The sequence below is a fragment of the Nocardia sp. NPDC058658 genome, assembly GCF_042716665.1.
GTDB lineage: Bacteria > Actinomycetota > Actinomycetes > Mycobacteriales > Mycobacteriaceae > Nocardia.
This window is the reverse complement of sequence record NZ_JBHXRR010000001.1, coordinates 732,005-962,690: the sequence shown is the minus strand read 5'-3', so window position 1 is coordinate 962,690 and position 230,686 is coordinate 732,005. Positions and strand designations below refer to the sequence as shown.

Annotated in this window: 199 protein-coding genes, 5 pseudogenes and 1 riboswitch (2 of these 205 cut by a window edge); of the genes and pseudogenes, 120 read left to right on the top strand and 84 right to left on the bottom strand. The window is 67.5% G+C overall.

Annotated features, from left to right (window positions below):
- From metH to hisG, 8 genes are all read left to right on the top strand, one after another.
- On the top strand, positions 1 to 3,488 hold the 3' portion of the coding sequence (gene metH / locus ACFWUP_RS04440) for a methionine synthase (RefSeq protein ID WP_379230624.1). The gene continues 109 nt to the left of window position 1, outside the view; only the last 3,488 of its 3,597 coding nucleotides appear in the window; the start codon falls outside the window, past its left edge; it ends in the stop codon at positions 3,486 to 3,488.
- Positions 3,489 to 3,716: 228 nt separating this feature from the next.
- Positions 3,717 to 5,792: a serine/threonine-protein kinase gene (locus ACFWUP_RS04435; protein WP_379230622.1), complete on the top strand. Its 2,076-nt coding sequence runs from the start codon at positions 3,717 to 3,719 to the stop codon at positions 5,790 to 5,792.
- 79 nt (positions 5,793 to 5,871) lie between these two features.
- Complete coding sequence (locus ACFWUP_RS04430) at positions 5,872 to 6,543, top strand: HAD family hydrolase (protein ID WP_379230620.1); 672 nt, start codon at positions 5,872 to 5,874, stop codon at positions 6,541 to 6,543.
- 180 nt (positions 6,544 to 6,723) lie between these two features.
- Positions 6,724 to 7,587 (top strand): arpA protein, encoded by an 864-nt coding sequence (locus ACFWUP_RS04425; RefSeq protein ID WP_379230619.1) that lies wholly within the window; start codon positions 6,724 to 6,726, stop codon positions 7,585 to 7,587.
- Positions 7,588 to 7,599: 12 nt separating this feature from the next.
- Positions 7,600 to 8,415, top strand: coding sequence for a class I SAM-dependent methyltransferase (locus ACFWUP_RS04420; protein ID WP_379230617.1), 816 nt, complete (start codon positions 7,600 to 7,602; stop codon positions 8,413 to 8,415).
- 9 nt (positions 8,416 to 8,424) lie between these two features.
- Positions 8,425 to 10,245 carry a choline/carnitine O-acyltransferase gene (locus ACFWUP_RS04415; RefSeq protein WP_379230616.1) on the top strand — a complete coding sequence of 607 codons (1,821 nt, stop codon included), beginning with the start codon at positions 8,425 to 8,427 and terminating at the stop codon, positions 10,243 to 10,245.
- Positions 10,246 to 10,300: 55 nt separating this feature from the next.
- Entirely contained in the window at positions 10,301 to 10,582 is a 282-nt protein-coding gene (locus ACFWUP_RS04410; protein ID WP_174562637.1) for a phosphoribosyl-ATP diphosphatase, read from the top strand.
- Positions 10,583 to 10,634: 52 nt separating this feature from the next.
- Positions 10,635 to 11,486 (top strand): ATP phosphoribosyltransferase, encoded by an 852-nt coding sequence (hisG, locus tag ACFWUP_RS04405; RefSeq protein WP_379230614.1) that lies wholly within the window; start codon positions 10,635 to 10,637, stop codon positions 11,484 to 11,486.
- A gap of 195 nt (positions 11,487 to 11,681) precedes the next feature.
- Here the strand turns inward: hisG and ACFWUP_RS04400 are convergent, their stop codons facing one another.
- Genes ACFWUP_RS04400 through ACFWUP_RS04380 form a run of 5 tightly spaced genes read right to left on the bottom strand, consistent with a single transcriptional unit; the run spans position 11,682 to position 20,133 of the window.
- Positions 11,682 to 11,948, bottom strand: coding sequence for a hypothetical protein (locus tag ACFWUP_RS04400; RefSeq protein WP_379230612.1), 267 nt, complete (start codon positions 11,946 to 11,948; stop codon positions 11,682 to 11,684).
- A 9-nt stretch (positions 11,949 to 11,957) separates the two neighbouring features.
- Positions 11,958 to 12,488, bottom strand: coding sequence for an SMI1/KNR4 family protein (locus tag ACFWUP_RS04395; protein WP_379230610.1), 531 nt, complete (start codon positions 12,486 to 12,488; stop codon positions 11,958 to 11,960).
- 11 nt (positions 12,489 to 12,499) lie between these two features.
- A complete protein-coding gene (locus tag ACFWUP_RS04390; protein WP_379230608.1) occupies positions 12,500 to 19,105 on the bottom strand; it encodes a putative T7SS-secreted protein in 6,606 nt (2,201 codons plus the stop codon).
- Positions 19,106 to 19,108: 3 nt separating this feature from the next.
- Positions 19,109 to 19,729, bottom strand: a complete 621-nt coding sequence (locus ACFWUP_RS04385) for a hypothetical protein (RefSeq protein ID WP_379230606.1) — start codon at positions 19,727 to 19,729, stop codon at positions 19,109 to 19,111.
- Positions 19,717 to 20,133, bottom strand: a complete 417-nt coding sequence (locus ACFWUP_RS04380) for an SseB family protein (protein WP_379230604.1) — start codon at positions 20,131 to 20,133, stop codon at positions 19,717 to 19,719. Before ACFWUP_RS04380 ends, ACFWUP_RS04385 begins: the two co-directional genes overlap by 13 nt.
- A 246-nt stretch (positions 20,134 to 20,379) precedes the next feature.
- On the opposite strand from ACFWUP_RS04380, the gene ACFWUP_RS04375 reads away from it, so the two are divergent.
- Both ACFWUP_RS04375 and ACFWUP_RS04370 read left to right on the top strand, forming a co-directional pair.
- Positions 20,380 to 20,514, top strand: coding sequence for a hypothetical protein (locus tag ACFWUP_RS04375; protein ID WP_379230602.1), 135 nt, complete (start codon positions 20,380 to 20,382; stop codon positions 20,512 to 20,514).
- Entirely contained in the window at positions 20,514 to 21,641 is a 1,128-nt protein-coding gene (locus ACFWUP_RS04370) for a YeiH family protein (RefSeq protein ID WP_379230601.1), read from the top strand. Before ACFWUP_RS04375 ends, ACFWUP_RS04370 begins: the two co-directional genes overlap by 1 nt.
- 79 nt (positions 21,642 to 21,720) lie before the next feature.
- On the opposite strand, the gene ACFWUP_RS04365 is transcribed toward ACFWUP_RS04370, so the two are convergent.
- A complete protein-coding gene (locus ACFWUP_RS04365) occupies positions 21,721 to 22,608 on the bottom strand; it encodes a helix-turn-helix domain-containing protein (RefSeq protein WP_379230599.1) in 888 nt (295 codons plus the stop codon).
- Between the two features lie 94 nt (positions 22,609 to 22,702).
- Here ACFWUP_RS04365 and ACFWUP_RS04360 point away from each other — a divergent pair, with 94 nt between their 5' ends.
- Positions 22,703 to 23,914 carry a cytochrome P450 gene (locus ACFWUP_RS04360; RefSeq protein WP_379230597.1) on the top strand — a complete coding sequence of 404 codons (1,212 nt, stop codon included), beginning with the start codon at positions 22,703 to 22,705 and terminating at the stop codon, positions 23,912 to 23,914.
- 245 nt (positions 23,915 to 24,159) lie between these two features.
- Here ACFWUP_RS04360 and ACFWUP_RS04355 read toward each other — a convergent pair whose 3' ends face one another.
- Complete coding sequence (locus ACFWUP_RS04355) at positions 24,160 to 25,065, bottom strand: RecB family exonuclease (RefSeq protein WP_379230962.1); 906 nt, start codon at positions 25,063 to 25,065, stop codon at positions 24,160 to 24,162.
- A 122-nt stretch (positions 25,066 to 25,187) separates the two neighbouring features.
- On the opposite strand from ACFWUP_RS04355, the gene ACFWUP_RS04350 reads away from it, so the two are divergent.
- Positions 25,188 to 26,339 (top strand): hypothetical protein, encoded by a 1,152-nt coding sequence (locus ACFWUP_RS04350; RefSeq protein ID WP_379230595.1) that lies wholly within the window; start codon positions 25,188 to 25,190, stop codon positions 26,337 to 26,339.
- A 65-nt stretch (positions 26,340 to 26,404) separates the two neighbouring features.
- The gene (locus ACFWUP_RS04345; protein WP_379230593.1) at positions 26,405 to 27,238 is read left to right on the top strand and encodes a tRNA (adenine-N1)-methyltransferase; all 834 of its coding nucleotides are present in this window, start codon (positions 26,405 to 26,407) and stop codon (positions 27,236 to 27,238) included.
- A gap of 33 nt (positions 27,239 to 27,271) precedes the next feature.
- Here ACFWUP_RS04345 and ACFWUP_RS04340 read toward each other — a convergent pair whose 3' ends face one another.
- Positions 27,272 to 28,552 carry an acyltransferase family protein gene (locus ACFWUP_RS04340; protein WP_379230591.1) on the bottom strand — a complete coding sequence of 427 codons (1,281 nt, stop codon included), beginning with the start codon at positions 28,550 to 28,552 and terminating at the stop codon, positions 27,272 to 27,274.
- A 327-nt stretch (positions 28,553 to 28,879) separates the two neighbouring features.
- On the opposite strand from ACFWUP_RS04340, the gene ACFWUP_RS04335 reads away from it, so the two are divergent.
- A complete protein-coding gene (locus ACFWUP_RS04335; protein ID WP_379230589.1) occupies positions 28,880 to 30,940 on the top strand; it encodes a galactose oxidase-like domain-containing protein in 2,061 nt (686 codons plus the stop codon).
- An 11-nt stretch (positions 30,941 to 30,951) separates the two neighbouring features.
- On the top strand, positions 30,952 to 31,356 hold the full coding sequence (locus ACFWUP_RS04330; protein ID WP_379230587.1) for a hypothetical protein: 405 nt from the start codon (positions 30,952 to 30,954) through the stop codon (positions 31,354 to 31,356).
- 94 nt (positions 31,357 to 31,450) lie between these two features.
- Here the strand turns inward: ACFWUP_RS04330 and ACFWUP_RS04325 are convergent, their stop codons facing one another.
- Positions 31,451 to 31,972 carry a hypothetical protein gene (locus tag ACFWUP_RS04325; protein WP_379230585.1) on the bottom strand — a complete coding sequence of 174 codons (522 nt, stop codon included), beginning with the start codon at positions 31,970 to 31,972 and terminating at the stop codon, positions 31,451 to 31,453.
- A gap of 188 nt (positions 31,973 to 32,160) precedes the next feature.
- On the opposite strand from ACFWUP_RS04325, the gene arc reads away from it, so the two are divergent.
- Complete coding sequence (gene arc, locus ACFWUP_RS04320; protein ID WP_379230583.1) at positions 32,161 to 33,921, top strand: proteasome ATPase; 1,761 nt, start codon at positions 32,161 to 32,163, stop codon at positions 33,919 to 33,921.
- A gap of 297 nt (positions 33,922 to 34,218) precedes the next feature.
- Here arc and ACFWUP_RS04315 read toward each other — a convergent pair whose 3' ends face one another.
- From ACFWUP_RS04315 to ACFWUP_RS04305, 3 genes are all read right to left on the bottom strand, one after another.
- On the bottom strand, positions 34,219 to 34,899 hold the full coding sequence (locus tag ACFWUP_RS04315) for a peptidylprolyl isomerase (RefSeq protein WP_379230581.1): 681 nt from the start codon (positions 34,897 to 34,899) through the stop codon (positions 34,219 to 34,221).
- Between the two features lie 218 nt (positions 34,900 to 35,117).
- Entirely contained in the window at positions 35,118 to 35,825 is a 708-nt protein-coding gene (locus tag ACFWUP_RS04310; RefSeq protein ID WP_379230579.1) for a methyltransferase, read from the bottom strand.
- A 510-nt stretch (positions 35,826 to 36,335) separates the two neighbouring features.
- A complete protein-coding gene (locus tag ACFWUP_RS04305; RefSeq protein ID WP_379230577.1) occupies positions 36,336 to 37,730 on the bottom strand; it encodes an aminotransferase class I/II-fold pyridoxal phosphate-dependent enzyme in 1,395 nt (464 codons plus the stop codon).
- Positions 37,731 to 37,853: 123 nt separating this feature from the next.
- On the opposite strand from ACFWUP_RS04305, the gene ACFWUP_RS04300 reads away from it, so the two are divergent.
- The 7 genes from ACFWUP_RS04300 to ACFWUP_RS04270 all read left to right on the top strand — a co-directional run bounded on the left by ACFWUP_RS04300 (position 37,854) and on the right by ACFWUP_RS04270 (position 45,066).
- The gene (locus ACFWUP_RS04300; RefSeq protein ID WP_379230575.1) at positions 37,854 to 38,693 is read left to right on the top strand and encodes a nitrilase-related carbon-nitrogen hydrolase; all 840 of its coding nucleotides are present in this window, start codon (positions 37,854 to 37,856) and stop codon (positions 38,691 to 38,693) included.
- The gene (gene hydA / locus ACFWUP_RS04295) at positions 38,693 to 40,111 is read left to right on the top strand and encodes a dihydropyrimidinase (protein WP_379230573.1); all 1,419 of its coding nucleotides are present in this window, start codon (positions 38,693 to 38,695) and stop codon (positions 40,109 to 40,111) included. Before ACFWUP_RS04300 ends, hydA begins: the two co-directional genes overlap by 1 nt.
- A 26-nt stretch (positions 40,112 to 40,137) precedes the next feature.
- Entirely contained in the window at positions 40,138 to 41,181 is a 1,044-nt protein-coding gene (locus ACFWUP_RS04290; RefSeq protein ID WP_379230571.1) for a TIGR03842 family LLM class F420-dependent oxidoreductase, read from the top strand.
- A 100-nt stretch (positions 41,182 to 41,281) separates the two neighbouring features.
- On the top strand, positions 41,282 to 42,223 hold the full coding sequence (locus ACFWUP_RS04285) for an ABC transporter permease (protein ID WP_379230570.1): 942 nt from the start codon (positions 41,282 to 41,284) through the stop codon (positions 42,221 to 42,223).
- Complete coding sequence (locus tag ACFWUP_RS04280; protein ID WP_379230568.1) at positions 42,223 to 43,155, top strand: ABC transporter ATP-binding protein; 933 nt, start codon at positions 42,223 to 42,225, stop codon at positions 43,153 to 43,155. Before ACFWUP_RS04285 ends, ACFWUP_RS04280 begins: the two co-directional genes overlap by 1 nt.
- Positions 43,152 to 43,916, top strand: coding sequence for an ABC transporter permease (locus tag ACFWUP_RS04275; RefSeq protein ID WP_379230566.1), 765 nt, complete (start codon positions 43,152 to 43,154; stop codon positions 43,914 to 43,916). Before ACFWUP_RS04280 ends, ACFWUP_RS04275 begins: the two co-directional genes overlap by 4 nt.
- A 13-nt stretch (positions 43,917 to 43,929) precedes the next feature.
- Positions 43,930 to 45,066, top strand: a complete 1,137-nt coding sequence (locus ACFWUP_RS04270) for an ABC transporter substrate-binding protein (protein ID WP_379230564.1) — start codon at positions 43,930 to 43,932, stop codon at positions 45,064 to 45,066.
- Positions 45,067 to 45,115: 49 nt separating this feature from the next.
- Here the strand turns inward: ACFWUP_RS04270 and ACFWUP_RS04265 are convergent, their stop codons facing one another.
- The gene (locus ACFWUP_RS04265; RefSeq protein WP_379230563.1) at positions 45,116 to 45,619 is read right to left on the bottom strand and encodes a nitroreductase/quinone reductase family protein; all 504 of its coding nucleotides are present in this window, start codon (positions 45,617 to 45,619) and stop codon (positions 45,116 to 45,118) included.
- 58 nt (positions 45,620 to 45,677) lie between these two features.
- Here ACFWUP_RS04265 and ACFWUP_RS04260 point away from each other — a divergent pair, with 58 nt between their 5' ends.
- Positions 45,678 to 46,046: an arsenate reductase family protein gene (locus tag ACFWUP_RS04260; protein WP_379230561.1), complete on the top strand. Its 369-nt coding sequence runs from the start codon at positions 45,678 to 45,680 to the stop codon at positions 46,044 to 46,046.
- A gap of 166 nt (positions 46,047 to 46,212) precedes the next feature.
- Positions 46,213 to 46,521, top strand: coding sequence for a hypothetical protein (locus ACFWUP_RS04255; RefSeq protein WP_379230559.1), 309 nt, complete (start codon positions 46,213 to 46,215; stop codon positions 46,519 to 46,521).
- Between the two features lies 1 nt (position 46,522).
- Here the strand turns inward: ACFWUP_RS04255 and ACFWUP_RS04250 are convergent, their stop codons facing one another.
- The 3 genes from ACFWUP_RS04250 to ACFWUP_RS04240 form a co-directional block, all read right to left on the bottom strand.
- Positions 46,523 to 47,074, bottom strand: a complete 552-nt coding sequence (locus tag ACFWUP_RS04250) for an NUDIX domain-containing protein (RefSeq protein WP_379230557.1) — start codon at positions 47,072 to 47,074, stop codon at positions 46,523 to 46,525.
- Between the two features lie 19 nt (positions 47,075 to 47,093).
- Positions 47,094 to 47,978 carry a membrane protein insertase YidC gene (gene yidC / locus ACFWUP_RS04245; RefSeq protein WP_379230555.1) on the bottom strand — a complete coding sequence of 295 codons (885 nt, stop codon included), beginning with the start codon at positions 47,976 to 47,978 and terminating at the stop codon, positions 47,094 to 47,096.
- Between the two features lie 93 nt (positions 47,979 to 48,071).
- Positions 48,072 to 48,371, bottom strand: a complete 300-nt coding sequence (locus ACFWUP_RS04240; RefSeq protein WP_379230553.1) for a DUF6412 domain-containing protein — start codon at positions 48,369 to 48,371, stop codon at positions 48,072 to 48,074.
- A 172-nt stretch (positions 48,372 to 48,543) separates the two neighbouring features.
- Here ACFWUP_RS04240 and ACFWUP_RS04235 point away from each other — a divergent pair, with 172 nt between their 5' ends.
- Complete coding sequence (locus ACFWUP_RS04235) at positions 48,544 to 49,269, top strand: TetR/AcrR family transcriptional regulator (protein ID WP_379230551.1); 726 nt, start codon at positions 48,544 to 48,546, stop codon at positions 49,267 to 49,269.
- A 1-nt stretch (position 49,270) separates the two neighbouring features.
- Here the strand turns inward: ACFWUP_RS04235 and ACFWUP_RS04230 are convergent, their stop codons facing one another.
- Positions 49,271 to 50,452: a DUF418 domain-containing protein gene (locus tag ACFWUP_RS04230; protein WP_379230549.1), complete on the bottom strand. Its 1,182-nt coding sequence runs from the start codon at positions 50,450 to 50,452 to the stop codon at positions 49,271 to 49,273.
- A gap of 138 nt (positions 50,453 to 50,590) precedes the next feature.
- Here ACFWUP_RS04230 and dop point away from each other — a divergent pair, with 138 nt between their 5' ends.
- The 5 genes from dop to pafA all read left to right on the top strand — a co-directional run bounded on the left by dop (position 50,591) and on the right by pafA (position 55,535).
- The gene (gene dop / locus ACFWUP_RS04225; protein ID WP_379230548.1) at positions 50,591 to 52,090 is read left to right on the top strand and encodes a depupylase/deamidase Dop; all 1,500 of its coding nucleotides are present in this window, start codon (positions 50,591 to 50,593) and stop codon (positions 52,088 to 52,090) included.
- 120 nt (positions 52,091 to 52,210) lie between these two features.
- Positions 52,211 to 52,405 (top strand): ubiquitin-like protein Pup, encoded by a 195-nt coding sequence (locus tag ACFWUP_RS04220; RefSeq protein ID WP_019047503.1) that lies wholly within the window; start codon positions 52,211 to 52,213, stop codon positions 52,403 to 52,405.
- Positions 52,402 to 53,247, top strand: coding sequence for a proteasome subunit beta (prcB, locus tag ACFWUP_RS04215; RefSeq protein ID WP_379230546.1), 846 nt, complete (start codon positions 52,402 to 52,404; stop codon positions 53,245 to 53,247). Before ACFWUP_RS04220 ends, prcB begins: the two co-directional genes overlap by 4 nt.
- Positions 53,244 to 54,011, top strand: coding sequence for a proteasome subunit alpha (gene prcA / locus ACFWUP_RS04210; protein ID WP_379230544.1), 768 nt, complete (start codon positions 53,244 to 53,246; stop codon positions 54,009 to 54,011). The genes prcB and prcA overlap by 4 nt, the downstream gene beginning before the upstream one ends.
- A 165-nt stretch (positions 54,012 to 54,176) precedes the next feature.
- Positions 54,177 to 55,535: a Pup--protein ligase gene (pafA, locus tag ACFWUP_RS04205; protein WP_379230542.1), complete on the top strand. Its 1,359-nt coding sequence runs from the start codon at positions 54,177 to 54,179 to the stop codon at positions 55,533 to 55,535.
- A 93-nt stretch (positions 55,536 to 55,628) separates the two neighbouring features.
- On the opposite strand, the gene ACFWUP_RS04200 is transcribed toward pafA, so the two are convergent.
- Positions 55,629 to 56,264: a TetR/AcrR family transcriptional regulator gene (locus tag ACFWUP_RS04200; protein WP_379230541.1), complete on the bottom strand. Its 636-nt coding sequence runs from the start codon at positions 56,262 to 56,264 to the stop codon at positions 55,629 to 55,631.
- Positions 56,265 to 56,394: 130 nt separating this feature from the next.
- Between ACFWUP_RS04200 and ACFWUP_RS04195 the strand changes: the two genes are divergently transcribed.
- The 14 genes from ACFWUP_RS04195 to ACFWUP_RS04130 all read left to right on the top strand — a co-directional run bounded on the left by ACFWUP_RS04195 (position 56,395) and on the right by ACFWUP_RS04130 (position 71,456).
- Positions 56,395 to 57,546, top strand: a complete 1,152-nt coding sequence (locus tag ACFWUP_RS04195) for an acyl-CoA dehydrogenase family protein (RefSeq protein WP_379230539.1) — start codon at positions 56,395 to 56,397, stop codon at positions 57,544 to 57,546.
- Positions 57,547 to 57,562: 16 nt separating this feature from the next.
- Positions 57,563 to 58,315 carry a 3-oxoacyl-ACP reductase FabG gene (gene fabG, locus ACFWUP_RS04190; protein ID WP_379230537.1) on the top strand — a complete coding sequence of 251 codons (753 nt, stop codon included), beginning with the start codon at positions 57,563 to 57,565 and terminating at the stop codon, positions 58,313 to 58,315.
- A gap of 16 nt (positions 58,316 to 58,331) precedes the next feature.
- On the top strand, positions 58,332 to 59,489 hold the full coding sequence (locus ACFWUP_RS04185) for an acyl-CoA dehydrogenase family protein (protein WP_379230535.1): 1,158 nt from the start codon (positions 58,332 to 58,334) through the stop codon (positions 59,487 to 59,489).
- A complete protein-coding gene (gene pcaF / locus ACFWUP_RS04180; RefSeq protein ID WP_379230533.1) occupies positions 59,486 to 60,685 on the top strand; it encodes a 3-oxoadipyl-CoA thiolase in 1,200 nt (399 codons plus the stop codon). Before ACFWUP_RS04185 ends, pcaF begins: the two co-directional genes overlap by 4 nt.
- Before the next feature lie 173 nt (positions 60,686 to 60,858).
- Entirely contained in the window at positions 60,859 to 62,352 is a 1,494-nt protein-coding gene (locus ACFWUP_RS04175; RefSeq protein ID WP_379230531.1) for a long-chain fatty acid--CoA ligase, read from the top strand.
- Positions 62,349 to 62,804 (top strand): MaoC family dehydratase, encoded by a 456-nt coding sequence (locus ACFWUP_RS04170; protein ID WP_379230529.1) that lies wholly within the window; start codon positions 62,349 to 62,351, stop codon positions 62,802 to 62,804. The genes ACFWUP_RS04175 and ACFWUP_RS04170 overlap by 4 nt, the downstream gene beginning before the upstream one ends.
- Before the next feature lie 113 nt (positions 62,805 to 62,917).
- Positions 62,918 to 63,286: a VOC family protein gene (locus tag ACFWUP_RS04165; RefSeq protein ID WP_379230528.1), complete on the top strand. Its 369-nt coding sequence runs from the start codon at positions 62,918 to 62,920 to the stop codon at positions 63,284 to 63,286.
- A gap of 176 nt (positions 63,287 to 63,462) precedes the next feature.
- Positions 63,463 to 64,458, top strand: coding sequence for a helix-turn-helix transcriptional regulator (locus ACFWUP_RS04160; protein ID WP_379230526.1), 996 nt, complete (start codon positions 63,463 to 63,465; stop codon positions 64,456 to 64,458).
- Positions 64,455 to 65,432: a helix-turn-helix transcriptional regulator gene (locus ACFWUP_RS04155; protein ID WP_379230524.1), complete on the top strand. Its 978-nt coding sequence runs from the start codon at positions 64,455 to 64,457 to the stop codon at positions 65,430 to 65,432. The genes ACFWUP_RS04160 and ACFWUP_RS04155 overlap by 4 nt, the downstream gene beginning before the upstream one ends.
- Positions 65,429 to 66,457, top strand: a complete 1,029-nt coding sequence (locus ACFWUP_RS04150; RefSeq protein WP_379230522.1) for a 2-dehydropantoate 2-reductase — start codon at positions 65,429 to 65,431, stop codon at positions 66,455 to 66,457. The genes ACFWUP_RS04155 and ACFWUP_RS04150 overlap by 4 nt, the downstream gene beginning before the upstream one ends.
- Positions 66,458 to 66,548: 91 nt before the next feature.
- Positions 66,549 to 66,824 carry a Sec-independent protein translocase subunit TatA gene (gene tatA / locus ACFWUP_RS04145; protein ID WP_379230520.1) on the top strand — a complete coding sequence of 92 codons (276 nt, stop codon included), beginning with the start codon at positions 66,549 to 66,551 and terminating at the stop codon, positions 66,822 to 66,824.
- 99 nt (positions 66,825 to 66,923) lie between these two features.
- The gene (gene tatC, locus ACFWUP_RS04140; RefSeq protein WP_379230519.1) at positions 66,924 to 67,877 is read left to right on the top strand and encodes a twin-arginine translocase subunit TatC; all 954 of its coding nucleotides are present in this window, start codon (positions 66,924 to 66,926) and stop codon (positions 67,875 to 67,877) included.
- A 3-nt stretch (positions 67,878 to 67,880) separates the two neighbouring features.
- On the top strand, positions 67,881 to 70,580 hold the full coding sequence (locus ACFWUP_RS04135) for a DEAD/DEAH box helicase (RefSeq protein WP_379230517.1): 2,700 nt from the start codon (positions 67,881 to 67,883) through the stop codon (positions 70,578 to 70,580).
- A gap of 120 nt (positions 70,581 to 70,700) precedes the next feature.
- Positions 70,701 to 71,456 carry a DUF4333 domain-containing protein gene (locus ACFWUP_RS04130; protein WP_379230515.1) on the top strand — a complete coding sequence of 252 codons (756 nt, stop codon included), beginning with the start codon at positions 70,701 to 70,703 and terminating at the stop codon, positions 71,454 to 71,456.
- Positions 71,457 to 71,514: 58 nt separating this feature from the next.
- Here the strand turns inward: ACFWUP_RS04130 and ACFWUP_RS04125 are convergent, their stop codons facing one another.
- Positions 71,515 to 72,486 carry a 5'-3' exonuclease H3TH domain-containing protein gene (locus ACFWUP_RS04125; RefSeq protein ID WP_379230514.1) on the bottom strand — a complete coding sequence of 324 codons (972 nt, stop codon included), beginning with the start codon at positions 72,484 to 72,486 and terminating at the stop codon, positions 71,515 to 71,517.
- 97 nt (positions 72,487 to 72,583) lie between these two features.
- Between ACFWUP_RS04125 and ACFWUP_RS04120 the strand changes: the two genes are divergently transcribed.
- Positions 72,584 to 73,711: a M24 family metallopeptidase gene (locus ACFWUP_RS04120; protein WP_379230512.1), complete on the top strand. Its 1,128-nt coding sequence runs from the start codon at positions 72,584 to 72,586 to the stop codon at positions 73,709 to 73,711.
- 9 nt (positions 73,712 to 73,720) lie between these two features.
- On the opposite strand, the gene ACFWUP_RS04115 is transcribed toward ACFWUP_RS04120, so the two are convergent.
- Positions 73,721 to 74,119 carry a PPOX class F420-dependent oxidoreductase gene (locus ACFWUP_RS04115; RefSeq protein ID WP_379230510.1) on the bottom strand — a complete coding sequence of 133 codons (399 nt, stop codon included), beginning with the start codon at positions 74,117 to 74,119 and terminating at the stop codon, positions 73,721 to 73,723.
- A gap of 175 nt (positions 74,120 to 74,294) precedes the next feature.
- Between ACFWUP_RS04115 and ACFWUP_RS04110 the strand changes: the two genes are divergently transcribed.
- The 3 genes from ACFWUP_RS04110 (at position 74,295) to ACFWUP_RS04100 (ending at position 77,423) form a co-directional block, all read left to right on the top strand.
- Positions 74,295 to 75,047 carry an SDR family NAD(P)-dependent oxidoreductase gene (locus tag ACFWUP_RS04110; RefSeq protein ID WP_379230508.1) on the top strand — a complete coding sequence of 251 codons (753 nt, stop codon included), beginning with the start codon at positions 74,295 to 74,297 and terminating at the stop codon, positions 75,045 to 75,047.
- The gene (cbiE, locus tag ACFWUP_RS04105; protein ID WP_379230506.1) at positions 75,044 to 76,447 is read left to right on the top strand and encodes a precorrin-6y C5,15-methyltransferase (decarboxylating) subunit CbiE; all 1,404 of its coding nucleotides are present in this window, start codon (positions 75,044 to 75,046) and stop codon (positions 76,445 to 76,447) included. Before ACFWUP_RS04110 ends, cbiE begins: the two co-directional genes overlap by 4 nt.
- Positions 76,448 to 76,670: 223 nt before the next feature.
- Entirely contained in the window at positions 76,671 to 77,423 is a 753-nt protein-coding gene (locus ACFWUP_RS04100; protein ID WP_379230960.1) for a cobalt-precorrin-6A reductase, read from the top strand.
- Positions 77,424 to 77,425: 2 nt separating this feature from the next.
- Here the strand turns inward: ACFWUP_RS04100 and ACFWUP_RS04095 are convergent, their stop codons facing one another.
- From ACFWUP_RS04095 to ACFWUP_RS04075, 5 genes are all read right to left on the bottom strand, one after another.
- Positions 77,426 to 77,998, bottom strand: a complete 573-nt coding sequence (locus ACFWUP_RS04095; protein WP_379230504.1) for a PadR family transcriptional regulator — start codon at positions 77,996 to 77,998, stop codon at positions 77,426 to 77,428.
- Between the two features lie 151 nt (positions 77,999 to 78,149).
- The gene (locus ACFWUP_RS04090; protein ID WP_379230503.1) at positions 78,150 to 78,650 is read right to left on the bottom strand and encodes a ubiquitin-like domain-containing protein; all 501 of its coding nucleotides are present in this window, start codon (positions 78,648 to 78,650) and stop codon (positions 78,150 to 78,152) included.
- Between the two features lie 184 nt (positions 78,651 to 78,834).
- Positions 78,835 to 80,529, bottom strand: a complete 1,695-nt coding sequence (cobJ, locus tag ACFWUP_RS04085) for a precorrin-3B C(17)-methyltransferase (protein WP_379230958.1) — start codon at positions 80,527 to 80,529, stop codon at positions 78,835 to 78,837.
- Between the two features lie 5 nt (positions 80,530 to 80,534).
- Positions 80,535 to 81,170, bottom strand: coding sequence for a precorrin-8X methylmutase (locus ACFWUP_RS04080; protein WP_379230501.1), 636 nt, complete (start codon positions 81,168 to 81,170; stop codon positions 80,535 to 80,537).
- A 43-nt stretch (positions 81,171 to 81,213) separates the two neighbouring features.
- Positions 81,214 to 81,651: an Lrp/AsnC family transcriptional regulator gene (locus tag ACFWUP_RS04075; RefSeq protein ID WP_379230499.1), complete on the bottom strand. Its 438-nt coding sequence runs from the start codon at positions 81,649 to 81,651 to the stop codon at positions 81,214 to 81,216.
- Positions 81,652 to 81,783: 132 nt separating this feature from the next.
- On the opposite strand from ACFWUP_RS04075, the gene ddaH reads away from it, so the two are divergent.
- Both ddaH and ACFWUP_RS04065 read left to right on the top strand, forming a co-directional pair.
- A complete protein-coding gene (gene ddaH, locus ACFWUP_RS04070) occupies positions 81,784 to 82,719 on the top strand; it encodes a dimethylargininase (RefSeq protein ID WP_379230497.1) in 936 nt (311 codons plus the stop codon).
- Positions 82,720 to 82,755: 36 nt separating this feature from the next.
- The gene (locus ACFWUP_RS04065; RefSeq protein ID WP_379230495.1) at positions 82,756 to 83,940 is read left to right on the top strand and encodes a low temperature requirement protein A; all 1,185 of its coding nucleotides are present in this window, start codon (positions 82,756 to 82,758) and stop codon (positions 83,938 to 83,940) included.
- An 86-nt stretch (positions 83,941 to 84,026) separates the two neighbouring features.
- Here ACFWUP_RS04065 and ACFWUP_RS04060 read toward each other — a convergent pair whose 3' ends face one another.
- The 4 genes from ACFWUP_RS04060 to cobG all read right to left on the bottom strand — a co-directional run bounded on the left by ACFWUP_RS04060 (position 84,027) and on the right by cobG (position 86,997).
- A complete protein-coding gene (locus tag ACFWUP_RS04060; protein ID WP_379230494.1) occupies positions 84,027 to 85,118 on the bottom strand; it encodes an RNA ligase (ATP) in 1,092 nt (363 codons plus the stop codon).
- 87 nt (positions 85,119 to 85,205) lie between these two features.
- Entirely contained in the window at positions 85,206 to 85,535 is a 330-nt protein-coding gene (locus ACFWUP_RS04055) for a type II toxin-antitoxin system RelE/ParE family toxin (protein WP_379230492.1), read from the bottom strand.
- The gene (locus tag ACFWUP_RS04050; RefSeq protein ID WP_379230490.1) at positions 85,532 to 85,771 is read right to left on the bottom strand and encodes a type II toxin-antitoxin system ParD family antitoxin; all 240 of its coding nucleotides are present in this window, start codon (positions 85,769 to 85,771) and stop codon (positions 85,532 to 85,534) included. Before ACFWUP_RS04050 ends, ACFWUP_RS04055 begins: the two co-directional genes overlap by 4 nt.
- A gap of 32 nt (positions 85,772 to 85,803) precedes the next feature.
- Positions 85,804 to 86,997, bottom strand: a complete 1,194-nt coding sequence (gene cobG / locus ACFWUP_RS04045) for a precorrin-3B synthase (RefSeq protein ID WP_379230488.1) — start codon at positions 86,995 to 86,997, stop codon at positions 85,804 to 85,806.
- Between the two features lie 156 nt (positions 86,998 to 87,153).
- On the opposite strand from cobG, the gene ACFWUP_RS04040 reads away from it, so the two are divergent.
- The 4 genes from ACFWUP_RS04040 (at position 87,154) to cobN (ending at position 93,786) form a co-directional block, all read left to right on the top strand.
- A complete protein-coding gene (locus ACFWUP_RS04040; RefSeq protein ID WP_379230486.1) occupies positions 87,154 to 87,828 on the top strand; it encodes a hypothetical protein in 675 nt (224 codons plus the stop codon).
- A 33-nt stretch (positions 87,829 to 87,861) separates the two neighbouring features.
- Positions 87,862 to 89,136, top strand: a complete 1,275-nt coding sequence (locus ACFWUP_RS04035) for a MerR family transcriptional regulator (RefSeq protein ID WP_379230484.1) — start codon at positions 87,862 to 87,864, stop codon at positions 89,134 to 89,136.
- 131 nt (positions 89,137 to 89,267) lie between these two features.
- A complete protein-coding gene (locus tag ACFWUP_RS04030; RefSeq protein ID WP_379230483.1) occupies positions 89,268 to 89,750 on the top strand; it encodes a hypothetical protein in 483 nt (160 codons plus the stop codon).
- A 124-nt stretch (positions 89,751 to 89,874) separates the two neighbouring features.
- A riboswitch (cobalamin riboswitch) is annotated at positions 89,875 to 90,002 on the top strand.
- Between the two features lie 34 nt (positions 90,003 to 90,036).
- Positions 90,037 to 93,786 carry a cobaltochelatase subunit CobN gene (cobN, locus tag ACFWUP_RS04025; RefSeq protein ID WP_379230481.1) on the top strand — a complete coding sequence of 1,250 codons (3,750 nt, stop codon included), beginning with the start codon at positions 90,037 to 90,039 and terminating at the stop codon, positions 93,784 to 93,786.
- Here the strand turns inward: cobN and ACFWUP_RS04020 are convergent.
- Complete coding sequence (locus ACFWUP_RS04020) at positions 93,756 to 94,022, bottom strand: hypothetical protein (RefSeq protein ID WP_379230479.1); 267 nt, start codon at positions 94,020 to 94,022, stop codon at positions 93,756 to 93,758. The genes cobN and ACFWUP_RS04020 overlap by 31 nt on opposite strands.
- 69 nt (positions 94,023 to 94,091) lie before the next feature.
- Between ACFWUP_RS04020 and ACFWUP_RS04015 the strand changes: the two genes are divergently transcribed.
- Entirely contained in the window at positions 94,092 to 94,322 is a 231-nt protein-coding gene (locus ACFWUP_RS04015; protein WP_379230477.1) for a hypothetical protein, read from the top strand.
- On the opposite strand, the gene ACFWUP_RS04010 is transcribed toward ACFWUP_RS04015, so the two are convergent.
- Positions 94,300 to 94,656, bottom strand: a complete 357-nt coding sequence (locus ACFWUP_RS04010; RefSeq protein WP_379230476.1) for a hypothetical protein — start codon at positions 94,654 to 94,656, stop codon at positions 94,300 to 94,302. The two genes, ACFWUP_RS04015 and ACFWUP_RS04010, sit on opposite strands and share 23 nt — an antisense overlap.
- 209 nt (positions 94,657 to 94,865) lie before the next feature.
- Entirely contained in the window at positions 94,866 to 95,321 is a 456-nt protein-coding gene (locus tag ACFWUP_RS04005) for a hypothetical protein (RefSeq protein ID WP_379230474.1), read from the bottom strand.
- A 120-nt stretch (positions 95,322 to 95,441) separates the two neighbouring features.
- On the opposite strand from ACFWUP_RS04005, the gene ACFWUP_RS04000 reads away from it, so the two are divergent.
- Positions 95,442 to 96,323, top strand: coding sequence for a Sir2 family NAD-dependent protein deacetylase (locus ACFWUP_RS04000; protein WP_379230472.1), 882 nt, complete (start codon positions 95,442 to 95,444; stop codon positions 96,321 to 96,323).
- Positions 96,324 to 96,498: 175 nt separating this feature from the next.
- On the top strand, positions 96,499 to 98,907 hold the full coding sequence (locus ACFWUP_RS03995) for an MFS transporter (RefSeq protein WP_379230471.1): 2,409 nt from the start codon (positions 96,499 to 96,501) through the stop codon (positions 98,905 to 98,907).
- A 46-nt stretch (positions 98,908 to 98,953) separates the two neighbouring features.
- Here ACFWUP_RS03995 and ACFWUP_RS03990 read toward each other — a convergent pair whose 3' ends face one another.
- On the bottom strand, positions 98,954 to 99,217 hold the full coding sequence (locus tag ACFWUP_RS03990) for a helix-turn-helix domain-containing protein (protein WP_379230469.1): 264 nt from the start codon (positions 99,215 to 99,217) through the stop codon (positions 98,954 to 98,956).
- Between the two features lie 135 nt (positions 99,218 to 99,352).
- Here ACFWUP_RS03990 and ACFWUP_RS03985 point away from each other — a divergent pair, with 135 nt between their 5' ends.
- The 3 genes from ACFWUP_RS03985 to ACFWUP_RS03975 all read left to right on the top strand — a co-directional run bounded on the left by ACFWUP_RS03985 (position 99,353) and on the right by ACFWUP_RS03975 (position 101,671).
- Positions 99,353 to 100,168 (top strand): mycofactocin-coupled SDR family oxidoreductase, encoded by an 816-nt coding sequence (locus tag ACFWUP_RS03985; RefSeq protein WP_379230467.1) that lies wholly within the window; start codon positions 99,353 to 99,355, stop codon positions 100,166 to 100,168.
- 60 nt (positions 100,169 to 100,228) lie between these two features.
- Entirely contained in the window at positions 100,229 to 100,996 is a 768-nt protein-coding gene (gene map / locus ACFWUP_RS03980) for a type I methionyl aminopeptidase (protein WP_379230465.1), read from the top strand.
- A gap of 150 nt (positions 100,997 to 101,146) precedes the next feature.
- The gene (locus tag ACFWUP_RS03975) at positions 101,147 to 101,671 is read left to right on the top strand and encodes a hypothetical protein (RefSeq protein ID WP_379230464.1); all 525 of its coding nucleotides are present in this window, start codon (positions 101,147 to 101,149) and stop codon (positions 101,669 to 101,671) included.
- Between the two features lie 93 nt (positions 101,672 to 101,764).
- Here the strand turns inward: ACFWUP_RS03975 and ACFWUP_RS03970 are convergent, their stop codons facing one another.
- Positions 101,765 to 102,523, bottom strand: a complete 759-nt coding sequence (locus ACFWUP_RS03970; RefSeq protein WP_379230462.1) for a 2-phosphosulfolactate phosphatase — start codon at positions 102,521 to 102,523, stop codon at positions 101,765 to 101,767.
- Between the two features lie 115 nt (positions 102,524 to 102,638).
- Here ACFWUP_RS03970 and ACFWUP_RS03965 point away from each other — a divergent pair, with 115 nt between their 5' ends.
- Entirely contained in the window at positions 102,639 to 103,196 is a 558-nt protein-coding gene (locus ACFWUP_RS03965; protein WP_379230460.1) for an HAD domain-containing protein, read from the top strand.
- Positions 103,197 to 103,293: 97 nt separating this feature from the next.
- Here the strand turns inward: ACFWUP_RS03965 and ACFWUP_RS03960 are convergent, their stop codons facing one another.
- Together ACFWUP_RS03960 and ACFWUP_RS03955 are read right to left on the bottom strand one after the other, a co-directional pair.
- Positions 103,294 to 104,295, bottom strand: a complete 1,002-nt coding sequence (locus tag ACFWUP_RS03960; RefSeq protein ID WP_379230458.1) for an NAD-dependent epimerase/dehydratase family protein — start codon at positions 104,293 to 104,295, stop codon at positions 103,294 to 103,296.
- Between the two features lie 433 nt (positions 104,296 to 104,728).
- Positions 104,729 to 105,442 carry a glyoxalase gene (locus ACFWUP_RS03955; RefSeq protein ID WP_379230456.1) on the bottom strand — a complete coding sequence of 238 codons (714 nt, stop codon included), beginning with the start codon at positions 105,440 to 105,442 and terminating at the stop codon, positions 104,729 to 104,731.
- Positions 105,443 to 105,564: 122 nt separating this feature from the next.
- Between ACFWUP_RS03955 and ACFWUP_RS03950 the strand changes: the two genes are divergently transcribed.
- The gene (locus ACFWUP_RS03950; protein WP_379230454.1) at positions 105,565 to 105,945 is read left to right on the top strand and encodes a PPOX class F420-dependent oxidoreductase; all 381 of its coding nucleotides are present in this window, start codon (positions 105,565 to 105,567) and stop codon (positions 105,943 to 105,945) included.
- A 76-nt stretch (positions 105,946 to 106,021) separates the two neighbouring features.
- Positions 106,022 to 107,311, top strand: a complete 1,290-nt coding sequence (locus ACFWUP_RS03945) for an acetyl-CoA C-acyltransferase (RefSeq protein WP_379230452.1) — start codon at positions 106,022 to 106,024, stop codon at positions 107,309 to 107,311.
- Positions 107,312 to 107,316: 5 nt separating this feature from the next.
- Here ACFWUP_RS03945 and ACFWUP_RS03940 read toward each other — a convergent pair whose 3' ends face one another.
- A complete protein-coding gene (locus ACFWUP_RS03940; RefSeq protein WP_379230450.1) occupies positions 107,317 to 108,048 on the bottom strand; it encodes a MerR family DNA-binding transcriptional regulator in 732 nt (243 codons plus the stop codon).
- 81 nt (positions 108,049 to 108,129) lie between these two features.
- Here ACFWUP_RS03940 and ACFWUP_RS03935 point away from each other — a divergent pair, with 81 nt between their 5' ends.
- Positions 108,130 to 109,281: an erythromycin esterase family protein gene (locus ACFWUP_RS03935; RefSeq protein WP_379230448.1), complete on the top strand. Its 1,152-nt coding sequence runs from the start codon at positions 108,130 to 108,132 to the stop codon at positions 109,279 to 109,281.
- On the opposite strand, the gene ACFWUP_RS03930 is transcribed toward ACFWUP_RS03935, so the two are convergent.
- The 3 genes from ACFWUP_RS03930 to ACFWUP_RS03920 are packed head-to-tail and all read right to left on the bottom strand — an operon-like array spanning position 109,274 to position 113,013.
- Entirely contained in the window at positions 109,274 to 110,077 is an 804-nt protein-coding gene (locus tag ACFWUP_RS03930) for an HAD family hydrolase (RefSeq protein ID WP_379230447.1), read from the bottom strand. The genes ACFWUP_RS03935 and ACFWUP_RS03930 overlap by 8 nt on opposite strands.
- Positions 110,078 to 110,095: 18 nt before the next feature.
- Positions 110,096 to 111,475, bottom strand: coding sequence for a metallopeptidase TldD-related protein (locus ACFWUP_RS03925; RefSeq protein ID WP_379230956.1), 1,380 nt, complete (start codon positions 111,473 to 111,475; stop codon positions 110,096 to 110,098).
- A gap of 8 nt (positions 111,476 to 111,483) precedes the next feature.
- Complete coding sequence (locus ACFWUP_RS03920) at positions 111,484 to 113,013, bottom strand: TldD/PmbA family protein (protein WP_379230445.1); 1,530 nt, start codon at positions 113,011 to 113,013, stop codon at positions 111,484 to 111,486.
- A gap of 145 nt (positions 113,014 to 113,158) precedes the next feature.
- Between ACFWUP_RS03920 and ACFWUP_RS03915 the strand changes: the two genes are divergently transcribed.
- Complete coding sequence (locus tag ACFWUP_RS03915; RefSeq protein ID WP_379230443.1) at positions 113,159 to 113,809, top strand: TetR/AcrR family transcriptional regulator; 651 nt, start codon at positions 113,159 to 113,161, stop codon at positions 113,807 to 113,809.
- On the opposite strand, the gene ACFWUP_RS03910 is transcribed toward ACFWUP_RS03915, so the two are convergent.
- Positions 113,806 to 114,573: a TSUP family transporter gene (locus ACFWUP_RS03910; protein WP_379230441.1), complete on the bottom strand. Its 768-nt coding sequence runs from the start codon at positions 114,571 to 114,573 to the stop codon at positions 113,806 to 113,808. The two genes, ACFWUP_RS03915 and ACFWUP_RS03910, sit on opposite strands and share 4 nt — an antisense overlap.
- A gap of 118 nt (positions 114,574 to 114,691) precedes the next feature.
- Between ACFWUP_RS03910 and ACFWUP_RS03905 the strand changes: the two genes are divergently transcribed.
- The 9 genes from ACFWUP_RS03905 to ACFWUP_RS03865 all read left to right on the top strand — a co-directional run bounded on the left by ACFWUP_RS03905 (position 114,692) and on the right by ACFWUP_RS03865 (position 136,707).
- Complete coding sequence (locus tag ACFWUP_RS03905; protein ID WP_379230439.1) at positions 114,692 to 115,867, top strand: sensor histidine kinase; 1,176 nt, start codon at positions 114,692 to 114,694, stop codon at positions 115,865 to 115,867.
- Positions 115,868 to 115,888: 21 nt separating this feature from the next.
- On the top strand, positions 115,889 to 116,548 hold the full coding sequence (locus tag ACFWUP_RS03900; RefSeq protein WP_379230437.1) for a response regulator: 660 nt from the start codon (positions 115,889 to 115,891) through the stop codon (positions 116,546 to 116,548).
- Positions 116,549 to 116,620: 72 nt separating this feature from the next.
- A complete protein-coding gene (locus ACFWUP_RS03895) occupies positions 116,621 to 117,112 on the top strand; it encodes an FxsA family protein (RefSeq protein ID WP_379230436.1) in 492 nt (163 codons plus the stop codon).
- 46 nt (positions 117,113 to 117,158) lie between these two features.
- On the top strand, positions 117,159 to 117,362 hold the full coding sequence (locus ACFWUP_RS03890) for a hypothetical protein (protein WP_379230434.1): 204 nt from the start codon (positions 117,159 to 117,161) through the stop codon (positions 117,360 to 117,362).
- 149 nt (positions 117,363 to 117,511) lie between these two features.
- Positions 117,512 to 119,104 carry an amidohydrolase gene (locus ACFWUP_RS03885; RefSeq protein ID WP_379230432.1) on the top strand — a complete coding sequence of 531 codons (1,593 nt, stop codon included), beginning with the start codon at positions 117,512 to 117,514 and terminating at the stop codon, positions 119,102 to 119,104.
- A gap of 296 nt (positions 119,105 to 119,400) precedes the next feature.
- Positions 119,401 to 120,969 carry an apolipoprotein N-acyltransferase gene (lnt, locus tag ACFWUP_RS03880; RefSeq protein WP_379230954.1) on the top strand — a complete coding sequence of 523 codons (1,569 nt, stop codon included), beginning with the start codon at positions 119,401 to 119,403 and terminating at the stop codon, positions 120,967 to 120,969.
- A 203-nt stretch (positions 120,970 to 121,172) separates the two neighbouring features.
- Positions 121,173 to 134,834: an amino acid adenylation domain-containing protein gene (locus ACFWUP_RS03875; RefSeq protein ID WP_379230430.1), complete on the top strand. Its 13,662-nt coding sequence runs from the start codon at positions 121,173 to 121,175 to the stop codon at positions 134,832 to 134,834.
- Positions 134,831 to 135,820, top strand: a complete 990-nt coding sequence (locus tag ACFWUP_RS03870; protein ID WP_379230428.1) for an ATP-binding cassette domain-containing protein — start codon at positions 134,831 to 134,833, stop codon at positions 135,818 to 135,820. Before ACFWUP_RS03875 ends, ACFWUP_RS03870 begins: the two co-directional genes overlap by 4 nt.
- A 107-nt stretch (positions 135,821 to 135,927) precedes the next feature.
- Positions 135,928 to 136,707: an ABC transporter permease gene (locus ACFWUP_RS03865; protein ID WP_358183132.1), complete on the top strand. Its 780-nt coding sequence runs from the start codon at positions 135,928 to 135,930 to the stop codon at positions 136,705 to 136,707.
- 172 nt (positions 136,708 to 136,879) lie between these two features.
- Here the strand turns inward: ACFWUP_RS03865 and ACFWUP_RS03860 are convergent, their stop codons facing one another.
- Positions 136,880 to 137,215, bottom strand: a complete 336-nt coding sequence (locus ACFWUP_RS03860) for an RNA polymerase-binding protein RbpA (RefSeq protein ID WP_379230427.1) — start codon at positions 137,213 to 137,215, stop codon at positions 136,880 to 136,882.
- A gap of 350 nt (positions 137,216 to 137,565) precedes the next feature.
- Here ACFWUP_RS03860 and ACFWUP_RS03855 point away from each other — a divergent pair, with 350 nt between their 5' ends.
- A complete protein-coding gene (locus ACFWUP_RS03855; RefSeq protein ID WP_379230952.1) occupies positions 137,566 to 137,895 on the top strand; it encodes a hypothetical protein in 330 nt (109 codons plus the stop codon).
- A gap of 82 nt (positions 137,896 to 137,977) precedes the next feature.
- On the opposite strand, the gene ACFWUP_RS03850 is transcribed toward ACFWUP_RS03855, so the two are convergent.
- The 3 genes from ACFWUP_RS03850 to mqo all read right to left on the bottom strand — a co-directional run bounded on the left by ACFWUP_RS03850 (position 137,978) and on the right by mqo (position 141,541).
- On the bottom strand, positions 137,978 to 138,979 hold the full coding sequence (locus ACFWUP_RS03850) for a hypothetical protein (protein WP_379230425.1): 1,002 nt from the start codon (positions 138,977 to 138,979) through the stop codon (positions 137,978 to 137,980).
- A 104-nt stretch (positions 138,980 to 139,083) separates the two neighbouring features.
- The gene (locus ACFWUP_RS03845) at positions 139,084 to 139,932 is read right to left on the bottom strand and encodes an SDR family oxidoreductase (RefSeq protein WP_379230423.1); all 849 of its coding nucleotides are present in this window, start codon (positions 139,930 to 139,932) and stop codon (positions 139,084 to 139,086) included.
- 178 nt (positions 139,933 to 140,110) lie between these two features.
- Positions 140,111 to 141,541, bottom strand: a complete 1,431-nt coding sequence (gene mqo / locus ACFWUP_RS03840) for a malate dehydrogenase (quinone) (RefSeq protein WP_379230421.1) — start codon at positions 141,539 to 141,541, stop codon at positions 140,111 to 140,113.
- Between the two features lie 90 nt (positions 141,542 to 141,631).
- On the opposite strand from mqo, the gene ACFWUP_RS03835 reads away from it, so the two are divergent.
- On the top strand, positions 141,632 to 142,534 hold the full coding sequence (locus ACFWUP_RS03835) for a LysR family transcriptional regulator (protein WP_379230419.1): 903 nt from the start codon (positions 141,632 to 141,634) through the stop codon (positions 142,532 to 142,534).
- A 3-nt stretch (positions 142,535 to 142,537) separates the two neighbouring features.
- On the opposite strand, the gene ACFWUP_RS03830 is transcribed toward ACFWUP_RS03835, so the two are convergent.
- The gene (locus tag ACFWUP_RS03830; protein WP_379230417.1) at positions 142,538 to 143,299 is read right to left on the bottom strand and encodes a M23 family metallopeptidase; all 762 of its coding nucleotides are present in this window, start codon (positions 143,297 to 143,299) and stop codon (positions 142,538 to 142,540) included.
- Between the two features lie 183 nt (positions 143,300 to 143,482).
- Here ACFWUP_RS03830 and ACFWUP_RS03825 point away from each other — a divergent pair, with 183 nt between their 5' ends.
- Positions 143,483 to 143,812: an ArsR/SmtB family transcription factor gene (locus ACFWUP_RS03825; protein ID WP_379230415.1), complete on the top strand. Its 330-nt coding sequence runs from the start codon at positions 143,483 to 143,485 to the stop codon at positions 143,810 to 143,812.
- Here ACFWUP_RS03825 and ACFWUP_RS03820 read toward each other — a convergent pair.
- On the bottom strand, positions 143,794 to 144,768 hold the full coding sequence (locus ACFWUP_RS03820; RefSeq protein ID WP_379230413.1) for a glycosyltransferase family 9 protein: 975 nt from the start codon (positions 144,766 to 144,768) through the stop codon (positions 143,794 to 143,796). The two genes, ACFWUP_RS03825 and ACFWUP_RS03820, sit on opposite strands and share 19 nt — an antisense overlap.
- A 161-nt stretch (positions 144,769 to 144,929) precedes the next feature.
- Here ACFWUP_RS03820 and ACFWUP_RS03815 point away from each other — a divergent pair, with 161 nt between their 5' ends.
- The 3 genes from ACFWUP_RS03815 to ACFWUP_RS03805 all read left to right on the top strand — a co-directional run bounded on the left by ACFWUP_RS03815 (position 144,930) and on the right by ACFWUP_RS03805 (position 146,349).
- Positions 144,930 to 145,514, top strand: coding sequence for an HdeD family acid-resistance protein (locus tag ACFWUP_RS03815; RefSeq protein ID WP_379230412.1), 585 nt, complete (start codon positions 144,930 to 144,932; stop codon positions 145,512 to 145,514).
- 81 nt (positions 145,515 to 145,595) lie between these two features.
- Positions 145,596 to 145,946 carry a hypothetical protein gene (locus ACFWUP_RS03810; protein ID WP_379230410.1) on the top strand — a complete coding sequence of 117 codons (351 nt, stop codon included), beginning with the start codon at positions 145,596 to 145,598 and terminating at the stop codon, positions 145,944 to 145,946.
- A 4-nt stretch (positions 145,947 to 145,950) separates the two neighbouring features.
- Positions 145,951 to 146,349 carry a VOC family protein gene (locus tag ACFWUP_RS03805; protein WP_379230408.1) on the top strand — a complete coding sequence of 133 codons (399 nt, stop codon included), beginning with the start codon at positions 145,951 to 145,953 and terminating at the stop codon, positions 146,347 to 146,349.
- Here ACFWUP_RS03805 and ACFWUP_RS03800 read toward each other — a convergent pair whose 3' ends face one another.
- The 3 genes from ACFWUP_RS03800 to ACFWUP_RS03790 all read right to left on the bottom strand — a co-directional run bounded on the left by ACFWUP_RS03800 (position 146,350) and on the right by ACFWUP_RS03790 (position 149,354).
- Positions 146,350 to 147,150 (bottom strand): HugZ family protein, encoded by an 801-nt coding sequence (locus ACFWUP_RS03800; protein ID WP_379230407.1) that lies wholly within the window; start codon positions 147,148 to 147,150, stop codon positions 146,350 to 146,352. It abuts the gene before it with no gap.
- Positions 147,147 to 148,403 (bottom strand): lipase family alpha/beta hydrolase, encoded by a 1,257-nt coding sequence (locus tag ACFWUP_RS03795; protein ID WP_379230405.1) that lies wholly within the window; start codon positions 148,401 to 148,403, stop codon positions 147,147 to 147,149. The genes ACFWUP_RS03800 and ACFWUP_RS03795 overlap by 4 nt, the downstream gene beginning before the upstream one ends.
- 234 nt (positions 148,404 to 148,637) lie before the next feature.
- Positions 148,638 to 149,354, bottom strand: coding sequence for a metal-dependent hydrolase (locus ACFWUP_RS03790; protein WP_379230403.1), 717 nt, complete (start codon positions 149,352 to 149,354; stop codon positions 148,638 to 148,640).
- A 90-nt stretch (positions 149,355 to 149,444) separates the two neighbouring features.
- Here ACFWUP_RS03790 and ACFWUP_RS03785 point away from each other — a divergent pair, with 90 nt between their 5' ends.
- The 3 genes from ACFWUP_RS03785 (at position 149,445) to ACFWUP_RS03775 (ending at position 150,886) form a co-directional block, all read left to right on the top strand.
- On the top strand, positions 149,445 to 149,891 hold the full coding sequence (locus ACFWUP_RS03785) for a hypothetical protein (protein ID WP_379230401.1): 447 nt from the start codon (positions 149,445 to 149,447) through the stop codon (positions 149,889 to 149,891).
- 71 nt (positions 149,892 to 149,962) lie between these two features.
- Positions 149,963 to 150,373: a nitroreductase/quinone reductase family protein gene (locus ACFWUP_RS03780; protein WP_379230399.1), complete on the top strand. Its 411-nt coding sequence runs from the start codon at positions 149,963 to 149,965 to the stop codon at positions 150,371 to 150,373.
- Positions 150,374 to 150,430: 57 nt separating this feature from the next.
- The gene (locus ACFWUP_RS03775) at positions 150,431 to 150,886 is read left to right on the top strand and encodes an SRPBCC family protein (protein WP_379230397.1); all 456 of its coding nucleotides are present in this window, start codon (positions 150,431 to 150,433) and stop codon (positions 150,884 to 150,886) included.
- A 58-nt stretch (positions 150,887 to 150,944) separates the two neighbouring features.
- On the opposite strand, the gene katG is transcribed toward ACFWUP_RS03775, so the two are convergent.
- Both katG and ACFWUP_RS03765 read right to left on the bottom strand, forming a co-directional pair.
- Entirely contained in the window at positions 150,945 to 153,164 is a 2,220-nt protein-coding gene (katG, locus tag ACFWUP_RS03770) for a catalase/peroxidase HPI (RefSeq protein WP_379230395.1), read from the bottom strand.
- Positions 153,165 to 153,175: 11 nt separating this feature from the next.
- A complete protein-coding gene (locus tag ACFWUP_RS03765) occupies positions 153,176 to 153,583 on the bottom strand; it encodes a Fur family transcriptional regulator (protein WP_379230950.1) in 408 nt (135 codons plus the stop codon).
- 166 nt (positions 153,584 to 153,749) lie between these two features.
- Between ACFWUP_RS03765 and ACFWUP_RS03760 the strand changes: the two genes are divergently transcribed.
- Together ACFWUP_RS03760 and ACFWUP_RS03755 are read left to right on the top strand one after the other, a co-directional pair.
- Positions 153,750 to 154,259 (top strand): hypothetical protein, encoded by a 510-nt coding sequence (locus ACFWUP_RS03760; protein ID WP_379230393.1) that lies wholly within the window; start codon positions 153,750 to 153,752, stop codon positions 154,257 to 154,259.
- A 107-nt stretch (positions 154,260 to 154,366) separates the two neighbouring features.
- Positions 154,367 to 155,413, top strand: a complete 1,047-nt coding sequence (locus ACFWUP_RS03755) for a fused (3R)-hydroxyacyl-ACP dehydratase subunits HadA/HadB (RefSeq protein ID WP_379230391.1) — start codon at positions 154,367 to 154,369, stop codon at positions 155,411 to 155,413.
- A gap of 45 nt (positions 155,414 to 155,458) precedes the next feature.
- On the opposite strand, the gene ACFWUP_RS03750 is transcribed toward ACFWUP_RS03755, so the two are convergent.
- Entirely contained in the window at positions 155,459 to 156,067 is a 609-nt protein-coding gene (locus ACFWUP_RS03750; protein ID WP_379230390.1) for a TetR/AcrR family transcriptional regulator, read from the bottom strand.
- Positions 156,068 to 156,180: 113 nt separating this feature from the next.
- On the opposite strand from ACFWUP_RS03750, the gene ACFWUP_RS03745 reads away from it, so the two are divergent.
- The gene (locus ACFWUP_RS03745) at positions 156,181 to 157,029 is read left to right on the top strand and encodes an SDR family NAD(P)-dependent oxidoreductase (RefSeq protein WP_379230388.1); all 849 of its coding nucleotides are present in this window, start codon (positions 156,181 to 156,183) and stop codon (positions 157,027 to 157,029) included.
- Positions 157,030 to 157,033: 4 nt separating this feature from the next.
- Here ACFWUP_RS03745 and ACFWUP_RS03740 read toward each other — a convergent pair whose 3' ends face one another.
- The 11 genes from ACFWUP_RS03740 to ACFWUP_RS03690 all read right to left on the bottom strand — a co-directional run bounded on the left by ACFWUP_RS03740 (position 157,034) and on the right by ACFWUP_RS03690 (position 167,072).
- Positions 157,034 to 157,639: an ATP/GTP-binding protein gene (locus ACFWUP_RS03740; RefSeq protein ID WP_379230386.1), complete on the bottom strand. Its 606-nt coding sequence runs from the start codon at positions 157,637 to 157,639 to the stop codon at positions 157,034 to 157,036.
- Positions 157,620 to 157,994 carry a DUF742 domain-containing protein gene (locus ACFWUP_RS03735; protein WP_379230384.1) on the bottom strand — a complete coding sequence of 125 codons (375 nt, stop codon included), beginning with the start codon at positions 157,992 to 157,994 and terminating at the stop codon, positions 157,620 to 157,622. The genes ACFWUP_RS03740 and ACFWUP_RS03735 overlap by 20 nt, the downstream gene beginning before the upstream one ends.
- A gap of 12 nt (positions 157,995 to 158,006) precedes the next feature.
- Complete coding sequence (locus tag ACFWUP_RS03730) at positions 158,007 to 158,411, bottom strand: roadblock/LC7 domain-containing protein (protein WP_056809728.1); 405 nt, start codon at positions 158,409 to 158,411, stop codon at positions 158,007 to 158,009.
- A gap of 1 nt (position 158,412) precedes the next feature.
- A complete protein-coding gene (locus ACFWUP_RS03725; RefSeq protein ID WP_379230382.1) occupies positions 158,413 to 160,743 on the bottom strand; it encodes a nitrate- and nitrite sensing domain-containing protein in 2,331 nt (776 codons plus the stop codon).
- A 224-nt stretch (positions 160,744 to 160,967) separates the two neighbouring features.
- The gene (locus ACFWUP_RS03720; protein ID WP_379230381.1) at positions 160,968 to 161,375 is read right to left on the bottom strand and encodes a DUF779 domain-containing protein; all 408 of its coding nucleotides are present in this window, start codon (positions 161,373 to 161,375) and stop codon (positions 160,968 to 160,970) included.
- Complete coding sequence (locus ACFWUP_RS03715; RefSeq protein WP_379230379.1) at positions 161,375 to 162,892, bottom strand: aldehyde dehydrogenase family protein; 1,518 nt, start codon at positions 162,890 to 162,892, stop codon at positions 161,375 to 161,377. The genes ACFWUP_RS03720 and ACFWUP_RS03715 overlap by 1 nt, the downstream gene beginning before the upstream one ends.
- An 87-nt stretch (positions 162,893 to 162,979) precedes the next feature.
- A complete protein-coding gene (locus ACFWUP_RS03710; protein WP_379230948.1) occupies positions 162,980 to 164,206 on the bottom strand; it encodes a transcriptional regulator in 1,227 nt (408 codons plus the stop codon).
- 221 nt (positions 164,207 to 164,427) lie between these two features.
- Positions 164,428 to 164,748, bottom strand: a complete 321-nt coding sequence (locus tag ACFWUP_RS03705) for a hypothetical protein (RefSeq protein WP_379230377.1) — start codon at positions 164,746 to 164,748, stop codon at positions 164,428 to 164,430.
- 62 nt (positions 164,749 to 164,810) lie between these two features.
- Positions 164,811 to 165,959 (bottom strand): alkaline phosphatase family protein, encoded by a 1,149-nt coding sequence (locus ACFWUP_RS03700; RefSeq protein ID WP_379230375.1) that lies wholly within the window; start codon positions 165,957 to 165,959, stop codon positions 164,811 to 164,813.
- Positions 165,960 to 166,030: 71 nt separating this feature from the next.
- A complete protein-coding gene (locus ACFWUP_RS03695) occupies positions 166,031 to 166,351 on the bottom strand; it encodes a nuclear transport factor 2 family protein (RefSeq protein WP_379230374.1) in 321 nt (106 codons plus the stop codon).
- A gap of 97 nt (positions 166,352 to 166,448) precedes the next feature.
- Complete coding sequence (locus tag ACFWUP_RS03690) at positions 166,449 to 167,072, bottom strand: TetR/AcrR family transcriptional regulator (protein ID WP_379230372.1); 624 nt, start codon at positions 167,070 to 167,072, stop codon at positions 166,449 to 166,451.
- A gap of 98 nt (positions 167,073 to 167,170) precedes the next feature.
- On the opposite strand from ACFWUP_RS03690, the gene ACFWUP_RS03685 reads away from it, so the two are divergent.
- Entirely contained in the window at positions 167,171 to 168,223 is a 1,053-nt protein-coding gene (locus ACFWUP_RS03685) for an NAD-dependent epimerase/dehydratase family protein (RefSeq protein ID WP_379230370.1), read from the top strand.
- Between the two features lie 4 nt (positions 168,224 to 168,227).
- On the opposite strand, the gene ACFWUP_RS03680 is transcribed toward ACFWUP_RS03685, so the two are convergent.
- The 5 genes from ACFWUP_RS03680 to ACFWUP_RS03660 all read right to left on the bottom strand — a co-directional run bounded on the left by ACFWUP_RS03680 (position 168,228) and on the right by ACFWUP_RS03660 (position 172,084).
- The gene (locus ACFWUP_RS03680) at positions 168,228 to 169,757 is read right to left on the bottom strand and encodes a polyamine aminopropyltransferase (protein ID WP_379230369.1); all 1,530 of its coding nucleotides are present in this window, start codon (positions 169,755 to 169,757) and stop codon (positions 168,228 to 168,230) included.
- Positions 169,757 to 170,182 (bottom strand): DUF350 domain-containing protein, encoded by a 426-nt coding sequence (locus ACFWUP_RS03675; RefSeq protein ID WP_379230367.1) that lies wholly within the window; start codon positions 170,180 to 170,182, stop codon positions 169,757 to 169,759. Before ACFWUP_RS03675 ends, ACFWUP_RS03680 begins: the two co-directional genes overlap by 1 nt.
- Before the next feature lie 42 nt (positions 170,183 to 170,224).
- Complete coding sequence (locus ACFWUP_RS03670) at positions 170,225 to 170,662, bottom strand: DUF4247 domain-containing protein (RefSeq protein ID WP_379230365.1); 438 nt, start codon at positions 170,660 to 170,662, stop codon at positions 170,225 to 170,227.
- 165 nt (positions 170,663 to 170,827) lie between these two features.
- Complete coding sequence (locus ACFWUP_RS03665; RefSeq protein ID WP_379230363.1) at positions 170,828 to 171,409, bottom strand: class I SAM-dependent methyltransferase; 582 nt, start codon at positions 171,407 to 171,409, stop codon at positions 170,828 to 170,830.
- Between the two features lie 48 nt (positions 171,410 to 171,457).
- Positions 171,458 to 172,084, bottom strand: coding sequence for an HAD family hydrolase (locus ACFWUP_RS03660; RefSeq protein ID WP_379230362.1), 627 nt, complete (start codon positions 172,082 to 172,084; stop codon positions 171,458 to 171,460).
- Between the two features lie 310 nt (positions 172,085 to 172,394).
- Here ACFWUP_RS03660 and ACFWUP_RS03655 point away from each other — a divergent pair, with 310 nt between their 5' ends.
- Positions 172,395 to 172,700: a hypothetical protein gene (locus ACFWUP_RS03655; protein ID WP_379230360.1), complete on the top strand. Its 306-nt coding sequence runs from the start codon at positions 172,395 to 172,397 to the stop codon at positions 172,698 to 172,700.
- Positions 172,701 to 172,741: 41 nt separating this feature from the next.
- Here ACFWUP_RS03655 and ACFWUP_RS03650 read toward each other — a convergent pair whose 3' ends face one another.
- Entirely contained in the window at positions 172,742 to 173,896 is a 1,155-nt protein-coding gene (locus tag ACFWUP_RS03650) for an LLM class flavin-dependent oxidoreductase (RefSeq protein ID WP_379230358.1), read from the bottom strand.
- A gap of 169 nt (positions 173,897 to 174,065) precedes the next feature.
- Between ACFWUP_RS03650 and ACFWUP_RS03645 the strand changes: the two genes are divergently transcribed.
- The 6 genes from ACFWUP_RS03645 to ACFWUP_RS03620 all read left to right on the top strand — a co-directional run bounded on the left by ACFWUP_RS03645 (position 174,066) and on the right by ACFWUP_RS03620 (position 182,541).
- On the top strand, positions 174,066 to 175,565 hold the full coding sequence (locus tag ACFWUP_RS03645; RefSeq protein WP_379230356.1) for a flavin-containing monooxygenase: 1,500 nt from the start codon (positions 174,066 to 174,068) through the stop codon (positions 175,563 to 175,565).
- A 149-nt stretch (positions 175,566 to 175,714) separates the two neighbouring features.
- A complete protein-coding gene (locus ACFWUP_RS03640) occupies positions 175,715 to 176,986 on the top strand; it encodes a hypothetical protein (RefSeq protein ID WP_379230354.1) in 1,272 nt (423 codons plus the stop codon).
- Positions 176,983 to 177,951: a glutamate ABC transporter substrate-binding protein gene (locus ACFWUP_RS03635; RefSeq protein WP_379230353.1), complete on the top strand. Its 969-nt coding sequence runs from the start codon at positions 176,983 to 176,985 to the stop codon at positions 177,949 to 177,951. Before ACFWUP_RS03640 ends, ACFWUP_RS03635 begins: the two co-directional genes overlap by 4 nt.
- Positions 177,948 to 179,120, top strand: coding sequence for a hypothetical protein (locus tag ACFWUP_RS03630; protein ID WP_379230351.1), 1,173 nt, complete (start codon positions 177,948 to 177,950; stop codon positions 179,118 to 179,120). The genes ACFWUP_RS03635 and ACFWUP_RS03630 overlap by 4 nt, the downstream gene beginning before the upstream one ends.
- Positions 179,117 to 181,540, top strand: a complete 2,424-nt coding sequence (locus tag ACFWUP_RS03625; RefSeq protein ID WP_379230349.1) for a tetratricopeptide repeat protein — start codon at positions 179,117 to 179,119, stop codon at positions 181,538 to 181,540. The genes ACFWUP_RS03630 and ACFWUP_RS03625 overlap by 4 nt, the downstream gene beginning before the upstream one ends.
- Positions 181,537 to 182,541 carry a PP2C family protein-serine/threonine phosphatase gene (locus tag ACFWUP_RS03620; protein WP_379230347.1) on the top strand — a complete coding sequence of 335 codons (1,005 nt, stop codon included), beginning with the start codon at positions 181,537 to 181,539 and terminating at the stop codon, positions 182,539 to 182,541. Before ACFWUP_RS03625 ends, ACFWUP_RS03620 begins: the two co-directional genes overlap by 4 nt.
- On the opposite strand, the gene ACFWUP_RS03615 is transcribed toward ACFWUP_RS03620, so the two are convergent.
- On the bottom strand, positions 182,489 to 183,718 hold the full coding sequence (locus tag ACFWUP_RS03615; protein ID WP_379230947.1) for an RNA-guided endonuclease InsQ/TnpB family protein: 1,230 nt from the start codon (positions 183,716 to 183,718) through the stop codon (positions 182,489 to 182,491). The genes ACFWUP_RS03620 and ACFWUP_RS03615 overlap by 53 nt on opposite strands.
- Before the next feature lie 41 nt (positions 183,719 to 183,759).
- Between ACFWUP_RS03615 and ACFWUP_RS03610 the strand changes: the two are divergent.
- From ACFWUP_RS03610 to ACFWUP_RS03595, 4 genes and pseudogenes are all read left to right on the top strand, one after another.
- Positions 183,760 to 183,949 (top strand): annotated as a pseudogene (locus ACFWUP_RS03610) (transposase); the annotation flags it as partial.
- 57 nt (positions 183,950 to 184,006) lie between these two features.
- Positions 184,007 to 185,296 carry a VWA domain-containing protein gene (locus tag ACFWUP_RS03605; RefSeq protein WP_379230345.1) on the top strand — a complete coding sequence of 430 codons (1,290 nt, stop codon included), beginning with the start codon at positions 184,007 to 184,009 and terminating at the stop codon, positions 185,294 to 185,296.
- A 1-nt stretch (position 185,297) separates the two neighbouring features.
- Entirely contained in the window at positions 185,298 to 186,128 is an 831-nt protein-coding gene (locus tag ACFWUP_RS03600; RefSeq protein WP_379230343.1) for an FHA domain-containing protein, read from the top strand.
- Between the two features lie 33 nt (positions 186,129 to 186,161).
- The gene (locus ACFWUP_RS03595; RefSeq protein ID WP_379230342.1) at positions 186,162 to 187,016 is read left to right on the top strand and encodes an SDR family oxidoreductase; all 855 of its coding nucleotides are present in this window, start codon (positions 186,162 to 186,164) and stop codon (positions 187,014 to 187,016) included.
- 1,403 nt (positions 187,017 to 188,419) lie between these two features.
- Here ACFWUP_RS03595 and ACFWUP_RS03590 read toward each other — a convergent pair.
- Together ACFWUP_RS03590 and ACFWUP_RS03585 are read right to left on the bottom strand one after the other, a co-directional pair.
- A pseudogene (locus ACFWUP_RS03590) lies at positions 188,420 to 188,803 on the bottom strand (transposase); the annotation flags it as partial.
- A 49-nt stretch (positions 188,804 to 188,852) separates the two neighbouring features.
- Positions 188,853 to 189,332 (bottom strand): annotated as a pseudogene (locus ACFWUP_RS03585) (transposase); the annotation flags it as partial.
- A gap of 47 nt (positions 189,333 to 189,379) precedes the next feature.
- Here ACFWUP_RS03585 and ACFWUP_RS03580 point away from each other — a divergent pair.
- Positions 189,380 to 190,191: pseudogene (locus ACFWUP_RS03580) on the top strand (ISAzo13 family transposase); the annotation flags it as partial.
- Between the two features lie 54 nt (positions 190,192 to 190,245).
- Here the strand turns inward: ACFWUP_RS03580 and ACFWUP_RS03575 are convergent.
- A complete protein-coding gene (locus ACFWUP_RS03575; RefSeq protein ID WP_379230340.1) occupies positions 190,246 to 190,716 on the bottom strand; it encodes a pyridoxal-phosphate dependent enzyme in 471 nt (156 codons plus the stop codon).
- Positions 190,717 to 190,825: 109 nt separating this feature from the next.
- A pseudogene (locus tag ACFWUP_RS03570) lies at positions 190,826 to 191,188 on the bottom strand (pyridoxal-phosphate dependent enzyme); the annotation flags it as partial.
- Positions 191,189 to 191,395: 207 nt separating this feature from the next.
- Here ACFWUP_RS03570 and ACFWUP_RS03565 point away from each other — a divergent pair.
- The 5 genes from ACFWUP_RS03565 to thpD all read left to right on the top strand — a co-directional run bounded on the left by ACFWUP_RS03565 (position 191,396) and on the right by thpD (position 195,311).
- Entirely contained in the window at positions 191,396 to 192,109 is a 714-nt protein-coding gene (locus tag ACFWUP_RS03565; RefSeq protein WP_379230338.1) for a response regulator transcription factor, read from the top strand.
- Positions 192,110 to 192,177: 68 nt separating this feature from the next.
- The gene (gene ectA, locus ACFWUP_RS03560; protein WP_379230336.1) at positions 192,178 to 192,729 is read left to right on the top strand and encodes a diaminobutyrate acetyltransferase; all 552 of its coding nucleotides are present in this window, start codon (positions 192,178 to 192,180) and stop codon (positions 192,727 to 192,729) included.
- Positions 192,729 to 193,997, top strand: a complete 1,269-nt coding sequence (gene ectB, locus ACFWUP_RS03555; protein ID WP_379230945.1) for a diaminobutyrate--2-oxoglutarate transaminase — start codon at positions 192,729 to 192,731, stop codon at positions 193,995 to 193,997. Before ectA ends, ectB begins: the two co-directional genes overlap by 1 nt.
- A complete protein-coding gene (locus tag ACFWUP_RS03550) occupies positions 193,994 to 194,401 on the top strand; it encodes an ectoine synthase (RefSeq protein WP_379230334.1) in 408 nt (135 codons plus the stop codon). Before ectB ends, ACFWUP_RS03550 begins: the two co-directional genes overlap by 4 nt.
- Position 194,402: 1 nt before the next feature.
- On the top strand, positions 194,403 to 195,311 hold the full coding sequence (gene thpD / locus ACFWUP_RS03545) for an ectoine hydroxylase (protein ID WP_379230943.1): 909 nt from the start codon (positions 194,403 to 194,405) through the stop codon (positions 195,309 to 195,311).
- A gap of 76 nt (positions 195,312 to 195,387) precedes the next feature.
- On the opposite strand, the gene ACFWUP_RS03540 is transcribed toward thpD, so the two are convergent.
- From ACFWUP_RS03540 to ACFWUP_RS03525, 4 genes are all read right to left on the bottom strand, one after another.
- Positions 195,388 to 197,511 (bottom strand): caspase domain-containing protein, encoded by a 2,124-nt coding sequence (locus ACFWUP_RS03540; RefSeq protein ID WP_379230333.1) that lies wholly within the window; start codon positions 197,509 to 197,511, stop codon positions 195,388 to 195,390.
- Positions 197,492 to 197,866 (bottom strand): hypothetical protein, encoded by a 375-nt coding sequence (locus ACFWUP_RS03535; RefSeq protein ID WP_379230331.1) that lies wholly within the window; start codon positions 197,864 to 197,866, stop codon positions 197,492 to 197,494. The genes ACFWUP_RS03540 and ACFWUP_RS03535 overlap by 20 nt, the downstream gene beginning before the upstream one ends.
- A 111-nt stretch (positions 197,867 to 197,977) precedes the next feature.
- Positions 197,978 to 198,829, bottom strand: a complete 852-nt coding sequence (locus tag ACFWUP_RS03530) for a hypothetical protein (RefSeq protein WP_379230329.1) — start codon at positions 198,827 to 198,829, stop codon at positions 197,978 to 197,980.
- A gap of 116 nt (positions 198,830 to 198,945) precedes the next feature.
- The gene (locus ACFWUP_RS03525; RefSeq protein ID WP_379230327.1) at positions 198,946 to 199,965 is read right to left on the bottom strand and encodes a hypothetical protein; all 1,020 of its coding nucleotides are present in this window, start codon (positions 199,963 to 199,965) and stop codon (positions 198,946 to 198,948) included.
- Positions 199,966 to 200,023: 58 nt separating this feature from the next.
- Between ACFWUP_RS03525 and ACFWUP_RS03520 the strand changes: the two genes are divergently transcribed.
- The 5 genes from ACFWUP_RS03520 to ACFWUP_RS03500 all read left to right on the top strand — a co-directional run bounded on the left by ACFWUP_RS03520 (position 200,024) and on the right by ACFWUP_RS03500 (position 203,878).
- Positions 200,024 to 200,455, top strand: coding sequence for a MarR family winged helix-turn-helix transcriptional regulator (locus tag ACFWUP_RS03520; RefSeq protein WP_379230325.1), 432 nt, complete (start codon positions 200,024 to 200,026; stop codon positions 200,453 to 200,455).
- Positions 200,456 to 200,562: 107 nt separating this feature from the next.
- Positions 200,563 to 201,834, top strand: coding sequence for a glycosyltransferase 87 family protein (locus tag ACFWUP_RS03515; RefSeq protein WP_379230324.1), 1,272 nt, complete (start codon positions 200,563 to 200,565; stop codon positions 201,832 to 201,834).
- Between the two features lie 133 nt (positions 201,835 to 201,967).
- The gene (locus ACFWUP_RS03510; protein ID WP_379230322.1) at positions 201,968 to 202,237 is read left to right on the top strand and encodes a hypothetical protein; all 270 of its coding nucleotides are present in this window, start codon (positions 201,968 to 201,970) and stop codon (positions 202,235 to 202,237) included.
- A gap of 259 nt (positions 202,238 to 202,496) precedes the next feature.
- A complete protein-coding gene (locus tag ACFWUP_RS03505) occupies positions 202,497 to 202,802 on the top strand; it encodes a hypothetical protein (protein ID WP_379230320.1) in 306 nt (101 codons plus the stop codon).
- 314 nt (positions 202,803 to 203,116) lie between these two features.
- Positions 203,117 to 203,878: an SMI1/KNR4 family protein gene (locus tag ACFWUP_RS03500; RefSeq protein ID WP_379230318.1), complete on the top strand. Its 762-nt coding sequence runs from the start codon at positions 203,117 to 203,119 to the stop codon at positions 203,876 to 203,878.
- A 97-nt stretch (positions 203,879 to 203,975) separates the two neighbouring features.
- Here the strand turns inward: ACFWUP_RS03500 and ACFWUP_RS03495 are convergent, their stop codons facing one another.
- On the bottom strand, positions 203,976 to 204,356 hold the full coding sequence (locus tag ACFWUP_RS03495) for a hypothetical protein (RefSeq protein ID WP_379230317.1): 381 nt from the start codon (positions 204,354 to 204,356) through the stop codon (positions 203,976 to 203,978).
- 24 nt (positions 204,357 to 204,380) lie between these two features.
- Here ACFWUP_RS03495 and ACFWUP_RS03490 point away from each other — a divergent pair, with 24 nt between their 5' ends.
- Positions 204,381 to 205,064 carry a hypothetical protein gene (locus tag ACFWUP_RS03490; protein ID WP_379230315.1) on the top strand — a complete coding sequence of 228 codons (684 nt, stop codon included), beginning with the start codon at positions 204,381 to 204,383 and terminating at the stop codon, positions 205,062 to 205,064.
- Positions 205,061 to 205,285 carry a response regulator transcription factor gene (locus tag ACFWUP_RS03485; protein WP_379230313.1) on the top strand — a complete coding sequence of 75 codons (225 nt, stop codon included), beginning with the start codon at positions 205,061 to 205,063 and terminating at the stop codon, positions 205,283 to 205,285. Before ACFWUP_RS03490 ends, ACFWUP_RS03485 begins: the two co-directional genes overlap by 4 nt.
- 3 nt (positions 205,286 to 205,288) lie before the next feature.
- On the opposite strand, the gene ACFWUP_RS03480 is transcribed toward ACFWUP_RS03485, so the two are convergent.
- Both ACFWUP_RS03480 and ACFWUP_RS03475 read right to left on the bottom strand, forming a co-directional pair.
- A complete protein-coding gene (locus tag ACFWUP_RS03480; RefSeq protein ID WP_379230311.1) occupies positions 205,289 to 206,368 on the bottom strand; it encodes a PucR family transcriptional regulator in 1,080 nt (359 codons plus the stop codon).
- Between the two features lie 260 nt (positions 206,369 to 206,628).
- Positions 206,629 to 208,842 carry a LuxR C-terminal-related transcriptional regulator gene (locus ACFWUP_RS03475; protein WP_379230309.1) on the bottom strand — a complete coding sequence of 738 codons (2,214 nt, stop codon included), beginning with the start codon at positions 208,840 to 208,842 and terminating at the stop codon, positions 206,629 to 206,631.
- 182 nt (positions 208,843 to 209,024) lie between these two features.
- On the opposite strand from ACFWUP_RS03475, the gene ACFWUP_RS03470 reads away from it, so the two are divergent.
- The 5 genes from ACFWUP_RS03470 (at position 209,025) to ACFWUP_RS03450 (ending at position 213,502) form a co-directional block, all read left to right on the top strand.
- Positions 209,025 to 211,283: an ATP-binding protein gene (locus tag ACFWUP_RS03470; protein WP_379230308.1), complete on the top strand. Its 2,259-nt coding sequence runs from the start codon at positions 209,025 to 209,027 to the stop codon at positions 211,281 to 211,283.
- A gap of 2 nt (positions 211,284 to 211,285) precedes the next feature.
- A complete protein-coding gene (locus ACFWUP_RS03465; RefSeq protein WP_379230306.1) occupies positions 211,286 to 211,711 on the top strand; it encodes a roadblock/LC7 domain-containing protein in 426 nt (141 codons plus the stop codon).
- Positions 211,712 to 211,713: 2 nt separating this feature from the next.
- On the top strand, positions 211,714 to 212,097 hold the full coding sequence (locus ACFWUP_RS03460; RefSeq protein ID WP_379230305.1) for a DUF742 domain-containing protein: 384 nt from the start codon (positions 211,714 to 211,716) through the stop codon (positions 212,095 to 212,097).
- Complete coding sequence (locus ACFWUP_RS03455) at positions 212,078 to 212,668, top strand: ATP/GTP-binding protein (protein WP_379230303.1); 591 nt, start codon at positions 212,078 to 212,080, stop codon at positions 212,666 to 212,668. The genes ACFWUP_RS03460 and ACFWUP_RS03455 overlap by 20 nt, the downstream gene beginning before the upstream one ends.
- Positions 212,669 to 212,752: 84 nt before the next feature.
- On the top strand, positions 212,753 to 213,502 hold the full coding sequence (locus tag ACFWUP_RS03450; RefSeq protein ID WP_379230302.1) for a hypothetical protein: 750 nt from the start codon (positions 212,753 to 212,755) through the stop codon (positions 213,500 to 213,502).
- Between the two features lie 71 nt (positions 213,503 to 213,573).
- On the opposite strand, the gene ACFWUP_RS03445 is transcribed toward ACFWUP_RS03450, so the two are convergent.
- Complete coding sequence (locus ACFWUP_RS03445; RefSeq protein ID WP_379230300.1) at positions 213,574 to 214,491, bottom strand: LLM class F420-dependent oxidoreductase; 918 nt, start codon at positions 214,489 to 214,491, stop codon at positions 213,574 to 213,576.
- A 38-nt stretch (positions 214,492 to 214,529) separates the two neighbouring features.
- A complete protein-coding gene (locus ACFWUP_RS03440) occupies positions 214,530 to 215,375 on the bottom strand; it encodes an SGNH/GDSL hydrolase family protein (protein ID WP_379230298.1) in 846 nt (281 codons plus the stop codon).
- Between the two features lie 319 nt (positions 215,376 to 215,694).
- On the opposite strand from ACFWUP_RS03440, the gene ACFWUP_RS03435 reads away from it, so the two are divergent.
- From ACFWUP_RS03435 to ACFWUP_RS03425, 3 genes are all read left to right on the top strand, one after another.
- Positions 215,695 to 217,206, top strand: a complete 1,512-nt coding sequence (locus tag ACFWUP_RS03435; protein ID WP_379230297.1) for an MFS transporter — start codon at positions 215,695 to 215,697, stop codon at positions 217,204 to 217,206.
- A gap of 36 nt (positions 217,207 to 217,242) precedes the next feature.
- Positions 217,243 to 217,800: a TetR/AcrR family transcriptional regulator gene (locus ACFWUP_RS03430; protein ID WP_379230295.1), complete on the top strand. Its 558-nt coding sequence runs from the start codon at positions 217,243 to 217,245 to the stop codon at positions 217,798 to 217,800.
- 669 nt (positions 217,801 to 218,469) lie between these two features.
- On the top strand, positions 218,470 to 230,686 hold the 5' portion of the coding sequence (locus ACFWUP_RS03425; RefSeq protein ID WP_379230293.1) for an amino acid adenylation domain-containing protein. The gene runs 2,825 nt beyond the window's last position; the window shows 12,217 of its 15,042 coding nt (coding positions 1-12,217); the start codon lies at positions 218,470 to 218,472; the stop codon falls past the right edge of the window.

The following is a 230,686-nucleotide window of genomic DNA, read 5'->3' as shown; positions in this document are numbered from 1 at the left end:
TGTCGCTCGACGACTTCCGTGGCCTCGAGGGTTGCAACGAGATCCTCAACGACACCCGCCCCGACGTGCTCGCCGAGATCCACCGCGCCTACTTCGCCGCGGGCGCGGACGCCGTGGAAACCAACACGTTCGGCTGCAATCTGCCCAACCTGGCCGACTACGACATCCAGGACCGGATCCGGGATCTGTCCGAGCGCGGCACCCGCATCGCCCGCGATGTCGCCGACGAGATGGGCCCGTCAGCCGACGGCACCCCGCGCTATGTCCTGGGCTCGATGGGCCCTGGCACCAAGCTGCCGACCCTGGGCCACGCGCCGTTCGTGTCGCTGCGCGACGCCTACACCGAGGCCGCGCTCGGCATGCTCGACGGTGGCGCCGACGCGATCCTCATCGAGACCTGCCAGGACCTGCTGCAGGTGAAGGCCGCGATCACCGGCAGCCGTCGGGCGATGATCCAGGCCGGGCGCCGGATCCCGATCATCACCCACGTCACCGTGGAAACCACCGGCACCATGCTGGTGGGCAGTGAGATCGGTGCGGCGCTGACCGCGCTGGAACCCCTCGGTATCGACATGATCGGCCTGAATTGCGCGACCGGTCCGGCCGAGATGAGCGAGCACCTGCGGCACCTGTCGCGCCACGCGAACATCCCGGTGTCGGTGATGCCCAACGCCGGCCTGCCGGTGCTCGGTGCCAACGGTGCCGAGTACCCGCTCACCCCCGAAGAGCTCGCGATCGCGATGAGCGGGTTCGTGTCCGAGTTCGGGCTCTCGTTGGTCGGTGGCTGCTGTGGCACCACCCCCGAGCACATCCGCCAGGTCGCCGAGGCGGTGCGCGAGGTCGAGAAGACCCTGCCACCGGTCGCCGACCGTCGCCACCCCGAGCACGAACCGGCCGTGTCGAGCATGTACACCGCCGTGCCGTTCGAGCAGGACGCCTCGATCATGATGATCGGTGAGCGCACGAATGCCAACGGCTCCAAGGCATTCCGTGACGCGATGCTCGCCGCCGACTGGCAGCGCTGCCTCGAGATCGCCAAGGACCAGACCCGCGACGGCGCGCACATGCTCGACCTGTGCGTCGACTACGTGGGCCGCGACGGCGCCGACGACATGAACGAGCTGGCCTCGCGCCTGGCCACCGCCTCGACGCTGCCGATCATGCTCGACTCCACCGAAGTGCCGGTGTTGCAGGCAGGTCTGCAACACCTGGGTGGCCGGTGCGCGGTGAACTCGGTGAACTACGAGGACGGCGCCGGCCCGGATTCGCGGTTCCAGCAGATCATGCGCCTCGTTTCCGAGCACGGTGCCGCGGTCGTCGCGCTGACGATCGACGAAGAGGGTCAGGCGCGCACCGCCGATCACAAGGTCGCGATCGCCGAGCGTCTCATCGACGACATCACCGGCAACTGGGGTCTGGCCGAGTCCGACATCATCATCGACACCCTCACCTTCACGCTCGGCACCGGACAGGAGGAGTCGCGCAAGGATGGTGAGGAGACGATCAAGGCCATCCGCGAACTCAAGCGCCGCCGCCCGCAGGTGCAGACCACCCTGGGTCTGTCGAACATCTCCTTCGGTCTGAACCCGGCCGCCCGGCAGGTGTTGAACTCGGTGTTCATGCACGAATGTGTGCAAGCGGGACTGGATTCGGCGATCGTGCACGCGTCGAAGATCCTGCCGATGAGCCGGATCCCCGAGGAGCACCAGCAGGTCGCCCTCGACCTGATCTATGACCGCCGCACCGAGGACTACGACCCGCTGCAGACGCTGATGGCGCTGTTCGAGGGCGTCTCGACGGCATCGTCGAAGGCCTCGCGCGCCGAGGAGATGGCGCTGCTGCCGCTGTTCGAGCGCCTGGAACGGCGCATCGTCGACGGCGAACGCAACGGTCTCGGTGACGATCTCGACGAGGCGATGCAGACCGTGCCGCCGCTGCAGATCATCAACGAGACCCTGCTCTCGGGCATGAAGACCGTCGGTGAGCTGTTCGGTTCGGGTCAGATGCAGTTGCCGTTCGTGCTGCAGTCGGCCGAGGTGATGAAAACCGCTGTCGCGCACCTGGAACCGCACATGGAAGCCACCGACGACGCGGGCAAGGGCCGCATCGTGCTGGCCACGGTGAAGGGCGATGTCCACGATATCGGCAAGAACCTGGTCGACATCATCCTGTCCAACAACGGGTACGAGGTCGTGAACCTGGGCATCAAGCAGCCGATCGCGACCATCCTCGACGCCGCGCAGGACAAGAAAGCCGACGTGATCGGCATGTCCGGGCTGCTGGTGAAGTCGACAGTGGTGATGAAGGAGAACCTCGGCGAACTCAACAACAAGGGTGTCGCCGAACAGTTCCCGGTGCTGCTCGGTGGTGCCGCGCTGACGCGGTCCTACGTGGAGAACGACCTGACCGAGGTCTACGACGGCGACGTGTACTACGCCCGCGACGCGTTCGAGGGCCTGCGGCTGATGGACGAGATCATGACCGTCAAGCGCGGTGGTGGACTCGATCCCGACAGTCCCGAGGCGATCGCCGCCAAGGAGAAGGCCGCCGAGCGCAAGGCCCGCCACGATCGGTCCAAGCGGATCGCCGCCGAGCGCAAGGCCGCCGAGGCGCCGATCGTGGTGCCCGCACGCTCCGATGTCGCCGCCGATCTGCCCGTGCCGACGCCGCCGTTCTGGGGCACGCGGATCGTGAAGGGTCTGCCGCTGGCGGAGTACTCGGGTCTGCTCGACGAGCGGGCGCTGTTCCTCGGTCAGTGGGGTCTGCGCGGGCAGCGCAAGGGTGAAGGCCCGACCTATGAGGATCTGGTGGAGTCCGAGGGTCGCCCGCGGCTGCGCGCGTGGCTCGATCGCCTGGCCACCGAAGGTGTGCTCCAGCACGCCGCGCTGGTCTACGGGTACTTCCCGGCGGTGTCGGAGGGCGACGAGGTCATCGTGCTGACCGAGCCGAATCCTGATGCGCCGGAACGGTATCGGTTCACCTTCCCGCGTCAGCAGCGCGACCGTTTCCTGTGCATCTCGGACTTCATCCGTTCGCGGGAGAAGGCTCGCGAGACCGGCCAGGTCGATGTGTTGCCGTTCCAGCTGGTGACAATGGGTCAGCCGATCGCCGACTTCGCCAACACCTTGTTCGCCGGGGACAACTACCGCGACTACCTCGAGGTGCACGGCATCGGTGTGCAGCTCACCGAGGCGCTGGCCGAGTACTGGCATCGCCGAGTGCGTGAGGAACTGACCGTCGACGGTCAGTCCATCGCTGCTGAGGATCCCGCCGACGTGCAGGACTACTTCAAGCTCGGCTATCGGGGTGCGCGCTACTCCTTCGGCTACGGCGCCTGCCCGGACCTGGAAGACCGTGCCAAGCTGGTCGACCTGCTCGACGCGGGCCGGGTCGGAGTGACACTGTCGGAAGAACTGCAGTTGCACCCCGAACAGTCGACGGACGCGTTCGTGCTGCTGCATCCGGAAGCGAAATACTTCAACGCCTGACAGACTGCAGGCAACACAATGCGACGTCGGCAGATCGGATCGGTCCCGCGGACCGGTCCGATCGTCGTTGTGGCGCCTGTGAATCTGGTCACGATGCGGCGCTGGGTCCATGGACCGGGCTGTCTCGCAACAGGATCGAAGCAGTCCAGCACGTAGGATTTTCGAAAGTTTCATCCCGCTGTGGCGCGGAGGGCGAGACGACTCAGCGGTAAGCAGGAGGGGCACACTATGACATCGGATCGGTTGATCGCGGGACGCTATCGACTCACCGACCCGATCGGCACGGGCGCGATGGGTGTCGTGTGGCGTGCCACCGATGTCCGGTTGCGTCGCACCGTCGCCGTGAAACAGGTGCTGCTCGCGCCGGGGCTCACCGGCACTCAGGCCCTCGAAGGCAAACTGCGCGCGATGCGTGAGGGCCGGATCGCGGCCCGCCTGCACCATCCGAACGCCATCACCGTCTTCGACGTCGCCGAGGAAGACGGCCAGCCGTGGCTGGTCATGGAATACATGAACGCGCCGAGCCTCGCGGCGAAGCTGGCAGGCGGGGTGACGCTGCCGCCGATCGAGGTGGCAGGCATCGGTGCCCAGGCCGCCGCGGCGCTGTCGGCCGCCCACGACGCCGGGATCATGCACCGCGACGTGAAACCGGCCAACCTGCTCGTCGGCGACGACGGCACGGTCAAGCTCACCGACTTCGGCATCTCGCACGCCACCGGGGACGTCACCGTCACCGCCACCGGGTTCCTGGCGGGCACCCCCGCCTACCTGGCCCCCGAGATCGCCCGCGGCGACAACCCGAAGCCCGCCGCCGACGTGTTCGCCCTCGGCTCCACGCTCTACGCGGCCTCCGAAGGCGCGCCACCGTTCGGTGAAGGCGACAACCCCCTGGCCGTGCTGCACGCCGTGGCACGCGGCGTGGTGCCGGAACCGAAGAACGCGGGCCCGCTGGCGCCGGTGCTGATGTGGCTGCTGACCGCCTCCGCCGATGACCGGCCGACGATGAAACAGGCGCGCATCGCGCTGGAAGATGTTGCGGCGGGCCGGGTTCCGGCGCTGCCCGCCTCGGCGACGAAGATGCTGCCGATCGGCGACGCGGACACGACCTTGATCCCCAAGCCCGGGTCTGCCTCGAACGGGGGAGCGTCGGCGAAATCCGGTGCTGCCGCACTGCTCGGCAGCGGCTGGGCCATGGCCAAGGCCGCCCGCTCGGCGATCGCAGGTCGCAACTCGGCGGACGAGGCCGCGGGCACGCCGCAGGCCGCGGGGACACCAGCCGGCGAGGGCACGCGCACGCCTGCTACCGGTCTCGGACAGGGGCACTCCGATAACGGCGGACATCGGCCCCCCGACGGAGCCGGACAGGCATCCTCGACCGCGCCGACTCCGCCCGTCGGCCACGGGCCTCCCGGCCAGGCGGCTTCGGGTGGCCGAGCCGCGGCGAGTGATCGCGGGCATGCCGTCGGTGGCGCGGTCGGTCAGGCGGCGGCAGGCGATCCCGGTCTCGTGCGCCCCCGCGACATCGGGTCTTCGAGCCCGAGCGCTGTCGAACGGGCAGGCGCCGAAGCGGACGCACGCGCACGAGCGGCAGCCGGGCCGACGGGGAGTTCCGGCCTGCACCCCGCATTTCCCACCCCGCCCTCGCGCACCGACCGCCTGAACAACAACCGTGCCGTTCTGCTGCTGGCGGCCGCGGTCGCCGCGTTCACGGTGATGCTCGTCGTGCTGGTGGTCACCCGCGACCGTGGTGGCGAATCCACTGAGCAGGCGCAGGTCCCGCCGTCGCCGGTCACCGTCACCACCATGGTCGACGGCAAGGTCAGCACCGTCGTCATCGTGCCCGAGCAGGAGACCATCACCGTGTCGGCCCCGCCCGCGGCCGTGCCGAGCGGTGTGACGACCACCGGCGCGTCCCCGACCAGTACCTCGGCCAAACCCACCCCCACCACCAGCGCGAAACCGACCACCACGACCATCACCACCACCCCCTTCGGCCCGCCCACTCCCGACCGGATCAACCAGTTCATCGCCGGGTACTACGGCATGCTGCCCGGCAATATCGGCGGGGCGTGGGCGCAGCTCGCACCCGGCTACCAGGCGCAGACGGGCGGGTTCGGGCAGTACTCGTCGTTCTGGTCGTCGGTGCGGTCGGTGACTGTCGGGTCGATCACCCCCAGCGGACCCAACCGCGCGGTCGTCACGCTCACCTACCAGCTCACCAATGGCACCGTGACCTCGGAGAACCGCTGGATCCAGGTCTCCGGCGACGCGGGCAACCTGCAGATCGCCGGATCGGGTGTGTGAGCAGGACCCGTTACCCTGAACGGGGCCCGGTGACCGCCGGTGATTCCGCGATATGTGACGAGAACGAGGCGAGTAACAGGTGAGCGCGCGACCGGCCGCGGTGCTGTGGGACATGGACGGCACGCTCCTGGACTCGGAGAAGCTGTGGGACATAGCCGTTCGCGAACTGGCCCGCGAACACGGCCGCGAACTGAGCGACGAGACCCGCCACGCGCTGATCGGCGCCTCCGGACCGAACGCACTGCGCATGCTCTTCGACGGAATCGGTGTGGTGCCGACGCCCGAGATGATCGCCGAGGCGGGGGAGTTTCTCGAACGTCGGGTCACCGAGTTGATGCTTGGCCCGATCCCGTGGCGCCCCGGTGCCAAGGACGCCCTCGCGATGGTGCGCGAGGCCGGCCTGAAGTGCGCGCTGGTGACCAACACCAAGCGCTCGCTCACCGAGTACGGCCTCGACACCCTCGGCCGCGACTACTTCGACACCTCCGTCTGCGGTGACGAGGTGCCGCACGGCAAGCCCGACCCGGCCATCTACCGCCGCGCCGCCGACCTGCTCGGGGTCGACCCGAACGAGTGTGTCGCGATCGAGGATTCGCCGACCGGGTCCCTCGCCGCGCAGGGTGCGGGGTGCGGTCTGATTGTGATCCCGTGCGAGATCGCGGTTCCCGAGGCGCCGGGGCGGGTATTCCGGGAGTCGCTGATCGGATTGTCGGTGCGTGATCTGCAAGCCGCACTCGACGCTCGCATCTGAAACTTTCGGCGCAGGCGCGTGATAGGGCGTAATAGCCTACCGTGATGGTCTCGATACCCAGGTTGCATTTGCGAAAACTGTTGCCACACAGTTGATTTCGCACGATTGTGATCTGCCCGGGATATGCCCGATTTGTCGAAACCACGGGCGCGCGCGCGAATATTCCCGCAAACTGGGTACATGACGGGCACGCGGGGGCTTGACGAAATCGTCGATATCGCACGGTATCCACTCACCGATCTCGGTGGTCCGGGCAGGCAGGCGGCGATCGAGGCCGCCCGCGCCGAACTGGCCGAGGACGGCTGCACGGTCCTGCGTGAGTTCATCCGGCCGCAGCTGCTGGAGACGCTGCGCACCGAGGGGGAGGCGATCGCCCCGCACGCCCATTACAAGGTGGAGCGGGTCAACGCCTACAACATCGAACTCGACGCCGACCTGCCCGCCGACCACCCGGCCCGGATCGTGCTCGACCGCGGCAACGCCTTCGTGGCCCGCGACCGCATCCCCGCCGAGGCGCTGATCCAGCGCCTCTACACCGATCCGGTGTTCCAGCGCTTCGTCGCCGACTGCTTCGACCTCGACGACCTGCACGAATTCGCCGACCCGCTGGCCGGTTTGTGCCTGAACGTGGTCGAGCCGGGGATGTCGCATCCCTGGCACTTCGACACCAACGAGTTCACCGTCAGCATGCTCACCCGCAAGCCCGAATCCGGCGGCGTGTTCGAGTACTGCCCCAATATCCGCGACCCCCACGCCGAGCACCTCGACGACGTGCGCGACGTACTCACCGGCCACGGCGAGCGGTTCATCCGGTCGCTGGAACTGCGCCCCGGCGACCTGCAGCTGTTCAAAGGCCGCTTCTCCCTGCACCGCGTCACCGAGGTAGCCGGTGCGGGACAACGACACTCGGCGATTTTCGCCTACACGGACCGTCCAGGGGTGATCGGCACGGTCGAACGCACCAGGCAGTTGTTCGGCCGTGTCCTGCCCGACCATGTGGCCGCCGCGGCCGACGCCGTCCGAGGTGACCGACTGCTCGACTGAGAGGAACCGCCCATGTCCGTTCCGTTGCACACCACCGGCAAAGCATCCTTCGACGACATCTACGAAAGTCCTGATCCGCGAGCATATTTCGAGCGGATGAACGATCTGGACTACCGGATCCCGGAGTTGGCAAAGCCGCACTTCGCCGAACAGCTGCGCCAACTGCGCGCGGCACGGCCGGGCCGGATCCCCACCGTTCTCGACCTCGGGTGTTCCTACGGGGTGAACGCGGCACTGCTGCGCAGCGACACCACCGTCGACGAATTGGCCAGGCACTACCGCGATCACGCCGACACCGACCGAGTCGGGCTGATCGCGGCCGACCGGGAGCGGTTGCGTGGCGATCTGCTGCCCGACGTACGCTTCGTCGGGATGGACGCCGCACGCCCGGCGCTGACCTACGCCCACGCCGCCGGACTCCTGCACGACTACGTGCACGCCGACCTCGAGGCCACCGAGCCCACCGAGGCGCAGCGACGTGTGCTCGCCTCCGCCGATCTGGTGATCTCCACCGGATGCGTCGGCTACATCACCGAGAAAACACTGTCCAGGGTCGCCCAAGCCGATCCGCGCAAGCGACCGTGGATGGCGCATTTCGTGTTGCGGATGTTCGATTTCGGTCCCATCGCCGAGGAACTGGCCGCGCTCGGCTATCGCAGCGAGCAGCGTCCCGGTATGTTCCAGCAGCGGAGGTTCGCCTCGGCCCAGGAACGCGAGCAAGTACTGGATGCGTTGGCGGCCAAGGGAATCGACACCACCGATCACGAAGCCGAAGGCTGGCTCTACGCCAACCTGTATCTGTCCCGCCCGCATCCCATCGAGACCTGAGGACTTGGATTGAACCAACCCACGTTCGCCGCCGAAGACACGCTGCCGCGGGTACCGCTGCCGACACTCGACGACAGTTGCGCGCGGTTCCTGCAGTGGTGTCAGCCCCTGCTCGGCGCCGAGGAATACGCCACCACCGAGGGCGCGGTAGCCGAGCTGCTGCGCCCCGGCGGGGCCGGGCGTGCCCTGCACGCCGCGCTGGCCGAGTACGACGCCACCCCCGGCGTCGGGAGCTGGCTCGACGAGTTCTGGCCGTCGCGGTATCTGGGTCGTCGTGACCGGATCGCATTGAACGCCAACTTCGTCTTCCTGTTCCGCGACGACACTCCACTGGCCGCGTCGACCGTCGCCGGTCAGACCGAGCGGGCCGCCGCGATCATCGGGGCGGCAGTCGACTACAAACTGGCCCTCGATGCGGAGAAGATCCCGCCGGTCACCCAGCGCGGTACGCCACTGTCGATGTGGCAGAACAAGTACCTGTTCTCCGAGACCCGCATTCCCGGTCTCATCCAGGACAGTGTGCGCAAGCCGTACAGCCCGGAATGGCCGGGTCCCTCGGATGCCCACCACATCGCGGTCTTCTACCGGGGCAACATCTTCCGGATGGACGTCATCGGGGCCGACGGCGCGCCGTACGCGTTCGAGGACGTGGTCGACGGGCTGCAAGCGGTGATCAAGGGCGGCACCAAGCCCGCCGCGGCCGACACCTCCGTCGGACATCTCACCACGAAGGCCCGCGCGGAATGGGCCCGCAGCCGCGCGGACCTGCGCACCGAGCCCGCCAATGTCGAGGCGTTCGACGCGGTGGAGACGGCACTGTTCTCGGTGTGCCTCGAGGACTTCGCGCCCCGCGACGAACTGCACGCCTGCGACCAGCTGCTCCACGGTGACAGCGGCAACCGCTACTTCGACAAGTCGGTGTCGTTCATCGTCTTCGCCGACGGTCAGGCCGGTATCAACATCGAACACTGTGGGCTCGACGGCACCACCGTGCTGTCGTTCGTCGACGCACTGCTCGAGCGCACCGCGCAGGACCACGCGGCGACCAGCGGGGCGCAGTCGCAGGGGTTGCCCTCGGTGGAGCCGATCGAGTTCGTGCTCGACTCGGCCGCCCGCGCCGACATCGCCGCGGCGGGCGCCGACTTCGCCCGCTTCGCCGCCGACACGGCCACCTCGCTGGTGTCGTTCGAGGACTTCGGCACCGGTGAGGCCAAGAAGCTGGGCATCTCACCCGATGCCTTCGCCCAACTCAGCTACCAGCTCGCCCACCGGCGCAGCAAGGGCCTGACCGGCGCCACCTACGAGTCCATCGCCACCCGCCAGTTCCGCAACGGCCGCACCGAGGCCATGCGCGTGGTCACCCCGGAGATGGTCGCGTTCGTCGACGCGATGACCGACCCCGAGGTCGATCAGGAGACCAAGCTGGCAGCGGCACGGACCGCCGCGTCCGCCCATGTCGCCCGTGCGAAGGAATGCCAGGCCGGGCAGGCGCCCGAGCAGCACCTGTGGGAACTGGAGTGGATCCAGCGCCGCCGTGGCGAACAGCTCGGTGTCGCCGACGAGCGGATCGCGCTGTTCGACAGCCCCGGCTGGACGATCATGCGCGACGACTACCTCTCGACCAGTTCGGCGCCGTCGAAGTACATCCGCTACTTCGGTTTCGGCTCGACGAGTCCGCGCTGCATCGGCATCGCCTACGTGCTGCTGCCGGATCGCTGGAACATCTACCTGGCCACCCCGAAATCGGTGTCCGACCAGATGTACGCCTTCGCCGACCACCTGCGCACCGCGGTCGCCGACCTGCGCGAACTGCTGGCCGCGCCGGCGTGATCGTTTCCCGGCGTGCCGCATCGCGCGGTGCGCCGGGAAAACCGCTGGGTCGGGTATGAAACAATCTCTACTCGTGAAGAACTTCGAATCCCTGTTCGCCGAGCTGACCGAGCGTGCCCAGACCCGTCCCGAGGGCTCTGGCACCGTGGCCGCGCTGGACGCAGGCGTTCATTTCCAGGGTAAGAAGGTCCTGGAAGAAGCCGGTGAGATCTGGCTGGCCGCCGAGCACGAAAGCGATGAGGCGCTCGCCGAGGAGATCTCCCAGCTGCTGTACTGGGTCCAGGTGATGATGCTGGGTCGTGGGCTCAAGCTCGAGGACGTGTACCGACATCTGTGACGGCTGATCCGTCCTGATCTCCGCTACCCCTCCTCGAAAGGTCCCCATCCTCATGTTGCGTGTCGCAGTTCCCAACAAGGGCGCACTGTCGGAGTCCGCCGCCGCCATCCTGAGCGAGGCCGGCTACCGCAAACGCACCGACTCCCGCGACCTCACCGTTCTCGACCCCGCGAACCAGGTCGAATTCTTCTTCTTGCGTCCCAAGGACATCGCCATCTACGTCGGTTCCGGCGAGCTGGACCTCGGCATCACCGGCCGCGACCTCGCGCTGGATTCGGGTTCCCCGGTCAGCGAGCGCCTCTCGCTCGGCTTCGGTGGCTCCACCTTCCGCTACGCGGCCCCCGCCGGCCAGGACTGGAAGGTACAAGACCTCGCCGGTAAGCGCATCGCCACGTCCTTCCCGAACCTGGTGCGCACCGACCTGGCCCGCTTCGGGGTGGAGGCCGAGGTGATCCGCCTCGACGGCGCGGTCGAGATCTCGATCCAGCTCGGCGTCGCCGATGTCATCGCCGACGTCGTCGGCTCGGGCCGCACTCTGCGCCAGCACAACCTGGTCGCGTTCGGTGACTCGCTGTGTGACTCCGAGGCGGTGCTGATCGAACAGGCGGGCTCCGCCCCCGACAACCGCACCCGCAACCAGCTCATCGCCCGCGTACAGGGTGTGGTGTTCGCGCAGCAGTACCTGATGCTCGACTACGACTGCCCCAAGTCGCTGCTCGACCAGGCAGTCGCCATCACCCCCGGCCTGGAATCGCCGACCGTCTCCCCGCTCACCGACCCCGACTGGGTCGCCGTCCGCGCCCTCGTCCCCCGCAAACAGGGCAACGAACTGATGGACCGCCTCGCGGAACTGGGCGCCAAGGCCATCCTCGCCACCGACATCCGCTCCTGCCGAGCCTTCTGACATCGGTTCTGTTCGTAGGCCCTCACCTGTACCGCAGGTGAGGGCCTTCCTTCTTTCTCCTGAGCGAGCCGTTTGAGCTACCGCGGGCGGAGGGTTTCGACCATTTCCTCGACTTCACCCGGGCGAACCGCCACCGATCCTGCGCCACAGTGATCAGTGCGTCGGAAGATTCGCCGGTGTCGAACCCGGAATCGGTCACTCGTCTCGATGTCCTTGCGCGTCAAATATTATTCTCGTCGAGATCACGGACGACGTTGCGAATGGCTTCGCCAGGCCGCGCAACCACAGTGCTGCCTCGTCATCGGAGGTTTCGTCCTGCAATGCCCAGTTGCCGTGCGCGGCCACCATCCACGACAGTGTTCCTGGCGGTTGTGGAGACGCGAGAAGCGTTTCGATCGCTTCGGCGTCGCGCAACACGGTTCCCTTGTTGAGCCGGGCCGTCCTCGAGATGTCGCTGCGCAATTCGTCCAGTTAGATTTTGTCGCCGGGCACGGGGCCCAAATCGGGGACTTTCCATGTGCCGTACAACGACTTTGTGAGTTCAACGGTATCAGGCAATGATTCGGCCAGATCGCGAATCCAGGAGGCGAACGACACATTGCTTTCCCGCACCGGATCGTATCCGCAGAAGATGGAGAATGTTGGGTCGGACGCGGTCAGGTCTTGAGGTCTGAAATAGTAGAACATATAACCCTGGTGGGTCTGGAAAATGAAGGCATTTTCGAATGGCGTGAAATCGGACTCGTAATCGTCGACAACGATTTCCCTGGCCATCTCTTTGGCCTCTAGGAGCCACCCGTAATCCCATTCGCCGTCTTGGCTCAGCCAGTACGGGTTCTTTCCACCGAATTTTAGGAACTCGACATATCGTTCGGGCAGGTGACCGACGCCCTGGGCCGACATCAACGCCTCTACCTGGTGATCGGAGCACCCGAGAACTGTGTTCCTTGCGACGTATCCCTGCGATATCAGAGGCTCGACGATATTTGTCAAATAGCTCATGCTTCCCGACTTCACAGTGTTGGTCTGCCTTTGGCGACAGGTGGGTAATCCGTGACAAAGTATACCTCAACCTCCAGGTGGCGATACTTGTTGATGAATTCGCTGAGCATGGGACCGCAAGACTCGCAAGGTCGTTGCTCCGAAAAGACAGTCACGCGGCCTGTGACCTGATCTGGATTGTTGTCGCTGTCCGGGAACTCGGCGCGAATCTTGTTAATAAGATGTTCGATCATATTGTTTTCAGCATCGTTGGGGCGAAATCCCCTTGGGGGAGTCGGGTCGGGAACGACGCTATTCGACCGGGTAGGGGGTGCGACTTCCGGTAGTTGTGATCCCCTGGGAGCATTTCGGGTGACATCCGCTTGGCCGCTGAACCCGGCGAAGCTGCCGGTCCGTCCGCCCAGCATGTACTCGACCGCGCCGCCCATTGTCTTCCAGCCCACGCCCGTGACTCGACGGACAGTCCGTTGCAGTTCCACCAAGTGGGCAATGGCTGGATGGGTCTGGTCGACTCGGTGGAAGCTGGCCAACACTTCCTCGAGCGTACGAGCGGGCGGATCCTGGTCGGCCTGCGGACTTGTGCCAGCGTCCTGTTCGGTGTCAGGTTCCTCGCTGGAGCCCGCTCTGCCTGTACCTGGTGAGGTGTTGGGGTCGGGGAGTGTCTCCGGAGTGACAGGGAGTTGACCTGTTTTCACCGCAGGCTGCGTCGGTGTGGGGTTCGGGACGGTGACGTCGTGGGTGTCCGATGGCTCATCGTCGGGCTCATCGTCGTCGTCCTTGCACTCCTTCGGGAGGAGGCCGAGGGGGTCACGCCAGGTCAGGGGATTGTGGGGGTAGGTGTGGGGGTTGGGGCTGGGGGTGAGGCCTAGGGGGTCTCGGGTGAGGTAGCGGGCGGTGTGGGGGTCGTAGACGCGGTGGAAGTTGTAGTGGAGGCCGGATTCGGGGTCGTGGAATTGGCCGGGGAAGCGGAGGGGGGTGCTGGTGGTGCCGTGCCAGGTGGTGTGGCCCCAGAGGGAGATGGTGGCGGTGGCGGTGGGGCGGCCGGTGGTGGGGTCGACGAGTTCGGTGGGGGTGCCGGCGAGGTCGGTGATGACGGCGCAGCACTCGGGGGATGTCGGGTGGTCGATGGTTTGGGTGAGTGGGGTGGGGGTGCCGGGTCGGTATTCCCAGCGGGTTGTTGTTGTGCCCGAGGAGCTTTCGATCAGGCGGGTGTCGTCCCAGGTGTAGTCGGTGTGGGCGAGGACGGTGCCGTCGACGGCGAGGTGTTGTTTGGTGGTGCGGCGGCCGAGGGCGTCGTAGGTGTAGCGCCACCACTGCCGGTCGGGGGTGTAGACGTCGGTGAGCTGGTCGAAGCTGTTGTAGCGGTAGTGCCAGGTGCGTTCGCCGGAGATTTTGCGGATCAGACGGCCCGCGCGGTCGTAGTCGTAGTGGCTGTGCCCGTCGTGGATCAGCAGGTTGCCGCGGTATTCGCGGGGGCCGGTGGTGATGTTGCCGAGCGGGTCGTAGCTGTAGTGCTCGGCCGGGTGGTCGTTGTGGGCGACCGCTGTGACCCTGCCCCCCGCGTCGAGTGTGTAGTCGCGACATAGGGCAGCCGTGTCCGGTCGGGTCGTGCGCTGGGCGGTGAGGTACCCGTCTGCGCGGTAACGGAATTCGTCACGACGGATACTCTGCGGGGCGGGGCGCGTCGGCCCACCGAGATCTAGGGAGACCAGGCGGGCAGGGAACGCCGTCACCTCCTGGCCGACGAGCTGCCCGAGCTCGGTGACCTCACGGCTGACCGCCACCTCGCCGAGGCGCCAGCCGGTGAGATGACCCGCCAGGTTGTACTCGAGGGTGATGTCGTGCTCGCCGATGCCGATGCGGTCGACGCGACCGGCCAGGTCGTGATGCCAGGTGGTTTCCGCCCCGGTGGGGCTGGTGCGGGCGACGCGGCGGCCGTGCTGGTCGTAGGTGAAACACAGCGGCGGCCGAGCATCGACTTGCTCGGATTCGAGCAGTCCCGCCGGGCTGTAGGTGTATTCGATGGTGTGGCACGGTGTCTCACCGTTGCCCGTGGACGCGGTGAGGATGCGACCCGTCGCGTCGTAGGTGTGGCGGATCCAGTCGCCGTCGTCGGTGACGATCTCGGTACGCCTGCCGAGGATGTCGTAGCGATGGCGGCGGGTTGTTCCGGTGGCCGGGGTGACGGTGGCGAGTCGACCGGCGGCATCCCACGTGTACGTGGTAGTCGTTGCGGTGTAATCAGTTTCGGCGACGAGTCGCCCCGCGGTGTCGTATTCGTAGGTCCAGGACTGACGGAGGGGATTGTGGACGGCGATCAGGCGACGTTCGGTATCCCATTCGTACCGGGTGAGCGACCCGTCGGCGTCGGTGCGTGCAGCCAGCAGATCGAACGCGCCGTAAGCGTAGGCGGTGACGCCACCGGCGGGATCGGTGTGGGCGACGATATTGCCTTCACCGTCGTAGGTCCACGATTCGCGGCGATCGTCGGGATGGGTTCTGCTGAGCAGGTTTCCCGCCGGTGACCACTCGTAGTGGGTGACCGCACCGGCCGGATCGACCGTGCGCACCACGCGTCCCGCGGCATCGCGTTCGATGCGGGTGGTCGCGCCGAAGACGTCGACCAAGGCGATCGGCAGTCCGGCGGTATCGACTCGCACCGTCGTGCGCACCCCGTCGACCACAACGTCGGCCGGTGCGCCCGAAGGGTGATAGGTGAACTCGGTGCGGGAACCGGAGGGGTCGGTCGCGGCGAGCAGGTCACCGTTGTCGGACCAGTCACGGCGATGGACCGCACCGTCGGCCGTGGTGATCGTGGACGGCCGGTCACGCCAGGCGTAGTCGTATTCCAGCGAAACACCGTCCGGGCGAACGATTTCCACCGGATCGCCCGCGCCGTTGTAACGGTAGGTGGTGGTTGTCGCCGGGTCTGGTCCGACGACGGTCAGTGGTTTGCGGTCGGCGTTGTAGTCGGTGTGGAAGTGGGCGCCGTCGGGGGTGACGAGGTCGCGGAGTTGCAGCTCACGGTCGAAACCGTGCGACGTGACAGCGCCGAGGGTATCGGTGACCGCGGTCAATCGGCCTGTGCCACCGGGGAATTCGATGTACTCGTAATCGCAGTTCAGGATGCCCGCGGTGCCGCGCTGATGGATGACCCGACCGTACTCGTCGAAGGTGTTGACCATCTGATTGCCGTTGGAATCGGTCCACGACGTCATCCGGTGGTGCGCGTCGTAGGTGTAGTGCGTCGTCGCGCCGACCGCAGTGGTGACGGCCGTCAATTCACCTGACGTATAACCGAATTCGCGGACGGTTTCGTGGTGACCCTCGGCGACCAGCGTGAGGCCGGTGACCCGTCCGCCCGCCGTGTCGACCCGAACCCGGTACCCACCGGAATGCGACACCTCGACCGGAACGCCCTCGGTGTCGTAGTGGAACCGCACCCGGTTGTGATGCCGGTCGGTGATCGCCGAGACGGCGTAGTTCCCGAGCTGTGCATCGAGCCCGTCGAGCCCCGGCTCCGGCGCGAAATGCCAGATCAGCTCGCGGCATCGGTCCCACACCCGGTAGCCGCCGGTGTCGGTGCGGGTCAGCGACCAGGCGCGACCACCGGTGAGCGGGTGCACCGGCTCATCTGCCCCGGCGTGGGGGAAGGCGAGCATGATGCCCTCCTCGCCCACGAAAGTGACACCGCCGTCGGCAACGATGATCCTCGCGTCCAGCGTTCCCGACCACGACGGACCGAACCAGCGACCGAAACGGAAATTCGAATGATGCGATCGGCGCAGCACGAGCGGCAGGACACCCGGTAGCTCCAGATCGGTTTCGGGCAGCAGGAATTCGCCGGTGCTGATGTCGACCGGGTCTTTGGAGCAGGTCTTCTGATCCGGTGTCCGATCGTGCTCGGCGCCGGAGGTGCGCGCATGGTCGTGGGCATCGCGGTCGGCGTCCGCACGGTCTGTGGGGTTGTCTGTGTCGCGGTCGGGGTGGTTGTCTGGATCGCGATCCGGTGTGTTGTCGGGCTCGCGATCCTTGGAGCGATCGGTGTCGGGGTCTCGCTCGGGGGTGCGGTCGGTGGGAGAGTCCGGATCGCGGTCGGTGGGGGAGTCGTGATCGCGGTGGTCCGGTGTGCGGTCCGTGGGGACGTCGGGGTCGCGGCGGTCTGGTGTGCGGTCTGTGGGTGTGTCGGGTTCGCGGCGACCTGGTGTGCGGTCTGTGGGTGTGTCGGTGTGAGGAGTGCGCGGGGTTGCGTGGTGCGGTGTGTCCCGAGTGGGGGAGTCGGTGCGCGGGGTGATTGTCCGGGGTGAGTGCTCGGGGGAGCGGGCTGTGTCGAGAGGACGACCGGGTGAGTCGGGCGCCGCACTCGCGCGTGGGGTGTCCGGGGTGGCACGTGATTCGGGGGTCGAATCACGTTGTTGCCGAGGCGATGTCGGTTCTGGGCGAGCCGGTGATTGCGGGCTGTGTGGGCCCGCCGGGGAAGTGCCGGGCTGGGTGCGGGGAGTCGCGCCGTCGGGATTCGATCGGGGTGCGGTGCCGCTGTCGGGGTGGGCGGTGTGTCCTGGTTGCCAGATCGGCGACGGTGTCGCGGGGTTCGACGTTGACGGGGTGTCGCCGGTGGCAGGGTTCGGCCGGGTGTCCGGGCTCGTCGAGGACGGTGAAGTGTCGCTGGTCGGCCGGATCTCGGGCTCCGAGTTGCCGTTGTTGTCCGAATCCGGGCGAGTAGTGGGCGAATCCGGTCCACCGTCCGCGCGGGGGTGCGGGGCGTCGGAGGGGTACGACAGTCCCGGCGTCGAGTCGCCGCGCTGCGGTGGTACATCGTTCGCCTGCTGATTCGGCGACGAGTCACTGCGCTGGGTCGGGACGTCGGTCTGGTGGTTCGGAACGGGATCGGTGCGCTGCGTCGGTGCATCCTGCTGGTGTGTCGACGCCGGGTCCGCGCGCTGCGTAGGCGTGTCGGTGTGGTGGGCCGGCGCCGGGTCCGTGCGTTGCGTAGGTGTCTCGGTGTGGTTGGTCGGGGCCGGGTCCGGGTGCTGGGTGGGTGTGTCGTTCTGGTGCGTCGGCGTGGGGTCCGTGCGCTGCGGTGTGTGCGGGTCGGTGGTACCTGCCGCTTCCGGACGCGGTTCGGTGCGGGTCGGTGGCGGGTCTGGATCGGGGCTGCGTTCCGGAGCGGACTCTTGGCGGGTGGGCTCGGGCTCACGGGTGGGTGCGGGGTCGGCCGCGGCCGGGTTCGGGTCGTTGTCGGGTTCGGTGCGCGTGTCGGGTTCGGCCTGGCGTGGCTCGGTGCGCTCGGGAGTCGTGTTCCCGCCGGTGCCGGTGCCGGTGTCCTCGGTGCGCGGTGCCGGTGCTTCGCGCTGCGGTGCCGCCTCCACCGGGCGGGTGTTACCCGGCGGCTGATTGTCCGTGGAATTCGGTAGGCCTGCGCTCCGCCGCGGATCCTGCTGTCCCGACGGCTCGGTCTGCCGCGCCGGATTCGGGTCGGGCGAACCGGTGTCCCGGCCGGACACCCGCCTGCCCGCGTCGGCGACCCGCTTGAGTGCCGAGGCCGCCGTCTTCACACTGCCACCACCACCGGTCGCGGCGGTCAGGATGAGGTCGGGGGCGAGCGACCCAGCGAATTCGAACGGGTTGGCCCTGGCTTCTTTCAGGATGGCGTCGACCGCCGCACCCGGATCGGCCACGGCGACAACGAGTCCCGTCCCCAGATCGGACAACCCTTTGGCGTATTCGGCGGGATGGGTGATGTTGTATATATCGGTCGGATTCACCTGGCGGACGAATTGCACCATTCCGGTGACAGCGGTGAGAAATCCGGCGGTGAAATTCAGGGCAGCGTGGTCGAGTACCCCTTTGAGATCGGAGATATTGGCGATCCACCGCTCGCTGAACGGTGGCTCCTTCGGCGCCCGCTCGGTGGCCGTGGTGATCGCGCCGACCGCGATCGACGCGCCGTTGTCGCGCTGAACCCGCGCACCGCGCAGAATCTCGCGCGCCTCGTTGCGCATGGCCGTCCAGGTATCGACGAGCGGATTCGCTTGCTGCTGCTCACCGGTGAGACCGTTCCACCAGGTCTTCTGCCGACGTTCTTCGGAATCGGCGTCTTTCCAGCGGTCGATGGCGGTTTGGGCCTTGCCCTGGGCGGTTTTCACCTCGTTCTGCCAGGCCTTCAGCGCCTCGGCCGCGGCCGCCATCGCGTCGGCTCCGTCGAACCAGAGTTTCGGCTGTTTGTCGTAGACGGCATTGAACGCGTCAGCGCCCTTACCGGTCCACTCGGCGGCATCGATCTTCTGCAGTGCCTGACCGGTCGACTCGATCGCGTCGGCCATTGTGTTCAATGTCTCGGCAGCGGAAGCGATTTCGGAAGGCTCGCCCAGGATCAGCTCTTTGGGGTCCTCGGTCTGGCCCAGTTCTTCCTCTTCGACATCGCCGCCGGTCGCGGAGGCGATGTTGTCGCCGAGATCGTCGAGCGCGTTGCCGATCTTCTCCAGCCCGACGTGTTCGGCCGCGTCACCGACCACGTCCAGGCCGTCGTCGATGATCTGGCCGGCACCCTCGACGACATTCTCAACACCGTCTTCGATCGCGCCGCCGACTTTGTCGATGAAATCGCCGATCCCCACAGGCTATTGGCCCCCCTGCTCCTTCTTCATGATCTGGGCGGCTTGCTCACTCGCACCGGTATTCCAACCGGGCGTTTCACCGGTGAGCAGGCTGCCGGTCACCGGACTCACATTCGCGATCGCCTGCGGCCCCACCGCCTCGATCACTTTCATATTGGTTTGAATATGTTGGCCGGCGTCCTGAAAGGACTTCACGCTGTAATCGGCATTGCGAATGTGGTTGAACGAATTGTCGGCGAACGTCTCACCCCAGGAACGTTTGGTGATCTCCTCCCCCGAAAGGTGTGGATTGCCCGCCATATGCGTCCACATCGTCTTCAGCGTGTCCTCGGACTTGGTTTCCATTTCGTCGTAGCGGCCCGCAGCCAGCCCGAGCGTGCGGGCGATCGAGTTGCCCGCTTGCACCAGTGCGCGCACACCCCACGACCATCGCTCGGTGAACTCTTCGAAGGTCTTCTGCACCGTGTGTTTGCCCGCCTCGAGCGTGGACATCGTGAGCAGTGCGAATCCCCGGCCCATGTTGCCGGTTTCGCCGATGCCCATCTCCGACAGCCCGCCGATGGTGCCCTCGATGCCCTTCGCGGCCTGCTGCAGCACCGCCGGGTCGACTTTCACTGTGGCCATCGCATGCCCCCGTCTGTCGCGTGTTCGGTGAGATCAGGTGGAAACGCCATCGGCGCGGAACCGACGACGTCGATCGCTATTCCGGCGGGTTCGTCGCGCGTATCCAGGTAGTCGCGCAGGCGCCGCCCGAAAATCCAGTGGTAGCGGTAGTCCTGATCCTGGTCGGCGGTGTTGTCGAGGCGATCGCGCGCGGCGATGAACCGGGCGTATTCCTCGATGCTGGTGAACGCGCACAACCAGTCGACGCCACCGAACGGCAGGAAGAAGACCCGGTTCTCGGTGGTGAGCGGAACCAGCAGCGCCGCCTGCTGAAACGCGGCGATCAATGCATCCGCCTGCCCGAATCCCGCGTAGAAGGCTGCTATTTCGGCATGCAGGCGTTCCCGGCCGTCGCCATCGGTCATCCGGCGCAACCTCCCCCCGCACCACTTCCTTCACTCTCGAACGGGAGTGTACGCGAATGACGGCCGTCGGAGGGAGCCCCGAAATCTGGGGGTTGGACCCGGAATTCGTGCGATCGGCGTGAAATGCCGAGGTCGTGAGCCCGGTGGTCGCTCGGTCGAGATCGGTTCAGGGTGAGCGTAATCGGTGTGCGCCGGCGGGTGGCGCGGTTAGTTTGCGGTTCTCGATGAGGAACACAAGGAGTCACAGTGTCGCAAGCAGAGACCGAGCCTCGGCCGGGTAGTGCTTTCAGGTGGAACGAGGATTGGGCGGCGACCGTTGTGGGTCTCGTGCTGATCGGTCTGGTGTTGGTCGGGGCTGTTCCCGAATGGCTGGTGCCGTGATGGTCGAGGCCAGAACTACGACGGAAACCGCGGCGCTGCAGGCGAATCCGCGGCCGACGGCGGTCGACATCGTGGCGGGTATCGCGCTCGTGCTCGTACTCGGGGCGCTGACGCGGTTCTTCGATACCCAGGTGCCGCAGTGGGCGGCGGATACGCCGTTGAAGCGGGTGGCGAAGCCGGTCGAGTATCCGGTGTACGCGATCGCGATCGGGTTGATCGGCAATGTGGTGCTGGGCAGACTCGGTCTGCGGGAACGGCTTTCGGCGGGGTTTCGGACCGAGTTCTTCATCAAGACCGGCGTGGTGCTGCTCGGGGCTTCGATCAATCTGAAGATTCTGGTGACCGCTGCCGCGCCGTCGATCGTGCAGGCGTTGGCGTTGATCACCATCGTCTTCGGGTTCACCTGGTGGTTCGGTGGGGTGCTCGGGCTCGATGACAAGCTGCGGGCACTGCTGTCGTCGGCGGTGTCGATCTGCGGGGTGAGTGCGGCCATCGCGGCGGCGGGGGCGGTGCAGGCGCGGCGGGAGCAGATCGCCTACGCGGCGTCGCTGGTGATCATCTTCGCATTGCCGTCGATCTTCCTGTTGCCCTGGCTCGCTGATGTTTTCGGGCTCTCCGACGCGGTTGCCGGTGCGTGGATCGGGGGCAATATCGACACCACGGCCGCGGTGGCCGCCGCCGGTGCGTTGGCGGGGGAGGAGTCGCTGCAGATCGCGACGATCGTCAAGACCACGCAGAACGCGCTCATCGGTGTCGTGGCGATCGCCCTCACCGCCTGGTTCGCCTTCCGGGTGGATCGCACCGAGGGGGCAGCGCGGCCGAGCATCGGCGAATTCTGGGCCAGGTTCCCGAAATTCGTGCTCGGATTCATCGCCGCCTCGATCATCGGCACCTTGTACCTGCAGTCGGTCGACAAGAAGACCGGTGCCGCGCACATCGCGATCATCAACGACCTGCGCACCTGGTTCCTGATCCTGGCGTTCGTCTCCATCGGCCTCGAGTTCTCGCTGCGAGGGCTGCGAGAGGCGGGATGGCGACCGATCGCGGTCTTCGGGTCGGCCGTGGTGGTGAACCTGGCTGTCGGCCTGGGACTTTCGGTGCTGCTGTTCCGAGACTTCGCCGTGTGAGTCGGCGGTTGCCCGGCGTAATCGCCCAATCGGGCCCTTCAGAATCAGTTTTCTGACTATTTCGGCGCGTTGTGGGCGATTACGCCGGTCTCTGACCTCGGTTCGCGCTGAGTCTGCTTGCCGAGGTGAGGAGTTCGGTGCGGTAGCGGTCGCGGTCGGTGCGTGAGACCGCGGGGTGCAGCGGGCCGATTTGGAGTTCCCAGCGTGGGGTGTGGTCGGCGTCGAAGATGGGGGCCGCCAGATACGCGATCGGTAGTGGGCGATCTTCGGCCAGGTCAGCGGTGGTGTGAGGGTAGCCGCTGAGGGCGGCGAGGAGGCCGAGGACGCGGCGGCGCAGCGGGCCGGTCGTCGGGGAGTGGGCGAGGTGGCCCGCTACTTCGGCGAGGACGTCGAGGGTGCCGAGGTCGTCGGGATCTATGCCCCAGACGGCGAGGCCGGTGGTCTGGATTTCGGTGAGGGCGGCGGTCAGTTCGCGGCGTTGGGTGGGGTCGGCGGTGGCAAGCCAGGCGTGTTGCCGGTCCGGTGGGGAGAAGGCGATGACGGCTGCGGCGGCCGGGGCGCGGAGGGGGAGTCGGGTGCCGACCTGGACGCCCGTCGGGAGACCGCCGCCTGTTCGGTGGTTGGCCTCGATGGCGACGAAGGTCATCGACGTCGCGGTCACCGCCGCCATGGCGGCGCCACAACCGACTCGCTGGGCGAGCGATCGAAGCTCGTCCTGGGCGCCGGGTGGTAGTGCGTCCGGTTGCGCCGACCGGGCCTGATGGTGAGGAAAGGCGGGCCCGAGGCGGTAGGTCAGGTCGTGGGAACGCTGAACCCAGTTGCGGGACTGCAGGGTGGCGAGGATCGCGCCGACCGTGGACCGGCTCAGGGCAAGCCCGTCGGCGATGGCCGCGGCGTTCATCGGTGCCTCGGTGGCGAGGAGTTCGACGATCGAGACGACCCGATCGGTGGGTGGGGACGCGGTCATGGATTTGCCTCTTGTTCTTCCCGGCACCCTCACCTACGGTCTGCGTGCCGAAAACTCGTATAGCTGACACGAATATTCGTGTCCGGAGGATCTTATGACGCCGCCGTCGATTCTGGACCAACTCGATGTCACCGATATCGACTTCGCGTTCCAGGACACTCCCGACCTGCATCATATGCTCGCTGACCTGCGGGAACGCAAACCGTATGCGGTGGTGCCGTTCGCCGGGGTGCGGGCGGTACTGCTGCTGACCCACGATCTGGTGTCGGCCGCGTTCAAGGACGAACAGACCTTTCCCGCACCGGCGGTGTACTCACTCACCACCGAACCGGTGCTCGGGCGAACGCTGCAGTGCATGACCGGCGACGAACATCGGGTCAATCGGGCGATCGTCTCGCCACCGTTCCGGCGCAGCCTGGTCACCGGGTGGATCGAACCGCTGCTCGAGCCGATCGCGCACGAACTGATCGACAGATTCGTCAGGGCGGGCAACACGGACCTGGTCGCCGAGTTCACCACGCGCTACCCGGCCCTCGTCATCAGCAGGCTCCTCGGCCTGCCGGTGTGGGACGAGGCGACCGTGCTGCGCTGGGCCCACGACCTGTTCTATTTCCCGCTGGATCCGCCTGCCGCCCAACGTGCTTCGCGAGAGTTCGCCGAATACGTGGCGCCGATCATCGCCGCCCGTCGTAGCGAGCCCGGCGACGATCTGCTCTCGAAACTCGTCACCGAATCGGTCGACGGGACAACGCTGTCCGACGACCAGGTGCTCGCGTTTCTGCGCCTGCTGTTCCCGGCGGGCGCCGACACCACCATGCTCGCGTTGGGAAACACGGTGTCGGCGTTGCTGACCCACCCCGACCAGCTCGCCGCCGTGGCCGCGGACCCGCAGGAGCAGGCACAGTGGGCGATCTGGGAGGGTCTGCGCTGGGAGCCGCCGGTGGGCTTGCTCCCACGCGCCTGCCCCATCGCCACTCACTGGCAGGGCCTCGACATCCCCGCGATGACCCCGGTGATCTTCGCCATCAACGCCGCCCACCGCGATCCCGCGAAATACCCTGCGCCGCACCGGTTCGACATCACCCGCCACGTCACCACGATGCTGTCGTTCGGGCAGGGCCCGCACAGCTGCCTCGGCAGTTGGCTGGCCCTGGCCGAACTGCGCACCGGGCTGACCGCGCTGATCCAGCGATTGCCCGGACTCCGGCTGGCCGACGACGCACTCGACGATGCCGCGATCACCAGTCAGGTGGGTACCGCGCTGCGCGGTCCGAACGCGCTACGCGTTCGCTGGAACCACACCTGAGCCCCTCGTCGGCCACCGCCCGGCGCGTAGGCTGGAGACCGGATTTGTCCGGACAACCACTGATCGGGGCGAACACATGTCGAACAAGAACGAACACGAAGAGAAGATCGAAAAAGAACAGGTCGAACGCGAGGAAGAACGTCGCCGCCTGGAAGAGGAAGAGGAACGCCGCCTGCGTTAGGCGACGAACGGTCCGACCGGCTCGACAACGCCCTCGGGTCGGTCCACCGAGGACGAGTGCGGGCTCAGACGTCTTCGGGAGTGCGGACCTGGGGGAGGCCGAGGTCGGTGGGGGCGGCGTCGCCGGTGGGCCAGCCAGGGTAGGGGGGTGGGGTGCCGCCGTATTCGGGGCAGAGGGCGTGGAAGTCGCAGTAGCGGCACATCGAATTGCGTTGGGGTGGGAAGTCGCCGGTGCGGCCTGCGTCGAGGATGGCTTGCCAGAGGGCGGTGAGGATGCGGGCGAAGCGGTCGAGTTCGTCGCGGTCGGGGGAGTAGGTGAGCAGCACCTTGTCGGCGAGATAGATCAGGCGCAGTTGGGCCGGGACGATGTCGCGGGTGCGCAGGATCATCAGGGCATAGAACTTCAGCTGGAACAGGGCGCGCGCTTCGTGCATCGGACCGGGTGAGCGACCGGTCTTGTAGTCGACCACGCGCAGCATGCCGTTCGGCGCCACATCGATCCGGTCGACGAAACCGCGCAGCGGAATGTCGCCGTCGAGGTCGACCTCGACCCGCTCCTCCAGCGCGTGCGGTTCGAACCGGCGCGGGTCCTCCAGTTCGTAGTAGCTCGCGACCAGCTTGCGCACCTCGCTGAACAAGGTCTCCGGCCCGCCGTCGGCGACGAGCTCGTCGAGGCCGTCCCGATCGGCCCGCACCCGGTCCCACGCTGCCGGCACCAGGTCTGCCGCCCGCTCCGGCTGACGCTCGTCCGCGGGCAACCCGAACAGATCCTCCAGCACCGCGTGCACGACGGTCCCACGCACCGCGGCCCGCGACGGCGGTTCCGGCACCCGATCGATCGCCCGCAACCGGTACTTCAACGGGCACTGCTTGAAATCGCTTGCCCGCGAAGGCGACAACGCCGGACGCGACCTGTGCACCGGTGCGTCAGAGGCGTTCGCGACCGGTACATCGGCGGTGTCGGAGGTCATGGGTTCGGACAGGGGCACTGACATAGTCGGAGGTTAACGGCAGCCACCGACACCGATCGCCGATCCGAGCCATCACAGCCGTGGATTCGGGGGATATGGGCTGGGTCTGCCAGGATCACCGCATGCGAATGTTCCGGGTGGGGGCGGTCTTGGCCGCGGTGATCATGGTGAGTGCGTGTCAGGAGCCGGGTAAGACGGTTCGAGTGCCGGTCAGCACGACCGCTACCGCTGTGCCGACGACAACCGAGCAGGCCGACGAGCAGAGCCTCGCCACGGGCAAACTCGCCGAGGGTCTGCGGATGGCGGAAGTGCTGGCGCTGCCCACCGACATCGACCCCGCCTACCCGCGACACGTCGGCTCGAATGTGCTGACCTCGGCACGGTTGATGATCGTGACCGGACACCACAAGGCGATCGAAGAGGTCGCTGACGAGCACAGACTCCTCGCCGGATTCGTCACCGAGCGCTTCAACGGCGCCGACGCGTCGGCCGACAGAAGTTGGCTCACGCACGGGGTGATGCGCTTCCCGAATGCCGCGACCGCGGCCACGGCGGCTGCCGACTTCGCCGTGGCCGCCACCGAACAACAAGGGATGCTGCAAACCGGAAAGTGGACTCCGGCAATGCTTCCCGGCTCGCCCGCCACCCAGCTGGTCCTGCTGGAAGACCGTGGCAGGCTCAGCGGCATGGCGTTCACGCCGCAAGACGAGTTCGTCGTGTTCACCGAGGTGCAGGCGGGTGGTCGGCCCGATATCGAACGGACGATCACCAAGGCACTGGAACGTCAACGGCCGCTGCTGGATTCGTTCACTCCCACGCCCGAACGCGAACTGGCGAAACTGCCCTACGACCCGGACGGCATCTATGACCTGTCGGTCGGTGACAACGGTTCCGGCCGTGGTGCCTACCGGCAGCACGGCGCGCTGTTGTTCGCCGAGGACCAGCAGGCGGCGGTTTCGTTGTACCGCGAGGTAGGGGTCAGCGCGATGGCGATCCAGGGAAGCACCGTCTACCGCACCACGGACTCCGCGGGTGCGGCGAAGCTCGCTGCCGCGACCTCGGCCGCGATCGCCGCGGCCTGGACCAAGTCCGTGGCACCCGCGCCCTCGGACGTCCCGGGTGCTACCTGCCTGACCAACGGCGAGGAGCACGCCAACGCCTGGGTCTGCCTGGTGACCGGCGGACGGTACGTCGGTGAGGTCTGGGGCAAGTCCCAGGACGAGACCCATGCGGCGGCGCGTGAGCAGCAGCGGGTTCTGGCTGCCGCGAAGTAGCCCTGTTCGGGGCGTGGTCGGGCGGACCTGGCAGGCTGGTTACTCCAACGGAGAACGGAGATACATTGACGGCCAGACGAACGGGACCGTTCGCGATCGGGGACCGCGTGCAGCTGACCGACGGCAAAGGACGCCTCTTCACGGTGGTGCTGGAGGAGGGGAAGGAATTCCATACCCACCGCGGCGGCATCAAGCACGACGACCTCATCGGCAAGGATGAGGGCACCGTGGCGAAATCGGTCAACGGGACCCCGTATCTGGCCCTTCGCCCGCTGCTCACCGACTACGTGCTGTCGATGCCGCGCGGTGCCGCGGTGATCTACCCCAAGGACGCCGCCCAGATCGTGCACGAGGGCGATGTGTTCCCCGGTGCGCGCGTGCTGGAAGCCGGCGCGGGTTCTGGTGCGCTGACCTGCTCGCTGCTGCGCGCGGTCGGCCCTGAGGGTGAGGTGATCTCGTACGAGATCCGCGACGACCATGCCGAGCACGCCGTGCGCAATGTGGAGACGTTCTTCGGTGAGCGTCCGCCGAACTGGTCGATCACCATCGCCGATGTGGCCGAGTACGAGGGCGAGCCGGTCGACCGGGTCGTGCTCGACATGCTCGCACCGTGGGACGCGCTGCCCGCGGTGTCGAAGGCACTGGTGCCCGGCGGTGTGCTGGTGGTCTACGTCGCCACCGTCACCCAGCTGTCGAAGGTGGTCGAGGCGCTGCGTGAGCAGGAGTGCTGGACCGAGCCGCGCTCGTGGGAGTCGATGGTGCGTGGTTGGCACGTCGTCGGTCTTGCCGTGCGCCCCGAGCACCGGATGCAGGGCCACACCGCGTTCCTGGTGAGCGCGCGGCGCCTGGCCGAGGGCACCGTGACCCCCAAGCCGCAGCGTCGTCCGTCGAAGGGCTGAACTCCGAGCCCGTAGCCCGGTGGATCTGCCGGGTTACGGGCGGGTGAGCAGGCGGGCCGTCAGCAAGCCTGCGGCCGCGCAGGCGAACCAGAACCAGCCGTCCGGGGTGAGCCCGAACCGCACCGCCTGCAGCAGCGCGCATCCGGCCGCGCTCACAGCCACGACCACGGCCGCCGACCGGACACCGTGCACCTGCCGGACCGTGTCGTCCCACCATCGCACCGGAGTGTTCTCCAACCCACGCAGGGCGAGGAACAACCCCGCGGTCACCGCCGTCGTCACGACGAGCTGTGCGGCGGTGATCAGCCAGAAGCCGGGCTGCGCCGGGTTCGAGCGGTCGATGCCGGCGACGTGGCTGAGCACGAGCACGGTGAGCAGCGCGGGCATGTGCCACAGGTACAGCGTCATGGCGCCGGTATTGCCGATGACGGTCGCCCACCACACCCTCGGACGTGCGGCGACACCGCGCAGCCACGGTGCCGCGGCGATGGCGGCACAGCACACCACCACCGCGTGTCCGGCCAGCAGCAGCGACGGCGGCGCCAGATTGGACAGGCGCTGCCCCGGCACCGTCACCAGGCTGACCTCGTACGGGCCGAACGCGACGAGCGCGATATCGACGACGAACGCCCCGGCGGCGAGTACCCCGGCCACCCGACGCGACAGCAATCCACGCAGGTACCCGATGCCGAGGACCGCGGGAATCAACCACACCAGAAAGTTCACATATCCGACCTCGGCCGGAGCGCCGGCGAACCGCACGGCATCGATCACCGCCGTGAGCACGACGATCGCACCGACCGCGACGAACATCCGGCGTCCGGTGGCGACAACCCGGGCGAGCGCGGGTGTGAACGCCAGCACCACCAGGTACACGCCGAGAAACCACAGCAGCTGAACACTGGTCACCGCCAGCGGCCGATGCCAGCCGGGTGCCAACAAGCGCTGAGCCACCGCGACCAGCACCGCCGAGGCCGCCAGAAAGTATCCCAGTGGTCGCACCAGCCGCTGCGTGCGCCGGAAAAGCCAAGCACCCCACGATGTTCCAGGTCCGATGCCCCGCGCCCCGGCGGCCACCCCCGCGAAGAAGAACAGTGGAAGCACCTGCAGCACCCAGGTGAGCGGCTGCAGCGCGGGCAGGTCGGCGAGCACATTGCCGAAGTGCACCTCGGTGCCCGACACCGTCACGGTCAGCATCAGGCAGTGGCCGAAAACCACGACCACCAGCGACGAGATGCGCAGCAGATCCAGGAACCGATCACGATCGGCCGGAGTATTCGCGGCGACCACCGCGACACTGGGAACAACACTCATGGCACAGACGATCCCAGACCGCGCGCCGCCGACACAGCGCACAACTACCCGCCGCCCGAGTGGAACTACTCGAGCACGAGCCCGCAACCTTGCGCAGCCAAGCGCTGAACTGTTGGCACACAACGGATTTCCTCGGTGACCGAGGGCAGTCCGTTACCTGGAATTCACGGGAGCGAACACACGGCAGCGCGTAAGGCGCGTTATGGTGAATGCGCGACGTCGGGGGCGACAGTCGCAACCCGACTCTGCGTGGGGCACTGCAGAATTCGTACCCCTCGGCCGTGCCCGGAACGGGGGAGGGGCGCGCCGTGGACAAGGACGGGACCCATGCCGAACAGTCGATTCCTGCGCCGAATGGCGCTTGTTGCCGTGCTCGCCGCAGTGGTCATCGCCCCACCGGTGGCCGCCCAGCCGGTCAACATCGTGTCCAACGCGGGGATGGAAACCCTTGGCGGCGACGGATTTCCGCAGTGCTGGGAGAAGTCCGGGTGGGGCACGCACGATTTCACCTTCACTGTCACGCCGCAGGCGCACACCGGGACGTCGGCCATGCGCGTCGAGATCGGCGCGCACACCTCCGGTGACCGCAAGGCGATGATGCTCGAAAGTGCTGCTTGCGCACCGCAAGTGACCGTCGGGCATCAATACGACCTGTCGGTCTGGTACACCAGCACGACGCCCGACACCGTGTTCACGGTCTTCCGGCACGACATCACCGCCGGGTGGCAGTACTGGACCGACCTGGCCTCGCTGCCGGTCGCGGGCGGCTACACCGCGGCCCAGGTCCGCACCCCGGCCGTGCCGCCGGGGACCGACCAGATCACCTGGGGTGTCTCGATCTACGGCACCGGCGTCCTCACCACCGACGACTACGGCATGGTCGACGCGACGACCACCCCACCGCCGCCGACCTGCACCGGCACGCCTGCCCAGTGCGCTGCGGGCAGTTGGGAGGTGCTGGCGATGCCCGCCCCGGTGCGCGGCGTCCACGCGGCCGTGCTGCCGACCGGCAAGGTGCTGCTCATCGCGGGCTCGGGCAACGACCCCGACGCCTTCGCCGCCGGCACCTTCGAAACCGCGGAGTTCGACCCGGCGACCAACCAGTTCACCGAACTTGCCACCCCATGGGATGTGTTCTGCGCCGGGCACGCCCAACTGCCCGACGGCAAGCTGCTCGTGATGGGCGGCACGGCGGCCTACACCGCGCCCGAGCACGGCTACAAGGGTCTGCGCGACTCCTACCTGTTCGATCCGGCGACCTCGTCTTATGTCCGCACCAACGACATGATCGCCGGGCACTGGTACCCCTCGGCGACCTCGCTCGGCAACGGTGACGTCCTCTCGCTCGGCGGTCTCGGCGAGGATTCCAGCGGAACCGTTGTCACCGAACGGTTCTCGGCCGCACAGAACCGCTGGCTCGGTCTCAACGAAGTCAACCAGACGTGGAGCTTCTGGGGCCTGTACCCGGCGATGATCCTGCTGCAGGACGGACGCCTGTTCTATTCCGGCGCACACGTTTTCGGCAACGCGCTCCCCGGATCGGGCGCCTCGATCTACGACTACGACGCCGGCACCATCGTCGACATCCCCGGCCTGCGCAACAAGGACGAACGCGACCAGGCGATGAGCGTGCTGCTGCCACCCGCCCAGGACCAGCGCGTGCTCACCATGGGCGGCGGCAACACCTTCACCAACCCCGACGCCCACCGGCTGACCGATCTGATCGACCTCAAACAGGGCAATCCGACCTACCAGGCGGGCCCGCCGATCCCCACCGGCACGCTCACCGGCGGCGTCCCGCAGACGGCCACCCAGGGCAAGATGTATCCGTCGGCGGTGATCCTGCCCGACGGCACCGTGTTCGAAACCGGTGGCGCACTGCACAATCGGGCCGACCCGGTCTTCGAATCCTCGATCTTCGATCCCGTGACGAACACCTTCGCCGCGGGCATGGCGACCGATCCCGTGCCGCGTGGCTACCACTCCTCGGCGTTCATGCTCCCCGACGGACGGGTCATGACGGTCGGCGAGAACCCGGCCGACGGATCCTTCGACCAGCGGGTCTCGATCTACTCACCGCCCTACCTGTTCAAGGGCGCACGACCGCAGATCACCGCCGTCGCGAGCCAGCAGTGGACCTACGGCAGCGCGCAGCAGATCTCGGTGAACGGTCCGGTGGTGAAGGCGTCGCTGATCCGGCCCGCCGCGGTGACCCATTCCTCGGATCCGAATCAGCGCTACGTCGACCTGCCGCTCACCGTCGCGGGCGGCACCGTCACCGCCAATGTCACCTCGAACCCGAATATCGCCCCGCCGGGCTGGTACATGCTCACGGCCGTGAACGCGGCCGGGGTGCCCTCGGTGGCCCAGTGGATCCAGCTCGGCTGAAAGGCAGACCAGTGCAGCGCAGATTTCTCACCGGGACCGCCGCCGCGGCCCTGCTGGCCGCCCTCACGCTCACGGTGCTCGCCGACACCGAGCAGTCGGCCTCGGCCGCGCCCGCGTCGGTCGCCGAGCCCGCCCCGCACATCCTGCCGTTCGCCGACGTGCCGAAGGGGCCCAAACGTGGCCCGTCCGCACGCGGCAACATCGCCGAGAAGGTCGAGGCGAGCATCGACGGCTGCGACCACCGCTACGGCACCGCCGCGCAATGTGTGCCGTGGACGTTGCCCGCCGGGGTGAAGAACAAAGACCAGTGCGCGTGGTTGGCGGCGCACGGACTGCGATCGCTGCGCGTGGTGGGTGAGGACCGGCTCAGGTTGGACAACAACCGCGACGGGATCGCCTGCGGCGCCGGCGACTGAGTTCAGGTGCGTGATCTTGGTGCCTGAGCGGCGTGCAGGGCGACCGCACAGTCCAAGGGGTACAAACACGGGCCATCTGGCTGATGCCGACCGGTCAGGCGGGCGTGCAGGGAGCCTGGGCGAAACCGAGCAGCAGGCAACCGCTGGTGTTGGACAGCTTCCAGGTGCCGTCTTGCTGCTCCCAGGTCATCGGGAACGAGGGCGCGGTGCCGTGCGGTGAGGTGATCGTCACGTCGGCGGTGGCCTTGCCGTCGCTGGTCGCGACGTTGTCGACGGCGAAAGTCAGGGTGTAGCCGCCGAGCATGCCGTTCATCTGATCGATGTTCGGCTTGATCGCGTCGCCGCCGACGATCAGTTTCGCCTTCTCGTCGGTGGATACTCCCGGATCGGCGAATTTCGTCAACGTCGCCTTCAGGGAATCGGCGGTGGGGGCGGCGGCGTTGTCACCGGAAGGCGCCGGAGTTGCCGAAACGCTGGACGGAGCGGCCGCGATGCTGGTACTGCTCGTGGTGGCATTCGTCGAGGAATCGTCGGAGCCGCAACCGGTCAGTCCGACGGTGACGGCCAGCGCCGCGGCGGCGACGGTGAAAGGGAACGTGCGGGGAGGAAGGTGCATGCTCAGCAAACCTCTCGACTCGGTGGGCGAGTGCCCCGTACGGGCTGCTAGGGCAGCCTAACAGGTGCAAATCGGTGGTTGATGTCGTACCGACCGTACAAGATGTGATCACGACGAAACCATGTCGGAAAGCGAGAACGGACCGCGCCCGGTAGCGTTGATAGACCGGGACTGGGAGGAGCAGCATCATGAGCCCCAACGAGAATTCGGATTCGGCGGCCTGGCGAGAGCTCGAGGCGGTACGCGCCGAGTCGGCTGCTCTTCGCAGGCAACTCGCCGATTCGCCGGATCGCGCACGCGAATTGGAAGCCAGGATCGATTCGCTGACCATCCGCAACGGCAAGTTGATGGACACGCTCAAAGAAGCGCGCCAGCAACTGATCGCGTTGCGCGAGGAAGTCGATCGCCTCGGCCAGCCGCCGAGCGGATACGGCATCGTCATCGGCGTCTACGAGGATCAGACGGTCGACGTCTTCACCTCCGGACGCAAGATGCGCCTCACCTGCTCGCCCAATATCGACGCCGACGCACTGGAATACGGCCAGACCGTGCGCCTCAACGAGGCACTCACCGTCGTCGAGGCCGGAAATTTCGACGCCATCGGCGAAATCGGCACGCTGCGTGAGATTCTCGACGACGGCAGGCGCGCCCTCGTGGTGGGCCACGCCGACGAAGAACGCGTGGTGTGGCTGTCGGGTCCGCTGTCCAAGATCGCCGAAGTCGACGACATGACCGACCCCGATGTGCCGATTCGCAAACTGCGGCCCGGTGATTCGCTGCTGGTGGACACCAAGGCGGGCTTCGCGTTCGAGCGGGTGCCCAAGGCCGAGGTCGAAGACCTTGTGCTGGAAGAGGTTCCCGACGTCGACTACACCGACATCGGTGGTCTCGGTCGCCAGATCGAGCAGATCCGCGACGCGGTGGAACTGCCATTCCTGCACAAGGACTTGTTCCGCGAGTACGCGCTGCGCCCGCCCAAGGGTGTGCTGCTCTACGGTCCGCCCGGGTGCGGTAAGACGCTGATCGCCAAGGCGGTGGCCAACTCCCTCGCCAAGAAGATCGCCGAATCGCGTGGTCAGGATGCCAAGGAAGCCAAGTCGTTCTTCCTCAACATCAAGGGCCCTGAGCTGCTCAACAAGTTCGTCGGCGAGACCGAGCGCCACATCCGGATCATCTTCCAGCGGGCGCGCGAGAAGGCGTCCGAGGGCACCCCGGTGATCGTGTTCTTCGACGAGATGGACTCGATCTTCCGCACCCGCGGCTCCGGTGTCTCCTCCGACGTGGAGACCACCGTTGTGCCGCAGTTGCTTTCGGAGATCGATGGTGTCGAAGGGCTCGAGAACGTCATCGTGATCGGTGCGTCCAACCGCGAGGACATGATCGACCCCGCGATCCTGCGGCCCGGCCGTCTCGATGTGAAGATCAAGATCGAGCGTCCCGACGCGGAATCGGCGCAGGACATCTTCTCGAAGTACCTCACCGAGACGCTGCCGCTGCACGAGAGCGACCTGCGCGAGTTCGACGGCGACAAGCAGGCCTGCGTCGAGGCGATGATCGAGAAGGTCGTCGAGCGGATGTACGCCGAGAGCGACGACAACCGGTTCCTGGAGGTCACCTACGCCAACGGTGACAAGGAAGTCCTGTACTTCAAGGACTTCAACTCCGGCGCGATGATCCAGAACATCGTCGACCGGGCGAAGAAGTACGCGATCAAGTCGGTGCTCGACACGGGTAACCCGGGTCTGCGGATCCAGCACCTGTTCGACTCGATCGTCGACGAGTTCGCCGAGAACGAGGACCTGCCCAACACCACCAATCCCGATGACTGGGCCCGGATCTCGGGCAAGAAGGGCGAGCGGATCGTCTACATCCGCACGCTCGTCACCGGCAAGAACGCCTCGGCCAGCCGGGCGATCGACACCGAGTCCAACACGGGTCAGTACCTGTAGGCACGATCAGCGAAGGCCGCGTCCCGCCTGGGGCGCGGCCTTTGTGATTCTGTTCAGTCTTTTTCGGCGAAAACGCTGCGCGGGAACAAGTGAATAAGGCACGCTTCACTTGTTCGTTTCACCTGATGAGGACTTACGAGGAGCGTTGACATGGCCGGTTCCGCCGCTGATTTGCTGAGCGACATCATCCTGCAGACCATCCAGAACCTGTTCAGCTCGATCAGCGCAGGCTGATCCACCCAGACGTACGACGAGGGCCGCGTCTTCCAGCCGGGAGACGCGGTCCTCGACCGTTGATCAGCCCTGTGCGGTGGTTACGGCGTTGAAGACCACGTCGGCCACGGGTGCGCCGTCGGCGCCCCCGCCCGCCACGCCCGCGTTGGCGACGTTGGTCAGCGCGTCCATGCCCTCGGTGATGGTGCCGAAGGGCGTGTAGTTCGGCGGCAACTGGGTGTCGCGGTAGACCAGGAAGAACTGGCTGCCGTTGGTGCCGGGGCCGGCGTTGGCCATCGCGACGGTGCCCGCCGGGTAGACCGCGCCCGCCAGGTTCTCGTCGGTGAACTTGTAGCCGGGGCCGCCCATACCGGTGGCGGTGGGGTCGCCGCACTGGAGCACGAAGATGCCCTGGGTGGTGAGCCGGTGGCAGCGGGTGTGGTCGAAGTAGCCCTCGCTCGCGAGGAAGGCGAACGAATTCACGGTGCGCGGGGCCGCGGCGGCATCGAGGGCGATCGTGACTGTGCCGCAGGTGGTTTCGAGAGTGGCGGTGTGGCTCGCGGCGGTGTCGATGGTGAGGGCAGGCTCGGTGGGCCACTGCTTGCCGTTGGGCTGACCCGCCGCGGCAGGTGCGCAACCGGGGATCACCGCCTGCTGCATCGGCGCGGTCTGCGCGGCGGGGGCGAGTGCCACCAGAGCGGCCGCGGCGATGCCGACGCCGACGAGTGCGCGAGTGAAAGGGCGGTCGGGCGAAATGCTGGTCACCTTGGCGAGATCTCCTCGAAAGCGGGTGCTGCCGGACGATGTACCGCGCATCCTGCCAGCCGCACCCGCTCGCGTGGGGACAGACCACCGGATCGAGGGCGCTCGTCGTGTGATCGACACAGAATCAGGGGCATTCGAGACGGTCGACGGCGAGCATGCTGGCGGCTCAGTGAGGTGGGCGTAGCCGTGCGGTCTACGCGGTGCGTGCTCGACGGGGGCTAGCGTGTCCGCAGCCGCCAGAGCGTGGTTGTCTCCGCCGTGCGGGCGGCGGCGAGGGGGTCGTCGCGGTCGGTGGCGCGGGGGTGGCGTGGGCGGGTGGTGAGTTTGCCGAGGACGCGCAGGCCCGCGTCGTCGAGCAGGCGCGCGATGCCGTCGGCGGGGCGAAGGCCGAGCAGTTCGGCGAGGTCGGACAGTACCAGCCAGCCTTCACCGTGCGGGGTGAGGTGGGCGCGCAGGTCGCGGGCGAACTCGGTGAGCATCGACTGATCCTGGTCGTAGACACCACGTTCCAGGTCCGAGGTGGGCACGCCCGGCAGCCACGGTGGGTTGCACACCACGAGATCGGCGCGGCCGGGGGGATACAGCGCGGGTCCGGTCACCGCGATCGTTCGCGAGTAGCCGAGGCGTTCGGCATTGTCCTTCGCGCAGCGCAGGGCTCGCGGATTGATGTCGGTCGCAACGATTTCCGGAACCCCGCGCTTGGCGAGCAGTGCGGCCAGCACGCCGGTGCCGGTGCCGAGATCGAACGCGGTGCGAATCTCGGGGTCGAGTGGCGCGTCGGCGACGAGATCGACGTATTCGCTTCGGGTGGGCGAGAAGACGCCGTAGCCGGGGTACACCCGGGCACCGAGCGCGGGTACCTCGACGCCCTGCTCCTGCCATCGGTAGGCGCTCAGCACCCCGAGCAGCTCGGTGAACGCGACCACCCGTGGACCGTTCGCCCGACCGTAGGCCGCCTCGCACGCCGCCCGGACATCGGGTGCGCGCCGCAGATCGAGCTCGTTGTTCGCGTCGAGTTCGATCAGCAGGCTGCCGAGAATGCTTGCGCGCGTACGCCGTTTGGTCCGCTCGTGTTCGTAGAGCGCGCCGAGACCGGCTTGTGCGGCGGGCTGCTTCGTGCGTATGTCGGCGCGGCGACCCAGCGCCGACAGCAGCTGGCGACCGTTGTTGAAATCGCCGCGCCACAGCAGCGCCTCGCCCGCCTTGATCCGGCGGTAGGCGTGATCGGCCGAGAGACTGTCGTCGGCGGTGGTGACGGTGCGCGGCGCGGGCGCGCCGTTCTCCGAGTGCCAGGCGGCGGTGTGGTGGCCGTGCTCATGGGTCCATGTGATAGTGGACAGCGGTATCTCCTGGTGATGGGCAGTGGTCCATTCTGCCGTATCGGTGCGCGACGGCGCAGGTCAGGGTCGACGGGAGCGTGGAGCCGTCGCGGTTTTTCAGGATCGGCGGATGCGGCGGTAGGTCGGGGTCGCGGTGGCCGCGGTGGCGAGTTCGGTGGCGAGCCAGGCGGTATCGGTGTCGCCGAGAGCGCCGAGGGTCAGGCGCACATGGTCGGTCGCGGGGCGCTCACCGGCTTCGAAGGGCCCGCCGGGTGCGGCCTTGATGCCCGCGGCGGCGAGGCTGATCATGGCGGCGTTCTCGTCGGACACCGGGAGCCAGAGGTTGATGCCGTCGCCCGCGGCCACGATGACATCGTGGCGGGCGAGCGCGCGGCGCAGCACGGTGGCGCGCCTACGGTATTCCAGGCGCGCGCCCGCCACGGTGGCGCAGGCGTCGGCGTCGTGGAGCATCGTCAACAGGACGCGCTGCAGCAGTCGACTCGACCAGCCCGGTCCGAGCATTCGGCGTTCGACGACTGGATCGAGCAGTGCCGCCGGCCCGCCCGCGACGGCCAGTCGCAGGTCGGCGCCGTGGGACTTGGAGTAGGAGCGGATGTAGACCCCGCGATCGGGGAAGCGCGCCGCCAGTGATCGCAAGGGGGTTGTCGCGATGCCGGCGGAGTGGTCGTCCTCGATGATCAGCGCCGGGTGCGAGTCGAGCACGGCGGCCAGTTCGCGGACCCTGGCGGCGCCGAGGGAGGCGCCGGTCGGGTTGTTGGCGCGGGGCTGCAGGATTACCGCGCGCGGTGTTGGTCCGGCGAAGGCGCGGGCGAATTCCTCAGGGTGGAAACCGGATTCGTCGAGTCGAACGGGAATCGGACGGGCGCCGAGGCGGGCCAACAGGTCCAGGAACGGCGGGAAGCACGGGTCCTCCACGATCACGGGATCGCCGAAGCGCACGTGTGCGGCGAGCAGTCGATCCACCGCGTCGAGGGCGCCGTCGAGGACGGTGAACCTCTCACACGGCCACGGCCAGTCCGCTTGCAGCGTCTCGGCGAGCGCGGGCAGTACCGCCTCGCCGAGATAGTGGGCCGAGAGGTCGCCCGGCGCGGTGTCGCGGGAGAGTGCGTTGAGCGCGGCAGCGAGGTCGGGTAGGAGGGCCGGATCGGGTGTGCCGCGCGACAGGTCGACACGAAAAGCGTTGTCGGAGTGGGAGTGCAGACGTTGATACCGGCCGATCGGCGCGTCCTGTTCCTCCCCGACGAAGGTGCCCGCCCGGCCGCGCGCGATGATCGCGCCGGTCGCCGCCAGTGCCCGCCAGGCCTGGCTGACGGTGGCGGGGGAGACCCGGAGTTCGCGGGCCACCTCGCGCACCGTGGGCAGTCGTGTGCCGGGCGCGAGTGCGCCCGAGCGGATGCGGCGCCCGATGGCGGCGGCGATACCCGCGGCGGTTCGTTCGTCGAGGTCCCCGGCGAAGTCCGCGGGCAGTGCGGTCGGCGAGGCTTCGGTCATGGGCCCATTCTGCGGGGTCGTGCGCGGCCGATCCGGTGGGCGCCGCCAAGGTTTACGGCACCGAAACTGTTTCCGCACTCTTGTAACACAACGGAATCAGTTGTAGGTGCAGTATAACAAAGCATGGGAATCGTTAGAGCGGCGCTCGTCCAGACCACCTGGACCGGCGACAAAGAATCAATGATCAAGGTTCACGAGGACTACGCACGGGAGGCGGCGGCGCAGGGTGCGCAGGTGATCTGCTTCCAGGAGTTGTTCTACGGCCCGTACTTCTGCCAGCTACAGGACACCAAGTTCTACGAATACGCCGAATCGGTGCCCGGCCCGACGACCGAGCGGTTCGCCGCGCTGGCCGCCGAATTGAACATGGTGATCGTGCTGCCGGTCTATGAGCGTGAGATGGACGGGCTGCTGTACAACACCGCGGCGGTGATCGACGCCGACGGCTCCTACCTGGGTAAATACCGCAAACACCATATTCCGCAGGTGGCCGGTTTCTGGGAGAAGTTCTACTTCCGGCCGGGCAATCTGGGCTGGCCGGTTTTCGATACCGCCGTCGGCAAGGTGGGCGTCTATATCTGTTACGACCGCCATTTCCCGGAGGGCTGGCGAGCGCTCGGGCTGGCGGGCGCGGAAATCGTGTTCAATCCGTCGGCGACGTCGAGGGGGCTTTCCAGTTATCTCTGGAAGCTCGAGCAGCCCGCCTCGGCGGTGGCCAACGAGTATTACATCGGCGCGATCAACCGGGTCGGTATCGAGAGCGAATACGGCGACGACGACTTCTACGGCACCAGCTATTTCGTCGACCCCGAGGGGAAATTCGTCGGCGAGGTAGCGTCGGACACCTCGCCGGAATTGGTTGTTCGTGATCTTGATATGGATCTGATCAAGATCGTTCGTGAGCGATGGGCCTTCTATCGCGACCGCCGCCCGGATGCCTACGGACCGTTGGTGAACCCCTGATGCGCACCTTCATCCACGGCGGGACGGTGGTGAGCGCCACCGGGTCCCAGCTCCTCGACGTGCTGATCTCCGACGAGACGATTGTCGCTGTCCTGCAACCGGGTTCGACCGCACTCGGCGCCGACCTGGCCACCGACGCCGACACGGTGATCGACGCGACCGGCAAGTACGTGATCCCCGGCGGCGTCGACGGGCACACGCACATGCAGTTGCCGTTCGGCGGCACCGAGGCCAGCGACACCTTCGAAACCGGGACTCGGGCGGCGGCCTGGGGCGGCACCACCACGATCGTCGACTTCGCGGTGCAGAAGCCGGGTCAACGGGTGCAGGACACCCTCGCCGAATGGCACGCCAAGGCGGCCGGGCAGTGCGCGATCGACTACGGGTTCCATCAGATCATCGGCGAGGTCAACGACGAATCCCTCAAGGGGATGAGCGAACTCGTCAACGAGGGCGTCACCAGCTTCAAACTGTTCATGGCCTATCCGGGCGTCTTCTATTCCGACGACGGCCAGATCCTGCGTGCCATGCAGTCCGCGGGTGACCTCGGCGCGCTGATGATGATGCACGCGGAGAACGGCATCGCCATCGACGTCTTGGTTGAGCAAGCCCTCGCACGCGGTGACTCCTTGCCGTACTTCCACGGCACGAGTCGGCCGTGGCAGATGGAAGAGGAAGCCACCCATCGCGCGATCATGTTGGCGCAGTTGACCGGTGCCCCGCTGTATGTGGTGCACGTGTCGGCCAAGCAGGCGATGGAACAGATCGCGACGGCACGAGGCAAGGGGCAGAACGTCTTCGCCGAAACCTGCCCGCAGTATCTGTACCTCTCACTCGAAGAACAGTTGGGCGCACCAGGTTTCGAAGGAGCCAAGTGGGTCTGCTCGACGCCGCTGCGATCACGCGCCGAAGGTCATCAGGACGAGCTGTGGCGCTTCATCCGGACCGGTGATGTCACCGCGGTGAGTACCGATCACTGCCCGTTCTGCATGAAGGACCAGAAAGAGCTCGGTCTCGGCGATTTCAGCAAGATCCCCAACGGGATCGGCGGTGTCGAACACCGGATGGATCTGCTGTTCCAGGGTGTCAAGGACGGGCGGATCTCCCTGGAGCGGTGGGTGGAGGTCTGCTGCACCACCCCGGCGCGCATGTTCGGCATGTACCCGCGCAAGGGCGTGATCAGCCCGGGCACCGATGCCGACGTGGTGATCTACGACCCCAACGGGCACACCAGCATCGGCCTCGGCAAAACCCATCACATGAACATGGATCACTCCTCGTGGGAGGGCTTCGAGATCGACGGACACGTCGACACGGTGCTCTCACGCGGCAAGGTGATCGTCGACAAGGGCGCCTATCACGGCCGCGCAGGGCACGGCCGGTTCCTCCGGCGTGGGCTGTCCCAGAACCTTCTGTAGAACCTGATCCGAAACGGAGAGTGCCCATGGACATCGGTGTGGTCCTGCAGTGCACACCACCCGCCTCGCGGGTGATCGAACTGGCCAGAGTGGCCGAGACCCATGGGTTCTCGCACGTGTGGACCTTCGATTCGCACCTGCTCTGGCAGGAGCCCTATGTGATCTACAGCCAGATCCTGGCCGCCACCCGCAAGGTGATCGTCGGCCCGATGGTCACCAACCCGGCCACCAGGGACCAGACGGTCACCGCGTCCACCTTCGCCACGCTCAACGAGATGTTCGGCAACCGCACGATCTGCGGCATCGGGCGCGGCGACTCGGCGATCCGAACCCTCGGCGGCAAACCGACCACCCTGGCGACCCTGCGCGAATCGGTGGAGGTGATTCGGGAACTCGGCAACGGCCGCAGTGCCCGGATCGGCGACACCGAGGTGCGGTTCCCGTGGGCCGCCGATTCGCGCCTGGACGTGTGGGTGGCCGGGTACGGGCCCAAGGCTTTGGAACTCACCGGTCAGGTCGCCGACGGGTTCATCCTGCAGCTCGCCGATCCGGACATCACCGCGTGGACCATCGCGAAGGTGCGGGCGGCCGCCGAGGCGGCGGGGCGTGATCCGGCATCGGTGAAGATCTGTGTCGCCGCGCCGGCTTATGTCACCGACGGGTCGGCCGCTGCCCTGGAACACGCCCGTGACCAGTGCCGGTGGTTCGGTGGCATGGTCGGTAATCACGTCGCCGATATTGTCGCGAAATACGGTTCGGGCGGGGATGTTCCGGCTGCGCTGACGGACTACATCGCGGGCAGGCAGGGCTACGACTACAACCAGCACGGGCGGGCGGGCAATACGCACGCCGATTTCGTGCCCGACGAGATCGTCGACCGGTTCTGCCTGATCGGCACCCCCGACGAACAACTCGCCCGGCTGTGGGAGCTCGAGAAACTCGGGGTCGACCAGTTCGCGGTGTATCTGCAGCACGACGCCAAGACGGCCACGCTCGAGGCCTACGGCGAGCAGATCCTGCCGCGGCTGCACCAGCCGGTCACCGCGACACAAGAGGCCGGTCCGTCATGACCGTCGAACTCGCACTGGCGTGGGTGTCCTACACGCTCGGAATCAGCGCGCTCGGTCTGGGCGCGGCGCTGGCCGGGCACTGGTGGGCGGGAGGGCGGCGGTGACCACGGCAACCATCGACCCGGCGACAGCTGTTGTACCGCAGAAGATCCGGGCGTCGACGGCTTCGCGAACCCGGATGCTGCGCGCGGCCTATGGGGTGAGTGCGTTCGTGCTCGTGGCGGTGATCTGGGAACTGGTGAAGGTGCTGGTACCCGCCGACGGCGTGAGTATCGGGGGCACCCGGGTTCTCCCGCGCACGAGCGATGGCGCGCTCCCGCATGTCTGGGCCGTGTTCACCGTGCTCGGGGAAGCCGACGGTAAGGGCACTGTCGGGGAAACGCTCTTGCGCACCGGGATGTTCACGCTCGGGCTGTCGTTGCTCGCGCTGCTGCTCGGCGCCGTGGTCGGCGTGGCGCTCGCGGTGGCGATGCAGCGGTTCGGCTGGCTCGAACGTGGGATGCTGCCCTATGTTGTTCTCTCCCAAACGGTTCCGCTGATCGCTCTCGCACCGCTGGTGGCGGCGTGGGGCGGCAAGCTGTCGATCGCCGGCGAGCCTTGGCGGCCGTGGATGAGCATCGTGGTGATCGCGGCGTATCTGGCGTTCTTCCCGATCGCCATCGGGATGCTGCGTGGGCTGCAGGCGCCGTCGGCGGCCTCGGTCGAACTGATGCGCAGTTGCTCGGCGGGGTGGTGGGAGACGTTGACGCGCTTGCGTTTTCCAGCCTCGGTCCCGTCGCTGATTCCCGCGCTGCGGCTGGCTGCGGCTGCGGCGGTGATCGGCGCGGTCGTCGCCGAGATCTCCACCGGCACCGCGGGTGGGATCGGACGCCAGATCATCGTGTTCTCCCAGCAGGCCACCGGCGACTCCGCCCGGCTCTACGCCGCCGTCCTCGCCGCCGCGCTGCTCGGCGTGGTACTCACCGCGCTGGTGGGACTGATCGAGCTGGCCTTGCGCCGCTACAGCCACCCGCCCGGCACCGGCGCGTCGAGCGAGGGCTGATGAGCGACAACATCTCCACCACAACGTTTCAGGAAGAAGTACCGATGCCACCCACAGACCACGAGCCACCGCGCGCCGAGGGAGTGCGTAGCGCGCCTGTGAGCACCCCCGTCGCCGAATCCGGGAGTCCGGTGTCGCCTGCCGCGGTCGAGCTGCGTCATCTCGGCAAAACGTTCGCCGCCGGTGACGTGACCGCGCTGGCCGATGTGTCGCTCACCGTCGCGCCAGGGGAGTTCGTCTCGCTCATCGGGCCGTCGGGCTGCGGCAAATCGACCCTGCTGCGCATCATCGCCGACCTCGAGACCCCCAGCAGCGGCACCGTCACCGTGCACGGGAAGCCGGCCCGTCAGGCCCGGATCGACCAGGACTACGGCATCGCGTTCCAGCAGGCCGGATTGCTCGAATGGCGCACCGTCGCAGCCAATGTCGAACTTCCCCTCGAACTGCACAAAGTGCCCAAAGCGCAGCGCAAGGCACGCAGTGCCGAACTCCTCGACATGGCGGGACTCAGCGAGTTCGCCGACCGGTACCCGGCCGAACTGTCCGGCGGTATGCAACAGCGCGTCGCCATCGCTCGCGCCCTGGCCCGCAAACCGTCGCTGCTGCTGATGGACGAACCGTTCGGGGCGCTCGACGAGATGACCCGAGAACGCATGCAGGGCGAATTGCTGCGGATCGCGGGGGAGACCGGTGCGGCCGTCGTGTTCGTCACCCACTCGATTCCCGAAGCGGTCTACCTGTCGGACCGGGTGGTGGTGCTCTCGGCGCGGCCAGGCCGGATCAGCGAGATCGTGCCGACCGGTGGCTGGGATCGCCAGGCGGGCACCGACGTTCGCGCCTCCACCGAATTCTTCGCCGCCGTCGCCGCCGTGCGCGCAGCCCTGCGCGGCGAACACGACGACACCGCCGTGGCCGGACGGGACCTGCGATGAAGACCTGGCTTCCCCCAGTGCTCGTCGGCGTCGTCGCTCTCGCGCTGTGGCAGGTGCTCACGGTGGTGGCGGGTGTGCCCTCGTTCCTGCTGCCCGCCCCCAGCGCGATCGCCACCCAGTTCGCCGAGAACGCGGGCCGGATCTTCGACGCCTCCCTCGCCACCGGCACGAACGCGCTGATCGGCTTCGTCGCGGGCACCGTCCTCGGCCTGGCCGCGGCCGTTCTCGCGGTCCGATTCCAGCTGATCGACGGGCTGCTCACCCCACTGGCCGCAGCGGCCGCCGCGGTGCCGATCGTGGCACTGGCACCGCTGCTGAACTCGATGTACTCCACCACCACCGAGACGCCGCGACGGCTCGTCGTCACCATCGTCGTGTTCTTCCCGGTCTTCGTCAGCACCGCGCGCGGACTGCGGCAGGTGCCGAAGGTGCAGGCCGACCTGATGACCTCCTACGCCGCGTCGGGCTGGCAGATCACCCGCACCGTGCGGCTGCCCGCCGCCCTGCCACACCTGTTCACGGGTCTGCGGATCGCCGCACCCGGTGCGGTGATCGCGGCCATCATCGCCGAATACTTCGGCGGTCTGCAGAACGGGCTCGGCAGCCGGATCACCTCCGCCGCGGCCAACACCGCCTATCCGCGAGCCTGGGCCTACGTCGTCGGTGCGATGTGCGTGGGCCTGGTTTTCCTGGCAGCGGTGTTGCTGCTCGAACAACTCACCCGCCGGCCCAGAACCCCACTGCTGTCCACGATCCGATGAGGGAGATCCATCCATGAGTAAGACCGCATTCCGGTTGGGTAGCGCGGTGGCCGCGGCCGCCGTCGCTGCCGCCGCGTTGACCGGCTGTAGTACCACCGAATCCGAGACAACAGCCGACGGCCTCACCAAAGTGACCTTGCAGCTGCAATGGTTCAAGCAGGGGCAGTTCGCGGGATACCTGGCCGCCGTGGACCAGGGCTTCTACAAGGAACAGGGACTGTCGGTCGAGATCCTCGACGGCGGCACCGACATCGTGCCGCAGACTGTCCTCGCCCAGGGCCAAGCCGACTACGCGGTCGCCTGGGTGCCCAAGGCCCTCGCCTCCCGCGAGGCAGGCGCCGGGATCACCGAGATCGCCCAGATCTTCCAGAAGTCGGGCACCAAGCAGGTCTCGTTCAAAGCCGACAATATCGCCGGTCCCGCCGACCTGCGTGGCAAGACCGTCGGAAACTGGGGCTACGGCAACGAATTCGAACTGTTCGCCGGGATGACCAAGGCCGGGATCGATCCGGCCAAGGACGTGAAACTGGTTCAGCAGCAGTTCGACATGAACGCGTTCCTGGCCAAGGACATCGCTGCCGCCCAAGCCATGTCCTACAACGAATACGCCCAGCTGCTCGAAACCAAGAACCCGGCCACCGGAAAGCTCTACACCGCAGACGATTTCAGCACCATCGACTGGAACGACCAGGGTGTGGCGATGCTCCAGGACGCCCTGTGGGCCAACACCGAGAAGCTGAAGGACAGCAAATATCAGGACCAGACCGTCAAGTTCCTGGCCGCCTCGCTCAAGGGTTGGGCGTTCTGCCGCGACAACCTCGACAAGTGCCGCGACATCACCGTCGCCGCGGGCGCGACGCTCGGTGCCGGACACCAGCAGTGGCAGATCAACGAGGTGAACAAGCTGATCTGGCCCTCACCCGCCGGTATCGGCGCCATCGACAAGACCGCATGGGATCGCACGGTGTCGATCGCCAAGACCACCAAGAACGCCGAGGGCGCAACGGTTCTCACCAAGGACCCCGATACCGAGTCCTACACCACCGAGTACGTCACCAAGGCCCTCGACCAGTTGAAGGCCGCGGGAGTGGACGTGACGGGCGCGAATTTCCAGCCCACCCAGGTCACCCCGACCGAGGGCGGTAAATAACATCCACTGCCGAACGGCGGCCCATTTCGGTGGGCCGCCGTTCGTGCGTTCAGCGCGGGGTCAGTTCGATGACCACGCCGCCCTTCTGCCAGGTCTGGTAGATGTCGGCCTTGGACGGCTCGCCGTCCGCCTGGTAGCCGATGCCGTTGAACTTGGCGTTCTGCTTGTTGTCGCGTGCGATCACCGCGAACAGTTCGATCACGCGCTGTTCGTCGGTATGCACAGTGGCGGTGAAGGTTTCGGGCGCGGCCCCGCGCGACAGAGTCACCTCCGTGCCACCCTGCAGGTTCTTCACCCACGGGCGCAGCGCGGTGCCGATCAGCAGGGTGCCGTTGTGTTTCGTGTAGGCCACGGGGACGTCGTAGACCGCGCCGGATTTGCGGCCGACCACGTGCAACGTCGCCAGGGACTTGCCGACGATGCCCGACAGGATCGGCACCTTCAGCAGACTGCGAACGAAGGTGTTGACCCTGCCCTGGTAGGAGCGGATCGGTTCGGGGCCGGTGGTCGTCGGTGTGCCATAAGGATTTTCGGGAGGCGCACTCTCGCTCATGGTCCCAGTATGGGATGCGCGGCCCAGGTGCGCACCGCACGTCACCTACGCTGCGGAGATGACTTCCGGACAGACCGAGATCTGGCACAACCCCCGCTGCACGAAGAGCCGCAACGCCACCGCGCACCTGGACGCGGCCGGGGTGGGCTACACCGTGCGCCGCTACCTCGACGATCCGCCGACCGTCGAGGAACTTCGGGCGGTGCTCGCACGGCTCGACGCGCAGCCGTGGGACATCACCCGCACCGGCGAGCAGATCGCCAAGGATCTCGGGGTGTCGGGATGGGGGCGCACCGAGGCCGATCGGGAGCGGTGGCTGACCGCGTTGGCCGAGAATCCGAAGCTGATCCAGCGGCCGATCGTGCTCACCGCCGACGGTGGCGCGGTGGTGGCTCGTGACGAGGAATCGCTGCGTCGGCTCGACTGATTCGCCGATTGCCCGGAGATAACTATTCGGGCAAGAGCGTAACGTGGTGAGTGGAACGAGGGATGTAGCAGTCATCACCGGGACGTTGTGTCCTGGTGCGAATAATCGGACCGAGCGTGGAATCGCCGCAGGTTTGGGAAGCGGACCTTCACGCAGGGAGGTTGTCATGACATCGCTTCGCAAACTCGCAGTCGGCGCCACCGCGGCCGGGCTGATCGGCGCTTCGACGCTGCTCGCCGCGCCCGCCGAGGCCACGCCGCCAGGTCGCTGCTCGGTGAATCCGATCGCCGCCACCGGCGCCTTCTCGCAGTGTGGTGCCCCGGTCTGGCACCAGGTGCGCGTCACCTGCTGGGCCTGGTGGAACTGGTTCGGCAGCTATGAACGCTACGGCCAGCCCGCACACGGTGGGTACCACTCCGAAACCGCCTGTGACCTGCCGTTCAGCATGCAGACCTGGTCAGTGGTCGTCTACTGAGTCAGCGTCGGGGGCCGTCGTCACCGTCGAGCAGGCCGTCCAGGACGGTCCGCGTGTCGGGAACGAAGGGCCACACCGGATCACTCAGGTGCGCACGCAGTTCGGCATCGGTCCACCACCAGCCGTCCGCGATCTCGGACGGCTGGTGGGTGATCGGTCCGTCGTAGCGGTATTCGTATCCGAACAGGTGGCAGCGCAGTGCGCGGCCCGCCCAGGTGCCGTCCCAGGATGCGGTGGCGCGCAACGGAAGTACGGTGCCCGCGGGCACGACGATGCCGAGTTCCTCGCGGAGTTCGCGGACCGCGGTGTCGGACGGATCCTCGCCCGCGTCGACCACGCCGCCCGCGAGGCAGTCGTGCATGCCCGCGAACACCAGTTTGCTGTCGGTACGCCGGTGGACGTACACCTTGGTTCCATCGGCCGAACGGACCAGGACGCCCGCGCTCGCGTGCCACAGCCCCTCGCGGTAGACGGTGCCGCGGTCGGCCTCGCCGATCACCAGCCCGTCGGCGTCGTAGACGGCGAGCAGTTCGTCTTCCGGATTCGCTGACACCGCCCGAGGGTAACTCCCGTCATCGTTTGCGGCGCTGTGGCTTCACCCCCGGTCGCGGAGCGGCGGCGCGAGCTGCGGTCACGACCGTCTCCCTCTTCGCCGCGGTTTCGGCGTCGAGCCTGCGGCGGATCAGGTACTGCTGGCCGCAGGTCCACACCGCGTTCGTGGCGAAATAGGTGAGCACCACAACCGGCAGGATCGCCCCACCGATCAGCGCGCCCGCCGGGAACACCCACAGCGACAGGGTGCGCATGATCGCGGCGGTGCCGTTGTCGCCGACCGGCGGGGTGAGCCGGGCAGTGAAGTGCGTGGCGAGCGCCGCGATCAGGACCAGCGGGATGGCGAGCACCGCGACCGCGACGAACACCTCGCCCGCAGCGGACAGGGTCGCCGACAACGGTGCCCCGAACAGCCGGGCATCGAGGAACGCACGGACTTCGGGGGCGCCGAACAGGTAGTTCGCGGTCGCGCTGTTGACCTCGACCGGCAGTGGTCTGTCCGTGGACGTGAACGGCCCGACCGCGTAGGTGCCGGTGCGGTCGAACGAGCGAAGGACGTGGAACAAGCCGAGAAAGACGAGTCCCTGGGCGATCAGCGGCACGAAACCGGCGAACATGCTGACGCCGTGCTCGCGATGGAGCAGCCGGATCTTCTCGGCCTGGGCGCGCGGGTCATCGCGATGAGTGCGGCGAATGGTGTCCATCTGGGGCTGCAGCGATCGCAGGACCTGCTGGGATCGGGCTTGTCGGAGGGCGGTCCGCACGAGCAGTGCGCGGACGGTGACGACCAACGCGACGACGGCGAGCAGCCAGGCGAGACCGCTGGCCGAGCCGAGCGCGACGGCGAAGAACTGGTGCCAGCACCACAGCACCGCGGACACGGGGAAATAGACGAAATCGAGCATGACGGGACGACCTGTCCGTGCAGCGTGCGCGAACGCACGAAAGGGGAGTGGGATCACGAAATCCGACAGGCGGCGCCGATAGCGCGGCACCTGTCAGTGGTGATCGATCCCCGGCGCTCGTGGACGTGGACGGCCGGCGGTATCCGGATTGCTCTGTCGCAGAAAGGATCCGCGCAAGCGACGCTGCGCCGACCGTGGCGGACCCGCGCACGCCACCCGGACGGGCAGCTGACTGCGGCCGGTGACCGCGACCAGCGCGCACACCATCGCGGCGGCGACAGCACCGAACGCGAGCATGCGCGTGGCCTCGCCGCCGGGCGTGGAGATGAGCACGAAGGCGGGCAGCACGCACGCGAGAACCGCGTACGCCATCACCATTACCCGTGCCTGCATGTCACCGAGCATACCGGTGTCCGCCGAGAGACCAGCGTGTCGAAGGAAGGGTTCGGGTATTGTGTGCATTATCAAAGGTGACTGAACGCGGCGTTAACTGTTACTTCGAGTAACGCTTATATTGATGGAACGCGATGTCACGGTCAATTTCGCCGCGGGTATCGTTGGCTGTGTGACTGCACCATCCGCGCAAGCCGACCCGACCGCAGGTGACGGCCGCGCCACCCGCTGGCACGGCCACAAAGAGCGCCGTCGTGCAGAGATGATCGATGCCGCCATCGAGGTGATCGAGGAACACGGTCTCGAGATCTCGGTGCAGCTCATCGCAGAACATTTGGCACTGCCGCGACCGGTGGTCTACCGCCACGTCGGTGGCCGCGCGGAACTCGACGCGCTGGCCCGTCAGCGGATCCTGGAACTGCTCCTGGCCGAGCTGCTGCCCGCCCTGCAATCCGACGGCACGCTCAAAGACGCCGTCCGCGGCGCCATCGGCACCTACCTCAGCTGGATCGAACTCCACCCCAACCTGCACCGCTTCCTCGGCGACGCGGCACCGCAGGGCGCACCGAGCCTGAGTGGTGCGGGCCGCGCGGTCAGTGGCCAGCTGGCCGACATCTTCGCGGCCAGCCTGGCCCGCTTCGGCATCGAACCCGCGCGCGGGCGGCCGATGGCCTTCGGCATCGTCGGTCTCGTCGACGGGGTGGTGGCGAGCTGGCGGGCGGAATCGGAGCCGGTGCTCACCACCGAACAGGTGCAGGGCATCCTCACCGAGTCGGTGCTGTCGCTGTTCGAGGGCAATGCCCGCAGTCTCGGCGTTCCGCTGCAACGGGATTCGCTCGTCTCCGACCTGCTCATCGCCCCGGACGCGGCCCCGCCGCCGGCCGAGCGCCTACGCTGACTCAGCCTGCCAGCGCACGATAGGTCCGGTCCCACAGCCACTCGACGGGTCCGCGCTCGAAACGGCGTAACCACAGGTGGGCGAAGACGATGATCGCGGCCGCGACGAACAGATGGATCGCCACGGTGAACGGCACCCGCGCCGACTCCGAGAATCGCGCTGCCAACCCGAAACCCCAGCCGTAGCAGAGCATTCCGGCGATCAGATTCTGCAGGATGTAGCAGCTGAGCGCGGTACGGCCGACTTCGCTCAATCGTGCGCCAGCGAACCCGAGGCGCGGCCTGCGTAAGTAGAACTCGGCGACGGCGGCCAGGATCGCGAGGGCGACGAACGGTGCCGTGCCGTAGCGGGTGAAGATCAGGAAGTCGCCGCCACCCACGACGCCGACGACGAGATCGAGTGGTGCGGCTACGGCGAAGCCGATCACCATGAGCCACCGGCGAATTCGCGCCCCTTCGGGCCGGAACACACCCGCCCGGAACAGTCGCGCACCGACGAGGAACAGTGCGATCGACATCGGAAACACGAAGATCGTCTCCAACCGGAACATCAGCGCGTTGTCGAGCCGGAACAACACCAGATCCCAAAACGATCCGTCCGCATAGGGATTCGGGTCCAGCGGTGCTGACGAGGTGGGCTCCTGGGCCGGGGCGAAGGCGAGGGCGGCGGCGATCAACGTCAACATCGTCACGTGGACCGAGGCCGCGATTATCAGCCAACGGCGTTGTGCCCGTTCGCTTGTCGCGAGAACGTAGGCGACGACGAGGCCGGTCAGCGCGTAACCCATCAGCACGTCGAACTCGGCGACGAACAGGAAGTTCAGTAATCCGTCAAGGAGCAGCAGTCCCGCGCGGTAGGGATACTTGCCAGGCCACGGCCGACCGCCCCGTTGCGCCGAACCCTGCTGGATGGCCAGACCGATCCCGAACATCACCGTGAGCAGGCCGAGGAACTTCCCCTGCGCGAGCTGCTGGAGCACCCGCTCGGACCACATCCAGGCGTTCTCGGGCGTGGCGCCCAGCTCGTCGAGATAGCCGATCATGCCCGCCGCACTGGTGAAGATCCAGATATTGGTACCGAGGGTGCCCAGGATCGCGATGCCGCGCAGCACATCCAGCGCGATCATTCGAGCGGGCCGCGGCGCGGCGGGCGCTGTGGTGGTGGGTGCGACGGCGTCGGTCATGCACTGAGTATCGGCGCGAGTACCCGTCCGGCGGATCGCTCACGAGGACCATTTCGGGGTCCCTCTCTTGGGGGACGTGACCGGCGTGCGCGAGCGACTTCGGACCGCTGCGGGTCGGCACCCATTAGGCTCGACGGCATGCAGCGCATCATCGGAATCGAGGTCGAATACGGCATCTCGACCCCCACGGAGCCGACGGCCAACCCGATCCTCACCTCCACACAGGCCGTTCTCGCCTACGCGGCCGCGGCGGGGGTACCGAGAGCCAAACGGACCCGCTGGGACTACGAGGTGGAATCCCCGCTGCGCGACGCGCGCGGATTCGACCTCAGCCGGATGAGTGGGCCCGCACCGGTCATCGACGCCGACGAGGTCGGCGCGGCGAACATGATCCTCACCAACGGCGCCCGGCTCTACGTCGACCACGCCCACCCCGAATACGCCGCGCCCGAGGTCGTCGACCCCATGGACGCGGTCATCTGGGACAAGGCGGGCGAACGGGTGATGGAGGCGGCCGCACGGCACGCCTCCAGCGTCCCCGGTGCGCCGCGGCTGCAGCTGTACAAGAACAACGTCGACGGCAAGGGCGCCTCCTACGGCACCCACGAGAACTACCTGATGAGCCGCGACACCCCGTTCAGCCACATCATCGCGGGCCTGACCCCGTTCTTCGTGTCCCGCCAGGTGATCTGCGGCGCCGGCCGGGTCGGCATCGGTCAGTCCGGTGACCACGCCGGGTTCCAGCTGTCCCAGCGCGCCGACTACATCGAGGTCGAGGTCGGCCTGGAGACCACACTCAAGCGCGGCATCATCAACACCCGCGACGAACCGCACGCCGACGCCGACAAGTACCGGCGCCTGCACGTGATCATCGGCGACGCCAACCTCGCCGAGATGTCGACCTACCTCAAGGTCGGCACCACCGCGCTGGTCCTGGACATGATCGAAGGCGGCGAGGACCTCTCGGAGTTCCAGCTCGCCCGTCCCGTCACCGCCGTGCACCAGATCAGCCACGACCCCACCCTGCGCGCCACCGTCGCACTCGTGGACGGCCGGGAACTGACCGGCCTTGCGCTGCAACGGCTTTACCACGAGCGGGCCGCCAAGTTCGTCCACCGCCAAGGCAACGACGACCCGCGCGTGCTCGACATCCTCGACAACTGGGCGCTGGTCCTCGACCTGCTCGAGCGTGACCCCATGGATGCCGCGCACCTGCTCGACTGGCCCGCCAAACTGCGCCTGCTCGAGGGCATGCGCAGCCGCGAGGGCCTGGGCTGGGCCGCGCCGAAACTGCACCTGATGGACCTGCAGTACTCGGATGTGCGCCTGGACAAGGGCCTCTACAACCGCCTCGTCGCACGCGGTTCGATGAAGCGGCTCGTCACCGAGCAGCAGGTGCTCGACGCGATGACCAACCCGCCCACCGACACCCGCGCCTACTTCCGCGGTGAGTGCCTGCGCCGATTCGGGGCCGATATCGCCGCCGCCAGTTGGGATTCGGTGATCTTCGATCTGGGTGGTGATTCGCTGGTCCGGATTCCGACTCTCGAGCCACGCCGGGGCACGAAAGCGCACGTCGGAAAGCTTCTCGACGCCTCGCGCACGGCCGCGGAACTGGTCGATCAGCTCACCCACTGACGGCGATTCACGCCACGACCGCGCGACAATCCGATCGCTATCGACCACCTTGTCGGATCCGCTCGGTAGGGTTGTGGGACACACACGATCATCGTGATGAGGAAGAGGAGGTCGGCTGCCATGGCACAAGAGCAGACCAAGCGCGCCGGGGGTGGCGACGAGGACGAGGGCCCCGAGGGCGTAGACGCGGCAGGGCAGGAACGCCGCGAAAAGCTCGCGGAGGAAACCGACGACTTGCTCGATGAAATCGATGACGTGCTCGAAGAGAACGCCGAAGACTTCGTGCGGGCATATGTGCAGAAGGGCGGCCAGTGACCCCAGGTGACCCCTTGCGCCTCCACGCGGGGCGGGCTCTCTCCTCGTTCACCGAACATCTGCGCATGCACGCCCCGGACCTGTTGCCCGCCAACAAGTTCCCGGCCTCGGATCTGACCGCGACGAAGGACTTGGCGCCGCACGGCACCACCATCGTCGCGGTCACCTACCGTGGCGGCGTGCTGATCGCGGGAGACCGCAGGGCCACCATGGGCAACCTGCTGGCCAGCCGCGACACCGAGAAGGTGTACATCACCGACACCTTCTCGGCCGCGGGTATCGCGGGCACCGCGGGCATCGCGATCGAGATGGTTCGGCTGTTCGCGGTGGAGCTGGAGTACTACGAGAAGATCGAAGGCGTACCGCTCACCTTCGACGGTAAAGCCAACAAACTGTCGAAGATGGTTCGCGACAACCTGCCCGCTGCCATGCAGGGGCTGGCCGCGATACCGCTGCTCGTCGGTTTCGACGACCAGATCCTCGACCTCGACCGATCCGGCCGCATCGTGTCCTACGACGTGGTCGGCGGGCGCAGCGAGGAACGGTTCGGCTACACCGCCGTCGGCTCCGGTTCGATGTTCGCGAAGTCGTCGCTGAAGAAGCTCTACCAGCGCGGCATCGATCAGGACCGGGCGCTGCGGATCGCGGTGGAATCACTGTTCGACGCCGCCGACGACGACACCGCCACCGGCGGTCCCGACATGCTGCGCGGGATCTACCCGACAGCGGTGGTGATCGACGCCGACGGTGCCGACGAGATCGGTGAGGATCGTCTCGCCGAGATCGCTCGCGCAGTGATCGCCGACCGGGAAGCCGCGGAAGAAGGGGGCGCCGTCCTATGACGCTGCCGTATTACGCCTCGGCCGAGCAGATCATGCGCGACAAGACCGAGCTCGCCCGCAAGGGCATCGGTCGCGGTCGCAGTGTGATCGTGCTGGTCTACGCCGACGGTGTGCTGTTCGTCGCCGAGAACCCCTCGGCGACGCTGCACAAGGTCAGCGAGCTCTACGACCGCGTCGGGTTCGCCGCGGTCGGCAAGTACAACGAGTTCGAGGCACTGCGCCGCGGCGGCATCCTGCAGGCCGACCTCAAGGGTTACCAGTACGACCGGCGCGATGTCACCGGGCGTGGGCTGGCCAACCTGTACGCGCAGACCCTCGGGTCGATCTTCACCGACCAGCTCAAGCCCTACGAGGTGGAGATCTGCGTCGCCGAAGTGGGGTATCCGGAACAGTCACCGACCTCGGTGCTGTACCGGATCACCTTCGACGGGTCCATCGTCGACGAACGCGAGTACGTCGTCATGGGTGGCACCACCGAGCCGATCCTGACCCAGCTCAAAGCCACCTACAAGCCGGGTCTGTCCCTCGACGACGCGTTGAAGGTGGCGATCGGCGCACTGGTGGCCGGTCAGCCCGAGGCCGACAAGGACAAGCGTTCGCTCGGTGAGGCGTCCCTCGAGGTCGCCACGCTCGAGCAGCAGCGTCCGCGCCGGGCGTTCCGCAGGCTGCAGGGCCCCGCCCTGGAGTCGGCGCTGGCCGCGTCCAAGCCCAAGCCGGTGAAAGAGGCGAAGCTGCCCGAACCCGACGACGAGACGGGTAAATAACCCACCGTCACGATCATGATCGGGCCTGCGAACCACCGCGGTTCGCAGGCCCGATCTCGTCGTGTGTCCGTCGATCGTTCGCTGTCCGAATCGTTGTGAACACGTAGGCGAATGGGATGTCAGGAGCGCCGCGCGGGCACTGGTCATAGCTGTACTGTCGATAGTGTGCAGCGACGAATCATGGGGATCGAGACCGAGTTCGGTGTGACATGCACCTTCCACGGTCACCGTCGGCTGTCCCCCGACGAGGTAGCCCGGTACTTGTTCCGCCGGGTGGTGTCCTGGGGCCGTAGCTCCAATGTCTTCCTTCGCAACGGTGCCAGGTTGTACCTCGACGTCGGATCGCATCCCGAGTACGCCACCGCCGAATGCGACAGCCTGGTGCAGTTGGTCACCCACGACCGGGCGGGCGAGCGGGTATTGGAAGACCTGCTCATAGACGCCGAACAACGCCTCGCCGAAGAAGGCATCGGCGGCGACATCTACCTGTTCAAGAACAACACCGACTCCGCGGGCAACTCCTACGGTTGCCACGAGAACTTCCTCGTGGTCCGGGCGGGCGAGTTCTCCCGGATCTCCGATGTGTTGCTCCCGTTCCTGGTCACCCGCCAGCTCATCTGTGGTGCGGGCAAGGTGCTGCAGACGCCGAAGGCAGCCACGTTCTGCCTGTCGCAGCGCGCCGAGCATATCTGGGAGGGCGTCTCCTCGGCGACCACCCGCTCGCGCCCGATCATCAACACCCGCGACGAACCGCACGCCGACGCCGAGAAGTACCGGCGCCTGCACGTGATCGTCGGCGACTCCAACATGGCCGAACCGACCACCATGCTCAAGGTGGGCACGGCGTCGCTGGTGCTGGAGATGATCGAGGCAGGCGTGTCGTTCCGCGACTTCGCCCTCGACAACCCGATACGGGCCATCCGCGAGGTCAGCCACGATCTGACCGGCCGTCGTCCCGTGCGCCTCGCAGGCGGACGTCAGGCCAGTGCCTTGGAAATCCAGCGCGAATACTACGCCCGCGCCGTCGAACACCTGCGCAACCGCGATCGCGATCCGCAGGTCGACGCCGTGGTGGACCTGTGGGGCCGCACCCTCGACGCGGTCGAGGCGCAGGACTTCGCCAAGGTCGACACCGAGATCGACTGGGTGATCAAGCGCAAGCTGTTCCAGCGCTACCAGGACCGCTACAGCATGGAGATGTCGGATCCCAAGATCGCTCAGCTGGATCTGGCCTACCACGACATCAAGCGCGGTCGCGGTGTCTTCGACCTGCTGCAGCGCAAGGGCCTGGCCAAGCGGATCACCGAGGACGACGCCGTCGATGCCGCGGTGGAAACCCCGCCGCAGACCACCCGCGCCAAACTGCGCGGTGACTTCATCACCGCCGCCCAGGAAGCCGGTCGCGACTTCACCGTCGACTGGGTGCACCTGAAGTTGAACGACCAGGCACAGCGCACCGTGCTGTGCAAGGATCCGTTCCGATCGGTCGACGAACGCGTCGACCGGCTGATCGCCTCGATGTAGGCGAACCCCTCAGACGGGGGGACCGACAACAGAACCGGTGGCGCATGGGAGCGATCGCGTAGGCGCCACCGGTTTTGTTGTGTGTAGGGCGGCTCAGTCCGCGGTGACCACCGTCGCGTAGGTGGCGTTGAGCCCGGCGATGAACGCGGTGAGCGCCAATTCGAAACTGTCGTCGTCGATTTCGTCGGCGATCGCGCGCAGCAGGTGTGCCTGGTTCAGGTGCGGGTAGCGGTCGCGGTAGACCTGCACATCGTCGGCGAATCCGCCCGCGAAGGAGCCGACCGTCGAGCCCATGACCAGGTAGCGGGTGGCCGCGCCGATCATGGTGGCGTAGCGCGGTGGCCAGCCCGCGCCGACCAGACCGCCGTGCACGGCGTCGGCGGCGCGCAGGTTCTCGGCTCGACGGCCAGGCCCGGTCGCCAGATACGGCACGAAATTCGGGTGGGTGGCCAAGGCGGTGCGGTAGCTGCGCGCCCAGTCCGCGAGTGCGAGGTCCCAGCTCATGGTGTCGAAGGCCGAGGTGTCGACGGTGCTCATGATGCCGGTGGCGATGTCGTCGAACAGGTCGTCCTTGTTCGGGTAGTGGCCGTAGAGCGAGGCGGCCTGCACGCCGAGTTCGGCGCCCAGTTTGCGCATGGAGACCTCGGCGAGCCCGTCGCGGTCGATCAGCACCAGCGCGGCGTCGCGAATTCGCTCGCGGCTCAACAGCGGTACGCGCGGCCTGGCCATGCGGCACTCCAATCTCGGGGTCGGGAATCGAACGGTATCACCGATGCCGAAACAGACCCTTGATTAACCGAACGGCGTTAGGATACGGTGCCCGAGTAAACCTAACGGCGTTTGGTTCAGGAGTGGTTCCGTGGATTTCCAGCTCACCCCCGCGCAGGCTGACCTGCGCGAACTCGCCCGGACCTGGGTGGACAAGGAAGTCGTGCCGTATGCGGCGCAGTGGGATCGCGACGAGTCGGTGGATCGGGCGATCGTCGGCAAACTCGGGGCGCTAGGGTTCCTCGGCATCGGGATCGCCGAGGAATTCGGCGGGTCCGGCGGCGACACCTTCGACTACTGCCTGCTCCTGGAGGAGCTCGGGCGCGGTGACAGCGCGGTGCGCGGCATCGTGTCGGTTTCGCTGGGCCTGTTCGGTAAGTCGATCGCCGCGTACGGTACCGAGGAGCAGAAGCAGCGGTTCCTGCCCGGGATCTGCGCGGGTGAACAGCTCGGGTGCTTCGCGCTGACCGAGCCCGGCACAGGCTCCGATGCTGCGAACCTCGACACCCGTGCGACTCGTGACGGGTCGGACTGGGTCCTGTCCGGTACCAAGATCTTCATCACCAACGGCACCTGGGCCGATACCGCGCTGGTGTTCGCGCGAACCGGCGGGCCGGGGCCGAAGGGTGTCACCGCGTTCCTGGTGCCAACGGACGCACCGGGTTTCGGCCGCACCGAGGTCAAGGGCAAGCTCGGGCTGCGCGGCCAGGCCACCGCCGAAATCGTCCTCGACGGGGTTCGGGTGCCCGACGCGCTGCGCCTGGGCGAGGAAGGACAGGGTTTCCGGATCGCGATGTCCGCGCTCGACAAAGGCCGGATCGGGGTCGGGTCCGGGTGTGTCGGCGTGGCTCGCGCCTGCCTCGAAGCCGCGGTGCGCTATGCCGGTGAGCGGGAACAGTTCGGCAAGCCGATCGCCGGTTATCAACTGGTCCAGGAACTTCTCGCCGATATCGCTGTCGAGACCGACGCCGCGCGCCTACTCGTGTGGCGCGCCGCCGATCTTGCCGATCGGGGCCAGTCCTTCGGCACCGCCGCGTCGATGGCGAAGCTGTTCGCCTCCGAGACCGCGGTCAAGGCCGCGAACAACGCGATCCAGGTGTTCGGTGGCTACGGCTACATCGACGAATACCCCGTCGCCAAATACCTGCGCGACGCCCGCGTGCTGACCCTCTACGAAGGCACCACCCAGATCCAGAAACTGCTCATCGGGCGCGCCCTCACCGGCGTGAACGCCATTGTCTGACACAGGAGTACGACCCATGACCCACCGAACAGCCTTCGTTACCGGGGCCGCCCGCGGTATCGGCGCGGCGACCGCGACCCGCCTCGCCGAGGACGGATTCGCCGTGGCCGTCGTCGATCTCGACGCCGACGCCGCGATCATGACCGCCGGGAAGATCAACGCCGCGGGCGGCACCGCGATCGGGCTCGGCTGCGATGTCGCCGACGAGGCACAGGTGGCCGCCGCCGTCGCGCGCACCGTGGCCGACCTCGGCTCGCTCGACGTGCTCGTCAACAACGCGGGCGTGCTGCGCGACAACCTGCTGTTCAAGATGTCGGTGCAGGACTGGGACACCGTCATGGCGGTGCACCTGCGCGGTGCGTTCCTGTGCTGCAAGGCCGCGCAGAAGCACATGGTGGACAACGGTGGCGGCGCCATCGTGAACACCTCGAGCGTGTCGGCGCTGGGCAATCGCGGCCAGGCCAACTACGCCGCTGCCAAGGCGGGCATCCAGGGGCTGACCCGCACTCTCGCCATGGAATTGGGCCCGTTCGGCATTCGCGTGAATGCGGTCGCGCCCGGTTTCATCGTCACCGAGATGACCGCGGCCACCGCCGAGCGCATCGGCATCACCTCCGAGCAGATGCAGGCCAAGACCGCCGAGATCACCCCGCTGCGCCGCGTCGGGCAGCCCGCCGATATCGCCAATGTTGTCGCCTTCCTCGCTTCTGACAACGCCGGGTTCGTCACCGGACAGACCGTGTACGTCGACGGCGGACGCCGTCTCTGACTTTCGGAGAAACACCATGCAGAGAACAGTTTTCAACGAAGAGCACGAAGCCTTCCGCAAGACCGCGCGCGCGTTCATCGAGTCGCAGGTCGCACCGGTCTACGACCAGTGGTACGAGGCGGGCATCGTGCCGCGCGAGTTCTACACCAAGCTGGCCGAGCTCGGCGTGTTCGGGATCGAGGTGCCAGAGGAATACGGCGGCGCCGGCATCGAATCGTTCAAGTTCCAGGCGATCCTGCTGGAGGAAACCACCCGCGCCGGTGTGTCTTTCGGCGGTTCGGGCGTGCACGTGGGGCTGTGCCTGCCGTACCTGAAGAACCTCGCCACCGACGAGCAGAAGCAGCGCTGGCTGCCCGGGTTCGTCTCCGGCGAGATCATGTTCGCGATCGCGATGACCGAGCCGAGCACGGGTTCGGATCTCGCCGGAATGCGCACCACCGCAAAGCTTTCCGAGGACGGCACGCACTACGTGCTCAACGGGTCCAAGACCTTCATCACCGGTGGTGTGCACGCCGACCGGGTGATCGTCTGCGCGCGGACCGCCCCGCCGTCGGAAACCGATCGCCGCCACGGCATTTCGCTGCTGGTCGTCGACACCAAGTCGCCCGGATACGCGGTGGGCCGCAAGCTGGACAAGCTGGGTCTGAAGGTCTCCGACACCGCCGAACTGTCCTTTACGGACGTGCAGGTTCCGGTCTCGGACCTGTTGGGTGAAGCCCACAAGGGCTTCAGTTACCTGGGGCAGAACCTGCCGCAGGAACGCCTGTCGATCGCGATCGGCGCCTACGCCCAGGCCAAAGCCGCGATCCGGTTCACCCTCGAATACACCAAGGGCCGAACAGTTTTCGGTCAGCCGGTGTCGCAGTTCCAGAACACCAAATTCGAGCTGGCTGCCTGTCAGGCCGAGGTCGATGCCGCCGAAGCTGTCGTCGATCGCGCGCTCGAGGCACTGGATCTCGACGAGCTCACCCCCGCCGACGCGGCCTCGGCCAAACTGTTCTGCTCCGAGGTGGCCTCGCGGGTTATCGACCGCTGCCTGCAGCTGCACGGCGGCTACGGCTACATCAACGAGTACCCGGTGGCGCGGCTGTACGCCGACAACCGGGTCAACCGGATCTACGGTGGGACCAGCGAGGTGATGAAGATGATCATCGCCAAGGACATGGGCTTGTGACCGGCGCCGCGTACCTGGTCGACGGCGTTCGGACGCCGTTCGGCCGCTACGGTGGGGCGCTGGCCGGTGTTCGTCCCGATGACCTTGCCGCACACGTGATCTCGGATCTGATGAAGCGGCTGCCGAGTGTGGACTTCGGTGCCGTCGACGACGTGGTGCTGGGGTGCGTCAATCAGGCGGGCGAGGACAATCGCAATGTCGCGCGGATGGCCGCGCTGCTGGCGGGACTGCCGGTGGGCGTGCCCGGGGTGACCGTCAACCGTTTGTGCGCCTCGGGTCTGGACGCGGTGGGGTATGCGGCCAGGGCGATTCGGGCCGGCGATGCGGATCTGATGATCGCCGGTGGGGTGGAGTCGATGACCAGGTCGCCGTACGTGCTGGCGAAAGCTGGTGCGGCGTGGGATCGTTCGCCGGAGATGGTCGACACCACCATCGGGTGGCGGTTCGTGAATCCGCGGATGCGTGAGCTGTACGGCACCGACTCCATGCCGGAGACCGCGCAGAACATCGCCGATGAGTACGGCATCGCGCGCGCCGATCAGGACGCGTTCGCGTTGCGTTCGCAGGAGCGCGCGGCAGCCGCGATCGCCGGGGGCAGGCTCGCTCGTGAGATCACGGCTGTGCCGGTGCCGCAGCGTCGCGGTGAACCCGTGGTCGTGGATCTGGACGAGCATCCGCGCGAAACCAGCGCTGAGTCGTTGGCCGCGCTACGGGCAGTGATGCCCGGTGGGTCCGTTACCGCGGGCAATTCCTCGGGGATCAACGATGGGGCCGCGGCGCTGTTGATCGCCTCCGAAGATGCTGTTCGCCGGTACGGGCTGACTCCGCTCGCGCGGGTCGGGGCGGTCGCCGCCGCGGGCGTCGCGCCGCGAACCATGGGCATGGGGCCGGTGCCTGCCGTGGAAAAGCTTTTGTCGCGAACGGGTTTGGGTCTGGGCGAGATCGATGTGTTCGAACTCAACGAGGCCTTCGCCGCCCAGGCGCTGGGGGTGTTGCGCGGGCTCGGTCTGCCCGACGACGCCGACCACGTCAACCCCAACGGCGGGGCGATCGCGCTCGGTCACCCGCTCGGCGCCAGCGGTGCGCGCCTGGCGCTGACGGCCGCGCTCGAACTCGTCGAACGCGATGCTCGCCATGCCGTCGCCACCCTGTGCGTCGGTGTCGGTCAGGGACTCGCCATGCACCTCCAACGGTGACCGGTGCGGTGATCGCAGACAGCGGAAGGCCCTGGTGCCCCCGTCGGTCGCGATCACCGCACCTACAGCCCCGCCGGTGCGGTCACCGCATCGACCCGATCACGCCTTGCCGCGTGCCCCGGCAGGCGGCAGCAGTACCCACTCGCCATCGCTGTCGAACTCTAGGAACGCCCATGAACGCCACCCTCTCCCTGGCGAGCATCCTCGCCGAACCCGCCCGCCGCCGCCCAAACCACCTCGCCCTCGTCGAAGGCGCAAACCGCATCACCTTCGCCGAGCTGTGGCAGCAGGCCCGCGAGCAGGCGGGTGCCCTGATCGCGCGCGGCGTGAAACCCGGTGACCGGGTGGCACTGCTGTGTCCGAACACCGCCGACTTCCCGCGCGCCTACTTCGCTATCCTCGCCGCGGGCGCGACCGTGGTGCCGGTGCACCTGCTGCTCACCGCACCCGAGATGGAGTACGTGTTGCGAGACAGCGGTGCGTCGCTGCTGATCTGTCATCCGATGGTCGCCGGGACAGGCGCCGAAGCTGCCGCGGGCGCCGGCATCGACGTGATCGCGCCCACCGACCTTGTCGGCGAAGCGATTTCGAACTTCGTCTCCCGCGGCCCGCTCGACACCGCGGTCGTGTTCTACACCAGCGGCACCACCGGCACACCCAAGGGCGCCGAACTCAGCCACCTCAACATGGTGATGTGCGCGACCGTGAACACCTTCGACGCCAACGAGATCCACCGCGACGACATCGCTCTCGGCGCGCTGCCACTGTTCCACGTATTCGGGCAGACGGTGTCGATGAACTCGCACTGGCGGGTCGGCGGCACCCTGGTGTTGATGCCGAGATTCGATGCGGCAGCGGCTGTTTCGCTGATGGCGGCCGAGCGGGTGAATCTGTTCCACGGCGTGCCGACCATGTATCTGTCGTTGATCGATGCGGCGGCTTCGGCACCGGAACTGCCCGAGCTGAAACTGTGCATCAGCGGTGGTGCCGCATTGCCGGTTGCCGTGCTCGAGGAATTCGAACGGATCTTCCATGCGCCGGTTCTGGAGGGGTACGGGCTGTCGGAGACTTCGCCGACCGCCGCGGTGAACCAGCCGATCTACGGCACCGAGGCGGGCACCGTCGGGCATGCCGTGTGGGGTGTCGACGTCGAGATCGCCGATCCCGCGATCACCGACCGGATCGAACTGCTGCCCATCGGCGACGTCGGGGAAGTGGTGGTGCGCGGGCACAACGTGTTCAGCGGCTACACCGGCAGGCCGGAAGCGACCGCCGCCGCCGTGATCGACGGCTGGTTCCGGACCGGCGACCTCGGCACCCGGGACAAGACCGGCCGCGTACGCATCGTCGACCGGATCAAGGAAATGATCCTGCGCGGCGGCTTCAACGTGTATCCGACCGAGGTCGAAGCGGCCCTGATGCGGCACCCGAACATCGCGCAGGTCGCCGTGATCGGCGTGCCCGACCCGCATTACGGTGAGGAGATCGTCGCGGTCGTCGTGCCGGACGGCGTGCTCACCGCCCAGGACGTGATCGACTTCGCCAAGCTGCAGGTCGCCAAGTACAAGTACCCGCGCCGCGTCGAATTCGTCACCGAACTACCCCTCGGACCCACCCACAAGGTCCTCAAACGCGAACTGCGCCAACGTTTCGGAGGAGCCGCATGACCACCGATTTCCCGGATTTCGACACCCTGCGCGCCGCCATCGGCACCGAACTCGGCCCCAGCGACTGGTTCACCATCGACCAGCACCGCATCGACCTGTTCGCCGAAGCCACCGACGACCACCAGTGGATCCACGTCGACCCCACCCGCGCCGCCGCAGGCCCCTACGGCACCACCATCGCCCACGGCTTCCTCACCCTGTCCCTGATCGTCCCCATGACCCAGCAGATCATGACGGTCAGCGCCGCGAAGGCGGGCATCAACTACGGACTGGACAAGGTCCGCTTCCTCACCCCCGTCCCGGTCAACAGCCGACTCCGAGCCCACCTCACTCTCACTCAGGTAACCGAAGTCCCGGGCGGCGTCCAGATCCACCGCCACGTCACCGTGGAACTCGAGGGTGCCGACCGCCCGGCCTGCGTCGCCGACTCCATCGCCCGCTGCCTGCTCTGAACTTCGATTCGCGGAAGTCGGTGCCGCACAGCCGAATTCGTAAACCTCTGGCAATCGGCCGATCGTCGTGTGACGCTGGGCGGTGCCACTGACCGACGAAAGGATGTCAGCAGATGAAGCTGTGTGCGGTGACGCTCGATTGTCCTGATCCGCTGGCCTTGGCCGAGTTCTATCAGCGAGCGACCGACTATGCACCGCATCCGATCTCGGATGCGGAGTTCGCCGGCTTGATCAGTCCGGGCGGGTTCTTTCTCGGCTTTCAACGGGTGGACGACTACCAGCGTCCGCAGTGGCCGGGCCAGGCGTCTCCCCAGCAGTCGCACCTCGATTTCGCGGTACCCGACCTCGACGAGGGAGAGACGCGACTGCTGAGCCTCGGCGCGGTCAAAGCCGAGCATCAGCCGAACGAGGACCGGTGGCGCGTGCTCCTCGATCCGGCCGGTCACCCGTTCTGTCTGGTGATCGACCGCGACCAGAGTTAGTCGTCGGCCAGGTAGCGCTCGACCGAGCCGTCGTGGTGGGCGGAACCGCTGGGGGCGACGGAGAAGGCGACGAGCATGGGGGTCCTTTCGAGTGGGGTGGGTTCCATGGTGCTCGGGTCGGGCGCAACTGTGCGCCGACGCGCGGGGGAGTGGGTGCGACCATTACCCTCTATCGGGTGGCGATATCCAAGGTCGAGCGGCTGATGAATCTGGTCATCGCGCTGCTGTCGACCAGGCAGTTCCTGAGTGCGGAGCGCATTCGCGCCAGCGTGGCCGGTTACGAGGACTCGGTGACCGACGACGCGTTCAGCCGGATGTTCGAACGCGACAAGAACGAATTGCGCGATCTGGGCATCCCCCTCGAAGTCGGTCCGGTGGGGCGGTTCTCGACGCTCGAGGGGTACCGGATCAACCGGGACGCCTACGAGTTGCCCGATATCGACCTGTCGAGCGAGGAAGCCGCGGCGGTCGCCGTCGCGGTCCAGATGTGGGCTTCGCCGGAATTGGCGGGGGCGGCCGAGGGTGCGCTGTTGAAGCTGCGCGCGGCCGGGGTCACCGTCGAAACCGACAACGTCGGAGTATCGGTGCCCGCGGTGCCTGCCCGCACGCGTGGATCGGAGCCGGTCCTGCGGGAACTCCTCGCGGCGATCGACGCGGGGCAGGCGGTGCGCTTCGGCCACCACAGCGCCGTCACCGATCCGTTCGTGACCCGCGACGTCGAACCGTGGGGTGTGGTGACCCGGCACGGGCGCTGGTACCTCGTCGGACACGATCGCGAACGCGACGCCGTGCGCACGTTCCGGCTCTCGCGCATCGGCGGTGAGGTGCGGGCGTACGGTCCGGTCGACGCGGTGCACAAACCCGCCCATACCGACCTGCGCGCGATTGTCGATCGGGTCACCGGCGACGCTCCCGTCACCGGATCGGCCACCGTGTGGGTCGCCAAGGGACGCGGTCGCGAGTTGCGCCGCATCGGCACCGAAGTCGAGACCCGTGACCTGGGCGGACGCCCCGGCTCGGTGCTCGAGGTGCCGGTCCGATCCCGCGACTGGGTGGCCCGACTGATCACGGGTCTCGGCCCCGATGTCCTCGTTCTCGAACCACCGGAACTGCGCGCCGACGTGATGAACCGGCTACGGTCGGTACTCGACCACACGGAGGTCACGTCGTGAGTTCGCGCCTGTCCCTACGCCTTTCGCGCCTGCTGAACATGGTGCCGTACTTACTCGCGCACCCGGGCATCAGCGCGGCCGAGGCCGCCGCCGAACTGGGTGTCACCACCAAACAGCTGATGAGCGACCTCAACCAGCTGTGGATGTGCGGCCTGCCGGGTTACGGCCCCGGCGATCTGATCGACCTGTCGTTCTCCGAGGAGAGCATCGAGGTCACCTTCTCGGCAGGCATCGAACGCCCGCTGCGGCTGACCTCCACCGAGGCCACCGCCCTGCTGGTCGCCCTGCGCTCGATCGTGGAAATGCCGGGCATGGTCGACCCCACCGCCGCGCACGCCGCCATCGCCAAGATCGAATCGGCGATCGCCAGCACCGACACCGCCGTGAAGCCTGTCGAGGTTCCGGTCGAACAGCCGGTGGTCGCGACCGTGCGGGCCGCGCTCGCCGACGTGCGGGCACTGCGCCTGGTCTACTACTCCGCCAGCCGCGACGAGGTGTCCGAACGCATCGTCGACCCGATCCGCGTGGTGCTGGTCGACAACAACAGCTACCTGCAGGCCTGGTGCAGGCAGGCCGAAGGTGTTCGCCTGTTCCGGTTCGACCGGATCGAGGACGCCACCGAACTCGACGAACCGGCCCGCCCGCCGAGCCACGCCGCCGCCGACGCGGCCGCACTCGACCTGTTCCAGGACGACCCCGACGTGCCCCTGGCCCGACTGCGGATCCGCGACGACTACGCCTGGGTGCTCGACCAATACCCCATGCACCGCATCGAATCGCGCGCCGACGGCAGCATCGAGGCGGGCATGCGCTTCGCCTCGGCGGACTGGATGGCCCGGTTGCTGCTCGGGTTCGGCACCGGCGTCACCGTGCTCGGCCCACCGGAACTGGTGGCGGCCGTGCGCCTGCGCGCCGATGCCGCACTGGCCGCCTACGCGGCCGCCGGACTGGTGGGGGAGACCGAACCCGCGTGAGTCAGCGAGTACTCGTCCTCGGTGCGGGCAGCGTCGGAGTCTTCATCGGCGGTCACCTGGCCGCCGCGGGCATGGAAGTGATCTTCGTCGGCCGCCAGCGCGTTCTCGACGACATCGCCGAGAACGGTCTGCGCCTGACCGATCTGGACGGCGGCTCCACCGAGGTGCCACCCGACCGATTCGGCCTCGCCCTCGAACCCGACGAACCCGAACTGGCCGACCTGGTCCTGGTGACCGTGAAATCGGCCGACACCGCTGCCGCGGTCCGTGCCGTCGCGGGCCGATTACGCCCCGGCACGCCGGTCGTGAGCCTGCAGAACGGCATCGGCAACGCGAGCCTGATCCGCGAGATCCTGCCGACCAGCATCGCCCTCGCCGGAATGGTGATGTTCAACGTGGTCCATCGCGGTCGCGGGTGCTTCCACCGCGCCAGCGACGGCGTGCTGGCGATCCAGGACGACCAGGTCGTCGACCGCTTCGCCGACCATTTCCGCGCGGCAGGACTGCCGCTGCGCCGCCACCGCGACCTGCGTCCGGTGCAGTGGGCCAAACTTCTGCTCAACCTGAACAACCCGATCAACGCCCTCTCCGGCAGGCCGCTGCGCGAAGAACTCGCCGAACGCGACTACCGCCGCTGCCTCGCACTGACCCAGTCCGAAGCCCTCGCTGTGATGAACACTGCGCGAATTCGACCCGCTCAGCTCACCCCTGTGCCGCCGGAGTTGATGGTGCATCTGCTGCGCGTTCCCGACCCCGTCTTCCGTCGGGTGTTCGGCCGAGTGCTCGCGATCGACCCCCTGGCCCGCTCGTCGATGGCCGACGATCTCGCTCTTGGACGACAGACCGAAATCGCGTGGTTGTGCGGGGAAATCGTGCGTCTCGGCGAGATGGTCGGCCGCCCGACACCGGTCAACCGGCGGCTGACGGAGCTGATCCGGATCGCCGAATCCGGCGACACCGCACGCTTCACCGGAAGCCGGTTGTTTGCCGAGCTGACCGGGGCGGTCGCGGCCGCGCGGGGTTGAACGAGTGGCGAACACCGCTGCGGGCGGTCGTTCACCGGGGTCCGATCCCAGGTAGCATCGGTAATCACCACATCTTTGGAGGTATCTGATAATGGGCTCGTTCAGCTGGACGCACCTGCTGATCATCGCGGTGCTGTTCGTCCTGCTCTTCGGCGCGAAGCGGCTCCCTGACGCCGCGCGCGGTCTGGGCCGTTCGCTGCGCATCTTCAAGAGCGAGGTCGGGCAGATGCAGGCCGAGTCGGCGGCTGCCGACACGCAGACGGCCACCCCTGCCACCCCCGCGCAGCCGCAACAGCTGTCCGCGTCGGCCCCGCAGGTGCAGACCCCGGTCGTCGAGCCGCAGCAGCAGGGCCACAAGACCCTCTGACCGCGGCCATCACCCCGGGGCGGTAGCGATCGCTCCGGGGCGAAGTGCTGTCCGGTCAAGAGCATCCGCCGAACCGAGGGTTAGAGGCCACCACCCACCATGCGCATCCCGTTCGATCCCCGGCGCGCCAAGCGCAGGACGAATCCCGACGGCACCATGTCGTTGGTCGAGCACCTGCAGGAACTGCGCACCCGGCTGCTGCTTGCGCTGGCCGCCATCGCGGTGACCACCCTGATCGGCTTCTTCTGGTACGCCCACACCCTGTTCGGGCTGGAGAGCCTGGGCGAGATCCTGCGCGGGCCCTACTGTGCGCTGCCCGAATCGGCGCGGGCGAGCCTGAGCCCCGACGGCGCGTGCCGACTGCTCGCGACCGGACCCTTCGACCAGTTCATGCTCCGGCTGAAGGTCGGCCTCACCGCGGGCGTCGTGATGGCGACACCATTCTGGCTGTATCAGCTGTGGGCGTTCATCACCCCTGGCCTGTACGCGAAGGAACGCCGGCTCGCGGTCGGGTTCGTGGTGACGGGTTCGGTGCTGTTCGTCACGGGCGCCGTGCTGGCCTACCTGGTGGTCTCGCACGCGTTGTCGTTCCTGATGACCATCGGTGACAACGTCCAGATCACCGCGCTCAGCGGTAACCAGTACTTCGGTTTCATCATCCAGTTGCTGATCATCTTCGGTGTCAGTTTCGAGACGCCGCTGGTCATCATCGGGCTGAACCTGGTCGGGGTTCTGCCCTACGCCAAGCTCAAGGCCTGGCGGCGCGGGATGATCTTCGGCCTGTTCGTCTTCGCCGCGATCGTCACCCCGCAGGACCCGTTCTCCATGCTGGCGCTGGCGCTGGCGCTCACCGTGCTGTTCGAGTTCGCCGTGCAGTTCTCGCGGTTCAGCGATGCCCGCAAGGCTCGCCGGGAGGCGAAGGAGGGCTGGGGTCCGCTCGACGACGAACAAGCCTCACCGTTGGAGACTCCCGAACCGGTGGCGTCGGCCGATCCGGTGGGCGAGCCGGAGAAAACCACGCGCCCGGTGTCGGACTACTCCGATACGCTCTGACATGTGACCGACACTCCGGGGCTGCCCAGCGAACTGGCGAAATTCGCCGGTGAAATCTCCTTCGATCTGGACCCCTTCCAGCGCACCGCGTGCGCGGCCTTGGAAGACGGGCACAGTGTGCTCGTGTGCGCGCCCACCGGTGCGGGCAAGACGATCGTCGGCGAATTCGCCGTGCACATGGCCCTGGCTTCGGGCGGAAAGTGCTTCTACACCACGCCGATCAAGGCGCTGTCGAATCAGAAGTTCGCCGATCTGACGGCTCGGCACGGGCGCGAGAACGTCGGCCTGCTCACCGGTGACCAGTCGATCAACCCCGGTGCGCCGGTGGTCGTGATGACCACCGAGGTCCTGCGCAACATGCTCTACGCGTCCTCGGACTCGCTGCACGGGCTGTCCTATGTGGTGATGGACGAGGTGCACTACCTGGCCGACCGGTTCCGCGGCGCGGTGTGGGAGGAAGTGATCCTGCACCTGCCGCCCGACGTGCGGCTGGTGAGTCTGTCGGCGACGGTGTCCAACGCCGAGGAATTCGGCGCGTGGATGGAGACCGTGCGCGGCGACACCGCGGTGGTGGTCGACGAGACCCGGCCGGTGCCGCTGTGGCAGCACGTGATGGTCGGGCGACGGATGTTCGACCTGTTCGACACCAAGTCCAGCGACCGCAAGGTCGTGGTCGACGAAGACCTCGTCCGGTTCATCCGCCAGCGCGAGAGCGCCGACCGGATGCACGGCTACGGCGGCCCACGCGGGCGCGGGGGACGCGGCGGCAACTTCCGTCCGCTGCCACGACCGGACGTGCTGGCTCGCCTCGACGAGGAAAACCTGCTGCCCGCGATCACCTTCATCTTCAGCCGCGCGGGCTGCGACGGCGCGCTGGCGCAGTGCCTGCGCGCGCGCCTGGATCTGAGTCGTCCCGGTGAGGCCGAGCAGATCGACGAGATCATCGAAAAGCACACCGGCGACCTGCCCAAGGGCGACCTGGAGGTGCTCGGATACTGGGAGTGGCGCGCGGCGTTGCACCGCGGCCTGGCTTCCCATCACGCCGGCATGCTGCCCGCCTTCCGGCACACCGTCGAGGAACTGTTCGTCAAGGGTCTGGTGCGCGCGGTGTTCGCCACCGAAACCCTGGCACTCGGCATCAACATGCCCGCCCGCACGGTGGTGCTCGAGCGGCTGGTGAAGTTCAACGGGGAAACCCACGCCGAGCTCACCCCGGGCGAATACACCCAGCTCACCGGTCGTGCGGGTCGGCGCGGTATCGACGTCGAGGGTCACGCGGTGGTGTTGTGGCAGCCCGAGGTCGACACCAGCGCGGTGGCGGGCCTGGCGTCGACCCGCACCTATCCGCTGCGCAGCTCGTTCCGGCCCGGCTACAACATGTCGATCAATCTGATCGACCGGATGGGCGCCCAGGAAGCCCGAACACTGCTAGAAAGGTCGTTCGCGCAGTTCCAGGCCGACCGGTCGGTGGTTGGCCTTGTCCGTGGCATCGAGCGCAACGAGGGCGCGCTGCGCAAGCTCGAGAGTCAACTCGGTGGCGTCGACGGCGATTTCATGGAGTACCTGTCGCTGCGCGATCGGATCAAGCAGCGCGAGCGTGATATCCAGCAGCAGGGCCGGGCCGACCGGCGCGGTGCCGCGGTGCAAGCGTTGATCGGTTTGCGTCGCGGTGACGTGGTGGCCATCCCGGTGGGTAAACGGTCCGGGCTCGCGGTGATCCTCGAACCCGACCAGACACCCGGCGACCCGCGTCCACTGGTCTTGACCGAAGATCATTGGGCCGGAAGGGTTTCCGCGGCCGACTTCCCGGAACCCGCCGAGGCGCTCGGGCGCATGGATCTGCCGCGCCGGGTCGATCACCGGACCGCGCGCATCCGCCGCGACCTGGCCTCGGCGCTGCGTGGCACCGGAATCTCGGCTCCGCGTCGGGGCAAGCGCAACGACCGGGTGCGCGGCGGCGAAGATCGTCAACTCTCCACGCTGCGGCGCAGTCTGCGGTCCCATCCCGCCCACGATCGTCCCGATCGGGAGCAACTGAGCCGCACCGGCGAACGGTATTCGCGCCTCGCCCGCGAGACCGAGACGATGCGCCAGAAGGTTGCCGCGACCACGAATTCGCTGGCGCGCACCTTCGACCGGATCGTCGGGCTGCTCGAGGAACGTGGGTTCGTCGCCCACGGCGAGGTGACCGCCGACGGAAGGCGCCTGGCCCGGATCTACGCCGAGAGCGATCTCGTGGTCGCCGAGGCACTGCGGCAGGGGCTGTGGCGTGGACTCGGTCCGGCCGAGCTCGCGGCGGTGGTATCGACGCTGGTCTACGAGTCGCGGCAGGAGACCGGCCTGCTGACGCCGTCGGGGCCGACCGATCCGATCCGCCGGGCGGTCGCGGCCACCATCGAGGTGTGGACTGAACTGCGCTCCGACGAGGCACGGCACAAACTTCCGCCGACCCGCGAACCCGATCTCGGGTTCGTCACCGGGGTGTACAAATGGGCGCGCGGTGACGCGTTGGCCGAGGCGTTGCTGGCCAGTGGTGACCAGGGCACCACGATGTCGGCGGGCGATTTCGTACGGTGGTGCCGACAGGTGATCGACCTGCTCGATCAGATCCACAACACCGCCGACGATCCCGAGATCGCGTCCACGGCGGCCAAGGCGGTGCGGGCCGTGCGGCGGGGTGTCGTCGCGGTGGACGCCGCGTAGTCGAGGCGTCTGTGATTTGATTTCTTCGCGTACCGACCGTGAGGCGGATGTCGTGCGAATGCGGCAGGCCCGGCGCGGGGGGCTACCGTATGGACTAATGATGCGAGTGGAGGCGAGTGGATGAGCGGCCCTTACGGACCGAACAACCCCGGGGAGGGGAACAACGATCCCACCCAGCACTGGGGGGGTCAGCAGGGGGCCGGTGGTGCCGGTCCCACCCAGCACTGGGGAGGCGCGCAGCAGCCGCCACAGCAGGGCGCCCAGCCCACCCAGCAGTGGAAGGATCCGAACGCGCCGCAGCCGCAGCAGCAGTGGGGACAACAGCCCCAGCAGCCGCAGCAGCAGTGGGGCCAGCAGCCGCCGCAGGGCGGCGTGCCGCCGCAGCAGCCGACCGGGCCGCAGCAGCAGTGGGGTCAGACCCAGCCGCCGCCGCAGGACTGGAACAACCAGGCCGCAGGCGCCGGGCAGCAGTGGGGCCAGCAGCAGCCCGCGCCGCAGCAGCAGTGGGGGCAGCAGCCCGCACCGCAGCAGCCGTGGGGTCAGCAGCCGCAGCCGGCTTCCGGTGGTAAGAGCAAGGGCCTGATCATCGGGCTCGTCGGCGCGGGCGTGCTCGTGGTCGCCGCGGTGATCGGGCTGATCCTGGTCGTGTTCTCCTCGGACGAACTCGACAACACGGCCGTGCAGGACGGTGTCTCGCGCGTGCTGAAGGACTCCTACGGCATCGCCGACGTCTCCGATGTCAGCTGCCCGTCCGGTCAGGCCGTCGAGGTCGACGCGACCTTCACCTGCGACCTGAAGGTCAGCGGTGAGGCGAAGAAGGTCAGCGTCAAGATCACCAAGGACGACGGCACCTACGAGGTCGGTCGCCCCAACTAGGCGCTCGCACTACGTTTTCCGGGCCGTCCGCGCAGTCTGCGGGCGGCCCGGAGTCGTGTCAGTCGTGGGCCGCGGTCAGCGCGGTGACCAGGCGGGTGATCGGGCTCTCAGCGTTGTAGGCGGCGGCCAGGGCGAGCAGCCGGTCGGGATCGGCCGGGGTGGCGGGCAGGATGTCCGGGCGTGACAGGACCACGTCGGCGTCGCGGACGACCCGCACGACCGGTGCGGCGACCTTCAGATAATCCTGCGCGGCAACGAGTTTCGCCCGCACGCCTTTGGCGATGTCGGAACCGGGATCGGCGACGGCGGCCATGAGCGCGTCGAGCGAGCCGAACTTCGTGATCAGCTGGGCGGCGGACTTGTCGCCGATGCCCGCCACACCGGGCAGGCCGTCGGAAGCGTCGCCGCGCAGGGTCGCCATGTCGGCATACGCCGGGCCCGCGTTCTGTTCGGGCACACCGTATTTCGCCGAGAGTTCCGCGGGGCCGAACAGTTCGGCCTTGGCCAGACCGCGACCGACATAGAGCACCCGGACCGGCGGGGCGGGGTCGTCGCGCACCAACTGCAGCAGGTCGCGGTCGCCACTGACGACGACCACCGGATCGGCGCGTTCGCGGCTGGCGAGGGTGCCGAGTACATCGTCGGCCTCTAGCCCTTCCGCGCCGCCGGTGGCGATGCCCGCCGCTTCGAGGACCTCGAGGATCATCTCGACCTGCGGGGTGAGCGTGTCGGGCACCTCCTCGGCCCCGGGTGCGGCGCTGGTGCTGGTGTCGAGCCGGTGCGCCTTGTACGAGGGGACGAGGGCCACCCGGAACGGGGGCCGCCAATCCAGATCCAGCCCGACGACGAGCCTGCTCGGGCGGTGCTTGGTCACCAGCGAGGCCACCATGTCGGTGAAACCGCGCAACGCGTTCACCGACCGTCCGTCGGCGCCCCTGAGCTTGTCGGGGATCGCGTAGTAGGCGCGGAACCAGAGGCTGGCGCCGTCGAGGATCAACAGGGGTCCACGGGTGCTCTCGTCAGCGGTCACACCGGTGATTGTGCACCGAAGCACCGACACCGTGCCCGTGGCCGTGCCGGTCGGCCTGCCGCGAGGGGGTGACGCGGGGCGGGTAACGTCGGAGGTTATGAGCGCGCACACGAATGCCAGGTTTGCGGCGAAGGTCTACGGCCACCGGCTGGAGCGGGCGGTCGAATTGATGCGGGCGGCGCATCTGGACGCACTGCTGATCACCCCGGGCCCCGACCTGCGGTATCTGATCGGTTCGGCCGCGGAGTCCTTCGAACGGCTCACCTGCCTGGTCATCTCCGCCGACGGCTCGACGCCCTCGGTGGTCGTCCCGAAACTCGAGGTGGCCTCCCTCGGCGACTCCGCGGCGGGCGAACTCGGCCTGCAGATCCTCGACTGGGTCGACGGCGTCGATCCGTATCAGCTCGTCCGCTCCACGCTCCACGCCGGCTCCCGGATCGCCGTCGCCGACGCGATGCCCGCCCTGCACCTGATCCCGCTCGCCGAATCGACGACCGGTCTGCCCGCCTCGGCGACGCCGGTGCTGCGCGAATCGCGAATGATCAAGGACGAGGCCGAGATCGACGCGCTGCGCCGGGCGGGCGCGGCCATCGACCGGGTGCACGCGCGGATGGGCGAATTCCTGCGGGCGGGTCGCACCGAGGCCGAGGTGGCCGCCGACATCACCGCCGCGATCCTCGAGGAGGGGCATACCGAGGCGGCGTTCGTCATCGTCGGCAGCGGCCCCAACGGTGCCATCCCGCACCACGAGCACTCCGATCGCGTCATCGAACAGGGCGACGTGGTCGTCATCGACATCGGTGGCCCCGTCGAGCCCGGCTACTACTCCGATTCGACCCGCACCTACGCCCTCGGTACCCCGAGCTCGGAGATCGTCGAGCAGATGGCCGTCCTCGAGGCCGCCCAGGCCGCGGCGGTCGCGGCGGTGCGGCCGGGGGTGAGCGCGGAGTCCATCGACGCCGCCGCCCGCACCGTGCTCACCGACGCCGGCCTCGGCGACGCCTTCATCCACCGCACCGGCCACGGCATCGGCCTTTCGGTGCACGAGGAGCCCTACATCGTCGCGGGCAACGACCTGCTGCTCGAACCGGGCATGGCGTTCAGCATCGAGCCGGGGATCTACTTCGGCGGTGAATGGGGCGCGCGGATCGAGGACATCGTGGTCGTCACCGAGGACGGGGTGGAGTCGATGAACAACCGGCCGCACGGCCTGACGGTGCTGTAAGCGCTTCGCCTATTTCAGCGTGCTCGACGACAACACCCGCCGCACCTGGATCGCGACGACGACCCGCGTCGGGTTCTCGCGGGGCACCCGATAGCGCTCGGTGTAGCGGCGAACCGCCTCGGCCACGTCGGCGCTGTCGTCGAGCACCGTCGCCGGTCCTTCGAGGGTGAGCCAGCGTGCCCCGTCGACCTGGCTCACCGCCGCGTACCCACCGCGTCCGGCATTGCGCGCCTTCACCGACGCGCCATCGGTGATCACCCGGGCGATGCCGCTCTCGGGGTCCCAGGTGAATCCCACCGCGACCACGTGCGGGGTGCCGTCGGCGCGCAGCGTGGTGAGCGTGGCCAGGTGCCGCTCGGTGACGAACTCGAGCGCGGCGGGGGAGAGTTGTGCGGTGGCGGTCGGCATACATAAAACGCTAGCCGGGTCGATGAACGCCTGATTCCGCGGGTTTCGGTTGCCGCGACCACGGCGCCGGCGTGCCGCCGGTCGGCGTACCACGGTGGCCGTTCGGGCGGCTCACGACTGGCTGGAACCGAGGTAGCCGAAGATGGTGGCGTCGGCCGGATGACAGACTGGCGCTATGGGAATGCAGCAGAACGACGGGCCGGTGCTCGTCCTCGGTGGGCGCAGTGAGATCGGTCTGGAAGTGGCGCGCAGGCTGGCGCCAGGACGGGTGGTGATCCTTGCCGCCCGCCGAGCCGACGCCCTGGACGCCGAGATCGAGCAGGTCCGCGCGGCGGGCGCGAGCGCCGTACACGCGGTGGAATTCGACGCCGACGAGACCGCCACCCACGCCCCGCTGCTGGAGAAGCTCGCCGCCGAGCACGGTGGCATCGCGACCGCAGTGCTCGCCTTCGGTGTCCTCGGCAACCAGGACCGCGCCGAACACGACCCGGCGCACGCGGTGGCGGTCGTGCACACCGACTACGTCGCCCAGGTCAGCGTCCTGACGACCCTGGCGAACCTGATGCGCGCGCAGGGATCCGGCCAGATCGTCGTCTTCAGCTCGATCGCGGGCGTGCGCGTGCGCCGGGCCAACTACGTCTACGGTTCGGCCAAAGCGGGCCTGGACGGCTTCGCCAGCGGCCTCGGCGACGCCCTCCACGGCACCGGTGTCCAGCTGCTGCTGGTCCGCTCCGGCTTCGTGATCGGCCGCATGACCACCGGCATGGAACCCGCCCCCATGGCCAGCACCCCCGACCACGTCGCCGACGCGGTCGTACGCAGCCTCGCCAAGGGCGCCACCCGCGTTGCCATCCCCGGTCGGCTTGCGCTGGCCTTCTTCGTGATGCGCCTGCTCCCGCAATCCGTCTGGCGCCGGATGCCGCGGTGACCGAGATGGGTGCCGCGGCGACCGGGCCGGATGCCGCGGTGACCGCGCCGGGCGATGGGCTGTCGGCCGAGCACGGCCGGGTGTCGGATTCGGCTGTGATCGGCGATGTTGCCGGGCCGGACCGGGCCGCGACGGGTGGGCCGGTCGCCGACGCGGGGGACTGGGTCGGCCATCCGATCGTGGTCGCCGGCATCGGGGCCGAAGGCTGGACCGGGCTGGGAGAGAGCGTCCGCCACGCCATCGGTGACTGTGACGTGATGTTCGGGTCCACGCGTCAATTGGCGCTGCTCCCGCCCAGCGACATCGAACGCGTGCCATGGCCGACACCGCTGCTGCCCGCACTACCGGTGTTGTTCGCGCGCAACGTCGATCGGCGCATCGGCGTCCTCGCCAGCGGCGATCCCATGTTCTACGGCATCGGCGTCACCCTCGCCCGCCGGTTCGGCCCCGCGGCGCTGCGCGTGTTCCCGCAGCCGTCCTCGGCCTCGCTCGCCTGCGCCCGGCTCGGCTGGCCGCTCGCCGAAATTCCGGTGGTGAGCGTGGTTGCCCGACCATTGCCCACCGTCCTGCCTGAATTGTCCGAAAATCGTCGGATTCTCGTCCTCAGCGAGGACGAGAAGACACCCGATCGCCTCGCGGAACTGCTGCGCGACAACGGTTTCGGCGCCTCGGTCCTGACCGTCCTCGAACAACTCGGTGGCCCCGCTGAGCGGGTGCGCACGGGCCCCGCGGCGACCTGGCTGCACCCACCCGGCGACCCGCTCAACATCGTCGCCATCGACTGCCGCGCTGACCCCGGCACCCGCCGCGACACCCGCCTGCCCGGCCTGGCCGACACCGCCTTCGCCGGCGACGGCCAACTCACCAAAACCGAGGTCCGCGCCCTGACCGTCACCGCTCTCGCGCCCGCACCGGGGGAAATGCTGTGGGATATCGGCGGCGGCTCGGGCAGTATCGCGATCGAATGGTGCCGCACCCATCCGCTGTGTCGTGCGGTCACGTTCGAACGACTGCCCGCCCGGCGAGAACAAATCGCGACCAATATCGCCGCCCTCGGGGTACCGGGAATCACGATCCGTGGTGAGGTGCGCTCAGAGTTAGCCGAGGAAATGAGCCCGGCACCCGACGCCATATTTCTCGGCGGTGGCCTCACCCAGGCGGGCCTGTTCGAGTCCTGTTGGGAACGCCTGCGCCCGGGCGGGCGGCTGGTCGCCAACGCGGTCACCGCGGAATCGGAAGCGCTGCTGCTCGACTGGTCTGCGCGGTTCGGTGGGACCCTGCGCAAATTTCAGATCTACCGAGGCGAACCGCTCGGTACGTTCACGGCCTGGCGGCCGCACTTGCCGGTGGCCCAGTGGGTGGTCCGAAAACATGCTGGTCAACCGACCAGGAACGCATAACGCCGATCACGATCAGATCACGCGCAGATCACGGCGAATCCGTTCTCGCAGGGTCCGCACGCCAGAAAAGTTTCGGACCGAACGTGTAGAACCGTCGACGCGGGGGTAGGGTCGTTGCCGTTCCGGGTAATCCCCCCGGTTCGTTTTCCATGATGGAGAGTTACATGAAGTACTCGAAGTTCGATGGCGATACTGCCCGTGCCGATGATTTCGGAGGGCTGTCCTGAGAGTTCTGATCCTCGGTGGCACCGGTGAAGCCAGGGAGTTGGCGCGTAGAGCGTCCGGCGAGCGTGGACTCGATATCGTGTCCTCCCTTGCCGGTCGGGTCGCCAATCCGCGGCTTCCGGTCGGTGCGGTTCGGGTGGGTGGGTTCGGTGGTGTCGAGGGCCTCCGAACCTGGCTACGCGAGAACGCGATCGACGCTGTCGTGGATGCGACCCATCCGTTCGCCGCGAAGGTGAGCGCGCACGCCGCCACCGCCGCGGTCGACCTGGACATTCCCGTGCTGCACCTGCGCCGCCCGGAGTGGGTGCAGCGGCGTGGTGACCTGTGGACCAGGGTGCCCGATCTCGCATCGGCGGCCGCGGCCCTGAACGCGCGCGACGAACGAGTCCTGCTGACCATCGGTCGCCAAGGCGTCGGCGCGTTCGTCGGCTGCACCGGGCACCGTTTCGTCATCCGGTCCATCGACGCCCCCGAGGTCCCGCTGCCGCCGCGTTCCGCACTGCTGCTGGCGCGCGGGCCGTTCACCTTCGACGAGGAGCTCGTGCTGATGTCGCGTCATCGCATCGATGTGCTGGTCACCAAGAACAGCGGCGGTGAGCAGACCGAGGCGAAGATCTTCGCCGCGCGCACGGCGGGACTGCCGGTGATCATGATCGACCGGCCGCCGCTGCCCGCGGGCGCGGTGACCGTCGCCGAGGTCGGTGACGCGATCGAGTGGCTGCACGAGGCCGCGTCGCACCGGGTGCGCTGAGGTCAGTCGGTGCGCACGGTGCCGAATTCCGCCGGCGGCGGTGTCGACGGCGTGAAGATCGTCGGCAGCTGGTCGAACCAGTGCAGGACCGCGCGCTCGTAGGCGATGCCGAATTCGAGGGTGGCGCGCTGGTGTGGTGCCAGCGCGGTCTCGTCCTCGTCGAGGTAGCGGTCGAGGCGGTCCTGGTGAATGTTCTTGTTGGCGGCGATGATCCGATCGCGATGCGCGGGCTCGAGGTGCTCGCCGAACGACAAGGTGAGCAGCAGCGGCACCCGGATGGTCTCGGCGCCGGGATCGCGGCTGATCCATTCGGCGAACGCCTCGCGGCCGATCTCGGTGATCCGATACGGCGTGCGTTCCCTGGCGCCGCGTTCGCCTTTGGTCACCAGGCCCGCGGCGTCCATGGTGGACAGTTCGCGATACACCTGGCTCTGGGTGATCGTCCAGAAGTCGCCGATGCGTTGCTGGGCCTGTGTAGCCAGATCCCAGCCCGACTTCGGGCCCTCGTGCAGGAACCCGAGTAGCGAGGCCGCGGTGGAGTTCAGCGGGCGGCGTCGAGTCGCGGCTTCGGTCAACGGTCAACTCCCTTCGAACTACATTCCTCAGTGGAATGTTACGCCTGGCGGTGCGGTCCACCAAGAGTGACAGGTTGCGGCGTGTTCGCCGGGAGCGGGGTGCGGCGGTGGTGCTCGCGCGCTGAGCGCCACCGCCGCGAGGATCGTCCCGTCAGGCCAGCGCCAGATTCACGACGGCGCCGTCGGTGAGTTCGTAGGACGCCAGCGTTCGGGAGTCCTCGAGCTTGACCTCGCTGTCGGTGACGAGCTGCTGCTCGGCCGCCGCGACGCCGGTCTGCTCCTCGATGAGGATCTTCAGATCCTCGACGGTGGCCGTGGCGTCGATGTCGACCGCGATGGGTTCGCCGTCGAGGCCGTTGACCGTCAGCGTGATGCTGGTGGCGCTGTCGGCCAGGGGTGACCCGGGCAGACCCGGCAGGGCGGGCAATCCGGGTGCGGCGGGTGCAGCCGGTACCGCGGGTGCGGCCGGTGCGGCTGGTAAGGCCGGCGCGGCGGGTGCCGCCGGTGCTTCGGGTGCCGCTGGTAGCGCCGGCGCTTGGGCCGAGGCGATGCCGGCGACGGGAGCCGTCATGGCGGCGGCGATCATGCCGATCGTCAGGCCGCGCCGTAATCGGGTACCGAGAGTGCGTTGTGCGTGGTGCTGAACTCTCATCGTGGTGAATCCTTTCATCGTCCTCGTGGGACGTGTTGGGGAATCGAACCAGGAACGAGCTGTCACGCGTGCGGGCGAGCCCGCGGAACCAGTGTGCCACCGCACGTCGGGTACGCCGGGGTCCCCGACCGCGTGGGTGGTCGGGGACCCCGGCCACGTGGGTGGACCGGCCGAGTCGTCGGGCCTAGGCGGACCCGTATCTGCGCGAGGTAAAGACTCGGGTGCCTTCCGGCGTGTCGAAGGTGGTGGTGGTCGAAGCTCCGATGATCAGCAGCGTGCGCATGTCGACCTCGTCGGGATCGAGTTCGCCCAGGGTGGTCACCCGGACCGATTCGGTCGGCCCGCCCACATCGCGACCCAGCACCACCGGTGTGTCCGGTTTACGGTGCTCGAGCAGGACGTCGCGCATGGCACCGACCTGCCACCGACGTTGCGAGGAAGCCGGGTTGTAGATCGCGATGGCCATGTCGGCTGCCGCGACGGCCGAAAGACGTTGGGCGACAACGTCCCACGGCTTGAGGCGATCCGACAGCGAGATCATCGCGTAGTCGTGCCCGAGTGGTGCGCCGACCCGGCTCGCGACGGCGTTGGCGGCGGTCATTCCGGGCAGTACCCGAACCCGAACATCCTTGAACTGCGGTTCGGCCGACACTTCGAGAACGGCCGCGGCCATGGCGAAGACTCCCGGGTCACCGGAGGAGATCACCGCGACGCGAGCACCCCGCTTGGCCAGATCGAGTGCCATCGCGGCCCGCTCGGATTCGACCTTGTTGTCGCTGGCGTGCCTGCGCTGACCCGCCCGCTCGGGGACGCGGTTGATGTAGGTGGTGTAGCCGACGAGATCGGTTGCCTCGGCGAGCGCGGCGGTGACTTGCGGCGTGGTCCAGTCGGCGTCGCCGGGGCCGAGGCCAACGACCACGACTTCGCCTGGTACGACCACGGATTCGAGGTTGGCTTCCAACGGGAGGCGGGTGATATCCGCATCGGCATCTGGTGTCGCGATGGCCGATTCGGTCGGCGCGGCGGCGGAGGTGACCGCGCGACCCGTCGAGTCGCCGGACGTGCCTACGGCGGTGGGCGTCCGGCCCGGAGTCGCGGCCCGGTGATCTGCGGTCGATGTTGCCCGGTCGCCGGTGTCGCGAGCGAGGATCTGCGTGGTCGGGGTCGGGCCGGGTACGAGGGTGATCGAGAAGTACGGCACGTCGGCCTCATCGACATCGGCGGCGGCGAGCACCCGTTGACGGGTGCTGCTCGCACGTTCGACGTAATAGGCGTCGCCCAGTCGGCCGGAATCCGAGAGTGCCTGGCGCACACCGGGAAACGTGCGTCCCAGCTTCATGATCGCGGCGGCTTCGGTGTTGCGCAGTCGCTCGGTCAGTTCCTCGACGGGCATCGTGCCGGGCAGCACCGTCAGCACCTGCTCGCCTTCGACCAGTGGTGTCCCCAGCGCCGCGGAAGCCGCACTGACAGAGGTGATCCCGGGCACGATCTCGGCGTCGAACCGGTCGGCCAACCGCCGATGCATGTGCATATAGGAGGAGTAGAACAGCGGATCACCGGCGGCGAGCAGCGCGACGGTACGTCCCGCTGCCAGGTGGGTGGCCAGTCGTGCGGCCGCCTGCTCGTAGAACTCGTCGATCGCACCCTGATACCCACCGGGATGATCGGTGGTCTCCACCGTCACCGGGTAGACCAGATGCTCCTCGATCTGACCCTCGCGCAGATACGGTTCGGCAATGGCACGCGAGATGCTGCGCCCGTGCTTGGCGCTGTGGAACGCCACCACATCGGCGGCGGTGATGAGCCGCGCGGCCTTCACGGTGACCAGTTCCGGGTCGCCCGGGCCCAGGCCGATACCCCACAGTTTGCCGGTGCTGATCTCACTCACTCCTGTTCGCTCGCAATAGCATTCAGTGCCGACGCGGTGATCGCGCTCCCGCCGCGGCGCCCGCGCACGGTGAGATACTCGATCCCGCCGAACTCGATCAGCGCCTGCTTGGATTCGGCGGCCCCGATGAACCCGACCGGGATACCGATGACGGCGGCGGGTCGCGGCGCACCGGCGTCGAGCATGTCGAGCAGGTGGAACAGCGCGGTCGGTGCGTTGCCGATGGCCACCACCGCACCGTCGAGCTGGTCGCGCAGCAGTTCCAGCGCCGCCACCGACCTGGTGTTGCCCAGTTGTGCGGCGAGGTCGGGCACGCGCGGGTCTTTGAGATTGCACAGCACCGCGTTGTCGGCGGGCAGGCGTTTGCGGGTCACCCCCGAGGCGACCATGTTGGCGTCGCAGATGATCGGCTTGCCCGCGTGCAGGGCGGCGCGCGCGGCGGCGACCACACCGGGGGAGTAGGCGATATCGGCGGCCAGGTCGACCTGCCCGCAACCGTGGATCATCCGCACCGCAACCCGCTCGACATCGGCGGGGAAACCGGCGAGATCCGCTTCGGCGCGGATCGTCGCGAACGAGCGCCGATAGATCTCGGCCCCGTCGGTGAGGTAGCTGGCACGCACGTCGGACATGCCGACAACCCTAGAACCTGGGTCTGACGTGGTCTCGCGCGGCTCAGGTGCGGGGGCGTTCGAGAATGCGCGACATCACCAGCGAACTGCGGGTGCGCCCGACCCTGGCATTCTCCCTGATCCGTTCGACGGTCACCTCGATCTCGGCCATATCGGTGGCCATCACGTGCACGAGCGCATCGGCCTCACCCGCGATTGTCCACACCCCGACGACCTGCGGAATCGGTTCGAGGGTGCGGCGCAGCTCGGCCGGGGAGATGTTGTCGCGGTAGTAGACCTCGACGTAGGCCTCGGTGGTCCAGCCGAGCGCGGCGGGGTTGACCTGGGCGGTGAACCCGGTGATCTGGCCGCTCGCGACCATCTTGTCGACCCGCCGTTTCACCGCGGGCGCGGACAGTCCGACCACCGAACCGATCTCCTGGAACGAGGCGCGGGCGCGCACGAGTAGCTCGGCGAGAATACGGCGATCGATATCGTCCACGTCACTCCTTGGGTCGTCGCGCGCAATGATTGCCCATTCTGGCATCGAAATGCACAACGAATCAGTGTTCCCCGTGCAACGCAACGGCGAATACGGTCGGTTGAACCGTCCGCGCAGACACCAGGAGTCCTGATGACCGCCGCCAGTCCGCCTCGCACCTCGGCGCCCGCGCCGCACGCCTCAGCCTCCACGATTCCCGCGTCCGCGCTAGATGTGCCAGCGCCCGCGCTCAATGTGCCCGCGCGGGCGGCTTCCTCGCGCCGTTACGTGCTGTGTCGTCCCGACCATTTCGAGGTCACCTACGCGATCAACCCGTGGATGGACCCGGCCGCCCCGGTCGACCGGGCCCGCGCGCTCGCCCAGTGGGAGATCCTGCGCGCCACCTTGGAGGCGCACGGCCACACCGTGGAAACGGTGCCCGGCGAACCCGGCTTGCCGGACATGGTCTTCGCCGCCAACAGCGGCATCGTGATCGGCGGACACGCGCTGTCGGCCCGCTTCGCCCACCCCGAACGCGCCGCCGAGGGCCCCGCCTTCCACCGCTGGTTCGCCGCCCGCGAACTGCGCGAGCTGGCCGCCGCGGCCGAAACCAATGAGGGAGAGGGCGATTTCGCGTTCGCCGGGCAAAGGATTCTGGCCGGTGTCGGGTTCCGCTGCTCGCTCTCGGCGCACGCGGAGGTCGTGCGGTTCTTCGGGATCCCGGTCGTGTCCCTCGAACTGGTCGACCCGCGCTTCTACCACCTCGACACCGCGCTCATGGTCCTCGACGACGCGACCATCGCCTACTACCCGGCGGCATTCAGCCCCGCCGCCCGCGAGGTGTTGACCGCGCTCTACCCGGACGCGATCCTCGCCGACGACAACGACGCGGTCTCCTTCGGTTTGAACGGACTCAGCGACGGCGAACACGTCTTCCTCGACCCCGGCGCCACCGGCCTCATCGCCCAGCTGCGCGAGCGCGGATTCGTCCCCGTTCCGGTCGACATGTCCGAACTGCGCAAGGGCGGCGGCGGCGTGAAGTGCTGCGTGCTCGAGCTCCACACCCGACGCGACACGACCGCCGGGTAGCCCGACCGGCACGTCGTCCGCCCACATACTGGGCGAATGGTGACTCCTGCGCACTCCACCGAGGAACGGCGCGCCAGTTGGACCGAGTTGTTCTTCGATCTCGTCGCCGTGGCGGGCATCGGCCAGCTCACCCACCTGCTGCACCGCGGGCCCTCGCTGAGCGAGTTCGGTCTGTATGTGCTTCTCTACCTTGCCTTTTGGGTGGTGTGGGCATGTGTGACCGTGTACAGCAATGTCGCGGGCGAGCAGGCCCGCACCACCATGGTGTTCGGCTGCATGTTCGGTCTGTGCGTGATGATGGCCGCCGTCGGTGGTGCGCCCGACGAGCACATGAACGTCTTCGCCGCGATCTATCTGCTGGTGCGGGTGGCGTCGTCGACGGCGTGGCGGCGCGGCCAGATCGTGGTGGACTGGCCGATCGCGCAGATCGGTGCGGGCACGGTGCCGTGGCTGGTGTCGCTGTGGGTGCCCGCGCCGTGGAAGTTCGTGCTCTGGGCGGTGGGACTGGCGATCGACCTGTGGATCATGTTCGCCGTCGACTCCGAACGGATGATGGTCGACGCCGAACGGAGGGTGCGGGCTCGATTGCGCCGCGGCTCGGGTCGGAAATCGCGCGAGGCGACGCCGCCGAAACTGCAAGCGCTGCGTGCCGACGCGCCACATCTGGGGGAACGGCTCGGCCAGTACCTGATCATCGTGCTCGGCGAGGGCGTGATCTCGGTGATCGCCGCGATCTCGGTGGAGGAATGGACCCTGGCGGTGTGCGTCATCGGGGCGGGGGCATTCCTGTGCCTGATCGCGATGTGGGCGCTGACCTTGCGCTTCGGGTTCGTGCCGCGCCTGATGGGCGAGGCCGGGGAGTCGGTCGGACTGCCCTATCAGCGGGTGATGGCCGTGCATTGCGCGATCAGCGGTGCGATCGCGACGGTCGCGGGCGGGTTGGGTTTGGTCGCGGCCCACCCGTCGGGCCATCTGCCTGTCGGACTCGGCTGGGTGCTCGGCGGTGGCCTCGCCGCGTTCTTCCTGGTGTGTGGTCTCGGCGGAGTGCGCAGCGCCGGGGCGCGATGGTTGCTGCGATGGCCGGTGCCGTGCCTGGTGGTCGCCCTCGTGCTCGGCTGGGCGGCCCCGCACATCGGCGGAGTGTGGTTGGTGCTCGGCGTGATGGTCACCCTCGCGGCCGCCGTGGCTTCCGAGACCTCGCGCACCACCGAAGGCCGCTGAACAACCACGCTACGCGCCCACTTTCCGCGTAATCGGTCAATATTTCGACCGAAAAGGGTGTTTGTGTGCGCGTAGCGTGGTCGAGCTCACTCGTACTCGGTGCCGCCGTCGCGCAACAGGTACGCGGCGGAGACGATCTTGCCGATCGCCCGGCCACCGAGGATCGGTGACTGCCGCTCCACGGCGGGCCGAACCACCAGTCCCTCACGGATATTCGTGCCCGCGCCGCTGACCGTCTCGGTGCCCTCGGCGAGCTCCATCAACAACTCCGCGTCGTAGGCGCCCTCGTAGAGCACCGGGACTCGGGGCAGGGTGAGGCCGAGATCGTCGAGCAGCGAGGTGATCTCGTGATGGCCGAGCCAGCGCACCGGCTGCCCACCGGCGTCCACCGCGACGTCGAACAGGCCGAACCCGAGCGAGGTGTCGTGCGCGGCGGACGCACCGTAGTGCAGGTCCTGCACGCCTGCGCCGTACACCTCACCGAAGAAGCCGACGCGGTCGGCGTCGAGCGCGACGGCGAGCTTGCGGGCGGCCCCGTCGAGCCCGTGGGCGCGAATGGCACGCCAATACAGGTTGCCGTCGGCCGCGGTCAGCGACAGCGAACGACCTCCGACGCCCTTGGACGACACCAGGATTCGGTCACCTTCGCGCACGTAGGTGAGCAAGCAGGCGGTACCGTGAATCTTCTCCGTCGCCACCACCGGCTCCCCGGCGCTGAAGATGTCGGGGAACCGCTTGATGTTCTCCACGTCGACCCACGGCAACAGATCCGGCGCCGACTCGACCTGCCCCGACATCGAAACCGGCACTGGTGGAACCCATTTCACGATCCCGAGCGACTCGGCGAAATCGGTGCGCTCGTTCGCGGCCACCGCGAGATCCACGCCGTCGAGTGCGCTCGGCGTGCACACGATGCCCTGCGAGATCTCCCCGCGCAGGCGCACCGCCTTCACCCGATTGTGCAGCGAACCGGCGAGTTTCCCGGTCAACCCCAACTCGTCGATCAGCGCGTCGGGCAACACCGACTGCTCCGGAATGTAGACCGCGAAATCCCCGGTCGTGTACCGCCCCTTCGCGACCACGGCCCGATACAACCCGACCTGGGCCAGCTCGAGCCGATCGGCATTCGGATGCGGAACAACGACGAGCCGCTCGGCCGTCACTTGCAGTGTGGACATGGAAAACCCCCTCGTAGTGAGAAGGCAAGCCTACGAAAGGATCCCGGGGGCGTCGATCGAGTTTCCGCGCGAGGTGTCGGCGCAGTGTCAGGGTTTCTCCGGACGTTGCAGGAGGGTCGGGATGTCGCGACTCTGGTGAAGTACCCGCCATACGTCGATCCGGTCAGTGCGCTCCAGGTAGAACACGAGGTACGGATACCGTGTGAGAGCGCGACTGCGTAAACCCGGCACATCCAGTTCGTGGGCGTAGAACGAGGAGCCAACGCCGGGCTGCAGGCCGATCAGTCGATAGGTGGCCTGAAGGGCGTCGACGAAGCCGTCAGCGGCGGCAGGGGCGCCGGCGTCCAGGTAGTAATCGAGAGCGGTGCGAACATCGGCCGTCGCGCGAACGCTCGGCTGGACCGGCTTGACGCTCACTCGCCGGACCGTGTCCGGATGTGATCACGCAGGCCGTCGAAGTACGCGTCGTCGGCGGGCTCGCCGGGGCCCGATCCGGCGCCTTCGAGGAGCAGGTTGCGGAGCTGGTCCCGGTCCTGCTCGCGGCGGATCAGTTCGCGAACGTACTCGCTGCTCGTACCGTAGCCGCGCTGCGCCACCTGTTCCTCGACGAACGCCTTCATCGAGTCCGGCAGTGAAACGTTCATGGTGGTCATGGAGTAATGCTAGAAATTGATGGCAAAGTTTGTCAATGGCTGATTCGGTAGCCGTTGTCGGTGGCGACGACGTCGGTGACCTGGCCACGTGGTCGGCCGCAGCGGCGGTCGCAGCCCGACCAGTGTTGGCGGCCTGCGACGGTGACGTCTTCGGCGGGTATGAGGGTGGTTTCGGTGGGGGTGTCGGTGTGCTCCGGGAGGACGCGGTCGGAGTCGACGGCGGCGGAGAGGTCGGTGCGGACGTCGGTGAGGGATTTGGCGCAGCCCGGTCGGCCCGCGCAGGCGCTGACCTGGAGCCAGGGGGAGTTCGCGTCGAAGATCAGGCCCAGCGGGGCGAGAACTCGGACCACGGTTTCAGCGGGGCCCTCGTCGAGGTCGGTGATCACCAGGCTGCGCCACGGGGTGACGAAGACGGGGCGTTCGACGGCGGCCAGGAATTCGGTGGTCCTGGCCGAGAGGGTGCCGAGTGGTACTGCGGCGCCGAGGGTGACCAAGCCGTTGTCCTGGTCGAGCCAGCCGATCGGAATATCGTGTGCCGCACCGAGTTCGACAGGTTCGCCGACGGGGGAGCGGTCCAGTGTCTCGACCACCGACTCGACACCGCCCGCGATCTCGTGCAGCCGCCACTGGCCGGTGTCGCTGGTTCCGCGCAGGTCGAGGAAGCCGCGCGCCGCGTCGAGCATGACCTCGACCGCCTCGCCAGCGGTGACCCGAAGCCCGGTATCGGAGCCCGCGAGGAGCAGAGCGAACTCGTTGTCGCCGACGGCGTGAATGCCGATGTCGCCGTGCAGGGTGCTCACATCGCCGCGACCGTCGTCGAGGGTGAACAGCACTCGGCCGGGCAGCTCGCCCAGTCGCGGATCGGCCAGCAGTCCGGCGTCGAGGTCGACCGCCAGATCCCGCACATCGGCGAAACCGCCGATCCGCCCGGACAGCGGCGAAGCCACGATATTGCGGACCCGTTCATGGGTCTGGCTCGGCAACAACCCGGCCGCGCCCAACCGCAGGGCGAGTTCGGAGGCGTCGCGCACCTGTCTGAGCTGGATGTTGCCGCGCGAGGTCAGCTCGAGATTGCCGTTGCCCAGGTCACGCGCCGCATCCGCGAGGGTCTGCAACTGCGCCGATTCGAGGCGGCCGCCGGGCACGCGGATCCGCGCCAACGGGCCGTCGGCGGCCTGGTGCAACCGCAGCACTCCGGGGCAAGAATCGGGCGCACTCCTGGTCATGAGCCCAGCCTACGACGCCTCCGTCGCTGCCCGAACCGCACGGCGGGCCTGCTGACGTGACGAGCGCAACTCGCATGACTGCTCGTTTCGGGGGTAGTCACCTAGGGTGAGTGGCGGATCCTTCGCCGGCCGAGTACTGACAAGGAGAGTCGCCGCATGTTGCGTGAATTCGTGGACAAGCGTGTAGTTCCCGCACTCGACAGGGTCGCGAAAGCGCAGGCACCGGTTGTGCATCGCTACGTCGACTGGCTGGGCAGCAGGCATCCCGACGACGCGCCGGTGGAGATCGTGCAGCGGCTGTCGCGCCAGTATCTGGTCGTCGTCACCGCCAGTGGTGTGACGGTCGGGCTCACCGCCGCGGTGCCCGGCGTCGGCACGCTGATCGGTCTGGCGGCGACCGGTGTCGACACGCTCGTGTTCCTCGAGGCGTCGTCGGTGCTGTCGGTCGGCGCGGCCGCCGCGTACGGCCTCGACCCCGACGACCCGCGGCAGGCGCACCTGGTGTCGAAGGTGGTGCTCGGCGAAGCGGGCACGAAGGTGCTCGACGAGACCGCGGGGCACAAGACCGGTCAGTGGCTCTCGGTCGTCACCGACCACATCCCCGGCCTGTCGTCCATGCCGGACTCCCCGGCCAAGCGCTTCATCGTGAACTACCTGGTCAAACGCGGTCTGCTGCTGTTCGGCACGCTGATCCCGGCGGGTATCGGCGCGGTGATCGGCGGCGTCGGCAACAACGCCCTCGGGCAACTGGTGATCGCCAACGTGTACCGCAACCTCGGGACGGGCTCCCCGGACATGGTCGCCGCGGGCACCGAGCGCACGACGCCTTGACCTTCGACTCACTCGAACCCCGATGATCAATCGGTGCCCGACACCGACCTGATCACCATCGGAGCGTTCGCCCGCGCCTGCGGCCTGAGCGCCAGCGCCCTGCGCTTCTACGCCGACGCGGGAGTCCTGACCCCCGCCGCCACCGACGAGGCCACCGGCTACCGCTACTACGCACCCGACCAGTCCGCCCCCGCCCGCCTCCTGCGCCACCTCCGCGCGGTCGACATGCCGCTCCCCGCTGTCACCGCCCTCCTCGCCGAACCCGACCCTCTCCGCGCGATCGCCCTGCTCGACCACCATCTCACCGACCTCGATCGCCATCAGGAAACGATCCGCGCCGCCGCGTCAGCCGCCCGCGCCGCGCTCCTCGCTCTGCGTGGATCGGATTCCGAACTCAGCGGTGGCGGTAGCGATCGGGACGACACAGAGCACAGGTTCGACGGTGTACCGAGACCGCATGCCGACGACCTGTGGGTGAGCGGACCCGCGCTGGCGGCCGCGATCGACCAGGTCGCCACCGCCACGGTCACCGACCCGACCATGCAGGTGCTCGACACGATCCTGTTCGAGGCGACCGCGCAGGAATTGATCCTCACCGCCACAGATCGCTACCGGCTGGCCACCAGAACCGTGCGCCCGACCCGCCCCACCACGACGGCGTGGACGACCACGATCAACGCTGACGATCTACGCTCAGCGGTTTCCTGGCTGCGCCGCCGATACGCCGTGGCCATCCGGCCGACACCGGAGGGCATCGAATTCGACACGGCCACTGAGGATTCCGATGGCAGCGGCTCATCTGCGCAAGGTAGCGGAATGTCCAGCAGCGCGAACAGCGAGTTCGGAGCGTCCGTCGACGCCCGCCGCCACTGCCGCAGTTCGACCGAGGACTTCCCCGACTACCGAGCGATGCCGGCGGCGCTACCCCCGGTCCGCACCCGAGTCGTGTTCACCCGCGCCGACCTGCTCGACGCGCTCGAAAACGCCGGCGCGCCAACAATTGCGCTGCGGCTACTTCCGCCGAGCACGGTGACCGTCACGCCCGGTGGCACCTTCCCCCGTCGAGGCGACCATCGAGTTCAGCGTGCCGACGTTCACGGTCACGACACCGAACGCACCCTTCCCGCCACGATCACCGGCCCGTCGATGACGATCCACTTCACCGTCACCACCCTCTACCCCGCCGTCGCGGGCGCCGTCGGGCCCGACGTGATGCTCGACCTCATCGCCCCGGACCTGCCCGTCCTGGTCCGCTCCGCCGACGACGGCGACCTGATGATCCTGGCAATGCCGTGCAAACCCGCCTGATGACCATCCGCTGACCTCGAGCGGTCCGTGCCGCTCCACCGCATCGTCGGCAGGCCCGCCCATTCGGGTCCGCCGCCGACAACGGCGACCTGTCGACGTCGGCAATCCGAACCCACCGAGGAGACCTCCCGATGACCACCGCCGACCCGATCATGTCCCGAATAACCCAGGGCGTCAACGACTTCCGCACCGGCGACCCCGACTGCGCCCGCACCGCCCTGCTCGAGGTGTGGGCCGACATCGGCGCCGCAGGCGACCCCTTGCACCGCTGCACCGTCGCCCACTACCTGGCCGACACCTACGACGATCCGGCCGAAGCGCTCGTCTGGGACGTCCGTGCCCTCGACGCCGCCGACGCCCTCACCGACTCCCGCTTGCACGACTACCACGCGGGCATCCAGGTGGCCGGCTTCTCTCCCTCCCTGCACCTGAACCTCGCCGACAACTTCCGCCGCCTCGGCGCCTTCCCCGCCGCCACCCGCCACATCGACGCCGCCCGGGAATGCCTGCACGCCCTGGGCGACGACGACTACGGCGACACCATCCGCCGCGCCCTCGCCGAAGTCGCCACCGCAATCACCGCCGGTGACACCGCCAGGCGTCCCACCCATTGACGACGGCCGCCAAGGTGCGGGGGCCCTGAACACCGCCGGCGCACCAAGACTGGTGGTTTTTCCTTCTCGGCCGACGGTGCCACCAGAGCCTGGTGATCACCTGTCCAGCAGTGGGTACGGGCTGGAAAGTTGCGGGCGGGACGGGCCCAGTAGCATCGACATGCTCGGCGGGTGACGAGGAAACCGGTGGAAATCCGGTGCGGTCGCGCCACTGTGAACAGCCAGACCCTCTCCGGCGAGCACCGCAACCTGCGATGGGCGCGTAACCCGAGGAAGGTCTCACCCTGTGATCCTGCTGCTGTCCACCTCCGACACCGATCTCCTGAGCGCTCGTGCAAGCGGCGCCGAGTATCGCTGGGGCAATCCCGCCCGGCTGCTCGTGGAGGACCTGCCGGAGCTGCTCGACGGCGCTGATCTGGTGATCGTGCGGATCCTCGGCGGCAAGCGCGCCTGGGAAGAGGGCCTGGACGCGATTCGGGCCAGCGGGGTGCCGATGGTGGCGCTGGGCGGTGAGATCGCGCCCGACGCGGAGCTGATGGAATGCTCGACGGTGCCGGTCGGTGTCGCGGCCGACGCGCACAACTATCTCGCCGCGGGCGGCGCCGAGAACCTGCTGCAGCTGCACAACTTCCTGTCCGACACCGTGCTGCTCACCGGCCACGGTTTCGAGCCGCCCGCCCAACTGCCCACCTGGGGCGAACTCGACCGGTCCGCGCGCATCCTCGAACCGCACGCCCCGACCGTCGCTGTCGTCTACTACCGCGCCCAGCACCTGGCGGGCAACACCGCCTATATCGAGGCGCTGTGCAAGGCGATCGAAGCCAAGGGCGCGCGGCCGTTGCCGGTCTACGCGGCCTCGCTGCGCACCGCCGAACCCGAACTCCTCGCCCTGCTCGGCCGCGCCGACGCTCTCGTGGTGACGGTTCTCGCCGCCGGTGGCAGCAAGCCCGCAACCGCCTCGGCCGGTGGTGACGACGAAGCCTGGGACGTGGCCGCGCTCGCCGCCCTGGATGTGCCGATCCTGCAGGGCCTGTGCCTGACCAGCGGTCGCGCGCAGTGGGAGGCCAACGACGACGGCCTGTCCCCCCTTGACGTCGCGACCCAGGTGGCGGTGCCCGAGTTCGATGGCCGCATCATCACGGTCCCGTTCTCCTTCAAGGAGTTCGACGCCGACGGCCTGTCCGCGTATGTCCCCGACGCGGAGCGCTGCGCCCGGGTAGCCGGTATCGCCGTGCGGCATGCTCGCCTGCGCCACATCCCGGCCGCGGACAAGCGGATCGCGATCATGCTCTCGGCCTACCCGACCAAGCACGCCCGCATCGGCAATGCCGTCGGCCTCGACACCCCCGCCAGCGCGATCCGGCTGCTCACCGAATTGCGTTCCGCCGGTTACGATCTCGGCGATATCAACGAGATCCCGGGGCTGGTCGAGCGCGACGGCGACGCACTGATCCACGCGCTGATCGCCGCAGGCGGCCAGGATCCCGAGTGGTTGAGCGCGGAACAGTTGGAGGGCAACCCGATTCGCATCGGCGCCACCACCTACACCCGCTGGTTCGAATCCCTGCCCGAAGATCTGCGCGAAGCCGTCGTCGAGGCGTGGGGGCCGCCGCCGGGCGAACTCTACGTCGACCGGTCGGCCGATCCCAAGGGTGAAATCGTCATCGCCGCACTGCGTTTCGGCAATGTGGTGCTGATGGTGCAGCCGCCTCGCGGCTTCGGCGAGAACCCCGTCGCGATCTACCACGACCCCGACCTGCCGCCGAGCCACCACTACCTCGCCGCCTACCGCTGGCTGTCCGCGCCCGACGGTTTCGGCGCCGACGCGATGGTGCACCTGGGCAAGCACGGCAACCTGGAATGGCTGCCCGGCAAGACCCTCGGCATGTCCGCCTCCTGCGGCACCGACGCCGCACTCGGCGATCTGCCGCTGATCTACCCCTTCCTGGTCAACGATCCCGGCGAGGGCACCCAGGCCAAGCGCCGCGCTCACGCCACCCTCGTCGACCACCTGATCCCGCCGATGGCGCGCGCCGAAACCTACGGCGACATCTCGCGTTTGGAGCAGCTGCTCGACGAGCACGCCAACATCTCCGCCCTCGACCCGGCCAAACTGCCCGCCATCCGCCAGCAGATCTGGACCCTGATGCGCGCGGCCAAAATGGACCACGACCTCGGCCTGGCCGAACGCCCCGAAGAAGACGTCTTCGACGACATGCTCCTGCACGTCGACGGCTGGCTGTGCGAGATCAAGGACGTCCAGATCCGCGACGGCCTGCACATCCTCGGCCAGGCGCCCGAAGGTGAGATGGAACTCGACCTGGTGCTGGCGATGCTGCGCGCCCGCCAGCTGTGGGGCGGCGAACAGAACGTGCCCGGCCTGCGAGAAGCGTTGGGGCTCAGCGAAGCCGGTGACGAGTCGCGCGATCGCGTCGACGTGGTGGAAAGCCGCGCCCGCGAACTGCTCGGCGCTCTCCAGGCGACGGACTGGTCGGTCGACGCAGTCGACAGGCTGGTAGACGACTACGCCACCGCGATTCTCGCTGGGGGAGTGGACGATTCGTCCACGGCACCCGTGTCGATGGACGTGAGCGACGATGCTGCGGAATCCGTGACGGGTGCCGCGACCCCCGCCGCCCTGGTGAACGCCAGCGCTGCCGCCGCGGCGGGCAGTGTGGCCGTGAGTGGGCGTCTGGAAGCGGTGAAGACCGTCTTGCGTTTCGCCGCAACCGAAGTCGTGCCCCGCCTGCGCGAAACCAGCATCGAGATCACCCGCATCCTGCACGCGCTCAACGGCGGTTTCATCCCCGCGGGTCCCAGCGGTTCGCCCCTGCGCGGCCTGATCAACGTCCTGCCCACCGGCCGCAACTTCTACTCCGTCGACCCCAAGGCCGTCCCGTCGCGACTGGCCTGGGAGACCGGCCAGGCGATGGCCGAATCGCTGCTGGCCCGCTACCTGGCCGATCACGGCGAGTACCCGAAGTCGGTGGGCCTGTCGGTGTGGGGCACCTCGGCGATGCGCACCTCGGGCGACGACATCGCGGAAGTCTTCGCCCTGCTCGGTGTTCGACCGGTCTGGGACGAAGCGAGCCGCCGCGTCACCTCCCTCGAGATGATCTCCCTCGACGAACTCGCCCGCCCCCGCATCGACGTCACCGTCCGCATCTCCGGCTTCTTCCGCGACGCCTTCCCGCACGTCCTTGCCCTGCTCGACGACGCGGTCCGCCTGGTCGCCGACCTCGACGAGCCCGCCGAGTCGAATTACATTCGCGCACACGCCCAGTCGGACCTGGCCGAACACGGCGACACCCGCCGCGCCACCACCCGCATCTTCGGCTCCAAGCCGGGCACCTACGGCGCGGGCCTGCTTCAGCTCATCGATTCCAAGAGCTGGCGCACCGACGACGACCTCGCGCAGGTCTACACCACCTGGGGCGGCTACGCCTACGGCCGCGACCTCGACGGCGCCCCCGCCGCCGACGACATGCGCACCGCCTACAAGCGGATCGCGGTCGCCGCCAAGAACACCGACACCCGCGAACACGACATCGCCGACTCCGACGACTACTTCCAGTACCACGGCGGCATGGTCGCCACCGTCCGCGCGCTGACCGGCAAGAACCCCGAGGCCTACATCGGCGACTCCACCCGCCCCGACGCCGTGCGCACCCGCACCCTCTCGGAGGAAACCGCCCGCGTCTTCCGTGCCCGCGTGGTGAACCCCCGCTGGCTCGAGGCGATGCGGCGCCACGGCTACAAGGGCGCCTTCGAAATGGCCGCCACCGTCGACTATCTGTTCGGCTACGACGCCACCACCAATGTTGTCGCCGACTGGATGTACGAAAAGCTTTCCGAGAGTTACGTTTTCGACGACGTGAACCGCAAGTTCATGGAGCAGTCCAACCCGTGGGCCCTGCACGGCATCGCCGAACGCCTCCTGGAAGCGGCCGAGCGCAAGCTGTGGGAGCACCCGGAACAGGAAACCCTCGACAAACTGCGTCAGGTCTACCTCGAAACCGAGGGCGAGCTGGAGTAGTCCGCCGACGCGGCCTGCAGGAGAATCCGGTCACGGTAGATCCGCAGCGCCGCGATCACGGCGAACACCGCGGTGAGCAGCCCGAACAGGACGCGCACCCCATGGGCCACCCCGATCTCCTGGACAGTGCGGTTCAACTCGTCGACTGTGTGCTGGGCGCGATCCTCGAACAGGATCGGCCAGCGCGGCCACAGGTACAGCATCGACAGCGCGAACATGCCCGAGACGAACCGCACGATCGAGGCGAGCAGACAAGCCTGGTCACCAACTGGGGGACCGAGGGCATCGGCTTCAGCAACACCGATGTGTCGATCACCTTCTCCCGCATGCCGATCGGCGACGAGATGGGTCTCGAAGCGGAAACCCACCTCAGCGACGACGGGATCGCCGCGGGTGCCGCGGTGCTCTACGACGAGCAGGGCGCCTTCGGCATCTGCACCACCACCGCTCTGGCCAACGAGCGCAGACAGATCCGCGGCGATGCGATCGACGAGCTGTCGGAGTCGTTCGCGGTCACACAGCCGCGAGTCCGGTGAACGCCATCGCGACGGTCGCCCCGCACAGGACCGCGCCGACCATCGTGGTGGTCAGTAGATAGCCCAAGGCGATCGAGCGGGCCACCGGGAGCAGCGACAGCACCAGCGCAGGCGTCAACAGCGCGGCCAGCGTCAAAGCCCAGCTGAGCCAATACGATGTCGCGATCGGCTCGATCCGCGCGAACGAGATCGTCTGCGGAACCGGCACCTTCCAGGCGTTCTGCACCGCGAATGTCGCGGGCACCAACACGAAGACGGCGACGAACAACCCCGCCGACACACCCCACCCCGACCGCCACCGATACGGCACCATCACCGACACCTTCCCAGCCACGTCACAACCACCGCACCCATGCTGCCTCGAGCAGCACGCGCGCGCCGGGTAGGTGAGCGCCGCGTGTCCGCCTCCCGGGCACCGGGCGAACGAGCGAGGCGGGCGGGTACCGGCCATCCACGCCGCGCGCGCATCGTGCCTGCGAGGGCATCGAGCCTAGGTATGGCCGCACGCGAACATGCTGTGCCGGACGGTGATTCGGCTTTCGATCAGGCGGAGATCAGTGTCACGATCAGCTCGTCGGCGATCGACTCCGCCTTCACCATGCCTGTGCCCAGGTACAGCGTTGCCGCGCGCGGGCGGCCGTCGGCCAGCGGCACCACCGAAACCGCATCGACCCGACGGCCCGCGAGGTCGTCGTAGGGCGCCTCGTCGGTGACATCGAACGCGGTGTATTTGCCCGAATTGGCGACGTATTCGATATTGACCGGGTCCACCAGCGGCTCGAACGGATCACGCCACGGCGACCCGCCGATGCGCAGTTCCGCACCGTCGACGCCGGCGTCGAAGAGCAGCGTCGACCCGTCGTGGAAAGTGAATTCGATCGGGCCCTCGGTGCGGTCGATCTCGTCGCCCAGGACATAGAACATCCGGCGGACGGCGACGATGGTCCCGTCGACCGCGGCATTGAGCGCGGTGCGGCCGTGCTCATCGGTGTCGGACATAGGTTTTCCTCTGCAGCGGTCGATGCCGGGCGGAGTGGATATCATCTCGCCGCGCGTGCACCGCACGCAACTCGGGCCCGGCGTGTTCGCGCCGCATCACCGCGCTCGTAGAGTGGATTCATGGACATCGCGGCGGTGAAACGCGCGGCCGAGCTGCTGAGCGGGCGCGCCACCGTGGTGATCTCCGGTGCGGGACTGAGCACCGACAGCGGCATTCCCGATTACCGCAGCCCCGACGCGCCGCCGCGCACGCCGATGACCTATCAGCAGTTCGTCGGCGACCCGATATTCCGGCAACGGTATTGGGCACGCAACCACATCGGCTGGCGACGCATGGACGCCGCCCGCCCCAACCCCGGTCACCGTGCGGTCGCACGACTCGAACGGGCAGGTGTGGTGTCGGGCGTGATCACCCAGAATGTGGACCTGCTGCACACGAAAGCGGGCGCGCGCCGGGTGATCGATCTGCACGGAACTTACGCGCGCGTGCGTTGTCTGAGTTGTGCGAAACTCATCTCCCGAATGACTCTCGCCGAACACCTCGAAGCCGCCAATCCTGGTTTCGCGGAAAATCTTTCGATGATGCCGACCGGAATCGAAGTGGCGCCGGACGCGGACGCGGTGGTCACCGATACCGACCGATTCCGGATGGTCGACTGCCTGTCCTGTGGCGGAATGCTCAAACCCGACATCGTGTATTTCGGTGAGAATGTGCCCTCTGACCGGGTCGAAGCCGCATTCGAGCTGGTCGACGAGGCGCAGGCGATACTGGTGGCCGGTTCCTCGCTGACAGTGATGTCGGGTCTGCGATTTGTGCGCAGAGCCGCGAAAATCGGTGTGCCAGTGGTCATTGTGAATCGCGGACGCACCCGCGGCGACGAACTCGCCACCCTTCGCATCGATGCGGGCTGTTCGGAAACTCTGCGCGCACTCGCCGCTGAATTCCCGTCCGCCGAACCGGGGGTTCCGGATGGCGCGCCCTATCGATTATCGGTGAAATGAACGGTAACTTGATCCCTCGGTGACGGCGGCGAATCCGACGTAGGTAAGCTCGGCCCACCAGTGCATGAAGAGTTCGACCCGCGGCGCAAAGTTTTCCTCGCAGCGGGGTTGTCGGCCCTCGTGTGGGCCGAATGATCGACACCCACTCGCCAGCCGATCAGAACCAGGGCATTTCGTGACCGATACCGTCGTTGCCGAATCACGCCTCACGCACCGCCAGACACTCACCATCCTGTCGGGCCTGCTACTAGGGGTGTTCCTCGCCGCGCTCGACCAGAATATCGTCAGCGTCGCGATCGTGCGGATCGCGAACAGTCTCGACGGGTTCGACGAACAGGCATGGGCGACAACGGCATACCTGATCACCGCCACCGTCACCACCCCGCTCTACGGCAAACTCGCCGACATCTACGGTCGCAAACCGTTCTACCTACTGGCGATCGCCCTGTTCGTCCTCGGCTCGGCGGCCTGCTGCTTCGCGACCACCATGTACCAGCTCGCCGGGTGCCGCGCCTTCCAGGGTCTGGGCGCGGGCGGGTTGATGTCGCTGGCGTTCACCATCGTCGGCGACATCGTGCCCGCGCGCGAACGGGTCCGCTACCAGGGCTATTTCCTCATGGTGTTCGGCATCGCGACGGTGCTCGGCCCGGTGGTCGGCGGCTTCCTGTCCGAATACGAGAACCTCGGCGGCATCGAAGGCTGGCGCTGGGTGTTCCTGGTGAACGTGCCGGTCGGAATCCTGGCGTTCCTCGTGGTCGCGAAAGTGCTGAACGTGCGGCACACGCGACAACGCAGCCGGATCGACTGGCTCGGCGCGATCGCGCTGATCGTGGGTGTGGTGCCGCTGCTGATCGTCGCCGAACAGGGACGCATCTGGGGGTGGACCGCGCCGAAATCGCTGCTCTGCTACGGCATCTGCGCCGGCGGTCTGCTGCTGTTCGTGGTGGTCGAATTCCTGATGAAGGACTCGGCGCTGATCCCGTTGCGGCTGTTCCGCAGTTCCACCTTCAGTCTCGCGATCCTCGGCGGGTTCCTCGTCGGCGTGGCGATGTTCGGCGCGATCATGTTGGTACCACAGTATCTGCAGGTCGTGCGCGGTTTCTCGCCGACAGAGGCGGGGCTGCTGATGCTGCCGCTCGTCCTCGGGATCATGGTCGGCGCGCAGATCTCCGGGCTGATCACCAAAGCCACCGGACACTACAAAGTGCTGCCGGTGCTCGGCGCGTTGATCCTGGCGATCGGGTGCGCGCTGTTCGCCCGGATCACCTACGACGGCCCGCTGTGGCAGCCGCTCGCCTACAGCGCGATCATGGGCTTCGGGCTCGGCGGCTGCATGCAGACGCTGATCATCGCCGCGCAGAACGCGGTCGGGCGCACCGAGATGGGGGTGTCGACGGCGGCGGCGACGTTCTTCCGTCAGCTCGGCGGCACACTCGGTGTCGCGGTGTTCCTCACGGTCCTGTTCGACCGGCTGCCCGGTTCGATCCTGCGAGCCTTCGGCGGCACCCTGCCCGCCGGTTTCGACGAGGCGCGCCTCGACGGCCTGCTGCGCGACACCAGCGGCATCGCCACCCTGCCCGACGAGTTGCGGATCCCGATCCTCGAGGGCTTCACCAACTCCATGCACACCGTGTTCCTGCTCGCCGCCGACCTCGCCATCGTGGCCTGCCTGGTGCTCGTGTTCATGAAAGAGATTCCGCTGCAGGAAGATCCGGTTCCCGAGGAACCGGCCGATGCCACCCTGCTGCGCGATGTGAGCCTGCACGACGCGCACGAGATGGCCGGAAAATTGCACCCCGCCGCGACCGGCCGGGTGATCGCGGGACTGCTGCGCCGCGACGACGACCGCCCGGTCCCCGCCGCCACCCTCACGTTGATCGACCAACACGGACACCAGGTGGCTCGTGGCAACGGCGACGCCGATGGCGCGTACGCGATCGAGGCCCCGCGACCGGGCAACTACGTGCTCATCGCCGCCGCGGCCGGTCACCAGCCCGAGGCGGTGAGCGTGTCGATCGGCGAACGCGCCCAGCACGTCGACCTGATGCTCACCGGAGCGGGCGAACTCACCGGCGTGGTGCGATCCGCGCGGCGCGGCGAACCGCTCTGGGGTGCCACGGTCACCCTGACCGACCCCGAGGGTGAGGTCGTCGGCGCCGCGATCACCGGCGAAGACGGCACCTACGTGTGCCGCGATGTCGTCAGCGGCACCTACACCCTGGTCGCGGTCGCCGACCACATGCGCCCCTCAGCGGTCGCGCTGACGGTCCCGGAAACGGGCTCGCTGATCCGCGACATCGACCTCGAACCGATGGCCATCCTGCTCGGCTCGGCCTGGGTCGACGGCGACCGCCCCGTCGCCGACATACAGATCACCGTCCTGGATTCGGGCGGCGACGCGGCGGCCACCGCCCGCACCGACGAGCAGGGCAAGTACCTGGTGCCGGACCTGCCGGAAGGCGAGTACACGGTGGTCGCCCGCGGCTACCCGCCTGTCGCGAGTCAGGTGTCGGTGACGCGCGGCGAGATCACCCACGATGTGACGCTGGGGTACGAGAACGAGGAGTCGATGAACCGCCGATAAGCGGGTCGAGGTCGATCCGGTCGGTCGGCAGGTCTGCGCCGGTGATTCAGGCGGATTCGGCGACCGGCTCGGCGCGGTAGGACTCGGCCAGCTCGGCCAAGGGGATCGAGAGGGCTTCGGCGAGGCCGACGACGGTGCCGAAGGCAGGTGAGGGCATTCGTCCTGATTCGATCTTGCGGAGGGTTTCGGGGGAGATGCCGGCGTGGCGGGCCACCTCGGCGAGGTCGCGGTCGCCGCGGGCCGTGCGCAGGCGGCGGCCGAGGCGGCGGCCTGCTTCGACCTGTGCGGGGCTGAGCGGGAGACGGACCATGGGACCGATGGTATGTCGTGGCGAACCCGTTGGCCAAGGTGGCGTGCATCGAGCTGAGGAGGGATCTCCGTTTTCGCCTCGCGTAGGTGGTGGCGGGTGGTAGGTGTCAGGGGAGGACATCGCGGTTCGAAAGGTATGGGCATGACACGACGGTTCGAAGGCAAGGTCGTTTTCGTCACGGGGGCGGCGCGCGGGCAGGGCAGGGCGGAGGCGGTGCGGTTCGCCGAGGAAGGCGCCGACGTGATCGCGATCGACGCGTGCGCGAAGTTCGCCAGCACGAGCTACGCGGGCGCGACGGAGGCGGAATTGGCCGAGACCGTGAAGCTCGTCGAGGCGACGGGCGCCAGGATCGTCGCGAGCAAGGTCGACGTGCGCGATTTCGAGGCGCTGTCGGCGGCCCTGGCGGCGGGGATCGACGAGCTCGGCAGGCTCGATGTGGTGGTGGCCAACGCGGGGATCTGTTCGGCGGCCATGTCGTGGGAGATCACCGCCGAGCAGTGGCAGGAAACCATCGACGTCAACCTCACGGGTGTGTTCCACACCGCGAAAGCCGCTGTGCCGCACCTGATCGCGCAGGGACAGGGCGGTGCGATGGTGTTCACCAGTTCGGTGGCCGGCATCAAGGGTCTGCCGTTCACCGGGCACTACGTCGCGACCAAGCACGCGGTCACCGGCCTGGCCAAAACGATGGCGAACGAGCTCGGCGCGCACCGGATCCGGGTGAACACCATCCACCCGGCGGGCGTGGAGACCGGCATGCAGGTGGCCGAGATGATGCCGTTGTTCGAGGAGTACGGGACCACCCTGGCGCCCATCTTCATGAACGCACTGCCCAGCTACATCTGTCAGCCGGAGGAGATCGCGGCGACGGTGGCGTGGCTGTGCTCGGACGAGGCCGGCCAGATCACCGGCGCGCAGATCCCCGTGGACATGGGCAACCTGAACCGCTGAACTTGGTATTTTTATACCGGCGCGGCTAGTGTCGGTATAAAAATACCAAGTGGAGGCGTGATGGTGGAATTGAAGTCACCCGCGGAGATCGAACGCATGCGGGTGACCGGCCGGTTCGTCGCCGATGTGCTGGCCGGGGTGCGGGACCGGGCGGCCGTCGGGGTGAACCTCCTTGACCTGGAAGCGTATGTGCGGGAACGGATTCGCGAACGCGGGGCGGTGTCGTGCTATTGGGACTACTCGCCGTCGTTCGGGCGCGGTCCGTTCCGCAATACGGTATGCCTGGCAGTGAACGATGCTGTGCTGCACGGGCTTCCGTACGACTACGAGCTGCGGGACGGGGACCTGCTGACGGCTGATCTGGCAGTGTCGATCGACGGCTGGGTCGCCGACTCGGCCATCTCGTTCATCGTCGGCACCCCCGCGCCCGCCGACGAGCGGCTCATCCGGGCCACCGAAGAAGCACTCGCTGCCGGGATCGCCGCCGCGCAACCGGACAACCGCATCGGTGACATCTCCGCCGCGATCGCGAATGTCGCACGCGGATACGGATATCCGGTCAACACCGAGTTCGGTGGGCACGGGCTCGGCCGGACCATGCACGAGGACCCGCACATCGCCAACGACGGCCGCGCCGGTCGCGGCTTCCGGTTGCGGCCCGGCCTCGCCGTGGCGATCGAACCCTGGTTCGCCGCGACCACCGCCAAGGTCTTCACCGACCCCGACGGCTGGACGATCCGATCCGCCGACGGCTCCCGCTGCGCACACAGTGAGCACACGATCGCGATCACCGCCGACGGGCCGAGCATCCTCACCGCGCGAGACTGATCGGTACTTTCCCTGGCTTGCGAATTCTGTGTTGCTACAAGCCGATTCGTATTCCGCCGATCTCGGGTAATGCAACATAGCCATGCCGCATCATGGGAGGTACGGGCTGATCTCGGGGTAGGTCGGATCAGCAAGTCGGAGGGAAAACCCATGATGTTCAAGCAGTTGCTGGCTGCCTGCGTGCTCACCGTCGCGGCGACCGGTATCACCGCCGCCACCGCGGGCGGGGCACCGCTCAGCGGACCGTCGGTGGCCGGTGTCGACGGCGCCGTGGCCTACACGGCGGCGGTCGCGCCCGATGGTTCGGAGGCGTCCGTGGAACTCACCGCGGGCACATTCGAGCTCACACCCGACGCGGGTGTCGCCGTGCTGGCACCCAACGGTCAGCGTGTCGGCTTCATCCCGACCACGGTGCAGACGGTCGCCGGTCCGGCCATCAATGTGGTCCCACAGCTCGACGCCGCGGCCACCACGCTCACTCTCACCCCCGTCGGCGCCCCGATCGCGAATCCCGCGGCGCTGCAAAACATCGACCAGACCGGCAACATCGTCGCCGGCATCGCCATCGGCTGTGTGGTGGGCGCCCTGATCGGGCTGATCTTCCTGTTCGTCAGCGCAGTCCCCGGTTGTGTCATCGGGGCGGTGATCGGCGGCATCATCGGCTCGAACCAGTAGGGTGAACCGTTGTGGTGGGCGCTGAAAAGTGGCCCACCACAACGGAATTACTGCAGCCGGTGGGTCGCGGGGAGGCGGCTTCCGGCTCTTGTGTTATCGGCGATCGATGAACGCTTTGTCGATCAAGACCGGAACGGTGGTGCTCGCATCGAGTTCGGTCGCGATGGCCACGTCATCGGCGAATCCGATCGCGGCGAGCTCACGGCCGGAAGCGCACTCGGTGATCAGCGCACGCACATCGGGCTTTCCATCGAACGCGGTTGCCGCCGTGCGTGCCTCGGGGGAAGGTGTATCGATCCCGCGCTCGATCAGCGCGGCCGCCAGCGCCCCTGCGCCCAGCCAGTCCTCGAGCGCTGGACGCACGGTATCGGTGCCCGGCCAGTGCTCACCCGCCGGGATGATCGCGATCGGCAGATCGGGCGTTCCCCAGCCCTGAGCGACGAGCCAGTCGGCGACCGCGCTGACATTGCGCAAACACGCCGCGACAACCGGTGTCCCCTCGACCGCGGCCGCGATGGTGGAACCGTTCGGGGAGGGCAGCACCAGACGTTCGGTGAACGGCGCGCGGCGAATCGCCGCCGGCGACAACGACCACGGACCGACCTCCCGTCGTCCGACGGCCAGTTCGGCGGCATTCGCCGCGGCGAACACCCGCGCCGAGTCATCCCGCCACCGATACGGAAACACCGCGGTCCCCGCTTCGACCGCCACCGCCACCGACGTCGTGAACGACAACACATCGATCACCACCACACACGCAGCCTCGGGCCCGAGTACCTCCGCGCCGATCCGCCCCCACTCCACCCGAACCCCGAACCCGTCCTGCCACGCCCACTGCGTTCGCGATCGCACCTTGACCTCCCGATAGCCGAATCCGCCAGTCCACCACGGAGATCGACGCCATGCCAGCTTTCGGCTCCGCACGCGCGAAAGGCGTGCCGCGGCCGCACGCCGCTATCGTTCACTGGTGACCAGCACCTCCGACCGACCGCTGCTGTTCCTCGACGTCGATGGACCGCTCATTCCGTTCGGCGGGTCACCCGAGCAGTACCCCCATGGCTACCCAGCTCGTCAGCGTCTCGATCCGGCGCAGATCGCCACGAACCCGTTGCTGGTCCGCCTCGACCCCACGCACGGTGCGCGCCTGTCCGACCTGCCGTGCGATCTGGTGTGGGCGACGACGTGGCGGTCCGAGGCCAATGCCACGGTGTCCCCACTCATCGGTCTGCCCGATCTGCCCGTGGTGGACTGGCCCGATCTCGATGACACCGGTCCGCTCGACCGACTGCACTGGAAAACCCGTCACCTCACCGCATTCGCCGCACACCGTCCGTTCGTCTGGGTCGACGATGAGATCACCTCCCACGACCGCACCTGGGTGCGGGCCCATCACCGGGCACCCACTCTGCTGCACCGCGTCGACCCCCACCACGGCCTGACCGACGCCGATTTCGCCCTCCTCGCCGATTGGCTGGGCAAGCTCGAGGCGGCACGCATGCACCGTGGCACGTCGTCCGGCGGCTGAACTCGAGCTGTGCATGTGGGAGCGGCCGATCGGTCAACCGGATGAAACGGCTCTGTCCCGCAGGGCTGTTCGACCTGTTCGTGGTGTTGCGCTGGCGTCAGAAGCCTCGGTCGAGAAGTTGCTGCTCTTCGGTGGCGGTCAGGCCCGCTTTGCGGGGGCGGCCGAGACCGCGACGGCGCTCGTCGGCCAAGGTTGCGTGGACGGTGTCGGCCAGGGGGCGAGGTGTCAATCCAGCAGCGAGGGCGGGGGCAGGATCATGGGTGACGAGCCCGTGTTCCTCAGTGGGTAGCCACAGCGGGAGGGACTTCGGGCCTGCCCAGGGGGTGACTCCTGATTCGGTGAGGGTTTCGGGGGCGATCGGGATCGGTTCGAGGTCGGTGGTTCCGACGAGTTGTGCGGTTTCCTGCAAGAGGGATCCGAGGTCGGTTATCGGGCCGACGGCGTCGTAAGTGCCGGTCAGGCCTGTTTCAGCGGCGGTGATGATCCAGGCGGCGAGGTCGCGGACATCGATGTGCTGGATGGGTTGGTGCGGGGTGTCCGGGATGATGGCGCGGCCACCTCGGGCGAACCGGGCTGCCCAGTAGCCGAATCGGTCCGATGGGTCGGCAGGGCCGGTGATCAGGCCGGGGCGGACGACGAAGGATCGCTGCTCGCCCACCCGTTCGCGGACCGACTTCTCGCTGGCTACCTTGATGCTGCCGTAGCGTTCTGCGGTGAGTTCGGTGAGATCGTTCGCAGGCTCCCAGATCGGTTCGCGCAGTGGGGCTTCGATGGTCTGGCCCACTGTCGCAGAATCGGCGTAAGCGCTGATGCTGGATACGAATGTCCAGTGCTGCGCTCGGTCGGCCAGCACGTCCAGCGCGTCGACAACCCACCGCGACGCCGCACGCGCCACGTCGATCACCGCGTCGAATTGATCGTCTGCCAGAACTTCGAGAGCACCGTGATGTTCACGGTCGACGCAGAGGAGCCGCACACCCTCGGGCACCTGCCCGGATCGACCGCGCGCAACGCAGGTCACCTCGTGGCCTCGCGCTACCGCGTCACGAGCGATCTGCGCGGACAAGAACAGGGTGCCGCCGAGCACGAGAACCCGCATGGGCCTCACTCTTCCACCATTCGTTCAGCGGGTTGGGTGGGTTCGCCACCGGCGAAAGCGATCTCGATAGCGGATGTTCGACGATGCAGGTCAGAAGCCGTGGAATTCGGCTTCCTTGATCGGAGGGTCGGTCACCGGGGTTCCTGAAAGCTCAGCGGAGGAAGGAGGGGGTGAGATCCAGTGAAGGTGGGGCGTAGAAGCCACCGTGGCCGTCGGATTCGAGGTTCTCCAAGCACCCAGGTCGGCGGCCAATACGTCCGCCTGCCAGCCGTCGGCACAAGATGGCGCCGCGGCCTGGGCGGTTCCCGCAGGGCTGAGTCCGAGGGTTGCGGCAACCGTGATTGCTGTTGCCAGACAACGGGTTAGCCGCCGGCGGGTGGTGCTTTCGTGGAGTCGACCTCGCATGACCGGAGCCTACTGGGATACCGCCGGTTCAGTCGGTTGTGGTGAGCCAAGCCGAGAGCAGATCGGAGGAGCCGGTGATGATCGCCGTGCGTTCCTCGGAAGTCAGTTCGACACTGTCGAATTCGGATTTCCAGTGGGCGAGCCGGTCGGCGTCCTCGGTGGCGATGGCGAGTTCGGCGAGGGCGGCGTAGGCGCGGGCCCGGTCGAGTGTGGTCGCGGTGGCGCCGAAGCGGTGCAGGCCTGCTTCCACGGCACGGGTCGCGGCGCGGTTGTCGTTCTTGAAATCGCGCAGGATGCGGGCGTTGTCGAGGACGCGGGCCAAACCTTCCAGCTCGCGAGAACCGCCGTAGTCCAGTTCCATCGGCTCGTCGCGCTGGATCACCAGGACGGTGTTGCCGACCGGGTCGACGAGGGAAAAACGGGACTGGCCGGGACGGAATCGGGTGATTCGCGGACAGCCCTTGCTCGGGATCTTGCCGTAATGGGCGCGCAGGGCGGCGGTGTATTCGGCATGGCGCGTGGCGACATCGTCGACCATCAGCAGGGACGCGGCACGTTCCACCGGCAGCTCGATGCCCGGCGGGGCGGGGGTGAAATGCAGCGCGCAGCCATTTTGCTCGATCGCCGCGTAGACGTATGGACGGGTCTGCTCGTGGGTGACGGTGTAGCCGAGCGCCCGATAGAACTCGAGGGTGCTGGGCAGGTCGCCGCTCCACAGCAGGGGCACCGTGGTATCGGTCATCGTTGGGCCTTTCGCCGAGAAGTCGATTCGCGTCCGAGGTTACGAACAGTTCCGCGCGAGCGCCCATACTTTCTTGCCACGCACGAGGAACGCACCGGGCCCGCGCCGATTAGGCTGCGGGCATGACCAACCGTCTCGGCGAACTGGCGACCGCGAACTTCGTACTCCTCACCACCTTCCGCAAGGACGGCACTCCCGTGGGCACGCCCGTCTGGGCGGTGGCCCGCGAGGACAAGCTGCTGGTCTGGACGGTCACCGACAGCTGGAAGGTCAAGCGCATCCGGCGCAACCCCGAGGTGACTCTGCAACCGTGCAATGCGCGCGGAGATGCACACGGTGCCGTGGTGCAGGGCACCGCACGCCTGCTCGACGCCGCCGAAACCGAGCAGGTGCGGTCGGCGCTGCGCCGGAAATACTGGCTGACCGGCCCGCTGGTGATCCTCGCCAGCAATCTGCGCCGCGGCAAGGCGGGCACGATCGGCATCGAGATCACGCCCGCCTGATTTGCGTCGATCGGATATGTAGAACCGCCGGTATCGGATACTGTGAGTCTTCGGTAACACTTCCGAAGGGACTCACATGGCCGTGAAACGCAACCGGGCCGTCGTCGTCGCGGGCGCGCGGACTCCGTTCGTGCGCGCGTTCACCGATTTCACCCGCCTCGACAGCATCGCCCTGGCCGGTGCGGCCGTCCGCGGGCTGATCGAGCGGACCGGAATCGCGCCCGGCGAGATCCAGTCGATCGTTTGGGGCGGGGTGGTTCTGCCCAGTCACGCGCCGAACATCGCGCGCGAGATCGCCCTCGACCTGAACCTGGACTTCGGTTGCGAGGGTTACACGGTCACTCGTGCGTGCGCCTCGGGTCTGCAGGCGGTGACCTCAGCGGCCGCGGCGATCGAGCGCGGCGAGTACGACATCATGATCGCCGGCGGCAGCGATTCCACCAGCAATGCCGAGATCAAGCTGCCGCAGAAGGTCGTGCACGCGGTCGCGCCGGTGGCGCTGGGCAAGCCGAAGGCGATGGACTACCTCGATGTGGTCCGCCAGCTCGCGCCGTTCACCGACATCCTGCCGCGCCAGCCCAAGATCTCCGAGCGCACGACCGGTGAGGTGATGGGCGAGTCCGCGGAGAAGATGGCGCGCATCAACGGCATCTCGCGCGCCGATCAAGACGCTTTCGCTGCCCGCTCGCATCAGCGGGCCGCGGCGGCGATCGCCTCGGGGCGTTTCGATGACGAGGTCGTGCCGATCACCACGCCGTCGGGCACGCTGATCGAGACCGACGGACTCGTTCGCGCGAACACCAGCATCGAGAAGCTCGCCGCCCTGAAGCCGGTTTTCGAGAAGAACGGCACGGTCACGGCAGGCAATGCCAGTCCGCTCACCGACGGCGCGTCGGCGGTTCTGCTGATGAGCGAGGAGAAGGCGCGCGCCCTCGGGTTCACCCCGCAGGCCGCGTTCCGGTCCTGGAGTTTCGTCAGCGTCGATCCCGCCGACCAGGTCCTCATCGGACCGGCGATCTCGATGCCCCGCGCCCTCGACAAGGCGGGCATGACCCTGGCCGATATCGACCTGGTCGACATCCACGAAGCCTTCGCGGCCCAGACCCTTTCGGTGCTGAAGATGCTCGAGAGCGCCGAATGGGCCAAGACTCGCCTCGACCGCGACGAGGCCGTCGGATCGGTCGACATCGACAAACTGAACGTCCACGGCGGCTCGATCTCGCTGGGCCACCCCTTCGGCGCGACCGGTGCCCGCATGGTCACCACCATGGCCAATGAACTGGCGCGCACCGGGAAAGAGGCTGCGCTGCTGGGGATCTGCGCGGCAGGCGGGATCGGCGCGTCGGCGGTGCTCGAACGAATCTGAGTCGGTCAGTCGGGCGCACCGGGGCGGGGACGGTGCGCCCGAATGTCCATGTAGCGGCTCAGCGCGGCGGCTGCGTCGAGCATGGCGAGTCCCTGGGAGGTGAGTTTTGCCTGCCAGTTGTCGAGCGCGCTTGCGAGGGCTTCGGTGCTGCCCGCCGCGCGGATCTGGGCGATGACGGTGGCGATGTGGGTGCGGGGGTAGTGGCCTCGGCGCAGGATGTGGGCCAGTTCGGCGTCGCGGAGGTCGGTGGCGTCGTAGTGGCGGTAGCCGGTGGCGGGGTCGCGGGTGGGGGTGAGGATGCCCGCTGTTTCCCAGGCTCGCAGGGTGGCGGGGGTGACCCGGAGGTGGTGGGCGAGTTCGCCGACGGTTCTGGTTTCCGCTGAAAGCGTTGGGGAAGAGCCTGGTTCGGCGATGAGGTGGTCGACGGCTCGGCGGACCGACGTGAGGGTTTCGCGGTCGCGCAGGAGTTGGCTGTGACTGCGGTCGATGGTCGTGAGGGCCTTGTCGAGGTCGTCGGAGTGCAGGGCACGCATGATGTGGCCCGCGGTGGCGTGGCCGTAGGCGGTGATCAGGGTGAGGTAGGTGCGCAACGCGGTGGCGTGCAGTTCGGTGTAGATCCGGTAGCCGGTGGGGGTTCGCTCGGCCGGGGGCAGGCAGCCGTCGTGTTCGTAGTTGCGGACTGCCTGGGTCGAGATCGCGTGCTCGCGGGCCAGGTCGGATGGTCTCAGGGTTCTCACTGGTTTGAGACTTTACGATATGTTCGGCGAACAGCTCCAGGTCAAGTCTCCATCGTTCTTTCAACGATACGATTGATACACATGAGTCAGAAAATCAGCGACTTCGTCCCTTCATCCTGCGAGCTGCTCGCGCTCGGGGAACCGACCCACAAAGAACCCGGCTTCGCGGCGGTCCGCAATGAACTGTTCGTCGAGTTGGTGGCGCGAGGATTCCGGTCGGTCGCGCTCGAAACGGACCGGGTTGCCGCGCTCGCCGTGGACGAGTTCGTCCGGGGCGGCGACGGTGCCCTCGACGACGTGATGCGGAAAGGCTTCTCGCACGATTTCGGCGAACTCACCGGCAACCGTGAGCTGGTCGCGTGGCTGCGCGATCACAACGCGGGTCGACCGGCCGACGATCAGGTCGGCTTCTACGGATTCGACGCCGCGATGGAAACGATGAGCGCGCCCAGCCCGCGTACCTACCTCGAATTCGCCCGCGACTACCTGGAACTCGACTTCGACATCGCAGGCCCGGCAGGCGATGACGAGCGTTGGAGCCGCAGCGAAGCGGTCTTGGACGCGAAGGTCTCGCCCGGTGCCAGTGTCGAGGCCGAGCAGTTGCGGGTGATGGCCGACGACATGCTCACCCTGCTCTACACCCGCGCGCCGGAACGGGTCGCGGCCACCTCGCTCGACGAATGGCGAAGGGCGATAATCCATCTCACCGCCGGTATCGGCCTGCTCCGCTATCACCGGCAGGCGGCCGCGCCGACCGAGGACGGTGTGCGCTGGAACAGCCTGGCCGCCTCCCGCGACGCGCTCATGGCCCAGAACCTCCTCGACATCCGGTCGATCGAAGCGCGTCGTGGACCCACCCTGGTGTACTCGCACAACCTGCACCTGCGGCGCAACACCAGCATCATGCAGATGGGGCCGATGGAGCTCGTCTGGTCCGGGGCGGGGGCGATCGTCGGATCGCTACTGGGGCCGCACTATTCGGTCGTTCTGGGCAGTTTGGGGCGCAGCGACGGCCTCGAACTCGGCGAACCCGCACCGGGCACCTTCGAACACACGCTGCAGAACCGCATCGACACGTGGGGTTTGATCCCGGCGGCAGAACTCGAATCCTGTGACGCCCGCACCGATGCCACGCAGGAGCAGGGATATTTTCCCCTCGACGCGGACACCGTGAACGCCACGGACACGATCCTGCATCTCAGCGTGGGTCGGGCGCCGACCGCGGTCAGCTAGCCGCGACCAGTTCCTCCAGGTAGGTGGCGACACCGTCCTCGTCGTTGGTCGGGAGCACCCGGTCGGCGAGTGCGATGACCTCGAGGACCGCGTTGGCAGGCACCAGCGCGGTCCCCGCCCACGTCAGCATGGCGACATCGTTGAGCGCGTCACCGGCGGCCGCGACCTCCGACAGGTCTATCCCGTCGCGTGCGCACAACCGTTCCAGGGCACTGGCTTTCGACACACCTTCGGCCGCCATCTCCAGGAACGCCGCGCCCGAATGTGTCAACTCCACGCCGACGATCCCGATCGCCACCGCCGTTCGGTACAACTGCGCGCTGGGTAACTCGGGATGTCGGGCGACGATCTTCACCATCGGTTCGAGTTCTGTCGGAAGGTTGTCGGCCAGCTCCATGTCGTGCGGATACCACTGGTGATCGCCGAACCGGCACAGGGCGGCATAGGCGGGCTCGGCGACGATCCGCGTCGTACTGATATTGGCGAACACGACACCGGGAATCAGCTCGCGCAGCTGCCCCATCACCGCTCTCGCCCTACCGGGAGCGATCGGGACCATGTCGATGATCTCGGGTGTGTCGGCGGCGAGGTCGAGCAGCACAGCACCGTTGGCGCATACCGCTTTGCCGCGGAAACCACACGTTCGCGCCAACTCCTGTACCGAATGACGGCCGCGCGCGGTCGCCCAAACGACTTCGATGCCCGCTGCCTGCGCCCTCGCGATCGCCTCGGCGGTGCGTGCCGAAACGGTGTGATCAGAACGCAGCAGTGTGCCGTCGAGGTCTGTCGCGAACATTCGGATAGTGGGCACCGGCTAGGTCGCCTGGCTGACCGAGGACATGTGGAAGTCGGGGATGCGCAGTGGCGGCATGGCGGTGCGGGTGAACCAGTCTTTCCATTCGCGGGGGAGGGTGATCTCGGTGGCGCCTGCTTCGGAGACGCGGCGCAGGAGATCGAGGGGGCTTTCGTTGAAGCGGAAGTTGTTGACCGCGCCGGTTACCTGACCGTCTTCGACCAGGTAGACGCCGTCGCGGGTCAGGCCGGTGAGGAGCAGGGTGGCGGGGTCGACCTCGCGGATGTACCAGAGGCAGGTGAGGAGCAGGCCGCGTTCGGTGCGGGCGATCATGTCGTCGAGGGTCGCGTCGCCGCCGCCGGTGAGAAGCAGGTTCTCGCCGGGAATGGTTGCGGGGGCACTGAATTCGGCGGCAGTGGCGCGTGGGTAGACCAGGGATTCGATGACACCGTCGCCGATCCAGTCGACGCGTTGTGCGGACAGACCGTTGTCGAACACCGACAGCGATTCCGACGAGGACGGCGTCGCCACGAACGGCCGGTATTCGAGGCCGCTCGCGTTCGGATCGGAGTACAGGGTGAGCGGAATGTCGCTGAGCCGCTCACCGATTCGGGTGCCACCGGCGCGGGAGAACGCGGTGTGGCCTTCGTGGGCGCCGCGGCCCTCCATGCTCCACGCCAGGTAGATCATCAGATCGGCGACCGAAGACGGGGGCAGCAGGGTTTCGTAGCGGCCCGCGGGCAGGTCGATTCGTCGCTTGGACCAGTCCAGGCGACGGGACAGTTCGGCGAGCAGACCAGGGGTATCGACATCGGTGAAATCGGCGGTGCCGACGCCCACCCAGGCGCTCGCCAGATCCTTGCCCTCGCCCCGCTTGCCGTTGATCTCCACCGAACCGGTCGGCTGACTGAACCGCCGCCGGATGCCGGTCGAGGTGCCGAGCCAGGTGGTGTGCACCTGGTGGTGGGCGAAACCGTAGAGGCGGTCGGTGCCGTCGAAACCGGTCGACAGGTCATGCGCCAATCCGGCGAAGACTTCGATCTCGGTGGCGCCGGGCGCCTGATCCCAGGTGGCGGTGTCGTCGTCGGTGGGTTCGAGTAGCGGCATCGCGTCGCGCGCGGGAGCGGCCGTGCGGGCGGCTCCCTCGCTGGCACGCACCACGGCCTCGATCTCAGCGGGATCGACACTGGTGGAGCTGATCGAGCCGACCCGCGCGACGTTCGGGCCCTCGCGGAACACCGAGATCACCACCCAATCCCGCGATACCGACGAACCATTGGTGGTCATCGAATTGCCGGCCCATCGCAGCGACGCCTCGTGCGCGTCGGTGACGATCACGATCGCCTCGTCGGCTTTCGACGCCGCCAGCGCACGCTCGACCACCGCGCCCGCCGGGAACAGACCCTCGTTCACTGACCGCCCTCCGTCCGGGTATTGAGAATGTTGACCCCGCGTACCAGCACCGACGGACAGCCGTGACTCACCGCCGCCACCTGACCGGGCTGGGCTTTACCGCAGTTGAACGCACCACCGAGCTGCCAGGTGCTCGGCCCGCCGACCGCTTCCATGGACCCCCAGAAATCGGTGGTCGTGGCCTGGTAGGCGACGTCACGGAGTTGGCCGTCGAGTTCGCCGTTGCGGATGCGGAAGAAGCGCTGACCGGTGAACTGGAAGTTGTAGCGCTGCATGTCGATCGACCAGCTCTTGTCGCCGACGATGTAGATGCCGTCCTCGACCCGGGAGATGAGCTCCGCGGTGGTGGTGTCACGCGACGGATCCGGCTGTAGCGACACATTCGCCATCCGCTGGATCGGAACATGGTGTGGCGAATCGGCGTACGAGCATCCGTTGGAACGGTCGAGTCCGAGGCGCGGGGCGAACACGCGGTCGAGTTGGTAGCCGACCAGGATGCCGTCGCGAACGAGGTCCCACTGCTGGCCGGCGACGCCTTCGTCGTCGTAGCCGACGGTGCTCAGGCCGTTGACCTGTGTGCGGTCACCGGTGACATGCATGATCGGCGTGCCGTACTGCAGCGTGCCGAGCTGATCGGGAGTGGCGAACGAGGTGCCCGCGTAAGCGGATTCGTAGCCGATCGCCCGGTCGTATTCGGTGGCGTGACCGATGGATTCGTGGATCGTGAGCCACAGGTTCGTCGGGTCGATCACCAGATCGGTGGGCCCGGCGACAACGCTGGGCGCCTTCACCTTCTCGGCCAGCCAGCCCGGAATCTGCGCGAGTTCGCCTGTCCAGTCCCAGGTTCCGTCGGCGCCGGTGACGTACTCCCAGCCACGGCCAGCCGGCGCGGCGAGCGTGCGCATCGTCTCGAAGACACCCGACGCGGAATCGACGGTGACCGCTTCCAGTTGGGGGTGCAGGCGCACGCGCTGCTGGGTGATCGACGAACCGGCAGTGTCGGCGTAGAAGGTCTGCTCCTTGACCTGCAGGACCGAGGCGGTGACATGGTCGACACCGTCGGCCGAGGACAGCCGCTCCGAATAGTCCTGCAGCACAGCCACTTTGTCGGCGGTCGCCACCGTGAACGGGTCCAGCTCATACGCCGAGACCCACGAGACATCGTCATAGCGTGGCTCGTCGGCCAGCTCGACGCGTTCCCGGTTCAGCGACCGCAACGCCCGCGCCACGTTCACCGCCCGGCGCGCCACCTCGGCGGCGGTCGCGGGCGTGAGCGCGGCGTGCGAGGCGAAACCCCAGGTGCCGTCGATGATCACACGCACCGCCAGCCCCAGCTCGGTCGCGTCGGTGACCGCTTCGACGCGCCCGTCGCGCAACCTGATCGACTGCGTCACCAGACGTTGCACGCGCAGATCGGCGTGCTCGGCGCCTGCCGCGCGGGCCGCCGACAACGCGGCCTCGGCCAGTGCGCCGAGCCCGAGCGCGCGGAACTCCTCGTCCACATCTCTGGAAGTCGTGGTACTCACCGGACCCACGCTAACCGGTGCCACCGACACATGTGCGCCGGAGCCGGTTGCGGCGCGCGAAAAGCCGGTTGCGGCAGTCGTTACCGTGACGCGCGGACCCCGCTCCTCCCGCGAGCGATGCCGGAAATGCCGTAGGGTGCCCGCCGTGCCGCCATCTGCCTTGCGCGATCGAAAAAGGGAACGAACCCGTCGTGCGATCCTTCTGGCCGCCGTCGAATTGTTCGAGGCCAGAGGCTATGAGGAAACGACCGTCGCCGACATCGCCGCCGTTGCCGAGGTCGGAACTCGAACCTTCTTCAACTACTTCGCGAGCAAAGAAGAACTGCTCTTCCCCGAACCCGACGAACGGGTGCGCGCGGCCGTCGCCGCGATCGCCACGCGTCGCCCCGGCGAGCGACCGGTGGAGGTGTTGCTGCGGGCCCTGCGCGCCGCGGGCGACGACCCCGGCGAACACCTCGTCGACGATGTGGGCTCGCGGGTGGCGGCGCTGCGGGCACGGGTTTCGCGGACGGTTCCCTCGGTGAGCGGCCGTGCCGCGCACGCGCAACTGGTCGCGCAGCGCGAGATCGCGCACCAACTGCACATCGCGTTCCCCCACGAACTCGACGAGGTCGGCGCCGCGGCGCTGGTGGGTGCGGTCGTCGGCGCGGTGTCGGGCGCGTTGACGGTGCTGTTCCAGCAACCCCAGCACGGCATCGACGACGGGGAACGCCTGCATCGCAAGATCCACGAGACCACCTCGCGGGTCCTGCAGCCCTGGCTCGCCGCCTCCGCACCACCGGAACCGGTGCACTAGCCGAACTGCTGCCAGCCCAACCGGATCACCATCACCACCACGACCACCAGCAAAACGATCCGGACGAACCCGGCGCCCCTGGCCAGTGCCATCCGGGAACCGACCAGGGCGCCGAGCACATTCGCCACCGCCATGCCCGCGCCGAGGCCCCACAGGACGTGTCCGGTCACGGCGAGGAACAGCAGCCCACCCAGGTTCGACCCGCAGTTGATCACCTTCGCCATCGCCGCCGCCCGCACGAACTCGGTGCCGAGCAGGGTCGCGAAGGTGATGATCAGGAAGGTGCCGGTGCCCGGCCCGAGCAGTCCGTCGTAGAAGCCGACCAGGCCGGCGGCGAGGGCCACCACCAGGATCACCTTGCGGCGCGTCGGCGGATGGGTGGCCATGGTCAGGCCGACCGACGGGCGCAGCGTCACGAAGACCGCCACCGCGACGAGCACCACCATGACCAGGGGGATGAACAGCTCGCGGTCGATCAGCGAGACCGCCGCCGCTCCGCACGCGGAGGTGATCGCCGCGATCACCGCGCCGGGCAGCAGCACCTTCCACTGCATCGGCACCTTGCGCGCGAAGGTCGCCACCGCGGTCGATGTGCCCGCCAGGGAGGTGAGCTTGTTGGTGCCGAGGGCGGTCTGCGGCGTGATGCCGGGCACGACCAGCAACAGCGTCGGCAGGATGATCAGCCCGCCACCGCCGACCACGGCATCGACCCAACCCGCTGCCGCCGCTGCCGCCAACAGGACCGCCCAGTCTCCGATTTGCACCCGTCCAGGCAATCAAGATCACGACCGGAAAGCCAGCCGGGCTACGCGTACCTCCGCCTTCGCTCCGGCCGTGCGCGGCTGAGGAACGCTGCGCGTCCGCGCACATTAGGCTGGCCCCGTGCGCCGGTTCAGCCTGTGGCTACGCGGACGACCCATCGTCGCCGATTCGATTCTCGCGGCAATGCTGCTGTTCCTCGATGCCCTCGGAGTGGGCGACGAACGCAACAAGGTCGTCTATCTGATCTTCTCGGTGATTCTGCCGTTGCCGCTGATCCTGCGCCGGGTGTATCCCCGAGCGGTGGCGGCGGTGCTGGTGGTGCTGTCGCAGATCAACACCCTGTTCGGCTACCTGACCGATGATCACGCCACCGACCACGTCGCGCTGATCGGGCTCGGGGTGATGCTCTACACGCTCGTCGCCTACGTGGGGCGGCGCGAGGGGCTGATCCTGCTGGCCTTCCTCGTGCTCGATCTGGTGGCGTCGGTTGTGCTGCTCGACGAGCCCAAGGGCGGCGATCTGGCGATGGTCGCGCTCATCTACGCGCTGTGCTGGACCCTGGCCGAGTTCAACGGGGCCCGGCACGCCTACGACTCCGAGGTCGCGGCGCGCCTGGCGGTCGCCGATTACGACAAGGAACGGCGCGCGCACGACGCGGTCGCCGCCGAACGCACCCGGATCGCCCGCGAACTCCACGACGTGGTCGCGCACGCGGTGAGCGTGATCATCGTCCAGGCCGACGGCGCCAAATACGCCCTGCGTCAGGACCCGGAAACCGCCGAACGCGCGCTTGCCACCATCGCGGGGACCGGCCGTGACGCCCTGCGCGAACTGCGCCGCACCGTCGCCCTGCTGCGCACCGAGCACGCACCGGAAATGCTGCCCCAGCACGGGAGCGCGGGGATCGCGAAGCTGGCGCAGATGATGCGCGAAGCGGGGCTGGCCGTCGACCTCGAGCTGACCGGTGAACTCGACGACATCGCCCCCGAGGTGAGTCTCGGCGTGCACCGCATCGTGCAGGAATCGCTCACCAACACCCTGCGGCACGCCGGCGCGGAGCCGAAGGCGGTGGTGCGGGTGCACCGGCGCGAGGAGGACATTCTTGTCGAAGTCACCGACAGCGGCGGCGTACCGGCCCAGGTGAGCGCGGGTGCTGAGATCCCCGGCACCGGGATGGGCCTGGTCGGGATGCGCGAACGGGTCGCGGTGCTCGGTGGCACGCTGCACGCGGGCAGGCTCGACGACGGTCGCTGGCAGGTGCGCGCGGACCTCCCGCTGCGCATGGAGACGGACTGATCCGCCCACTATGGTGGGGCAATGCCGATCAGCGTGCTCGTGGTGGACGATCAAGAACTCATGCGGATGGGCCTGAAGATGGTGCTCGGCGCGCACCCCGACATCGACGTGATCGGCGAAGCGGGCAACGGTGACGAGGCCGTGCGGCGGGCCAGCGAACTTCGCCCCGATGTGGTGCTGATGGATGTGCGGATGCCGGTCGTCGACGGGGTGACCGCCACCGCGCGAATCGTCGCCGCGGGGGAGGGCGTGCGGGTGCTCGTGATGACCACCTTCGACCTCGACGAACACGCCCTCGGTGCCCTACGCGCGGGCGCCAGCGGATTCCTGCTCAAGGACACTCCGCCGGAGGACCTGATTTCGGCGATCCGCAGCGTCGCCGCCGGGGACGCGGTGGTCTCACCCAAGGTCACCAAGCGGCTGCTCGACCGCCTCGTCGCCGAGGACCCGACCAGTCTGCGCGACCCGAAAATCCTCGACGTCCTCACCGCCCGCGAACGCGAAGTCCTGGAACAGATCGCGATCGGTCGCTCCAACGCCGAGATCGCCGCCGCCCTGTTCCTGTCGGAGGCGACCGTGAAAACGCACGTCGGCCGGGTGCTCACCAAACTCGGCCTGCGCGACCGGGTGCAGGCGGTGGTCCTTGCCTACGAAACCGGGTTGGTGCGGCCGGGTGCCTGAACCCGCCTGCCCGGCCGGGAGAAAAATCGGGCGCTCGTGCGTTGACGGAACAGATCGTCCGAAAGGATCGCCATGACCGCCCTGCTGTTCGTCCTCTACCTCGTCGTCGAGATCGCCGCCCTCGTCGGTCTCGCCCAGCTGATCGGCATCGGCTGGGCGCTGGTCGTGCTCGTCGCGGTGTCGGGCGTCGGCCTGGTGCTGCTCGGACGGCAGGGCAGGCGGGTGTTCGACCGATTCCGGCGGGCCTCCCGCGGTGAGGTGAGCGCCGAGAGCGCGGTCGCCGACGGGGTGATCGTCGCCACCGGATCGGTGCTGCTGTTCGTACCGGGACTGGTCACCGGGGTCGTCGGGCTGCTCGCGCTGTTCCCGCCGACCAGGGCGCTGTTGCGGCCGGCACTGGAGAAGCTCGGTACCCGGCGCTTCGGACCGCTGCCCTCGTTCGCGCCCTCGCCCTATCGCGGGATGGTCGTGGACGCCGACGGTGACGTGGTCGACGGCACCGTGGTCGGCCAGTGGTACGACGACGGTCACACCTCGGGCCCGCGCGCGCTCGGTCCCGCCTGAATCGCGACATGCCCGCGCTCGTCGGCGAAGGGTCTAGAGTGCCCGTATGGCCACCGAGCAGATCACCATTACGGTGAGCGAGGAACTGGCCGACGCGGTGCGCAGAGCGAGCGCCGCTGCCGGGCAGTCGATGTCGGATTTCACCACCGCCGCATGGCGTTTGGAACTCATCGCCGTGGAGGCGGGCGGGCATTGCTCCGCCGGGTTCAGTGACGCCGAAATGCGCGCGGCACTGTCGCTGCCGACCTGACGCCACGCCGCCGAGCCGACGCGGTCACCGTGGACCCGATGCAGCCACCGCCGGGCTGACATGGTTGCCGCCGACCTGACCCGGCTACCGACGAGCTGACACTGTCCCTGCCGAGGTAGCGATCCGTCCATACGGCAGACTGGGCAACCGTGAGTACCCAGTTGCTGATCGGCGGTCGTTTCTACAGTTCGAGCTCCCCGGACGCGACCGCGATGGCGGTCACCGACGGCACCGTGGTGTTTTTGGGAGCCGAGGCACCAGGGCGCGCGATGCACCCCGACGCGGAGATCATCGACCTCGACGGTGCCTTCGTGGCGCCCGCGTTCGTCGACCCACACGTGCACGTCACCGCACTGGGACTGCAACTGACCGGGCTCGACGTGAGTGCCGCCGGATCCCTGGCCGAACTACTCCAGACGGTGCGCGCGCACGCGGCGACCCAGCCGGACGGGGTGATCATCGGCGAGGGCTGGGACGACACCGCCTGGCCAGAACGGCGTCCGCCGACGGTCGCCGAACTCGACGGGGCCGCCGGTCCGGGCAGGCTCGTGTACCTGGCGCGCGTCGACGCGCACTCGGCCGTCGCCTCCTCGGCGCTGCTCGACGCGGCGGGTGAACTCGGCGACGGATACCACCGTGGCGACCTGTTGCGCGCCGACGCCCACCACCGGGTACGCACCGTTGCCCTCGCGGAACTGACTCGCGCCCAAAGGGATTCGGCACGCAAGGCCGCACTCGACGCGGCGGCCGCACTCGGCATCGTCGCCGTCCACGAATGCGCGGGGCCCGATATCTCCGGCCGCGAGGACACCCGCGAACTCCTCGCTTTCGAACACGGCGTGGCCGTGCGCGCCTACTGGGGTCAGGCCGTGCGCACCGCCGACGAAGCACGCGCGCTGATCGACGAGCTCGGTGTGCACGCCCTCGGCGGTGACCTGTTCGTCGACGGCTCACTCGGTTCGCACACCGCGCTGCTGCGCGAGCCCTACGCCGACGCGGCGGGCTGCGGCAAGAGCTTCCTCGACGAAGAGACCGTCACCGCGCACATCCGCGCCTGCACCGAAGCGGGCATCCAGGCCGGCTTCCACGCCATCGGCGACGCCGCGATGGACACCGTGGTCGCCGGATTCGCCCGTGTGGCAACCGAACTCGGCGGGCCGGCGATCGCCGCACGCGGGCACCGGGTCGAACACGCGGAGATGACCGACGCCGCCGCGATCGAACAACTCGCCGCACTCGGCGTGATCGCGTCCGTGCAGCCGGGCTTCGACGCCGCATGGGGTGGACCCGACGGGATGTACGCGACCCGGCTCGGCGCCGAACGCGCCGCAGGCCTCAACCCGTACTCCGCGATGGCGGCGGCGGGCATCTCCCTCGCCATCGGCTCCGACGCCCCGGTCACCGCCATGAACCCGTGGGAACAGGTACGCGCGGCCGTCCACCACCGCACTCCCGGCCACGGCCTCTCGCCCCGCGCGGCCTTCGCCGCCGCCACCCGTGGCGCCTGGCGAGCGGGCGGCGTCCGCGACGGCCTGGCCGGAACCCTGGTCCCCGGTGCCCCCGCCTCCTACGCGGTCTGGGACGCGGGTGACCTCGTCGTCGCCGCGGCCGCCGACACCGTCCAGCGCTGGTCCACCGACCCCCGCTCCCGCGTCCCCGGCCTCCCACGCCTCGACCCGGGCGTCGACCTGCCGACCTGCGTGCGCACCGTGCGCGACGGCGTCACGATCTACACCGCCTGACCCGCTCGGCGCCACGCCCGTAACGAATCACGGAGCACCACACCATGATCGACCCCGCGACGGGCGACCGTTCCGACTCCACATCCGACGACGAGCCGGCATCTGCTGTCGGTGACATCGATCCCGGTGCGGCGGAGTCGGCTACCGCGTCATCCCGAAAGGCGCATACCGGGACCGCACCGACTGGGGGCGTGGAGGACTCGGATCCTGGTGCGTCGGGGTCGGACGACGTGTCATCCCGGCAGTTGGACTCCGCGTCCGCTGGATCGCGTCTCGAGTCCATCGGCACCGAGCTGATGATGCTGCGGATGCTGGCCGCGGTCGTGGGTGGGCTGTTGCTGTTCGGCAGTTTCCCGCCGCGCCCGTTCTGGTTCCTCGCGCCGGTGGCCATCGCACTGCTCACCGCCGCGGTATGTCCGCCGGGCAAGCTGCGCGGTGGGTTCGGGTACGGGATGCTCGGGGGGCTGGCGTTTTTCGTGCCGTTGCTGCCGTGGACCGGGATCTATGTGGGGCCGGTGCCGTGGCTGGCGCTGTCGACGGTGTGCGCGGTGTACTTCGGAATCTGGGGTGTGCTCGCACGGTGGTTGAGCGCGCTGCCGGGGTGGCCGGTATGGCTCGCGCTGGCGTGGACCACGACCGAATGGCTCAGGTCGAGTTTTCCGTTCGGCGGATTCCCTTGGGGGCGTATCGCTTTCGGTCAAGCCGAGGGCTGGTACCTGCCGCTGGCCGCCTACGGTGGCGCACCGCTGATCGGATTCGCGGTCGCGCTGACCGGCACCGGACTCGCCGCACTGGCACTGCGCCTGTTCGCGTGGTCGCGTACCCCCGCGCCACGCCCGAACACCCGCGCCGTGCGGACCGGATTTGCCACCGCCGTGGTGGCCGTGGCTATCATGCCCCTGGCCGGAGTGATCCTGCGGCCGACGCTGCCCGGCCCGGATGCAGGCAACCGGACGATCACGGTCGCCGCCATCCAGGGCAGTGTGCCGCGGCTCGGGCTCGACTTCAACGCCCAGCGCCGTGCCGTGCTGGACAACCACGTCCGGCGCACCGAGGAACTGGCCGACGCCGTGCATCGCGGCCAGGCCGCACGGCCCGACATCGTGATCTGGCCCGAGAACTCCTCCGACATAGATCCACTGCGCAACGCCGACGCCGCCGCCGAGATCACCGAAGCATCGGTGAAGATCGGCGCCCCGATCCTCGTCGGCGCAGTCCTGGTGAACGGTGACCGCACGACCACCAACTCGGTGATCGTGTGGAACGGCGCGGCCGGTCCGGGGGATCGGCACGACAAGAAGATCATCCAGCCGTTCGGCGAATACCTGCCGATGCGTGGTTTCTTCCGTTTGTTCTCCTCCTATGCCGACCGCGCAGGCTATTTCGTGCCGGGAAATGGTGACGGAACAGTCACGGCCGCGGGTGTGCCGATCGGTGTGGCGACCTGTTACGAGGTCGCCTTCGATCGGGCATTTCGGGACTCGCTCGCCGCGGGCGCCGAATTGCTGACGGTGCCGACCAACAACGCGACATTCGGCACGAGCGAGATGACATATCAACAACTCGCCATGTCGCGGGTGCGGGCGGTCGAGCACGGGCGCGCGCTCGTGGTCGCAGCAACCACCGGAGTCAGCGGGATCATCACCGCGGACGGCGTGCTCAGGCAGAGCACCGAGCAGGTCGTCCCCGCCGCACTGGTAGCCCAGCTACCTTTACGCGACACGACAACAATCGCTACCCGAATCGGTGCGTGGCCCGAACTCGCGTCCGTTATCCTGACCGCGATCGGTGTCGGATCGCTATTACTTCGACGCCGCCGTGCGAATCAGGCGCACCCTGTGCGAAGTTCGGACAATTCTGAATAAGCGGTTTGTTTCAGCCGGGGGGAAGCGGCACGAAGTTGCTGCTTCAGCGGTGTAATTCGTTGAGCTCGAAATAAATTCACATCGGTAGCCATCCGGCCGCCGTCGTACTCCGAATCATGGGCGTGGATAAGCCACGCCCTGGGCCGTCGTGTGCCCGGGCGCTGCTCGGGGAGTTGTGACACAAGGCAGAAACGGAGTGCTTGATGAGTTCTTTGGCCACCGACCACGTCAGCTCATGCGTCACCGACGAGGACCCGGGCCAACCGTTCGCCCTCTCGCCCGGTCAGACAGCACTGTGGTACGCGCAACGGATTCGGCCCGACATTCCGCTCACCATCGCGCATTACGTCGAACTGCGCGGTGATCTCGACGTCGGCCGCCTGCTCTACGCGGTCGAGCGCTACGGCGCGGAATCCCAGGTGGGACACGTCCGCCTACTCGAGATCGACGGCGTGCCCCACCAGCGCGTGGACCCCACCTGGCGGCCGGGCTGGGCCCGGATCGACCTCCGCGACGAAGCCGACCCACGCGCCGCCGCGCTGGCCTGGATGAACACCCACGCCAGCACCCCGATCGACATGGAAAACGAGCCGCTCACCATCAATGTGGTGTTGCGGATCGGTGACCGCGAATGGTTCTGGTACGAGCGCGGACACCACATCGTGATCGACGGTTACGGCGCGATGAACGCCCTCGCCCGCACCGCCGAGATCTACACCGCCGTCGGCGAACAGCGCGAACCGTCGGTCTCCAGAGCCGCCGCGCTCGTCGACCTCTACGCCGACGAATCCCGCTACCGCGAGTCAAGCCGGTTCCGCGCCGACCGCGAGTACTGGATGCAGCAGCTCGCCGGCGTGGGCGAGCCGATGACGCTGTCGTCGGTCACCGCCGCGGGCGACACCCACGACGCGGGTCGCCACCGTGCCACCGCGGTCCTCGACGCCGACCTCGACACCCTGCTCGCCGACGCGATCGCCACCCACGGGTCGGCCAACTCCGCGCTGATCGTGGCCGCGCTCGCCGCCTACGTCCGTTCGGTCACCGGTGACCCTGATGTCGTGCTGAGCCTTCCGGTTTCGGCGCGCACCACCGTCGCGCTGCGCCGGTCGGCGGGTGTGGTGTCGAACGTGGTGCCGCTGCGGGTCCGGTTCGACTCCCACACCACCGTCGCCGACGTCGTGCGCCAGACCGAACTGCAGATCACCGGCGCCCTGCGCCACCAGCGCTACCGCTCCGACGACATCCGCCGCGACTGCGGGTACTCGCGCGACGCACGCGGGTTCTTCGGGCCGATGGTCAACATCATGCTGTTCCACGACGAGCTGAAGTTCGACGACATCGCCGGCCAGTTGAACGTGCTCGCCACCGGACCCGTCGAAGACCTCTCGATCAACATCTACAACGGCGACGGTGGCCGCATCCAGCTCGACTTCGAAGCCAACCCGAAGCTCTACGGCGAGACCGAGAACGCCGCACACCACGGCCGCTACCTCGACTTCCTCGCGCGCTTCCTCGCCGCCGAGCCGACCACCCCGGCCGCCTCGCTCACCGCGATCACCGCCGCCGAGCACGACCGGGTGCTGCGGGAGTGGAACAGCACCGAGATGCCGATGCAGGCCGCGACGCTGGTCTCGCTGTTCGAAGACCAGGTGCGCCGCAGTCCGCACGCCATCGGTCTCGAATTCGGTGACCGCACACTCGGTTACACCGAACTCGGTGACCGGGTGAACCAGCTGGCGCGTGAACTCATCGCCCGTGGTGCAGGCCCGGAGACCACGGTCGGTGTGTGCCTGCATCGCAGTGTCGATCTCGTCGTCGGGATCTACGCGGTGCTCGCGACCGGTGCCGCCTACCTGCCGATCGACCCGGAGCACCCGGTCGATCGCATGGAAGCCGTACTGGCACAGGCACATCCGGTGTGTGTGCTCACCGCGGATCGTGATGGCGTGCGGCTGCCTGCGGGCACGGTCAGGATCGATCTGGACACCCTGGACGTCAGTGGCAACGATGTCGCGCCGATCACCGATGCCGACCGGCGCGCGCCGCTGCGGCCCGAACATCTCGCCTACGTCATCTTCACCTCCGGTTCCACCGGTAAACCCAAGGGCGTCGGCGTGACCCATGCCGCGATCGTGAACCGGTTGCGGTGGATGCAGGCCGAATACCCCCTCGACTACACCGACGCGGTCCTGCAGAAGACCCCGGCCACCTTCGACGTGTCGGTCTGGGAGTTCTTCTGGCCGTTGCAGGTCGGTGCCCGGCTGGTCGTCGCCGCGCCCGAGGGGCATCGCGACCCGGCCTACCTCGCCCGGATCATCACCGAAAAGGCCATCACCACGGCGCATTTCGTGCCGTCGATGCTGTCGCTGTTCGTCACCGATCCGCGGGTGCGCGGCGGGGCGGGGCTGCGACGGGTGTTCTGCAGTGGTGAGGCGCTGCCCGGCGCCACCGTCACCGATTTCCACGCCGCGCTGCACGGGCCCGACGGGGGACCGGAACTGCACAATCTGTACGGCCCCACCGAGGCCGCGGTCGACGTCACCTACTGGCCGTGCCCGGCCGAGGCCACCACGGTGCCGATCGGCTCGCCGGTGTGGAACACCCACACCTACGTGCTCGACCCGCAGCTGCGACCGGTGCCGCCCGGCGTCGTCGGCGAGCTGTACCTGGCAGGTACCCAGCTCGCCCGCGGCTACCTCGGCAGGCCCGACCTGAGCGCCGACCGGTTCGTCGCCAACCCCTTCACTCCGGGGCAGCGGATGTACCGCACGGGCGACCTGGCCCGCTGGCAGATCGACGGCGGCGTCCTGGAATACCTGGGCCGCACCGACTTCCAGGTCAAGATCCGCGGACTGCGCATCGAACTCGGCGAGATCGAAGCCGCACTGCTCGCCCAGCCCGACGTCGCGCGTGCCGTCTGCGTGGCCCGCACCGCCCGCACCGGCGACGACGAACTCGTCGCCTACGTGGTCGCCGCCCCGGAGGCACCGGCCCCCGATCCCGCCGCGCTGCTCTCGGCACTGCGCCGCGGCCTGCCGTCCTACATGGTGCCGTCGGCGCTGGTCGTGCTCGACGAACTGCCGTTGAGCGCCAACGGCAAAGTCGACCGCAAAGCACTGCCCGCGCCGGAGGTGGGTGTGCGGGTCACCACCGGTGCCGCCGCCCCGCAGACCGAACTGGAATGCGCGCTCGCGGAGATCTTCACCGAGGTGCTCGCCCTGGACGGCACCGCGATCGGTGTCGAGGACAGCTTCTTCGACCTCGGCGGCAACTCGCTGATCGCCGCGCGCGCGGTCGCCAGGATCAACACCATCCTCGACGCGAACGTGACCATCCGGGAGATGTTCGAAGCGCCCACGATCGCCGCGCTGGCCGGCTACATCAGCACCCACCGGTCCGAAACATCCACGCCGAAACTGGTTCCCGCGCGCAGGCCCGAACGGGTCCCGCTGTCGCTGGCCCAGCAGCGGCTGTGGATCCTCAACCGGTTCGCCGAACACGCCGCCGCCTACAACATGCCCCTCGCGCTGCGGCTCACCGGAGATCTGGACCTCGACGCCTTACGCGCGGGCCTGCGCGATGTCCTCGACCGCCACGAGAGCCTGCGCACCAGCTTCCCGGACGGTCCCGACGGCCCGTACCAGCTCATCCACCCGGCAGCCGGGGTCGAACCCGAGCTGACGCCGATCGATGTGGACCCCGCCGAGATCACCGCGCTGGCCGCGCAGGTCTCCGGGCGCGGTTTCGATCTGCGGACCGAGACGCCGCTGCGGGTCGTGCTGTACCGGGTCGGCCCGACCGACCACCTGCTGCTCGTGGTGCTGCACCACATCAGCGGCGACGGCTGGTCGGTCGCCCCGCTGGCCAGGGACCTGATGGTCGCGGTGTCGGCGCGCGCGGGCGGTGCCGCACCACAGTGGGCGTCGCTGCCGGTGCAGTACGCCGACTTCGCGATGTGGCAGCGGGAACTGCTCGGTGAGGAAACCGATCCCGAGGCGCCCATCGCACGTCAGCTCGGGCACTGGCGCGGCACCCTGGCGGGGCTGCCCGACCAGCTCGACCTGCCCCTGGATCGGCCGCGGCCGCAACAGCGCGGCACCGGCGGCGACACCGTCGAATTCGTCATCGACGCCGAAACCCGCCGTGCGGCAGCGGAACTCGCGACCGGTCGCGGGGTGAGCATGTTCATGGTGCTGCACGCGGCGCTGGCCACCTTGCTGGCCCGCGTCTGCGCGAGCACCGACATCACCATCGGCACGCCGATCGCGGGCCGCTCCGACCCGGCACTCGACGAGCTGGTCGGCATGTTCGTCAACACCCTGGTGTTGCGCACCGAGGTGGACCTCGGCGCCGGATTCGACCGCATGCTCGACCTGGTCCGCGAGACCGACCTCGATGCCTTCGCCAACCCCGACGTGCCCTTCGAACGGCTCGTGGAACTGGTCAACCCCGACCGCTCCACCAGTCGGCACCCGCTGTTCCAGGTGATGCTGTCCTACGACCGCACGCCCGAACTCCGCGTCGAATTGCCCGGTGTGACCGCGGAACTGGTGCCGATCGAGATCGGCGTCGCCAAGTTCGACCTGCAACTCGAGGTCCGCGACAACCACGACGACGGGCCGCTGCACGCCGAATTCGGTTTCGCCACCGATGTTTTCGATCGCGCCACGGTGGAGGCCATCGCCCGGCGGTTCACCACCCTGCTGGCCGCCGCCGTCGCCGCTCCGACCGCGGCGGTCGGTGATCTCGACGTGCTCGACCGGCGCGAGATCGCCCGCCTTGTCCCCGTGTCCGGTGCGCCGGCCGAACCGGCGGGCACCCTGGCCCGGCTGCTCAGCGACACCGCCCAGCACCTCCCGGATGCGGTGGCGGTGCGCTACCTCGGCTTCGACACCACCTACCGGGAGCTCGACGAACGCTCGAACCAGTTGGCGCGCAGCCTCGTCGCGCACGGCGCCGCGCCCGAAACGGTCGTCGCCGTCGCGTTGCCGCGCAGCCTCGAATCGATCATCGCCATCTGGGCGGTCGCCAAAACCGGCGCCGCGTACGTGCCCGTCGACCCGGCCTACCCGGCCGAGCGCATCGCGCACATGATCGGCGACTCCGGCGCCACCCTCGGGCTCACCCTGCCCGAACATCTCGCCGCGCTGCCCACTGCCACCGGCAAGCACCGGGCGGCACCGGAATGGCTGGTGTTCGGAACAGCCGATTTCGAAGCCGACTGCGCGATCCGGTCGGCGACCCCGCTGTCGGATGCCGATCGCAGGCACCCGATGCGCGCAGGTCAGCCCGCCTATCTCATCTACACCTCGGGCTCGACCGGCACGCCGAAGGCGGTCGTGGTCACCCACGCGGGCATCGCCTCGCTGGCCAGCGAACAGACCCAGCTGTTCAAGGTCACCGACCACGCGCGCACCATGCACTTCTCCTCGCCCAGCTTCGACGCGTCGGTGCTCGAACTGCTGCTCGGGTTCGCCGCCGGTGCCACGATCGTGGTCGCCCCGGCCGACCTCTACGGCGGTGCGGAACTGGCCGGTTTCCTGCGCTCGGAACGCATCACCCACGCGTTCATCACCCCGGCCGCGCTGGCCACCGTGCCCGTGGGCGACTTCCCGGCCCTCGGGACCGTGATCGTCGGTGGCGAGGCCTGCTCGGACGAACTCGTCGAAGCGTGGGCCTCGAAGTACCGGATGCACAACATGTACGGCCCGTCCGAGGCCACCGTCGCGGTCACCGCGAGCGCGGCCATGGTGCCAGGGGAACCGGTGCCGTTGGGTGCGCCCGTGCGCGGCATGCGGTTGTTCGTGCTCGACGGCCGGATGAACCCGGTGCCGCCGGGCACACCGGGTGAACTGCACGTCTCCGGACCGGGTCTGGCTCGTGGGTACCTCGGCAAGGCGGGGCTCACCGCGCAACGATTCGTCGCCAACCCGCACGGCCGGGTCGGCGAAAGGATGTATCGCACAGGCGATCTCGTGGTCGCCGACACGACGGGCCGACTGCGCTTCCTCGGTCGCGCCGACGACCAGATCAAGATCCGTGGCTTCCGTATCGAGCTGCGCGAGATCGACCACGTGCTGCGCGAACACCCGGGCGTGCGGTCGGCGCTGACCGTCGTCCACGTCGACGAGCAGGGTCAGCAGCGGCTCGCGTCCTACGTCACCGCCGACGGCCCGATCGAACCGGCGGCCGTGCTCGACACCGCGCGCGGAAGACTGCCCGGCTACATGGTCCCCGCCGCATTGGCGGTGCTCGACGCGATGCCGGTGACCCCGGCGGGCAAACTCGACCGAAAGGCGCTGCCCACACCGGAATTCGTGGTTTCCGGTGGATCGCGCGCACCACGCACCCACCTCGAGATGCGGGTGGCGGCGGTGTTCACCGAGGTCCTCGGTCGCCCGATTCCCGGCGCGGAGGACAGCTTCTTCGACATCGGCGGCAACTCGCTGCTGGCCACCCGGCTCGCCGCCGCACTGCACGCCGACTTCGAAGTGGACCTGCCGGTCCGCCAGATCTTCGAGGCACCGACCGTGGCGGGCATCGCCCGGCTGATCACGGAAGCGCCCCGGACGCAGCGGGTGGCGCTGGCGGTACACACCCCGCGCCCGGGACGCATACCACTGTCGTTGCCGCAGCAACGGCTGTGGTTCCTGAACAGATTGTCCCCCGAGTCGAGTGCCTACAACATCGCATTCGTCTTGCGAATCGGCGGAGATCTGGACATCGACGCGTTGCGCGGCGCCGTCACCGACCTGGTCGAGCGCCACGAAGTGCTGCGCACGGTCTTCCCCGAAGACCTCTCCGGCGCCCAGCAGGTGATCCTGCCGCTCGCCGAGGCCATGCCCGCGATCGAGGTCGTCGACAGCGCACCGGATCAGGCGCAGGCGGCGCTCACCGCGCTGGCTCGCGAGGGCTTCGACCTCACCAGGCAGACGCCGTTGCGGGTGTCGTTGCAGCGCACCGCGTCCGACGAGTACCTGCTCGGTGTCGTCGTGCACCACATCGCCGCCGACGGGTGGTCGCTCGGCCCGCTGACGCGTGACCTCGCCATGGCCTACGTGGCCAGGACCGGCGGTGCCGCGTCCGGACGTGCGCCGCTGCCCGTGCAGTACGCCGACTTCAGCCTGTGGCAGCGGGCGGTGCTCGGTGCCGAGGACGATCCGGACAGCATCAGCGCCACCCAGCTCGCGTTCTGGCGCGAGACCCTGGCCGAACTGCCCGACGAATTGCCGTTGCCGTTCGACCGTCCCCGACCCGCCGAACCGACGGGGACGGCGGGCACCGTCACCTGCCAGGTCTCGGCACCGCTGCAGCGCGCACTGGACGAGCTGGCGAGCCGGACCGGTGTCAGCTTGTTCATGGTCGTGCGCTCGGCACTGTCGGTGCTGCTGCGCAGTGTCACCGGTGGACGCGACATCCCGATCGGCACCCCGGTCGCGGGGCGCACCGATGTCCAGCTCGACGACCTCGTCGGCATGTTCGTCAACACCCTGGTCCTGCGTTCCGACGTCGACCCCGACCGCAGCTTCACCGAACTGCTGCACGCTGACCGCGACGCCGAACTGGCCGCCCTCGCCCACGCCGACGTACCGTTCGAACGGGTCGTCGACGCGCTCGGCAGGGAGAGCAGGGCCAGCAACCGGCACCCGCTGTTCCAGGTCGCGCTCAGCATGCAGGACGGGCCGACACCCGAGCTGGAACTGCCCGGACTGCGGCTGTCCGCCGAAGAGCTCGATATCGCCCTGGCGAAGTTCGATCTGGAACTGCGGGTCGCCCCCGCCGACGAGCACGGGCTGCGATTCGACTTCGTCTACGCCACCGAGCTGTTCGACGCCGCCACCATCGACATCCTCGCTGAACGGTTCGTGCGGATCCTCACCCAGGTGACCGCCGACCCACGGCAACGGGTGTGCGATATCGATCCGCTCACCGTGCTCGAACACCGTGAGCACGTCCCCGCGCAGGGACCCGCGGCGGTCACGCCGATCATCCTGGCCGACATCCTCGACGGTGCGGCCACGAAATACCCGGACCGGCCCGCGTTGCGCTGGTTCGCGGGCGGCAGTGTCGCCGGCCAGGTGGGCGAGCTCGACTACGCCGAAATCGCCCGCCGGGCACACCGGCTCGGCCGGGCTCTGATCGCCCGGGGTATCGGCACCGGCGACCGGGTGGCTGTCGGCCTGACCCGCTCACTGGACTGCGCGCTCGCCATCTTCGGCGTCGCGGCCAGCGGTGCGGCGTTCGTCCCGGTCGACCCGCGCTACCCGGCCGACCGGGTCCGGCACATGCTCACCGACTCCGGTGCGCGCGCGGTCCTCACCGCGCGTGCCGACGCGGACGCACTGCGGGAGGCCGCCGGCCCCCTCGACACCCAGTGGTTGCTGGTCGACGGCGACGAGCTGAACACCGAGCTGGCGGGCTACGACGGCGCCCGGATCACCGACGCCGAACGGATCCGCCCCGTCCGCAATGCCGATCTGGCCTACCAGATCTACACCTCCGGCTCCACCGGCCTGCCCAAGGGCGTGACCGTCACCCACGGCGGTCTCACCAGCCTCGCGCTCGACCTGCGCGAACGCATGGGCCTCGACCGGTTCTCCCGGACGTTCTTCTTCTCCACGCCCAGCTTCGACGTGTCCGTCCTCGACATGCTCCTCGCCGTGTACTCGGGCGCCGAGATGGTGATCGGACCGATCGACATCTACGGGGGCGACGAACTCGGGGCCCTGCTGGAACGCGAGCAGATCACCCACACGTTCCTGACGCCCGCGGTGCTGGCCTCGATCGATGCCAACCGCTGGCCGCTGCCGATGCTGCGCGGTCTGATGGCCGGCGGTGAAGCGGTGCCGCCGGATCTGGTGGAGAACTGGGCGCCGGGCCGACGGTTCATCAATGCCTACGGGCCCACCGAGTTCACTGTCATCGCCGCGATGTCGGAGCTGCGGGTGGGGGTGCCGGTGGCCATCGGAACGCCGACCCGTGGGTCGCGCGCGCTGGTGCTCGACGAACGGCTGCGGCCGGTCTGCACGGGGGTCCCGGGTGAGCTCTACATCGGTGGCGCGGGCATCGCCCAGGGCTACCACGAGCGATTCGGCCTGACCGCCGCACGATTCATCGCCGACCCGTCCGGCCCCGCAGGCAGCCGGATGTATCGCACCGGCGACGTCGTGCGCTGGACCGCCAACGGCGAAATCGACTACCTCGGCCGCAGCGACCACCAGGTGAAGGTGCGCGGTTTCCGGATCGAACTCGGCGAGATCAGCGCCGTGCTCGGCAGCCACCCCGAGGTCCGCTTCGCCCACACCGAGGTGCGGCGGATCGCGGGTGACGATCGGATCGTCGCCTGGGTCCAGCTCAACGAAGGCGTCGACCCGGCCGAGGTGGCCGCGGTGAAACGGCACGCGGCGGTGCGGCTGGCCGGGCACATGGTGCCCGCGTCGCTGAACCTGATCGACCGGGTGCCGCTCACGCCGGTCGGCAAACTCGACCGCACCGCGCTCCCGGAACCGGAATTCACCGCCACCGCGGGCCGGGCACCACAGACCGACGCCGAACGGACCGTCGCGCGGGTCTTCGAGGAACTGGTCGGGGCGAGCGAGGTCTGCGCCACCGACAGCTTCTTCGACATCGGCGGCAACTCGCTGCTGGCCACCCAGCTGGTGGCCCGCCTCGCCGCCGCGAGCAATGTGCGCCTCGAGGTACGCACCGTGTTCGCGACCCCGACGGTCGCCGAACTCGCCGCGCTCATCGAATCCGGTCCGTCCGGCGACGAACACCGGCCGGACCTGGTGCCACAGCCGCGACCGGAGCGGATCCCGCTGTCCGCGGCACAGCGCCGACTGTGGTTCCTCAACCGCTTCAACGCCGGTGCCGACAGTCAAGCGTCGGGCGCCTACAACATCCCGGTCGTGCTTCGCCTGCACGGCACCGTCGACCTCGATGCACTCATTGCCGCTTTGCACACGGTGCAACGTCGGCACGAGACGCTGCGCACGGTGTTCCCCGAGAGCTCGGGCGAGCCGGAGCAGTTGGTGCTCGACCCGGAGATCGCCGCCGTCACCCTGTTCCACGCGACGGCCACCGTGCGCGAGGTCGAGACCGCCGTGACCCGCTTCGTCACGCCGGGATTCGACCTGTCGGCCTCGGTGCCGATGCGCGCGGCGCTGATCACCGTCGACCACACCGGACAGTCGGCGCCGACCAAGGCAAAATTCGCCGTCGCCCGCTCGACCGAGCACGTGCTGGTGCTGGTCGTGCACCACATCGCGATGGACGGCTGGTCGCTCGAACCGCTCGCCGCCGAAGTGGCCGCCGCCTACCGCGGCATCCAGACCGGCGAACCGTTCGGCGAACAGATCCCGGAGATCCAGTACGCGGACTACACCCTGTGGCAGCGCGAACTGCTCGGCACAGAGGACGATCCGGATTCGCTGATCAGCAAGCAGCTCGAACACTGGCGGGGCGCGCTGGACGGGCTGCCCGAACTGCTCACCGTGCCCGCCGACCGGCCGCGCCCACCCGTGCCCTCCTATCGGGGCGGCACCGTCGACTGCACGGTCGACGCGGCGACCCACCGGGCACTGCGCGGCATCGCGGGGGCCAACAACGTCAGCATGTTCATGGTGTTGCACGCGGCACTCGCGGTGCTGTTGCACCGGGTCACCGGCACCGAGGACATCGCCGTCGGCACCGCGAGCGCGGGCCGTGGGCACCCGGCTCTCGACGCGATGATCGGCATGTTCGTCAACACCCTGGTGCTGCGCACCGAGGTGTCCGACGAGCGCGCGTTCATCGACCTGCTTCGCACCGTCCGCGACGGCGACCTCGACGCCTTCGCCAACGCCGACCTGCCCTTCGAACGGCTCGTCGAAGTGGTCAACCCGGCGCGCTCGCAATCCCATCATCCGCTGTTCCAGGTGATGCTGTCGGTGCGCAACACCCCCGTGCGCATGCTGGAACTGCCCGGCCTGCGGATCGAAGCCGTCGACGCCGACGCGGGCATCGCCAAGTTCGACCTGCAGTTCACCTTCACCGAAACCCAGACCGCCGACCGGGTGGGCGACGGCATCGAACTGTCGGTGAACTACGCGGCCGACCTGTTCGACGAGGTCACCGCGCGCCGGTTCGGCGACCGGCTCGTCCGGTTGCTCACCGCCGTGGCCGCCGACCCGAACACCGCGGTCGGTGACCTGGCACTGCTCGACGCGGTCGAGTGGACCGCGCTGGCGCCGGTGCACGGCACCCGCGCCGAACCGCCGGTCACCCTGGCCGCGGTGTTCGGTGCCGCCGTCGCCCGCTCCCGCGACGGTGTCGCCCTGTGCGCAGGCGACACGGTGGTCACCTATGATGCTCTCGATCGATGGACCAACCGCCTCGCGCGCGTGTTGATCGGTCAGGGCATCGGGCCGGAAAGTCTTGTCGCCCTCGGTATTCCGCGTTCGGTGGAATCGGTGGCGACGATGCTCGCCGTCGCCAAGGCCGGTGCGGCGTTCGTGCCGGTCGACCCGAACTACCCGCCGCAGCGGATCAGTCACATGCTCACCGACTCCGGTGCCGCACTGGGCCTGACCCTGCTGGCCCACCGTGATCAGCTGCCCGGTGACACCCGCTGGCTGGTCCTCGATGACCCGCAGACCAGGGCCACCGTGCTCGGTACCGACGATTCGCCGATCACCGACGCCGAACGGATCCGCCCACTGCGCCTGCAGAATCCGGCGTACGTGATCTACACCTCGGGCTCCACCGGCACCCCGAAGGGCGTCGTCGTCACCCACGGCGGCCTGTCGAACTTCGCGGGCGAGACCGCCGACCGCTACGACGTGCGACCCGGCAGCCGGGTGCTGCACTTCGCCACCCCGAGCTTCGACGCCGCCATGCTCGACATCCTGTTCGCACTCGGCGGCGCGGCCACCCTGGTGATCGCCCCGGCAGGCGTGGTCGGCGGCGAGGAACTGCGGCAACTGTTCATCCGGGAACGGATCACCCACGCGTTCATCACCACCGCTGCGCTCGGCACCGTCGACCCGACCGGCGTGCACTCCCTCGCGCACGTGCTCACCGGCGGTGAAGCGCTGCCGCCGGAACTGCTCGCCCGCTGGGCACCCGGCCGCAACTTCTACAACGTGTACGGGCCCACCGAGACGACCATCGTCACGCTGATGCCGCAGCCGATGAGCCCGCAGGGCCCGATCACCATCGGCGGCCCGATCCGCGGCGTCGCCGCCAGCGTGCTCGACCGGCGACTGCACCCGACACCCATCGGTGTCACCGGCGAACTGCAACTGGCGGGCTCGGCACTGGCTCGCGGCTACCTCAACCGACCGGGTCTCACCGCCCAGCGCTTCGTCGCCGATCCCTACGGCGCACCGGGCGAGCGGATGTACCGCACGGGCGACCTCGTGCGGTGGCGTGACGGCGCGAAGTCGGCGTTGGACGTGGAGTACGTCGGCCGCACCGACCACCAGGTGAAGGTCCGCGGTTTCCGGATCGAACTCGGCGAGATCGACGTCGCGTTCTCGCGGCACCCCGAAGTCGAGCTCGCGCTCACCATCGGGCACACCACCCCGGCCGGCGTCACCGCCCTGGTGTCGTATGTGAAGGCGCGCAACGGGACCACCCCGGGCGTGCCCGAACTGCTCGAGCACGTCGCCGGGCACGTGCCCAACTACATGGTCCCGCAGGCGATCATGCTGATCGACGAGGTCCCGCTGAGCCCGGTCGGCAAACTCGACCGCGCCCGGCTGCCCGAGCCGGTGTTCACCGCCTCGGGTGGTTACCGCGCGCCGGTGACCCCCGCCGAGGTGGCGCTGTGCGCGGTGTTCACCGAGGTGCTCGGGGTCGAGCGGGTCGGCGTGGACGACGGGTTCTTCGAACTCGGCGGCAACTCGCTGCTGGCCACCAAAGTCGTTGCCGCACTGCGGGATCAGGGTTACGAGATGCCGGTCCAGATGATGTTCGGCGACGCCACCCCGGCCGCGATCGCGGCCAAGCTCGCCGACGTCGACCCGGACGCGGTGATCGAGGCGGCCACCAGCCCGGTGTTGCCTATCCGCCCGTCGACCAGCCCGCACGACACCCCGCTGTTCTGCGTGCATCCGGCGATCGGTCTGGCCTGGTGCTACGCCGGACTGCTCGCGCACCTGGACCCGCAGCGCCCGGTCTACGGCCTGCAGGCACCGCACGTGTCGGGCGAGGACAGCTTCACCTCGATCCCCGAGGCCGCCGGACACTATGTGGCCCATATCAAGTCGATCCAGCCGCACGGCCCCTACCACCTGCTCGGCTGGTCGCTCGGCGGCCTGATCGCGCAGGAGATCGCCGTACAACTGCAGGACGCGGGCGAGGACGTCGCGTTGCTGGCGATGATGGACAGCTACCAGCTCGGCGACGGCTGGCTCGACACCTCGATGCCAACGGTCGCCGACATCCTCGGCGAGTTCGGCGCCGACCTGGTCGACGGCGCGCCGTTGCCCGCCGACCTCGACCTGCACGAAGCGGCGGATCTGCTGCGGGCCCAAGCAGGCCCGTTCGCCGCGCTCTCGGTCGATCACCTGCAACGCCTCTACACCGGGTACGCCGACGGGACCGTCATGGCGAACCGGTTCCGGCCGCGCACCTTCGACGGCGATCTCGTGTTCTTCACCGCCGCGGCGGACGAGATCAATGCCGCCGATCCGAGCCGGAATGCCGACGCCTGGCAGCCGTTCGTCACCGGCAACATCCACAACCACGACCTGCCCTGCAGGCACGCGGCGATGACCACCCCGGAATCGTTGGCGGCGATCGGCCCCGTGCTGCATCGCCACCTCGACGCCGTCCCGGAGATCACCGTGTGCGGCAGCGGCCAGAAGGAGATACGTTCGTGAGTCTCGCGGTAGAAGTGCGCGGCCTTGCCAAGAGTTACGGCAAGGTGCGCGTGCTGAAGGAGATCGACCTGGACATCCCGGCAGGCACCGTACTCGGCCTGCTCGGGCCCAACGGCGCGGGGAAGACCACCACCGTGCGGATCGTCACCACGCTGTTGCGACCCGATGCCGGTTCGGTGCGGGTCGCCGGTGTCGACGTGTTGGCCGACCCGGCCACCGCGCGCACCAGGATCGGGTTGTCCGGCCAGTACGCGGCGGTCGACGCGAACCTGACCGGTTACGAGAACCTGCGGATGGTGGCCCGCCTCTACGGCATGGGCCGCAAACAGGCCGTCACTCGCGCGGAGGAACTGCTCACCGCGTTCGGCCTCGACCACGCGGCGGGCAGGCGCGCGGGCACCTACTCCGGTGGTATGGCCCGGCGCCTCGACCTGGCCGGTGCGCTGGTGGCCCGGCCGCCGGTGGTGGTCCTCGACGAACCGACCACGGGCCTCGACCCGCGCGGTCGCCTCGACATGTGGGGGGTGATCGGTGATCTCGTCGACGACGGCACCACCGTCCTGCTCACCACCCAGTACCTCGAAGAGGCCGACCTGCTCGCCGATCGGATCACCGTCATCGACAAGGGCACGGTGATCGCGCGCGGTTCGGCCGACGAACTCAAGACCTCCATCGGCGGCGACCGGCTCACTGTCACCCTCGCCGCGGGCCAGAGTCCGTTTCCCGCGATTCAGGTCCTGCAGCAGGTGGGTGTCGGCGAACCCATCCACGAACCCGGCAGCGACGAAGTGTCGGTGGTGGTCGGCAACGGATCACGCACGATGGTCGAAGCGCTGCGCCGCCTCGACGACGCCGGGATCTGTGTCCTGGACGCCAACGTCGTGCGCCCGACTCTCGACGATGTGTTCCTCTCGCTCACCGGCACCCCGGCCGAGCCGATCCCCGAACCCGAAACCGACGACGTGCAAGAGGAGGTCCTTTCGTGAGCGCCCCCGACGTCGCGGTGGACGAGTATGAAACCCGCGATCTGCCCATCCAGCCGGCCACACCTCGGCCGGACGCGCCCACTGACACGGAACCGCGGGCCAGATTCGTGCGCGACAGCGCGATCGTGGCCTACCGCAACCTGCTGACGATCCTGCGGGTGCCGACGCTGCTGGTCACGGCCACCATCCAGCCGCTGATGTTCGTGTTCCTGTTCGCCTACATCTTCGGCGCCTCGCTCGGCGGTGACCAGTACCGGGAATTCCTCCTCGCAGGCATCTTCACCCAGACCGTGGCGTTCAATGCCGCGTTCACCACCGTCGGCCTGGCCGGTGACCTGCAGAAGGGCATCATCGACCGGATGCGAACGCTGCCGATGTCACGGCTGGCGGTGCTGATGGGGCGAACCCTCTCGGACCTCGTGGTCAACATCGTGAGCCTTGGCGTGATGTCGATCTGCGGGTACATCGTCGGCTGGCGCATCCACGGCAGCTTCGGCGACGCGGTGATCGCTTTCTCCATCATCCTGCTGTTCGCGTTCGCGATGTCGTGGGTGGGCGCGCTCACCGGGCTGGTCTCCCCGACGGTGGAGGTGGCGCAGAGCGCGGGCCTGATCTGGCTGTTCCCGCTGACATTCATCTCCTCGGCGTTCATCTCCGCCGAAACCCTGCCGGGGCCCCTGCGTGCCATCGCCGAATGGAACCCGATCACCGCGGTCTCGGCGGCGGGCCGCAAGCTCTTCGAGAACGACTCGCCACCGACCTTCGTCCCCGCCACCGGGTGGGCCGCGGAGAACTGCATTCTCTACGCGATCATCTGCTCGCTGGTCATCCTGGCCATCGCGATGCCCGCGGCGCTCCTGCAGTACCGCAAGGTCGCCAGTCACTGAATCTTTGGCGACCGGGGCCGCGGTTCTCGGCGCTTGACTCCGCCTCTTCCCTCCCTACGGGTACTCCTTCGTCGCACCCTTCGGTCAGTCCATCGGCGGAGGCGCGCCGAGAACAGGGCAAACGCCGAAGGCCGCCTTCCCGAATCGGGTAGGCGGCCTTCGGCGTGAACTCTTACCCGCGGCGGCGGGTCTTCAGGAGGTCGAGACGCTCCTTGAGCAGCTCCTCGAGCTCCTCCTTGCTGCGACGCTCCAGCAGCATGTCCCAGTGGGTGCGCGGCGGCTTGACCTTCTTGACCTCGACGGAGGTGCCCTCCATGAGGTGACCCTCCTGGCCGTTACGGCACAACCAGGTGGGCGGGATCTCCGCGTCGTCGGCGAACGGGACGTCGAACTCCTCACCGTTGTCGGTGCGGTAGCGGGCGATCCGGCGCGGGGCCAGGTCGTGGTCGCGATCGGTCTCGTAGCTCACCGCTCCGAGCCGACTGCCCCGGAGTACGCGATCTGCCATGTGTGCTCCTGTAATTTTGGCGGCCGGGGGCCGCAGTTCTCGGCGCTTGACTCCGCCTCTTCCCTCCCTACGGGTACTCCTTCGTCGCACCCTTCGGTCAGTCCATCGGCGGAGGCGCGCCGAGAACAGGACTGAGTACTAGTTCAACGCGCGGGAGGTCTGAACTGTTCCATTGTAGTCGTAAGGCGATGTCGGGCGACCGACCCCCGAATCTGTCGTCGACTGGCGCAGGCGTAGGGCCGTGGCGATCAAGCGACTTCCCGAATCAGGGTGGTGTGTTCGTAACTGGAGGGTGCCCGCTCAGCGAGACCTGAACCGGCGAATTGTTTCGCGGGCCGATAGGGTTTCGGATCATGTCGCGCAGTCGCCTGCTGTCCTGCCTGTGGTGCGGGCGGGAGATCGTGGATTCGGAATCTGGTCGGCGTCGCCGCTATTGCCGCCAGTCGTGCCGCCAACGTGCCTATGAACACCGCAGCAGTCTCAAGGGGACGGGGATTCCCGAGGATGCTGTGGTGCTGACCGCGCAGGAGGCCGCCGATCTGGCCGATCGGTGGTTCGCGGCGCGGTGTGCGGCCGAGGATGTGGCGACGGCGGTGGGGGAGGGGGCTTCTCCTGATGAGCTGGCGGGGTTGAGCGCGACGTTGGTGCAGTTGGCTCGAGAAGCCGAACGGCTTCGCTGAATGCGCGAAACCCCGTGTCGCCAACCGAAAGTGGCGAACACGAGGTTTCGAACCGGTGGCTCTGCCCGGGCCGGCGGCGGCGCTAGTTCACTGCCGACTCTCTGGCACGCAGGTACACGGCTGTCACACCCCCTGCGACGAATAGTGCCAACGCGAACCCGGCACCGACCGTCGCGAGGTCGGGGTCGGTCAGTGCCTGGCCGCGCAGGGCCTGCCAGAACACGAGGGTGAGCAGGCCGAAGTAGCCGAGAACGGCGACCACGAGTAGGGCGGCGCGGGTGGTTTCGGTTCGCAACCAGGAATAACGCGGCGCGAGAGCGAACAGGACGACGGCGAGCAGCAACAGCACCTGGATGCCGTGCAGGCCGACGAAATGCGGGATGCGCAGGTCGCCGCCGGTGGTGCTCCAGTGGGTGATCGGCATGCCCGGCGCAGCGTCACGTGCTGTATCTCCGGGCCGAACGGTGTGCCCGGCGACCAACCCGACGACCGTGCCGTCGGACTGTCGGACGAGTTGTGGTCCGGTGAAGCCCATCAGATACCCGAGCGCCATGCCGGTCACGGCCAGCCACAGCCCCGCCTTCAACGCGATCGTAGTCGGCCGATCCGCGAGCTTCTGCCACGAAATGATCACCGCCAGCACGAGATTCGCGACGAACAAGCCGGGCACGCCGGAGGCGAACACCTGCTGACCGATCTCGTTGACCGGGTCGGTGGAGTCGTTGAAATGGCTGAACGTCCCCCGTGCCGCCTGCACCGCGATGAACCCGACATCGGCGACACCGGTGATCGCGAACACGGTGCCGAGCCACCACGTCGCTCGCCGTCCGCGGTGGGGCAGGCGCAGAATCCAGGCCAGGGTCACGCCGTAGAGGGCGAAGGCGAGGCCGAACTTGGCCGGTTTGAGCCACACGGCCTCACCGAGCAGCAGCCGATCGTCGACCACCATCCCGACCATCGACACCACCACCAGCGCGGCCATGAGCGCGGAGTTCACCAGCAGCGGCCCGTGCCAGGGGGCGCGGTCGGGCGTGGTGCGGGAGCGGATGCGGGACTGAGTGTGGGTGAGGTCGATCGTCGCCATGTACCGAAGGTAGAAATCCGGTGCACCACACCACGTCCCGCTGTGGAACGGTTCGGCACCGATACCCGGGTACGGGTCGGTCTACTCCGGTTCTAGGGGTTTTCTCAGATCCCCATGCGCCAGATCGCGGCATCGACCGCGCGCGGCGACACGAGCGCGAGCGCCTGCAACACCCGGGTGTAGGTCGGATACAGCTCGACCGGGCGGGTCCGAATCGCGGTGAGGATCCAGTCGGCGGCGTCCTCGGCAGACAACGCGGGCGCATCCGCGTACTTGCCGGTGGGCGCGATCATCTCCGTGCGCACCAGCGGATATCCGACAGTGGTGACGTACACGCCACGCCGCCTGGTCTCCGCCCCGAGACTGCGCCCGAACGCACCCAGCGCCGCCTTCGACGCGTGATAGGCGGTGAACAACGGCATCGATCCCGCCGCCACACCCCACGTAGCGACGTTCACGATGTGCCCCTCACCTGCATCGAGCATCGACGGCAACAACCCCATCGTGAGCCGCGTCGCCCCGAAGTAGTTCAACGCCATCGTCCGCTCGTAATCGTGAAACCGATCGGTGGCATCGGCCGCACCCCGCCGAATCGACCGCCCCGCATTGTTCACCAGCACATCCACGGTCCCGAACCGCTCGAGCACCTCGTTCGCGAGCGCGTCGTTCTGCTCGGCATCAGCGAGATCGCACGTGATCATCTCGGCGTCCCCACCGTCGGCGCGCACCGCATCCCGCACCTCAGCCAACGGCTCAGCATTCCTGGCAACAAGAATCACCCGAGCCCCCTCCCGCCCGAGCGCGTGCGCCGCCGCTTTCCCGACCCCCGACGAGGCCCCCGTCAACACCACCGTCTTGTCCTCGATCGCATGCTCACCACGAACCAGCCGAGCGAGCACGCGAGGAACCGCAGGCGGATTGAGCAACACCGATCGTGCGACTTCGGCAAACACGAAGACTCCTGTCGAGGCGAACAGCGAAACAACCTCCGCAATCTACCCATTACACAAACGGCGCTGACTGTCCTCGTCTGTCCCCGCACTGCGACGGTCTGTGCGTCACGGTCTCGCGGTGAACGCAGTCCGCACCCCGACGTCGGACGGGGTGCGGATCATGGTGTCCAGCAATTGTTTACGAGGAGACCTCGACGGTCGATTCGGCAGGTGGCAGCAATTGTGCGAGTAGTGGGGCCCATTCGTGGCGGCGTTCGGGGAAGCAGCGGTCGAGGAGGTCTTGCATGATCGAGGGGGCGATCGAGGCGCCGGGGGAGGCGCCGAGCAGGCCTGCGCAGGTTCCGTTGGCGCCGGTGACGAGTTCGGTGCCGAATTGGAGGGTGCCGCCGCGGTGGGGGTCGGGTTTCACCAGTTGGGCGCGTTGGCCGGCTTGGATGAGAGTCCAGTCAGCCGGGTCGGCGGTGGGGTAGAAGCGTTGGAGTTGGGCGAATTTCTGTCGACGGGTCGCGAGGAGTTCGGTGATCAGGAATTTGACCAGGCCGAGGTTCTGGAGGCCCGCGGTGACCAGCGGGATGATGTTGTGGGGGCGCAGGGTGGTGAACAGGTCGGTGAGTTTGCCGTGGCGGAGCAGGCGGGTGCTGAAGGTGGCGTAGGGGCCGAAGAGCAGGGCGCCCGTGCCGTCGACCTCGCGGCGGTCCAGGTGGGGGACCGACATCGGTGGGGCGCCGAGGGCGGCTTGGCTGTAGACCTTGGCGTGGTGTTCGGCGACGACGTCGGGGTTGTCGGTGCGCAGGAACTGGGCACCGAGCGGGAACACCCCGTACCCGCGCACCTCGGGCAGGCCCGCTCGCTGCAGCAGACGCAATGCGTAGCCACCCGCGCCGACGAACACGAACCGGGTCCGCACGGTGAACCGCCGCCCACTGTCGAGATCGCGTCCGCGCACCGTCCACAGCCCGTCCTTGCCGCGCGTGAGGCCGGTGATCTCGCGATGCATCCGCACCGCATTCCCCGCGCCCTTCATCGTCGACAACAATGACCTGGTCAGCGCACCGAAGTCGATATCGGTCCCCGCGGTGTGGCGAGTGGCCGCCATCGCCTCGCCGTCGGCCCGACCACGCACGAGCAGCGGCGCCCATTCGGCGATCACCGCACGATCGGTGGTGAACTCCATCGCCGCGAAGGCGGGCAGTTCCCGCAGCGTGGCGTACCGCTGCCGCAAGTAGGCGATGTCGTCCTCACCGAACACCACGGTGACGTGCGGAGTCGGGGTGAGAAACGTGGGCTCGAGCTCGCCACGATCGGCCAGCGCGGCCCAGAACCGGCGCGAGAGCGCGAACTGATCAGCGATCTCCGCCGCCTTGGCACCCGCACCCGGGTCGGGCATGTAGTTGAGCTCGCACAGCCCGGAGTGCCCGGTCCCCGCGTTGTTCCAGGGGTGACTGCTCTCGGCCGCCGGTTCGCCGAGCCGCTCGAACAGCGCGATCGACCAGTCCGGCGCGAGGGTGCTCAGCAGTGCGCCGAGCGTGGCCGACATGATGCCGCCGCCGATCAGCACCGCGTCGAGAATGTCGTCGCCACTGTGGGTTTCAGGTCTGGTGTCGTTCATTGTCGAACCTCCCGTGAGCTGTGTACCGCTATCGTCGCGGTCCAAGCAGTAATCCGTCCAACACGAAATCGCCAGGGATATGATCCGAAAATGGATGATTCACCGGAGGTGGGTGCGAACGCGGTCGCACCGCTGCTCGCCGCCTTCGACGCGGCCGCCGACGCAGGCCACTTCACCAGGGCAGCGCAGCGACTCGGTGTCCCGCAGTCCTCGCTCAGCCGCCGGATCAAGACGCTGGAGCAGCTGCTCGGAGTGGCGTTGTTCCAGCCGGTCGGACGGGGAATCACCCTCACCCCACAGGGCCGTGACCTCTACGAACACACCCGCGGGCTGGTGAGCGCCCTCGACGACGCCATCAACAGGGTCCGCGCCGACGCCGATCCCGAGAGCGGTCTGGTGCGTTTCGGCTTCCCGCTCACCCTGGGCCCGGTCAGCATCCCCTCGCTGCTCGCCCAGTTCCATACCCGCGCGCCACGAATCCGCCTGCACCTGGTGCAAGCACACGGCGAGGCACTGGCCGAGCAGGTACGCGACGGCCGACTCGACCTGGCCGTGATGATCCCGCCCCCACCCGACCTGCCGACAGTCGACCTCGGACGCCAACGCATCGACCTCCATGTGGCCCGCACGCACCCCCTCGCCCGGCGCACCCACATCGATCTCGCCGAACTGGCCGACGAAGCGTTCATCGCGAACCCGCCCAGCTATCAGCTGCGTACGCTGCTCGACACCTGGTGCGCCGCAGCCGGTTTCACCCCACGTGTCGTGTTCGAGATCACCGAGTTCGAAACCCTGCGGGCACTGGTCGCGCTGGGTCAGGGCGTCGCGCTGCTGCCCGCCGCCGAAGTCGCGAACCCCGATCTGGCGGTCGTGCCCATCGATGGCGAACGCGACCGCGAGGTCGGCCTGGTCTCGGGAGACCATGACTCGACGCTCGCGGTCGCGCGGCTTCGGGAATTTCTGATCGCGCGCCGGGCGGCGATCAGTGGGTGAGGATCAGTCCTGGGCAACGCCTGCGTCGACGCCACGCGCGGCGAGCCACGGGTGCGGGTCGATCGGGGCGCCGTACTGGGAGCCGTCCGGCACGTGCACCTCGTAGTGCAGGTGGGGGCCGGTGGAGTTACCACGGTTGCCGACGGTGGCGATGGTGTCACCGGCGTTCACGTGCTGGCCGGGGGCGACCAGGATGTCGTTGACGTGACCGAACACGCCGATGGTGCCGTCGTCCTGCTGGACGCGGACCCACAGGCCGAAGCCGGAAGCGGGCCCGGTCTCGATCACGGTACCGTCGGTGACGGCGAAGACGGGCGCGCCGATCGGGTCACCGAAGTCGATGCCGTTGTGCGCGGTGCCCCAGCGGGCGCCGTAGTAGGAGGTCAGCCTGCCGTTGACCGGGCGAACGGTCTGCGGACGAGGCGGCGGCGGGGGAGCGATGAACGGCAGCTGCGGCAGTTCGAGCGCGACAGCCTCGCGGTGCTCCTCCCACGGAATCGGGGCGGAGGCGGGGACGCTGCCCTGCGGGCCCTGGGCCTCGGCGGGGGTGTACGCGGTGAAGCGGTACGGCGACTGGCCGGAGTTGATGGCCTCGGTGGCATCCGCGGCGATCGTAGTAGTGGGGACAGGGCTCTCGGGCTCACTGAAAGTGGCGACGGAGGTACCCACGAGTGCGGACAAAGCCACCGCACCCGCGACCACGCCTCCCCAACGACCTGCGAAGGCGTCGGAGACTCGAGCAGATAACGGGTTGGTCACGAACATGGTTATGAACGTAGCTAAACCGTAACCTTCGCGGCGAATCCTGTGGTTGCGATCACGAACCGCTATAACCCCAGTTGATCTATAACGATCCTCTAACGAATCGCGCCATCCTTGGACTCACCGGGTGAAATGCGCGTGGGCAAGATCGTTGCCGAAACACTGAATCCTGGGGACACTGATTCAGTGGACGCTAACGGAGTCCGTGCCATCACGGCCTTGTCGGACCCTACCCGGCGCGCGATCTTCGAATCGTTGCCGCAGGGTCCCCGCTCGGTGGCCGACCTCGCCGCCGCCACTGGAATCACCAGCTCAGCCGCTTCGCAACACCTGCGCGTGCTGCGCGAAGCCCACCTCGTGCGCATGCGCCGCGACGGGAACCGTCACCTCTACTCCCTGGACCCCCGCGGCCTCAACGACGCCCGCGACTACCTCGACAAGTTCTGGCCGAGTGCCCTGGCGGCCCATGCCGCCGCATTACGGGAAGCGACCGGCGCTCAGCCCACCCGGCGATAACGCGACCGGCCGGATTCGGCCCACGCCTGCTTGTCCAGCTGCATATCGACCGCCGCGATCACCTCGGGCACCCCGATCCGCAGCAGGCCGGGATCGGGAGTCGGGCCGTCGTGATCGCCGACCTGGCCGGCCCACAGCACCGCGTGCCTGCCGAGCAGGTGCGCGGGCGGACCACCCCTGCGCGGGGGAGTCGGACCGAACAGCAGGACCGTGCGGGTGCCGAACGCCGTCGCCAGATGCCCGACACCGGTATCGCCGCTGATCACGAGCGCGGCCTCGGCGACCGTCGCCGCCAGATCGGTGAGGTTCTGCCTGCCCGCCAGCACCCGATCGTCGGGCAAACCCGCCTGCGCGGCCACCTGCCTGGCGATGTCGTGCTCGAACGGATCGCCGGTGAGGACGACATCGCGCCCGAGGACCAGCAGGTGGCGCACCACCGCGGCGAACCGTTCCGGTGGCCACCGGCGCGCGGGCGCACCCGCGCCGATGTGGACGACGACACTGTCGCGGCGGCTGATCGAGGCCACCGGGGGGACCAAGCCGAGGTTGCGGCGATCGGCGGCGATGCCCTCACCTTCGAGCAGCCGACACCACCGGTCGACCACGTGCGCGTCGGGATCCCAGCGCGGACCGGCGAGCTTGGGCAGGGCGGGCGTGCGATGCCCGATGATCCGCGTCGCACCGGTATCGGACAGCGCCCGTGCGCTGGCGCCGTCGGGGCCGTGCAGGTTCACCGCCAATTCGGGTGCGGGACCATCCCAGATCAGGGCGGCCGGATCGGCGATGGCGACGAGTTCGTCGACCGAGGAGATGAGGTCGACGATCTGCTCCAGCCGATGAGGCGCGGCCAGGACGATCCGGCTCTGCGGTTCGGCCCGGCGCAGGGCACGCAGAGCCGGGACCGCGGAGAGGAGCTCTCCGAGACCCTGAGCTTGCAGCACTAGTACAACCGACACATTCTTCATCTACCCGAGACGGTCGCGGACCAAACTTTCGCGAGGGCAACGATGTGACGGGCCGCGTCAGGGCGTCGCCGCGGTGTCGCACTCGATCGCGACACGATTACAGCCCCAGCTAATTTCCGGGAAACCGGAGCGAGCGGGCATAGCATCTCGTCATGACGACAAATACCGTGCTAGGGAGCCCGTTGACGGCTCTTGCCAAGAAAACCTGGCAAACAATTCTGGTAACCGGCCTCCTCGCGGTGATCCTCGGCATCATCGTGCTGGTATGGCCCGGTCCGTCACTGCTCGTGGCGGGCGTACTGTTCGGCATCTACATGGTCGTCAGCGGCATCTTCCAGCTGATCGCCGCCTTCACCCATCTGCCGAGCACCAGTTTCCGCGTGCTGTCTTTCATCAGCGGTGTGCTGTCGCTGATCATCGGCGTCTTCTGCTTCCGCGACGACCTCGCCTCGATTGTGTTGCTGGGGCTGTGGATCGGCATCAGCTGGCTGTTCCGTGGCGTCGCCGTGCTGTTCGCCGCGATCTCGGAGTCGGGCGTGCCCGGACGCGGCTGGCAGATCTTCTACGGCATCATCAGCGCGCTGGCCGGTGTCGTCCTGATCGTGTGGCCGATCAGCTCCATCGCCACGCTGGTCCTGGTCGTCGGCATCTTCCTGATCGTCATCGGCATCATGGAGGTCATCACGGCCTTCGGTGTCCGCAAGGACTCGCGCATGCTGGACCAGCAAGTCGGCTGATCTCTCCTCACGGAAAGTTCGTCTGAACCGGCCGGTGCCTTCGGGCACCGGCCGCTTTCGTCTGAACTACGCTCCCGATTCATGGAATTCGTTTACAACCTCGTGGTCGTGACCCACCTGCTCGGTATGGCCGCGGTGGTCGGCGGCTATGTCGCCTCGCGCCCGGTGGTGTCGGAGCTGATGGTGTGGGGCGCCCGCGCGCAGCTGATCACCGGTGTGATCCTGGCCGGCCTGGCATCGGGCATCGACTCCCTGGACAAGGAACCCGATACGACGAAATTGGCAGTGAAGCTGGCGATCTCGGTCGCCGTGGCCGCGTTCGCCGAAATGGGCAGGGGTGACGCGAAGCGCGGCAAGCAGATCGACTGGATGACCGACGCCGCGGGCGGACTCGCGATCGCGAACGTCCTCGTCGCGGTGCTGTGGCCCTGACGCTGTGGCTCTGACCGTGCAATTTCTCGGCATCCATCACGTAGCGATCATCGCCACCGATTACGCGCGGTCGAAACGTTTCTATACCGAGATCCTCGGCGGCACTGTGGTCGACGAGAACTATCGGGCCGATCGCGATTCGTGGAAGCTCGATATCGAGTTGGCCGGTGGGGTTCGCATCGAACTGTTCTCGTTCCCCGATCCGCCCGCGCGTCCGAGCAGGCCGGAGGCGGCGGGTTTGCGGCACTTGGCTTTTGCTGTCGCGAGTGTGCCCGCCGCGCTCGATGAATTGCGGGCGCGTGGTGTCCGGACCGAGGAACTGCGTACCGATGAGCACACCGGCAAGCAGATGGCCTTCTTCTTCGATCCGGACGACCTGCCCCTGGAACTGTACGAGGCGTGATCAGTGGGTTGCGCGGGCCCGTCGCGCGAGTTCGACTGTCGCCGCACGCAATTCGCTGATCTCCGACAGCGGTGCGGCGTAGCCGACGCGGGTGCGGGCCACGCCGCGGGGTGACTCCACGCGCAGGTCGAGGCCGTAGCGGTCGGCACGTTCGCAGGTGGCGGCGATGGCGTCGGGGAACCCACCCAGCTGCTGGGCCATCGCCAGCAGTGCTTCGGCATGGTCGGCGTTGAGGTGGGCGATGCCGGGTGCGGCGTGGGCGACGATCGGGTCCGGTTGCGCGGCAAGGTATTCGGCCGCCGAGGCGGAGTCCATCCGGCCGTAGCCGCCGACCCATCGCACGCGTTCGATCCGCAGCACCCACAGGGTGAAGTCGCTGTAGTCGATGTAGTACTTGGCCGCCGGGATCGCGGTCAGATGGGCCTCGCGGGCCGCGTCGGCTTCGGCGCCGGTGGGCCGTTCCACGTGTCCGGCGAGGGTGATCCGGGTGCCCGCGAGGGGATCTGCCGGGATGTCGGGGGTGACGATCGCGATGCTGGCCCGCGGGTCGGCGGCGAGGTTGCGGCCGTGTTCGGCCAGGCGCGACACACTCAGCACCGGTGCGCCGTCGAGCAGTCCGTAGGTGATGAACGATGCCCACGGTGCCCCGTCGGCGGTGAGGCTGGCCAGGGTGCCGGTGTTGGTGCCCGCCGCGATCGTTCTGGCTTCTTCGGCCGGTGAGGGGCGGGCCTCGTTGGCCAGGGGAGCGGTCGGCAGCGGAATGGCAGGTGCGTCGCCCGGATCGCCGTGGTCGAGAGTCATGGCCACAGCGTATCGACCTGGCGCGGTCGGCGTGGCGTGCTCGACAACCAGCTGTGCAGGGCGTCGTAGACGGCGTCGTGATTGAGCAGGCTGAAATGGTTCGCGCCGGGGATGTGCAGGCCGTTGACCGCGTCGAAGTCGAGGCGCCTTGTGCGTCCGCGACCGGAGCCGCTGCCCGAGAGGACCATGCCGTCGCCGATGATCACGCCGAGGGGGTGTTTCGGGCTGTGGGTGATGGTGGTGGTGACGAAGTAGTGGTCGACCTCGGGCAGCAGCGGCACCTCCTTGACCGCTCGCGCGCGCAGGGTGTCCACGTCGAGATCGCGCCAGTCGTCGTCGACCAGCGAACCGTGTCGCAGGTCCCGGATGCCTGCGCTGCGCCTGCGCAACAGCTTGCTCAGCGGTCGGGTCTCGGGCAGCAGATCGAGTGCGGCGGAGGCGTAGTGCACGAATTGTTCGAGCGGGGCGCCCAGATGCGGCGAACCGAGGCAGACCACCTGGCGCACCGCGCGCACCCAGGCCTGGCCCGACTCCTCGGCCTGATGGCAGGCGCTGCGCATGACGAGGCCGCCCATCGAGTGTCCGATGAGGCAGATCTCGTGCACCGGCAGCGGCCAGCTCTCGACCAGACGCGTCAGCAGGTCGCTGAGCTGGGCGGCGTTCTCGGAGATGTGTAGGCCGCTGTTGAAGCGGACGAAGACTGGGGTGTAGCCGAGGTCGGCTTCGAGGCGTTCGCCGTAGGTGGGGCGGTTGCCGAGGCGCCAGGAATGTTCGGTCTCGACGAGCCCGTGCAGGAGCACGACCAGCTTGGTGGTTGGGACCGGGACGTGCGCGGCGAATTCCTCGGGCGGGACGGGAACGCCGTCGATACGAAAGGTCATGGGGGAGGACAGGATCGGTGTCTCGTCCTCGAGCGCGTCGCCGATCAGGCCCTGGATCGCGGCCAGGACGCCGGCGCCCCAGACGGTGCGCGAGGGCGCGGTGACGCCGGGCAGCTGGACCGCGCTCGCCACCTCACCGAGGACGTAGCCGGTGCCGCCGACGGCCGCGTACACGCCGTCGGTGATGGCGTCGTGGACGACCTTCGCCGGCGCGGCGGCGGGTCCGACGCCCAATCGAACGGCCGCGAACACCCGGTCGGTGATGGCGCGGTGGATCGAGGCGATTCCCTCGACCGCGCCGACGAACTCGTCACCGGCCAGCCGTGTGAGCGCCTGTACTTCGGCCTGGGATTGGGGGAGCTGCTCTGTCACGAGATTGAGAGTACAACTGTGCACTGAATTTCGCTGCGGATGGGGTGGGTTCTGCGACCGGCGACGATCCCTGGGCTTTCGGACTGGGGTGCGCAACAAAATCCATCGCGATACAGAGATATGCGCATCAAAACATGTGTCTGAGTGGACTGCCAATGAGGGCCGGCTGCGCCGACCGGCAGGGGAGCGTGGGGGTCGGGTTCGGGACGGCGGTATGTACCACCGTCCCGATGATCACGGCCGATGCATGATCGCGTACCAGAGCGCACCCATCGTGCCGAGCACGAAAAGCGGTGAGATAACCCAGGTTTCGACCCGATTACCGGTCCGCTCGATCAGCGGAACCCTGGTCCGCAACGGGAACGGCCACAGCAGTCGGCACCCGCGATCGGTGAGGCAGTCACCCAGCAGATGCGCCAGACAGCCCAGCCCGACGCAGATCGGCAACCACACCGGCCGGTCGACGATCCAATGATCGACAGCGAAAGTCCCCGCAGACGCCAGCACGATCACCGTGCCGTAGGTCCGCACACTCTTGCCCGGCGGGCACAGGTGCAGCGACCGCACCGCCAACGCGAGCAGGAAGAACACCAGGCTCAACGTGAACGGCCGCCCGAGGTAATGCTCACCGGCCCAGGTGGCCGCGACCGCCGCGACGACGAACAGCAGCGAATGCGTGCCGTGCCGGTGCCCACCCGACACCCAGGAGATCAACCGGCACAGATGGTGTGACACCGGCCCGAGCACGTGGGAAATGGTCCCGCTGGGATGATCCGCGTCCGGCAGCAATGCCGCCCCCGCGGTGAGGAACGTCCCCATGATGAGTTCGGCGATCCCGAATTGCGTTGTCTCGCTGGCGAACAGCGGAAACGAGGCGACGGTGAGCGGCAACGCAGCCGCAGTCCCCGCCCAAGCCAGCGCCCCGCTCGTCGCATGTGAATGTCCTAGCACCCCGCAACGTTAGAGTAAGTCACTACTTGAACGCATATGCCGTGCACAGCGCCGGAATGCGGTCCCGCCCAGCTCGTTTTAGTATCGCCCATGACGCAACGGGCACGCTTCGAAGAACTGGAACCTGATCAACGCCGGCAGGTTCACTTCGCGTTGTGTCAGGACGCCCTCGCGACCTGGACCGCTTTCGCGCAACGCAAGCCACGAGAGCTTCGCTACCGCGACTCGGTGGTCGGGATGCGCCATCGGGTGGATGTCGAGCTGCCCGCCGACGCTCTTCGCTCCGCCTATGTCGGTCGTGACCTCGCAGAGGTGGGCGACCGATACCTCGAGCCCCTCACCGCGATGCAAGACGACGACCTGTCCTTCCCAGACCCGGTCGAGTTCGCCTACTACTCGATATCGAACTGCTTTCGGAAGTACGTCCGAGGCGATGACATCGCCGACTGGCTGATCGTCAACCAGGCCTTGTCGGCTCACGACATCAGCGAGGTCGAGGCTCGTCTGAGGCGCGCGATCGACGACGTCGTCCAGTAACGGCCGAATCTGGAATGCCCGACGCTTCTTGATCGTTGGGGGATGGTGAGCTATCCGACGAGAGGACCACGATGAACGCTTTCAATGATCAGGTGATCGCCGAGTTTCGGGCCAACGGGGGGCGAGTCGGTGGCATGTTCGAGGGCAATGACGCGATGGTGATCATTACCACGACCGGGGCGAAGTCGGGGCGGGCGATCACGAATCCGCTGGTGTATCTGCCCGATGGGGATCGGATCGTGTTGATCGCGTCCAATGGTGGTGCCGACAAGCATCCGGCCTGGTATTACAACCTTGTCGCCGACCCGGAGCTCACCCTGGAGGTGGGGAACGAAACCTACCGGGGCAAGGCGGAACTCGTCGGCGAACCCGAGCGCACTGCGCTGTACGACCGGATGGTCGAGCGGTTGCCAGGGTTCGCCGAGTATCGGGACAACACCAGTCGGGAGATCCCCGTGTTCGCGGTGTATCGCACGAGTTAGTCGTTGCCTCGAGCGGAATGGTTGTCGGGGTGGGTGAGCCGCTGGTTCTATCGCCCGGTGACCGAAACCATCGACGTACCACGCATCGTCCACGCCTCCCGCGAGATCGCGGCGAGCCCCGCCGTGATCTTCGACCTGATCGCCGATCCCGCGCAGCAGCCGCGCTGGGACGGCAATGACAATCTCGCGCAGGCGAATTCGGGCCAGCGGGTTCGCGCGGTCGGTGACGTGTTCACCACGACGCTGACCAATGGCGCCGATCGCGACAACCACATCGTCGAGTTCGAGGAGGGTCGCCGCATCGCGTGGAACCCGTCCGAGCGCGACAAGACTCCGCCCGGACACCTGTGGCGCTGGGAGTTGGAGGCGATCGACGACACCCACACCCGGGTGACCCACACCTACGACTGGACCGCACTGCACGACGAGCTGCGTCAGGTGCGGGCCAAGGCCACCACCGCCGACAAGCTGCAGGCCTCGGTGGACCGGCTGGCGGAGCTCGCCGAGGCCTGAGTACAGCGAAATGCCCTGCGAATCACCATGATTCGCAGGGCATTGTCGTCTGAGGAGATCAGATGTCGAACCGGTCCAGGTTGCTCACCTTGGTCCACGCGGCGACGAAGTCGTGCACGAACTTCTCCTTCGCGTCGTCGGTCGCGTAGACCTCGGCCACCGCCCGCAGCTGCGAGTTGGAGCCGAACACCAGGTCGACGCGGCTGCCGGTCCAGGTGACCGCGCTGGAGGCACGGTCGCGACCTTCGAAGACGTTCTCGTCGGCGGCCGACGGCGCCCACTCGATACCCATGTCGAGGAGGTTCACGAAGAAATCGTTCGTCAACGCACCCGGGGTTTCGGTGAACACGCCCAGTGACGAGCCCTGGTAGTTCGCGCCGAGCACGCGCAGCCCACCGATCAACACGGTCATCTCCGGCGAACTGAGCGTGAGCAGGTTCGCCTTGTCGACCAGCAGGAACTCCGCGGGGATCTGCGCGTCCTTGGACACGTAGTTGCGGAACCCGTCGGCCGGGGTCTCGAGCGCGTCGAACGACTCGATGTCGGTCTGGGCCTGGGTCGCATCGGTACGGCCCGGCGTGAACGGCACGGTCACCGGGAAACCGGCGGCCTGGGCGGCCTGTTCGACACCGACCGCGCCACCGAGCACGACCAGGTCGGCGAAGGAGACCTGCGGGCCGCCGCCGGCGTTGAACGCGTCCTGGATGCCTTCGTAGACCCGCACCACCTGGGCGAGCTCGTCGGGCTGGTTGACCGCCCAACCGGCCTGCGGCTGCAACCGGATCCGGCCACCGTTGGCACCACCACGCTTGTCGCTGCCACGGAACGACGAGGCCGCGGCCCATGCCGTCGTCACGAGCTGGGCGATGGACAGGCCCGAGGACTGGATCTGACCCTTGAGGGTCGCGATCTCGGAATCACCGATGAGCGGGCCGTTCTGGGCAGGCACCGGGTCCTGCCAGAGCAGCTCTTCCGAGGGCACCAGCGGGCCGAGGTAGCGTGCGATCGGGCCCATGTCGCGGTGGGTGAGCTTGTACCAGGCGCGGGCGAACGCGTCGGCGAACTCGGCCGGGTTGTCCAGCCAGCGGCGGGTGATCGGCCCGTAGATCGGGTCGAACCGCAGCGACAGGTCGGTGGTCAGCATGGTCGGGGCGACCTTCTTGCCCGGAACGAACGCGTCGGGCACGGTATCGGCGCCCGCACCGTCCTTCGGGATCCACTGGTGCGCACCGGCCGGGCTCTTCGACAGCTCCCACTCGTACCCGTAGAGGGTCTCGAGGAAGTTGTTGTCCCAGGTGATCGGGGTGCTGTTCCAGATGCCTTCCAGGCCACTGGTGATCGCGTCCTTGCCGACACCGGTCCCGAACTCGCTCTTCCAGCCCAGCCCCTGCAGTTCCAGCGGCGCGGCCTCGGGCTCGGGGCCGACATTGTCGGCGGGGCCCGCACCGTGGGTTTTGCCGAAGGTGTGTCCGCCTGCGATGAGCGCGGCGGTCTCCTCGTCGTTCATCGCCATTCGGGCGAAGGTCTCGCGGATGTCGATGGCGGCGGCGATCGGGTCCGGATTGCCGTTGGGGCCTTCGGGATTGACGTAGATCAGGCCCATCTGGACTGCGGCGAGGGGACGCTCGAGGTTGCGGTCACCGGTGTAGCGCTCGTCGCCGAGCCAGGTGCGCTCGGGGCCCCAGTACACGTCCTCCTCCGGCTCCCACTCGTCGACGCGGCCACCACCGAAACCGAAGGTCTCGAAGCCCATCGATTCCAGGGCGACATTGCCGGTGTAGACGAACAAGTCGGCCCACGACAGCTTGCGGCCGTACTTCTTCTTCACCGGCCACAGCAGGCGGCGCGCCTTGTCGAGGCTGGCGTTGTCGGGCCAGCTGTTGAGCGGGGCGAAACGCTGCATGCCCGAGCCCGCGCCGCCGCGGCCGTCGCCGACGCGGTAGGTGCCCGCCGAGTGCCAGGCCATCCGGATGAAGAACGGGCCGTAGTGGCCGAAGTCGGCGGGCCACCAGGGCTGCGAGGTGGTCATGACCTGCTCGATATCGGCCTTCACCGCCGCCAGGTCGAGGGTGGCGAACTCGGCCGCGTAGTCGAAGTCCTCGCCCATGGGGTTGGCCACGGCCGGATTCTTCTGCAGCAGAGTGAGATTGAGCTGGTTCGGCCACCAGTCGCTGTTGCTGCCACGGGCGTCGGTGGAGGCGAACGGGCGATGCATGACGGGGCAGCCGCCACCGGGTTCCGTGTTGGCTTCGGCGATCGGTGGGTGTTCCTCGGGCACGGTGAATCCTTTCAGGAGAGTGAAGGTGATGTCGTGCAGTCGGGGCAGCGGCCCCAGTAGATGACCTCGGCCTCGTCGACGACGAAACCGCGGTCATCGCGGGGAGTCAGACAGGGCGCCTCGCCGACAGCGCACTCGACATCGACGATCACCCCACAGGATCGGCACACCAGGTGATGATGGTTGTCACCGACGCGCGTCTCATAGCGCGCGACGGTGCCCATCGGCTGGATTCGCCGGAGCAGTCCGGCGCTGGTGAGTGCCCGCAGTACGTCGTAGACGGCCTGCTGGCTGACGGCCCCGAGGGTGGCTCTGACTCGGCTCAGGATGGTGTCCGTGTCGGCGTGCGGATGCTGGTGCACGGCGGTGAGTACCGCCAGGCGCGGCGCGGTGACGCGCAGTGTGGCTGCCCGCAGCATCTGTTCGAAGTCCGGTTGGTTGGACACATTCCAGATTATGACTGATTCCAGATAATGGCGCAAGGGTTCGCGCTGACGAGTTCGTGAAGACAAAACGGGCAATTAACGCAATACTGGCGGGGATGACCGGCTCGGGGAGCCGGTCCACGAGCATGGGGTGGGAACGATGTCGAATCGTCAGTGGTATGCCGTGTCCGCGATCGCGGCGGCTCTTCTGGTGGGTGGTTGCGAGTCGGGACAGTCCGCATCGCCGACCAGCAGCAAGGCGAAGGTCACGACCACGACCTCGACCGTGCCCCCGGCGCCGCTGCAGAACCGGCGGGCCGAGAACGGCGCCGTGGTCCAGCAGGACGGCCTCGTCGGCGCGGGCACACTCGAGATCGAAAACGGCAACGCCGGCGATGTCGCGGTGGTGGTCACCAACGGCGACCCGAAGAAGCCGCAGGCCACGATCTACGTGCAGGGCAACTCCAATGCCACCCTCAGCGGGATCGACGGCACCTACTACGTCTACATGAAGTCCGGAAAGGATTGGGATCAGGCCACTCTCGGCTTCACCCGCGATCGCGACTTCTCCAAGTTCGACGATTCGTTCGACGGTGATTCCGACTGGACGATCACGCTGCAGCCGTCCGTCACGGGCAACGCCAGCACCAGCGACGTACCCTCTTTCTGACCGCGTTGGAAGGGCTCGTAACTGTGAACTCTGCCAAGGAATGCCCGGTCCGCCTGCGCGTCGACTAGCCTGCCGGGTGTCCGTTCCCCGAACGAAGGTGATACATAGTGACTTCCGTAGTCGATGCTCCGCCCGTCGATGCCCCGGATACCGCGTCGAAGGTAGGGCACTACTACCGGGTCGAGGGCCTTTACGAGGTCGGTCGCGAGAAGATCCGCGAGTACGCGCGCGCCGTCCAGGACTTCCATCCGGCCCACTGGGAGGACGAGGCGGCCGCCGCGCTCGGCTACCCGGGTCTGGTCGCGCCGCTGACCTTCGTCTCCATTCCGGCGATGGCGGCCAACAAGCTGCTGTTCGAAACGGTGGTCGTCGGCTACGACATGTTCGTGCAGACCGAGCAGGTCTTCGAACAGCACAAGCCGATCGTGGCCGGTGACCGTCTCGTCGTCGACGTCGAGCTGACCTCGGTGCGCACGATCGCGGGCAAGGACCTGATCACGGTCACCAACACCTTCGTCGACGAACTCGGCGAGACCGTGCACATCATGCACACCACGGTCGTCGGCATCACCGGTGAGGACGGCGTCTCGCCGGAGATCACCGCCGCCGTCGAGAACGTCATGCTGCACGGGGTGAAGGTGTTCAGCCAGGACAAGAGCGCCACGGTGGAGACCACCCTGCGCCCCGAGGGCGAGGTGCGCCTGTCCGTCGAGGGTGCCGCGCGCGTCCCGAACACCACGCTGTCGTTCGACGAGTTGACCGTCGGCGACGAACTGCCGCTGCGCGATGCCCGCCTCTCGCGCGGTGACCTCGTCAACTACGCGGGCGTCTCCGGCGACAACAACCCGATCCACTGGGACGAGAAGATCGCCGAGATGGCCGGCCTGCCCGACATCATCGCCCACGGCATGCTCACGATGGGCCTTGGCGCGGGCTTCCTCGCCACCTGGTCCGGCGACCCCGGCGCCGTCACCCGCTACGGCATTCGCCTGTCGGCCCCCACGGTCGTCGGCCGGGAAGGCGGCCAGATCGAGTTCACCGGCCGCGTGAAGTCCCTCGACCCGCAGACCCGCACCGCGGTGGTCGCCATCACCGCCAAGTCCGGTGGCCGCAAGATCTACGGCCTCGCCACCGCGAACCTGCGCTTCCGCTGAGTTCGACCGTCGCGGTGAGTCCGCTCGGGCTCACCGCGACCCTGGTCAGCCGCGCAAGCCGCGCAACGCGGTTTCGACCACGCGATCGGCGAAGTCGGCGGTGAGGGTGCCCGTGCGGAGTAGCCAGCGGTCCATCAGTGGGCCCCAGATCATCGCGATCGCCACGTCCAGATCTATGTCGGCGGCGATCTGGCCCGCGGCCTGGGCGGCGGCCAGTCTGCGGCGTTTCAGGTCGTCGATCGGGCCCTGCAGGCGTTCGACGTAGGTGGCGGCCAGGTCGGTGTCGTGCATGATCGCGCTGGTCAGGCCACGCAGCGGTAGGTCGAAGCGGGGGTCGGCGAGTTCGTCGACCGTGGCGCGCAGGACGAATTTCAGGTCGGCTTCCAGGTCGCTGGTATCGGGTAGGCCGGGAGTCTCGCCGGTTTCGCTGAGCATCAGGAACGCATCAAGCAGGACCGCGCCCTTGGACGGCCACCACCGGTAGATCGTCTGCTTGCCGACGCCTGCCCTGGCGGCGATCGCCTCGATGGTCAGCTTGTCGTAGCCGATCTCGCCCGCCAGCTCGAAGGCGGCGGACAGGATCGCGCGCCGGGATGCCTCGTTGCGCCGGGTCGCGTCCGCCGACGGCCGGGATGCGGGTTTCGCCTGACTCATGCCGCCATCCTAGCAAAGAGACGAGACGTTGCGTCTTGACGCGCGGCGAAACCAGTGGCATCCTCGAATCATCAGACGAGACGCAACGTCTTGTCTAGCTGAGGAGGAAAGCCATGACCACCGCATCCCGCGTCTGGTTCGTCACCGGTGCGAGCCGCGGTCTCGGCCGGGCCTTCGCCGAAGCCGCACTGGCAGCGGGGGACCGCGTCGCCGTCGCCGCCCGCACCCGCCCCGCACTCGACGAACTCGCCGCCGCCCACCCGGATCGGGTGCTGCCGCTCACCCTCGACGTGACCGACCGCAGTGCCGTGCACGAGGCGGTCGACGCGGCCGTCGCCCACTTCGGCCGACTCGACATCGTGGTCAACAACGCGGGCACCCTGTCGATGGGCATGCTCGAGGAATTCACCGAAGCCGAGGCCCGCGCCCAGTTCGAGGTCAACTTCTTCGGCGCACTATGGGTGAGCCAAGCCGTGCTGCCACACCTGCGCGCCCAACGGTCCGGCCACATCGTGCAGGTGTCGAGTATCGGCGGGCTCGCGGGCTTCCCGCTCTCGGGCATGTACGCCGCGAGCAAGTTCGCCCTCGAGGGCATGAGCGAGGCGCTGGCGATGGAAGCGGCGGAATTCGGTGTGCGCGTGAGCATTCTGCAGCCGGGCGGCTACTGGACGGACCTGTACTCGGCGATGGTGAACACCACCCCGATCGAGGCGTACGCCCCGCTGCGCGCCCAGCTAGAGGCGCAGTGGGCCGAGGGTTCCGTCGACAGCGAACCCGTACTGGCCGCCCAGGCACTGCTCACCCTCGTCGACGCCGAGGAACCACCGCTGCGCCTGCTACTGGGAAACATGGTGTACGACTTGGCCTTCGACCTCGCGCGCACCAAGATGGCCACCTGGTCGGCGTGGGAGCAGACCAGCCGAGCCGCGGAACAGGCAGTGCCCGCACCCGGCTCGGCGTAGCCGCTCAGGTGGTGACGGGAGTCCGTGCGGCGCGGTCGATCAGGTACTCGACCAGGTGGGTCAGCACCGCCTTGGCCGAGGGCCGATCGCGCGCGTCGCACAGGATCACCGGGGTGGCGGGATCCAGGTCCAGCGCGTCGCGCACCTCGTCGACGGTGTAGCGCGGCGCACCGTCGAAGCAGTTCACCGCGATCAGGAACGGCAGGCCGCGCCGCTCGAAGAAGTCAACGGCGGCAAAGGAATTGCTCAACCGGCGGGTGTCGGCCAGCACGATCGCGCCGAGCGCGCCACGGCACAGCTCGTCCCACAGGAACCAGAAGCGGTCCTGGCCGGGCGTGCCGAACAGGTACAGCACCAGATCCCGGTCGATGGTGATGCGCCCGAAGTCCAGCGCGACGGTGGTCGTGTGCTTCTGCTCCACGCCCGACAGATCGTCGACACCGGTGCTCACCTCGGTGATCAGCTCTTCGGTCCGCAGCGGCGCGATCTCGCTGATCGCGGCCACCATGGTGGTCTTGCCGACGCCGAAGCCGCCGGCGATGAGAATCTTGACCGAGGCGGCCATGTGCTGGTCGCCTGCGGACATCGGGTCAAAGTTTTCGGATGCCATCCAGAACCGCTCGCAATATGTTGAGGTCACCGGCACCGGCCTCGGCCGTTACTGGAGCCCGGAAGATGAGGTGACCCTCGGCGATGAGATCACCGACGAGGATCTTGGTCACCGCCAGAGGCAGTTTCAGCACGGCCGAGACCTCGGCCACCGACTGGGGACGCTTGCACAGCTGCGCGATCGTCCGGTACTCGGGTTCTGGCTTGCGCAGGGTGGGGGCGGGATGCACTGCCACCACCACCGTGAGCATGTCCAAGTCGTGCGCCGCACCCATGGTGCGGCCGCGGGTCACCGCGTACGGCCGGACCAGGGGTCCGGCCGCGTCGTCGAACCACGGATCGCCGAGTCGAGTCATTGTCGAAACTTTCTATAGCTGTGCATGCCCGTGCCGCGGTTCCGTCGACAGATAGCTGCCGACCCGCTGCACGGTGAGATTCATTTCGTAGGCGACCATGCCGAGATTGGCCGACTCGTTGGCTTGCAGTGCCAGGCAAGCGTTTTCGCCCGCCGAGGTGACGAACAGCACGGCCCGATCGAGCTCGATCACCGCTTGGCGCACGCCACCACCGTCGAACCGGCTGCCCGCGCTGCGCGCGAGACCGTAGAGGGTCGACGACATCGCGGCGAAGTGTTCGGCGTCTTCACGCTTCATCTGCGAGGAACGTCCGAGCAACAGCCCGTCGGTGGACAGCACGACCGCGTAGCGGACCCCTGCCAGCCGGTCGACGAGATCGTCGAGTAGCCAGTTGAGATCACCGGGGGAAGAGTTCACCTCAGCCTTCCTGTTCGTCCTGATTCGATGGGGCCTGTTGTTTGCGACCCTGGCGGGTGCCGTTCTCGATCGCGGACATGATGTCGCGCGCCTGTTCGGGGGAGCGGGGACGCTCCGGTGCGCTCGGCGCCTCGGCGGCGGGCTCGGTGAGCTCCGGCGCCAGATTTGTCTGCCTGCTGCGACGCGGCAGCGCCGGCCGCTCGTCGGAGGCGGTGTCGTAGCGCGGGGGCGCCACGACCGGCATTTCCGGGGCCGGTGTCATCGGACGCGGGGTCGGCGGGTCGGCGAGCAGCGTCGCGACCGGCGTCGGTGCCGATTCCAGGGCGGCGACCGGTGCCGGTTCCTGCGGTGCGGGCAGACCGCGACGCAGCGGGCCGGTCATGGCGGGCGGCATGTCGGCCAGTTCGGCCTCACCGGCCAGCAACTGCTGCGGAATCAGCACGATGGCGCGGATGCCGCCGTAGTCGGATTCGCTCAGCCGCACCGACACACCGTGGGCGAGGGCGAGCCGGGCGACCACGAACAGGCCGAGGCGCGAGTCCGAGGACAGCGTGCCGACACCGAAGTCCGGCGGATCGGCCAGCATGTTGTTGTAGCGCACCAGGTCCTCGGCGCTCATGCCCATGCCCTGGTCGGTGATCTCGACGACCACACCCTTGCCGACGATGTTGCCGCCCGCCTCGACCCGCGACTGCGGCGGGGAGAACGCGGTGGCGTTGTCGACGAGTTCGGCGAGCAGGTGCACGAGGTCGGCCACCACGGTGCCGACAACACTGACCTCGGGCAGTTTGGTGACCCGCACCCGCGCGTAATCCAGGGTCTCACCGATGGCGCTGCGCACCACGTCCATCACCGGCACCGGCTGGCGCCACTGCCGCCCGGGCCGTCCGCCGCCGAGGATGATCAGGTTCTCGGCGTTGCGGCGTTCACGAGTGGCCAGGTGATCGAGCCGGAACAGGGTCTCGAGCAGGGCCGGATCCTCTTGGCGCCGTTCGGCTTCGTCGAGGATCTCGAGCTGGCGGTGCACCACGATCTGGCTGCGGTGGGCGATATTGAGGAACACCGCGCGCACACCTTCCCGCGTGCGGGCCTCGTCGACGGCGGCACCGATCGCGGCGGCGGCGGCGTGCTCGAAGGCGTCGGCGACCTGGCCGATCTCGTCGGTGCCGAAGTCGAGCTTCGGTGCGGTCGCGGCGGGGTCGACCTCACCACCCTCGCGCAGGATGCGCATGGTGGCCGGCAGCTGTTCGTCAGCCAGCTGCAGCGTTTGGGTGCGCAGCCGACGCAGGCGCCGAATGATCCGGTTGGCCAGGATCACCGCGATCAGGAACACCAGCACACTCAGCGCGACGACGCCGCCACCGGCCAGGGCCGAGGTGGTTTCCGCGGTCGCGGCGGAATCGGCCGCCTTGGTCTGCACGATCCGGTTGTGTGCGACATACAGATCCAGCAGCGAGCGGGTGACGAAGCCGGTGGAGTTCTGCCATTCGGCCGGGGTCGCGGGCAGCGGGGGATAGGCACCCGGCTTGGCGCCGACCGCGGCGGGGTCGGAGTAGCGCGTGATGAGCGCGGCGTTCATCGCGATGACCTGTTGCCACTGCGGGCTGGCCATGAGCGCGTTCACCTGATCGCGCTCGCTCGGGTCGAGCTGGGGGGTGAGGGCGACGAGACCGGTCTGGAAGTGCCCGCTCTGGCGCATGAACTCGTCGAGGGGGATCGCGAGGTTGCCGTTGGAGGCGATCAGCGCGGTGCCGAGTGTGTTGGCGCGCGACATCGACTCGATGACCGCGAGCAGCCGGTCGCCGTAGGTGGACCGAACGGCCAGTTCCGCGCTCGGCGCCTGCAGCGAGGCGACATTCGAACCCGCGGAGAACTTGTCGATGACGGTGTTGAAGAAGTTGTACGCGTCCGGGGTGGGCAGCATGCGCGCGTCGACGGCGGCGCGGACCTGGATCTGCGCCTGCAGGAACTGGTCGTAGGCGGCTTGGCTGTCACCGATCTCGACACCGTTGACCGAGCGGAGTTTCTGCACGGCGACGTTCATCTTGGTGAACGAGGTGTCGGCGCGCGCGCGAGCGGCGGGCAGTGCGGGCGCCGCGGTTTCGTCACCGGCCAGCAGGGCCAGCGTCAGTGAGCGTTCGGACTGGAAGGATTCCAGCTGTTCCTGGACCGGGCCCACCATCGATTGCAGCTGGGTCGCCCACGCTTTCGCGTCGTTACTCTGCTTGACCAGGTACCCGGCGGCGCCGACGCCGACCACCACCAGGGTCAAACTCGGTATGAGAGCGATCGCCAGAATCCGGGTGCGCACACCGAGTCTCGCTAAGAACATCGCCATAATGTAACGGAATCGTTGCACTGTTGTCGTGTGTGTCTCGCTCAGCGGGACGCGATTCGGTTTGTGCGCGAACACATTTGCTCTGCGCGGCCGAAGACGAAAGAACGGCGAGCTCGCCCCGCCGGCTGAGCCGCGATGGCCCAGTCGGCGGGGGCTCGCCGTGACCTGGCAGCGCCGGGAAAGATGCTGCCAGGTCAGGTCTTTCGGCGCCGCCGCCGCTACAGCGTGCGGTCGGCGCCCGTGCGTGGCGGCGGTGCGGCCGCCAGTGCCGCGTTCTCCGCGTCGGTCAGCAGTCGCGCGCGCAACACGAAGCGCATGCCCTGACCGGCCTCTAGGGAGTCCTCGGCGGCCTCACCGCGGGTGACGTCGACGGTGAGGTGGGTGTCTTTCCAGCAGTCGAATTGCTCGGGGCTGATCCAGAATTCGGTGTGCCAGCTCAGCCGCCCGAGCAGGATGTCGGCCTTCTCGATCGGGAACTGCTTGGCGGGCAGGCAGACCGGTGCGCTGTCGTCGTCGCAGCATTCGCCGGTCTGGCGGAACAGGACGGGTCCGTTGTCCTCGATGATGCGGCGCAGCAGGTTCTGGGCGCGTTCGGTGATCTCGACACGGTGGATTCGATTCTGCATCAGAACATCCCGAGTTTCGTCGTCGAATAGCTGACCAGCAGGTTCTTGGTCTGCTGGTAGTGCTCGAGCATCATCGCGTGGTTCTCCCGGCCGAAACCCGACTTCTTGTAGCCGCCGAACGCGGCGTGGGCGGGGTAGGCGTGGTAGCAGTTGGTCCAGACCCGGCCCGCCTCGAGGCCGCGGCCGAGCCGGTGGGCAGTGTTGATGTCACGGGTCCACACGCCCGCACCGAGACCGTAGAGGGTGTCGTTGGCGATGCGGATCGCCTCGTCGACGGTGTCGAAGCGGGTGACCGCGACGACGGGGCCGAAGATCTCCTCCTGGAAGATCCGCATCGTGTTGTCACCTTCGAAGACGGTGGGTTCGATGTAGTACCCACCCGGTAGGCCGTCGACCTTGCGTGCTTCCCCTCCAGTGAGCACGCGGGCGCCTTCGGCTCTGCCGATGTCGAAATAGGACAGGATCTTCTCGTACTGGTCGTTGCCCGCCTGCGCGCCGATCATCGTCGCGGTGTCGAGCGGATGACCGGACACGATGGACTCGGTGCGGGCGATGGCGCGGGCGAGGAATTCGTCGTAGATCGACGAGTGGATCAGCGCCCGAGACGGGCACGTGCACACCTCGCCCTGGTTCAGGGCGAACATGACGAACCCCTCGACGGCCTTGTCGAGGTAGTCGTCGTCGGCGGCGAGCACATCGGGCAGGAAGATGTTGGGGCTCTTGCCGCCGAGTTCGAGGGTGACCGGGATGATGTTTTCGCTCGCGTACTGCATGATCAGCCGCCCGGTGGTGGTCTCGCCGGTGAACGCGATCTTGGCCACCCGCGGGCTCTGAGCGAGTGGCTTGCCCGCTTCGACGCCGAAACCGTTGACCACGTTGAGAACCCCGTCGGGCAGCAGGTCGGCGATGAGTTCGACGACGAGCAGCAGCGAGGCCGGTGTCTGCTCGGCCGGTTTGATGACCACGCAGTTGCCCGCCGCGAGGGCGGGCGCGAGTTTCCAGGCGGCCATGAGGATCGGGAAATTCCACGGAATGATCTGTCCGACCACTCCCAGGGGTTCGTGGAAGTGGTAGGCGACGGTGTCGGCGTCGATCTGCGACAGCGAACCCTCTTGGGCACGGAGCACTCCCGCGAAGTAGCGGAAGTGATCGACGGCCAGCGGCAGGTCGGCCGCGAGGGTTTCGCGGATCGGTTTGCCGTTGTCCCAGGTTTCGGCCACCGCCAGGGGTTCGAGGCTGTTCTCGATCCGGTCGGCGATCTTGAGCAGGATGTCGCAGCGCTCGGCGACCGAGGTCGCGGCCCAGCGTTCGCTCGCGCGATGCGCGGCTTCCAGTGCCATGTCGATATCGGCGGCGGTGGAACGGGCCACCGCGCAGAAGGTCTCGCCGTCGACCGGTGAGGTGTTGTCGAAATAACGGCCTTCGACAGGGGGCGACCAGTCACCTCCGATGAAGTTGTCGTATCGGGGGGCATAGCTGACTATGCCGGTATCCGATCCGGGTTTGCCGTAGATCATTCGCCTCGCTCCTCGCGACCCGTGCGTCGTGCTGCACACTATTGTCGGAGAAGGTTGGTACGAGGTTGGTGACGGTGTTTGCGCAGGTCAGCCCTGGCGCGCGGTGAACAGCCGGGCGGTGACGACGGCGCGGCGGACGTCGTCGCGGGGCAGTAGCCGCAGCGCGTGTTCGTGGACCGCGATGTCGCCGGGGCAGCGCTGCCCGAAGGCGACCGCGTGTTCGGGCCGATCGCTGCCGAGCACCGCGTTGCGGATGCCGACGTCGAGGTGGGCACGCCACTGTTCCACCCCGGGCAGATCCGAACCGGGCAGCAGCGGTCCGCGATACAGGTACAGCGCCGAGGTGAGGTCGCCGCCCTCGATGGCGGCCAGCAGATCCACCGCGTCACAGGACACCGCGCCCGTGAGCATGTAGCGCCGGTTGGCGATCTCGCCGCGGGTGGCGCGGCGCAGGTGTGACACATCGGCTTTGAGGGTGTTGAGCGACACCGACCGCTCGCCGTAGACCGCGGCGTGCAACTGCTCGGGGGTGTAGCCGTCGGGTTCGAGGGCGAGCAGGGCCAGGATCTCGAGTTGGCGCGGTGGCAGCGGCACCGGCCGTCCGTCACGCAAAAGCCTTGCCGCACCGAGACATTCGAGTCGCACGCCCGGTGCGGGGGTGGGCGCTTCGGCGCGCAGCATCGTCTCAACGGCGGTGACGAGCGCGCGGACCGAGGTCATCACCATCGGATGCGAGCGTTCCCAGGTCGAGGACAGGTCGAGCACGCCGACCGTGCGCCCGTCGGGGCCGTGGATGGGCGCGGAGTAACAGACCCAGCCGTGCAGTGCGGCGACGAGGTGTTCGGCGGAGAACACGGTGACGGCCCGGTCGTCGTGCAGGGCCAGGGACAATCCGTTGGTGCCCATGTGGCTTTCGTCCCACACCCCGCCCGGCGCGAAGTTCACCGCTTCGCCCTGGCGGCGCAGTCCGCGATCGCCCGCGGTCCACAGGATGGTGCCCGATTCGTCACTGACGACAGCGAGATAGCCTGATTCCTCGGCCATTCCGCGCAGTTGGCCTGCGAGTTCGGTGACGGGTCTGCGCAGCGGGGATTCTGACCAGCGGTCGCTGATGTCGTTGAATCCGGGCGCCACCTCGGTGGCCGGGTCGACGGTGTGCAGGGAGCGCTGCCAGGATTTGGCGACATCGTTGCGCACGGCCCCGGTGTCGCGGGGCAGCGTGAGCGGGCGCGACGGTGCCGCGAGGCGATGCCACTGCTTCTCGAGCTCGACCCGGTAGTCCGAAAGTCGTTCTGCCCCGTGCGATCCGGCGATCGGGTTGTCGTGGGGTCGAGCCCTGCCCGAATCCCCGCGCGGACGAGCCCGGCTCGGTTCGTCGTCCACGTTCACTCCCTGCTCGTCGGTGACGCACCGTTCCAGCGACGAGAACGGGTGTGGCGCTTACTGTTTATCAGCTGGGGCGCCGCCGTGGGAACGTTTGTGCCGAGGACGACCGGTTCGCCGGGTGTCAGCCTGTCGTGTCGCCTTGACGCGGGCTATTTGTTCAGGAAGATGCCGGCGATGTCGGCGTTCTTGATCGGGGTGTCGACATTGCGCTGGGTCGCGCACAGCACGTCGACCTGCACGATCATCGAGTCGACCACGGTGCCCGCCGGTTCGTTGTCGTTGCCGGTCTGCTGTTTGATCGCCTTGGTGATGGTGATCCGCTTGGTGTTCGGCTCCTGGTTGACGTAGTCGCGACAGCTGGTGTCGCCGCCCTGGTTGAGCACCCGCTCGACCTCGGTGCAGCCTGCGACCATGGCTGCCAGCACCGCGACGCCCACCGCGACGGCGCCGGTTCGGGTGGTGACAGCCATGGTTCCTCCTGCAAGGTTCGCTGCGCGCGTGTGCGCGTCGACGTCAGCTTATGCGCCTGCGTTCAGGCACGGTGGATTCGCAACGGAACCCGCAGTTCGGCGGATGTGAGGGAGCCGTGGTGGCCGATGATCAGCGATTGCATCGGTTCGGCGCCGGAGCGCACGATGCCGCCGTCGCCGGTGGCGATCACGACGAGATCGCCGATGCGCGCGGCGGCGTCGTGGGTGACGGTGGGACCGAACCAGCCCGCGTCGATCGCTTCCGCTCGCGTGCGCACCAGGAACGCCGACCCCAGTACCTCGCGCCAGGTGTCGGCAACGGAAGCGCTGTCGTCGGTATAGACGTGGCGGGCACGTGGTTCACCGCCGAGGGCTATGACATTCTCGGACAGCGACGCGTGAGTGTCGAAGTCGATGCGCTCGACGAGTTCGACCATGCCGTGATCGGCGGTGACGATGAGCGCCGAGCGGGCGGGCAGTCGCGCCGCGATCTCGGCGGCGATCCGGTCCACATTGGCCAGCTCGAACCGCCACGCCCGGCTGGCGGGCCCGCGGGCGTGACCGGTGGTGTCGAGTTCCGAATGATAGGTGTAGACAAGGGTTTTCGGCGCCGAGGTCAGTGCGGTCAACACGCCGTCGATGAGATCGCCGACCGAATAGGCCGTGTGGAATCGGCCGCCGCGCCAGCCTGCCATGGTCAGCCCGGAACCGTCCTGGTAGCTCGGCGCCACCTGGACTGCCGCGATGCCCGCCTCGGTGGCGCGTTCGAAGATGGTGCGGTGCGGCTGGATTCGGTCCGGGGGAAGCGTTGCGCGTGCGTCGACTTTCGGTCCGTCGCCCATGAGCTGCCATCGCAGCGAATTGAACAGGCGTTCTTCGCCGGGCAAACGCATGCAGTAGCCGACGATGCCGTGCTCACCCGAAGGCAGGCCGGTGCCGAGGGTGGTCAGGCTCGTCGCCGTGGTGCTCGGGAAGCCGGCGTCGATGCTCACCTCGGGCAGGCTGGTCAGGAACGGTGCCGCGGCGGCTTCGGCCGCGAGGGCATCCGCGCCGAGCCCGTCCACGAGTAGCACGCAGACATGGTCGACATCGAGGTCGAGGCCGAGCCGATCGGTGTCGCCGGGCACGCCGAGGCAGGTCAGGACCGAGGGGAGCAGATCGGCGAGTGAGGCGGTGCCGTAACGGGGAGTGCGAAGGAGATGGTCGATCACGCTGTGTTGCCTCGGCATGCTCGGACGGCCTGCGTGGTCACGCTCCGCTACCGCCTCCGGCCGTTGACCGTTCATGCCTGTCCTGTCTCGAATCGGCTGATCAGCCCGTCGCGCAGGACGAACTGCCAGGTGGTACGCATCGAACCCCACCGGCTGTTGGTGTAGTCGGCGGTGAGGGCGAGACCGTCGTCGGAATCGATCGTGTCCACGACGAGATGTCCGTTGCTGCTGAAGATCTCGGCCTCGGTCCATTGCGCGAGGTTGCGTTCGACACCATCATCGGACATTGTCGCGTCCTCGGTGAGCAGACCGTAGAACTGGTCGGTGTCCTGCGCGTTGAGCGCGTCGACGAAGGCCTCGACAACGGGATCGAGTTTCGCGGTGCCAGACATCGGGCCTCCTGCTCGAAATGGCTACACAACGGCTAACGCGGTGATACCCACTGTAAGTGAGCGCACGCGTCGCGCCGCCGGAATATCGGGCGGCGCGTCAGCCGGTGGGAGCGTCCGGGGTGATCAGCGCGGTGAATGTGCGCGTGATCGCGTCGACGAGCTCGGGCGCGTGGGTGCCCATCTGCTCGCTGCGTTTCTCGAGGTAGCCGTCGAGCCACAGCGACGCGAGCCCGTGGCCGAGCGCCCACCACGCGACGGCGAGGGTTTCGGCGCGGTCGGCGGGGAGCGCGCCGACGGCGACACATTCGGCCACCGTCTCGACCAGGACGTCGAAGGCGGCGTCACCGGCGGCGTGGGCGTCGGGGTGTTTGTCGGGCTGGGACAATTCGGGTCGGAACATCAGCCGGAACTGGGCGGGGTGCTCGCGAGAGAACTGCACGTAGGCAACGCCGAGTTCGGTGAGCGCTTGCAGCGGGTCGGTTGTCGATGCTCTGGCGGCGGTCAGATAGGCGGCCAGCTGCTGGAAGCCGTCGATCGACAGCGCCGACAGCAGCGCGGCGCGGTCGGCGAAATGGTGATAGGGCGCGCCGCTGCTGACCCCGGCCTCCCTGGCGACGCGGCGCAAGCTCACCGCGGCCAGACCCTCGCTCTCGATCAGGCGCAGGCAGGCGTCCATCAGCGTGGCGCGCAGGTCGCCGTGGTGGTAACTAGTGCGCTTCACCCTTGTGAGGGTAGGCGAGAACTCGCGTGGAATTGGCACTGGACAGGAAATCTATGCAGTGTTTAGATTAACTGAGCACCGCTCAGATAGGAGACATCATGACCACTCGGGTCCTCGTCACCGGCGCGACAGGTTTCGTCGCAGGCCATTGCATCGCCGAACTCCTCGACCACGGCTACGCCGTCCGCGCCACCGTGCGCGACCTCGCCGCACACGCCAAACGCGCCCATCTCACCGAACTCGCCCGCCGCACCGGTGGCGACCTGGAATTCGTCGCGGCCTCCCTCGACGACGACGCAGGCTGGGCGGCGGCGGTCGCCGATTGCGACGCCGTGCTGCACGTGGCGTCACCGTTCCCGTCCACGCCACCGGACAACGAACAAGACCTCATCGAACCCGCAGTCCAGGGCACGTTGCGAGTGCTGCGCGCCGCCGCGTCGGCCGGTGTGCGTCGTGTGGTGCTCACCTCCTCGGTCGCCGCCGTCGCCTACGGCCATGACGTGGACGAGGTACGCACCGAGGACGATTGGTCGGTGGTCGACCGCATCTCCGCCTATCAGAAGAGCAAGACCCTCGCCGAACGGGCGGCCTGGGATTTCATCGAATCCTCTTCCACCGCAACCGAACTGGTCGTGCTGAACCCCGGCATGATCCTCGGCCCGCTGCTGGAAGCCCGAACCAGCACCTCCCACGAACCGGTCCGCCGGCTGCTGGCCCGCGATGTTCCCGGTGCGGTGAACACCGGCTGGACGCCCGTCGATGTGCGCGATCTGGCTGTCGCGCACCGGTTGGCGATGGAAGTGCCCGAGGCCGCGGGCAATCGATACATCTGCGCGACCGACCCGCTGTGGATGGGGGAGTTGGCCCGCCTACTGGCTCGCGACTACGAAGACTTCCGCGTTCCCACCAGGGTCCTGCCGAACTGGTTGATCCGCGTCGTCGCGATCTTCGACAAGGGTGTGCGCCTGACCGTGCCGGTCCTGGGCCGCACCGAACACGTCAGCGCCGACAAGGCCCGCCGCGAACTGGGCTGGACCATGCGCCCGATCGAGGACACCGTCCGCGACACCGCCGACAGCTTGATCGCCTTCGGCATCGTCACCGCTCCCGGCAAGTCGGCGTCATCGCCCGCCGCCGCCGGAACACGCTGAGCGATCAGCGCCATTCCTGACGTTGCAGATCCAGGATCACCGGGTGCATCAACGTCGAGACCTCGGGATCGACCGGGCGGCGGTCCGGTGGGAAGACGGTGGCCGCGGTGAGGGTGGCCTCGTCGAGGGAGCGCAGCGGGCCGGGGCTACGCAGCGACGGTGCGGGGTTCGCGGTGGTCGCGGCCAGTACGAACCCCCAGTCACCGAAACTCGGGACGTCCACGTGGTACGGGGTCGTTAGCAGACCCGCGGATCGCAGGGTCGCGTCGATGGTCCAGAAGGAGCGCGGGGCGAAGAAGGGGGAGCCCGATTGGACGACCATGCGCGCGCCGGGCGCCATGACATTGGCGGTCATCGCGTAGAACTCCTGCGAGTACAGCTTGGCCACCGAGGTCTGGTCGGGGTCGGGCAGGTCGACGATCACCGCGTCGAAAAGGCTTGGGGCGCTGCGTAACCAGGTGAACGCGTCGGCGTTGACGACGGTGACCCGTGGGTCGTCGAAGGCGTGCCGGTTGAGTTCGGTGAGGCGGTCGTCGGTGCGGGCGAGGTCGACCATCGCGGGGTCGAGTTCGACCAGTGTCACGTGGGCGATATCGGGGTAGCGCAGGATCTCGCGCAGCGCGAGGCCGTCGCCACCGCCGAGTACCAGCACCTCGCGGTGCGCACCGGACAGCACCGGGTGCACCAGTGCTTCGTGGTAGCGGTATTCGTCGATCGAGGAGAACTGGAGTCCGCCGTTGAGATAGAGCCGGGTGTCGGTGGTGCCGAACGGGGAGAACGATTCGGTGAGCACGATCTGCTGATACGGCGTGCGCGTCTGCCAGACGATCGGGTGGGCGAACAGGGCCTGCTGGGCGGTCGCCTCGAACCGGTCGGCGTAGAGGTAGCTGCCGGTGAGACCGCACGCGACCGCGACGGTGGCGGCGATCAGCGTGTGCCGGGCGCCGCGCGTCATCCTGTCGCGAAAGAAGAAGAACGCTAACGCGAGTCCGGCGATCGCATTCACGACCCCCACTACGAGGCTGCCGCGAATCTGCCCGAACACCGGCAACAGCAGGAACGGAAACGCCAACCCACCCAGCAGCGCGCCCACATAGTCGGCCGCGAAAAGATCGGCGACCGCGCTACTGGCCTCCTGCTTGCGGATGTCCTGCAGCAACTCCATCAGCAGCGGAATCTCCGCACCGACGAGCATCCCGATCACCGCCGCCGCCAACACCAGCGTGCCCGTATAGATATTGAGCCACGCGAAACTGGCGTACAGGGCAGCCACCGACAGCCCACCCACCACGGCCAACGCCAACTCCACCGCGACGAAAGCCGCGGCGGCATGCGGCCGCAACGGTTTCGCCAGCAACGCGCCGACACCCATCGAACACACCATCACGCTCAACGTGATCGACGCCTGGGCGGCGGTGTCACCGATCAGATAACTGCCGAGCGTGACCAGCGACAGCTCGTACACCAAACCGCATGCCGCACAGACGAACACGGTCGCCAGCAGCGCCGCCCTGGCCAGGCGGTGCCGTGGCATCAGGTCAGGCCCGCGGCCACCACCAGCGCGACCGCGACATGCGCCGACGCCGTGACCCACACGGCCGGGTGCGTTTCCGCGTCGGCGACGACGGCCCTGAAATCACCCGGGGTGAGCGCGTCGAGCAGCACGAACGCCACCGCCATCGCGGCCAGTCCGATGATGCCGTAGATCGCGCTGGCCAGCAGCGCCTCGGCGATCCTGCCCTCGGACGTCCAGATGGCCACGGCCACGATGATTCCGACCCCGAACAGGTTCGAGGCCAACAGGATCGCGGCATTGCGATTGCGCTCGATCCAGATCTGGGCGCGCAGGTCGCCCGGGGTGAGCAGGTCGACGACGCCGAAACCGACGGCCATCAACACGATTCCCACCGCGGAATAGGCGAGCGCGGCGCCCGCGTCCGCTGCCAGGTCGGCGAGCATTCCAGTGTCCTCCTGTGCTGTTGGGCGAGATGCCCGAATGAACTACTTGCCGCCGCTGTCGCTGCCGCCGCCGCGGTAGTCGCCCGCCGCGGAGCCGCTGGTCCAGCCGTAGCTGCTGGTGTGGGTGTGGTGGCGGCGAGTGCCGTTGGCGAAGCTGTCGACGAGCACGAGCGAGCCGCCTGCATGCGGTGACACCGCGACGAGATCGTTGTCGAATCGCAGATAGTGGTTGTCACCGGTATTGCGCTTGTCGCGCGGATCGGTGGCTTTGGCGATCGTCGCGGCCACCGCGGCCGGTGCGGCGGTGGCGAGGAAGGCCAGACCGTTGTTCGTCTGGTCGAGCTGCTGCGCCCGTCGATACTTCTCGGCGACGAATTCGCGCGGGTCGTCGTCGCGCGTGACAACGACAACGGCGATCACCGCCACGATCACCACAACCACCGCTACCACGCCCGCGATGATCCATCTGGTGCGATTCATCGACCCGACCCCCCGAACCCGGTGCGCCACACAACTGTCCGTGATGCGTTGATGACTGACCCTCCCCATCGAAAAATCCTGCCGGACTGTATCACCCCATCGGCCCGGCACCCCACATCGATTCGGACAAACAGGACCCGTGCTGCTGGTCTGTGTTCCCGTCGCTCAGCGTGGGCGTTGCCAGCGCAAGGTGTAGCGCCACATCAGCCGCCGCCGGATCTCCGCACCGGGCAGGTGCTCGGCCGCCGCCGCACGGATTTCGCCCATCGTCTCCTGCGGATCCCGCAGGGCAACCGAAGGCCCACCGTAGGACCGATGCCGCCAGCGGTCGATCCCCCAGATCGCGGGGAGCAGCGGGAGGTAGTGAAAGTCGGTGACCGGGTGCATCTTCCAGAGCCCGACCACCGCGAGCGTGCCGCCCGGGGCGACGAGGTGGCGCAGGGTGGAGACGCCGTCACGCACGGGCACGTGATGCAGGGTCGCCACGGCGGTGACCACGTCGAAGGTCTGGTCGAGGTCGCGGAAGTCGGCGTGTTCGAGGTGGACATTCGGCGCGGCGGGCGCGTCCGCGATCACCTGATCGTCGATGTCGACCCCCAGCACCGCATCGCAGCGGGTCGCGAGTTTGCGGGCGAGCAGTCCGTCGCCGCAGCCGATATCCAGTGCCGTGCGGGCATTCTCGGGCACCTGATCGAGTACCCAGGAGTGGTAGTGCACATTGTGGTTCCAGTAGGGGTCGGTCGGCATGACCGGTCAACGCGCCACATCCCGGAAGGGTTCCGGAACTGAGCTGCCTCACAAGCTTTTTCGACGACCGTTCGTCGCGTGGGCCGACATCCACTCGGCGAACTGGGTGAGATCGTCGAGCACCACATCGGCACCCGCCGCCCACAACCCCTCGGCGTCGTAGGGCCCGGTCGTCACACCGACCGCCACCACCCCCGCAGCCTTCGCTCCGCGCATGTCACCCGCGTGATCACCGACGAAAACTTGCGCTGACTCCTCCCGTAGAACATCGGCCTTCCCGGTCGACCACAGATCACCCGCGAGCCGATCGACCTGCCACCCCAGGTGATCGACATGCAGCCGCGCATGCGGCTCGAACTTCCCGGTCACCACCAACGTCCGCCCACCACCCGCCCGCACCGCAGCCAACGCGTCATCGGCCCCCGGCAGCGCCCCGATCCGATCGACAACACCCGGGTACAACTCGCGATACCGGGCGACCAGATGCGGAACCAGATCATCCGGCGCCCCCGCATCCCCCAACAGCGTCGCCAGCGGCGGCCCGAGATGCTCCGCGAAATGCGACCCGTCCATCGGCAGATCGAACTCCCGAGCAAGCGTGTCGATCGCCAGCGCGACCCCCGGACGCGAGTCGATGAGCGTCATATCAAGATCGAACCCGACAGTAAGAGTCACACCCAGAGCCTATCGCCCCACCCCCTTCCGATCGCCCCCTGAACTGCACTGATTCACGTGGAACCCCCGCTGCACTCGATGCCGAAATCGGCAGGGGAGCGCTGCATCCAAGCACAGTGTGCGTCACGGCTTTTCGGTCCGACTGGTCGGTAACCAGAAAACTGGCAGGTCGAGCTCTGATCGCGAGATTGCCGAAAGGCGCTGAGCCACCCGGGAACACAGCGACTGGCAGACAACGCAAGCCTGCATTGCGTGCCACTGTCGCTGCCGCCCGGTTGATCGGGCCGAAGTCCTCGGTGAGGATGGTCCGATGTCGGGTGTGAAGTTCGTGCGGCGCGTGGATGGGCTGACCTATGAGTTCGCCCGTGACGGGGACGCGCACGGCTACCCCTCGTACAGGCGGGTCGACCTAGATATTTGGTGTCGGCGACTGCCCGGCTTCGGCTGGGTTGTGTGCAACGCCGTCGGTGAGGTCTCGAGCCGCCCGTTCGACGATGCTGGGCAAGGCGAGATTCCTCCCGAGGGCGTATGGGTGAGCCGCAAGGGCGCACGATCCTATGTCTATGACCTCGTCCGCGCCGATCCTCGGGCGTCAACTGTTTCCGGGATTCGCTAGGGCTGCTCGGTCTCGGCATCCGGGCTGGCGAAACGCCCGCGTCAGCTGCTGGCCGCTGCCGTGAACGGTGCGACCGTCGGCACCCGCACCGGCCGCGACGGATGGGTCCACACCCCTTTGCTCTCCAGAATCGGCAGCACACCTTCGCCGAACCAGTACGCCTCCTCGAGGTGTGGATACCCGGACAGGATGAAGTGGTCGATGCCGATCGCGGCGTATTCGAGCAGGCGATCGGCCACCTCGGCGTGCGAACCGACCAGCGCCGTGCCCGCCCCGCCGCGCACCAGGCCGACGCCCGCCCACAGGTTCGGGGCGATCTCGAGGCCGTCGGCGCGGCCGTTGTGCAGTTGCGCCATCCGCCGCTGACCCTCGGAGTCGCTCTTGGCCAGGTTCGCCTGGACCCGTTCGATCTCGCCGGGGGAGATGCCGGAGAGGAGCCGGTCGGCCTCGGCCCACGCCTCGGCGGCGGTGTCGCGGCTGATCACGTGGATGCGCAGGCCGAAGTCGACGGTGCGGCCCTCGATCGCGGCCAGTCCGCGGATCCAGTCGAGCTTCGTTGCGACGGCGTCCAGCGGTTCGCCCCAGGTGAGGTAGGTGTCGGCGTAGCGGGCGGCGATCGGGCCTGCGGGGCCTGACGAGCCGCCGAAGAAGACCGGCGGAATCGGGTCGGGGCGGGCGCTGAGGATCGCGTCCTGGACGCGCAGGTGCTCGCCGGTGAAGCTGAACGGCTCGGTCGACTCCCACAGCTCGCGCACGATGTGCAGGAACTCGCCGGTGCGCGCGTAGCGCTGGGTCTTGTCGAGGAAGTCGCCGTAGGCCTGCTGTTCGTGCTGCTCGCCGCCGGTGACCACATTGAGCAGCAGGCGCCCGCCGGAATGACGCTGGAAGGTGGCCGCCATCTGTGCGGCCAGGGTGGGGCTGGTCAGGCCGGGGCGCAGCGCGACCAGGAACTTCAATGTCTCGCTGGTCTGCACGAGCATCGCCGTGGTCAGCCACGCGTCCTCGCACCAGGCGCCGGTGGGGGTCAGGACGCCTTCGAAGCCGTTGTCCTCGGCCGCGGCGGTGAGCTGGTTGAGGTAGCGCAGCGTCGCGGGACGATCGCCGGACATGAAACTGCCGTGCCCGCCCGCCATCAGCCCGCGTGAATCGCCGTAGGTGGGCAGGAACCAGTGAAACGACAATCCTCGATCGGTCATCGTTCGATGCTGACCGGCGCGCCCGCGAACGTCACGGATTGCGCTCACCGTGCGCGCAACCCCCGACACGCCAACCCTAACTAGACGTAACTATACGAAACACGTAACCTCGAAGGCAGGCTCGGGCGACGGTGCTCGGGTCGGCGACCCTACGAAACGAGTTTCCTCAATGACGCGGCATGTCGACGTACTGATCATCGGCGCTGGCCTGTCCGGAATCGGCACGGCCTGTCACCTCATTCGCGAGCAGACCGGACGCAGCTATGCGATCCTCGAGCGCCGCGAGAACATCGGTGGCACCTGGGATCTGTTCAAGTACCCCGGCATCCGCTCCGACTCGGACATGCTCACCTTCGGTTTCGGCTTCCGGCCCTGGATCGGCACCAAGGTGCTCGCCGACGGCGCCAGCATCCGTGATTACGTCGAGGACACCGCCAAGGAATACGGCGTCACCGACCACATCACCTTCGGACGCAAGGTCGTCACCGCCGACTTCGATCGCGCGAGTGCCCTGTGGACCGTCACCGCGGTAGTCGAGGCGACCGGTGAGACCGAGACCTGGACCGCCAACTTCGTCGTCGGCGCCAGCGGCTACTACAACTACGACAAGGGCTACCAGCCGGAATTCCCCGGCCAGGAAGACTTCAAGGGCCAGATCGTGCACCCGCAGCACTGGCCCGAGGACCTGGACTACGCAGGCAAGAAGGTGGTGGTCATCGGTTCCGGCGCCACCGCGATCACGCTGATCCCGTCGATGGCCGACACCGCCGCGCACGTCACGATGCTGCAGCGTTCGCCCACCTGGATCCAGGCACTGCCCTCGGACGACCCGGTCGCGATCGGCTTCAAGAAGACCCGCGTGCCCGACCAGATCGCCTACAAGATCGGCCGCGCCCGCAATATCGCCCTGCAGCGCGCCAGCTTCCAGCTCTCGCGCACCAACCCCGAGCTGGCCAAGAAGCTGATGCTGGCTCAGGTGCGCCTGCAGCTGGGCAAGAAGGTGGACCTGCGCCACTTCACCCCCAGCTACAACCCGTGGGATCAGCGCCTGTGCGTGGTCCCCAACGGTGATCTGTTCAAGGTGCTCAAGAGCGGCAAGGCCGACATCGTCACCGACAAGATCGCCAAGTTCACCGCCAACGGCATCCTGACCGAGTCGGGTCAGGAGCTCGAGGCCGACATCATCGTCACCGCGACGGGGCTGAACGTGCAGATGCTGGGCGGGATCGCGCTGAGCATCGACGACAAGCCGGTGAAGTTCAACGAGACGGTCGCCTACAAGAGCGTGCTGTACTCCGACATCCCGAACTTCCTGATGATCATCGGCTACACCAACGCGTCCTGGACGCTCAAGGCCGACCTCGCCGCCGCGTACCTGTGCCGGGTGCTCAACATCATGCGCGACCGCGGCTACACCACCTTCGAGGTGCACGCCAACCCCGAGGACATCGCCGAAGAGTCCCTGATGGGTGGCGCCCTGACCTCGGGCTACATCCAGCGCGGCAACGATGAGATGCCGCGCCAGGGCGCGCGTGGCGCGTGGAAGCTGATCAACAACTACTACCGGGACCGCACGCTGATGCACAAGGCCCCGATCGAAGACGGCGTGCTGCAGTTCAGCAAGACCGGCACTACCGTCAAGGCCGGCGAGAAGGCCGTCGGCGCCTGACGCACCGAACCGACGAGGCCCGCCACATTTTCTGTGGCGGGCCTTTTCGCTGTCCGGGATCAGCCGATTTCGTTAGCCCGGGCGAACTTTCAGCTCCTCGGATACTATCGCGATCGAAGACACCGCCCGGGGAGATGAAGGAGGACGGTGTGGGATCTCGCCTACCGGCGACCATCCGTGACGCGGGGACGTGGCTGCGAAGATTCGCCGCGACGACACCAGGTGCGATCGGGGTGGTCCTCGTCGTGACCACGGTGGCCTGCGTGGTCGCCGGATCGACTGTGGGACAACAACTCGACGCCAAGATCGCGCGCACCGAACAGGTCCTCGACCGAACCGAACCACTGGCCTTCGCGGCGCAGAGCCTGTATGTGTCGCTCTCGGCCGCCGACGCGGGCGCGGCGACCGCCTTCCTGTCCGGTGGCATCGAATCACCGCAGGTACGAGACAGTTACGAGCAGGCACTCGCCGAAGCCGCCGCCGCACTGGCGGAAGCGACCGCGGGCGCAACCGACGCGCAGACCAGGGCCATCGTCGCCCGCATCGCCGCGGACCTGCCGACCTACACCGGCTTGGTCGAAACCGCGCGCGCCAATCACCGTCAGGGCTTCCCGGTCGGCTCGGCGTATTTGCGGCAAGCCTCGGATCTGATGCAGACCTCGCTGCTGCCCAATGCCGAACAGCTGAGCCAGGCTCGCTTCGCGGCTGTGCGCGAAGACCAGCAGCGCATCGGCGCGTGGCCGTGGACGAGCATCGTGGGACTGCTGCTGGTCCTGATCGCCTGTGCGGTCGGCTCGGTGGTGTTGCTGCGGCGGACCAACCGCCTGGTGAACACCGGTATGGCCTTTGCGTTCGGCGCCGCCCTGGTAGCCCTGCTGTGGACCGTGGGCGGCACGCTGACCGCCGCGCAATTGCTCGACACGGGTCGCTCCGGTGCCGGTGCGCGCGTGGAGAACCTGGCAGGCGCCCGCATCCTCGCCCAACAGGCCCGCACCGACGAAACCCTCGCCCTGATCACCCGCGGCGACATCACCGCCACGGAGAAGGCCTTCCAAACCCACAGCGACGACCTGGGTGGGCGCCTCATCGCCGCCGGTGGCGGCGACTCCGATGCCGAACGCGCACTGACGAATTGGCGTTCCGGCCACAACGCCCAGCGCACGGCCTACGAGAAGGCCGACTACAACGGCGCGGTCACCCAGGCCATCGGCACCGGCCCCGACAGCTCGGCCACCAGCTTCGCCCGCCTCGACCAGGAACTGCGCGACGACCTGGGCCAGGCCCGCGACGACCTGCGCGACGGTGTCGCCGCCGCCGGAAACGCGTTGACCCTGAGCCCCTTCGGCACGCTGCTCCTGTTGCTGGCCGCGGCAGGCGCGGTGATCAGCGGACTCTGGCCACGCATACAGGAGTTTTTGTGAAGCGCCCCTTGCTGATCGCGTTCGCCGCGGCCGTGCTGCTGGTCGCCGGCTGTGGTGACGCACCCGAACCGTCGACCATCCCCGCCAGCGCGGTCGCACCTCCGCTGCCCGGTGCCGAGCCGATCACCTCCGCGCCGAGCGCTGAGGGCACCGGAGGCTGCGACACCGAAGCGACGCTGGCGCCGACGGGCGCGCAACCGCGTCCGGGTGCGATGCCCGCGGGCTCGGCCATGGCCGCGATCGTGGCGAACGGCAGGCTGCGGGTCGGCGTGGACCAGAACACCTACATGTTCGGGTTCCGCAATCCCTCGACCGGCAGGCTGGAGGGATTCGACATCGACCTCGCCAGGGAGATCGCGCGCGACCTGTTCGGTGACCCGGACAAGATCGAACTGCGCTCCGTCACCGCCGCCGACCGCATCCCGCTGCTGCAGGAGAAGAAGGTCGACATGATCGTGCGCACCTTCTCGGCGACCTGCGAACGTCGCCGCGATGTCGACTTCTCCAGCGTGTATTACCGTGCGTCGCAACGCATCGCGGCCCCGCGCGGCTCTGGCATCACCGGTGGCGCCGGGCTGGCGGGCAAGCGGGTGTGCGTGGCCAAGGGCACCACCGCCGCCGCGCCGCTGTTCGACCTGTCGCCGCGGCCGGAGGTGCTCGGTGTGACCAACTGGACCGACTGCCTGGTGGCCCTGCAACAGGGCACCGTCGACGCGATCAGCGGCGACGAGCCGATCCTGGCGGGTCTGGTGGCTCAGGACCACAACCTCGAAGTCGTCGGCCAGTCGATCGGTTCGGGCGCGTACGCGGTCGGCGTGCCGCGTGGCAGCGACGAGCTGGTGCGTTTCGTCAACGGCGTGCTCGACCGCACCCGCATCGACGGCACCTGGGAGCGGATCTACGCCGAGCACCTGTCGACGCTCGGTCCGTCGCAGGGTCCGCCGCGGCCCGGGTACGCCAGATGACCTGGCCGATGCTCGGCGTGCTCGACATAGACCGCGAACTCACCGGGCGTACAGCGGAATTGGCGAAGGTGACCACGACCCTGCTGGAACTCGACCGTCATCCCGGCCTCGCCTTGGTCCGCCGCTACCCGCCGACGGGGGAGACCGCGCGACGCTGGGTGCCGGTGGAGAAGGCGCTCGGTGAGCTCTGGGAGGAGCTGGGCCGGGTGCGCACCATCCTCGGCGAGGCAGAGTCCGTCCGTGCGGGGCGCGGCAAACTCGACGATCGCGCACGCGCCAGGCTCACCGAACTGCTGCGCGGACGTCCGCACGAAGTGGCCAGGATCCCGATTCCCCTGGCGCAGCGCGGACTCACCGGCCCCAGCGAAACCGTCGTGACGGTCGGCATCGCCGACTGCCTGGACCGGATGCGCGCCGCGTTCGCCTTCGTCGCCCCGTTCGCCGACGAGGTCGCGGCGGTCGATGCTCGGGTGCTCGGCGCGCTCGGTCCGTTGCAGCAGCGCGTCGAACAAGCCCGCGGCGCACTGGACGCGGCCGCCGAACCACTGGCCACGCTGTTGCGCCGCGCGGGCACCGACCCGCTCGGCTTCGGGCCGGGCGAGATCGACACCGCCCTCGCCTCACTCACCGCGCTGATCGAGACCGAATCCGCCCGCCACCGTGACCATCTCGCGGTCGCCGCCGACCTACCCGGTGCGGTCGCCGCCCTGCGCGCACAGTTGGCCGATCTCGGCCAACTGCAACATCGCGCCGACGACACCGCTGCCCAGGTCGCACACAAGGTCGAGACCGCAGCGCTGCCCGAGGGTGGCGAACCGGCCACCAGGCTGCGCGCCGAACTCGACACCCTCGGCGATTCGCCTGACCGCCCGACGGTGGAACACCTCCTCGCGCTGCGCGTGCGCGTCGGTGCGGCGAACGAAAAGGCCACGCAGCGAGAAGAATTGGCGCGCGGCCTGCTCGACCGCCGCGCCGAACTCCGCGGCCGACTCACGGCCTACCGCGCCAAGGCTTCCCGGCTCGGCGTGAGCGAGGACCGTGACGTGCTCGCCGCCGACCGGATCGCGGCCGGGCTGCTCACCCGCACACCGTGCGATCTTTCCGCGGTCACCCGCGCGGTCGCCGACTATCGTTCGATCATCGGGGAGAAAGCGGGGCGGACAGCATGACGTGTAATGAACCGGGGTGCGGCGGCACGATCGAAGACGGCTACTGCGCGCTGTGCGGTACCGCTCCGGTCGCGAGCGCGCCGCAGGCACCGCAGCCCCAGGCCGGTCGATCGGGGCGCACCACCGCGCAACCTCGCAGCGGCAATCGTCAGGCACACCCGGCGCCCCTGCTGGTTCCCGGTGTCTGTGGCGAACCCGATTGCGGCGGCACGATCATCGACGGCTACTGCGACACCTGCGGCACGGCTCCGGCCTCGGTGACGGGCCCGCTGCACAGCCCGTCCGCGTCGACGGTCAGCGCCAGCGGACGCGCGTCGGGCCGATCGGTGCGCACCCGGTCGGGCTCGGCCCGTTCGGCCGCGCGCGGCAGGCTCGGCGCCGGACTCGTCGAAGTGCCGCCCGTCCCGCGCGTCGACCCGGCCACGGCCGTTCTCGCCGACCCCCAGGTCCCCGAATCCGACCGCTTCTGCGGCAAATGCGACAAGCCCGTCGGCCGCGGCCAGGCGGGCGTGCCCGGCCGCACCTCCGGGTTCTGCCCGAACTGCGGCACCCGCTATTCGTTCGTGCCCCGGTTGCGCGCAGGCGATCTCGTCGGCGGCCAATACGAAGTGGCGGGCGCGCTCGCCCACGGCGGCCTCGGCTGGATCTATCTGGCCACGGACCGGGCCGTCAACAAGCGCTGGGTGGTACTCAAGGGCCTCATCGATACCGGTGACGCCGACGCGCTGGCGGCGGCCCTGGCCGAACGGCGTTTCCTCGCCGAGGTCGACCACCCGAACATCGTCAAGATCCACAACTTCACCGAACACGCCGACGCCGACGGCGAACCCGTCGGCTACATCGTCATGGCCTACGTCGGCGGCACCTCGCTCAAGCAGATCCTGCGCGCCTACCGCGCCGAGCACCAACGCCATCTGCCGCCCGCGCAAGCGATCGCCTACGTGCTGGAGATGCTGCCCGCGCTCGGCTACCTGCACGCGCGCGGCTGGGCGTACTGCGATTTCAAGCCCGACAATGTGATGCAGACCGAGGAACGCCTCGAGCTGATCGACCTCGGCGCGGTCATCGCGATGGACGATCGCACCAGCCCGATCTACGGCACCCTCGGCTACCAGGCGCCCGAGATCGCCGAAACCGGCCCGACCGTGGCCACCGAGATCTACACCGCGGGCCGCACACTGGCCGTGCTGATGATGCGGGTGCCCTCGGTCGACGGCAAACTCGGCCCGCTGCCCGGCCCCGACACCGAACCGCTACTGGCCGAACACGATTCGCTGTACCGGTTCCTGCGGCGGTCCACCGATCCCGATCCGCTGGCCCGTTTCGCGTCGACGAGCGAAATGGCCGATCAGCTCACCGGCGTCCTGCGCGAGGTACTGGCCACCGGCGACGGCATCCCGCGCCCCGGCATGTCGAGCCAGTTCGGACCCGCCCGCGCGGTCTTCGGCATCGACAGCGCCACTCCCGAACCCGCCGCGATCGTCACCGGCTTACCCGCCCCGCTGGTCGACCCCGGCGACAGCGGCGCCGCCCTGCTGGCGACCACCGACGCCGCCAGCCCCGCCGAACTCGAGCAGGCACTCACCGCCGGCTTGCGCGCGGTGGTCACCGGATCGAGCGAGTCGGTCGAGATCCCGCTGCGCCTGGTCCGCGCCGAACTCGAAGCCGGCGATGCGGCCGCGGCGCTGACCCGCCTCGCCGCCCTTGACGCCGACCTCGAATTCGACTGGCGACCGATCTGGTATCGCGGCCAGGCAGCCTTGCTGAACGGCGATTATGCCGCTGCCGCAGCGGATTTCGACTCCGTGTACGCGGCGCTACCCGGTGAACCCGCCCCCAAACTCGCCCTGGCGGCGGCACTGGAACTCGGCGCCAACGCTCGCACCGAGAACCCTGACACCCCTGTCGAGGTCGGCCGCGCACTGGCGCTCTACGAAACGGTGTGGCGCACCGACCACACATACCTGTCCGCCGCCTTCGGTGCCGCCCGACTGCGCCGCACCAACGGCGACCGCACGGGCGCGGTGGCGGTGCTCGACCAGGTCGACCGCACCTCGTCGATGTTCACCGAGGCCAGGGTCTCCGCCGTCGAAACCCTCCTCACACAGCGAGATCCGGCCGACCTCGACGAAAACCTGCTGCGTGAGACCGGCGAGCGCGTCGACCGACTGCGACTGGACTCGCGCACCCGCACCGCGCAGGTGCGGATGTTCGTGCTCGAGGCGGCACTGAACTGGATCCGGTCGGGACAGCGACCGAGTACACCAGGCAAGCTATTGGACGTGGAATTCACCGAGCAGGGCGTGCGGACGGGATTGGAACGATGCTTGCGGACACTGGCGCGCGAGGCCGACGACATGTGGACCCGATTCGATCTGGTGGACCAGGCGAACTCGGTGCGACCGAGGACCACCCTGTGAGCGCGCCGGGTTGCGCGGACTGTGTGGGATCGGCGCAGGCGGGATTCCGCTTCTGCGAAGGCTGCGGACGTGAACTCGGGGTGCGCAAAGTCGCTCTGCCCGTGCACGATCCGGTCGCGGTGCCGCAGTGCTCGACCTGTGGCGAACGGCGCTACGAGGGCGGGTTCTGCGTCAAGTGCGGTAGCCCCAAGCCCGTTCCCGACCGTTTCGAGGAAGACCTCGGCGCGGTGTACGTCCTCACCGATCGCGGCATCAGCCACTCGCGCAACGAGGACGCGGTCGCGGCCGCGGTCCGCGAGGGCGACGGCATCCGGGTGATCGTGGTCAGCGACGGCGTCTCCACCTCCCAGGATCCCCAGGCCGCGTCCGGCAACGCCGCCCGCTCCGGTGTCGACGCCACCCTGGCCGCACTGGCCGAGGGCCGCTGCGACTCCGACGCGGTGATGGCAGGCCTGGCCGCGGCCACCGCCGCGGTGCGCGGCATGTCGCGCACACCCGAATACGCGCCCTCGTGTACCTACGTGTCGGCGATCGTGCGGACCACGCCGGTCGGCACCGACATCACCGTGGCCAATGTCGGTGACAGCCGGGCATTCTGGCTCGCCGCCGCCGATCCCACCGCCTCGCGCAGGCTCAGCGTCGACGACTCGTGGGCCCAAGCCCTCGTCGACGCGGGCGCCCTGGACGAAACCGCCGCCATGAACGACCCACGCGCCCACACCCTGATGCGCTGGCTCGGCGCCGACGGCAGCGAAGCGCCGTGGTCGGAACGCTGCCTGCAGCGCATGACCGCCACCGAAGCAGGCACGGTGCTGCTGTGCAGCGACGGCATGTGGAACTACCTGCCCGAGGCGATCGCGCTGGCCGGTTTCACCGTCGAAACCTCACCGCAGGCCGCGGCACGCGCCCTGGCCGATTTCGCCTTGAACAGCGGAGGCAGCGACAACATCACGGTCGCGCTCGCACCGGTGCCCGCCCTGCTCGAGCCTGGAGTGTCTTAACCCTTCCCCCGGCTGAAGCCGGGGGATTTCCAGCTCGGACCGCACCACTAACCGCCCCGGAAGGAGGCCAGCAATGTCTCACGTCGTCAACACCGACACGGTCGAGTTCTACCGTGGCCGCCAGGATCACCTGGGCGGCATTGCGATCTCTGTCCGCGGTGTGTCCGCAAGCCTCACACCGGAACATACGCACATCCAACGCAAGCCGCTGCTTGGCTCTCGCACCACAGCTCGCGCAGGTCATCGTCGTATAAGCAGGTGGAACCAAAACGACTTTCCGGCCCGCCCTCCTAGCCCGTTCGATCAGTTCACGTTTCGCGACGCTGATCGCGGCGTCAGCCGCTTTCCGCGCCATGGTGGAACGGGTCAAAAACTTCGGTGTGAAGTCCTCGATCGCGATCGTGTGATGGCGGTCGACAACTCGCGCGGCCCACACACGGGCAGCGTGGGTGTTCTGCCGGGCGGCCTTCTTGTGCAAGCGTGCGGCTTGGCGGCGAGCAGACTGGTAACCGTTGCTGGGCTTCTGCCCGCGAGGTCGTCGCCGTCGCGCCATTTTCCGTTGTGCCCGGGCCAGTTCGGCGGCACAACGCTTGCGGTGTCCGCTGTAGGGCAGATCGAACGCCGGGTCAGTGGCAGTCGCGGTTGTTTTCACACCCCAGTCGATCCCGATACCGCCCGACGCAGGCGGAGCGGGCGCGACCGGGCGGCGCACGACGAACGACGCGTACCAGTGCCCAACAGAGTCCAGGTAGACACGCACCGAGGTCGGTTCGGACGGCAACTGTCGCGACCACACCACGGGGATCGACACCTTGCCCGGCAACCGCAATCGGCCCTCACGCACCGAGAATCCTCGGGTCGTGTATTCCAGCGACGGCAATGCCCGGTCCTTGCGCTTGAGCGTCGGCTTGCCCTGCCCCTTCACCGTGAACGAATGATCCAACGATTGGGCGTAGGTGCGCAGTGTCTGCTGCTGGGCCACCTGCGATCCCTCGCGCAGCCACAGCATGCGGGACCGGGCCTGGGTCAGCATTTTCGACAGTCGCACGAGTGTCGGCTTGTGTCCGGCCCGCTGCTGGTGGACGGCTTCGTTCCACAGCCATCGGCAGCGATGCCACTCGGTGTGCAGCGCGTGCGAAGCCGTTGCGCCGGGGCGCAATCGGTAGGTGTAGCGCACGGTCTCGTCCACACGGAAAAGTATGCACCTGCTCGGGCCGCGACTCCCAGTTCGGCATTCACCGACTGGTCGAGCAGATCAAAGGCCGATCGTCTGAACTTCTACGCCAAGGGCCCGGAACTGAAGATTCGGCTGCCCACCCTGTTGACCAACTCGTACTTCGTTGCCACTGTCGGCGACCCGACCCTGGAGGTAGTGAAACGCTATGTCGAGAACCAGAAAAACGTTTGAAGGGCATGCCCACTCCTCCCGACGGCTGAAGCCGGCGGTTTCCCGGGAGGTCGCTCAATGAGTTCTGCTGAGGCCACCGGTATTTCGATCGCCATCGACCAGAACGAGTTTCTCGCCGAAGGAGCGTCGGTGGTCGACGCGGTCCTCACGGTGACTACAGGTCCCGAACTCGCAGCCGTCGCGGCACCACCGCCGCGACTCGAGATCCTGATCATCGACTGCTCCGGCTCGATGGGCAACAAGCGCAAATTCGAGAACGCGCGCAACGCCACCCGCACCGCGCTCGACGAGATCCCCGACGGCACCGCGTTCGCCATCATCGAGGGCACCGAATCGGCCCGGATGATCTACCCCACCAACAACGTCATGTCCGCGCCCGCCGACCGCTCGCACCGCAGCGCGGCCAAGCGCGCGCTGGACAAACTGCGCCCCGACGGCGGCACCGCCATGGGTTCGTGGCTGGCGCTGGCCCGCCAGGTCGCCGCCGCGCACCCCGGCGCGCAGGCGCACGCGATTCTGCTCACCGACGGCAAGAACGAACACGAGACCCCACAGCAGCTCGCGACCGAACTCGACCGTGCCGAAGGACTTTTCGTCTGCGACTGCCGTGGCGTCGGCGACGACTGGGTCGCCGAGGAACTGCGCAAGATCGCCTCGAAACTGTCCGGTGACGCGAACATCGTCGCCGATCCGAAGGACCTGGCAGGCGACTTCGCCGCGATGATGCGCTCCTCGGCCGCCCGCGTGATCCCGGAACTGACCCTGAAGGTCTGGACCCCTGCCGGTGCGCGGGTGCGGATGGTCAAGCAGGTGTCGCCGGTGCTCGAGGACCTGACCGGCCGCCGGGCCGACGCGGGCGCGCAGGTGGGGGAGTACCCGCTGTCGTCGTGGGCCGCCGAGGAACGCGAATACCACGTGCAGATCGAACTGGAACCGGCCGCGCCGGGCCGGGAGAAGCTGGCCGCCCGGTTGAGCGTGCTCGCCGGTGACGAGGTGCTCGGCCAGGGCCTCGTGCGCGCGGTCTGGACCACCGATTCGACCCTGTCGACCCGCATCAGCACCCGCGTCGCCCACTACACCGGCCAGGTCGAACTCGCCCAGGCCGTCCAGGAAGGCCTCGCAGCCCGCCGCAACGGCGATGTCACCACCGCGACCGCGAAACTGCGGCGCGCGGTGGAACTGGCCGCCGCCTCCGGCCACGAATCCACCGCCAAACTGCTGCGCGGGGTCGTCGAGGTCGAACACGACGGCACCGTCAAGCTGCGCGGCCAGGTCGCCGCGGCCGACGAACTCGCCCTCGACATCCGTTCGACCAAGACCGCCAGGGTGCGGCCGGAGGGCGGCTGACATGCTCGTATGCGCGGACGGGCACGAGTCGCGGTCGACCGACTACTGCGATGTGTGCGGGTCGGCCCTCACCGGCGCACCGGCGCCCGATCCGGCGTCGCTGCGCCTGTGCCCAAACTGCCAGGCACCCACCAGCGGCCGGTTCTGTGAAGGCTGCGGGCACGATTCGGCCCTGCCGTCCGCCGCCGGATCCAGGGCAGGAGATCGACCGGAAGCGACGTTCCGAGCGCGACCCGACCGGGCCGAAACATCACAGGGTGGTGCGCGACCCGGACCCGCACGCGCCGAATCCGAACCTGCCGACTCCTCCCGGGAGAACGCGCGGTTCGACCCGCCGAGGACCGCCGGGACCGATCCGACCCGCACCGGTGTGCAACCCGGGTTCGACCCCACGCTGATCGCGGGCACACCACCCGCCGCCGCCAAGACGTGGGTCGCCCGGATCTTCGCCGACCGCGAGCTCTACGCGCGCGTCCAGGCCCGCAAAGGCCCCGATGCCGAACGTGTCGAATTCCCGGACTTCTGTCCCGAACGCCGAATCATCTTGCACGGCAACCGGTTCCTGATCGGCAAACGATCGGCCTCGCAGGGCATCGTGCCCGAGATCGACCTCGGCATCGCCCCCGTCGATATCGGCGTCTCGCGCGCGCATGCGATGATCCAGGTCGATCAGGGCGGCGCGCTCACCGTCACCGACCTCGGTTCCACCAACGGAACCAGCCTGGACGGCGCCGAAGCCTCGATCCCGCCGCAGCAAGCGATCGCCCTGCGCGAAGGCAGCCGGATCCACGTCGGCGGCTGGACCACCATCGCGATCAGCGCGGAAGCGTAGACGCACCTGTTCACGAAACGTAGGGTCGGGGCCATGACGAAGTTCGACGGGAAGACCTGCCTGATCACCGGCGCCGCCAGCGGCCTCGGCCGCGCCACCGCCTTCGCGGCCGCCGCGAAAGGGGCGTCGCTCGTCCTGACCGACATCACCGCCGACGCCCTCGCCACCACCGCAGAGGAACTGCGCGCGGCGGGCGCCATCGTGCATCTCGCGCACGCGGCCGATGTCAGCGACCATTCCGCCGTGGTCGGCCTGGCCGCCCACACCTTCGACGCCGTCAGCCACGTCGACATCGTCATGAACGTGGCGGGCATCGCCACGTGGGGCACCGTCGACAAACTCACCCCCCAGCAGTGGCGTCGCACCGTCGACATCAACCTGATGGGCCCCATCCACATCATCGAAGAGTTCATCACCCCGATGATCACCGCGGGCCGCGGCGGTCACCTGGTGAACGTCTCCTCGGCGGCAGGCATCTTCGGCCTCCCGTGGCACGCCCCCTACAGCGCCACCAAGTTCGGCCTACGCGGCGTCTCCGAAGTCCTCCGTTTCGACCTACGCCGCCACAAGATCGGCGTCAGCCTCGTCTGCCCCGGCGCCATGTCCACCCCCATGGTCGACACCGTCGACATCGCAGGCATCGACCGCGACAACGCCGCCCTGAACAAGGCAATCGGCCTGTTCATGCGCCACGCCGTCACCCCCGACCAAGCCGCCACCGCCGTCATCAAGGGCGTAGAACGTAACCGTTACTGGGTCTACACCTCCCGCGACATCCAACTGGCCCACTGGGGCCAACGCTATTTCCCCTACGGCTACACCCTCGCCATGCGGGGCCTCAACTCCGCCATGACCAGCTACGTCACCAAGAACGAACTGGTCCGCTAGCAGCGGGCTGAGCCAAGGTTTGCCCGATCCGGGAGCGACAACTGAGCGGGCTCGTCACCGGCACGCACCCAAGGTCGGGAATCAGCGGAATGAACACCGACTGAACTCTGTGACGGCACCTCTAACCCATCCGCCGACGGCACTACCATCGCGACTGAGCGCCGAATGTGGTCCGTGCGGCGGGGACTCGGGGATGGGGGATTCATGCAGGTTTTGCCAGCTGATTTGCAGGCGGTCGCGGTCGAGATGGATCGGATCGCTGACGAAGGGATCGGACGCCTGCCGGTGATAGGTGGCAGACCTGCGGGGACGAACCTTCCTGAACTGAACACGAACGTGGGCAATTACGCCCCGGCGGTGTCCGAGTATCGCGACCGGTGGGATAGCGGACACGGTCGCGAGCCTGGTGACGCCCCGAAATGACACGGACGGTGAGTGCGCTTGTTGCAGGGCTACAGGTGGTCATACTGCTCGCCCTGAGTGGCCTCGCCGGTGATGCGTCGAGACCGTCGCGCCTATGGGACGATCGATTCCAGTACAACTTCCGTTGGGCGTCGCCCTCGGGAGTGGATCTGAGGTCAGAAATCGCTATTCAGGTTCGATCCTATGTCGAGACCGCGTTTCTGAACGGAACCGGTCAAATGGAGTGGCGAGAAGCGTGGAAACGGATGGGGGTCTCCGAGCATCAACTCTTCAGCCCGCTATCTTTGCAGTTCGACGAACGTGCGTCCGACCCCCGTTGGACGATTCGAGGTACGGCATACGCTTCTTTGATCAATGTCGAACGGCACATCATCCCACCACCCTACGACCGACGGACGCCCACCAATCGGTGGTATTTGACCGCGACGGTATGTGTTTGGGGCACAGGATTGGCGTACGGGAACAAATCCGGAGAATATTACACAGGCCGTTATGCAGCGTTGCGATCGGGCAGGCTCGATTTGGCTTTCCACCTATCGGGTGGTGGACTAGCCGAACCTGACGCCCGAGTTTGGGGTCCTGCGCGGTATCCGACTCGCGACTACTTCGGTGATTGGATTCAGTCGCAGCATGTAGTCACACCAGATCGCCAGCGAGGGGCCAACCCGCAAACATGTCAACTCCCTCCCGAATTCCCCGCCACGCTGAACCCCGGCGAGTACATCGAGAAGCCGTCAGCGCGTGTCCCTGCCCCCGAGGTTCTACCGCCCTACCCGGGCTGGCCCGAATAATAATCTGCAAATCAGGCGGCGCGTCCCCGGGAATAGTCACCGACTCGTCCGCCGCGTGCTTGGACACGCTCCCTCCGTGCGGGGCGACAACCAGGCAAGCTGGACCATCAAGTGGCCCGAATTCCGAACACCGCCACCGGTCGGTTTTCGGGATCTGGCCCAATTTTCGTGAGCCGTCGGCCGGGCTGTTCAATCGCTCAACAAGATTCGCTTCCTCAGTAGGTCTGGCTTCGCTCGGCCGAACATCTGCCGTTTCAGCATTTTGATGCGGTTGACGTGGCCTTCGACGGTTCCGCTGCTCCAGGGCAGCGTGAAGCCGGCAGTGACCGCGTCTTGGTCGCGGCGCAGACCACGAACGAAGGAGTGCAGCGCCGGTTGGTCATCGGAATCGACTGCGGCCATCCATCTTTCGAGGTCTCGTCCGCGGCGCTCGCTCATGATCGCGGCGAACTCGCGAACGTGGACGACCAGTGATGCCAGTTCCGGGCTGACGGACAGGATCGCGTCGAGGCGCGCTTGATCGTCGGAGTCGATGTTGTCGGGGTTGGTCATGATCCAGGCGGTAACCCGGCGGGTCAAGTCCCCAGTAGTGGTGTAACGCAGCATCCTTCGGTTCGGTGGGTCAGGCGCTGAGTTCGAGGGCGGGTTGGTTCACCTCGTTTCCGGTATCGGTGAGCAGCGTGAGGCGGCTTTTGGCGAGGATGTCCAGGCCGAGGTAGCGGCGTCCTTCAGCCCATTCGTCGGTTTGCTCGGCCAGGACCGCGCCGACGAGGCGGATGATCGCGTCTCGGTTGGGGAAGATCCCGACACTGTCTGTGCGGCGGCGGATTTCGCGGTTGAGTCGTTCGTTGGGGTTGTTCGACCAGATCTGTTGCCACAACCCTTCCGGGAACCCGGTGAACGCGAGGATCTCCGCGCGAGCGGTATCGAGGTGATCGAACGCGTCGGGCAGTTTGTCTTCGACGTAGTCCAGGAGCCGGTCGAACTGAGCGTGGACGGCCTCGGCGTCGGGTTGGTCATAAACCGAGTGCAGCATCGCTTTCACCGCAGGCCACATGGCTTTCGGGGTCACACTCATCAAGTTCGCGGCGTAGTGGGATCGTAAGATAATAACGTGTTGTATTGCAGCTCAACGTATTTCGGCATGCTATGGCGTTAGCCGACGGTGTCATCGCGGGTCTGGCCGAGCGTTTCGCGGTGTTGCTGCCGCATCTGAACGAGCGGCAGCGGCGTCTGGCGTTGGCCAGCGAAGCGCTCGGGCACTGGGGCATGGCGGAGTACGGGCCGTGGCCCGAGCCGCCAAAGTCAGCGAAACCACCGTCCGCAAGGGTGTTTTCGAGCTGGAGGCCGGTGAGCAGCCGCTGCCCGACGGGCGAGTTCGGCTTTCAGGCGGCGGCCGCAAGCCGGTCGAGGAGTTGGATCCTGGCCTGGTCGCAGCATTGTTGACGCTGGTCGAGCCGGACGAGCGTGGAGATCCGATGTCACCACTGCGCTGGACGGTCAAGTCTCTGCGGAGCTTGGCCGAAGAGCTGACACGGACCGGGCATCCGGTGTCCGCGCCGACCGTCGGCCGCCTGTTGAAAGGTCAGGGCTTCAGCCTGCAGGCCAACGCCAAAACCCTGGAAGGAACCCAGCATCCCGATCGGGATATCCAGTTCCGATACATCAACGACCAGGTCAAACAGCATCACACCGGCGGGCAACCAGTGATCAGCATCGACGCCAAGAAGAAGGAACAACTGGGGCAACTGCCCAACTACGGCCGGCAGTGGCGTCCCAAAGGCGATCCGGTCAAGGTCGAGGACCACAGCTTCTTTTTCATCGGCCCGGAAGTTGACGTGGCGATCCCGTTCGGCATCTACGACCTGGCCAACGACTCCGGCTGGGTCAACGTCGGCACAGACCACGACACCTCGGTATTTGCCGTGGAATCGATTCGGCGCTGGTGGCGCTCCTGCGGCCGTACCTATCGAGGCTCACTACTGAACATCGCGGCGACTGCGTCGTGGGACGCGCTAGAGGTCGCTCGGGTCGGTGTTGGCGCCGCACAGGATCACGCAGACGCGTTCGCCGGGTTCGGGCTGGTATGCCGGGCCCGAACCGGTGTCGAGCAGGGCCGCCATGGCGGTTGCCGCGCCGTTTTCGACGGCGATCCGGTGGGAGTCCCACAGTTGCTGACGGGCTGCGCGGATCGCGTCGTCGGGGACCAATAGTGAACGCACGCTGGGATGTTGGGCGGCATCGAGGGCCATCGCCGACACGTTCGGCGCGCCGAGGGAATCGGAGGCGATGGAGTCGACGGTGACATCTACCGGGCGCCCGGCTGCCAGCGCGGCGTTGAGCGACCGGCAGCCCTGCGGTTCGACCGCCACCGTGCGAATTCCGAAATGCTGTGCGGCGATTGCTGTTCCGGTGAACAACCCACCGCCGCCGACCGCGACGAGCACCGTGTCGAGATCGGGTCGTCGCTCGTGGATCTCCCGCATGAGCGTGCCCGCGCCCGCGGCGACGAGCGGATTGTCGTAGGCGTGGGGAAGTCAGCGCTCCGCTGGTCTCGGCGAACTCGAGGCACGCGGCCAACGCCTGCTTGTATTCCGGACCGATCAGTCGCACCTGCGCGCCGTAGTCACGAAGTCGACCGATTTTGACCGGGGGCGCGGTCTCGGGCAGAAACACCGTCGCGGGCACCCCCGCCTCCCGCGCCGCCCACGCGCACGCCAACCCGGCATTGCCACCTGAGGCGATCGTCACACCGGCGTCCGGCAACGTCCCCGCAGCGGCGTGCGCGCGCACGAAATTCTGCGCACCGCGCGCCTTGAAACTGCCGGTGAACTGCAAGAACTCCAACGCGAACCACAGCGGGTCCGCCCCTGGTCCGGCCGATGCGACGGTGATCGGGCGAACATGGCCGTCGATGCGCGCCGCGGCGGCTTCGATGTCAGCGAAAGTCGGGGTCACGCCCTCGATGATGCCACGGGATCGACGCCCTCGAACTGCGTGTTGACCGGCCGAATTGTTACGACGGGTTTACGCCACGAGCAGTCTGGGTACATAACAGATCGGTAACAAGCTCGAAGGCGGGTTAGTCGTGTCGGTCTGGGGACGCGAAAGACCCCAGTGCAAACCGGCGCACGCCCGGCGTGTCAGCAAAGGATGTGCACACACATGAGCGCGAACCTGATGATTGTGGACGATGACGTCCAGATGCGGGGAGACCTGCGTCGCGCGATGGAGGACGAGGGTTACGCCGTCGCCGAAGCGGGCGTTCCCTCGGATGCCCTCGATCGGCTGCGCAGCGACGGCCCACCCGATCTGATGATCGTCGACCTGATGCGCGGTGAAGCCGACGGCTTCGACTGCATCAGAGAGATCCGTCGCGACCACGACGTGCCGATCATCGTGATCAGCACCCGTTACGACACCCACGACGTGGTCGCGGCCCTGGAGGCGGGGGCCGACGACTTCGTGAGCAAACCGTTCGAAATCAAAGAGATCACCGCCAGGATGCGCGCGCTCCGCCGTCGCGCCCGCATCACCGCCGACCGCGACACCACCCCCGAGGCGGTCCTCGACGCCGATCCGCTCACCCCGTTGGTGCTCGCCGCCGACGCGGGCGCGGTGCGACGCGGTGCCGAGGAGATCCATCTCACGGTCACCGAATTCCGGCTGCTGTGCGAGCTCGCGGAGACCCCCGGCAGAGTGTTGAGCCGGTCCGTGCTGCTCGAAAGAGTATGGGATCAGGGCTTTTTCGGTGACGAGCGGATCGTCGACGTCCATGTCCGACGGCTGCGTACCAAGATCGAACGCGACCCCTCCGATCCGCGCATCGTGGTTACAGTGCGTGGACTCGGGTACCGCCTGGACGTGCAGTCGTGTTAAACGATTCGTCATACAACCGCAAAGAGGTCGACACAAAGACCGCAAAGTCTGCTGGGCACCTTAGATGTATGACAACGTCCACCATGTCCATCGAGCCGACTGTCAGCGCGGCGGCCCCTGGTTCGGAACCGAGATTGCGTCATCCACGACTGGGCGATGGTGCGCAGCTGTGGCGGATCGCCCGCGACTCGCAGGTGCTCGACGTCAATTCCAGCTACGCGTACCTGCTCTGGTGTCGCGATTTCGCCGCGACCTCGCTGGTCGCCGAGATCGACGGTCAGCCGGTCGGGTTCGTCATCGGGTATGTGCGCCCGGACGCGCCTGACACGCTGTTCGTCTGGCAGATCGCCGTCGACGCGCAATGCCGAGGCCGCGGCCTGGCCGCGAAGATCCTGCACGCACTGCTCGATTCGGTAGCGCACGCGGGCATCACCACGCTGGAAACCACGATCTCACCCGGAAACACCGCCTCCCAGGCGCTGTTCTCCGCGGTGGCCCGGGAACGCGGTGCCGATTTGCGCACCGAGGACCTGTTCGAAGAAAACGATTTCCCCGATTCACACGAGGCCGAGCTGCTGTATGTGATTTCACCGGCTCAGCGCCAGGAGGAACGACGATGATCACGACCACCGACACCAGCATTTTCGAGGCCATGGAATCGAATGTGCGCGGATACTGCCGTGACTGGCCGGCCATCTTCAGCACCGCCGAAGGCGCCTGGCTGCGCGACGAACAGGGCCGCGAATACCTCGACTTCTTCGCAGGCGCCGGCGCGTTGAACTACGGACACAACAACCCGATCCTGAAGAAGGCGCTGCTCGAGTACATCGGCGGCAACGGCATCACCCACGGTCTCGACATGTCGACCGTGGCCAAGCGTGAATTGCTCGAAACCTTCCGCGACACGATTCTGTCGCCGCGCGGTCTCGACTACAAGGTGCAGTTCCCCGGCCCGACCGGCGCCAATGCCGTCGAAGCCGCGCTCAAGCTGGCCCGCAAGGTCACCGGGCGCAAGACGATCCTGAGCTTCACCAACGCCTTCCACGGCATGACCCTCGGCGCGCTGGCGGTCACCGGCAACGCGGCCAAGCGCGCGGGCGCCGGTGTGCCGCTCGAGCACTCCACCCCGATGCCGTACGACGGCTACTTCGACAACACCATCGAGGACTTCGGCTGGATGCAGCGCGTTCTCGACGACAGCTCCTCGGGTTTCGATCGCCCCGCCGCGGTGATCGTGGAGACCGTGCAGGGTGAGGGCGGCGTCAACCTGGCCCGCGCCGAATGGCTGCGCCACCTGGCCGGCCTGTGCGCCGCGCGCGACATCCTGCTCATCGTCGACGACGTGCAGATGGGCTGCGGTCGCACCGGCCCGTTCTTCTCCTTCGAGATCGCGGGCATCACCCCCGACATCGTCACGCTGTCGAAGTCGATCAGCGGGTACGGCCTGCCGATGGCGCTCGTGCTGCTCAAGCCCGAACACGACGTGTGGTCGCCCGGCGAGCACAACGGCACCTTCCGCGGCAACAACCCCGCCTTCGTCACCGCCACCGCCGCCCTGCGCGAGTACTGGGCCGACGACAAGCTGGCCCAGCGCACCGCCGAGAACGGCGCCTACGTGGGTCGCACGCTGAGCGCGGTCGCCGAACGCCACGCCGGGGTATCGACCCGTGGTCGCGGCATGGTGCACGGCATCGTCTTCGACGACCCGTCGCAGGCGGGCAAGGTGTGCCGCACCGCGTTCGAACAGGGTCTGCTGGTGGAGACCTCGGGCTCGATGGACGAGGTCGTGAAACTGTTGCCGCCGTTGACTCTCGGCAGCGACGAGCTCGATCAGGGCCTGTCGGTCCTGGTCTCCTCGATCGATACCGTCTGTGGTGGTGCCGCATGATCGTGCGCACCACCGAAGCGATCACCGGCACCGAACGCGATGTGGCCGGGCCGGGTTGGCGCAGCAAGCGCATCGTGCTCGGTGGCGACAAGGTCGGGTTCTCGTTCCACGAGACGACGATCGAGGCGGGCACCGTCCACAAGTTCCACTACCAGAATCATGTCGAGGCGGTGTGGCTGGTCGAGGGCGAGGGCAGTCTGCTCGATCTCGACAACGAGACCGAGTACCCGCTTGGCCCCGGTTCGATGTACCTGCTCGACGGCCACGAACGTCACCAGGTCACCGCCCGCACCCAGCTGCGCATGCTGTGTGTTTTCAATCCGCCGGTCACCGGCCGCGAGGTACACGATGAGAACGGGGTGTATCCGCTGATCATCGAGGAGGAGGACGCTGCCAGTGTCTGAGATGTTCGACCACTACCCGACCCGGTTGTCCGAGCCGGCCCCGCATGTCGAACGCACCGATCCGACGGTGTGGGGAGAAGTCACCTCGCCGGAGCTGGCCGGGTTCGACGCGAACGGTTTCGCGACGATCCCCGACCTGCTCACCCCCGACGAGGTGGCCGCCTTCGGCGCCGAGATCGGCCACCTCGCGGCCGACCCCGTGCTCTACGGCGACGAGCGGGTAGTGGTGGAACCGGCTGCGGGGCAGGTGCGTTCGGTGTTCCAGGTGCACAAGCTGAGCAAGCTGATCGCGGAGTTGATCACCGAATCGCGGATCGTCGGCCTGGCCGAGCAGATCCTCGGAACGCCGGTGTACCTGCACCAGACCCGGGTGAACTACATGCCCGGTTTCGGTGGCAGCGGTTTCGCCTGGCACTCCGATTTCGAGACCTGGCACGCCGAGGACGGCATGCCCGCCCCGAGAGCGGTGAGTCTGTCGATCGCGCTGACCGACAACTACCCGTTCAACGGCAGCCTGATGTTGATGCCCGGCTCGCACCGCACCTTCGTGCCGTGCCTGGGCGAAACGCCCACCGGTCACTATCGGGAGTCGTTGCGCGAGCAGCGAATCGGCATCCCGACACCGGACGACATCACCTTCCTCGCGGCCCGCTACGGCATCACCCAGTTCACCGGCAGAGCCGGATCGGCGTTGCTGTTCGACTCCAACCTGATGCACGGTTCGTCGAACAACATCACCCCGTTCCCCCGCTCGAACATCTTCCTGGTGTTCAACAGCGTGGAGAACGCCCTGGTCGAGCCGTTCGCGGCTCCCCAGCGCCGCCCGCAACATATCGCCGCGCGCGATTTCATGCCGGTGCGTGAAGCCGCGCCGGAAGCTGTTGGGGCACTGGCGGATCAGTCGCACTGAGGGGTCCTCGGACACAGCCATGAAGCCGCCGCTCGCAAATCATCGCGAGCGGCGGCTTTGCCCACTGCTGGGGTGTTCAGCGGAATTTGTCGTCCAGTTCGGACCGGCGACGAGGATCTCGTCGCGGTCCGCTGCGTCGGTCGGGGTGTTTCGCGGCCTGCTCGTACCAGTATTTGGACAGTTCCAGATCTGGTGGATCTATCTTCTTTCGGAGGTAGTACACGAGGGCGTCCATGGCGTCGAGATGGTTGCCGTGGGCGGCGACCTTCCAGGCAGCGATGGCAGCCTGGGGATTACGGCGTGACTCGGCGGCCAATCCGACGGCGTACGCATGTTCCGGAACGGCGTTGTCGAGTACCCGTTTCCAGAAGGTCTCTGGTATGGGGCGAGCTTGTCCTTCCTGCCCGTCGTCGGCCGCGACGAGGTAGTCGAAGGGGGTATAGGCCCGATTCGGTCCGGGTTGTGGATGCGTGGTCAGGGCGGCGACCCGACCGTTCGCGGCAGGCGCGTTGCGTACCTTTCGCAGGTCGTCTCGGATTTCCTGCACCGATGGCTCGATTTCCGGAAAGTCGTCAGCGAGCCTGTCGACGGTGAGCTCGATCAAGACCGACTCAGTGATCGGGTCGGGTCGGCCTACTCTCACCCAATCGACCGCGACACGAACAATCGTGATCTCGATGGGTTCGCCACTGCGATACCAGCTCAGGAGCGACGGCGCGCCGGCCAGATGGGCCGCGAGCCCGCGCGAGAGGTCGCGTCGTGGATACAGCAGCCGTGCGCGGTGATCCTCGGTGGCGTCCTCGCACGTCGGACGCAACTCGATCACGTGCGCACGCTCGAGCAACAAGCGGGTCTCTCGCGTGGGCTCGGTGATCCCGGACAACAATTCGGCGTGACGCTCCGAGCGGACCGTCGCGATGAACACGGTGGGCGCGGCCCTACGCGCGATGGCATCGAGTTGAGCATTGGTGAGCGGGTTGGCGTGGGTCAGATAGCGATGAATATCGTCGAGCCACACGGCGATCGGGGTCGTCGAGTCGCGAACGGCTGGGTGGTGGGCCACCGCGTCGACGTGTCCGGGGACCGGTTCGACCAACAGGGCGTCGGGGGCCGCTTTTCGCAGCATTTCGAACGCTGTGCGTGTCTTGCCGGATTTCGATGGCCCGAGGACCAGGACGAGTTGATTCTCGGTGGTGTTCGCGGCCACGGCGGAACCGGTTCGAACGGCGGATTGCAGCCGGAGGTCGACATTGTTGTAGGTACGGGCGACATACCAGTCGACGTCGCCGTGCGTTTCGGCATTTCCGACCGGAGACGGCGTCGCGCCGAGGGTGTACGGGTTGAGTGACCGGATCGTCGGCAACTTTCCGTCGTGCACGTTATGAACGACATCGTGCAGCGCGGAGAAGGACTGAACCAGCGTGCTCGAGACAGCGAGCCCGGTTGTGTTGTCCAGCCCCTGGATTCGGCCGTAGTTGACTGTCAGGGCCAGCAGCGCGGCGGTGTCGCGGACTGCCGCAGTCGGCCTGGGTAAATCGCGTTGTCCGAGTCTGTCGACGAGGAGTCGGTATGTCTGGTCGAGGGTCAGGAATTCTTCGTCGGTCTGGTGGCCGGTGCGCAGGATATCGAGCAATTCTCCGGTGAAGGCGGTACATCCGTCGCGTCCGTCGGCCTCGGCCTCGGTCTTGCCGTCCGTCGCGGCCAGCACGAGCGCACCACGGATGTCGATGGTGGTCGGACGGAGCGGGGGCGTAGCGGTGTCGCCCATCGGCCGCCGGGCAACGGCACGTCCGCTGTAGCAGCAGTCCAGAATGACGACCTTGACCACGGCAGGTGACCTACTGATCTCGCGCCGGATCAAGTCGAAGGGAATGGTTGTCGCTTCCGGCCATCGCCGACTGGAGCCCGCGGTGGTGAGACCGAGGTCGTGGTCCAAGGGGACAGCGTGGCCCGCGTAGTAGAACAGGAGCAGATCGGTTGCCTGGTTGCCCGCACTCTGTAACGCGTCGAGCACGGTGACGCTACTCGTGGGATCAGGCACCGCCGAAATATGCTGCAACGCCGAATGTTTGCGTAGGAAGCTCTCGAGTCGCTCGAGATTGGTCGTGACCGACTCGAGAACGCTGAAATCCTGCGCCGTCTGGTACGCGGACATTCCGACCAGAACTGCCCGCGATTTCTCACTGTTCGGGAGGCGCATGGCCCTCGAACGCTCGGTCGAGGGCATCACGAATGGTGTTCTTACCCAAGGAAGTTCCAGCGTCCACCGACACTTCGGACTTTCCGGCGGGCCCGTGGAAAACGATCCGGAGCTTGGTCCGATGGGTCGCCAACCAGGTAGTGATGCAGGTGGTGAGCCCGCCGACGAAAACCGGATCCGTCAGCACCAGCTGAATGATTTCCCCGGCACCCATCTTCGAAGGGTCGGACTGCACGGGAACCAATGCCTTCTCGGCAGGCCTGAGGTCGTCATCGACGAGGATCTCGTTGTAGAGCGAGCGGAGCAGTTCGTGAGGATCCGCGGTATCGGCAATCGAAATAGTCAGCTGCGCCAAGTCGAGCCCCCATGCATAGGCAAACAAAAGTGTCTATCGCATCGCGAATCATACTGTAAGACAGGAGGTCTCGGCGCGATCTTTTCGAAGATCGGTTCGCCTGCGGTGATCTCAGGCTTGTTCGGACAATGCGGTGAGGGAGGCCGCCGCTCGTGGATCGTCGCGGGCGGCGGCCTTCCACCATTGCTCGGCCTCGGCGCGTTCGCCTTGTTGGAGCAGGAGGGTGCCGAGGTCGTAGGCGGCGCCGCTGTGGCCTGCGCGGGCGGCTTGGGTCCACAGGATGCGGGCTGATGCGTGTTCGCCGCGTTCGTGCATGACGGTGCCGAGGTCGTGCAGGGCGCCGCCGACTCCCTGGCTGGCCGATCGTGGGCGAGGGGGTGCGATGGAGATGTCGGTCGGGGGATCGCAAGCCGCAAGGGAGAAGTTCGGGAGGTCTAGGGGGTCGGCGATGGCCGGATCAGCCGCGGCGATCGGGCCGGTGGTGAGTTCCACGACCAGTTCGTTGAAATCGGGTGTGCCGGGCCCGGTGCTGCACCACAGCGTCGACGCCCCGTCGGGGAGCAGGTCGACCACCATCCCGTAATTGCCGGTCCAGGACTGATGCGTCCCCGACCCCGCCACCCACACCGGCGTGAGTGTGAACAGCGCGTCGGGTGCGTCGGCGGTCACCGAGATGTCGATGCCCGAGGCGAGAGCTTCGTACCAGATGTCGACGCCCGCCAGGGATCTCCCGTCCAGATTCACGTGCCCGTCGTGCACGGAGAGCCCGAGCCCCAGGCCGGTCACGTCCTCGGGCGCCATCACCGACAGCGCCCGCAGATGAACCGACGTCGTCCCGGCGGGCAGGGCCTCGGTGTACATCGGATACACCGCCGCGCCACACCATTCGATCGGATCGGCGCCGCGGTAGCGCTGATCGAGCGGAATCGGTTCGCCGGGACGTTGCGCGCCGGGATCATTCATCGGTGGAACCCACCCTTTCCGCTGTCACGCCCCCTCGCGGCGCCTCACGGTCCGCGGTTGCGCGCTACACCGTACTCGTGTCTACGTGGGGGCGTGGCGGATTCGGGTGTCCGCGTTCAGACGGCGACCGATTCGCCGATCTCCTCCTCGACCGCAGCGGGCGCGACCGGCTTCGGTGCGTGGCGTGCCTCGTACCGGCCCGCCACCACGACGAGCACCAGACCGACCGTCAACCAGGCGAACAACCCGAACAGCCGCGATCCGAACCCGGCGCCACCGTCGAAGTAGAGCAGGCTGCGCACGCCTTCGACGAAGTCGGCGCCATTCCAGAAGGAGTGCAGCGCGCCGAAGAAGCCGTTCTGCAGTTCGGGTCCGTAGACGCCGCCCGAGGTGGTGAAGTTCAGCATCACGAACAGGGTGATCAGGGCCAGGGTCGTCCAGCGCTTCAGGAACGTGTGCAGCCCGATGCCGATCAGGATGATGCCCGAGGCGTAGAGCCAGGCGATGCCGAACACGCTCAGGAGACTGCTGTCGATCACCCCGAACACCGGACCCGCCACGAGAACGCCGATGAGGCTGACGATCATCGCGGTCACCACCCCGACCGCGGCGCGCACCCGCATCCGCAACATCGCGCCCGCCGCGCCGATCACGGCGACACTGCCGTAGGCGCCGACGCTCAACGCGACCAACAGGAAGAAGATGCCCTGACCCGTCGGGTCACCACCGGCCTTGGTCGTCACATCGGTGACCGCCAGCGGCACACCCTGATGATCCGACACCGACCGGAAAGCCACCTCCGCCGCCATCGCGCTCGTATCGGAGCTCGCCGTGGCGACGAGCAGTTCCGGCTTGGTCGCGTCGGGCACATACGCCCCGACGAGCTCGCGATTGTTCAGCGCGCTGATGGCGGCTTCGCGGTCGGGCACGGTGATCATGTCCAGGCCTGCGCCGCCCTTGTCCTTCATCGTCTGCGCGAGCACCATCGACTGCGGGGAGTCGCCGACGACGGCGAGCGTGAGGTTGTTCGGCTCGGGCTGGTGAAACGCGCCGAGGTAGGCGAAGGCCATGCCGAGACACATCAGCAGCGGCGTCAGCAGATGGCCGGCGATGTGCCGGAACTGGGTGCGAGTCATCGAGGGAAATCTCCAAACAGTTGGTAAATGCAACTATGTATGGTTGTATGATACAACTATGAACGTGCGGAACACAAGAACCCAGGCTGTCGACACCATCCAGCGCGAACTCACCGCGTTCGCCCGTCGCGCCCGCGGTCGCGCCACCGAACTGCACCCCGAGCTGAGCCTGGTCGCCTACAGCATTCTCGACCTCATCCTCGAGCGCGACGGCCGCCTGGCCACCGACGTCGCCGAGCAGTTCCTACTCGACAAGTCGACCGTCAGCAGGCAGGTCGGCGCGCTCGAGCGGCTCGGCTACCTCGAACGCGCCGTCGACCCCGCCAACCGCCGCAATCACGTCCTGCAGGCCACCCCCGAGGGACGAAAGGTCGCCCGCGAGGCCGAACGCCGCCGCCGCGAGGCCTTCCAGGCGCGTTTCGCCGACTGGGCCGACGCGGACGTCACCGCCATGGCCGGTTACCTGGCCCGCTACAACCGTGGCGACTGATCAACCCACGTAGTCTCGCGGTGGGCATCCGGCTGGCTATTGCGCGCGTCACTCCCGCCGGTGGGCGGTGCCCCGATGGCGCCCGCGAGTCGGTATAGTCGCCGCGGATGAGTAGTGACACCACCCACCCCGAGCAAGAGCGTTCCCCACGCCCGATCAATCGAGCATGGTGGCTGGTGCCGGTGTTGCTCACCATTGTTTCGGTCATCTGCGTCAGGACGCCGATCTGGCCCTTCGAACGCTATTCCGACGGCTTCATCGACCTGCAGGTCTACCGCCTCGGCATCGAGGCGATGCGCGACGGCGCCGACATGTACGGCCAGCTGCCCAAGACCTCGATCGGCATCGGACTACCGTTCATCTACCCGCCGTTCGCGGCCATCGCGCTCGCGCCGTTCGCGCTGCTGCCGTGGGCCACGGCCAAGATCCTCTACGTCGTGGTGTCGATCGCCGCGCTCTCCTGGACCCTGTACCTGGTAGCCCGCCGCTACCACCCCGACCGCAAGCAGGCCGCCCTGCTGGTCACCGCCTGCGCGATCCCCATGGCGATGCTGCTGGAACCGGTCCGCGCGACCATCGACTTCGGCCAGGTCAACCTGCTGCTGATGGTGCTGGTCGCCACCGACTGCCTGCTCCCGAAGACCCGCTACCCGCGCGGCATGCTGATCGGCCTCGCCGCCGCCATCAAGCTCACGCCCGCCGCGTTCGTCCTCTACTTCCTGGTCCGCAAGGACTACAAAGCTGCCGCGACCGCCGCCGCCACCGGCGCGATCGCCACCGTGGCCTCGTTCGTGTTCCTGCCCAAGGAATCGACCAACTACTGGTTCGGCGGACTCGGAAACGTGTCCGGTCTCAGCGGTTCGGCCTTCCACACGAACCAGTCGATCCAGGCCGTCATGGCCCGCCTGCACATCACCGGCCTCCCCTTCGACGTGCTGTGGCTGGTACTCGGCGCCCTCCTGCTGGCGCTGGTCGTCGCCGCGATGCGCAAGGCCGCCGACGCCCCCGCGATCGCCCTGTCCCTCAACGCCGTCTTCACCCTGCTGCTCTCGCCGATCTCGTGGTCGCACCACTGGGTCTGGATCGCCCCCGCGCTCCTCGCCATGGTCTGCCACGCCCGCACCCTGCCCGCCGCGAGCGCCCGGGGCTGGTACGCCACCTCCGTGGTGGTCGCCGCGGTCTTCGTGATCGCCCCCCACAGCTTCCTGCCCGACGGCGAACACCGCGAGACCTCCTGGACCTGGGACCAGCACATCATCGGCGACACGTATGTGTGGTTGGCTGTCGCACTCGTCGTGCTGTTCCTGGTGACCGGTCGACGAACCACGCCTGCGGTGAAGGTGCCGGCGGCGGTCGAGGAGCCGGCACGCGCCGCTTGAGCAACGTTCGGAGCAGTCAGTGTGAGTGAATCTGCGCGTGAGCCTCTTCGACTGAAGATCCCGCGAGAAGCGCTGACACTCCGCTCGTGAAGTGGGGGCACTCGACGATGTCGGAATGCCGACAAGCCAAGCCGTGGGCGATGGCATCGCGAGCCGCCGATGCCTGAGCGATCCGTTGATCCAGTTCGGCGAGCTTGCGCTGGTACAGCTCTCGCCACCCGGCGTCGGCCTGTGCACGAGCCCCGGCGTCGCGATCGCCGAGTTCGCTGCCCGAGCCACACACGGCCACGTCTACGGCATCGACCACTCCCGAACCATGGTCCGCCATGCCACCCGTCGCAACGTCGCCGTCCGGGCAGGCCGCGTGCATGACCGGATCGTGTTGTGCTTTGCCACAGATTGATTCGTATTCTGCTGTGCCGATGACTGGTTCGATCGGCGGCGGATATTCGCGGGTAGCCGCTGTTCGAAGTGTTGATCAGCGCAATTTTCCACCGGCCCTCGGTGATTTCTGGACAATTATCAACAGTACTGACCCGGACATGTGGAATTGACAAAGACGGGTTGTGGTACGGCTGCGGCGGCGTTTACTGGATTGCACCCGCCACGTGGAAGTTCCGGTGTTACTCGGCCTACTCGGCGGTGACTCCGAGGAGGATAGGATGAATGACAGTGCCGTCTTCGTCGTCGACCGGCTTCAATTGGTCGGAATCCTGTGTGCCGCCCGTGCCGCGGCACGCGACATCGCCGCAGCCCACCACCTCCGGATCGTGCACACGATCGTCGAACCCGACGTGGACCTCGAATCGCTACTCGCCTACATCGATACCCACGAGATCGCCGTTGCCATCACTCCGACGTTCCGACACATCCAGAACAACCCGGCGTGGGTCCGAACCCGCTGCGACCTGATCACCATGAGCCCACTGTCCTACCAACGCCGCCAACGAAGACTGATCGTCTCCTGAGCGCGTCACGTACGGGCATCCGCCGAGTCACCACCAGCCCTCGGCCAACTCCATCGTCGGCAGATCGGATCCCCGAACCCGTCGTACATGCCGAGCCCGGCGCCCCGGTGAAATTCGCGTAACCGACTGCGCCGTCAGGAATTCCGTGCCGTTCGAAGGTGACCACACACCGATCGACCCGCAACTGTGCCTCGACGGCGGCGGAACTGTCGACGGCGCGTTCTGCGTGGGCGGCCGATATACCGGATACTTCGTGCGGTAGCGATTGCCGCCATTAACTATTCGGCCCGCCGTGGTGAAAGCAGGTCACCGAGATGCACCCACTCCTCACACGGTTGGACGACTGGCTCGCGTCGAACCGACCCGAGTACCACGCCGGTCTACGACCCGGCGCCGCAGACTCCGCCATCGACGAGATCGCGCGACGGATCGACGGTGAACTCCCGCCACTGCTGCGGAGCCTGCTCGTCTGGCACGACGGACATGTCGATACCAATACCGCGTGCCTGGAATCGTATTGGTGCCCGATGTCCGCCGAAGGCATCGTGGATACATTGGACATGATCGCGGACATGGTGGAGTACGAAGACTTCGCCGACGAGTGGGGTATCGACTGGGTGCCGTTCCTGGAGAACCAGTTCGGGGACTACGTGTGTATCGATCTCCACGGCGCGTTCGACGGAACACCCGGTCAGATCGTCGAATTCCACCACGACGGCGACTACCGGACAATTACCTTCCCGTCGTTGCAGGCGTGGCTCGAAACACTCGTGACAGCACTGGAATCGGGAATGTACGAGGTGGAAGAAGACGGGCGGCCTCAGGTCGTCGACGACGCCGCCTACGAGGCACTCGTCGCGGATCGACACCCCGGTTACCCCATCGACATACAGCTCGCTGACTACGCGTCCGACGAGCGGGAATCCGACGCCGCCAAGGTATCCCATATCACGAACCACATCGCTCATGCGGTCGACCTGGACAGGCTACGCACCACTCTTCGAGATCTCGGCCAAGGCAGCGCTGTACTCGACAGCGCATTCGGCATCACCGCATCGACTCGGCCCACGTCTTGAGCGCCGCGAAGTCGTCGCCGACCAAGCCGAGCGCCGGATGAACGAACCGCAGTAGAGCGTCGGTGTTGTGCTCGGTCCGGGCGCAGGCACCCGTGAGCTACTCCGCCGCGACAGGCGGCATCAAGTCGCTCGCGCTGACGGTATAAGCCAGCGGGGGATAGTCGAAGTCGGTTTCGTTGTTTTCGCGCCGTCGCAGTTGATAGAACTCGCGCCGCTGATCCTCGTCAGCCAACACCAGACGCGCACCCTGCGGAAGATATGCCCGCCCTTCGCGAAACCGGAGGACAGTCTTCGCTGCGCGGAAGGTGACGCCGAGCCATCGGTTTTCCGCTGCCCGGGCGCCGGCATTCAGAACGATCTTGTGTCTGAGCTGCCGATTCGACGCGACGGAGAACACGACAACACTGTTGTGGGCGAGAGGGATTTCGAACTTCTCGCCGGACTCTTTCGATTCGAAGATCAGGTTCCTCGGCGGCACTCCGAATGCGGGTTACCCTGCGGAATGCGGTTGCGTCCCTTGGTTATCGACGCGTTGATCGTGATGGCCCTCATGACCGTGGCGGTGATGCTCGGGCAGGAAGCGACGGCGCAGGGGTGGCCGGCGCTCGACGTCACCGGTTATGTGCTGGTCGGCCTGGTGAATCTGCCGCTGGCACCGCGTAATCGGGCGCCGATTGCCGTGTGTGTGACCGTCGATGTGGCGTGGCTGGTCTACATCACTGCCGGGTACTGGCCGGTCGTCAACTCCTTCGGGCCGATGCTCGCGCTGTATACCGTCGCCTCGCTGCGTCGCACCCGGGTCGCGGCGGTGAGTGCCGTGGTGATGGCCGCGATATGGACCTTTTCCGGTCTGCTCCATGACAATTCGGTGATGGCGTCGGTTGTCGCGCAGGCGGTGGTCTTCTCCGCGGTGATCTGGCGTTTCGGCCATCTCGCCCGTCGCTCGGCCCGGCTCGCCGAACAATTGCGCCGCGAACAGCTCGAGCGGGCCGCCCGTGAGGTCGCCGAGGAACGCGGCCGGATCGCCCGGGAACTGATTCCGGCCCGGAGCGACTGCTCGCCGCGGTGGCCGCGGTCCGTGGCGGTGATTCGCTGTTCGCACCCAGCGTCACCCGCCGCCTGGTCGAAGCCTTCGCCGGTGGTCGCACCGCGAGCGTCGAGCCGCCGCCCGACCTCGACCGGTTGACCGGTCGCGAGGTCGAGGTCCTGACACTGACCGGGCGCGGCCTGTCCAATTCCACAATCGCCGACGAGCTGGTCATCAGTGAGGCCACCGTCAAGACGCACCTGAACCGTGCGATGAACAAACTGGGCCCCGGCAGCCGCGCGCAAGCCGTGGTCGTCGCCTATGAAACCGGCCTGATCATCCCCGCGACGACGCCCACCCCACCCGAAACCACCCCCTGACCATCACTGCTCGCCTGAAAGCTGTTCCGTCCCACTATTTCCCGCCTGCATATATTCGCGCACGGTCAGCGCTGCCCGCATTTTCCAGATGAGACCCGGGTCGTGCTGGTGGAGTCCGGCGAGACGGTAGATCCGTTTGAGTCGATAGTCGACGGTGTTCTGATGAATGTGCATTTCCCGTGCGGTGAGTCGACGATTCAAACCATTGTCGAGGTGCGCGCGCAGCGTGTCGATCAGATCGGGTTGTTCGGCAACCGCGTCGAGGGCCGTTTCGAGGCGGTCGCGGCCCGGACCCGGGCGTGTCAGCTGATATTCGATCGCGAGATCGCCGAAATGGTAGAGACCCGGCGGTCGATGGAGTCTGTGTACAACGTCGAGCAATTCATGTCCGTCCGCGGTAGCCGAGGGGATAGCATCTCGCTGCGCCTCGATCGCAATGACAGTCAGTGATGCCTGAACGATCAGGTCACGGAATTCTTCGAGGTCGGGCGAGCCTGGAATCAGGATGGTTCCCCCGAGGGCACTGTGCAGTGCGGACACCGACGGTCCGAATCGCCGCGCCAGCATTTCCAGGAAGTGGCTGGGGGAGAAGGCATCTCGATCGGCGGACACCGACAGCACCGAGTACCGGTCGGCCAGTGGCGTGCCCCGTTCCCGCGCGACCATGGCCGCGTGGCGCCCGCTGAGCAGGGCGCGAGTGACCGCCTGTCCGTCGAGCTCGAGAGGCGACTGCATCACCTCGAGATATGCCGTCGAGACGGTCGCATTGATCGTTTGCATGGCGTCCATGAGGTGATCGACTTTGTGCGCCGGGGATTTCGCGGTGCGGTCGTCCAGATGTAGCCGGAACCCCGCCCGGATGAGCCGATGGACGGTCCCGATCGGGACGCCGGTGGTCGCCCACCGCGCGGCAGCGGGGTGAAGTGCTGCCCTGGCATCGGATTCCCGCGCACCACCGATCAGGTCCAAACACTCCGCGACTACGGCGCATATCTCGGCACGCAAGACGTTGCCTCGGGTATTCGCGGGCGGAATAGTGCGCAGAATTCCGTCGACAATCGACTCGACCTGGGTGGTGCTCATAGCACACCGTCCGGGCCCGGAGCGACCGAAGTGAACGATCGTTGCTTCGTAGCACCCATAACCGTCAATCCCATCTGATCACCCACGCCTACAATTCACGTCGTTGTAGGACGGTGGTCAGGAAAGTCTGAACCGAACGGTCTGCTCAGTCACTCGACTGCGGTACGAATTCATTCGGCATACGTTGTAACAGGCACCAAATCTGGGTTCACACCCCGCCGTCGCACGATATCTCTGTCGCGGGACACCGTGGGATGGCCTCATGTCCGGGTCTCGTTCATCCAGTTGGCGATCTGCACACGGCTTTTTGCGGCCAGTTTGTCCAGAATGTGCTGGATGTGGGTGTCGACGGTGCGAACCGAGACCACCAGCTCGGCGGCGATGTCGCGATTGCTCTTGCCCTGCGCGACCAGTGCCGCGATCTCGTTTTCGCGTCGGGTCAGCGGTCCCGGCTCGTCGCGAGGTTCGAGCATGAACTTCCACGCCTCGGCGATCGACATGTCCTTACCGCGCAGCCACAATTCATCGAATCGCTTGCTGCCCAATGCCTTTCGGGTCGCATCCCGGCGATGTTGGTGGATGAAGTTGACCGCGATATCGGGCGAAGCGCCCAGGTCCTGCCACCCGGTCGCCGCGATGCCGAATACCGTCGCGGCGCGCGACAGATCGCCCTGCTGGTGGGCGATCCAGGCCAGCGCCTCGACGAGATAGGCGGCCATCGCGACGCGTTCGAACCGGAATCCCTTGGCCATGCGCAAGCCCGACGTGGCCGCGCGCAACGCCACCTCCACATCGCCGAACTGCACCTCCACCAACGCTTGCCCGAACAGCGCACCGATGAGACTGAACTCGGCGCGAGCATCGGTGCAGACATCCAGGTTCCGTTGGACCGCGGCGCGTGCGGTGGCGAGGCCGCTGCTGTACGACTTGATGACCCCGTCGAGAAAGAGCAGATGCGGTTCGGGCAGACGGGCGTGCCGGTCGAACGTGGCGACGGCGTCGGAGATCAACGTGGCCGCACCGTCGACATTCATCAACAGCAGTTCCAGGAATCCTTCCGTGTGCCCGATCTGGGCGCCCAGAATCTCGTCGGTGCCCGCGAGTGCGCGCGCCTCGGTCAACAGCTCGCGTGCCGCGACGAGATCGGACTGCCAGATCGCGAACATCGCCTCGGTGCGCAGCGCGAACGCGATCGCCGGGCCGTCGACGTCTTCGGCACGGCCGGCGGCGCAGGCCCGCCGCAACCGATCCCGGGCCTCGCCGAGGGAACCCCGCATGACCCAATATTCCTCGGAGCGGGCCGCCATCCGCACGGCGACGCCCGCTTCGCCGGGCACGGTCAACGACCACGCGATGGCCTCACGAATATTGGCGTGCTCGTCGCGCAGCCGCCCGTACCACTCCCGTTGACGCGGGCTGACAGCTTCGGCGTCGGCCTGAGCGCTGAGTTGATCGAACCAATCACGGTGACGGCGAAGCGCGTTGGATTCCTCGCCGGACCCGATGAGCTTCTCGCGCCCGTACTCACGCAGCGTTTCCAGCATCCGGTACCGCACGATGCCGTTCGAATCGCTGCGCACCAGCACCGATTTGTCGAGCAACCCCTCGATGAGGTCGAGTACCGGGCTCCCTGCCTCGCTGCCGCAGACGTATTCGGCGGCCTCCAGGTCGAAAGAACCATGGAACACGGTGGACAGCGCCCACAGGTTCTGCTCGCTCGGTGAGCAGAGCCGAAAGCTCCACTCGATGGTGTCGCGCAGGGTGCGGTGCCGCGGCGTCGTGTCGGCGACCTGGTCGGTCAGCATCGACATGGTGAGCCGATCGCGCAGCTGCGCGGGCGTCAACGCCTTGATTCGGGCGGCCGCCAATTCGATGGCCAGCGGCAGACCGTCGAGACGTTCGCACACCTGCGCGACATCATCGCCCGACTCGGTGAAACCCGGCACCACCGCCGCAGCCCGATCGGTGAACAGCCGGTGCGCGTCGGTTGGCTGCAAGGGCGGCACAGGGTAGACGTGTTCGCCCCGCACCGACAGCGCCTGCCGGCTGGTAGCCAGCACCGTGAGCGTGGTGCAACGGTTGAGCAAAACGGCGAACAACGCTGCGCAACCGGCGGCAAGGTGTTCGCAATTATCGAAAACCAACAGGATCTTGCGCGCCCGCAGGTGCTCGACCAGCACATTCATCGCGGACTCGGTGGACCGGCGATGCAAGCCGAGCGCCTCGATCAGTACGTCCTCCAGCAGCGCCGCATCACGCAGTTCGGCCAGCTCGATGATCACCACACCGTCGGGGAATCGCTGGTCGAGCGTGGCGGCGATCCGCAGGACCAGGCGCGTCTTCCCGACCCCGCCGGGACCGGTCAGGGTGACCGATCGAGCACGGTCGAACAATCGTGTGATCTCGGTGGTTTCGGAACGCCGACCCACGAAGGAAGTTACGTCGCCGACGTTGGCGACTTCGTCACGTATCACGAGGCTCAGTATCTTGGTTGATTGGTTGTCGGACACAGCAGATACGTAATTCTACTGATCCTGCGCCACAACTCGGTCGGCTAACGTCTGGCGAAGTCGCGTCCAGCCTCGCCGGAAACTGGCAGGTTGCGCGACAGGCGGCCGACGTTCGGGTCGCGGAGTGGAAAGGCGCGGTGTTGCGCATGACGAGACGGTATCTGCGCGCTCGATCGAACTCGATCAAGGGTCGCCTGCTTCGGATCGCCTTCCTTCCGTGTCTCGTCGCGGTCGTCCTCGGTGCGCTGGTCAGCGGTTATCTGGTGCGAAGCGGCCTGGCGTCGCTGTCCTACGCCGATCAGCGTGACACGGGAATGGGCGCGACGAGCGCGCACATCAAGGCGCTCTCGGTCGAGCGTGCGACGACGCTGGGCTATCTCGCGGGCCGCGAGGACCTGCGGCCCGCGATGATCGCCGCACGGGCCGCGGTCGACAGGTCCACCGTCGATTTCATGGCTTACGCCGACGAGATCCTCGAGTCGGTTCCCCAGATCCAGCCGCAGATCGATCTCGCGATCGCGTTCATCCCCCAGTGGCAGGAAGCCCGCGCGCAGGTCGACGCGGGTCAGGCCGATGTCGGACGCTACGTCGCCCTGTACAACAACATCTTCGACACCATCGCGGTGAGTTCGAAGCGGCTGTCGTACGCGTCCAACAGCGCGGCCGCAGCCTTCGAGCAGGTCGTCACCTCCGACACCTTCGTTCTGCTCGAGGCGGTCAACCGGGCCAATGCGCTGGCCGGCTACGTCTTCACCCATGACGACCCCGAACTCCGCACCCAATTCGGTGCGATGGTCGGCCTCTACCATGTCGATCAGCACGAGTTGATGGCGAACTGGACCGATGCCTCGCGCGCAGCCTTCACCCGACTGCGCGAGTCGCCGGAGTGGGCGACCCTGATCGCGGGCGACGCCGCTCTGATCGCCGATGAACGGTTCGACTTCGCCGCCCGGAGCAAGGCCGCCGAGGCAGTGAGCGGCGCACTGTCGGCGATCTACATCGGCCAAGCCGACCACAGCTCCACCGTCGTCCGTGCGGAGGGACGTGACGCACTCCGATGGTCACTCGCCGCGGCCGTCGTGGTCGCGCTGGCCGCGCTGGGCGCCGCGCTCGCCGCCTACGTCGGCGCGAACCGACTCGTTCGCCGCATCACCGCCCTGCGCACCCAGACCCTCGACATCACCGAGCGCGAATTGCCGCAGGTGCTGGCACAGGTCAACGCTGGCGAATCAGCCGAGCTCGAGAACCCTGTTCCCCGTATCGATTTCGGCACCGACGAGCTCGGCGAGGTCGCGCGCGCGTTCGACAAGGCGCAGAGCAGTGCGACCGCGGCGGCTGTCGCCGAGGTGCACACCAGGCGCGCCGCGAGCACCGTGTTCCTGAACATCGCGCACCGCAGTCAGGCGCTGGTGCACCGGCAACTGCAGTTCCTCGATCAGATCGAACGGTCCGAGGACAATCCCGAGTTGGTCGACCGGTTGTTCCAGCTCGATCACCTGACCACCCGTGCCCGCCGCAACGCCGAGAACCTGATCATTCTCGGCGGCGAATCGGTCGGCAGGCAGTGGCGTCGACCGGTGCCGCTGGCGGATGTGTTGCGCGGCGCGGTGTCGGAGACCAAGGACTACACCCGCGTCGACACCGGCCCCGTTCCTGATGTCGCCCTCAATGGTTCGTGCGTCGCCGACATCGGTCACCTGCTGGCCGAGCTCGTCGACAACGGCACCGCGTTCTCCCCGCCGCAGGCCAAGGTCTACGTGCGGTCGGCGATCACGGGCCGCGGCATCGTGGTCGAAGTCGAGGACCAAGGCTTGGGAATGTCCGCCGAACGGTGCACCGAGCTCAACGAATTGCTCAGCGAGCCAGGTGATATCGGTGTGCTGTCGCTGGTCGGCGAAACCAGGGTCGGCCTCTATGTGGTGGCCACGCTGGCAGCCAAACACGGTGCGCGGGTGACTCTTCGGGAGTCCGCTTACGGTGGCATCCACGCGATCGTCCTGTTGCCGTCGGCGCTGATCGCCGCACCCGAGCACCCCGCACCTGAGCAACCCGTGCCCGCGCCAACCGAGCCCACTGGTATTCCCGAGTGCGTCCCGAACGGGTATGAAGCGTTCATGCCCGGTGCGTCCGCGCAGCATGCCGCACCGGAGCCTGTCACCTACCGCGCCGAACCGGATGGTTACCAGCCGCGCGGGCCGGTCGACGCCGAACCGCCGCCGTTGCCGACCCGTGTTCGTCAAAGCGATATCGCCCCGCAGTTGCGGCAGGAGCCGACGCCGAGCGCGGGCAGCACGCCGAACGCGGAGCGCTCCAGTGCGGCGCTGTCCGCCTTCCAGCGGGGCACAGCGCGGGCGAGGACCGAGGCGAACACGGGCGAATTCTCGATCAACGGAGCGGAGTGGTAAACGTGCGGAACGCAACGAACGCCGGACTCGACTGGCTGATAGACGACCTGGTCAACCGTGTCGCGAGTGTGCGCAGCGCAGTACTGTTGGCGACCGACGGCCTGCTGATCGCGGGCAGTACCGGCCTGGCACGCGCCGATGCCGAGCACCTGTCGGCGATCGGTTCGGCCTACCGGAGCTTGGCCACCGGCGTCGGCAACCATTTCGACCTGGGACCCGCCAGACAGACCGTGGTCGAACTCGGCCGGGCGTATCTGCTGGTCACCGAGGCGGGCCCACGGGCGAGTCTGGTGTTGATCGCCGACGAGGACGCCGACCTCGGACTGGTCGCCTACGAGATGAATCATGTTGTCCTGCAAGCAGGGCCGCATCTGTCCGTGGAGGCGCGGACCGCACCGGTCGGTGGCGGACAGCGTACGCAGGGGTAGCGATGACGCTCGACGACGACAACGAGCGGTGGTGGTTCGACGACGCGGCGGGCCCGGTCGCACGGCCTTACACCTTCACCGGCGGACGCACCCGCTCCAACTCGGGCATCGAACTGGATCTGGTGACCCTGGTCGTCACCGCGGCCGACTCGTCGAGTTGGCAGCGGGTCGACTCCGCCTCGGCGCAATTGCTGAGATTCTGCGAACATCCGCTGTCGGTCGCCGAGGCCGCCGCGGGAGTTCACCTGCCATTGCGGGTGGTCAAGGTGCTGCTCGGTGATCTGATCCACCAACAGCTGATGCTCTACCGCACCGGCAAATCACGGGCCGGCCGGCCCGATGCCTACACAATGCAGAGGGTGATCGATGGAATCCGGGCTCTCTGACACCAGGATGGACCCGCCCGAAGTGTCGCTCGACGCCACCACGCTGAAGATCCTGATCTCCGGTGGCTTCGGTGTCGGCAAGACGACCTTGGTCGGCACGATCAGCGAGGTCACGCCGCTGCGCACCGAGGAGACCATGACCGCGGCCGGTGTCGGCGTCGACGACCTGTCCGGTGTCGGCGCGAAGACTACGACCACTGTCGCCCTCGACTTCGGACGCATCACGATCGCCGACGATCTGGTGCTGTATCTGTTCGGCATGCCAGGGCAGCAGCGGTTCTGGTTCATGTGGAACGAGATGACCGAAGGTGCGCTGGGCGCGGTCGTACTCGCCGACACACGTCGCCTCGACGGTTGCTTCGCGGCGATCGATTTCTTCGAACGCCGCGGCATCCCCTTCATCGTCGGCGTGAACTGCTTCGACGGAGTCCAGCACTACACCGTCGACGCCGTGCGCACCGCACTCGACCTGACCCCGACAGTGCCGATCCTGCTGTGCGATGTGCGCGACCTCGAGTCGACCAAACATGTACTGGTCAACCTGCTCACCCACGCCATGTCGCAACCGTGAGCGGCCGAGGTCATGTCTCCCAACAGCTTCAGCCATTCGACCGTGAGGGCCGCGTCGGTCGCGATTGCTGGTTAGGGTGACGGCGTGGCTTTAGATTACGTCGTCGACCTGCCGTGTCGGCCGAAGCAGACGCTTGGCACCGGAAAGATCCTCGAACTGCTCATCCTGCGAGGTGCGGCGATGTTCACGCTTGACGGTCAGCAGCACAACGTCGGAAGGCGGTGGCGCAGAATGACTTTCAGCAATGTGGTGACACGCCCGACGGGCGCGGTGAAGGTCAGGTCGAGCGTCACCAAAGCACTCGAGCAAGCGGCCCAGCTCGACGCCTTCGTCGACGATTGCCTAGCCTGCCCAGCCAACAACGACGGACACAGCGGCTTCGGCTGCTACGGCCGGGTCAACTATCCCCTCGACCTCGCAACCGAGGAAATGCTGCTGTCGATGTTGCCCGATGACCTCACCGCCGCGGGCGCGGGTATCGAATTCAAAGCTGGGTGGGACTATTTCGGCTGGGACGGTAGTCAGGCGGCCGAGGTGCGGGCGGCGAGCCGGACCTTCTTCGAGTCCCCAGTGGCCCCTGTCCGGCAATGGCCGACTGGTGAAATACTCACCGGGGACCAGGTTTTCGAGATGCTGTTCATCGGCCAGGGCTTCGAATGGTCCTTGGCGAAGCTGCTCGCCATCTCCTTTCGCCTCATTATCCTCGACGAGGAAGCTGGCCCCCTCTTGGACCTCGCGATCCCCGAGAGTGAGCAGGCGAGCCAGGTCATCGCATATCTCAATTCCATCAGCTTCGCGGCCATGAACGAACTGCCCGTCCTGCTCGACGGTTAGTTACTTCTCCAACAACCGCCAGGTCGTGGAGGGGATGTTGTTACGGTTGCGGACCGGGTCGCCCGCTGAACTCAGAGCTGTGATTGCACCTGGGTGGCGATGAGTTCCAGGTGATCGAGGTCGGCGAGGTCGAGGATCTGCAGGTAGATCCGGGTCGCGCCGATCTCGCGGTAGCGGGCGATCTTGTCGACGACCTCGGCGGGCGAACCGGCCAGGCCGTTCTCCTTCAACTCGTCGACCTCGCGGCCGATAGCTGCGGCTCGGCGTGCCACCTCGGTGTCGGTGCGGCCGACGCAGGCGACCAGGGCGTTGGAGTAGATCAGTTCGTCGGTCCTTCCCGCCGTGCGCACCGCGGCGCGGACCCGGTCGAACTGGGCGGCGCTGTCGGCGACCGAGGCGAACGGCATATTGAACTCGGTGGCGTAGCGGGCGGCCAGGCGTGGGGTGCGGACCTTGCCGTTGCCGCCGATGATCACCGGCACCGGATCCTGCACGGGCTTGGGCAGGGCAGGGGAGTCGGTGAGCTGATAGTGGGTGCCGTCGAAACTGAATGTTGCCCCGAGTTTGGTCTCCCAGAGGCCGGTGACGATGGCGAGTTGCTCCTCGAGGAGGCTGAACCGGTTGTCCGGGAACGGGATTCCGTAGGCCGTGTGTTCGGCGGCGAACCAGCCGCTGCCGATACCGAGTTCGACCCGCCCGCCCGACATCTGGTCCACCTGGGCGACCTGGATGGCCAGCGGCCCGGGCAGCCGGAAGGTCGCGGCGGTGACCAGGGTGCCCAGCCGGATCCGGGACGTATCCCTGGCCAGGCCCGCCAGGGTGATCCAGGCGTCGGTCGGGCCGGGCAGGCCGGAGGCGTCGCCCATGGCGAGGTAGTGGTCGGAACGGAAGAACGCGTCGAAGCCGAGGTCCTCGGTGGCGCGCGCCACCGACAGCAATGTGGCGTAGTCGGCGCCCTGCTGGGGCTCGGTGAAGATGCGGAGGTCCATGATCACCATCGTGCCCGATGTGGTGAACGCGGGCACGTCTACCGGCCGATCACCGCCCGCACGATGTTCGCGGTGACGACCTGCCCGGTGGCGTTGGGATGCACGGGGTTGGCGTTGAGATGGCTGGGGATCGGCGGCTCGACCCAGCGAGTGGCCGCATCCTGACAGGTGTCGTGCCCGAGGGTCGGGGTGTAGAGGTCGATGTAGGTCGCGCCGTTGGCCGCTGCCTGCTCGCGCAGCACCGCGTTGAGTTGCTTCTCGATGTCGCGCGTATACGTGACATCCCCATCGCTCAACGGAACCTGCGGCCAGCAACTTCCGGTCTCGGGCAGCACGGCCGGATAACCGAGAACATAGACCTGCGCGTTCGGCGCCCTGGTATGGATCTCGGCGATGGTCGCCCCGATCTTCGGTGCCCCCGCGGCGATTTCGTCACTGAACCTACTGCCGTAGGTATCCCGGCAGGGCGCGCCGATATTGAACGCGTTGGCGATATTGAGCCCCACGCAGGACAACACCAACGTCTGGAACATTCCGTTGTCGTCGCCGCCCGCTTGATAGGTGACAATCTGCGTCCCCGCATCGAGTGCATCGAATTGCGGTGGCTGATCGGGATATTGGGCCGTTGTCATATGTTCGGTCATCGCCGAGGCGCAACTGCGATCGACCAACTCCCATCCCGTGGCCGCTGCCAGCACATTCGGATAGTTGAACCTCGATCGCGTGCACAGTAGTGGACTGCCGGGAACCGGGGTCAGCATCCCCGGCGCGGAACTGTACGAATCGCCCAGCGCGACATAGCGGATCGGCGACCCGCCGGCGACCCCCGGAACCGCTGTCAGCCACACAATGGCTGAAATGAGCAGCAGCAGAAAGCGTTTCATCACGACCCCCCGTAACATCGACTGGCCGCCGAAATATCCGATGCGGTTCCCTGGAATTCTATCCCCGAACTTTCGTCGGGATGACCGATTACGTCTGCGGACCGGCATCACCTGCGCGGTACAGCCGCACCGGGCCACCGGCGACGGCCAGGTCGGTGGACCGTGATCGCCCGCGTACAACGCGCACATCAACGGGTCCGCGAGCAACGCCTCGACGCCGAGGTGGGCAACCCTCTTGATCTGCGGCTGCGGTAGATCTACTTGTACGAATGTCCTAATTGGACTATCGTGCAAATATCTCGAGTGGAGGGAGGTCGACATGACAGCAGTCGCGACCAGGCGGGCGGGAGTACGGGAATGGGCAGGTGTGGCATTGCTGGCGCTGCCGACGGTCCTGCTCGGCCTCGATGTCACGGTGCTCTACCTGGTCCTGACAAGCATGGCCGCGGCGCTCGACCCCTCCGCGACGCAGACGCTGTGGATCATGGACGCCTACGGGTTCTTCATCGCCGGATTCCTCATCACGATGGGCACATTGGGTGACCGGATCGGCAGGCGGCGCCTTCTGATGATCGGCGTAACGGCGTTCGCCGCGGTCTCGGTGTTCGCGGCCTTCGCCCCGAGCGCCGGACTGCTGATCCTGGCCCGAGCGCTGCTCGGCATCGCCGGGGCCACCCTGATGCCGTCGACACTGTCGTTGATCTCCAACATGTTCGGCGATGCGCGCCGGCGCGCGGTGGCGATCGGGATCTGGGCCACCATGTTCGCCCTCGGCATGGCCGCCGGACCGATCGTCGGCGGTGCGCTGGTCGACGCCTTCTGGTGGGGAGCCGCGTTCCTGCTCGCCGTCCCGATCGCCGTCGTCGTGCTGGTCGCAGCGCCCGCACTGCTGCCTGAATACGCTGAACCCGGTGCGGGAGCACTGGATCCGGCCAGCGTGGCCCTGTCGTTGGCGACCGTCCTGCCGCTGATCTACGCGATCAAGCACACTGCCGCCGACGGCCTCGGCTTCGGCACGGTGGCGCTCGCAGCGCTCGCCGTCATCGCCGGAATCGCGTTCGTGCGGAGGCAGCGTCGGCTGACCTCGCCGCTGCTGGATGTCACCCTGTTCGCGAATCGAGCGTTCTCCGCGGCGCTGACCGTGCTGCTGATCGTGCTGGTCGGAGTCGGCGGAACCATGTACCTGGTCACGCTGTACCTCCAACTCGTCGAAAACCGCACACCATTGGTCGCGGGACTGTGGATGGGCCCGCCCGCCGTGGCGATGTTCGCCGCCGCGATCGGAGCACCGTTGATCGCCAGGCGGATACCTCCCGGCACGGTCATGGCCGTCACGCTCGGAATCTCGGTGCTCGGATACGCGCTGCTGGCGCTGGCCGACGTCGGTGACCCGGTGCAAGTAGTGGCCGGCTTCGCGTTCGTCTACCTCGGCCTCGGCGCGGTCGCCGCGCTGGGCACGGACATGGTCGTCGGCGCCGCACCGCCGTCGAAATCCGGTTCGGCGGCCGCACTGTCGGAAACCGTCCAGGAACTCGGAATCGCTGTCGGCGTAGCCGTTCTCGGCAGCCTCACCACCGCGCTCTACCGGTCAGGGGTGAGCACACCGGCGAATGTCGAACCCGCGGTCGAAGCGCAACTCACCGAGAGTCTCGGCGGCGCGCTGTCAGTGGCCGATCGCGTGCCCGCGGAGGTCGTGCGGGCCGCACAGGACACATTCGTCACGGGAGTGAACATCGCCGCGGTGATCGCGGGTGTCGCCATCGCCGTCGCCGCCGTGCTCTGCCTGACGACACTGCGACACGTACGTCCACTCGGAGCGGACGAGTGCTGACCTGCTCGACTACCCTCGAAGCACACAGGAGGGCGCATGAACGACGAGGACCGGCCCATCGATGGTCGCAAGGCCAGGGGCAACAAGCGCCGCGCCGAGATCATCGAGGCCACCCTCGCCGTGGTCACTCGTGACGGCGCCGCGGGCGTCACTCACCGCACTGTCGCCACGCAGGCCGGGATCACCACCAGCCTGACCACCTACTATTTCGCCACCCTCGACGATCTGCTGATCGCGGCCTTGTCCAGCGTCGCCGATGTCTACACCGCACGTATCCGCGGGATCATCGACGGTTCCGGCGACAAGCTTCGCGGTCTGGCCGAACTGATCGCCGATTCCGCCGGAGTGGGGCGCGAACGTGCTCTGGCCGAACGCGAACTGTCCACCCTCGCGGCCCGTCGCCCTGCGCTGGCGCCTGTCGCCCGGCGCTGGCGCGAGCACGTCGCCGACCTCGCCGCCACCCTCACCGACGACCCGGACGCCGGGGCCGCGCTCGTCGCCGCGTCCGACGGCCTGTGCACCGCGATCCTCGTCGACAACGCACCGGCCGACACCGACTACGTGCACCGCATCCTGGCCCGCGCGCTCGGCTGAGAAACTCCCACGCCACGCCATGCCACCTCCTGGTGTGGATGAAACCAGGTGTCGCTGCGGTAAAGTCGCTGACGTATCAGCAACTTTCGGGTGTAGCGATGAGGGTGTGGGGGCAGCGCATTTATCGTTCACCGGCGCCGCCCGGACTTTCGCTGTTCGAACAGATGTTACGGACATCTGTCGGCCGGTAAGCGAACCGGGCATTCGGTATTGCGCATATTTACGTGTCATGTAATCACGGGGAAGCTGAATAGTTACCACTTCGTCCAGCGAATTCCGCTGTAGTACATCGACAGTTACGCGGATTGAGACATACTGAATGGGTGAGCTGCGACATGATTCCGGGGCTTCGACATCAGGGCCAGTCGATCGACTGGCCGATTCGCAACAGTTCAGCTGGTAGTGATCAAGTGTCCATTTTGGGCACCCGTCCGATCGGTGTGCCCGTCGGGATGTTTCGACGTGCCGTCGCGGTCGGCGGATGTGCGCCTGATCATCGTGATCTGACCTGTATTCCTAAGCAAGACAAAGTATTTGGTGCTCAGCACTACTGCTCGTCGGCGTGTGGGACGGAGCCCACCGCCGTCGTGTGAGCCCGGCTCTACGAACGTGAGCGGTCGGCAAGTGGTCGGTGCCGCTCAGCCCAGGTGATAAGCGAGGGGAACTGCCATGCAACCCGGTGGGAATTCACTGCTGCGCAATCTCACGTCGATACAGAAAGAACTCTGGCTGGCACACGAGCTGTCCGACAAGCCGAACAACTGCATCGTTTATGTCGATATCCGTGCGGGCCTGAAAATCGACCGCTTTTTCGATTCTGCGCATCATGTTCTTGCCGAATCGGAATCGCTCACAGTAAATTTCGTCCAGCATGCGGACGGCCCGATGCAGGTTCAGCGAGATATCGGTGACTGGGCGCCGACATATCGCGATCTGACCGACCTGCCCGATCCGAAATCTGCTGCGTTCGAATATATGTCACGCGAACGTGAGCGGGGTTTCGATCTGGAACTGGATTCCCTGCTGCGCGTCGCACTGCTCAAAGTCGGTGCCGAACAATACTTCCTGTCGATGTGTTTCCATCACATCATCATGGACGGCGTAGGTGTGGCCACCTGGGCTCAGCGAGTGCTCGACGTCTACGCCGCCTCGGCGTGCGAGACGCCCGTCGCACCAGCCGGATTCGTGAGTGTCGACGACGTTCTCGACAGCGATCAGGCCTACCGACGTGACCAGCAAGCCGTCGATCGTGCCTACTGGCGCGGGCAGATCCCGGCCGGGATCGACCCGCTGCGACTGCCGGGCAATGCCGAGAGCGGCGCGAAGCCGGGCCGGGTCGGTTGCACCCGCAGCGTGTCCGGTGCGGAGCTGGAAGAGCTCATCGCCACGGCCGAATCGGTCGGTGTCCGACTGCCCTATCTGTTGATGTCGGTGGCGGCGGCCACCATTCAACGGCATGCGTCGCGCGACGAATTCTGTGTGCAGATGCCGGTGTCCAATCAAACCGCAATTGCCCGAAGAACGCCATGTCAGCTCTCGGATACCGTTCCGCTGCTGGTGAATTCGAGCAGAAGCCTTTCCCTCGCGCAGCTCGCCGAACGGATCCGCGACAGCGTCGCGAGCGCCAAAGATCATCTGCGCTACGGGATGTCGAATATTCGGCGAGACTTGCAGATGGCAGACTCTCGCGCTGATGCCTTCGGTCCGGTAGTCAACATCATGTCGTTCTTCGGCGCCTTGCGAATGGTCGGTGGCACAGCCGATCTCCAGCTCTTCTCGGCGGGCAGCAGCGGCGATCTGTCGATCGTGTTCTATTACGAACGACAGGCATCGCGTGGCGGCTACCTCCGGATCGAGGGAGACGCCCAGCTCTACACCGATGATGATCTGCACGGCTACCTGGCATCGCTGGCTCGCTACCTGCGCCAGGCGGTAGCCGATCCGGCTGCCCCGATCGGGTCGGTGGATGTTCTCGGTCCCGAGCGTGCGCGGGTGCTCGGTATGTGGAACGACACGGCGGTGCCCGTCGCGCCGGAGGCGACCCTGCTCGGCCTGTTCGAAGACCGGGTGGCGCGGGTGCCGGACTCGGTGGCGGTGACGTCCGGCGCGGCGGAGCTGACGTATCGGGAGCTCGACCGACGGGCCGAACAGATTGCGGGAACCTTGCTTTCGCACGGGGTGCGCCCGGACAGCGTCGTCGCGGTGGCCTTGCCGAGGTCGGTGGAGCTGATCGTCGCGATCGTGGCGGTGCTCAAGGCCGGCGGCGCCTACCTGCCGATCGATCCGACCTATCCGACGGAGCGACTGGCATTCGTCCTCGGCGACGCCGAACCGATCGCGATCCTCACCGACGGCGCGACATCGAAGGCTCTGCCGCACACCGCAATACCGCAGATCCTGTTCGAAGACGCCGAGACCGCGTCTACCAGCCGCACGCGCGTGCCACCGCGGCCCGACAACCTCGCCTACCTGATCTACACCTCGGGCTCCACCGGGACGCCGAAGGGCGTCGCGGTCACCCAGGGCAATGTCGCGTCCCTGTTCCTGAGTACCGCGCAGTGGTGCGAATTCGGTGCCGACGATGTCTGGGCCTGGTGCCATTCCGCGGCCTTCGACTTCGCGGTCTGGGAGATCTGGGGCGCCCTGGTACACGGTAGCCGGGTGGTGGTCGTGCCATGGGACGTGGTGCGCACCCCGGCGCAACTGTGGCAGCTGGTCGTCGACGCGGGGGTCACGATCCTCAATCAGACACCCTCGGCCTTCCATGCGCTGGCCGAGGCCCGCGAGGCCGACGGCACGGATTCCGCGCTGCGCATGGTGGTGTTCGGCGGCGAAGCGCTCGACCCCGCCCACTTGCGAAGCTGGTACTCCGCCGGCGTCGATGGGCCGACGCTGGTCAATATGTACGGGATCACCGAAACCACGGTCCACGTGACGAAACTGGAACTGGTTGCGGCACAGGACACTCGGGGCGGCAGTCCGATCGGCGCACCGTTGGGGAACATGCGGGTGTACGTGCTGGATTCGGGCTTGGCGCCGGTCCCGGTGGGCACGGCGGGGGAGTTGTATGTCGCCGGTGCACAGCTGGCGCGCGGCTACCGGAATCGGGCGGGCCTGACCGCGGCGCGGTTCGTCGCGGACCCGTTCGATCCGACCGGCGGTGGTCGGCTGTACCGCACCGGTGACGTGGTGCGCTGGAACGCGACCGGCGTGCTGGAATTCGTCGGCCGTGCCGATGATCAGATCAAGCTGCGTGGTTTCCGGGTCGAACCCGGTGAGGTCGCCACCGTGCTGGCACAACATCCTTCGGTGTCGCAAGCAGTGGTGATCGCCCGCGACACCGACGGCGGCAAGCAACTGCTGGGGTACGTCGTGGCTGACCGTGTGGTCGGCAGGGAGGTGCTCCGGTTCGCAGCCGAACGGCTGCCGGAGTTCATGGTGCCCGCCGCGGTGACGGTGCTCGACGCGATGCCGTTGACCGCGAACGGCAAGCTCGATCGAGCCGCACTGCCCGTGCCGTCGCTGGTGTCGTCGTCACGGTATCGGGCACCTCGCGGCGACCGGGAGTCGGTGTTGGCCGAGCTGTTCGGCGAAGTACTCGGACGCGACCGGGTCGGGGCCGACGACAGCTTTTTCGAACTGGGTGGGCACTCACTGTCCGCGACTCATCTGATCAGCCGGATCCGGGCGGTGCTGGGGATCGAGGTGCCCATCCGGACGGTGTTCGACGCACCGACCGTGGCGCAGTTGGCGACCCGGCTCGATGCCGAAGTCCGGGTGCGTCCGATGTTGTCGGCTCGGCAGCGTCCCGAGGTGGTGCCGTTGTCGTTCGCGCAGCGGCGACTGTGGTTCATTCACCGGCTCGAAGGGCCGTCGGCCACCTACAACGTCCCGCTGGTGGCGCGATTGACCGGTGTCTTCGACGCCTCGGCTTTCGCGGCGGCGATCGGTGATGTGGTCGCGCGGCACGAGAGTTTGCGCACGGTCTACGTCGAAACCGGCGGTGTGCCCGCCCAGCACGTAGTCGACAGCGTCGAGGTGCCAACGACCGTCGCCGATGTCGATCCCGCCGACCTGGCGACGGCCGTTGCCGAAGCCGCGCGGTACCGGTTCGATCTGTCGGCCGAGATTCCGATCCGGGCCAGTGTCTTCCGGTGTGGTGCCGAGGACCAGACGCTGGTGTTGTTGATCCATCACATCGCCGGTGACGGCTGGTCGGCGACCACTCTGCTTCGGGACCTGTCGACGGCGTACGCGGCACGGATCGAACAGCGAGCCCCGGGATGGGCGCCGTTGCCCGTGCAGTACGTGGATTACGCACTGTGGCAGCAGGAATTGCTCGGTTCGCCGGACGATCCGAAAAGCCTACTGGCACAACAGTTCGACTACTGGCGCGCAGAACTCGACGGCTTGCCCGACCAGCTGCGATTGCCCCTCGACAGGCCCCGCCCCCGCGTGGCGAGTTATCGCGGTGCGACGGTCCTGTTCGAGATCGACGACGAGATCCGTGGCGCTGTGCGACGCCTGGCCGCCGACACGGGTGCGACGGTATCGATGGTTCTGCAGTCGGCGTTGGCCGTCCTGTTGTTCAAAGTCGGTGCGGGCGAGGATATTCCGATCGGAACCCCCGTAGCAGGGCGCACTGACGACGCGCTGGCCGAACTCGTCGGCTTCTTCGTCAACACCTTGGTCCTACGCGCCTCGGTCGCTCCGGCGGCCTCGTTCACCGACATCCTCGCCCAGGTCAGGACAAAAGCCCTGGCCGGGTACGAGAATCAGGACGCACCCTTCGAATTGCTGGTGGAGCTGCTCAATCCCACCCGTTCGGCGGCGCATCATCCGCTGTTCCAGGTCATGTTGACCTTGCAGGACAGCCCCCTGTCCACCCTGGAACTCGCCGGCGTCGACGTCGATCCCCGCACCCCGCCCATCGCCACCTCACGTTTCGACCTGACCTTCAATATCGGGGACGGTCCGGCGGGGTGGGACGGCTACATCGAATACGCCACCGACCTGTTCGACCGCTCCTCGGTCGAGGCATTGGCGGCTCGATTGACGCGAATACTGCGGCAGGTCGTGTCCGCCCCGGACATTCTGGTCGGGTCCATCGATGTTCTCGGCACTGACGAACGAGAACTGCTGTTGCACAACCACACCGCCGTGCCGCTCGATGAGCGACGCACCGTGGTCGAGCTGTTCCAGGCACAGGCCGCGGCGTCCCCGGATGCGGTGGCCGTCGTATACGCGGACGAGCAGCTGTCCTATCGGGAGCTCGACGACCGTGCCGATCGCCTCGCCCGGCTGCTGATCGCGCGCGGTGTCGGTCACGGCGACATCGCCGCGGTCGCCCTGCCACGATCCGTGGACCTGATCGTGGCATTGCTCGCAGTGTCGAAGGCCGGTGGCGCCTACCTGCCGATCGATCCCGCCTACCCCTCGGATCGGCTGGCGTTCATCCTCGCCGACGCCGCACCCGCCATCGTCCTGACCGATGAGGCCACCGCGACCGTCCTGCCCCGCACCGCGACACCTCAGCTGCACCTCGACACAGTCGAGATCGACGATGCTCCGCTCAACCGGACCACATCTGTCCGGCCGGACGACCTGGCCTACCTGATGTACACCTCCGGCTCGACCGGCGTCCCCAAAGGTGTTGCGGTTACACACCGCAACGTCGCCAACCTCGCATCGCAGCAGTGGGCGGCCGGTCCCGGTGAGCGGGTCCTCGTGCACTCGTCGATCGCGTTCGACGCCTCGACCTACGAGATCTGGCCCGCGCTGATCAGCGGCGGCACGGTTATCCTGGCCGGTGAGCAACGCTCGGATCCGGCCGAAATCGCCGAACTCGTCACCGGACGAGCGGTGACCAAGATGTTCGCGACACCGGCCTTGCTCTCGGCCGTGCTCGACTACGCGGCATCGTTGCCCGACAACGCTTTTCGGAGCCTCACGCAGGTGATCGTGGGCGGTGCCGAACTTCCGCCAGGCTTGGTCGGTCGACTGAAGAGCCGAGTCGGCGATGTCCGCGTCGCCAATGGCTACGGGCCGACCGAGACCACCGTGTTCGCCACGATGTTCGCGGCCGACGCGCTCGCGGACCAGCTCTCGGTGCCGATCGGGTCCCCGCTGGCGAATATGTCTGCCTACGTGCTGGATTCGTGGCTGACGCCGGTTCCCGTGGGAGTCCCCGGCGAGTTGTATGTGGCCGGTGAACAGGTCAGCCGCGGCTACCACGGTCGCCCCGGGTCCACCGCGGAGCGATTCGTGGCCGATCCATTCGGTGCGGTCGGTGGTCGGCTGTACCGAACCGGTGACGTGGTGCGCTGGACCGCGGCCGGTGTCCTGGAATTCGTCGGTCGAGCCGATGACCAGGTCAAGATCCGAGGATTCCGGGTCGAGCCCGGCGAGGTGGCCGCCGCACTCGGACAGCACCCCGCGGTGTCCCAGGCGGTCGCGGTCGCCCGCGACACCGACACCGGCGGCAAACAACTGATCGGCTACGTGGTCGCCGAACCAGCGGAGAACGGAAACGTCCCGCTCACCGGCGAGGAGGTACGCCGTTTCGCCGCCGATCGGCTGCCGGAGTTCATGGTGCCGGTGGCAGTGACGGTCATCGAGGCAGTGCCGTTGACCGTGAACGGAAAACTGGACCGTGCGGCCTTGCCGGAACCCGAACTGGTGTCCTCGGTGGGCTATCGCGCGCCGGGCACCGAGCGCGAGCGAGCACTGGCTGAGCTGTTCGGCGAAGTACTGCGCCGCGAACGAATCGGCGTGGACGACAGCTTCTTCGAACTGGGCGGCCACTCGCTGCTGGCCACCCGGCTGGCCAGCCGGATCCGGGCGGTTTTGGGAATCGAGGTCCCGATCCGGACGGTGTTCGACGCACCGACCGTGGCGCAGTTGGCGACCCGACTCGATGCCGAGGTCCGGGTGCGGCCGACGCTGACGGCCAGGCAGCGGCCCGAGGTGGTGCCGTTGTCGTTCGCGCAGCGGCGACTGTGGTTCATCCACCGGCTCGAAGGGCCGTCGGCAACCTACAACATGGCACTGGCGGTCCGGCTGCGCGGACTGGATTCGTCGGCCTTGCGCGCCGCGATCGGCGATGTCGTCACCCGGCACGAGAGTTTGCGGACCGTCTTCGTCGACGCCGACGGCATGCCCTCGCAACGAGTGCTGGACGCCGTCGAGGTGCCGTTCACGGAAACGGACAATCCCGCCGACCTGGACACTGCGGTGACCACCGCCGCGCGCTACGGATTCGACCTGTCCGGCGAGATCCCGATCCGCGCCGACGTCTTTCGCAACGGCGACGAATCGGTGCTGGTGCTGCTGATCCACCACATCGCCGGTGACGGCTGGTCGCTGACACCGCTGCTGCGCGATCTGTCGGTGGCGTACTCGGCACGCCTGCGCGATCTGGCACCCGCATGGGCGCCGCTGCCGGTGCAATACGTGGATTACACGCTGTGGCAGCAGGAATTCCTGGGCTCGGCGACGAACCCAGACAGCGTGCTGGCCCACCAGTTCGAGTACTGGCGCGACGAACTCGACGGCCTGCCCGAACAGGTGCGATTGCCGATGGACAGGCCGCGGCCGAGGGTGGCGAGCTACCGCGGCGACACGGTGACCTTCGAGATCGACGCCGACACACGGCTGGCGGTACAGCGGCTGGCGGCGGAGACCGGCGCGACCGTGTCGATGGTGTTGCAGTCGGCACTGGCCGTGCTGTTGTTCAAACTCGGTGCAGGGGAAGACATTCCGATCGGCGCTCCGATCGCCGGCCGCACCGACGATGCACTGACCGACCTGGTCGGCTTCTTCGTCAATACCTGGGTACTGCGCACCCGAGTGGAGTCGGCGGCCTCGTTCACCGAGATCCTCGACCGCGTGCGCACCAAAGCGCTAGCGGCCTACGAGAACCAGGATGTGCCGTTCGAACTGCTCGTCGAACTGCTCAACCCCACCCGATCGGCAGCACACCACCCCCTCTTCCAGGTGTCGCTCGCATTCCAGAACAACACGCTGCCCGACCTCCGGCTCGCCGGAGTCGATATCGAGCCCTATCCGGCGTCCCTCGCCGCCTCCCGGTTCGACCTGTTCTTCAATATCGCCGACGCGCCCGCCGGTGCCGGATGGGACGGCTTCGTCGAATACGCGACGGAGCTGTTCGACCGGTCCACCGTCGAGACGATGGCGGCGCGCTGGGTGCGGTTGCTGCGGCAGATGGTCGCTGACCCGGGCGTCGCGATCGGGGCGATCGATGCCCTCGACCAGTTGGAACGCTCCCTGGTGCTGCATCGCTGGAACGCCACCACCGTCGAGATCCCAGACACCACTCTCGTCGGGCTGTTCGGAGCGCAGGTCATCCGAACCCCGGATGCGATCGCGGTGGTATGCGCGGGCACCGAGTTCACCTATCGCGAATTGGAGTGTCGTGCAAACAAGTTGGCGCGGACACTGGTTTCGCAGGGTGTGGGTCCCGATGCCCTCGTCGCAGTTGCCCTGCCCCGATCCGCGGAGCTCATCGTGGCCCTGCTCGGTGTGCTGAAGGCCGGTGGCGGGTACCTGCCGATCGACCCGGCCTACCCGCCGGACCGGCTGGCGTTCATCCTGGCCGACGCCGGCGCGGTTGTCGTCGTGACCGATCCGGTCACCGCGCTGGAGTTGCCGCCCACCGAGGTGCCGCACGTCTACCTCGATGACTCGGAACAGGGGGAGCCGCACTGCGATGTAGTGGTGGCACCGCAGAACCTGGCCTACGTGATCTACACCTCCGGTTCCACCGGTGTGCCGAAAGGCGTGGACATCACCCACCGCAACGTGGTGAACCTTGTTGCCCAAGCATGGCCGGTGGACCCGGACAATCGCGTGCTGGTCCACTCGTCGGTCGCCTTCGACGCCTCCACCTACGAGATCTGGCCCGCACTGTGCGGTGGTGCCACCCTCGTGATCGCGAGTGAGCAGCGTTCGGATCCGGTGGAGATCGCACGTCTGGCCGAGACCCGGTCGGTGACGAAAATGTTCGCGACACCACCACTGCTCTCGGCATTGCTCGAATACGCACAAACCCTGCCGGACAACCCGTTCCGGAGCGTGCGGCAGGTCAACACCGGCGCCGACACGCTCACCTCGGGACTGGTGCACGCGATGAAATCCGGGTTCGCGGATGCCCGCATCGAGAACCTGTACGGTCCGACCGAAGCAACGGTCGACGTGACAACCTTCGCCGTTCCCGCCGATGTGGACGCGATCGTTCCGATCGGTGCGCCCGTCGCCAATACCCGGGTGTACGTACTGGATTCGTGGTTGGCGCCGGTTCCGGTCGGGGTGGCCGGTGAGCTGTACGTGGCCGGTGCGCAACTGGCGCGCGGGTACCACGGACGTACCGGGCTGACGTCGGCCAGGTTCGTCGCCGACCCGTTCGATCCGGCCGGTGGTCGGTTGTACCGGACCGGCGATGTGGTGCGCTGGAATGCGCGCGGGCAGTTGGAGTTCGCCGGACGCAGCGACGACCAGGTCAAGATCCGCGGGTTCCGCGTCGAACCGGGCGAGGTCGAAACTGTTCTGGCACAGCATCCTTCGGTTTCGCGCGCAGTGGTGGTCGCGCGTGACACCGACACCGGCGGCAAACAATTGGCCGGATACGTCGTGGCAGATCGGTCCGGGCCTGCCGTGGGTGAGGACGAGTTGGTCGGCCAGTGGCGTCGGATCTACGACGACCTGTACTCCGGGACCGACATCGGCACCGACCACAGCGTCGAGTCCGACGTCGAGTTCGGTTCGGATTTCGGTGGCTGGAACAGCAGTTACACGGGCGCGCCGATTCCGTTGGAGCAGATGCGGGAATGGCGCTCGGCGACGGTCGACCGGATTCGTGAACTGGATCCGGTGCGGGTGCTCGAGATCGGTGTGGGTTCAGGGTTGCTGCTGTCGCAGGTAGCCCCGGTATCGGGGGAGTACTGGGCGACAGACTTGTCCGGTGCGACGATCTCCGCGCTGCGCGAACAACTGGGTGCATTGGACGCCGACTGGGTGGACCGGGTGGTGTTGCGTGCGCAGGCGGCGGACGACACCGAGGGGCTGCCGACCGGCTATTTCGACACCGTGGTGATCAACTCGGTTGTTCAGTACTTCCCGAGTGAGAGCTATCTGCGCACGGTTCTGGACCGGGTGTCGGACCTGTTGGCCCCGGGCAGGGCGGTATTCGTCGGCGATGTGCGCAATTTCGCGTTGCTGACCGAGTTCGCCACGGCGGTCCAGGTCAGGCGCAACGGTGGGGACGACCCGGCTGCGGTCGGCGACCGGGTTCGACGCGACATCGCCGCCGAGCAGGAGTTGTTGCTGGCACCGGAGTACTTCACTGGATTGTGCGGTGCGGCAAGCGGATTCGATGCCGTGGATATTCGCCTCAAACGGGGACGTTCGGTCAACGAGCTGACGCGATACCGCTACGACGTTGTCCTGCACAAATCTCCGGCGCACCCCTACTCGGTCGCCACCGTCCCGAATGTTGTCTTCCGCGAGCAAGAGTGGTTGCGCGCCCTTCTGCGAGCGAGCCACCCTGACGGCATCCGGGTCACCGGCATTCCGCACGTGGGACTGACGGCCGAGATCGACGTGACACAGCGAATCCAGGCAGGCCGACCCAGCGACGACACCCTCGACGTCGGTATCGAAGGGGTGCTCGACGACGGACCCGGCGTGCTGCCCGAGGACCTGTACGAACTCGGTCGGCAACACGGCTACACAACTGCGGTCACCTGGTCGGCAGAGCCGGGCTTGATGGAAGCCGTCTTCGTCGAACCCGAAGCCACGCAAGGACATCCGCTGACCGACGTGTACCTTCCGCCGACTCCGGTAGGTGCCCCCGCGGGATATGCGAACAACCCGCGAGCCGGTCTGCTGGCCGCCGAGGTCCGGCGCTGGGCAGCGGAACGACTGCCGGAGTTCATGGTGCCCGCGACGGTGACCGTGCTCGACTCGATGCCGCTGACCGCAGGCGGCAAACTCGATCGCAGCGCCCTGCCCGACCCGGACTTCGCCACCACCCGGGAATACCGGGCACCGGAGACCGAGCGGGAACGAACCCTCGCCGACCTGTTCGCCGAAGTCCTCGGCCTCGACCGCGTCGGCGCCGACGATGATTTCTTCGCACTGGGCGGTCATTCGCTGCTGGCAACTCGCCTGACCAGCCGCATCCGCGCGGTGATGGGCGCCGAGGTGCCGATCCGGACCGTCTTCGACGCCCCGACCGTGGCGCAACTGGCGACCCGCCTCGACACCGGGGCACAAGTGCGCCCGGCACTGTCGGCCCGGACCCGCCCGGACGTGGTTCCGCTATCGTTCGCGCAGCGGCGGTTGTGGTTCATCCACCGCCTGGAAGGCCCGTCGGCCACCTACAACATGCCGTTGACGGTCCGACTGACCGGTGCGTTCGACGCGTCGGCCTTCACCGCGGCGGTCGGCGACGTGATCGCCCGCCACGAAAGCCTGCGAACGGTCTTCGAGGAAACCGACGGTGTCCCGGCCCAACGCGTACTCGACGCCACCGGCATCGAAGTCCCGGTCACCGTGACCGACATGCACACCACCGAAGTCGATCACGGCGAACTGGCCACGGCGATGCGGTACGGGTTCGACCTGTCCTCGGAACTACCGATCCGCGCCGACGTCTTCCGCCATGGTGCCGACGACTGCGTGCTGGTGTTCCTGATCCACCACATCGCCGGTGACGGCTGGTCGATGGCGCCGCTGCTGCGGGACCTGGCGAAGGCGTATGCGGCCCGTCTGGAATATCGCGCACCGGAATGGCCGCCGCTGCCGGTGCAGTACGTGGATTACGCACTGTGGCAACAGGAACTGCTGGGTTCGGCCACCGATCCGACCAGTCTGCTGTCTCGCCAGTTCGACTACTGGCGAACAGAACTCGACGGTCTGCCCGAGCAATTGCCCTTGCCGACGGACCGTCCACGGCCCAAGGTCGCGAGCTATCGCGGCGACATGGTGCTGTTCGGGATAGACCCCGAGACCCGTGCCGCCGTCGAACACCTGGCGAGCCGCGAGGGCGCGACCGTGTCGATGGTGTTGCAGTCGGCACTGGCGGTACTGCTGTTCAAACTCGGTGCCGGACAGGATATTCCGATCGGTTCGCCCATCGCGGGCCGCACCGACGACGCACTGTCGGATCTGGTCGGCTTCTTCGTCAACACCTGGGTGCTGCGCGCCGCGGTCGCGCCGGAAGCCTCGTTCACCGAAGTCCTCGCCCAGGTCAGGGCAAAGGCCTTGGCCGGGTACGAGAATCAGGATGTGCCGTTCGAATTGCTCGTCGAACTGCTCAACCCTGCCCGCTCGGCGGCCCACCACCCGCTGTTCCAGGTGTCGCTCGCGTTCCAGAACAACACGCTGCCCGCGCTGGAACTGTCGGGCGTGCGATTCGAGTCCTACAACGCGTCCATCGCGGCCGCGCGGTTCGACCTGTTCTTCAACGTCGCGGACGCGCCCGCAGGCACCGGGTGGGACGGATTCGTCGAGTACGCCACAGAGCTGTTCGACCGCTCCACCGTCGAGGCGATGGCATCGCGGTTCGTGCGCATCCTCCGCGAGATCGCCACGGCCCCTGAAGCTTCGGTGGGCTCGATCGATGTGCTCGACACCGAGGAGCGCGAACGGATACTGCATCGATGGAACGAGACCGCCTACGACATCGTCGACACCACCGTCGTCGAACTGTTCCAGGCGCAGGCAGGCCGGACGCCGGATGCGCTCGCGGTCGTCTGCGGTGAGACCGAACTGACCTACGCCGAACTCGACCTCCGGGCCGAGCAGCTCGCCCGGTCCTTGAGCTCGTATGGGGTAGGCCCCGACAGCATCGTCGCGGTCGCGTTGC

Excerpts from the sequence above, each read along its gene's own strand:
- ACFWUP_RS04435 (WP_379230622.1), top strand. The coding sequence starts at position 3,717 with ATGACATCGGATCGGTTGATCGCGGGACGCTATCGACTCACCGACCCG.
- ACFWUP_RS04425 (WP_379230619.1), top strand. The coding sequence starts at position 6,724 with ATGACGGGCACGCGGGGGCTTGACGAAATCGTCGATATCGCACGGTAT.
- ACFWUP_RS04420 (WP_379230617.1), top strand. The coding sequence starts at position 7,600 with ATGTCCGTTCCGTTGCACACCACCGGCAAAGCATCCTTCGACGACATC.
- ACFWUP_RS04410 (WP_174562637.1), top strand. The coding sequence starts at position 10,301 with ATGAAACAATCTCTACTCGTGAAGAACTTCGAATCCCTGTTCGCCGAG.
- hisG (WP_379230614.1), top strand. The coding sequence starts at position 10,635 with ATGTTGCGTGTCGCAGTTCCCAACAAGGGCGCACTGTCGGAGTCCGCC.
- ACFWUP_RS04395 (WP_379230610.1), bottom strand. The coding sequence starts at position 12,488 with ATGAGCTATTTGACAAATATCGTCGAGCCTCTGATATCGCAGGGATAC.
- ACFWUP_RS04385 (WP_379230606.1), bottom strand. The coding sequence starts at position 19,729 with ATGGCCACAGTGAAAGTCGACCCGGCGGTGCTGCAGCAGGCCGCGAAG.
- ACFWUP_RS04380 (WP_379230604.1), bottom strand. The coding sequence starts at position 20,133 with ATGACCGATGGCGACGGCCGGGAACGCCTGCATGCCGAAATAGCAGCC.
- ACFWUP_RS04370 (WP_379230601.1), top strand. The coding sequence starts at position 20,514 with ATGGTCGAGGCCAGAACTACGACGGAAACCGCGGCGCTGCAGGCGAAT.
- ACFWUP_RS04365 (WP_379230599.1), bottom strand. The coding sequence starts at position 22,608 with ATGACCGCGTCCCCACCCACCGATCGGGTCGTCTCGATCGTCGAACTC.
- ACFWUP_RS04360 (WP_379230597.1), top strand. The coding sequence starts at position 22,703 with ATGACGCCGCCGTCGATTCTGGACCAACTCGATGTCACCGATATCGAC.
- ACFWUP_RS04355 (WP_379230962.1), bottom strand. The coding sequence starts at position 25,065 with ATGACCTCCGACACCGCCGATGTACCGGTCGCGAACGCCTCTGACGCA.
- ACFWUP_RS04350 (WP_379230595.1), top strand. The coding sequence starts at position 25,188 with ATGCGAATGTTCCGGGTGGGGGCGGTCTTGGCCGCGGTGATCATGGTG.
- ACFWUP_RS04340 (WP_379230591.1), bottom strand. The coding sequence starts at position 28,552 with ATGAGTGTTGTTCCCAGTGTCGCGGTGGTCGCCGCGAATACTCCGGCC.
- ACFWUP_RS04335 (WP_379230589.1), top strand. The coding sequence starts at position 28,880 with ATGCCGAACAGTCGATTCCTGCGCCGAATGGCGCTTGTTGCCGTGCTC.
- ACFWUP_RS04325 (WP_379230585.1), bottom strand. The coding sequence starts at position 31,972 with ATGCACCTTCCTCCCCGCACGTTCCCTTTCACCGTCGCCGCCGCGGCG.
- arc (WP_379230583.1), top strand. The coding sequence starts at position 32,161 with ATGAGCCCCAACGAGAATTCGGATTCGGCGGCCTGGCGAGAGCTCGAG.
- ACFWUP_RS04305 (WP_379230577.1), bottom strand. The coding sequence starts at position 37,730 with ATGACCGAAGCCTCGCCGACCGCACTGCCCGCGGACTTCGCCGGGGAC.
- ACFWUP_RS04300 (WP_379230575.1), top strand. The coding sequence starts at position 37,854 with ATGGGAATCGTTAGAGCGGCGCTCGTCCAGACCACCTGGACCGGCGAC.
- hydA (WP_379230573.1), top strand. The coding sequence starts at position 38,693 with ATGCGCACCTTCATCCACGGCGGGACGGTGGTGAGCGCCACCGGGTCC.
- ACFWUP_RS04290 (WP_379230571.1), top strand. The coding sequence starts at position 40,138 with ATGGACATCGGTGTGGTCCTGCAGTGCACACCACCCGCCTCGCGGGTG.
- ACFWUP_RS04280 (WP_379230568.1), top strand. The coding sequence starts at position 42,223 with ATGAGCGACAACATCTCCACCACAACGTTTCAGGAAGAAGTACCGATG.
- ACFWUP_RS04275 (WP_379230566.1), top strand. The coding sequence starts at position 43,152 with ATGAAGACCTGGCTTCCCCCAGTGCTCGTCGGCGTCGTCGCTCTCGCG.
- ACFWUP_RS04270 (WP_379230564.1), top strand. The coding sequence starts at position 43,930 with ATGAGTAAGACCGCATTCCGGTTGGGTAGCGCGGTGGCCGCGGCCGCC.
- ACFWUP_RS04265 (WP_379230563.1), bottom strand. The coding sequence starts at position 45,619 with ATGAGCGAGAGTGCGCCTCCCGAAAATCCTTATGGCACACCGACGACC.
- ACFWUP_RS04260 (WP_379230561.1), top strand. The coding sequence starts at position 45,678 with ATGACTTCCGGACAGACCGAGATCTGGCACAACCCCCGCTGCACGAAG.
- ACFWUP_RS04255 (WP_379230559.1), top strand. The coding sequence starts at position 46,213 with ATGACATCGCTTCGCAAACTCGCAGTCGGCGCCACCGCGGCCGGGCTG.
- yidC (WP_379230555.1), bottom strand. The coding sequence starts at position 47,978 with ATGCTCGATTTCGTCTATTTCCCCGTGTCCGCGGTGCTGTGGTGCTGG.
- ACFWUP_RS04240 (WP_379230553.1), bottom strand. The coding sequence starts at position 48,371 with ATGCAGGCACGGGTAATGGTGATGGCGTACGCGGTTCTCGCGTGCGTG.
- ACFWUP_RS04230 (WP_379230549.1), bottom strand. The coding sequence starts at position 50,452 with ATGACCGACGCCGTCGCACCCACCACCACAGCGCCCGCCGCGCCGCGG.
- dop (WP_379230548.1), top strand. The coding sequence starts at position 50,591 with ATGCAGCGCATCATCGGAATCGAGGTCGAATACGGCATCTCGACCCCC.
- ACFWUP_RS04220 (WP_019047503.1), top strand. The coding sequence starts at position 52,211 with ATGGCACAAGAGCAGACCAAGCGCGCCGGGGGTGGCGACGAGGACGAG.
- prcA (WP_379230544.1), top strand. The coding sequence starts at position 53,244 with ATGACGCTGCCGTATTACGCCTCGGCCGAGCAGATCATGCGCGACAAG.
- ACFWUP_RS04200 (WP_379230541.1), bottom strand. The coding sequence starts at position 56,264 with ATGGCCAGGCCGCGCGTACCGCTGTTGAGCCGCGAGCGAATTCGCGAC.
- fabG (WP_379230537.1), top strand. The coding sequence starts at position 57,563 with ATGACCCACCGAACAGCCTTCGTTACCGGGGCCGCCCGCGGTATCGGC.
- ACFWUP_RS04185 (WP_379230535.1), top strand. The coding sequence starts at position 58,332 with ATGCAGAGAACAGTTTTCAACGAAGAGCACGAAGCCTTCCGCAAGACC.
- ACFWUP_RS04175 (WP_379230531.1), top strand. The coding sequence starts at position 60,859 with ATGAACGCCACCCTCTCCCTGGCGAGCATCCTCGCCGAACCCGCCCGC.
- ACFWUP_RS04170 (WP_379230529.1), top strand. The coding sequence starts at position 62,349 with ATGACCACCGATTTCCCGGATTTCGACACCCTGCGCGCCGCCATCGGC.
- ACFWUP_RS04165 (WP_379230528.1), top strand. The coding sequence starts at position 62,918 with ATGAAGCTGTGTGCGGTGACGCTCGATTGTCCTGATCCGCTGGCCTTG.
- tatA (WP_379230520.1), top strand. The coding sequence starts at position 66,549 with ATGGGCTCGTTCAGCTGGACGCACCTGCTGATCATCGCGGTGCTGTTC.
- tatC (WP_379230519.1), top strand. The coding sequence starts at position 66,924 with ATGCGCATCCCGTTCGATCCCCGGCGCGCCAAGCGCAGGACGAATCCC.
- ACFWUP_RS04130 (WP_379230515.1), top strand. The coding sequence starts at position 70,701 with ATGAGCGGCCCTTACGGACCGAACAACCCCGGGGAGGGGAACAACGAT.
- ACFWUP_RS04120 (WP_379230512.1), top strand. The coding sequence starts at position 72,584 with ATGAGCGCGCACACGAATGCCAGGTTTGCGGCGAAGGTCTACGGCCAC.
- ACFWUP_RS04115 (WP_379230510.1), bottom strand. The coding sequence starts at position 74,119 with ATGCCGACCGCCACCGCACAACTCTCCCCCGCCGCGCTCGAGTTCGTC.
- ACFWUP_RS04110 (WP_379230508.1), top strand. The coding sequence starts at position 74,295 with ATGGGAATGCAGCAGAACGACGGGCCGGTGCTCGTCCTCGGTGGGCGC.
- ACFWUP_RS04090 (WP_379230503.1), bottom strand. The coding sequence starts at position 78,650 with ATGAGAGTTCAGCACCACGCACAACGCACTCTCGGTACCCGATTACGG.
- ACFWUP_RS04080 (WP_379230501.1), bottom strand. The coding sequence starts at position 81,170 with ATGTCCGACGTGCGTGCCAGCTACCTCACCGACGGGGCCGAGATCTAT.
- ddaH (WP_379230497.1), top strand. The coding sequence starts at position 81,784 with ATGACCGCCGCCAGTCCGCCTCGCACCTCGGCGCCCGCGCCGCACGCC.
- ACFWUP_RS04065 (WP_379230495.1), top strand. The coding sequence starts at position 82,756 with ATGGTGACTCCTGCGCACTCCACCGAGGAACGGCGCGCCAGTTGGACC.
- ACFWUP_RS04060 (WP_379230494.1), bottom strand. The coding sequence starts at position 85,118 with ATGTCCACACTGCAAGTGACGGCCGAGCGGCTCGTCGTTGTTCCGCAT.
- ACFWUP_RS04050 (WP_379230490.1), bottom strand. The coding sequence starts at position 85,771 with ATGACCACCATGAACGTTTCACTGCCGGACTCGATGAAGGCGTTCGTC.
- cobG (WP_379230488.1), bottom strand. The coding sequence starts at position 86,997 with ATGACCAGGAGTGCGCCCGATTCTTGCCCCGGAGTGCTGCGGTTGCAC.
- ACFWUP_RS04040 (WP_379230486.1), top strand. The coding sequence starts at position 87,154 with ATGTTGCGTGAATTCGTGGACAAGCGTGTAGTTCCCGCACTCGACAGG.
- ACFWUP_RS04030 (WP_379230483.1), top strand. The coding sequence starts at position 89,268 with ATGACCACCGCCGACCCGATCATGTCCCGAATAACCCAGGGCGTCAAC.
- ACFWUP_RS04005 (WP_379230474.1), bottom strand. The coding sequence starts at position 95,321 with ATGTCCGACACCGATGAGCACGGCCGCACCGCGCTCAATGCCGCGGTC.
- ACFWUP_RS04000 (WP_379230472.1), top strand. The coding sequence starts at position 95,442 with ATGGACATCGCGGCGGTGAAACGCGCGGCCGAGCTGCTGAGCGGGCGC.
- ACFWUP_RS03990 (WP_379230469.1), bottom strand. The coding sequence starts at position 99,217 with ATGGTCCGTCTCCCGCTCAGCCCCGCACAGGTCGAAGCAGGCCGCCGC.
- ACFWUP_RS03985 (WP_379230467.1), top strand. The coding sequence starts at position 99,353 with ATGGGCATGACACGACGGTTCGAAGGCAAGGTCGTTTTCGTCACGGGG.
- map (WP_379230465.1), top strand. The coding sequence starts at position 100,229 with ATGGTGGAATTGAAGTCACCCGCGGAGATCGAACGCATGCGGGTGACC.
- ACFWUP_RS03975 (WP_379230464.1), top strand. The coding sequence starts at position 101,147 with ATGATGTTCAAGCAGTTGCTGGCTGCCTGCGTGCTCACCGTCGCGGCG.
- ACFWUP_RS03960 (WP_379230458.1), bottom strand. The coding sequence starts at position 104,295 with ATGCGGGTTCTCGTGCTCGGCGGCACCCTGTTCTTGTCCGCGCAGATC.
- ACFWUP_RS03955 (WP_379230456.1), bottom strand. The coding sequence starts at position 105,442 with ATGACCGATACCACGGTGCCCCTGCTGTGGAGCGGCGACCTGCCCAGC.
- ACFWUP_RS03950 (WP_379230454.1), top strand. The coding sequence starts at position 105,565 with ATGACCAACCGTCTCGGCGAACTGGCGACCGCGAACTTCGTACTCCTC.
- ACFWUP_RS03945 (WP_379230452.1), top strand. The coding sequence starts at position 106,022 with ATGGCCGTGAAACGCAACCGGGCCGTCGTCGTCGCGGGCGCGCGGACT.
- ACFWUP_RS03935 (WP_379230448.1), top strand. The coding sequence starts at position 108,130 with ATGAGTCAGAAAATCAGCGACTTCGTCCCTTCATCCTGCGAGCTGCTC.
- ACFWUP_RS03930 (WP_379230447.1), bottom strand. The coding sequence starts at position 110,077 with ATGTTCGCGACAGACCTCGACGGCACACTGCTGCGTTCTGATCACACC.
- ACFWUP_RS03900 (WP_379230437.1), top strand. The coding sequence starts at position 115,889 with ATGCCGATCAGCGTGCTCGTGGTGGACGATCAAGAACTCATGCGGATG.
- ACFWUP_RS03895 (WP_379230436.1), top strand. The coding sequence starts at position 116,621 with ATGACCGCCCTGCTGTTCGTCCTCTACCTCGTCGTCGAGATCGCCGCC.
- ACFWUP_RS03890 (WP_379230434.1), top strand. The coding sequence starts at position 117,159 with ATGGCCACCGAGCAGATCACCATTACGGTGAGCGAGGAACTGGCCGAC.
- lnt (WP_379230954.1), top strand. The coding sequence starts at position 119,401 with ATGATGCTGCGGATGCTGGCCGCGGTCGTGGGTGGGCTGTTGCTGTTC.
- ACFWUP_RS03875 (WP_379230430.1), top strand. The coding sequence starts at position 121,173 with ATGAGTTCTTTGGCCACCGACCACGTCAGCTCATGCGTCACCGACGAG.
- ACFWUP_RS03860 (WP_379230427.1), bottom strand. The coding sequence starts at position 137,215 with ATGGCAGATCGCGTACTCCGGGGCAGTCGGCTCGGAGCGGTGAGCTAC.
- ACFWUP_RS03850 (WP_379230425.1), bottom strand. The coding sequence starts at position 138,979 with ATGGCGACGATCGACCTCACCCACACTCAGTCCCGCATCCGCTCCCGC.
- mqo (WP_379230421.1), bottom strand. The coding sequence starts at position 141,541 with ATGAACGACACCAGACCTGAAACCCACAGTGGCGACGACATTCTCGAC.
- ACFWUP_RS03835 (WP_379230419.1), top strand. The coding sequence starts at position 141,632 with ATGGATGATTCACCGGAGGTGGGTGCGAACGCGGTCGCACCGCTGCTC.
- ACFWUP_RS03830 (WP_379230417.1), bottom strand. The coding sequence starts at position 143,299 with ATGTTCGTGACCAACCCGTTATCTGCTCGAGTCTCCGACGCCTTCGCA.
- ACFWUP_RS03815 (WP_379230412.1), top strand. The coding sequence starts at position 144,930 with ATGACGACAAATACCGTGCTAGGGAGCCCGTTGACGGCTCTTGCCAAG.
- ACFWUP_RS03810 (WP_379230410.1), top strand. The coding sequence starts at position 145,596 with ATGGAATTCGTTTACAACCTCGTGGTCGTGACCCACCTGCTCGGTATG.
- ACFWUP_RS03800 (WP_379230407.1), bottom strand. The coding sequence starts at position 147,150 with ATGACTCTCGACCACGGCGATCCGGGCGACGCACCTGCCATTCCGCTG.
- ACFWUP_RS03785 (WP_379230401.1), top strand. The coding sequence starts at position 149,445 with ATGACGCAACGGGCACGCTTCGAAGAACTGGAACCTGATCAACGCCGG.
- ACFWUP_RS03780 (WP_379230399.1), top strand. The coding sequence starts at position 149,963 with ATGAACGCTTTCAATGATCAGGTGATCGCCGAGTTTCGGGCCAACGGG.
- ACFWUP_RS03765 (WP_379230950.1), bottom strand. The coding sequence starts at position 153,583 with ATGCTGCGGGCAGCCACACTGCGCGTCACCGCGCCGCGCCTGGCGGTA.
- ACFWUP_RS03760 (WP_379230393.1), top strand. The coding sequence starts at position 153,750 with ATGTCGAATCGTCAGTGGTATGCCGTGTCCGCGATCGCGGCGGCTCTT.
- ACFWUP_RS03750 (WP_379230390.1), bottom strand. The coding sequence starts at position 156,067 with ATGAGTCAGGCGAAACCCGCATCCCGGCCGTCGGCGGACGCGACCCGG.
- ACFWUP_RS03745 (WP_379230388.1), top strand. The coding sequence starts at position 156,181 with ATGACCACCGCATCCCGCGTCTGGTTCGTCACCGGTGCGAGCCGCGGT.
- ACFWUP_RS03740 (WP_379230386.1), bottom strand. The coding sequence starts at position 157,639 with ATGGCATCCGAAAACTTTGACCCGATGTCCGCAGGCGACCAGCACATG.
- ACFWUP_RS03735 (WP_379230384.1), bottom strand. The coding sequence starts at position 157,994 with ATGACTCGACTCGGCGATCCGTGGTTCGACGACGCGGCCGGACCCCTG.
- ACFWUP_RS03725 (WP_379230382.1), bottom strand. The coding sequence starts at position 160,743 with ATGTTCTTAGCGAGACTCGGTGTGCGCACCCGGATTCTGGCGATCGCT.
- ACFWUP_RS03720 (WP_379230381.1), bottom strand. The coding sequence starts at position 161,375 with ATGCAGAATCGAATCCACCGTGTCGAGATCACCGAACGCGCCCAGAAC.
- ACFWUP_RS03715 (WP_379230379.1), bottom strand. The coding sequence starts at position 162,892 with ATGATCTACGGCAAACCCGGATCGGATACCGGCATAGTCAGCTATGCC.
- ACFWUP_RS03705 (WP_379230377.1), bottom strand. The coding sequence starts at position 164,748 with ATGGCTGTCACCACCCGAACCGGCGCCGTCGCGGTGGGCGTCGCGGTG.
- ACFWUP_RS03695 (WP_379230374.1), bottom strand. The coding sequence starts at position 166,351 with ATGTCTGGCACCGCGAAACTCGATCCCGTTGTCGAGGCCTTCGTCGAC.
- ACFWUP_RS03685 (WP_379230370.1), top strand. The coding sequence starts at position 167,171 with ATGACCACTCGGGTCCTCGTCACCGGCGCGACAGGTTTCGTCGCAGGC.
- ACFWUP_RS03680 (WP_379230369.1), bottom strand. The coding sequence starts at position 169,757 with ATGCCACGGCACCGCCTGGCCAGGGCGGCGCTGCTGGCGACCGTGTTC.
- ACFWUP_RS03675 (WP_379230367.1), bottom strand. The coding sequence starts at position 170,182 with ATGCTCGCCGACCTGGCAGCGGACGCGGGCGCCGCGCTCGCCTATTCC.
- ACFWUP_RS03670 (WP_379230365.1), bottom strand. The coding sequence starts at position 170,662 with ATGAATCGCACCAGATGGATCATCGCGGGCGTGGTAGCGGTGGTTGTG.
- ACFWUP_RS03665 (WP_379230363.1), bottom strand. The coding sequence starts at position 171,409 with ATGCCGACCGACCCCTACTGGAACCACAATGTGCACTACCACTCCTGG.
- ACFWUP_RS03655 (WP_379230360.1), top strand. The coding sequence starts at position 172,395 with ATGTCGGGTGTGAAGTTCGTGCGGCGCGTGGATGGGCTGACCTATGAG.
- ACFWUP_RS03650 (WP_379230358.1), bottom strand. The coding sequence starts at position 173,896 with ATGACCGATCGAGGATTGTCGTTTCACTGGTTCCTGCCCACCTACGGC.
- ACFWUP_RS03645 (WP_379230356.1), top strand. The coding sequence starts at position 174,066 with ATGACGCGGCATGTCGACGTACTGATCATCGGCGCTGGCCTGTCCGGA.
- ACFWUP_RS03630 (WP_379230351.1), top strand. The coding sequence starts at position 177,948 with ATGACCTGGCCGATGCTCGGCGTGCTCGACATAGACCGCGAACTCACC.
- ACFWUP_RS03625 (WP_379230349.1), top strand. The coding sequence starts at position 179,117 with ATGACGTGTAATGAACCGGGGTGCGGCGGCACGATCGAAGACGGCTAC.
- ACFWUP_RS03605 (WP_379230345.1), top strand. The coding sequence starts at position 184,007 with ATGAGTTCTGCTGAGGCCACCGGTATTTCGATCGCCATCGACCAGAAC.
- ACFWUP_RS03600 (WP_379230343.1), top strand. The coding sequence starts at position 185,298 with ATGCTCGTATGCGCGGACGGGCACGAGTCGCGGTCGACCGACTACTGC.
- ACFWUP_RS03595 (WP_379230342.1), top strand. The coding sequence starts at position 186,162 with ATGACGAAGTTCGACGGGAAGACCTGCCTGATCACCGGCGCCGCCAGC.
- ACFWUP_RS03575 (WP_379230340.1), bottom strand. The coding sequence starts at position 190,716 with ATGCGGGAGATCCACGAGCGACGACCCGATCTCGACACGGTGCTCGTC.
- ACFWUP_RS03565 (WP_379230338.1), top strand. The coding sequence starts at position 191,396 with ATGAGCGCGAACCTGATGATTGTGGACGATGACGTCCAGATGCGGGGA.
- ectA (WP_379230336.1), top strand. The coding sequence starts at position 192,178 with ATGACAACGTCCACCATGTCCATCGAGCCGACTGTCAGCGCGGCGGCC.
- ACFWUP_RS03550 (WP_379230334.1), top strand. The coding sequence starts at position 193,994 with ATGATCGTGCGCACCACCGAAGCGATCACCGGCACCGAACGCGATGTG.
- thpD (WP_379230943.1), top strand. The coding sequence starts at position 194,403 with ATGTTCGACCACTACCCGACCCGGTTGTCCGAGCCGGCCCCGCATGTC.
- ACFWUP_RS03540 (WP_379230333.1), bottom strand. The coding sequence starts at position 197,511 with ATGCGCCTCCCGAACAGTGAGAAATCGCGGGCAGTTCTGGTCGGAATG.
- ACFWUP_RS03530 (WP_379230329.1), bottom strand. The coding sequence starts at position 198,829 with ATGAATGATCCCGGCGCGCAACGTCCCGGCGAACCGATTCCGCTCGAT.
- ACFWUP_RS03525 (WP_379230327.1), bottom strand. The coding sequence starts at position 199,965 with ATGACTCGCACCCAGTTCCGGCACATCGCCGGCCATCTGCTGACGCCG.
- ACFWUP_RS03520 (WP_379230325.1), top strand. The coding sequence starts at position 200,024 with ATGAACGTGCGGAACACAAGAACCCAGGCTGTCGACACCATCCAGCGC.
- ACFWUP_RS03515 (WP_379230324.1), top strand. The coding sequence starts at position 200,563 with ATGAGTAGTGACACCACCCACCCCGAGCAAGAGCGTTCCCCACGCCCG.
- ACFWUP_RS03505 (WP_379230320.1), top strand. The coding sequence starts at position 202,497 with ATGAATGACAGTGCCGTCTTCGTCGTCGACCGGCTTCAATTGGTCGGA.
- ACFWUP_RS03500 (WP_379230318.1), top strand. The coding sequence starts at position 203,117 with ATGCACCCACTCCTCACACGGTTGGACGACTGGCTCGCGTCGAACCGA.
- ACFWUP_RS03490 (WP_379230315.1), top strand. The coding sequence starts at position 204,381 with ATGCGGTTGCGTCCCTTGGTTATCGACGCGTTGATCGTGATGGCCCTC.
- ACFWUP_RS03480 (WP_379230311.1), bottom strand. The coding sequence starts at position 206,368 with ATGAGCACCACCCAGGTCGAGTCGATTGTCGACGGAATTCTGCGCACT.
- ACFWUP_RS03470 (WP_379230308.1), top strand. The coding sequence starts at position 209,025 with ATGACGAGACGGTATCTGCGCGCTCGATCGAACTCGATCAAGGGTCGC.
- ACFWUP_RS03460 (WP_379230305.1), top strand. The coding sequence starts at position 211,714 with ATGACGCTCGACGACGACAACGAGCGGTGGTGGTTCGACGACGCGGCG.
- ACFWUP_RS03455 (WP_379230303.1), top strand. The coding sequence starts at position 212,078 with ATGGAATCCGGGCTCTCTGACACCAGGATGGACCCGCCCGAAGTGTCG.
- ACFWUP_RS03445 (WP_379230300.1), bottom strand. The coding sequence starts at position 214,491 with ATGGACCTCCGCATCTTCACCGAGCCCCAGCAGGGCGCCGACTACGCC.
- ACFWUP_RS03440 (WP_379230298.1), bottom strand. The coding sequence starts at position 215,375 with ATGAAACGCTTTCTGCTGCTGCTCATTTCAGCCATTGTGTGGCTGACA.
- ACFWUP_RS03435 (WP_379230297.1), top strand. The coding sequence starts at position 215,695 with ATGACAGCAGTCGCGACCAGGCGGGCGGGAGTACGGGAATGGGCAGGT.
- ACFWUP_RS03430 (WP_379230295.1), top strand. The coding sequence starts at position 217,243 with ATGAACGACGAGGACCGGCCCATCGATGGTCGCAAGGCCAGGGGCAAC.